Origin of the sequence: Citrobacter freundii complex sp. CFNIH2, assembly GCF_002880615.1 — a bacterium.
Classification (GTDB): Bacteria; Pseudomonadota; Gammaproteobacteria; order Enterobacterales; family Enterobacteriaceae; genus Citrobacter_A; species Citrobacter_A amalonaticus_F.
Genome location: NZ_CP025757.1, coordinates 739,911 through 966,023 on the forward strand (window position 1 = coordinate 739,911; position 226,113 = coordinate 966,023).

Below are 226,113 nucleotides of genomic sequence, written 5' to 3' on the forward strand. Positions count from 1 at the left end.
TCGGAAACCGCTGACGGGAATCGATATTACCGATAACAATCATAAATGCTTATTTTACGGGTGGTTAACACCAATTCCTTCTCTTATCCGAAACTGGCAAGCATCTTGCAATTCTCTCCTGACATCACTGCCAGCATGGGTTCTGGCATTCCGGACAGGAGGCAAAATGAACTTCAGACGATTGAAATATTTCGTGAAAATTGTCGATATTGGTAGCCTGACACAGGCCGCTGAAGTATTGCATATCGCACAGCCCGCGTTGAGTCAGCAGGTTGCCACTCTGGAAGGTGAGCTCAATCAGCAATTGTTAATTCGAACCAAACGGGGGGTGACGCCCACCGAAGCGGGAAAAATTCTCTACACCCATGCGCGGATGATCCTTCGTCAGTGCGAACAGGCGCAGTTAGCTGTCTGTAATGTTGGGCAAACCTTAACGGGGCAGGTGTCGATCGGTCTTGCGCCGGGGACTGCCGCGTCGTCGGTCACCATGCCGCTGCTACAGGCGGTACGCGCAGAATTGCCCGAAGTGCTGGTGTATCTGCATGAAAATAGTGGGGCCGTACTGAACGATAAATTGTTGAGTGGGCATCTGGATATGGCAGTGCTCTACGAGCGTTCTCCGCAGGCAGGCATTACCAGCCAACCTTTGCTCAAAGAAGACCTCTTCCTTGTGGGTACCCGCGATTGTCCAGGGCAGAGCGTGGATCTTACCGCCGTCGCACAGATGAATCTTTTTCTCCCTCGCGACTACAGCGCAGTCCGTTTGCGGGTTGATGAAGCCTTCTCGCTGCGTCGTTTAACGGCGAAAGTCATCGGTGAGATTGAGTCGATCGCTACGCTGACCGCGGCGATTGCCAGCGGCATGGGCGTGACGGTATTGCCGGAGTCAGCTGCGCGCTCCCTGTGCGGCGCGGCAAATGGCTGGATGGCACGCATCACTTCGCCGTCGATGAGCCTGTCTTTGTCGCTGAATATGTCGGCAAGAGGGAGTTTGTCACCACAGGTGCAAGCGGTAAAAGAAATTCTGATGTCGCTGGTCAGCAGTCCGGCTTTGGATAACCGCGAGTTACAGTTGGTCAGTTAAGCGTTATTCCATGACGGAATAAGATGCAGGTTTTTATTATTTGTTATGCCGGACATCAGACTTTAACAATAGCGACATGTCTGATGTATCCGGAGTGACGAGTGAATTTCCAGCAGCTAAAAATTATCCGTGAGGCAGCCCGTCAGGATTACAACCTGACGGAAGTCGCCAATATGCTCTTTACCTCACAGTCCGGGGTAAGCCGGCATATTCGCGAGTTAGAAGATGAGCTTGGGATCGAGATATTTATCCGTCGGGGCAAGCGTCTGCTTGGCATGACTGAGCCGGGTAAGGCGTTGTTGGTAATCGCCGAGCGTATTTTAAATGAAGCCAGTAACGTACGCCGACTGGCGGATTTGTTCACTAATGACACCTCGGGTGTGTTAACCATCGCCACGACGCACACGCAGGCGCGATACAGTCTGCCGGGGGTGATCAAAGCCTTCCGCGAATTATTTCCGGAAGTCCGTCTGGAATTAATCCAGGGAACGCCGCAGGAAATAGAGACGTTATTACAAAATGGTGGGGCGGATATTGGTATCGCCAGCGAGCGGTTGAGCAACGATCCCCTTTTGGTCGCTTTCCCCTGGTTCCGCTGGCATCACAGCCTGTTAGTGCCGAATAATCATCCGTTAAGCCTGGTTTCGCCGCTGACGCTGGAGTCGATCGCCCACTGGCCGCTGATCACCTATCGGCAAGGGATCACCGGGCGTTCCCGCATTGATGAAGCCTTTGCCCGTAAAGGTCTGCTGCCTGATATTGTCCTCAGCGCGCAGGATTCCGATGTGATTAAAACCTATGTCGCGTTAGGACTGGGGATTGGTCTGGTGGCGGAACAGTCCAGCGGTGAACAGGAAGAAGGGGCGTTGACACGTCTGGATACCCGGCATCTGTTTGACGCCAACACCGTCTGGCTGGGACTGAAGCGCGGGCAACTCCAGCGCAACTACGTCTGGCGATTTATCGAACTGTGTAATGCGGGATTGTCCGTGGAGGATATCAAGCGGCAGGTGATGGAGCCTGATGACGTGGCGATTGATTATCAGATATAAAGCAAAAAGCCCGCTAAAAAGCGGGCTCTTCAAAATTTGGCTCCTCTGACTGGACTCGAACCAGTGACATACGGATTAACAGTCCGCCGTTCTACCGACTGAACTACAGAGGAATCGTGTGAACGAGGCGCATAATACTGACCTCATTACGGCGTGTCAACAGTAAAATTAGCACGCCTTTTCAAGTGGTTAATTAATCCCCAATATGAGGTGTCAGTGAACCTGCGCAGGGTTATACACATCATCTTCGTCTTCGCCATCACGAAGGCGTTGCAGTGGGTCCTGTTGATAAAACTGGCAGAATCGTTGCCACAGCGCGGGGAAGCGTGGTGCAAAGAGTTCCGGGGCGCTGAAGAAATATTCTGACAGGACTGCAAAACATTCCGCCGGATCGCTTGCCGCGTAGGCGTCAATGCTCGACGCCGTTTCACCCACCAGATCAATTTCATCCTGAATATTGTTCATTGCGGCATGCAGGTCATGTTCCCAACTGGCCACTTCCCGCAGGGGAATCAGCGGAATACCGCTGGCGCGATCGCCATTGCGCATGTCAAGTTTGTGGGCAACTTCATGAATAACAAGGTTAAACCCGGAGGCGTCGAAGGAGTCCTGAATATCCAGCCAGTTCAGGATGATTGGCCCTTGTTGCCAGCTTTGTCCGGACTGAACAACGCGCTGGTTGTGGACCAGGCCAATATCATCTTCCCATTCGTCATCGACGACAAAGGGAGCAGGGTAGATTAGCACCTCATGGAAGCCATCCAGCCATTCGATACCCAGTTCCAGAACCGGCAGACAAAAAAGCAGGGCGATGCGCGCGCTTTTCAGCGAGTCGAGTTCGAACCCCTGAAGGGCGACCAGCCTTTTTTGCTGCAGGAATCGCTCTGCCAGCGCAATGAGTCTGGCTTGTTCTTGCGCGGTCAGGGTCACAAGCAGGGGGATTGCAAGGGCTTCCTCCCACTGAGCAGACTCATTTTGCGCGGTGTCTTGTGCTTTCCAGGGCCACTTAATCATCGATTTGCTCGCAAACTCGTCACTTGAACAAAATTGAAGGGACAGGGTCTGTTAAAATGCCAAATTACCTGGCATGATGGCAACCATCAAAACGGAGAGATGCCGGAGCGGCTGAACGGACCGGTCTCGAAAACCGGAGTAGGGGCAACTCTACCGGGGGTTCAAATCCCCCTCTCTCCGCCACTATTCAAACACTTAGCTTACTTCCATTCAACGACACCCGTCACACTTGGTATAGTGTTGGTATACTCGTTTGGTATATTTCTCGCCTTAATCATCTTCTGATTTAGCTAAAACGGGAAGATCCAGGGCTGCGAATTTTCTTACTTTGCGATCCTGAACATGAGCATGCTTTTAGCGTGTCCAGGATCTGTAGAAGGAAAGAAAGAAGAGGGGGACGTGTCAGCGAAATGATATCGCATTAATGTCGCAGTGGTGGGAGATGTGGAGGCGTGAATACACCTCCACATTATGTTGATCACCTGCAAGTTAATATATTTCAACGTAGTACAACATTTCGCTAACGCTTTTCAGAACAGTATTTTTACTGCTCATTCAGGTTTCATAGCCTACATTACGTTTAAAAGCTGAAGCGATATCCGCCGCTGACTTGCTTCTGATCAAAGGCATTTCCCTGCGTGTAATCGGCTTCCAGGTAGAGTGTGTGCTGCTTGTTGAACTGTGCACTCACACCCACACCATTGTCCCAGCCATTACCTTTAAAGCTGTGCTTCTCCGGGGAGCCGTTCAGGCGATAATCGGTATCTCCTGAAAACTCTCTGATACCTCCGGTCTTCACATACATATTCAGCTGGCTGTTGCCAGTGGCGACGTCGTACCCCACTACCACACTGGCGCGTCCTAACATCGATTCGTAGCGACTCAGATGGATATTGAGACCATTACTTGCCTTCATATCCATGTCATTTTGCTGGCTGTACGTGAATTGGGCCTGCGGCTCAATATAGAACCCATTACCCGGTAGGTTCAGACTGAACTTCTGCCCGGCTTCCAGAGAGGTACTGAATCCACTGGCGCTACTGCCAGCACTGACGCCGTTGTTCTGACTGTCCAGTACATGGAAGCTATTTTTCTGGCGTGACGCTTTTACAACCAGATCGCTGTAAAAGCCGCTTTGCGCCATATAGCTGGCGTACATTCCCATGTAATCTGAACGTGCTGTGCCGTCACCCCCGCGATAGTCCGGTGACGCGTGTGTTGAACCAATAAACAGACCTATGTACAAAGGCGTTTCGTCAGAGAGGCGTTTATCCACACCAAACTGAATACCACTGTAACCCATATCAAAGCCGCTCAGTTTGCCACTGGCAAAGGAGTCCAGGCTTCCTCCGTACCCGCGAAGCCAGATATTACCTTCCTTGCTCTGATTTCTCAGGTCGCCCATCCGCTGCATCAGCGTACGGTTTTCGACATAGTTCATCAGATAGCCGACGTTGAGATAATTGCCACCGGCATCAGCTGTTGTGGTTGGCTTAGGCGCCGGCGTTGGGGCTGGATCGGGTTTTACGATGGGGGGCTGAGCGGGATCCGGCGTGGGCGCAGGTTCGGGAACCGGCTCCGGGGCCGTCCCGGAAGCGTAAAGCTCCCAGTTGGTCCCATTTTTACGCACATCATACAGATATCCCCCCAGCTCAACCTGAGAAGAGGCGGTGAATGAGGCCGCACCGTCAGCAGTTTGTACAACCGTCAGAACTTCATTTCCGGTTGTCGCCTCGCTGCCCTGGTTGTTGATCGTCAATACGTGATTGCCGGCGCTGCTTCCGCTGACATTCAGTAAATCTCCAGCGTTATTAACGCCATCCCCCTCACCAACGACATCGGCACGCATAACAAAGTTGCTGCTACCACTCAGGTTCGCCACGTTTAATGTGGTGAATGCGTTGGCAGATGCGGCGCGACTGGCCAAATCGACCGTTGAATGAGTTAGCGTCAGCGTGTCGAGGTTCGAATCACTCGTCACGTTCCAGACGCTATTGTCCATTGCGACGTCCAGTCTCCCGCCATTGACATTGTCGCTGAGGGAGGAACCCGTCCAGACCGATCCGGAACGCATGTCGAGATTGATAAGCCCACCTCTGGAAAGAACGCTGCCGTTGATCAACATCTGTCCCGCGGCGTTGATTCGGCTGGCGGCATAACCTGCATCATGCTGCGTCGCGATGGCCACCTGATCGGGGGTGGCCATTGCGATGATCAGATCGTTCGTCAGATCAATCTGGCTGTTGGTCATGGCGTAAACCCCTCGGGTTCCTGCCGCGCCAGTGATCGTCAAATTATCTCCGGTTATTTTACCGCGACTAAGCGTCCACAAACCCAGTCCCAGGCCGCCATTACGATCAACCGTAATATCGGTGTTTTGCATGTTGATAACGGCCGTTGCGCTCTGCGCTGAAGCACCATAAGATCCGCCGGAGGAGATACTGTTCCGTTGTACTGTCGTGCCAGAAAAATTGATCGTTGCGCCCGCGCCGCTGGTCACGAGTCCCCCGCCCAGGGCGGATGAAATGTGACTGTCTGCACCAATAGTGGTCGTTCCACCACGTACTTCGATGCCATTGGCGCTCGCGCCATTCGTGTCCACAGTGAGTCCAGCCGCGTTAACCTGGCCAAAACTCCAGATGCCGTGTGCGTAGTCACCATGAGTTTTAATTGTGCTGTTTGTTCCCAGGTCGACAACAGAGTTCCTCTGTACGTTTATGCCTGAGGCGCTGTGACCCTGAACATCAATCGTCAGGTTTGTCGCCGTAAAACGTGCAACGCCGTTGGCTGAATTACCGTTGAGACCCCCGATATAAATCCCTGTGCCTCCGTCGGTTTTGATCTGGCTTCCGCTACCCAGATCGACACTACTACCATAATCGTTAATGCTTAAGCCCGTTCCGCTTGTGCTCTCAATGGAGAGTTGGCTGGCTAATAACGTTGAGCTATGCCCAACAACAACGCCGTCACCGCTACTTTTAATGGTGCTGCCTGTGCCTAAGTCAGCATGTGCAGAGTTACCGTTGATATTAATACCGACGGCAGAGGTTTGACCGACAACGTCTACTGCCAGTTGGTTAGCGGTCAGGGTGCTATTGTTACCCTGCAGAATGATCCCTTTGGCATAACCTGAAGGGTCGTTGACATTGACGGTAACATTATTACCCAGGTTGATGTTACCGGGTGTATTGCCTGTTGGGGTCATCACGCCATAAATGCCACCGTAGGGATCAACGCTATCACCTGTAATTCTGTCACCATCGTTAACGTTAATATTAGTACCACTCTGGCTGCCTAAATCAGCAGCCTGCACTAATGGTGAAAAGACAATTGCATTCAAACCAATAGCACTGATCGTTACCAGTTGAATTGAAAATTCAGCGAGGCGATCGACCCCAACATTTCTATTGTGTCGTTTGATGTTCATACTACTCCTGTATAGTACCCGACCCCGGGGCCCATAGATTCCTGTCAATTAACATAAGCTGGGAAATAATGCGCACTCATTACTGCCAGATTATTGATGTACTGGCGTCCAGATGAGGGAATGGAGAATAACCATCTGTTACCGGGTGCAATTAGAAGGTAATTAATTTCCCTCTCGCGAGAACGAGTCAAGAATAAATTGTTCGCATGACTGCAGTCGTCCTTTATTCCACTAAGTGACTATAAATAGGCCAAAAAATATTGTCAAAAATTCAGTCATGTCACAGAGGGAGTGTTTTTGTAAAAGTCTTATTTGTGTTTGGATATTTCCAGGTCATTATTTGGTTTTAAACAAAAGTGTTAGCATGCGGGTGATTTTCATATCATCAATAATAAGATAATGCATAAAAGCTTCAGCGGCATTTTTTTGTAAATGAATTTATATGCGGGTAGAGTCTGAGGGGGAGAGGCACAAAAAAGCCCGCCGGAAGCGGGCCTGACAGTGTTCTGGAGATTAGAACTGATACACTAAACCCAGAGCAACGATATCATCGGTTGCGATGCCGTTGTCTGCATAGAAGTGGTCATCGTTATCCAGCAGGTTGATTTTGTAATCAACGTAGGTGGACATGTTTTTGTTAAAGTAGTAAGTCATACCCACATCAACATATTTCACCAGATCTTTGTCGGTGTAACGTGCGTTACCATTGCCGTCGAGATCCTGACCTCCCAGGTCGACGCCTTTAGATACCAGATAAGCAATGGATGGGCGCAGGCCGAAATCGAACTGATACTGTGCAACTGCTTCAAAGTTTTTAGTTTTGTTGGCGATACCGCCTTTAAGTGTGCCATCATCATATTTACCACTGCCATAGGCGTTCATATTGCGAGTTTCGGCATACATCGTGGCCAGATAGACATTGTTCGCGTCATATTTTGCGCCAATAGTCCACGCTTCAGCCGTTTCCCCGCCAGCGTATTTGATTTCGCGGGAACGATCGCCATAACCATGAGTAACCTGATTATCAGTACGATCGGAATTTGAGTAGGCCGCTCCCAGGCTCAGACCGAAGTCAAAGTCATAGGAGGTGGACATACCGAAACCGTCGCCATTCTCTTGTGCCCGTTTACGTGATTCATTACCGTTACCAGTACCTTCACCCGCTCCGCCATTCTCATTATTGCCCTGATACTGCAAGGCAAAGTTCAGGCCATCAACCTGACCGAAGAAGCCTTTGTTACGGTAGGTGGCAACGCCGTTAGTACGACCCAGCATATAGACGTCGGTCTGGGTGTAGGTATCACCACCAAATTCTGGCAGCATATCGGTCCACGCTTCAACGTCGTAAACGACGCCGTAGTTACGACCATAATCAAAGGTGCCGTTCTGGCCAAAGCCTAAGCCGGCAAAGCCCAGACGCGTCCAGGAGTTACCGTGGTCGCTTTCGGTTGTATTTGCCTGGATATTGTATTCCCACTGGCCGTAGCCGGTGAGTTGATCCATGATCTGGGTTTCACCCTTGAAGCCCAGACGTGCATAGGACATGTCACCGTCGCTGCCGGAATCGTCAGAAAAATAGTGTAAACCATCAATTTTTCCGTACAGGTCCAGTTTATTGCCGTCTTTATTATAGACTTCAGCTGAATGGGCTGCGCCAGCAATCAATAATGCTGGAACGAGCATTGCCAGTACTTTTCTTTTCATTATGTATTCCCTTATGATAATAATCTTCATGAATAAGTGCTGCTTTCCAGAAGAGCACGTTTGGATACTATTCCAGGAGTTCATTTTATTTTAAAAATAACATGTAACAATTGTATTTTAAATATTTCTAAATATTTCTTTGTGAGTATTTATAATTCATTTCATATGATCAACATAAAATACATTCATGATTTATATGATTCAATATCAATTAGTTATGATTGTTATGTTGATATTTATTGTTTGAATGCTTTTCAGGTGATAACCGTACCTGTTTACCGGATTTGATAATAAAAAAACCGGCATAAATGCCGGTTATAAAAAATAAATAATTTAACAATAAAAAGGCTAATGACACGTGCATAGTGCCATGATTAATATAAAACAGAAACCGGACTAATGGGGGGGCGTTTTATTTATTTACGATATGAGTCAATAAACGGAAGTCTGGAGAGTTCTGAAAATAAGCGGAAATAACAGGAGGTTCCGTGACATAACTAAAATTGCCCTGGATCAATACATCTGCAAAATCAATGGTTGATGGCTATATTGTGACGCACAGAACAGAAAAATGTGACTATAATCACAAAAAAGAGCAAAAAAACCTTTCGAGTTACATCACAAAAATGGAGTTTCCTTTGAGCAGTATGGAAGAAAGAGCAACGCGGAGTCTGGGCGGTAAACTGGCATTGTGGGTGTTTTACGCTTTCTGCGTCTATTTTGCCTGGGCCATGCTTCGCTATGCGTGGGTGATCGGCCACATCCAGTCAATTCCGGTTGCCGGATTTGAAAGTTCGCTTGGCTCAACCAGTGGAAAATGGATAGGGGCTCTGCTGGGTTTTCTGGTTCTTGGGCTGGTGGGGCTGATTCTCGGCGGCATCGCCTGGTATACGCGCCCGCGCCGTCAGCCTACGTGAAGACGTCGGAGAAACTTGCTACTGTAGCCTTTCTTAACGTACGGGAGGCACTGTGGATCTTCAGCACTGGCAATCACAATTTGAAGCATGGCTATGCAACCATCACACCCGGCAGGACGCCGCGCATGATATTTTTCACTTCCGCCGCGTCTGGGCGACGTCCCGGCAGTTAATGGACGGGCAGGCGGTCGATGGGCTGGTCGTGCTGACCGCGTGTTATTTTCATGACATTGTCAGCCTGGCCAAAAATCATCCGGATCGTCATCGCTCGTCGATCCTGGCTGCCGCAGAAACTCGCCGTATCCTCATCCGTGATTTTCCCGCTTTCCCCGAGTCGCGACTGGCGTCGGTTTGTCATGCGATTGAAGCCCACAGTTTTAGCGCAAATATTGCCCCCCTCACTCTGGAAGCGAAAATCGTTCAGGATGCTGACAGGCTTGAAGCGCTAGGGGCGATTGGGCTGGCGCGCGTCTTTGCGGTTTCCGGCGCGTTAGGCGTGGCGCTTTTTGATGGTGAAGACCCCTTTGCCGAGCGGCGAGCGCTCAACGATAAACAGTTCGCTCTCGATCACTTTCAGACCAAATTACTGGCGTTGCCCGACACCATGCAAACCGAGCGTGGCCGGGAACTGGCCCGGCATAATGCCGGGTTCCTGGTGAACTACATGGCAAAACTGAGCGCGGAGCTAAAAGGGGAGTACGAATCTGTCGATCCGGCGGTGATTCGCACGTTTAGTCCCAGCCACTCGTGAGGCGAATTTTATGTTAACCTGACGCCACTCTTTTTTGGTCGGTTAACGATATGCAGCACAATCTTTCAGTAACAGGTTCGCTGGTTCCCGCAACAGACAGCAATGCAGACGTTGCGCAGGCGCTATTGGCGAAATTGTTGGAAATTTATGATGTTAAGACGCTGGTGGCTCATCTGAATGGAATCGGCGAGAACCACTGGAGTCCGGCCATTTTAAAGCGTGTGGTGGCGAATGCCTCCGCATGGCATCGATTAAGCGAACGAGAGTCGGCGTCTTTGCGTACCCTGTTGCCCACGCCGCCAGCGCACCATCCGCACTATGCCTTCCGGTTTATCGATCTCTTTGCCGGTATTGGCGGTATCCGTCGCGGATTTGAGGCGATAGGCGGGCAGTGCGTGTTTACCAGTGAGTGGAACAAACATGCGGTGCGTACCTATAAAGCTAACTATTACTGCGACCCGGCCAGCCACCACTTTAATGAAGATATTCGCGATATCACGCTCAGCCATCGCGAAGGCGTCAGTGACAGTCAGGCGGCAGACCATATTCGCCAGCATGTGCCGCAACATGATGTTCTGCTGGCAGGGTTCCCGTGCCAGCCGTTTTCTCTTGCCGGGGTGTCGAAGAAAAATGCGCTGGGACGCGCCCACGGTTTTGCCTGCGATACTCAGGGCACACTGTTTTTTGACGTTGTGCGTATCATCGACGCCCGCCGTCCACCAATTTTTGTTCTGGAAAACGTGAAAAACCTGAAGAGTCACGATCAGGGCAAAACGTTCCGCATTATTATGCAGACGCTGGATGAGCTGGGCTATGACGTCGCTGATGCCGGGGATAATGGCCCGGACGATCCGAAAATCATCGATGGCAAACATTTTTTGCCACAACACCGGGAACGCATCGTGCTGGTCGGGTTTCGTCGCGATCTGAACCTGAAGCGCGACTTTACCCTGCGTAATATCAGCACGTGTTATCCGCAGCGGCGGACGACACTGGCGGAATTACTGGAACCCGTGGTAGAAGCCAAATATGTGCTGACGCCTGTATTGTGGAAATATCTCTACCGCTACGCGAAAAAACACCAGGCGAAAGGTAACGGTTTTGGCTATGGCATGGTCGATCCCGCGAATCCGAACAGCGTGACGCGTACGCTTTCCGCACGCTATTACAAAGATGGCGCTGAGATTCTGATCGACCGCGGCTGGGATTTTGCCGCCGGGGAAGTGAATTTCGACGATCCGCAAAATCAGCAGCATCGTCCGCGTCGCCTGACGCCGAGAGAGTGTGCGCGACTGATGGGCTTCGAGTCGCCGCAGGGATACCAGTTCCGTATCCCCGTTTCTGACACCCAGGCCTATCGCCAGTTTGGTAACTCGGTGGTCGTGCCCGCGTTTGCCGCCGTGGCGAAATTGCTGGAAGAGAAAATTAACGCGGCGGTTGCGTTACGGCTGCAAGAGAGCGCTCATGGCGGACGTTCACGATAAGGCAACGCGCAGTAAAAACATGCGGGCCATCGCGACCCGCGATACGGCTATCGAAAAACGGCTTGCGGGTCTGCTGGCGGAGCAGGGGCTGGATTATCGCGTTCAGGATGCTTCGCTACCCGGACGTCCCGATTTTGTGGTGGATGAGTATCGTTGCGTCATTTTTACCCATGGCTGTTTCTGGCACCACCATCATTGCTACCTGTTTAAGGTGCCAGCTACGCGCACCGATTTCTGGCTGGAGAAGATAGGTAAAAACGTGGCGCGCGATCGCCGCGATATCCAGCATTTGCAGGAACTGGGCTGGCGAGTGCTGATTGTCTGGGAATGTGCGCTGCGCGGACGGGAGAAGCTTAGCGACGCCGCGCTGTCAGAACGTCTTGAAGAGTGGATCTGCGGCGGTGGCGCGCCCGCGCAGATTGACACTCAAGGGATGCATTTACTGTAACGTCTTTTTGTTTTCCACCGCGTCAGGCATCGGTTTGGCCGGGAAAAGGTATTTCCCCAACGTGACCAGAACGACCGCAAAAACGATGACCCCCAGCGCCAGCCATTCAATCGGCGCCAGACGTTCACCTCCCAGTCCCGTTCCCAGTAACACCGCAACGACCGGGTTCACATAGGCATAACTGGTTGCCAGCGCGGGGCTGACGTTACGGATCAAATACATATAGGCGTTGATGGCAATGATGGAACCAAACAACGCCAGGTAACCGACCGCCAGGAAGCCTGACAGCGACGGCAGCGCAGTCAATTTTTCACCGCTGAGCAATGAGGCACACATCAGTACGATCCCGGCGGCGAGCATCTCTATTGCGCCTGCCATCATCCCCACCGGCAGCGTAATACGAGAACCGTAGACGGAGCCAAACGCCCAACTGATTGAACCGATCAGAATTAATATCGCGCCCCACGGATTACCGCTCAGATTACCGCCGCTGTTAAGCATCACGATCCCCGCCAGCCCAATCGCAATCCCCAGCCACTCGAGCTTGCGGGTTTTAATGCCAAAGAAATGGCTGAAGCACAGGGTGAATAGCGGCACCGTCGCCACCACGACCGCAGCGATACCGGAAGGGACGTTTTGATGCTCCGCCACGGTGACCAGACCGTTGCCGACGGCCAGCAGCAAAATCCCAATCAGCGCCGCGTTAAGCAGAGGACGAAGCGGCGGCAGTTTATGGCCGCGCAGCAGTAAAAAGGCGGTTAACAATCCCCCGGCGGCGAGAAAGCGCACGCCAGCCATCATCAGCGGCGGCCAACTTTCCACACCGATACGGATGACGAAATAGGTGGAACCCCAGATGATATACAGCGCGAACAGCGCGCTGAAAAGCGGTAACAACTGCCTGAAACGCATAATCCCTCACGTAAGAAACGCTAACCAGCGACATAGTAAACGCGAAAACTATCGGGCTGGCGAGCGATATAATTCACCTGTATTGTTAGAAAAATGTTGACGAATAACGTCAGTTTCAGCCTCGTGCGTTTTACTCCATACTTAACGCTTCAAGAAGAAAAAAATGAGGGAATAACTTTGGCAGGAAGTAGTTTACTGACTTTGCTCGATGATATCGCCACGTTGTTGGATGACATCTCGATGATGGGCAAACTGGCCGCGAAGAAAACCGCTGGCGTACTGGGAGATGATCTGTCGCTTAACGCGCAGCAAGTAACGGGAGTAAGAGCGAATCGTGAATTACCGGTGGTCTGGAGCGTAGCGAAAGGCTCGCTGGTCAACAAAGTGATCCTGGTGCCGCTGGCGTTACTTATCAGCGCCTTTATTCCCTGGGCGATTACGCCGTTGTTGATGATTGGCGGCGCCTTCCTCTGTTTTGAAGGCGTGGAGAAAGTCCTGCACACCCTCGAATCGCGAAAACACAAAGAAGATCCCGCCGAGCGACAACGGCGGCTGGAAGCGCTGGCGGCGCAGGATCCGTTGGCGTTTGAGAAAGATAAAATCAAAGGCGCAGTGCGAACCGACTTTATACTCTCGGCAGAGATCGTGGCGATCACGCTCGGGATTGTGGCCGAGGCGCCGTTGCTCAACCAGGTGCTGGTTTTGTCAGGCATCGCACTGGTGGTGACCATTGGCGTTTATGGTCTGGTCGGGCTTATCGTTAAGCTGGATGATATGGGTTACTGGCTGGCAGAAAAAACCAGCGTGCTGGCGCAGGCATTAGGGAAAGGATTGCTGGTTGTCGCCCCGTGGCTGATGAAATCACTGTCGGTGGTGGGTACGCTGGCTATGTTCCTGGTGGGCGGTGGGATTGTGGTACACGGCATTGCGCCGTTGCATCATGCCATTGAACAGTTTGCCCGGCAGCAAAATGCCGTAGTGGCGTTGATTTTACCGACGCTGCTGAATCTGGTATTGGGGTTCATCATCGGTGCCATCGTCGTGCTGCTGGTGAAAGCCGTTGCCAGAATGCGCGGGGTTGCGCACTAAAAGTCTTCCTCAGAATGAGGCAAAACCGGGCATCCTCGTCTAAGGTGAAAACGTTCACTGAATACAGGAGGTAACATGGTTTTTTTGGTCAGTGAGGAAGTGACTGTGAAAGAGGGCGGTCCGCGCATGATTGTCACCGGCTATTCCAGCGGTATGGTGGAGTGTCGGTGGTATGATGGGTTTGGCGTCAAGCGAGAAGCATTCCATGAGTATGAACTCGTCGCTGGCGATACCTGTAGACTGTGTGAAAAAGCCTGATGACAAAACGCCCGGCGGATGTCGGGCGTTTTCTTAAAAAAAACGTGACGGCAACAATACGTAACGTACTGCGTTATGCCAGGATTAGGAAAGCAATAAAGAGTAGGGAGTGGGCAGAGTGCCGCACGAAGCAACGATGGAAAACTGGGGCTGGCTGAAAACGTTGGCGCGGCGACTCGGCCCTGGCCACGTCGTGAATCTCTGCTTTCTGATTGTCATGATTTTTTCGACGCTGCTGACCTGGCGGGAAGTGGTCGTTCTGGAAGACGCCTATATCTCCAGCCAGCGCAATCATCTGGAAAATGTTGCCAATGCGCTCGACAAGCAACTGCAATTCAACGTCGATAAGCTGCTGTTTCTGCGTGACGGAATGCATGAAGCGCTGGTCACCCCGCTGGGATTTTCGGTCTTAAAAGATGCGGTGACCCATTTTGAGCAGTTGCGTCATTCGCGCGTCTGGCAGCTTGAGCTGGATAAGCGACGGACGCTGCCGCTGAATGGCGTTTCTGATTCGTTTGTCAGTCAAACTCAGTTGCTCTCGCGCGACGATCAATCGCTGGATAACGAGCTGACCGCCGCGCTGGAAGTGGGCTATTTGCTGCGTTTAGCGATCACCCGCACATCAATGTCGCAACAGGCGATGTACGTCTCGCGCGCGGGCTTTTACGTCTCCACGTTGCCGACATCGCTCTCCAGCGACATTACTACCCGCTACTACGACTACGTGATCCAGCCCTGGTTCACCGGGCAGTCGCAGCGTAACAACCGCATGCGCGGCGTGCGCTGGTTCACCTCGCCGTCACCCGATCTCCCTTACGAGCAGCAGCGCGTGACCGTTAGCGTACCGCTGGATAATCACTTTTACTGGCTTGGTGTGCTGGCAATGACCATCCCCGTTTCGGCTGTCGAACGGTTTATGGATGAAGCCATCGATAAGGATGTGGAAGGGGAGTATCAACTCTATGACAGCAAACTGAAGCTGCTGGCCGGTTCCACGCCGGAATTGAGAAATGCGAATACCTTTGATGAGCGCGAACTGGCGATGCTCGCGCACGATATCGAGCAGGATACCGTAGGCGGTTTGCGCATGGGGAGCCGTTACATCAGTTGGCAACGTCTGGACCATTTCGATGGCGTACTGGTGCGGGTACATACTTTAAGCGAAGGGGTACAGGGCGATTTCGGCAGCATCAGTATTGCGCTGGCGTTACTGTGGGCGCTGTTCACCGCGATGCTGATCATCTCCTGGGTGGTAATCCGCCATATGGTCAGCAATATGTTTGTGCTGCAAAGTTCACTCCAATGGCAGGCCTGGCACGATACGCTGACCCGCTTATATAACCGCGGCGCGCTGTTTGAAAAAGCCAGGCACCTGACTCAGCGTTGCCGAACGCAAAAACAACCGCTGTCGGTTATTCAGATCGATCTGGATCACTTCAAAAGTATCAATGATCGCTTTGGTCACCAGGCCGGGGATCGGGTGTTAACACATGCCGCAGGCTTAATCAGCGGGACATTGCGTACTTATGATGTGGCGGGCCGCGTCGGCGGAGAGGAGTTCTGTGTGGTCCTGCCGGAAACTTCTCTGGCGCAGGCGGAGCAGATAGCTGAGCGCATCCGCCAGCGGCTGAATGAGAAAGAGATTCTGGTGGCGAAAAGCGCCACATTGCGGATTAGCGCCTCACTCGGGGTGAGCAGCACCCAGGAGACCGGGGACTACGATTTTGAGCAGCTCCAGTCACTGGCAGACCGCAGACTTTACCTGGCAAAACAGGCGGGACGTAACCGGGTTTGTGTCACGGATAAAGGCTAAGGTGTGGCGAAAAAGTGGGTCATTCCTTCGTCCCAGCCTTCCGGCCCCTCACGCTGTGTGCGGTAAACCTGCACGGTGCTGTCGGGGCGTAAAACCACCCCTTCTCGACTCAGTCCTTTGACGATCACCGCATAATCCATCGCCTCAAGCAGCGGGGCGTCGTTTGGGCCATCGCCCAGTCCGATGGTGACTGGACGTCGTTTCCACTGTCGCTGATAGAGATCAATCAGCCCGTTTGCCGCATGGTCTTTTCCTGAGGCGGCATCCAGGACATGCCAGAAGCGAGCGCCGTGGACAAACTGTAATCCCAGGTCGTTTAGCTGTCGGGCGAAGTCGGCCATACGCTCGTCGCTGTCGCGCCAGATCAGCGTGACTGAGGCTTCATGCAGGCGCGTTAAGCTGGCCTGAGCATGCGTCAAGCCAGTCCACTCGGCGATGGTGGACTCATCGACATCATCAAACGTCGTGAATTTAAACGAGGATCGGGTACGAAGTTTGTTAATCACGGCGCTAATTTCAGCCTGCGAGGCGCCGGCTATCTGACGCGGGAAGTCAGGGTGCGTCTGCCAACGGCTGTCCAGTTCAACCACGGCGCCATTCTCAGCGATCAGCGGCAGTCCCTGTAAGCCGAGCAACTTCTGAATATGCAGCATTTCCGCCGCCGTTTTGCTGCTGCACAGGATCAGCGGAATATTTTTCTCACGCAGTCGGGCGAGCCAGGCGGCAGCGGGTTGCCAGTCATAGGTGTGACTGTCCAGCAGGGTGCCATCCAGATCGGTAAAAATCAGCAGTGGAGCGTCGAGTGAAAGCATTTATATTCCTGTCACGTGAGTCGCCGTATTCTGGATAAATCCTAAAAACAGGTTTTTCAGCCTGAAGAGGGAATGGGATCGATCCCGTCATCCTGAGCGCTGGCACCCGGTCCGCCCTAACCATTAGAAGGATTAATCATTTGTCTGAAAAATATTTGCTTGTCATGAAAAAAAATTGCAGATAAGGTTTAGCGTACATCAGATTTCCTGGTGTAACGAATTTTCAAGTGCTTCTTGCATAAGCAAGTTTCATCCCGACCCGTCAGGGTCGGGATTTTTTTCGCTGCAGCTCAGCGATTAATTTCCGTCACGCTAAAGTCATGGATGTCGAGCTCAAACGCCTCGGCCAATTCATGCCATGTATGATACTCACGGCCATCCACACTGACTCTGTCCGGGTCGTTTCCGCTACGATGGATCTCGCTCTCGCTGATTTCATTAATCGCTGCCAGCAACGCGTCAACATCGACGCTGACTTCACGTTTTGCGGTATCGCTGTACTCTTTCGCGGTCTTCATTTCAACCTCGTCATTAACCGTGCCACAGACTAAGTATAGACCGTTGAGAAAACCCGCAATCAAACCGCTCAGACGCTGTCAGGCGGCGGTTTTTGTTCTACACTGGCACCAAAGCCACAGGAGGATAATGATGAAGGTGAATGATCGGGTCACAGTCAAAACGGACGGCGGTTCTCGTCGCCCTGGCGTGGTACTGGCAGTGGAAGAGTTTAGTGAAGGCACAATGTACCTGGTTTCGCTGGAAGACTACCCGCTCGGCATCTGGTTCTTTAATGAGTCAGGGCATCAGGATGGTATCTTTGTGGAGAGGGCAGAGTAGGATTGCGACGACCGATTTAAACCCGGCTGGTGGGACATCCACCAGTCGGGACGTCTCATCGCATGTTAACAAAGATACCGTTGGTCACGTTATCGGTCAGTCTGACGACATGATAGATAACCTGTTTGTTATGCGTCTTTATCTTTCGTTTTATATTCCCCTTATGGGATGACACCGTTTTCGCCTTGATATTCATTTGATCCGAAATTTGAATTGTTCCCTGGCCTTCCATCCACATGCGCAGCATGCTGGACTCCGTACGACTTAATGATAACGTCGGTAAATTTATTACCCCGGCGGAATCCGTCTCTTTTTTCAGAATATCGCCAAGGAGATCGTCCAGTGATTCTGGCTTTATTGATTTTGAACTGATCAATAAGTTTTTTCTGACTAACAGATATTCATCAAAATGCACATTGGCAATTGCCATAAAAACAATAAATAGCGTATTGGGATGCTGATTAATGATTTGCTTTATATGCTGACTGTTGGCTGGATCATGGATAAAACAGTCTTCATTAATAAACACCACAGAAGGTTGGTGTGTATCACAAGCGATGTCGAGTTCGTCAACGGTTTCGATGTCGTTGATTTCCCTTTTTTTCACCCCTCTGCTTACCAGATACCCGGTCAAACCTAGCCGGGTGTAACTGCATAGATCCATAATAATCGTTGACATGGCTTACCCTCACTCAATGCGTAACGATAATTCCCCTTACCTGAATATCTCATCACAACTTAACGGAATCGAATGCTTCACCTAATGAGACGCGTTTGCGGTTTTCAGGCGGACTTACTATCCCGTAAAGTTACGTATAATTTGCCTGGAATTGTCTTAAAGTAAAGTAAATGTTGCGTTATGTGAGTGAGATAAAAACAAATAAAGCGCGTGAGAGTTATCCTGGTAGATGTTTTTACTGAATGACTTTAGGATAATCCTTAGAAAAACAAGATAAACATTATGGACTATTATTAACGGGCAATTCACTAACAATATCAGCTAATAAATTGAAAATTTCGCTAAATAGGTGTTCACAAAATGGTGCAATCAATGGCATTAATGCGGCGATTAACGCGATGCCCACGGTCAGGGTAAGCGGAAAACCAATCACAAATACGGATAATTGCGGTGCCATACGATTTAGTAATCCCAGCGCCAGGTTCAGCGTTAGTAGCATGGTGATGACCGGCAGCGCCAGCATCATCCCGTTGAGGAAGATCAGGCTGCCCGCTCTGGCCAGCGCCAGAAACGCGTTGCTGTTCACCGGATTACCGCCAATGGGCAGGGTGTGGAACGTGTCGACCAGTAGCGAAATCAGCCACAGGTGACCGTCAAAGGTCAGGAACAACAGCATCGCCAGCATATCAATGATTCTGGCAAGCACCGGCATATTCAGGTGACTGGCCGGATCAACAAAGGTGGCAAAGGAAAGCCCCATCTGCAGACCGATAATCTCACCCGCCGTACGCACCGCCGCAAAGGCAAACTGCATGGTAAAGCCGAGCGCGATGCCGATCAGAATTTGCTGCATCGCCAGCCATAACGCGTTAAACGAAAAAATCGGCACATCGTTTGGCGGCAAAGAGGGGGCAATAACGACGGTGATGATGATCCCCAGACCCAGTTTCACCCGCTTGGGAACCGCGCGTTCACTGAGGATCGGGGCGGTGGTAATCAGCGCCAGCACGCGCAGCAGCGGCCAGAAATAGAGGCTCAGCCACTGCAGCCATTGATCGCTGGTTACCTGCAACATCCGTCGTCTTACCCGATGATGTAGGGCAGATTGGTGAACAGCGTGCGCACGTAATCCAGCAGCAAATTCAGCATCCACGGTCCGGCCACGATAATCGCCGTAAATACCGCCACGATTTTCGGGATAAACGACAGCGTCATTTCGTTAATCTGCGTGGCGGCCTGCAAAATACTGATGATAAGCCCCGTCACCAGTGCGACCAGCAGCAGGGGGGCGGCAAGCGCGAGGGCAACTTTCATGGCCTCGGTGCCAATCATCATGACCGATTCGGGTGTCATCTTTTGCCTCTAACTGTAGAAACTTTGTGCAAGCGAACCCACCAACAGCTGCCAGCCATCAACCAGCACGAACAGCATCAGTTTGAACGGGAGGGCAATGGTTGCCGGGGGAACCATCATCATCCCCAGCGCCATCAGCACGCTGGCGATCACCAGGTCGATAATCAGGAAAGGGATGAAAATCGTAAAGCCAATCTGGAACGCGGTTTTCAGCTCGCTGGTCACATAGGCGGGTAGCAAAATGCGCATCGGCACGGCTTCGGGCCCCTGAAGCGGACCGCTGTTTGCCAGACGGGCGAACAGGGCCAGATCGGCTTCGCGGGTCTGGCGCAGCATAAATTCACGTAGCGGCTGTGCGCCTTTGTCCAGCGCTTCCTGCATCGAGATTTTCTCTTCGCTGAACGGTTGGTAGGCCTCAACATAAATCTTGTCGATGACCGGCGACATGATGAAAAAGGTCAGGAACAGCGCCAGTCCCAGCAGCACCTGGTTTGGCGGCGCGGACGGCGTACCGAGCGCATTACGCAGCAGGCCGAAGACGATGATGATGCGGGTGAAGCTGGTCATCATCAGCAAAATAGCCGGAATAAAGGTCAGCGAGGTAATGAAGACCAGCGTCTGTACGGGAAGCGACCAGCTTTGTCCGCCGCCGGGCAGCGGTTGGCTCACCAGACCGGGAAGTTGCGCCAGCGCGGCGGGGCTGATAAGCCATAGACCGGTCAGCGTAAGGGATAACAAACGGCGCATCAGGATCTCCCGGAACGCTTAAGCAAACTCTTCATCATGGCCTGAAAATCGGCAGGAGCAGACGGCGTCTCTTCTGGCACTACAGGGGCTGGGGGGAGGGTATGCAGCACATTGATGTTTGACGCCGTGACGCCAAGCACCAGCCGTGCATCCTCAACATCAACAATCACCACCCGCTCGCGCGGACCCAATGAGGTACTGGCAGAGACTTTCAGGCCGCGCGTACTGCCGCCTTTCGGCGCAAAACCCAGGCGCTTGATTATCCAGGCGGCCGCCAGGATCAACAGAATGATCCCCAACAGCGCGCCGCTTACCTGCATCAAAGGCGAGCCCGGTACGGCAGAAGGCTGTTGAACAGTGGCCTGGGTTTTCATGATTAACGACTCAGACGACGCATTCGCTCAGACGGGGTGATGATGTCGGTAATGCGTACACCGTATTTATCGGCCACGACCACCACTTCACCCTGGGCGATCAGATAGCCGTTGATCAGGATATCCAGCGGTTCACCCGCCAGACCGTCCAGCGCTACCACGGAACCCTGCGTCAGGCGCAGCAGCTCTTTAATGGTCATGCGCGTGCGGCCCAATTCGACGGTCAGTTTGACCGGAATATCCATGATCAGGTCGATATCCTGCAGCGTGCCGCTGACATCGCCACCGCCAAGCTGCTGGAAAACGGCGTCTGCAGCACTTTTGCTGGTCGTCGTTTTTTGCTCGTTCAACGCGTCAGCCCACAGATCGTCCAATGCGCCAGTGTTCTCATCAGACGGATTATTCATGTCACTCATTTGGGCTGTTCCTCATTCAGCGAATTCAAAATCGGGTTAATCAAATGTTCCACGCGTAACGCATACTGGCCGTTAACCGTGCCGTATTGGCTGGTCAGTACAGGCACACCGTCCACATGAGCAATAATGCGGTCTGGTTTTTCTATCGGCAGCACATCGCCGGGTTGCAGTTTTAATATCTGAGAAAGGCGCAGCGGAATATCGGCAAAGTTCGCTACCAGCTCCAGCTCGGAGTGTTGAACCTGACGCACCAGATTGTCGCGCCAGTTCTGATCTTCATTCCGCGAGTTTTCCAGCGGCGGGTTCACCAGCAGTTCGCGCAGTGGTTCAATCATGCTGAATGGCAGACAGATGTTGAACTCACCGGTCAGGTTGCCAATCTCGACATGGAAAGGGGTGTTGACCACGATATCGTTCGGTGACGTGGTGATGTTGGTAAACTTTACCTGCATCTCCGAACGCACGTACTCCACTTCCAGCGGATTGATTGCCTTCCACGCGTCGCTATAGCCTTCCAGCGCCAGTTTCAGCATGCGGTTGATGACGCGCTGTTCGGTGTGGGTAAACTCGCGGCCTTCCACTTTCGTCGGGAAGCGACCATCACCGCCAAACAGGTTGTCGACGGCGATAAACACCAGGCTCGGCGAGAACACTACCAGCCCCGTACCGCGCAGCGGCTTCAGGTGGATCAGGTTCAGGTTGGTCGGCACCGGCAGGTTACGGGCAAACTCGTGATACGGCTGAATGCGGATCGCGCCCACGGTGATATCCGGGCTACGACGCAACAGGTTAAACAACCCCATCCGGAACTGACGGGCAAAACGTTCGTTGATGATCTCCAGCGCCTGCAGGCGCTCGCGCACCACGCGACGCTGGGTATTGGGATCGTACGGGCGAATTTCGCTTTCGCCCGCGATACCCGGAGTCGGCTCGTCTTTCGTGTCGCTGTCGCCATTCAACAGCGCATCGATTTCAGCCTGAGAGAGAATACTGTCGCCCATGTCTTTACCGCAGAATGAAAGCTGTATACAGCACGTCGGTGACGTCCTGTTTGGGTTGTCCGGCAACGAGCGGAGGGGAAAGCGTCTCTTTAATCGCCGCGATCAATTTTTGCTTACCTTCTTCGGTAGACAGTACATTGGCGTCCTGACGAGAGAACAGCAGCAGCAGACGGCTACGGACTTCTGGCAAATATTCGTTCAGGCGCGTGCGCGTGGCTTCATCCTTCAGACGCAGCGTCACGCCGACATACAGTACGCGATCCGCATCGCCCAGATTGACGGTAAACGTATCCAGGGCGAAGAACACCGGCGCAGGCGGCGGCGGTGGCTCATTGGCCGCCGGAGTGGGATGCTGCTGCATACGCCAGTAGCTATAGCCTGCGGTTGCGCAGGCGGCAAGGGTAATGATTACCAGCAGCGGGATCCAAATTGAGCGTTTGCTCTTTTTGCTAATCGCGGAATCAGTCATCTGATACGGGCTTCCTGTTTCGGTACAGCTTATCGGCTGATTATCCCGTGTCCTGACCACGGCAAAGCGTGGAAAAGACGCGGATAATCGTGCTACCTCTGGCGTTAGGCGAAGATATCGACGGCGCCGTTACCGCGTGCGGCGGACTGGAGCGACGCGGGAACCGCCAGCTCACTCTCGTCATCGACCATGAGCCGATCCTGTCCCTGCGTGCGAGCCGTCTGCTGCTGTTGGGCTGAGGAGTGCTGCTGGCCGGCGAAACTCTCACTGCTAATGCTGCTTTGTCCCAGTTGAATACCACTCTCCGCCAACTGCGTGCGCAGTGTCGGCAGAGCGGCTTCCAGCGCCGCGCGAACATGGCTATGCGCTGAGACCATCTGCAGTTGCGCCTGGTTATCATCAAGCTTAAGCGAGATTTGTACCTGACCCAGATCTTCCGGATGCAGACGCAGCTCCGCGCTCTGCTGACCCTGACGGGTAAACAGCGTGATGTGCTGACTCAGGGATTGCTGCCACTCATGGCTACCCAACGGTGCGCTCAGAACCGGTGCGGCGCTGGTAGGCAGCGGCTGTGAGGCGGAATGCGTGGTTGTGGTCATCGCGATGCCTGGCGTCACGGGTGAAGGCGTACTGTCGATCTCCGCGTTGGCGGCAGCGGCTGCCACCACAGGCGTAGTGACCGCCTGACCTTTAGCGCTTTCCGCCGCGATCACCGGTGTCGCATTGTCCGTTTTGCTCTTTTTCGCATCGTCACGGGTCAACGGACTGGTCGCACCCTGCGCGAGCGAACGAGGATCGGTGCTCAACGCGGTGCTCAGCGCACTCACTTTTTCACCGGTGGTCACCGGCGGTGTCGTCATTCCTGGTTGACCCGGCAGCATGGCGAAAAGGGCGCTAAGGTTGGCGAGATCGTCATCGCTGAGGGCCGCAGTGCCTTCATCTTTCTGCGCAGACTGGCGCAGGGCCGCGAGCGCACTGTTCTTCTGTGTGGGCGTCAGGGCGGACAGCAGGGCCTGCGCATCGCTCAGACCTTTTTGCAACGCGTCCGACTGTCCTTCTTTGGCCGCTAACAGGTCGGCCAGTTTCACGGTCTGCGAAGCGTCACCGTCCTGTGCCAGCAGGCCTTTTTGCAGCTTGCCGCTGGCGGCCTGTAAATCAGCTAACGTCAGCGGCGCGTCTTTACCCTGAGCATCGCCTGCGCCTAACGCGCCTGCCAGCAGGGCCAGAAAATCCTGGGCGGAATCCGCCGTCTTCCCGGACGACAAGCCAGTGATAAGGTCTGTGTCAGTGGTGACCCGTTGGGGTAAAGTGATCATTCTGGTTTCCTCATTGCTGCACGCTGCGCAAATTCATCCATTTTTTTCTGATCCAGGCGGTTTTCAGCCAGTAAGGCCGCCGCGTTTTGTCTGTCTTGTAAGGTTTGCCAGGCCTGAAGCCGTTGTTTTTTCTCACGCCAGCTGTTCAGCGCCACATCCACTTTTTGCGTCCACTGCGTTAACTGCTGGCGGTGCTGTTCCACCGCTTTTTCCAGGGTCTGAATAAACTGCTGGTAGTTAATCCAGCGATTACTTGCAATCCCCTGGCTCATATCGCTGTTGAGGTTGCTGCGGTATTCATTCTGGTAGTCAAGCAGCATCGTGAGCTGTTCTTCCGCCTGTTGAAAACCGCGGCGCATTTCACCTAACAGCAGTGCCGCGTCATCCACCTCTTTTTCGGCGAGATCTTTGAGTGTTGCCAGTGCACCATGTTCAGCCATGACCATTACCCTCCTGCTTTATCACACCGTCGGGAAAATCAGATCGAGCGCCGACAGAGAATCCTCCCAGTCAGCGCGTTCGAAAATACCTTGCTGCAAAAACGCCTCCAGTTGTGGCCACAGCGCGATGGCTTTATCGAGCATCGGATCGCTGCCTTTGGCATAGGCGCCGACGCTGACGAGATCGCGGTTGCGCTGGAAGCTCGACAGCAACTGCTTGAAGTGACGCACTTTGGCGTAGTGTTGTTCCGTTATCAGCGCCGTCATCGCACGGCTGATCGACGCTTCGATGTCAATTGCGGGGTAGTGTCCGGCCTCCGCCAGACGGCGCGACAGCACAATGTGACCATCAAGAATAGCTCGCGCCGAGTCGGCAATCGGGTCCTGCTGATCGTCGCCTTCGGTCAGTACCGTATAAAAGGCGGTGATGGAGCCGCCGCCGTGGATCCCGTTCCCTGCGCGTTCAACCAGCGCAGGAAGTTTGGCGAAGACCGACGGCGGATAGCCTTTGGTGGCCGGTGGTTCACCGATCGCCAGCGCAATTTCACGCTGGGCCATGGCATAACGGGTCAGGGAATCCATGATCAGCAACACGTGCTGACCGCGATCGCGGAAATCTTCGGCGATGCGGGTGGCATAAGCGGCACCCTGCATGCGCAGTAAGGGTGACACGTCCGCCGGCGCGGCGATCACGACCGAACGCGCGCGTCCGTCGGCACCGAGAATGTTCTCGATGAAATCTTTCACTTCGCGGCCACGTTCGCCAATCAGTCCCACGACGATGACGTCGGCGCGGGTATAGCGCGCCATCATGCCAAGCAGCACGCTTTTCCCGACGCCGGAACCGGCGAACAGCCCCATACGCTGGCCGCGACCGACGGTTAACAGGGCGTTGATCGGGCGTACGCCGGTATCCAGCACATGCTCAATCGGCGTACGCTGCAACGGGTTAAACGGCTGGGTAATCAGCGCGCCGGTTTCCGTGGTGTCGGGGGAGGGCAGACCGTCAAGCGGTTTGCCACTGCCGTCGAGTACGCGACCTAACAGCGCCGGACCCAGCGGCAGCTGTTTACCGCTTTGCAACCCTTCACCGGCGATATTTTTGGCGTAGACACGCGCGCCGGGCAGAATGCCTTCGACCTCTTCGAGCGGCATCAAAAACAGACGCTGACCGTTAAAGCCCACCACTTCACTTTCCACTTCGCGGGTTTCCGTTCCGTCCTGGCGTTCAATCACACAGGTCGCGCCGAGCGGCAACTGCAATCCGGTGGCCTCCAGAACCAGGCCGGTGGCGCGGGTCAGTCGTCCGTAACGACGAACGGCCGGAAGCTGCGCCATTTTGGCTTCGAAATTATCCAGCGTCGTCAACCAGCGAGTCAGGCGTGAGGTCATCAGATCACTCCCGGCGCGGCCAGACGACACAGTTCTTGCCAGCGGGTCGCCACGCTGGCGTCGAGATCGCCTTCATCCGCAGAGACTTTGCAGCCGCCGTGATGCAGGGTCGGATCGCCACGCAAACGCCAGCCGTGCAGGCTGAGGGTGGCGCCGAGCATCTCTTCGACGCGCTGTAAATCATCCGGATGGACGCGCAACTGCGGTTTTCCGCTGAACAGGGGCTCCTGCTGTAAGAGCTGTTGGATCTGCTTGATTAGGGCGGAATTATCCACCGCGGGCGTCTGACCAATCACCTGACGCGCGGCTTCCAGTGCCATCTGCATCAGACGCGAGGCGATCACGCTGTCCAGCGCGTCCAGCGTGTGCTGGAATTCGCTGACCAGTTGTTGCATCCGCGCATGAAGCGGGGCCTGCTGGGATCGCGCCTGCACCTGGCCCTGTTCCATCCCTTGCGCCAGCCCTTCCTGATAACCTTGTTCATGACCGGACTTCCGACCTTCCGCCAGTCCCGCGTTGTAACCTTGCTCGTGGGCCTGAATTTTCAGCTGGGCTAACTGCTGCTCGAGCTGCTGTTCCGCACTGATCTCGGGTTCGTCCTCTTCAGACACGGGGTCATCGTTGTGCTCCATGGGCACAAATTCAGCCAGCGGCGGCGCGAGATCGTCCGGGGTCCAGATTTTCCACGGCAGCTCGTTAGACATAGGTATCCTCGCCGCTGCCAATCATCATCTCGCCGGTCTCGGCCAGACGACGCACAATCAACAGAATGGCCTTTTGCTCGTTTTCCACCTGCGACAAACGTACCGGGCCACGGTTGGCGAGGTCGTCGCGCAGGATATCTGCCGCACGTTGCGACATATTGCGCAGGAACTTCTCGCGCAGCGGCTGTTCCGCGCCTTTCAGGGCGATCAGCAGCGACTCGGAATCCACTTCCTGCAGCAAACGCTGGATGCTGCGGTCGTCTACATCCACCAGGTTTTCGAACAGGAACATCTCGTCGATGATTTTTTGCGCCAGTTCGCCATCGAATTCGCGCACAGCGGTAATAACCGCTTCTTCTTGCTGCGTTTTCATCAGGTTGATAATTTCTGCCGCCGTTCTCACGCCGCCCATTTTGCTGCGTTTGAGGTTCTGACCGTCGAGCAGACCGTTGAGCACTTCGGTCAGTTCCGCCAGCGCGGCAGGCTGTACGCCGCCGAAAGTGGCGATACGCAGCATGACATCGTGACGCAGACGTTCGTCGAACAGCGCCAGAATATCCGCCGCCTGACCGCGTTTGAGGTGCACGAGGATGGTGGCGATAATCTGCGGGTGCTCGTCGCGGATAAGGTCGGCGGCGCTTTGCGGCTCCATAAAGTTGAGCGTTTCAATGCCGCTGGCGGTATCGCGGGTTTCAAGAATATCTTCCAGCAGGCTGGAGGCCCGCTCTTCGCCCAGCGCTTTCACCAGCACCGAACGCAGATATTCGTTGGCGTTGATGTTCAGGGCGGCAAACTGCTCGGCTTCCTGCTCAAATTCCGCCAGTACGTCGGTCAACTGTTTGTTGGAGATCTGGCGGACGTTCGCCATTGCTGCGCTCAGGGTCTGCACTTCGCGCTGGGAGAGGTGTTTGAACACCTCCGCCGCGCGATCTTCGCCAATGGTCATCAGCAGAATGACGCTTTTATCGGTACCGGAAAGAGCATTACTCATGATCGTTATTCATCCACTGGCGAATGACCAGCGCCACGACGCGCGGATCGTTATCTGACATTTCGCGAATGCGCTGGCTCATCACTTCTGCGCCCAGACGCTGATTCGCCCGACGCTGCTGAGTCTGCTCATCTTTACTGAGGCGAACCTCAACGGCTTCTTCGGTTTCCTGACGGATCTGCTCACGTTCCTGCTGGGCTTTCGCCTCTTCAGCGCGACGGGTCAACTGCGGACGAATCGCCTTACGCCACAGGATCCATGCCACCAACAGCACCAGCAACCAACGTCCGGCCGAGATCAACTGTTCGATAAACAACGGCTGTTTCCAGAACGGCAGTTCGCCCGCGTTGTCGTCCGTGGCGCTGAACGGCGAGTTGACTACGTTCAGGGTATCGCCGCGCTTGTCCGAGAAGCCCATTGCCTCGCGGGTCAGATCTTCAATCTGCTTCATTTGATCGGCAGTGAGCGGCAGCGGCTTGCCATCCGGCAAGGTTTTGTAGTTGACCACGACAGCCACGGACAGACGCTGTACGTCGCCGACGTTCATTTTTGTATGGCGGATAGTCCGGTCAACTTCATAGTTACTGGTTTCGTTGCGCTGGGTATTGCGTGGACCGGCACTGGCGCTGGTGGCCGTCTGCTGCTGCGCGTTCTGTCCGTTTTGGGCATTCTGCGCATTTTGCTGATTCGCCGGTGGTGTGCTGATCGGCGCCGTATTGGCTGGCGCAGGCTGGTTGGACAGCGCACCAGGTACGCCACCCGGCAGACCGGAGCCAATTTGCTCGCTTTCATTCAGTTGACGCGAACGCAGCACGGCCTGAGAGGCATCGCCATTTGGCCGATACTGTTCTTCTGTCTGTTCTTTATTAGCGAAATCCAGCTGCGCGGTGACCTGCGCGTGGACATTCCCGTTACCGACAATCGGTGACAGGATCGATTCGATACGGCGCTGGACACGACCTTCCACGTCGCTGGCGTATTTCAACTGCGCGTCGTTCAGATCGCGACTGCTGGTATTTGACTGCGTGAGCAGATGACCGGCCTGATCGACCAGCGTCACGTTACCCGGCGGCAGACCGGCTACCGCGCTGGAAACCAGATGCACGACCGCAGTGATTTGACCTTCATCCAGCGCACGCCCCGGTTCCAGATTGACGGTCACCGAGGCAGAAGGGGATTTCTGTTCACGCACGAACAGAGACGGCTTGGGCATTGCCAGATGCACGCGTGCGCGCTTAACCGGACCAAGGGTTTCGATGGTGCGTGCCAGTTCGCCTTCCAGCGCGCGCTGGTAGTTCACCTGCTCGCTAAACTGGCTGATGCCGAACTTTTCCTGATCCAACAGTTCAAAGCCCACCGCACCGCCTTTCGGCAGCCCTTGCTGGGCCAGGCGCAGGCGCAGTTCATGGACTTTGTCGGCTGGAACTTCAATCGCGCCGCTGCCTTCCGAGAAGCGGTACGGGATGTTCATCTGGGTCAACTGGGTGACGATCGCGCCGCCATCCTGATCGGATAAATTGCTGAATAACGTACGATAATCAGGCGCTTTGGCCCACAGCACCATCGCCACAATAATGGCGACGGCCGCAGAGCCCGCAACAATCAGAGGAATTTTGGGATTCGCACGCAGGCGATTAAGCCACTCGAGAGGTTTAGATTGGGTTGCAGCCGATGCAGTCGCGTTCATCTCGCACCTCGTGACTGTTCGTGGACGGCTTTATTTGCAAAGTGGAACAAGACTCACTCCCGGGTCAGCAAAATCGAAAAATTGACGGTCTCATTATTTGCGGTTTCGTTTTTTTCTATGCGGCAAAAACCGGGGTTTTTTATCGTTATTTAGCGCCTTTATCTTATTGACAAACTGGTAATCTCTGCTGCGTAGAAAACCATCCAGAGGATTATCATGTCAGCGATACAGGGGATTGAAGGGGTTATCAGCCAGCTTCAGGCGACGGCGATGAGCGCCAGGGCGCAGGAGACACTGCCGCAACCGACCGTGAGTTTTGCCGGTCAATTGCACGCGGCGCTGGACCGCATCAGCGATACGCAAACCACCGCCCGCGTACAGGCGGAAAAATTCACTCTGGGTGAACCGGGGATTGCGCTCAACGATGTGATGACCGATATGCAAAAAGCCTCAGTTTCCATGCAGATGGGAATTCAGGTGCGCAACAAACTGGTGTCGGCCTATCAGGAAGTGATGAGTATGCAGGTGTAGGTTTGCGTGCCGGATGGCGCTGGCGCTTATCCGGCCTACAATTCACACATCCTGTAGACCGGATTAGGGGGCGTTGCCACCCGGCAAACCGTTACTTCTGAATCAAATAACGGATCGTCGGCCCGTCTTGTTGAATATCCAGTACGGTGTAGCCGTGGTTGCGCGCATCCAGCGGAATGTTATTGATGGATTGCGGGCAGTCGCTGACCACTTCCAGAATTTCCCCTTTCTTCAACTGCGGCATCGCTTCCAGCGTCGCCACGGCAGGGTAAGGGCAGGGCTCGCCGACCATATCAAGGCGATAATCGGGAACGATATTTTTCATGCGGATTCCTTAGCAGGGGTCAGCCCGGCACGACGGAAGAAACGTTTTTCCCAGCCGACGATGAACATTAAGGCGGCAAACAGCAGCAGATAGGTTACCAGCAGGCCGCCGAGCGGACCGAAGGTGTTGAGCAGGTTAATTTTATCCCAGCTGGTGGCCAGCGCAGGGGCGAAGTCATCCCAGTAGTAGGCCAGAATCGTTGAGCCGATGACGTTACCGAGACCCACCCACCAGTAGTGTACCTGGCCTTCCACCGCGCGGTACATCCAGCCGGTTTCACACCCGCCTGCCAGCACGATACCAAAACCAAACAACAGCCCGCCGATGACCGCATTCGGGCCCGCCCACATGATTTTGGCTTCCACGCCCAGTTGTACGTAGCTGAAAATACCGATTGCGCTGACGCCCATCCCGAAGATGATCGCCTTTGCCATATGGGTTCGCCCGGTGATCCACAGATCGCGGAAGGCGGAGGTGAAGCAGATTTGCGCGCGCTCGATCAGCAGACCAAAACCAACGCCGAACAGCATCGCCAGGCCCAGCTTCGGATGGTTCATGGCGGTCAGCAGCGCCCAGCCGATCATGCCGATAAACACCAGCATGCCGAGGCGGAAACGACGGCGCGCCTGATCCGGTTTCTGCGTCAACGGCGATGCAGCGGAGACTTTCTGCATGTTGACCGGGATGCGGAATATCGGCAGCAGGGTGAATCGCGCGCCAAACCAGGAGCCGATGGCGGTTGCCAGGGCAAAGAACCAGGCGTGAAGAGAGAACTGAGGAATACCGGTAAAGAATGCCGCCAGGTTACAGCCCATCGCCATACGCGCGCCGAACCCGGCGATGATCCCGCCCAGAACCGCCTGCATGATGCGGATGCGACTGCGCGGCATACGTAGTTTGACGTTGTTGGCCCACAGCGCTGCCGCGAAGCAGCCGCCGAACATCCCGAGGATCATCATCCCGTCGATGCGAGTGAGCGGGGTGCCTTCCAGGTGGATCAGCTTGTAGTAGCCCCATTCTTCCGCATGGACGCCAAACAGTTGCAGGATTTGTCCGCCCCAGCGGGTAAATTCACCCGTGACGGCCCAGAAGGTGCCGGTGATGCCAAAATAGTAAGTAGAGAGAATACCCGCTGCGATGACCGCAGGGACAGGTGCCCAGAATTTAACTAACCAGGCTTGTTTGAATTGTTGCCATGACATGTGTTTTGCCTCTGAACTCAGAAGGTGTGAAACAAGAAAGCGGATAGTACACCACTGCGGTAATTTTGCCTGGTACTATTAAGCGGTAATCCCCAATGGATCAAAGTTCTGCTGGTACCGTGAAAGGCTGGCGACCGCAGGCCTTTAATGCCACAATCCTCTTTTCTTCGCATGCAGGATGAATGATGAAAAAATGTGCAATCGTTGGGGCATTGCTGATGTTAGCGGGATGCGCCGAGGTGGAAAACTACAATGATGTGGTCAAAACGCCTGCGCCCGCCGGGCTGGAAGGGTACTGGCAGACTAACGGGCCGCAGCGCAAACTGGTGAGCCCGGAAGCCATTGCCAGTCTGGTGGTGACCAAAGAGGGCGATACGCTCGATTGTCGCCAGTGGCAAAGGGTTATTGCGCTGCCGGGTAAGCTAACGATGTTGTCCGGTGACTTAACCAACGTGACGGTCAAACGTGAACTTTATGAGATCGAGCGGGAAGGGAACACCCTGGAATATGACGGGATGACCCTGCAACGCGTGGATCGCCCAACGGTGGAATGTGCCGCCGCGCTCGAGAAGTCACCGCTGCCAACGCCGCTACCGTAATGTCTTGTCCCCGACAGTTTTCTCTGTCGGGGCGCTTGATTAGATCACCTCTTCAATCACCCACACGCTGACGCTGCCGGCGTTGCAGTAAAACGTGGCGTCGCCGTTTTCATCGGTGACCACGCTTTCGCTCCGGTTGCCGAGAAAATCTCGCCAGGTTTTATTGCCGTAGTTTGCCCCCAGCGCGAGAGTCTTCTCGCCATCATCACCATTGGATAGCACCACCACGCAGCCGGGATCGTCGTCCGTCCCGCTACGGCTGAACGCGATGCAGTTGGGGTGATCAAACCAGAGCGTCTGAATGCCGTGGGCGAAACGCTGGCGGGCAAGAATAAGTTCGGCGAGTTGCTCAATGATCGGCATGTCGATGGTATAGGTTTCCCCGTCGCCTCCGGTATCTTCATAGTGCGCGCCATAGAGATCGGGATAGAAAACCGACGGTACGCCATTTTCCCGCAGCAGGATGAGCGCATAGGCCAGCGGTTTAAACCACGCTTCAACCGGCGCCTCCAGCGCCTGCAACGGCTGGGTGTCATGATTGGCGACCAGCGTCACGGCGTGAAACGGATCGGCTTCTACCAGCGTGCCGCTGAAGATCTGGCTCATGTCGTAATCACGTCCCTGACGCGACGCTTCATGAAAATTGAGCTGTAGCGGGGCGTCGAACAGCATCGTTTTGCCTTCTACCTGGTCGATATAGGTTTGCAGCTTATCCACTTCGTGCGACCAGTATTCGGCGACGATAAACAGCGGCTTTGGCGCCACCTCCTGAACATGTTCAATCCACTCTTTATAAAACCAGGCCGGAATGTGTTTTACCGCATCGAGACGAAAACCGTCACACTGGGTTTGTTCCATCACCCAGCGCGCCCAGTATTTTATCTCCTCGGTGACGGCGTGATTACGAAAGTCGATGTTTTCGCCCATCAGGTAATCGAAATTGCCCAGCTCGCCATCAACCTGGTCGTTCCAGCCCTCGCCGGTATAGTCATTGACGATCTTAAAGATGCCGTCCTCGTGCGGATTTTCGATGTGGTCGATGCCGCTGAAGCATTTGAAATCCCAGATAAACTGAGAGTACTGACCGCCACGCGCCGGGAAGGTGTAACGGGTCCAGCCTTCGCAGTCGATGATCTCATCCGCAATCTGCGTGCGATCCTCTTCGTTGACTCGCTGTACGCGGATGCTCTCTTTCTCGTCCGCCCCCATTTTGTGATTTACCACCACGTCGAGCAGCACCGCGATGTCATTTTTCTTCAGCGCGTCGATTGCCGCCAGTAGCTGCGTTTTATCACCATATTTGGTGGCAAGGGTGCCTTTTTGGTCAAACTCGCCGAGATCAAACAGATCGTAAGAGTCATAGCCGACGGAATAGCCGCCTGACGCGCCTTTATAGGCGGGCGGCAACCAGACCATGTTGATACCGATATCATTGAGGCTGTCTGCGCGCTCTGTCACCTCTTGCCAGAGTTTGCCGCCTTCGGGGTAATACCAGTGGAAGAACTGCAGTAACGTGGGGTTTTTCATCTTCCGTGCTCCAGAAGTCTTGTAGACGACCTCTGGAGTATGGAAGATTTTTGCTAACGTAGCGGAAATTATTGTGGGGCAGTGGGGGCGTCGGGCACCAATAGCATGCCAGAAAGATTGCTGTAGGTAGAGGTCAACGTTTTTTGCTGGTTTCCGTTTTGGATAAGTACTTTTAACTCATCCATCCGAATGCTCAGCAACCGCTTAACTTCGTTCTCGTTATCGATGATTGTGTGGAGCAACTCTCTGATCTGGCTTTGCGTAGAGGGATCGCCTGGCGGGTTTGGGTCTTGAGCCAGAGACTCGACCAGGCGAATATACTCCATCTCTCCTTCGACCAATTCATCCCATTTGTTTTCACTCGCCAGCCTGAGCATTTGCTGGCTCACAGAACGAAGTAGTAGCCACTGCTGCAAGGATGAAAAGGAAGCGCTCATTATTTTATATCCTGTGCTTTTGAAGACGGATCAATTTCTTTCCATGCTTCTGAAATATTGCTCAGTAGGGCATGAACTTCGAGGATGGCTGACGCGTCATTGTGCAAGTTTGCCTGTAATAAACGGCGAGTCATATAGTCATACAGGTTATCGAGGTTGTCGCATAATTCCTGATTGACACTGCGATCAAGTCCGGACTGTAAACCATTCGAAATAATATTAATGGCTTTGGTCAGTGCTTTTCCCTTACCGGGAATATCGCCCTGTTCGAGCAAGATCAGCGCTTTTTTTAAGGCGCTGAGCGCGCCATCAAAAAGCATGTTTACCAGTTGATAAGGGGAGGCGCTCATTACAGCGCTCTCCACTTCGATTTGCGCATAGGCGCTAATACCTGCACGGCTATACATGCAAAAATCCTTACGACGATGAAGACATAGCGGTAAATTGTTGGCTCAAATAACTACCGGTATTGTTCAGCTTATTTACCAGCGTATCGAGTTGCGTAAACTGCTTTTTATAACGCTCGATGGTGTTATTGATGCTGAGCGTGGTGTCATCAATGCGCGTTTTTAATTTTTTCAGCGAATTGTTGATACCGTCCGTTGCGCTCTGAACCGCGCCGTCATCGGCCAAAAATTGCTTCAGCAGGGCGCTGGTTTGTACGCCGAATCCGGTTTTTTCACCGTCACCGACAAAGAATTCAGTCACGCTACCCGGTTTATCATTCAGCGCTTTATCCAGTTTGGTGCTGTCAACGGTCAGTTTACCGTTGACATCCTGGGTGATCCCCATGGATGACAGCGTGGCATAGTCAGAAGGCTGTGCGCTAATCACCATGGAACGCAGGCGCGTCTGAATGTTGCGCAGCGTGCCGTCTCCCATCAGATCGCCATTGCTTGAATCCTGGCTGTCACTGCCCTGATCGACGGCGGTGTATTTCGTTTGTGACGAAATGGTCGTCTGCAATGAGTTATAGGCATCGACAAAAGACTGAATCGCCGTTTTCATCGCCGTGTTATCACGGGTAATTGTGAGCTGTTCTGGCTTATCGGCTTCTGTTTCTTTCAGTAGCGTCAGCGTCAGGCCTTCCGGCGCATCTTTGATGGTATTGCTGCTGCGCGTGATGGTGATATCGTTAATTTTAACTTCGGCATCGGATGCCTGAACCGTCTGCTTTAACCCATTACCAGACGTTGCGCTCGGATCATAAGCCAGTTTCTGCTTCAGAGTATCGTCACCCGTCACTGTCACCGTCATGGCATTACTCACACCCGTTTCTTTGGATGTCAGTGACAAATAATAAGAGTCGTCATCTGCTTTAATAATCGTGGCGGTGACGCTGCCATTTTGCTTATTAATTGCGTCGCGAATCCCGGTCAGCGAGGTTTGATCGTCAGTTAACGTGACGGTCATCGGTTCTTTCTGACCCGGCTGGCTAATGGTAATGGTGCGAGAGTCCGATCCCGTTGTGCCGCCAATTTTATCTTTATTGCTGGAGAATTCCTGGGATGTCAGCGTCTGTGACTGCGCCATCTTGAGAACTTCAACCGTGTAATTCCCAGCAGGCACGCCACCATCCACAGTGGCGCTAAAGGCGGTGTTTTTACTGGTTACCGCAGTGGTTGCGATCTTATCCGCTTTGACTAATGCATCAGATGCCGTCTGCACTTTTTGCAGTGCGCTTTTTACCACGCCCCAGGCCGTCAGCTGTGCTTTATAAGACGTCTGTTGAGTGGTTAACGGTGTGAGTCTTTGCTGTTCTGCGGCATTTAATTTATCCAGCAGAGCACTCAGATCCAGATTCGAACCGACGCCAAGAGAACTAACACTCGCCATTACATTTTCCTTTTGAATAAGAACCAATGGAGAGGGTATCGGCACTTAACGCGAGAAGTTTAGCGAAAAGATAGCGATGGCAATTGCACAATAAAGAGGCTTTTTAGGAAGGTATTCTGCTTCTCGGTAAAATAAGCCAGAGACAGGGACGAAGACTTATTTGAAATTGTTCAGGGGATAAAAAAGCGGAAAAAAAAGAGTGATAAAAATTGCTAAAGGTTCGTTTGAGGCTGTCGATAATCTGGATAACGGCGCAGGAGCCGTGGGCCAGAGGCCTGAAACTAAACACTTTATGAAGGAAACTCAATTATGGCAGTAATCAATACTAACAGCCTGTCGCTGATGACGCAGAACAACCTGAACAAATCTCAGTCTGCTCTGGGTACCGCTATTGAGCGTTTGTCTTCTGGTCTGCGTATCAACAGCGCTAAAGACGACGCCGCTGGCCAGGCAATCGCCAACCGTTTCACCTCTAACATCAACGGTCTGACCGTTGCTGCACGTAACGCCAACGACGGTATCTCTCTGTCTCAGACTGCTGAAGGCGCGCTGAGCGAAATCAACAACAACCTGCAGCGTGTTCGTGACCTGACCGTTCAGGCGCAGAACAGCTCTAACTCCGCATCCGATATCGACTCTATCCAGTCTGAAGTTAACCAGCGTATGGAAGAGATCAACCGCGTCACCAAACAAACCGATTTTAACGGTATCAAAGTTCTGGATAACCGTGCAGCTACCTCTCAGAGCTATGACTTCCAGGTTGGCTCTAAAGATGGCGAGCAGATCAGCATTCAGATCGGCTCAAGTGCCGGTTGGAACCTGGTTGCTGCAGGTACTGATGGTACTTCCAGCGATAAAGTCAACGTTAGCACAAACATTGATGATGCTAAAAAAGCATATGATACGGCTCTGGATAAGCCTGCAGATGCGACAGCAGCGAAAACTATCGTAACGGCTGCGGCTACTGAACTCACTGCTTATGCTGATGCAGCGGTTGGAAGTACGGCAGAGAAAGATGCTGAAACCGCTCTTCGCACAGCATTAGGTGTTAGCGATGATGCCGATATTTCTGCCGCTCTGGCGAAAGTTAAAACCGGTAACCTGACGACAGGTGGCAATGCAACTGATAAAGCTGCAGCAGAAACAGCACTGACAAACGCATTGTTAGTAGACAAAAACCTGGCAACTTATTCAGCAGCTAAAGATGCAGCAGCTGCCTTCAGCGGCACAGTTGTAAACGGCAATATGCGTACCGTTGCAGCGAAAGGTTTTGACGTACTGAACGGTACTGTTGATTCTGAAGGCAAAACTGACGGTAGCCCGCTGGCTGATATCGATGCCGCGCTGAAAGCGGTTGATACTCAGCGCAGCATCCTGGGTGCTTCCCAGAACCGTTTCGAGTCTACCATCACTAACCTGAACAACACCGTTAACAACCTGACCGACGCCCGTAGCCGTATTCAGGATTCTGACTACGCGACCGAAGTGTCCAACATGTCTCGCGCGCAGATCCTGCAGCAGGCTGGCTCTTCCGTACTGGCTCAGGCCAACCAGGTTCCGCAGACCATGCTGTCCCTGCTGCGTTAATTTACGCTTCCTGCACAAACCCCGCTTCGGCGGGGTTTTTTCGTTCTGGCTTTACCGGTAACCCCTAAATAACCCCTCATTTCACCCACTATTCACCCGATTAAAACCCCTGCAGAAACGGATAATCATGCCGATAACTCATTTAACGCAGGGCTGTTTATCGTGAATTCACTGTATACCGCTGAAGGTGTAATGGATAAACACTCGCTGTGGCAGCGTTATGTACCGCTGGTGCGTCACGAAGCGTTGCGCCTGCAGGTGCGTTTGCCCGCGAGCGTAGAACTGGACGATCTGCTACAGGCGGGCGGTATCGGGTTATTGAATGCAGTTGACCGATATGACGCTCTGCAAGGAACGGCATTTACCACTTACGCAGTGCAGCGTATTCGTGGGGCGATGCTGGATGAACTACGCAGCCGTGACTGGGTGCCGCGTAGTGTCCGGCGTAATGCCCGCGAAGTGGCACAGGCGATGGGGCAACTGGAACAGGAATTAGGGCGCAACGCGACGGAAACTGAGGTGGCGGAGCGACTGGCGATTCCTGTCGAAGAATATCGTCAGATGTTGCTTGATACCAACAACAGCCAACTCTTCTCCTATGACGAGTGGCGGGAAGAGCATGGCGATAGTATCGAGCTGGTGACAGAAGAACACCAGCAGGAAAACCCGTTACAACAGCTCCTTGAGAGCAATTTGCGCCAGCGCGTGATGGATGCCATTGAAGCACTTCCGGAACGCGAACAACTGGTGCTCACGCTCTATTACCAGGAAGAACTCAATCTCAAAGAGATTGGCGCGGTTCTGGAAGTCGGGGAGTCACGGGTCAGCCAGTTGCACAGTCAGGCCATAAAACGGTTACGCACGAAGCTGGGTAAGTTATAGCGAACGACGTTGTCGTGCTGAAAAATGCCGCACAACGTATTGACTACCAGGAGTTCTCATGACGGTGCAGCAATCAAAAAGACGGCCTCTAAGCCGCTACCTCAAAGACTTTAAACACAGCCAGACGCATTGCGCTCATTGCCACAAGCTACTGGATCGCATCACGCTGGTGCGCAAAGGGCAGATCGTCAATAAAATCGCCATTTCCCGCCTCGATACGCTCATGGATGAAGCCGCCTGGCAGCAGGAGCAGAAAGAGTGGGTGGCGCTATGCCGTTTCTGCGGCGATCTGCACTGCAAAACGCAGAGCGATTTCTTCGACATCATTGGTTTTAAACAATTCCTGTTTGAACAGACCGAAATGAGCCACGGAACCGTACGCGAGTATGTTGTCCGTCTGCGCCGTCTCGGTAATCATCTCAGCGAGCAGAAAATTTCTCACGATCTGCTCCAGGACGGTTACCTTGATGAAAACCTGGCGCCGTGGCTGCCGGAGACCAGCACCAACAACTATCGCATCGCACTGCGTAAGTACGCGCAATATAAAGCGCATGCTCGCCCCGAATCGCAACAGAATTCCTCCCTCCGGATGACTTCTGATATATATTAAAAATGAATAAGATGTAGCAGAGTGATTTATGTCGTTACCCATAAACGCTCTACACTACGGGCATTCATAACAACATTCGGGGTAAATATGAAATTAGCACTTCTGGGACGCCAGGCGCTGATGGGCGTGATGGCTGTGGCTCTTGTCGCGGGAATGAGCGCAAAAACGTTTGCAGATGAAGGTCTGCTGAAGAAGGTTAAAGATCGTGGCACGCTGCTGGTGGGGCTGGAAGGCACTTATCCGCCGTTCAGTTTCCAGGGCGATGACGGTAAATTGACCGGCTTTGAAGTGGAGTTCGCCGAAGAGCTGGCGAAGCATCTGGGCGTGAAAGCCACGCTGAAACCGACCAAATGGGACGGGATGCTGGCCTCTCTGGACTCTAAACGCATCGATGTGGTGATCAATCAGGTCACCATCTCCGACGAGCGGAAAAAGAAATATGATTTCTCTACCCCTTATACCGTTTCCGGTATCCAGGCGCTGGTGAAAAAAGGCAATGAAGGCGCGATTAAAACCGCCGCCGATCTGAAAGATAAGAAAGTGGGCGTGGGTCTGGGTACCAACTATGAAGAGTGGTTACGTCAGAACGTCCAGGGTGTTGACATCCGGACTTATGATGATGACCCGACGAAATATCAGGATCTGCGCGTAGGCCGTATCGACGCCATTCTGGTGGATCGTCTGGCGGCGCTGGATCTGGTTAAAAAGACCAAAGACACGCTGGCGGTCACCGGTGAAGCCTTCTCCCGTCAGGAGTCTGGCGTTGCGCTGCGTAAAGGCAACGAAGACCTGCTGAAGGCGGTAGACGCCGCGATTGCCGAAATGCAGAAAGACGGCTCGCTGAAGGCGCTTTCTGAGAAGTGGTTTGGCGCGGATGTAACGAAATAGTCCGAACAGTAAGAAAAAAAAGGCGCTTTAATCAGCGCCTTTTTTATTTCATGCGTTTGAACGTGCATAATAAAAAGAACATCACAACAACGAATAATCGGAGGCTTTATGCCACTGCACAACCTGACACGCTTTCCGCGCCTGGAATTTATCGGCGCGCCGACGCCGCTGGAATACCTGCCGCGCTTTTCTGACTACCTGGGACGGGATATTTTCATCAAGCGCGATGACGTAACGCCGATGGCGATGGGGGGTAATAAGCTGCGCAAGCTCGAGTTCCTGGCCGCAGATGCGCTGCGTGAAGGCGCGGATACGCTGATCACGGCAGGCGCGATTCAGTCTAACCACGTACGTCAGACTGCGGCGGTTGCCGCGAAGCTGGGACTGCACTGCGTGGCGCTGCTGGAAAACCCCATTGGCACCACGGCAGAAAACTATCTCACCAACGGCAACCGCCTGCTGCTGGATCTGTTCAACGTGCAGGTCGAAATGTGCGATGCGCTAAGCCAGCCAGATGCGCAGTTGCAGGAACTGGCCACCCGCGTCGAAGCGCAGGGCTTTCGTCCCTACATCATACCGGTTGGCGGTTCAAACGCGCTGGGGGCATTAGGCTATGTTGAAAGCGCGCTGGAAATCGCGCAACAGTGTGAAGGCGCGGTGCAACTCTCTTCAGTGGTGGTGGCTTCTGGTAGCGCGGGAACGCACGCCGGGCTGGCGATTGGTCTGGAACAACTGATGCCGGATGTGGATCTGATTGGCGTAACCGTTTCGCGCAGCGTAGCCGATCAAAAGCCGAAAGTGGCGGCGCTGCAGCAGGCTATTGCCAGTGAACTCGAACTGACAGCGGCGGCGGAGATTTTGTTGTGGGATGACTATTATGCCCCGGGCTACGGCACGCCAAATGAAGAGGGGATGGAAGCCGTGAAGTTGTTGGCGCGTCTGGAAGGGATCCTTCTCGACCCGGTCTATACCGGAAAAGCGATGGCCGGACTGATTGACGGCATCAGCCAGAAACGCTTTAAAGACGAAGGCCCGATCCTCTTTATCCATACTGGTGGGGCGCCCGCGCTGTTTGCCTACCATCCACACGTGTAATTTTCGGATAAGCTCATGCAAGAAAGTATCCAACTGGTTATTGATTCCCTGCCGTATCTGCTCAAAGGGGCGGTGTTTACGCTGCAACTCAGTATTGGCGGCATGTTCTTCGGCCTGCTGCTGGGATTTATCCTCGCGCTGATGCGCCTGTCGCCGCTGCTGCCTCTGCGCTGGCTGGCGCGCTTCTATATCTCTATTTTTCGCGGTACGCCGCTTATCGCGCAACTGTTTATGATCTATTACGGTCTGCCGCAGTTTGGTATTGAGCTGGATCCGGTGCCGTCCGCAATGATTGGCTTGTCGCTCAATACGGCAGCTTATGCCGCGGAGACGCTGCGTGCGGCGATTTCATCGATTGACAAAGGACAGTGGGAAGCGGCAGCCAGTATCGGGATGACGCCATGGCAGACGATGCGTCGCGCCATTTTACCGCAGGCTGCCAGAGTAGCACTGCCGCCGCTGAGCAACAGTTTTATCAGCCTGGTGAAAGACACGTCGCTGGCGGCCACCATTCAGGTACCCGAACTGTTCCGTCAGGCACAGCTGATTACGTCGCGCACGCTGGAGGTATTCACCATGTATCTGGCGGCATCGCTGATCTACTGGATCATGGCAACCGTGCTGTCTTCATTGCAGAACTACTTTGAAAATCAACTGAACCGCCAGGAGAGAGAGCCGAAATGAGTGCGATCGACGTAAAAAACCTGGTCAAGAAATTCCATGGACAGACGGTGCTGCACGGCATCGATCTGCAAGTGCAGGCGGGGGAGGTGGTCGCGATCATCGGTCCCAGCGGGTCGGGGAAAACGACACTGCTGCGCAGTATTAATCTGCTGGAACAGCCGGAAGCGGGCACGATTACCGTGGGTGACATCACCATTGATACGGCGCGTTCGCTAAGTCAACAGCGAACGCTTATTCGCCAGTTGCGTCAGCATGTCGGCTTCGTGTTCCAGAGCTTCAATCTCTTCCCTCATCGCACGGTACTGGAGAACATCATTGAAGGTCCGGTTATCGTGAAGGGCGAAGGCAAAGAAGAGGCGATGGCGCGGGCGCGGGAACTGCTGGCGAAAGTGGGGCTGGCCGGGAAAGAGACCAGCTATCCGCGGCGCTTGTCCGGCGGACAGCAGCAGCGTGTGGCGATCGCCCGTGCGCTGGCGATGCGTCCGGAAGTGATTTTGTTTGATGAACCGACCTCTGCGCTCGATCCTGAGCTGGTGGGCGAGGTGTTGAGCACTATCCGTCAACTGGCGCAGGAAAAACGCACCATGGTGATTGTGACCCATGAAATGAGCTTCGCCCGCGATGTCGCGGACCGGGCGATATTTATGGATCAGGGGCGTATTGTGGAACAGGGGCCGGCCAAAGCGCTATTTGCCAATCCACAACAACCGAGAACCCGTCAGTTTCTTGAGAAGTTTCTGCTGCAATGATTGGTTTTTCTCCACTCGTCCGGGATTATCCCATTTCGGCCGGGTGGAGATGCATAAATAGTAATATCAGTCGCATGACTATGAACGTATTTCCCTGAGTGAAACAGGCTTATTGAAACAACGCTCAAGTAATCGGTTCCCTGACCGATATTTTATACATCTACCGTATGTTTATGTGATAGGTTATTTCTCACATTTAAAATGATTATCACTCTCAAGGGCGCGAATACTGAGTATGCAGGATTTAGATTTCTTTACCTGGCGACGGACGATGCTGTTACGTTTTCACGAAATGACAAGCGCAGAAGACGTCTACAGCGAATTACAGCAGCAGACACAATTGCTGGAATTTGATTATTACGCGCTGTGTGTCAGGCATCCGGTTCCGTTCACGCGTCCTAAAATTTCCCTTCATACCACTTATCCCGATGCGTGGGTTTCGCAATATCAGGCGGAAAACTATTTCGCGATTGATCCCGTGCTGAAGCCGGAAAACTTCATTCAGGGACATCTGCCCTGGAACGACGCATTATTCAGTGACGCACAGACGATGTGGGATGCCGCCCGTTCGCACGGATTACGCAAAGGGGTCACGCAGTGTCTCATGCTGCCAAATCGCGCGCTGGGTTTTCTCTCGGTCTCACGGTCGAGCCTGCGTAATACGCCGTTTGCGGGCGATGAAGTCGAATTGAAACTGCAGTTGCTGGTACGCGAAAGCTTAACGGTACTCTCCCGGCTCGAAGATGAGATGGTGATGGCGCCGGAAATGCGCTTTAGCAAACGAGAAAAAGAGATTCTGAAATGGACGGCGGAAGGAAAGACCTCGGCTGAAATTGCGATGATTCTGTCGATATCAGAAAACACCGTTAACTTTCACCAGAAGAATATGCAGAAGAAGTTCAACGCGCCGAATAAGACGCAGATTGCGTGCTATGCCGCGGCGACCGGGCTTATCTGAAACAATAAACGTTCTGCGTGGCAGACAATAAACCGGCTGAAAGCGCTGCTCTCAGCCGGTTTTTCTTTACTGACGGTAAGCTTGTTTAATTTGCTTAACAGTGCTGGAAAATACTGCAGCCTGCGCGTCGTCTTCGACCAGCGCGATCTGTTTTTCCATTTTAAGAATCACGCGGCCTGCATCGGCCTGGCCCATTGCTTGCAGCATCAGCGTTAACAGCGCCTTCAGGCAGGTGACTTCATTAGCCAGTTCTTGATTATTCTCGGCAGTGGAAAAATCAGGCGTACTCATTTATTTTCCTCGTAATGTTTCAGTAAAAATGTGCGATGGTAAATGTTAAGGCCGCGGAGTATACCATAAGCTGAGGGAAAAATAGCAGTGGTTGTTTTTTGATCGGAAATCACACCAGCGGAGTTAAATTAAACAACAACATAAGAAGTCTATATTTTCCTCATTTATTGTTTATTCCGAGTATTTTACTCGTTAATTATTGTTACAAACTTAGCTGTCTATTTAGCATTTAGGCGAGAGAACGCGAGTTTTTGTCACTATTATGAAACCTCGTTCCCGAAATAGTGCGTGTAACTGGCTGTTCTTAGCCTAAGTTTCCACAAAGCGTACAGACTAATTTCCGAAAACGAGAGCAAAATCGGTAACCGGACGTTTTTTACGTTTTAAAGTTGAGATAAAACCCGCTAATATAGTGGCGATCCACTATCAGTAGCGTTATCCCTATTCTGGAGATATTCCTTTGATCAACGTTCTTCTTGTTGATGACCACGAACTGGTGCGCGCAGGGATACGACGCATTCTTGAAGATATAAAGGGTATAAAAGTTGTCGGTGAAGCAGGTTGCGGTGAGGATGCCGTAAAATGGTGTCGCGCCAACACCGTCGACGTCGTGTTGATGGACATGAACATGCCCGGTATTGGTGGCCTTGAAGCCACGCGCAAAATTGCGCGTTCAACTGCCGATATTAAAGTGATTATGTTGACCGTTCACACGGAAAACCCGTTGCCAGCAAAAGTGATGCAGGCCGGAGCCGCAGGTTACCTGAGTAAGGGCGCCGCGCCTCAGGAAGTGGTAAGTGCCATCCGTTCGGTTTATTCCGGGCAGCGATACATTGCTTCTGACATCGCCCAGCAAATGGCATTAAGCCAGATTGAACCCGAAAAAACGGAAACCCCGTTTGCCAGTTTGTCTGAGCGCGAATTGCAGATTATGCTGATGATCACCAAAGGTCAGAAGGTTAATGAGATTTCGGAGCAGTTGAATCTCAGTCCTAAAACGGTGAACAGCTATCGCTATCGTATGTTCAGTAAACTAAACATTCATGGTGATGTAGAGCTGACTCACCTGGCAATTCGCCATGGCCTGTGTAATGCGGAGACGTTAACAAGCCAGTGAGCGATCAGTTTGACGCGAAAGCGTTCCTAAAAACCGTAACCAGTCAACCCGGCGTTTATCGTATGTATGATGCCGGTGGTACGGTTATCTATGTGGGTAAAGCGAAAGACCTGAAAAAACGGCTTTCCAGCTATTTCCGCAGCAACCTGGCTTCGCGTAAGACCGAAGCGCTGGTTGCGCTCATTCAGCAAATCGATGTGACGGTGACGCACACCGAAACGGAAGCGTTGCTGCTCGAGCACAACTACATCAAGCTGTATCAGCCGCGTTATAACGTGTTGCTGCGTGATGACAAATCCTACCCCTTTATTTTTCTCAGCGCGGATACGCATCCCCGGCTGGCGATGCACCGTGGGGCGAAACATACGCGGGGCGAATACTTCGGCCCGTTTCCCAACGGCTATGCCGTCCGTGAAACGCTGGCGCTGTTACAGAAAATTTTCCCGATCCGGCAGTGTGAAAACAGCGTTTATCGCAATCGCTCGCGACCATGTCTGCAATACCAGATCGGCCGTTGCCTGGGCCCCTGCGTCGAAGGTCTGGTGAGTGAAGAAGAGTATGCGCAGCAGGTTGACTACGTCCGGTTGTTTTTATCCGGCAAGGATGATCAGGTCTTAACCCAGCTGATCGCGCGGATGGAGAAAGCCAGTCAAAATCTGGCGTTCGAAGAGGCCGCGCGTATACGCGATCAGATCCAGGCCGTGCGTCGGGTGACGGAGAAACAGTTCGTTTCCAACGCGGGTGACGATCTGGATGTGATCGGCGTTGCGTTTGATGCCGGGATGGCCTGTGTACACGTACTCTTTATCCGCCAGGGGAAAGTGCTGGGCAGCCGCAGCTATTTCCCGAAAGTGCCGGGAGGGACTGAACTGGGCGAAGTGGTGGAAACCTTCGTCGGGCAATTCTACCTCCAGGGCAGCCAGATGCGCACATTGCCTGGCGAGATCCTGCTGGATTTCAATCTGGAAGACAAAACGCTGCTGGCAGATTCGCTTTCTGAACTGGCGGGGCGTCGTATTAATGTGCAGACCAAACCCCGCGGCGATCGCGCGCGTTATCTGAAACTGGCGCGGACCAATGCCGCCACGGCGCTGACCACGAAACTTTCTCAGCAGTCGACCATTACCCAACGGTTGACGGCGCTGGCGACCGTACTGAAGCTACCAGCGGTAAAACGGATGGAATGTTTCGACATCAGCCACACGATGGGCGAACAAACGGTGGCATCCTGCGTGGTCTTTGATGCGAACGGGCCGCTGCGTGCGGAATACCGTCGCTACAATATCACCGGCATCACGCCGGGCGATGACTATGCTGCAATGAATCAGGTATTGCGTCGCCGTTATGGAAAAGCCATCGAAGAAAGTAAGATTCCGGATGTGATCCTGATTGACGGCGGAAAAGGGCAACTGGGGCAGGCGAAGGCCGTTTTCGCTGAGCTGGATGTGCCCTGGGATAAAAATCACCCTCTGCTGTTAGGGGTTGCAAAAGGCGCTGACCGTAAAGCCGGTCTGGAAACGCTGTTCTTTGAACCGGAAGGTGAGGGATTTAGCCTGCCGCCGGATTCGCCGGCCCTGCATGTGATCCAGCATATTCGCGATGAGTCACACGATCATGCCATTGGCGGCCACCGTAAAAAACGGGCGAAAGTGAAAAACACCAGTACGCTGGAGACCATCGAAGGCGTTGGACCGAAACGTCGCCAAATGTTGTTGAAATATATGGGCGGTTTGCAAGGATTACGTAACGCCAGCGTTGAAGAAATTGCAAAAGTGCCGGGTATTTCGCAAGGACTGGCAGAAAAGATCTTCTGGTCGTTGAAACATTGAGTCCGCTGTAGCAACATAGGGGTAAATTCTCTGACAACAGATAGTTACCCGTCACTATGCAATTTAATATTCCAACGTTGCTTACGCTGTTTCGCGTCATACTTATCCCATTCTTTGTCGTGGTGTTTTATCTGCCATTCACCTGGGCGCCGTTCGTCGCTGCGCTGATCTTCTGTATCGCTGCGGTGACCGACTGGTTTGACGGTTTTCTGGCGCGTCGCTGGAACCAGAGTACGCGTTTTGGCGCGTTTCTCGACCCGGTTGCGGATAAAGTGCTGGTGGCCATTGCGATGGTATTGGTGACCGAGCACTATCACAGCTGGTGGGTGACGCTACCGGCTGCCACGATGATTGCACGTGAAATTATCATCTCTGCGCTGCGTGAATGGATGGCGGAACTGGGTAAGCGCAGCAGCGTGGCGGTCTCCTGGATCGGCAAAGTCAAAACCACTTCGCAAATGGCGGCGCTGGCCTGGCTGCTGTGGCGTCCGAATATCTGGGTGGAGTACGCGGGTATTGCGCTGTTCTTCGTTGCTGCGGTCCTGACGCTGTGGTCAATGTTCCAGTATCTGAACGCCGCGCGCGGGGATTTGCTTGATCAGTGATCGTTTCGCCGTAAATTTCAGCAAACGATCCTACGTGACGAAAAATATCGTTGACTCATTGCGTCAGGTAAGTAGAATGCAACGCATCGAACGGCAGCACAGATTGCCAGACGATAGTAAAATCAAGTGATTAACGATTTACTTGATGATGCGGGAATAGCTCAGTTGGTAGAGCACGACCTTGCCAAGGTCGGGGTCGCGAGTTCGAGTCTCGTTTCCCGCTCCAGATTAAGACATCGGCAGTTGCGGGTGTCAGTCGAAAGACAAAGATTTAAGGCGCGTTAGCAAAGCGGTTATGTAGCGGATTGCAAATCCGTCTAGTCCGGTTCGACTCCGGAACGCGCCTCCACTTTCTTCCCGAGCCCGGATGGTGGAATCGGTAGACACAAGGGATTTAAAATCCCTCGGCGTTCGCGCTGTGCGGGTTCAAGTCCCGCTCCGGGTACCATGGGAAAAAGCAGAATAATCAAAGCAATAAGCAGTGTCGTGAAACCACCTACGGGTGGTTTTTTTGTGTCTGAAATTGCGCTAATCCCCGATAATTGTCTCCTCTGCTATCTCTCCCCATTGTGCTTGATCTATTGCCTGATTATACCGAGCCATAACGTGTTCCTGCATGTGTTTTCGGGTATGATTAACCCCTCTATTTTCCCGCTATTTACCAACAGAAAAGATTGGTTTTCTTATTCCAGGATGATTCATGAACGACAAAATCAGTCAGGACACGATCAACAAAGCCCTGTGGGCCGCGTGTGATACGTTCCGTGGCACCATCAGTGCTGATACCTATAAAGACTTTATCCTTACTATGCTGTTCCTCAAGTACATTTCGGATGTCTGGCAGGATCACTACGATGAGTATAAAGAACAGTATGGTGATGCGCCGGAACTGATTGAAGCGATGATGGCGAATGAGCGTTTTGTGTTACCGAAAAGCGCCAGTTTCTATGCGCTGTACGAACGTCGCCATGAGCCGGGCAACGGTGAGCGCATCGATCAAGCGCTACATGCGATTGAAGAAGCCAACGGCACCAAACTGAAAGATGCCGGGAAAAGCGTGTTCCAGGATATTTCGTTTAACACTGACCGTCTGGGTGAAGAAAAACAGAAGAACACTATCCTGCGTCAGTTGCTGGAAGACTTTGCCGGTGAAGATCTCAACCTGAAGCCGAGCCGTGTAGGTACGCTGGACGTTATCGGTAATGCTTACGAATATCTGATCAAAAACTTTGCTGCCAGCGGTGGGCAGAAAGCCGGGGAATTCTATACCCCACCAGAAGTTTCAGACCTGATCGCTGAACTGCTCGATCCGCAACCGGGTGATACCATCTGCGATCCTGCCTGTGGTTCCGGTTCGTTGCTAATGAAGTGCGGGCGTAAAATTGTCTCCGGGCATGACAGCCGCAATTATGCGTTGTTCGGTCAGGAGGCCATTGGCTCCACGTGGTCGCTGGCGAAAATGAACATGTTCCTGCACGGCGAAGACAACCACAAAATCGAGTGGGGCGATACCATTCGTAACCCGAAGCTGCTGGATAAAAATGGCGACCTGATGCTGTTTGATATCGTGACAGCTAACCCGCCGTTTAGCCTGGATAAGTGGGGCCATGACGAGGCCGAGAACGATAAGTTTGGTCGTTTCCGTCGTGGTGTACCGCCGAAGACCAAAGGTGATTACGCTTTTATTTCGCATATGATAGAAACCCTGAAACCGGGGACAGGTCGTATGGGCGTAGTCGTTCCACACGGTGTGCTGTTCCGTGGCTCCAGCGAAGGTAAAATTCGCCAGAAACTGATTGACGAAAATCTGCTGGATGCGGTAATTGGCCTGCCGGAAAAACTGTTTTACGGTACGGGCATTCCGGCTGCGATTCTTATTTTCAAGAAGCAGAAAGTGGATGACAAGGTGCTGTTTATTGACGCCAGCCGTGAATGTAAAGCCGGTAAAAACCAGAACCAGCTAAGCGAAAAAAACATCGAGAAAATAGTTAAGACCTACCGTGATGGCGATAACGTCGATAAATACGCTTACCTTGCTAGCCTTAAAGAGATTCAGGACAACGACTATAACCTGAATATTCCGCGCTATGTCGATACCTTTGAGGAAGAGGACGAGATTGATTTACTGGCCGTACGTGCCGAACGTGAGCAATTGAAAGTGGAACTGGCGAAGCTGGAAACGGAGATGGCGGGGTATCTGAAGGAGCTGGGTTACAGCGCACAGGGCAATGATAGTGTTATGGGAGCCAAAACACCGCGAGCGATGGTTTCTGGAGATGAAGTATGAAATTACCTGAAGGTTGGCACAATAAACTCTTAGGTGACTTATTCACAAAAATCGTAGTGGGGTACGTTGGCAACGTAAATGACCACTATTGCGATGCAGCCATAGGAGTTCCTTTTTACAGGACGTTAAATATAAGAGATGGATATTTTCGCCACGATGACATTCGTTATGTAACGCCAGAATTTAATGATAAAAACAAGAAATCTCAAATTGAAAATGACGACATATTGATTGCTAGAGTTGGTGCCAATCTCGGAATGGTCTGCAAGGCGACAGGGCTCAATAGAACATCAAATATGGCAAATGCGATTATCATAAAAAGTAAATCAGCCAAAAATGCCGATCCTGATTTCTATACTTACTTTTTACTGTCTACCTATGGGAAATCGCAGATTTACGCTGGTGCAGCCGGTGGGGCGCAAGGTGTTTTCAATACTAAGCTAACACAAGAAATTGCAGTACCTGTCCCCCCTCTTGCTGAACAAAAGAAAATCGCCCAAATTCTGTCCGCCTGGGATAAGGCGATTTCGGTGACGGAAAAGCTTCTAGCCAACAGTCAGCAGCAGAAAAAAGCCCTGATGCAGCAATTGCTTACCGGGAAGAAACGTCTGGGGATGCCTGCTGGCAGCTATGAATTTAAGCTTACTCATTATGGCTCGATTCCGAAAGACTGGGATTATCCAGCAATCAAGGAAGTATGTACTCAAGTAAGCGAGAAGAATTCAGAGGCTGCAGATTACCCAGTCCTTTCATGCTCTAAGCATGATGGTTTTGTCGATTCTCTGAAGTACTTCAACAAGAAAGTTTACAGTGATGATTTATCGGGTTATCGATTAATTCATCGTGGTTATTTCGGTTTCCCTTCTAACCACATAGAAGAAGGTTCTATTGGGCTTCAGAGCCTTTATGAAACAGGCATCGTTAGCCCGATTTATGTGGTTTTCAGAGCATCGCCAACTTTGGTAGACAACTCTTATTTGTATGCGGTTCTAAAAACGGATCACTATAGGCAAATATTTGGTGCGGCAACTAACGCTTCTGTTGATCGCAGAGGAAGCCTACGTTGGAAAGAATTCAGCCAGATTCATGTGCCCTTACCACCGTTGAAAGAACAACAAAAAATCGCCGCCGTCCTGTCCGCTGCCGACGCTGAAATCTTCACGCTGGAGAAAAAACTCGCCTGTCTGAAAGATGAGAAAAAAGCCCTGATGCAGCAATTACTGACCGGAAAGCGTCGTGTGAAAGTAGAAGCTGAAGAAGCCGTGAGCGCTTAACGCGAAGAACAAGGAAAGCCAATGAACCAGACGTACACGCCAAAGTTTCAGGAAGAATATAGCGCCAAAATCCCGGCACTGACGTTGCTGACCAGTCTCGGCTGGACGTTTTTATCCCCGAAACAGATTATGGGCTATCGGGGTTATAAACAGGATGAGGTAGTGCTGCGTCCGGTTCTGCGTGAAGTGTTGTCGAAGCGTTCGTTTATGGCTGGTGGCAAAACCTGCCATTTATCGGAAAAAGCACTGGATAACCTGATATCTCAGGTCTGTTCCCCAGCACTGAATGAAGGGTTGCTGAAAGCCAATGAGCGAATGTATAACCATCTGCTTTACGGAATCGCCGTCACGGAGTTTGTCGATGGCAAGAAGGTCAACCCCACGATTGCACTCATTGACTGGGAACATCCGGAAAATAACCAGTTCCATTTTACTGAAGAATTTACGGTATTGCGGTCAGGCGGTGTCGAAACCCGCAGACCGGATATTGTGTGTTTTGTTAATGGTATCCCGCTGGCCGTCATTGAAGCGAAAAGCCCGGCTGGCCACGGCAAGAAAGGGCCAACCATTGACGAAGGGATATCCCAGAGTATCCGCAACCAGCTCAACGACGAAATCCCGCAGCTGTTTGCCTATAGCCAGGTATTACTGTCGATTAACGGGCATGACGGGCGCTACGGTACCTGCCATACGCCAATGAAATTCTGGGCAGCATGGCGCGAAGAAGATATAACAGATCCGCAGATGTATGCTCTGCGCAACCATCAGTTATCGACGGAACAAATTGATGCGTTGTTTGATCATCGTCCTTCAGCCGATCTCAACTGGTACCAGCAGTTAATCGCCGGAGGGGAACTGGCAGTAAGCGGGCAGGACAAGCTGCTCATCAGCCTGCTTTCGCCGGAACGTCTCCTGGAGATGACCCGCTTCTTCACCCTGTTTGATAAAAAGACCGGGAAGATAGTCGCTCGCTATCAGCAGGTGTTCGGCATTAAAAGACTGCTGGAACGCATCAGTACGCGCAGACCGGATGGGGGCAGGGAAGGTGGGGTGATCTGGCATACCACGGGTTCTGGTAAATCGTACACCATGGTGTTCCTCAGCAAGGCATTGATTCTTCATGACAGCCTGAAGCAGTGTCGTATTGTAGTGGTGACGGACCGTGTAGACCTTGAAGGGCAGCTCAGCGGCACTTTTGCCTCAGGTGGCGAACTTGCAGGGAAGGATGATAAGGCCAAAGCAATGGCGACCTCTGGCCAGAAACTGGCACAGCAGATTGGTTCCGGTAAAGAACGCATTATCTTCACCCTTATCCAGAAATTTAACTCAGCGACAAAACTTCCTGAATGCGTCAACACCAGCCCCGACATCATCGTTCTGATTGATGAAGGACACCGCAGCCAGGGTGGTGAGAACCATGTGCGAATGAAACTGGCCCTGCCGAACGCCGCCTTTGTCGCATTTACCGGTACGCCATTGCTGAAAGAAGATAAAACCACCAATAAATTCGGGCCCATTGTACACGCTTATACCATGCAGCGAGCGGTAGAAGATAAAGCCGTTACACCTTTGCTGTATGAAGAACGTATTCCCGACCTTGAGGTTAACGATCGGGCAATAGATGCCTGGTTTGACCGTATTACCGATGGGTTAAGCGAAGCGCAAAAAGCCGACCTTAAGCGTAAATATGCCCGTAAGGGTGAGGTTTATAGTGCAGATGACCGCATCCGACTGATCGCACTCGATATTGCTACGCACTTCTCGAAAAACATTAATGACGGGCTGAAAGGGCAACTTGCCTGCGACAGCAAAATCTCCGTCATTAAGTATAAAAAGTATCTTGATGAAGCCGGGTTGTTTGAATCTGCTGTGGTGATCAGCCCTCCGGATACCCGGGAAGGGAACACCGAGGTGGATGAAAGCAAGCTACCGGAAGTGACGAAATGGTGGAAAGATAACGTCGGCACGCAGGATGAGTCCGTGTATACCCGCAATATCATCAACCGTTTCGATACTGATAATAAACTTAAATTGTTGATTGTCGTCGATAAACTGCTCACCGGGTTTGATGAACCGAAAAATACCGTGCTGTATATCGATAAGCCGCTTAAGTCCCACAACCTTATCCAGGCGATTGCCCGAGTGAACCGACTGCATCCACTGAAAAAGTTTGGTCTGCTGATTGATTATCGCGGCATTCTGGCTGAGCTGGACACAACCATCGGCAAATATCAGGATCTCGCCTCCCGAACTCAGGGAGGATACGACATCAAGGATATTGACGGGCTGTACAGCACCATGAGTTCTGAATACAAGCGGCTGCCGCATCTGTATAACCAGCTGTGGGCCATATTTGCTGGTGTCAAAAACAAGAATGATACTGAACAGTTGCGTGCGGTACTGGTGCCTAAAATGGAAAAACGTGACGGAGAGATGGTCGATATCCATCAGAAAACCCGTGATGATTTCATCGAGGCGTTAACGGCCTTTGCCGGATGCCTGAAAGTGGCACTGCAGTCCGCCACCTTCTTCACCGACAAGAGCTTTACGGAACAAGACCGAAATCTCTATAAAGAAACCGTAAAACAGATGTCAAGCCTGCGCCAGTGGGCAATGCAGGTCAGCGGCGAGCAGGTCAATTATGACGACTACGCGGAGCAGGTGAAAAAATTGCTGGATAAGCATGTCACCGGTGTTGAGGTTCGCGAACCGGATGGCGTGTATGAAGTCGGTAAAATGGGCAAGAACGAAAAGCCCGAAGAGTGGGACAACAATAAAACCCGCAATGAAACCGACATCATTAAAACCCGTGTGACGAAGATAATTGAGCAGGAGCTGCGTGATGACCCGTATGCGCAAGAAGCGTTTTCGAAACTCCTGCGTATGATTATCGAAGAGACTGAAAAACTGTTCGACCATCCACTGAAGCAGTACCTCTTATTCCGTGAGTTTGAAGAACAGGTTGAAGCCCGTAAGCTCAGTGATATCCCGGATGCTCTGGCGGTAAACAAGCATGCTCAGGCGTATTACGGTGTATTTAAAAAAGAGCTGCCTGAGGTTTTTGCGGTAAACGATGTTCAGGTGCAGGAGAAGTGGACGAAGCTGGCTTTTGAGGTGGACAGCATTATCGTCAAAGCAGTGGCAGAAAATTCCCTCAACCCTCAGGATATCGAAAAAGCAGTCAAGGCAAATCTCTTACCGCTGCTGTTTACGGCCTGCCGGGAAATAGGTGCTGGAATGAATCAGGTAAACCGTATTGTGGAAACTATCATCCAGATACTGCGCGTTGGTTTGATGAAATCATGAGTGAAAAAGAGTCGCCAGCAATGAAAGCGTTACGCATTGTCTATGGTGATGAAGCCATTATCGTACAGTGTGTTCCGCGTCAGGTCGTAAAGGGCAGGGTGCTCATCAAGGTGCATCCGGACTGCCGGGTTGTGGCCTCTGTACCACCAGAAACACCTGCGCATGAGGTGTTGTCTGCGCTGAAAAAACGAGGGCGCTGGATATATCAGCAACTGCGTGATTTCAGGGAGCAACAGACACACATTGTTCCACGTCAGTATGTCAGCGGAGAAAGCCATTATTATCTCGGTAAGCAATATCAGTTGAAAGTGACAGAAGACGCTACTGTACCGCAACGAGTGAAAATGTTGCGTGGGCGTCTGGAAGTGACTGTCAGAAACAAATCGGCAGAAAAGATTAAAGCGTTGCTGGCCGAATGGTATCGGGAACGTGCCAGAGATGTCTTTCAGCGCAGGCTTGATTTATTGATACCGCAGACCCTTTGGGTGAGTGAGCGTCCGCCGATACGGTTGCGGGCAATGCAAACGCAATGGGGAAACTGCTCCGCAAAAGGTTGCCTGACACTAAACCCGTGGCTGGTAAAAGCGTCCTCAGAATGTATCGACTATGTATTGCTACATGAGCTATGTCATGTGGCTGAGCATAACCACAGCGAGGAGTTTTACCGCCTGATGGGGCAAGTTATGCCTGGGTGGGAAAAGGTCAAGAAACGACTGGATGGGATGGCTGGGATGTTGTTGGCTGATATGTAGTAAGAGCCCAGCTAAAATAAAATATTACAGGACTATATAAGAAGGGGTTTTATGTTTTTCAAAATTGTTAGAAACTTTAAAGCCAAGATTGGACTGTTATTATTAACCCTGTTTTTGGCTCCAGGTTATGTTCATGCCAATACGTGGGAAATAAATGTCACAAGAAAGGATAGTAATTTATATCAAATTACTGGGAAGGATGCTTTTGTTAATACTAAATATTGTTATGTTTATGCTTATTCTGAAGACGCATATCTCAGGGTTGATGGCTATGATAAAAAAATAATTTTTACAGATAGCAAGGATTCATGTGATGTAGATAATGTATTTAGCATGGTTAATATTGACTCAGGAAAGTATGAGGTAGAGGTTTCTAAAAAAGAAGATAACTGGTATGAGGTTTATGGTACAGATAATATGATAAAAACATCAATGTGCCTTAGTCTGGCTCTCAATGAAAAGGCTATTTTGTCCATGGATGGTTATAGTGCAGGAGAGTTGATTTTTGATGACGGAGATAGCTGTAATGTAGAAGGGGTCTACTCTCCTGTTCGTTTGTGAATTGGATCTGGGATCAGTATGATCTGTGGTGTTCATCCAGCAATGTAAGGATATAAAATGAAAATAGAAGCTGATGTAAAAAATATATCAAAATTAAGCGATTATTATTTTTTAGTTCCCGATTATCAACGTGAGTATGTATGGAAGGTTGATGATCAGGTTGAACAGTTTATCATGGATTTAGACAATGAATACCAACCAGAGCAGAAAGATCAAAATGGTTATTTTCTCGGTTCTGTTATTATCGTAAAGAATGGGGAAAAGCATGATGTTATTGACGGACAGCAGCGGTTGACCACTATTGTCATCACTATGTGTGCCTTACGGGATCTATTAAAAGATAGATTGGATACACTTGACAAAAAAGGGCTGGAATATCTGAAAACTATTGAGGAATGGCTCTCTAGTTATGATATTAATAGTGAGGAAAATCTAATTAGACTAGATCTTCAATATGAAGAAAGTCGAGGGTTTATTTCGCGGTTAATTGAAGGGAAAACCAATACCTTTGCGGAAACAGCGTCAGTAAAAAAAATGGCTGACGCGTATGATCACATTCGTGATTATCTTAAATACCAATTGCAAGATAGCTTGAATGGATTAATCTCCTTCGCTCGCTTTTTTTTAACAAAAGTTGAGCTGGTTGTCATTGAATCAGAGAACTTAAGTAGCGCATTAAAGATTTTCGAAACGATCAATCAGCGTGGTGCCAGCCTTAATGCTATGGATCTTGTTAAAAATTTGATTTTCAGTCAGATAAAAGAAGAACAGTTTTCGGCAATAAAGACAACATGGAAATCCATCACTAATAACCTTGAATCTTGCGGCGAAAGTGATAACCCGCTTCGTTTTTTACGTTACTTTCTGATGGCACGATATCATCACGGGATTTTGCGTGAAGATGATATATATAAATGGATCATTTCAGCTGAGGGGGAACTGTCGTTGCAGTATAAGACACACCCTATGGTTCTCGTCAAAGAATTGGAAAAATTATCAGAACGATACGCTAACTTGGTCAATGCAACAAATGAAGCAGCCTACTGGCGTGAAAATGCCCGTTTTCCAAATGTAAGTAACATTGGATATATTAATAAATATCGCTCACGTCAGCATTTGGTTTTACTAATGGCATTGGAAATTAGTTGTTCTGATGATGTAATGGATTTCTTAGGTGCTCAACTTGAGAGCTTTTTATTCTTTACAAATACAATGGCTATTCAATCGAAGACATATGAGCAACGCTTTACTCAATGGGCTGTAAAGCTTCGGGATGTGAAAACGAAAGCAGAGATTGCAAATGTTGTTTCAGCAACACTTATACCTTTTGTTGTGGAGCGTTTAGATGAATTTAAAGAACGATTCTCAATTATTAATGACTATAATTTTACCCCTCAGTATCGCCAACGTTATGTATTGGGTAGATTAGAGAATCATATCCGCCATCTTTGCGGTTTTCCGGAAAAGAGCCAGCAGGCTATTCAGCAGATGCAAATTGAGCATATTCTTCCTCAGACGGTACGGAACGTCCCTGAAGATGGGGAGTTCTCCGATGCAAATCGAACAAGTTATCTCAACAAGCTTGGTAATGTAACATTATTAGAGGGTACAATTAACCAGTCCGTCAATAACTGCAATGATTTGAGTGAAGACTGGTTTTTGAAAAAACAAACAGAATATTTAAACTCTGAAATCATTATGACTCGATTACTCCACTCTCAGTACTCAATTGGTGAGAACACCGCATTAAATCGCTTTAAGCAGAAATATGGTTATGAATATCAATTCTGGTCCGCAGAAAATATCACCGCAAGGCAACGCCTGCTGATGGATCTTGCCATTGACTGCTGGCGATTTAATGATCAGAGAATAGATTCTTATATAGTAAATAATCTGAGCACTGAACCTGGAAACGAGTTTATTGTATAATAATAACTCCATCTCTCGTAATACGGCTCCTGAACCAGACCAATCACCAGGAGCCATTGAATCACTCCAGAACCTTTCGGGGTATTGATAAAATTTAACCTCGTAATTCATGGACTTAATGGCGTCATGGATACCATTGTCGCCCTGGTCCATCATATGGAGCTAGTATGCCCCTAACCTCCAAAGAAAAACATGAGTATGCTAAAACCACGAGGTTGCCAAGTTAGTGATATTATCTATCAGGTAAAATTACTTTACTGTAGTGCTCTGAGCGTATTTCAAATCCATCCATACCAGCTTTAAAATCTTTGCTTGAATCAAACAACAAAGAGTAAGTGTCTCTAATTAAACTGAACTCTTCTTTGATTCCTATTGGTTCTAAAAATGCTTCATAAACAGAACTAAAATTATTAAATACATCAAAATGCATAACTTCTACTGATGGCCCTCTAACCAAATTAGCTGATCCACTAAAAATCTCACATCTTCCTTGACTAATTCCGCAATAAATTTTTGCATGAAAATCTTTATTTTGGTGAAGTTCGGATAATAAACTGGATCCAAGTTCAAACTCATTAAGTTTATCGTATGCAATATTATTCACCTTCGAATAAGCATTCTTGAATTTAGTTAACTCACCATTTTTAGTCCAGATTTTTGATTTTTTATGATCGAGTCTGTTTATTAATTCAATCCATATTTCGGTAAGTTCGGCTGGCCTCAAATGCTGATGCCCAATAAATGGAGTGATAATGTAAATTTTGTCAAATAAAATTGTCCATCGCGGGATTAATTTATATAGCCAGGATATGATGTTTGTTTTCGAATAAACACCAGGAATGATTCTTTTCTCTATCAAACGTGAGCCAATTACATTGCAGATTGAGAAATCGCTGATCTTAATGTTTATAGTCTCAATGTACTTTTTAAAGAAAAAACTTTCACATTCTTGCCCGCAGGAACAATTGAATTTTAGTTTCGCTATCACATATTCTGGGCCTTTACCATATGAATTTTTTAGCGTCCACTCAACATAGCGAGAATGTTCGCCAAGGAGTCGAGGAAATTCATCCTTTAATTTTTTAAATGACTCTTTCTCAATGTTTTTACCGCAATTCGAGCAAATATAGAGAGGGTAATCATCGCAGATGTAAGGGAGTGAATAGTGTTCTAAATCTGCATCATGCTCTACTTTATCCTCAATGAATAAAATGTTTACATATAAATGTGCTTTGTGTGTATCGTTAATATCTTTACCATCTTTATTAAAGTAATAATCAACCTTACTAGCACCACTCTTACATCCTGAAAAGTCAGGGTTGATAACATTTATCCCGAATGTTTCAGTACAATTATTACATTTTCCAATCATTACACCTTCTTCGTCGCTGAAAGGAACATATGACCCATTATCTAGTTCTACAGGCTGTAAGTGTGCCTCTGAAAAAATAATAACACTATTGCAATGAGGACACTTAGTATTGGTAAAACTAACATCTTCATCTTCAAATATATAGCTAGGTCTGAATTTCTTTAATATATTGAATGTAAAATTAAGTTTTCCATGTTCATCTATCATAAAGAATTTCTCTATTAAAAGTTTTGCTAGTCAAAGTGAATAATACAATCCAGGGATTTGAACAGATATTCCAGTTTCTTTGATTCGCTGTTCGATATTTCCACAAGGAAAATATTAAGAGTGTCCCGAGATCCCAAGGTTATCTTTTAATCATACACAATTTTAAATATATTTCATTATATACATCGGTTTGAGCACTCATTTCGAAGAAAACGGGTACTATCGGAGTCATTGTCGGAGCCCAGCCCCATACAACAGTTGTCAACCCGTTCAAGCAACTGATTATCAGATTGAATAACGAGAATCGTTTCACCTTCATTTTCAACTATGTCAATAAAATCGGCGGGCATTTAATCACCTTAGCTTTTTCTGTGCTCAACGCTATCTATGATTATCTATTTTCTGCCGATTACAGCAAAATTAGTAATCAATTTTAGCAAAGTTTCGCAATGCACTGCTATGTAACTCATTGATCCTGCGTAGAATTTAAAATCCCTCGGCGTTCGCGCTGTGCGGGTTCAAGTCCCGCTCCGGGTACCATGGGAAAAAGCAGAATAATCAAAGCAATAAGCAGTGTCGTGAAACCACCTACGGGTGGTTTTTTTGTGTCTGAAATTTGCCTCCAGATTGTCTGGTAACCGTCTGCGGGTCGTCATTTCATGCCCGAGAGTGCGTTGTGCTGAAACCGAACGCGTTTTCTGTATACTGATCTCCAGTCTGCCGATTCGCAGTGAGGCGAAATAATGTTAAGCATTGAAGCTAAGCGCAAAAAAGAAGCACTTTTCAGGAATTACGCGAGTAATGTAGATTTTGTGCTTAACACGCCTCTTCATGAGCAAAGAAGAATATGGGAAGAAGGGGCAATAAATGTTCCGTTACCCGAAAATGTCAGCACAGAAGTCATCGACGAAGAAGGTATTTCAGCGGAGTGGGTGCGACATTCGCAGGCCGAAAAGCGAAAAGTCATTCTGTATCTTCATGGCGGAGGTAACAGTCAGGGATCAAGCATCACGCACCGGAAACTGGTTGGACATATTGTCCATTGTGCAAAAGTGAATGCCCTCACGCTCAATTATTCATTAGCGCCTGAAAATCCCTTTCCCGCCGGTTTGATGGATGCTAAATATGCCTGGCAGTGGCTATTAGCGCAGGGGTATCGGCCTGATGAGATCATTCTTGGCGGTGACTCAAGCGGCGGTGGATTGGTTTTATCTCTGCTTCTGCTACTGAAAAAAGAAAATTCTCCGTTGCCGCATTCCGGCTTTTTGTTATCTCCTATGCTTGATTACACCTTATCGGGTGACAGCATTTCTTCTTGTGCAAAGAAGGACCCGATGATCTGTATTGAGGATTTGCGGCAAACCGTTGCATACTACTGTTCTCACGCTGAAACATCGAATCCGCTGGTTTCTCCCCTTTTTGGCGATCTGACAGGGCTCCCCCCTCTCCTGATACAGACGGGAAGCGATGAATTACTTCTCGATGACTCGATCCGCCTGGCAAAACAGGCGACAGAGGTGGGCGTCAACGTTCAAATTGAAGTCTGGAATGGTTTGTGGCACGTATTCCAGTCATCCGCCGGAAAAATACCCGAAGCACGCCGGGCGATAAGCAGAATCGCATCCTTTTTATTTAGGCCTGACCAGCTCCGTTCTGGTAAACAGTAAAAGATCGGTCGTCTGTCTCCGTTTCAAAGGGTATCTTTAGAGTGAGCCGGGAATTCCCTGCATCCGTAGCCACGAGAGAACGACCATGAAAAAAGACGTTCATCAGGTAAAGCAGCACCGTTGTGTGATCCCTGATGTTGAAATACTGTCGTTATATTCAGAACGCGCTTTCCCGCGTCACTCCCATGATCAATTCGGCATCGGGGTTTTCATCCAGGGAAGCCATCGGTCATGGAGTAATATCGGCAATGTCAATGCGGTAACAGGGGACATCATCATGGTCAATCCCGGCGAAATTCACGACGGGATCTCCGCTACGGGTCCGCGGGGTTGGCACATGTTGTATATCAATCCTGACGTCTTTATAAAAGAATGGAATACCAACTTATCGACAGGCGATTTGACTCTGAAACCGGTGGCTCACGATCCCGCACTCGGTTTGATGATTCAGCAGTTTTTTAGCCAGTCGACTGCTGGTGAGCCGGACACCATGGCGATTGAAGAGATGCTCATGCGCTGTCTGATGCTGGCCGGGCAACACCATACGCTTTCTGCCGCGCAGCGTATCCCGTATTCTCCGACGGTTCAGTTGGTCAAAGAGTTCATCGATGATGCCCCGGAAGAAAATATTACCCTCGCGGGGCTCGCCAACCTGTGCGATATCACCCGCTTCCAGCTCATTCGCTATTTTTCCCGGGAAGTGGGGATTACACCACATGCATATCTTCTGCAGTCCCGGGTCCGGCTGGCAAAAAAACTCTTGTCGCAGGGCAAGAGAACGGTTGATGTTGCGGTGATGGCCGGTTTCTCCGATCAAAGCCATCTCACTCATGCATTTCAGAAGCAGACAGGCATAACTCCGGGGCAATACCGCTCCGCCATGATTGATTAACCGTCTGCAATTTTCTACAAGATCTGCGGGGTTATCCTGATAAACACTGACTCTCTTATTATGTGTTCACCCGGGATAACGTTATGCAGATCAGTATCGAGTTCTTATTAACCTCATTTATTGTGATTATTTCGCCGGGAACCGGTGCGATCTATACCATTGCGATGGGGTTATCGTGCGGTGTCGCAATGAGTTTGCTGGCTGCCGTAGGGTGTACATTGGGAATTGTTCCGCATATGTTGGCCGCCATCACGGGATTAGCCGCTATTTTCTACTCCAGTGAAATGGCGTTCACTGTCATCAAATATGCCGGGGTCGTGTGGTTGTTGTATATGGCGTGGAATATTATAAAAGAGAAATCAACGTTACAGCCTGATGACTGCGAAGTTTCTCAGTCAGGCGCGAAGGTCATCCTGCATGCGATATTTATCAATCTGTTAAATCCCAAATTATCACTGTTCTTTTTGGCCTTCTTACCGCAGTTTATTCAAACCACGTCCTCCGCACCGGCAACCAACATGTTGATATTGAGCCTGATCTTCATGTTAATGACGCTGCTTGTATTCATGCTGTATGGTATTTTTTCATCCTTCATGCGCAGGAAGGTATTAAATCATCCCACGATTTTGTCGGGATTACGGATCTTGTTTTCATGTGGTTTCGTGAGTCTGGCGGTGAATTTATTGTTAACCCCGCGTGGGTAGTGCGAGCCATGTCAATGGCATGCTATTTCTGTGGATAGGTTATTTGTCGGAACGGTTCCTGCAGCGTGATGAGAGATCATACTACAGGAATAGCCATTATTACGGGTAAAGTCGATGGCGAGACAAAGATTAATGTCAATCGGCTGGTCTATTTTAACTATACCCAGCAGTTCAGAACGCGGATCCTACATACAGCGCGCATTGTCAAAACCTTTTCCGATACCGTGACCGATGAGAAACTCGAAAAGATATTATCTCAATTCTTTCTGAAGAAAGGGGGAGAATTGACCCTGACCGTGGATGAGTATCCATCCGCGTATGTCTTTTCAAACGCCAATGTGCCGTATCTGTTTTGCAGGAAGAAATGATGAGTAGAATTACTGCCACATGTGAGGTGTCCCACGCGGCAATCAGTATCCGTTTCCTCGTTCGCCATGTAAGATAGCCGCTGGCGAGAGTGTTTACCGAGGACAAGTATGATGAAAACGGGACCGTTGAACGAAAGTGAACTGGAGTGGCTGGATGATGTGCTGACCAAGTACAACACCGAACATGCCATTCTGGACGTGGCAGAACTGGATGGACTGCTGACGGCTGTACTCAGTTCACCCCGTGAAATTGAGCCAGAGCAGTGGCTGGTTGCCGTATGGGGTGGGGCGCAATATGTGCCGCGCTGGTCCTCTGAAAAAGAGATGACGCGTTTTATGAATCTCGCATTCCAGCATATGGCGGACACCGCTGACCGGTTGAATGATTTCCCGGAACAGTTTGAACCGCTGTTTGGTCTGCGCGAAATTGAAGGGCGTGAGATTACCATTGTGGAAGAGTGGTGCTTCGGCTACATGCGCGGCGTTGCGCTTTCCGACTGGTCTGCGCTACCGGATACACTGAAGCCAGCTCTTGACGCCATTGCGCTGCACGGTACAGAAGAGAATTTCGAGGTGGTTGAGAAACTGACCCCGGAAGCGTTTGAAGAAAGCGTTGAGGCGATCCGCCTGGCGGCGTTGGATCTCCACGCATACTGGATGGCGCATCCGCAGGAAACGCCAGTGCAGGTGCCGGTGAAAGCGGAAGTGAAAGTTGGCCGCAACGATCCGTGTCCGTGTGGAAGCGGTAAAAAATACAAGCAGTGCTGTCTGCACTGATCAGAAAGGGGCTGACGCCCCTTTTTCTTTATCCCACTTCAGGCAGCAGCCCGGCGGCAATCAGAAATTGTACGCCAATCACCACAATGCCACATGTAAACACCAGTGCTAACGCGGGGCGTCCGCCCAGAACGCGATAGCCTGCCTGCGGATTCTGTTTACGGCTCTGCCATGCCAGCAGTGAAGGGATGATCAGCGCCAGCACAGCCAGCGCGACACCGGCATAGCCCAGCGCCATCACAAAACCCCGTGGATAGAAGAGGGCGAAGGCCAGCGGCGGCAGAAAGGTAATCGCGCCGGTTTGCATCCGGCCAGCGGCTGTATTACGGCGTTGAAACAGATCGGCCAGATAATCGAACAGCCCCAGTGCGACGCCGAGGAAAGAGGTCGCCAGCGCTAAGTCAGCAAAAAGATGCACCGCCAGCTCAACGTGCGGCGAGGCGACGACTTCCCGTAGCGCCTGCAACAAACCATTCAACCCGGCATGATTTGCCAGCAGTCCCATAAACGTTGTGGAGTTGATGCTACCTAGCGTCGCCAGTTGCCAGAAAATGTAGGCCACTAGCGGAATCGCGCTACCGGTAATAAACACCCACCGCAGTTTGCGGATGTTGCCGTCCATATAGCTCACGATGCTGGGAACGCTGCCGTGAAAGCCGAAAGAGGTGAAAATGACCGGGATAGCCGAAAGCGCCAACCCCTGCTCAAGCGGCAGGGTCAGAAGATTAACTTTATGAATGTGCGGCATCAGCAGCGCCAGCATCACCACCAGGAAAATTATCTTGGCGCTGAACAGAAAGCGGTTAAACAGATCGACCAACGAGGTGCCCACACAAACGACGCCGCCGGCAACAAAGGTGAACAGCAGGACGCCCGCGGTAGGTGACATCTCTGCGCCAGTCCAGTCGCTGATACTGGAGGCGAGCAATTCGCCCGCGCCGCTGATATAGGCTGCGGTCAGCGCGTACATCAGAAACATCATACTGAATCCGGTTATCCACTGACCGTAGCGTCCCAGGTAGCGTTTTGCCAGCGTGCCCAGTCCGGTGTCTGCCGGGACGTGCTGATACACTTCAAGCAGCAACAGCGCGGTGTAACACATCAATGCCCACAACCCAATCAATAACGCAAAAGTGACGCCAAAACCGACCCCGGCAGCCGCCAAAGGCATCGCCAGCATCCCTGCGCCAATCGTGGTGCCCGCCACGATGAAAACACTTCCCAGAGTTCTATTCTTCACGCTTTACACTGTCCCAGAGATAAACAACGGTTAGATCTGCGGCGCAGGGTAAGGCAAAACGTTATTTTCGTCAAATGACCGTTACATCGATTGTATAGTAATGTTTACGCTCTTAAATGAGCGCAACCTGCGTTAGCGCAAAGCAGCGGAAGCCGTATCGCCGTAGGCTACGCTCTTTATTGAGGGGGAATGATGGATTCTGTTCACGGTCACGAAGTGTTGAATATGATGATAGAGTCAGGCGAGAACTATTCTACGGCTAGCCTCGAAGCCGCGATTAAGGCGCGGTTTGGCGAAGCGGCGCGTTTTCATACCTGTTCAGCATCGGACATGACGGCGGGAGAGCTGGTGGCGTTTCTGGCGGCGAAAGGGAAATTTATCGCTCAGGATGACGGTTTCTCTACGCACGAAAGCAAGATCTGCCGTCATTAAGAAAAACGGTGAGGAATGTCCTCACCGTTGATGATTAATTTGCGGTATCGAGCGTAGACAGTTCTTTGTCGATAAAATACAAACCTTCGCCGCTTTTTCCTGCCAGCGTTAATTTATCAATCACCGATTTAAACAATTTCTCTTCTTCATGCTGTTCGGCAACATACCATTGCAGGAAATTAAAGGTCGGATAATCCTGGCTGGTCATCGCGGCATGCGCCAGTTCGTTAATTTTTTGGGTGATCAACTGTTCGTGTTCGTAAGTCACACGGAATAACTCATCCAGCGACGCATATTCAGCAAAAGGCGATGAGACGGGATTAATACGCGGCAGGCTGCCGGTATCGGTCAGGTAGTCAAACAGACGCTGCATGTGCGTCATCTCTTCCTGTGCGTGGCGACGCAGGAACGCGGCAGCCCCTTCAAAGCTGTGGTAGCTACACCAGGCACTCATCTGCTGATAGAGCAGGGAGGAATATAATTCCAGGTTCATTTGCTCATTCAGTTTGTCGATCATTTCTGTTTTCAGCATGACTTCGCTCCACAAAATTCATAAATATGTTGATGTGGCGTCACTATAATTTGTTATTTAAATATTTGCAAAAGGTAAAATAATAAATTTAATTATTAAAAATACGAATGGGAATAAAACGCATTTGCGCTATAAAATAATTAACGCGAGATAAATCAGGCCAGCCAATACTGGCCCGTAATTTAATAATAATGAGGTGCCGCTTGCGAAATGGCGATGCCCTGACATTGCCAGGAGAGTGTGATTTTTGTGTTCATACACAGGGAGCCTGCATAAACGCTACAGGTGCTGACGGGTTGACCGAATGGCTGGGCGCTGGCATAGCCTAGTTGCTGACACGCGCGTGTGGCGGTGCCCTGGGCGGTATAGTCGTCGGTATAGGCATTTTGCAGCATCGCCTGATCGTAACTCAATCGCACAACGCCGGTTGTCGCGCTGGCATCACTCACCTGTGCCTGTCTGTTGATCGCGCATCCTGTCAGGAGTATCAGTGAGAGGGCAATATAAAGAGTCTTCATGGTATCGCTCTGAATGTTCGGTGATACGCTATCCTAATTCACACATCCGCGTTTCAATGGCCTGAATAACTTATAGATCAGCAACGACTAATTCACACGACGACGGGCGCTTTGCGGTCAGCAGAGGAAAATGTGAAACCGCTCCTCGTTTTTAAAACCATCTTTCATAAAATTTGAAAGTAGGTTTACTAAGTAGTACTGTGCGGTATCGTGATGACTCAAGGCGGGACTTCCCGCATCGCATTCAGGAGAAGACAGAATGAAAATTGCACTGATGATGGAAAATAGCCAGGCGGGTAAAAACGCCATCATTCACCGCGAACTCAAAGCGGTTGCGGATGAAAAGGGTTTTCCGGTATTCAACGTCGGGATGAGCGACGAGAATGACCACCACCTGACCTACATCCACCTTGGCATCATGGCGAGCATTCTACTGAATTCAAAAGCGGTTGATTTTGTGGTGACCGGCTGCGGTACAGGCCAGGGCGCCCTGATGTCGCTGAATATTCATCCGGGTGTGGTGTGCGGCTACTGCATCGATCCAGCGGATGCCTTCCTGTTCGCGCAGATTAACAACGGTAATGCGCTGTCTCTGCCGTTTGCGAAAGGATTTGGCTGGGGAGCGGAACTGAACGTGCGCTTTATCTTCGAGAAAGCCTTCACGGGGCGCAATGGAGAAGGGTATCCGCCAGAGCGTAAAGAACCGCAGGTGCGTAACGCCGGGATCCTTAACCAGGTCAAAGCGGCAGTCGTTAAAGACAACTATCTTGATACGCTGCGTGCGATCGATCCGGAACTGGTGAAGACAGCGGTTTCTGGTCAGCGTTTCCAGCAATGCTTCTTTGAAAATGGCCAGAGCAAAGAGATTGAAGCGTTCGTTCGCGAAATCCTCGGCTAATTTTTGCTGATAAGCCGGAGGGCGTAATGCGCATCCGGCTTTCCACCTCACTTCCTTGCAGACACCGCGCTGCCCGCATCTTTCACCAGTCGTAACGTATCCACCATGCCAATCAGGCAGATAAGCGCGATGACCACAAACGCCAGCCGAAAGCTGATGCCAGGAATTGTGCTCATTCCCAACCATTCACTCACATTCGCACCAATACGAATACCGATTGCTCCCAGTGAAATCCCCAGTCCAACGGCGAGCTGTGTCGCGGTACTGAATAAGGTATTGGCATAGCTCATCTGGGCAGAAGGAACGTCGGCGAAAGCCAGCGTGCTGATGCCGGTAAACTGAATCGAACGGAACACACCGCCGAGGTACAGCACCAGCAAAATAAGCCAGACAGGCGTGCCGGGGGTGATCAGCGCGCAGGCGAGCAGCGCCAGCACATTGAGCGCCCCGTTAATCAGCAGCAGCTTTTTAAAGCCGAGCCAGCGGATGAGCGGCGTGGTCGCGGGCTTAATGGTCAGATTGCCGACAAATACCGCCAGCACCAGCGAACCGGCCTGAAAGGCATTCATGCCAAATCCGACCTGAAACATGAGCGGCAGGAGAAAAGGCACGGCGCTGATTGAGGCGCGGAACAGCGATCCTCCGTACATTGTGACGCGAAACGTCGGCACCTGCATGGCGTCGAGGCGTATCATCGGCCAGGCGGCTCGCCGGAAGTGGCGCAGAGAAAAGGCAAATGTCCCCACGCCAAGCGCCAGCAGGGCTATCGTCAATCCGCTTTCGGGATGCTGTGAACCCAGCAGTTCCATCGCATAGACCAGACTGACCATCGCAATAGCAGTGGCGAGGAAACCGGGAAGATCAAAAGGACGCCGATCGTCATCGCGAATATTGGGAATAAACCGCAGCGCCAGTGCTATCGCCAACAGACCCAGCGGGACATTAATAAAGAAGATCCAGCGCCAGTTAGCGTAGCTGGTAATAAAACCGCCGAGCGGTGGGCCAATAATGGGGGCGACCAGGGCGGGCCAGGTTAAGGTGGCGATAGCGGTAATCAACTGATGCTTTGGCGTGATGCGCAAGACCGCTAAGCGCCCCACCGGAACCATTAACGCGCCCCCCACGCCCTGCAGGATACGCATTGCCAGAAAACTCTCCAGCGTTGTGGAAAAACCGCACAGCACAGAGGCGAGGGTGAAAATGGCGAGGGCAAGCGTAAAGATTTTGCGCGCGCCAAAGCGGTCAGCTATCCAGCCGCTGGCCGGGATGAGTACCGCCAGGGTAATCAGGTAGGCGCTGATCCCGATATTTAGATCAACCGCCTGAACACCGAAACTTTTGGCCATATCGGGCAGGGCGGTTGCGATTACCGTGCCGTCAATAAACTCCATGAAAAACGCCCCGGCGACAAGCAGGGCGGCAGGAGAGATACCCCGTTTGCTTTCTGTGATTCGATCTTCTTGCATGTTGAACTTGCCATTCAAAAAAAACTATAAAAATTTACCGGAACTGATAACTCTGTAGATGATTGATTTACCAGTTAAACAGGCATGAATGCAAAGGATATGTTAAATATTAATCGTGACACATATCACAAAACAGTTGATTTTTGTGACGGTGGTCATATTATATGCACATAGACGATAACACCTGCATAACAACATAGTTGGAGTCATGCCATGAAACTGCGCAAAATCCTGAAAAGCATGTTTGAAAATTATTGCAAAACTTTCAAAGACGTACCGCCTGGCGCTATGTTCTGATTAAAAAAACCTGCTTCGGCAGGTTTTTTTATGCCTGTCATTTGCGGTTGCAGGTCTGGCTATCGTTTCGGCCTCTGAATCGGTACTATGACGGCCTTTCAACACTACCAGGAACGCCTACTATGTCCCAACCGCTGAATGCCGATCAGGAACTGGTCTCTGACGTTGTCGCCTGCCAGCTCGTCATCAAACAAATTCTCGATGTCCTCGACGTGATTGCTCCCGTTGAAGTTCGCGAAAAAATGACCAGCCAGCTGAAAAACATTGATTTTTCAACGCATCCCGCTGCGGCCGATCCCGTCACGCGGCGCGCTATCCAGAAAGCGATCGCACTGATTGAACTGAAATTCACGCCGCAGGGCGAAGCTCACTAAAATAAACCGTTGTTTTATATTTTAGAAATACTTTTTGCAATGCCTCCCCAAAGTGGGGGCATCAGGCTGAAAGGGCTTTGCGAATTGGCCTGCCGGGGAGTGAAATGCAGGCCAATAATGTGGTCAATTAATGCTGTTGGTAATTGACGACGTTGAGCACGTGCTGATCGGTCTGCGCCGGGCACAGTCCCGCGCGTTTGGCGCTACGTACTTCTTCAAGAATCGTTTGTAACAACAGCCCATCTTGCTGTTGTTCTTTTTCCAGCGTGTGGAGAAAATCCAGGGTAGGCGCATCGTTCATGGCTTCCGCTTCGTCGGTGAGCTGCGAAAGCGTACTGGCGCGCTGTTCATAATCATCCATCGTTTTCTGAAACAGTTCTTCCAGCGAATGTAAATCTTCGCCCGGTACATCAATGGCCTTAACGACCGGATTCGCCCCGGCATTTTTCATGAAGTTAAACATGCGCATCATTTGGGTGACGTTACTCTGGGCCTGAGTACGTAAGAAAGTCGCAGTACCCATCAGACGGTGTTCAGAACACCACTCACTCAGATGGAGGTAGAGATTGGAAGCATAAAACTCAAGATTCATTTGATTATTGAGTTTGTGTACCATTCCAACTGCAGCCATATCAATATCCTTATTTCCTGATAGAAGGGATGTGCAGCGCTAATCTGCACAACTTACTGTTAGCAGAATAAGTCCATTCTGCCAGTCCATTATGTGATCGAAGAGTCAATTCCATCGCGAATCGAAAATAAGCATACCTGCATAAATGAAATAAGAAAATCCTTAAATGGCAATGTTTATGATTTTTTACATATTACTGAAGGTAATACATCAAGCTGTATTTAGTAAACATAATGTAAGATTATATATCTGATTGATTTTGTTATGGTGTGAATGATTTATATGGTTTTGAAATGGTGTTTCAAGTCACAAAAGTGAATGATTTAGCATGGTAATATCAGAATATTGATAATCTCTGTCGTCCCTGCCGCGATAATAATCCTGTGAAACCGTTCTGGCAGAAATAATGCCGGTCTTTCTCTTGCTGAAAATCAGGGCAGCGACATCTTATTCAATTATAACCGAATGATTAATTCGTCATTTTCGGTGTTATCAGCCTGTAATAAATGAGGAAAGGTGAATGAAAAGAGTGGCCGTCTTGCTGGCATCGGGTTTCGAGGAAGCGGAAGCGATCGTTACCATTGATATCTTGCGTCGTCTGAATATTGACGTAGATACCCTGGCCTGCGCGGAGTCTCGCGCCGTAGTGAGCTACCACGATCTCCCGATGGTGGCCGATGACACCCTGGCGGGGCAACGAGAACGCCTGTATGACGCAGTAGTGCTGCCGGGAGGGCCGCAGGGAAGCATGAACCTGGCGGCGAATCCACAGGTTATCGAGTTTATCTCGCGCCATGATGCCGCCGGAAAATTAATTTGTCCCATTTGCTCAGCGGCTGCACGTGTATTAGGCGGCAACGGCTTACTGAAGGGGCGTCGTTATGTCTGCTCAGGCGATCTCTATGACGCGGTGACCGATGGCGTTTATGTTGATGCGCCGGTTGTGGAGGATGGTAATCTCCTGAGTGGTAAAGGATTAGGCCATATTTTTGATTTTGCCCTGACGCTGTCAGCCCGTTTATTAGGCAATGACCAACCCGTTCGTGAACATGCTGAGCATATTTATTATCCGTGGTAATCCGTTGGTTCCCGGATACAGGCGTATTCGGGAACAAGGATTTGTGAGCTGACCTTATGGATTAATGTGCTACGCCACTTTTTATTTGTCTGACAATTCCCCCGTTTCTTATGTCATTTTCCGCTGAATTTATGTACGCAATTACTGTAATTCTGCGGTGTGATGCCGCTCTCCTATGGAGAATCAATTTCCCGCTACAACTATTCCAGCACTGGCACTTATCTTGAGTTCTTTTGGTAATGCCTTGTTTTTCGTCTGAATTACATAAAGTCGTTAAATATTACCCTACATAAAATGACGCTAAAGCTGGAGTTAACCATGCACAAATTCACTAAAGCGCTGGCAGCCATCGGTCTGGCTGCCGTTATGTCACAATCCGCTATGGCAGAATCGATGAAGCTGGGTTTTCTGGTGAAACAACCGGAAGAACCCTGGTTCCAGACGGAGTGGAAATTTGCCGATAAAGCCGGGAAAGATTTGGGCTTTGAAGTGATTAAAATTGCGGTGCCGGACGGCGAGAAGACGCTGAATGCGATCGACAGCCTGGCGGCAAGCGGGGCGAAGGGGTTTGTTATTTGTACCCCGGATCCAAAACTGGGGTCCGCCATTGTCGCGAAGGCGCGCGGCTACGACATGAAAGTGATCGCCGTGGACGATCAGTTCGTCAATGCCAAAGGCAAACCGATGGATACCGTCCCACTGGTCATGATGGCGGCAACCAAAATCGGCGAGCGTCAGGGCCAGGAACTGTATAAAGAGATGCAGAAACGGGGCTGGGACGTCAAAGAGAGCGCGGTGATGGCGATTACCGCTAACGAACTGGACACCGCGCGTCGTCGTACTTCCGGCTCGATGGAAGCGCTGAAAGCCGCAGGCTTCCCGGAAAAACAGATCTACCCGGTTCCTACCAAATCTAACGATATCCCCGGTGCATTTGATGCCGCCAACTCCATGCTGGTTCAGCACCCCGAAGTCAAACACTGGCTGATTGTCGGCATGAACGATAACACCGTACTCGGCGGCGTGCGCGCCACCGAAGGCCAGGGCTTTAAGGCGGCGGACGTGATCGGCATTGGTATCAATGGCGTTGACGCAGTGAGCGAACTGTCGAAAGCGCAGGCGACCGGTTTCTTCGGTTCACTGCTGCCCAGCCCGGACGTTCACGGTTATAAATCCAGCGAAATGCTCTACAACTGGGTGACGAAAGGCGCAGAACCACCGGCATTCACCGAAGTGACTGACGTGGTGCTGATCACCCGTGACAACTTCAAAGAAGAGCTGGCGAAAAAAGGGTTAGGCGGTAAGTAAGACGACAGCAAGTGAAAGGCCGGATGGCGTCGCTCATGCTGTCATCCGGCAACCGGTTAGAACGATACTGACTCACGGAGACGTTATGCAACAGTCTACCCCGTATCTCTCATTTCGCGGCATTGGTAAAACCTTCCCCGGCGTTAAAGCGCTTACGGATATCAGTTTTGACTGTTACGCCGGTCAGGTGCATGCGCTGATGGGTGAAAATGGCGCCGGGAAATCAACACTCTTAAAAATTCTCAGCGGTAACTATGCGCCAACCACGGGATCTTTGGCGATTCGCGAGCAGGAAATGAGCTTCGCAGATACCACCGCCGCGCTGAATGCCGGCGTTGCCATTATTTACCAGGAACTGCATCTCGTGCCGGAGATGACCGTTGCTGAGAATATCTATCTCGGTCAGCTTCCGCACAAAGGCGGCATTGTGAATCGCACCCTACTCAATTATGAAGCGGGCCTGCAACTCAAACATCTGGGGATGGATATCGACCCCGCGACGCCCCTGAAGTATCTCTCCATCGGCCAATGGCAGATGGTGGAAATCGCCAAAGCGCTGGCGCGCAACGCCAAGATTATTGCCTTTGACGAACCGACCAGCTCGCTCTCTGCAAGGGAGATCGAAAACCTGTTTCGGGTGATCCGCGAATTGCGTAAAGAAGGGCGCGTCATTCTGTATGTCTCGCACCGTATGGAAGAGATCTTCGCGCTCAGCGATGCGATCACTGTGTTTAAAGATGGCCGCTACGTGAAAACCTTTACCGACATGCAGCAGGTCAACCACGATGCGCTGGTGCAAGCGATGGTGGGGCGCGATCTGGGTGACATCTACGGCTGGCAGTCTCGCCCCTATGGCGCAGAGCGCCTGCGCCTGCATGAAGTCAAAGCGCAGGGCGTACGCATGCCTGTCAGCCTGACGGTTCGCAGCGGGGAAATTGTCGGACTGTTTGGCCTGGTAGGCGCGGGCCGTAGTGAGTTGATGAAAGGCTTATTTGGCGGCACCCGTATCAGCGAAGGGCAGGTGTATATCGATGAACAACCGATCGACATTCGCAAGCCGGCGAATGCTATCGCGGCAGGAATGATGTTGTGCCCGGAAGACCGGAAAGCGGAGGGGATCATCCCGGTGCATTCGGTACGCGACAACATCAACATCAGCGCCCGGCGTAAGCATGTGCTGGGGGGATGTGTGATCAACAACGGATGGGAGGAGACTAATGCCGACCATCATATTCGCTCGCTGAACATCAAAACCCCTGGTGCCGAACAGCTGATCATGAACCTTTCCGGTGGTAACCAGCAAAAGGCGATTCTTGGTCGCTGGCTATCGGAAGAGATGAAAGTGATTTTGCTCGACGAACCGACGCGTGGGATTGACGTTGGCGCGAAGCACGAAATTTATAACGTTATTTATGCCCTGGCCGCGCGCGGCGTTGCCGTGCTGTTCGCCTCCAGTGACCTGCCGGAAGTCCTCGGCGTGGCAGACCGTATTGTGGTGATGCGGGAAGGTGAGATCGCCGGGGAATTACTTCATGAACAGGCGGATGAGCGCCAGGCGCTGAGCCTCGCGATGCCTAAAGTCAGCCAGGCTGTCGCCTGAGAAAGGAGAGAACGATGTCTTCCGTAACAACTTCCGGATCGGGCGCGCCAAAGTCGCCGTCGCCTTTTAGCCTGGGACGTATCTGGGATCAGTATGGCATGCTGGTGGTATTCGCTGTCCTGTTCCTCGCCTGCGCCATTTTTGTGCCGAATTTCGCGACATTCATCAATATGAAAGGGCTGGGGCTGGCGATCTCCATGTCGGGCATGGTGGCCTGCGGCATGTTGTTCTGCCTGGCGTCAGGGGATTTCGACCTGTCCGTGGCGTCAGTGATTGCCTGCGCCGGGGTGACCACCGCAGTGGTCATCAATCTGACCGAAAGCCTGTGGATTGGCGTGGGGGCAGGCCTGTTGCTGGGCGTGCTGTGCGGGCTGGTTAACGGCTTCGTGATTGCACAACTCAAGATCAACGCCCTGATCACCACGCTGGCAACGATGCAAATCGTTCGTGGCCTGGCGTATATCATTTCCGACGGCAAAGCGGTGGGGATTGAAGACGAGCGTTTCTTCACCCTTGGCTACGCCAACTGGTTCGGTTTACCGGCGCCAATCTGGTTGACGGTGGGCTGCCTGATTATCTTTGGCTTGCTGTTAAACAAAACGACTTTCGGGCGTAATACGCTGGCAATTGGGGGCAACGAAGAGGCGGCGCGTCTGGCCGGGGTGCCGGTGGTGCGGACCAAAATCATTATTTTCGTGCTCTCTGGTCTGGTCTCTGCGGCAGCCGGGATTATTCTCGCCTCGCGTATGACGAGTGGACAGCCGATGACCTCCATTGGCTATGAACTGATCGTCATCTCCGCCTGCGTGTTAGGCGGCGTTTCCCTGAAGGGCGGCATCGGAAAAATCTCATATGTGGTGGCGGGTGTCCTGATCCTGGGGACCGTGGAGAATGCGATGAACCTGCTGAACATTTCGCCCTTCGCCCAGTACGTTGTACGCGGCTTGATCCTGCTGGCAGCGGTGATCTTCGACCGTTACAAACAAAAAGCGAAGCGTACGGTCTGATAAAAAAAGTCCAACTTTTTAGTCTAGTTCCTCTCCTTTGCCAGCCGCTACCCCGGCTGGCAATTGTCTTTCCAAATGGCGAGCATCGTCACACTGTCTATACTTACGGTTGCTTATGAGGCGCGATCCGCGCGGCTCAAAGAGAACAATAAGGAGGAGTACCGGGTGGCAGAACCGTTAACCGTAACCCCTGAACAGTCCGTGCACTATGCTTATTTTTTTGATCTCGATGGAACCCTTGCGGAGTTAAAGCCGCATCCAGACCAGGTGGTGATTCCTCCCACGATCCTTCAGATGCTCCACCAACTTGCAGAATGCAACGCAGGAGCTCTGGCATTGATTTCAGGGCGCTCAATGGTTGAACTTGACGCGTTGGCTAACCCCTGGCGCTTTCCGCTGGCAGGCGTACATGGGGCTGAACGCCGTGACATCAATGGGAAAATGCATATCGTGCATCTCCCTTCGGCAATAGAACGCGATATCAGCGTGCAGTTACATACGGCGCTGATGAATCTGCCGGGGACGGAAGTGGAGACCAAAGGCATGGCGTTTGCGCTGCACTATCGACAGGCGCCAGAACATGAAGCTGCGCTGCAGGCGCTGGCGCTACGCATTACGCAAACCTGGCCGCAGCTTGCGCTCCAGCAAGGGAAGTGCGTTGTCGAAATTAAGCCGAAAGGCACTAACAAAGGTGAAGCGATAGCCGCGTTTATGCGTGAAGCGCCGTTTGCCGGGCTAGTCCCTGTTTTCCTGGGTGATGATCTGACCGATGAGGCCGGGTTTCGCGTGGTGAACGAGGCGGGGGGCATTTCAGTGAAGGTAGGAGAGGGGGAGACGCAGGCGCAATGGCGATTAGCCGGAGTGCCAGACGTCTGGCGCTGGCTGGAGTCTGTTTACACTGCACAACAAGAAAAAAACATGAATGACAGGAGAGATGGCAATGAGTCGTTTAGTCGTAGTATCTAATCGAATAGCGCCTCCGGATAACAAAACCAGTGCGGGCGGCCTGGCCGTTGGGATACTGGGTGCGCTGAAAGCGGCAGGAGGACTGTGGTTCGGTTGGAGTGGCGAACTGGGTAACGAGGATCAGCCATTAAAAAAGGTCACCCGGGGCAACATCACCTGGGCGTCGTTTAACCTGAGCGAAAAAGATCACGAAGAGTATTACAACCAGTTTTCTAACGCGGTGTTATGGCCGGCTTTTCATTATCGGCTGGATCTGGTGAACTTCCAGCGCACCGCCTGGGAAGGCTATCAGCGTGTGAATGCGCACCTGGCAGACAAACTCCTGCCGCTCTTAAAAGAGGATGACATCCTCTGGATCCATGATTATCACCTGCTGCCGTTTGCCAGCGAACTGCGTAAGCGCGGCGTGAACAACCGGATCGGATTTTTCCTGCATATTCCTTTTCCCACGCCGGAGATTTTTAACGCGCTGCCGTCATCAGATATTCTCCTTGAGCAGATGTGCGATTTTGATCTGTTGGGGTTTCAAACTGAAAACGATCGCCAGGCTTTCCTCGACAGCCTTTCCAGTCTGACGAGAGTCAGTTCCCGCGATCCGAAGAACCACACCGCGTGGGGGAAACATTTTCACACCGCGGTCTATCCTATCGGTATTGAACCGGAGGAGATTACCCGACAGGCGTCGGGGCCGTTACCGCCGAAGCTGGCTCAGCTAAAGGCAGAGTTAAAAAACCTCAAGAATATCTTTTCCGTTGAGCGACTGGATTACTCAAAAGGGCTTCCGGAGCGTTTTCAGGCCTATGAGGCGTTGCTGGAGAAATTCCCTCAACATCACGGAAAAATTCGTTACACGCAGATTGCGCCCACTTCCCGTGGCGATGTGCAGGCGTATCAGGATATCCGTCATCAGCTTGAGACGGAAGCCGGGCGCATTAACGGTAAGTATGGTCAACTGGGCTGGACGCCGCTGTTTTATCTTAATCAGCATTTTGAACGCAAACTGTTGATGAAAGTATTCCGTGCGTCGGATGTGGGGCTGGTCACGCCGCTGCGCGATGGTATGAATCTGGTGGCGAAAGAATTCGTTGCCGCCCAGGATCCCGCCAATCCAGGCGTCCTGGTGCTGTCTCAGTTCGCCGGTGCGGCAAATGAACTGACCTCAGCGCTGATCGTCAATCCTTACGATCGTGATGAAGTCGCGGCGGCGCTGAATCGCGCACTCACGATGCCGCTGGCCGAACGTATTTCGCGTCATGCTGAGATGCTGGAGGTGATTGTCAAAAACGACATCAATCACTGGCAGGAGCAGTTTATCTGCGATCTAAAGACGATCACCCCGCGCAGCGCTGAAACTCTTCAGCAGCGCAAAGTCGCGACGTTTCCCAAGCTTGCCTGAGCGACGATTTCGGGGATCAATTACCTTCAAGCGGGACCAGCAGAACGTCCACCAGGCTTGAACTCACCACACTTTTCGCCGAGCAGGAGGCTCGCGAAAAGAAGCTATGGTTATGGTTGCCACAGATGACCAGATCCACGTCGTGTTTGCGGCACACGTCCAGAATATGCTCGCTTAACTCGCCGTAGGTAATGAATGTCTGCGCGATCGGATAGCCCGCGTCTTTCCCCAGTTTTTCAAGGAAATCCGTTGTCTCCTCATGCATCACCGCGCGTAAATCTTCCAGCATGGGGGCGGCAAATTGATTGTATAACTCTGGGTCGGAGGCGAGGGTGATAAGACTGATTCGTGCGTTGACGGGACGAGCAATGGAGACGGCTTTTGCCAGCAGTTGTTGGCTTTCCGGGGTTATCGCCACGGCGACAAGAATGTGGGTGTAGCTCATAACTCGCTCCTTATTGCAAGAATATGAGGTGGTTCTTCAGCATTACTCCGATTCGCTGATAACTGCAATGCTTCTATATGACAATAGTGTGAAGGCTATCATAATTATTCATTAATATTCCTTATAAGTGGATCTAAGGAATAACCAAAAGTGTTAACCAAATCGATTGACTTAAATTAAATCAGTGAGTCAATCAAAATTTGGTTTAACAAATTCATGTTCGTGATTAATTGCAATCTAATCATAAATACAGCGTATTAATAAAAAATGGGTAACAATTAACATATTGTTTAGCAAGGATAAAAACTAATTTACTTGTGTGATGATATAAATCCACTTCAATTATTTTCATTGCGTGATTTTAACGGGCGTTGCGTAAAATCTTTCGCCGCCCCCGACGCTTGATTTAATACCCGTGAGAATAAAATGGCGTTTTGCTGGTTAATTTCCCCGCAAAATAAAAGCTCAACTGATGGATTTATGTTAACGATTAAGTTAATTTATGTGATGTGCATCACATATTTTCCAAATTCGCAGCGTGGCTTTGTTGTATGTCTCGGGTGTGACGAGTACAGTTGCGTCGAATTAGGAAAAATCTTAGGCATTTGTAAGAATTCATGTGCTCGCGTTACAACCAGGCAAGGTGCCAGCGTGACGCGCGTATTGATGCTTAAGCGCCTGAGTCGAAGGTATGTGTTTGACCTATTTGCTTTTTTTACCGGGAATTCCCGGCGACATCACGGGGTGCGGTTTTTCCGCATAAAAATAAAAGTTGGTTATTCTGGATGGGAATAATGCATACATCCGAGTTGCTGAAACACATTTATGATATCAATTTGTCATATTTACTTCTTGCACAGCGTCTAATCGTTCAGGACAAAGCGTCCGCCATGTTTCGTCTCGGGATCAATGAGGAAATGGCGACCTCTCTGGGGGCGCTGACCCTTCCGCAAATGGTAAAACTGGCAGAAACGAATCAGCTTGTGTGTCATTTCCGTTTCGACAGTCATCAAACCATTACTCGTCTGACTCAGGATTCCAGAGTAGACGATCTCCAGCAAATTCACACCGGTATCATGCTGTCCACGCGTCTGTTAAGTGATGTTAATCAGGCTGATGAAACCGCGCGTAAGAAAAGGGCCTGATGATGAGTGAAAAAAGCATTGTTCAGGAAGCTCGTGATATCCAGTTAGCGATGGAATTGATCACACTGGGTGCCCGTTTGCAAATGCTGGAAAGCGAAACGCAGTTAAGTCGCGGTCGCCTCATCAAGCTGTACAAAGAACTCCGCGGCAGTCCCCCGCCGAAAGGCATGCTGCCGTTTTCCACTGACTGGTTTATGACCTGGGAGCAAAATATCCATGCTTCCATGTTCTGTAATGCCTGGCAGTTCTTACTTAAAACGGGCCTGTGTAGTGGGGTTGATGCCGTCATTAAGGCGTATCGACTGTACCTCGAACAGTGTCCGCAGGGTGAAGAGGGGCCGCTGCTGGCGTTGACTCGCGCGTGGACGCTGGTGCGTTTTGTCGAAAGCGGCTTGCTTCAGTTATCAAGCTGTAACTGCTGTGGCGGTAATTTCATTACCCACGCTCACCAACCTGCGGGCAGTTTTGCCTGCAGTTTATGCCAGCCGCCTTCCCGAGCGGTAAAAAGACGTAAACTTTCCCAGGATGCTGCCGATATTATTCCACAACTGCTGGATGAACAGATCGAACAGGCTGTTTAACCGATACGGTGTGGACGAAACACTCCAGCAGCGGTAAGTCATTACCGCTGCTTTTTTTTGCCTCGCCAACGCGTTAACGCCCCGACTGCGCATCCTGTCATAGTCAACAGCAGAAGGATGATGTCGTGCTTATCTTATTAGGTTACCTGGTGGTTATTGGTACAGTTTTCGGCGGTTACATGATGACTGGTGGAAACCTGGGGGCACTCTATCAACCGGCTGAATTTGTCATCATCGGTGGCGCGGGAATAGGGGCATTTATCGTGGGTAACAACGGTAAAGCCATCAAGGGGACGCTGAAAGCGCTGCCGTTACTGTTCCGTCGTTCGAAATACACCAAAGCGATGTATATGGATCTGCTGGCACTGCTCTATCGCCTGATGGCGAAGTCGCGCCAGCAGGGGATGTTCTCGCTTGAGCGCGACATTGAGAACCCGAAAGAGAGCGAAATTTTTGCCAGCTACCCCCGTATTCTGGCCGACTCGGTGATGCTGGAGTTCATCGTTGATTACCTGCGCCTGATCATCAGCGGCAACATGAATACCTTTGAGATCGAAGCGCTGATGGACGAAGAGATTGAAACGCACGAAAGTGAATCGGAAGTCCCTGCCAACAGCCTGGCGCTGATGGGGGATTCGCTGCCGGCGTTTGGTATCGTTGCGGCGGTGATGGGGGTCGTACACGCCCTCGCGTCAGCGGATCGACCGGCTGCAGAACTGGGCTCACTGATTGCCCATGCGATGGTCGGTACGTTCCTCGGCATTCTGCTGGCCTACGGTTTTATTTCACCGCTTGCCAGCGTCCTGCGTCAGAAGAGCGCGGAAACCAGCAAAATGATGCAGTGTGTGAAAATCACGTTGCTGTCGAATCTGAACGGTTACGCCCCGCCGATCGCCGTCGAATTTGGGCGTAAAACGCTGTATTCCAGCGAGCGCCCGTCATTCCTTGAACTGGAAGAACATGTTCGCGCAGTGAAAAATCCGAACCAACAGCAGCAGACGACGACTGAGGGCGCATGAAGAATCGGTCTCATCCTATCGTCGTTGTTAAACGGCGCAAACATAAGGGGCATGGCGGCGGCGCACACGGGTCGTGGAAGATTGCTTACGCTGACTTTATGACCGCCATGATGGCCTTTTTTCTGGTGATGTGGCTCATTTCCATCTCCAGCCCTAAAGAACTGATTCAGATTGCCGAATACTTCCGTACGCCGCTGGCAACGGCGGTGACGGGAGGGAATCGAATTTCCAATAGCCAGAGTGCGATTCCCGGCGGCGGCGATGACTTTACCCAGCAACAGGGCGAAGTGAATAAGCAGCCGAACCTCGATGAACTGAAAAAGCGCATGGAACAAAATCGCCTGAGCAAACTGCGCGGCGACCTCGATCAGCTCATCGAATCGGATCCCAAACTGCGGGCGCTGCGTCCGCATCTGAAGATTGACCTGGTGCAGGAAGGGCTGCGTATTCAGATTATCGACAGCCAGAATCGCCCGATGTTTAAAACCGGTAGCGCCGAGGTTGAGCCGTATATGCGTGACATCCTGCGGGCGATCGCGCCGGTGCTGAACGGTATTCCAAACCGTATCAGCCTGTCCGGGCATACGGATGATTTCCCTTATGCAAACGGTGAAAAGGGCTATAGCAACTGGGAGCTTTCTGCCGAACGCGCCAACGCATCGCGGCGTGAACTGGTACAGGGCGGTCTGGATGACGGAAAAGTATTACGGGTGGTGGGCATGGCCGCCACAATGCGTATGAGCGATCGCGGTCCTGATGACGCCATCAACCGCCGAATCAGTCTGTTGGTACTGAACAAACAGACCGAACAGGCCATTTTGCATGAAAACGCTGAAAGCCAGAACGAGCCGGTAAGTGTATTACAACAGCCTGAGGCCAGTCCGCAGGTAAGCGTTCCCACATCGCCACCAGCCAATCCGAGGTGATAGCGTGAGCATGGATATAAGCGATTTTTATCAGACTTTTTTTGATGAAGCTGACGAGTTGTTGGCTGACATGGAGCAACATCTGCTCGATCTGGTGCCCGAAGCGCCGGATGCCGAGCAACTGAATGCCATATTTCGTGCCGCGCACTCCATCAAAGGGGGCGCCGGTACGTTCGGCTTTACCGTTTTGCAGGAAACCACTCATCTGATGGAGAACCTGCTGGATGATGCGCGTCGCGGTGAGATGCAGCTCAATACCGCCATTATCAACCTGTTTTTGGAAACGAAAGATATTATGCAGGAACAGCTCGATGCCTATAAAAGTTCGCAGGAGCCGGATGCCGCCAGTTTCGAATACATCTGCACGGCATTACGCCAGTTAGCGCTGGAGGCAAAAGGCGAAACCGCGCCAGCGGTGGTGGCGAATGCCCGACTGAGCGTGGTCGACAACACGGCACCTGACGACGTGGTCGTGGCAGAAGCAGCGAAGTTGCGCATTGTTCTCTCGCGCCTGAAGGCCAGTGAAGTGGCCCTGCTGGAAGAAGAGCTGGGCAATCTGTCCACCCTGTCTGATGTCGTCAAGGGCGAAGACAGCCTGGCGGCAACGCTTGATGGCGACATTGCAGAGGATGACGTCATTGCCGTGCTGTGCTTTGTGATTGAAGCCGATCAGATTGCTTTTGAGAAAGTGGTAGCAGCGACGGCACCTGCGGTCCAGCCGGAAGTGGCTGAAGTGGTTGCTGTCGAACAGCCTGTCGCCGCAGTCCCTGCAGTGAAAACGGTTGCCACAGAAGCACAAACCGGACGCGTAGAGCGGGAAAAACCGGCGCGCGCCAGTGAATCTACCAGCATTCGTGTGGCGGTGGAGAAGGTCGATCAGCTGATCAACCTGGTCGGTGAGCTGGTGATTACCCAGTCAATGCTGGCACAGCGTTCGAACGAACTCGACCCGGTGAATCATGGCGATCTCATCACCAGCATGGGTCAGTTACAACGTAACGCCCGCGATCTGCAGGAATCGGTGATGTCGATTCGTATGATGCCAATGGAATACGTGTTCAGTCGCTTTCCACGTCTGGTGCGTGACCTGGCGGGCAAGCTTGGCAAACAGGTTGAACTGACGCTGGTCGGCAGCTCGACGGAACTCGACAAGAGCCTGATTGAACGCATCATTGACCCGCTGACGCACCTGGTGCGTAACAGCCTCGACCACGGTATCGAACTGCCGGAAAAACGCATGGAATCCGGTAAGAATGTGGTGGGCAATCTGATTTTGTCGGCGGAGCATCAGGGCGGCAACATCTGCATCGAAGTGACCGATGACGGGGCGGGGCTGAACCGCGAGCGCATTCTGGCGAAGGCGATCTCCCAGGGGATGGCGGTTCATGAAAACATGACCGATGACGAAGTGGGGATGCTGATTTTTGCCCCTGGCTTCTCAACGGCCGAGCAGGTGACTGACGTTTCCGGACGCGGCGTGGGCATGGACGTGGTGAAACGGAATATCCAGGAGATGGGTGGCCACGTTGAAATCCAGTCGAAGCAAGGGACTGGCACCACCATCCGTATTTTGCTGCCGCTGACGCTGGCGATCCTCGACGGCATGTCCGTGCGCGTCGCCGACGAAGTCTTTATTCTGCCGCTGAATGCGGTGATGGAATCCCTGCAGCCACGTGACGACGATCTGCATCCGCTGGCCGGTGGCGAGCGCGTGCTGGAAGTACGCGGCGAATATCTGCCGCTGGTTGAGTTGTGGAAAGTCTTTGAAGTGGAAGGGGCGAAAACCGAAGCCACCCAGGGCATCGTGGTGATCCTGCAAAGCGGCGGTCGCCGTTACGCGCTGCTGGTCGATCAGCTGATCGGTCAGCACCAGGTGGTGGTTAAAAACCTGGAGAGCAATTATCGCAAAGTGCCGGGCATTTCAGCCGCCACGATTCTGGGCGATGGCAGCGTCGCGCTGATTGTGGATGTCTCCGCCCTGCAGGGTTTAAATCGCGAACAACGTATGGCGATCACCGCCGCCTGATTGAGTAAGAAAGGGTAAAATATGACCGGTATGACTAATGTAAGCAAACTGGCCGGCGAGCCGTCAGGTCAGGAATTCCTGGTGTTTACGCTGGGAGATGAAGAGTACGGTATCGACATCCTGAAAGTGCAGGAGATCCGTGGTTACGATCAGGTCACGCGCATTGCCAACACGCCTGCCTTCATCAAAGGGGTGACCAACCTGCGCGGCGTGATTGTGCCGATTGTCGATCTGCGCGTGAAGTTCTGCCAGGGCGATGTTGAGTACAACGATAACACCGTGGTGATTGTGCTGAATCTGGGACAGCGCGTGGTGGGGATCGTTGTGGATGGCGTGTCTGATGTGCTGTCGCTGACCGCAGAGCAAATCCGCCCGGCCCCGGAATTTGCCGTGACGCTGTCAACGGAATACCTGACCGGACTCGGCGCGCTGGGCGACCGGATGCTGATCCTGGTGAACATTGAGAAACTGCTGAACAGTGACGAAATGGCGCTGTTAGATATGGCCGCCTCTCACGTCGCCTGATCGTATTGCTGGATGTGGTTACCGTGCTTTAATGCCGGATGACGCTGTGCTTATCCGGCCTACGGCTGAAGGTGGTTGTAGGCCGGATAAGGTGTTTACACCGCCATCCGGCAATCACCGGAACCGTTATGCTTCAACCTGCTGTGACACCGCCTCCTCATCACTCTCTTCCAGCAAACCTTCGTTTTGCGCCAGCATCGCCGTCGCAATACCGTTACCTAACACGTTAATGGCGGAACGGCCCATGTCGAGAAAATGGTCGATGCCCATCAGTAGCAAAATGCCGGCGACCGGAATGTTAAAGCTCGGAATCGTTGCCGCTAGCACCACTAATGCGGAACGCGGAACGCCGGCAATGCCTTTTGACGCCAGCATCAGCGTGAGCATCAGGACGCTAATCTCAGCAAACGACAGGTGAATGTTGTAGGCCTGCGCGATAAACATTGACGCAAAAGAGCAGTAAACCATTGAACCGACCAGATTGAACGAGTAACCAATGGGCAGCACGAAGGAGACGATGTTGCGCGAGCAGCCAAATTTTGTCAGTTGTTCCAGCGTTTTCGGATAGGCCGCTTCAGAACTGCTGGTAGTAAAGGCTACCAGTACCGGATCCTTGAGCATCCCGAGCAGGCGAAACACCTCTTTTTTCAGTACCAGATATCCCACTGCCAGTAACACCAGACAGGTCATCAGAATAGCCACGTAATAGCCGCCAATGAACGAGGCATAGTTGAGCAAAATGCCCAATCCTTCGGTGGCGATCACCGAGGAGATGGCGGCAAAAATGGCCAGCGGGGCGACGTACATCACGTAGCCGGTTACTTTCAACATAATGTGGGAAACCACGTCCAGCGCTGCCACCAGCGGGGCATTGAATTTTTCGCCCAACGACGCGCCGCCGATCCCGAAGAACATAGAGAACACCACAATCTGCAAAATTTCGTTATTGGCCATCGCACCGGCAATGCTGGTTGGAATGGTATGCGACAGGAAACCTTTCAGGCTCATCCCGCCGACGGCGAGACCGGTATCCACGGCTTCTTTCGGGATAGCCAGATTAAGTCCGCTGCCGGGTTGTTCCAGGGTGACAATAAACAGGCCCACCAGAATGGAGAGGATGGAAGAGCTGATGAACCAGATCATCGCTTTGCCGCCCACACGCCCGATGGTGGACGTCTCGCCAAGACGCATAATGCCTACGGTCAGGGTGCTGAACACCAGAGGGGCGATAACCATCTTAATCAGACGTAAGAAGATGTCGGTAAGAAGGGTGATGTTATCCGACCAGGCGGCAATGACGCTTTCGGAGGTATAAGAGTGAATAACCGCACCTGACACAATACCTGCCAGCATGAAAATCACGATAAATATCGTGAGTTTATTTGCATTTGCCACTAAAAATCCCTCGGGCTGAATTTAACAATTTTTTATCAGCGATACATGTGTTTTATGTATTTAACGACGCTGAATCATTTCCTACCTAACCTGGAGTAATCCGCCGGGGGTTACAACTATTTTTTATTATTTACTTATTTTGTTGTGTTCTGACCAACGCGATTTTGTGAACTGGATCGCATAAGAATGAATATATCCTCTCAGATTGCGAGGAAAACAGAATGCTAATAATGTTAATAAATTGATATATAAGCGTTTTATCCGTCAATCACCCGTTCGTATGGCGAAGCCTGACGGCAGTGGTTGTTTTCTCATCCGTAAACTAAATTTCTGATTATCAGTTCGTTTTACCGATCTGCATGACCTTTCTCGCCATGCGTGTTGTGACTTTCGTTAAACGTGGCGATTTTTCGGAGGTGTTTGATGAACAGATTATCCCGGTTCCTGGGTATGGCTGGCATTTTCCTTCTGCCACTGCCTTCAGCAATGGCGGTGACCAGCAGTGGGACCGTCGGGGCAACATTAACCCTGACCAACGGCTGCCTGATCAATGGCTCACCGAGTCAGAACGGCATTAACTTTGGTACGCTGGATTTCGGTACCCATCCAGCTACGTTCTCGGAATTAACCACTCAGCTGACGGGAGCCGCGGGCGGGAACAGTTTTGGCATTCAGTGCACCACCACGGATTACACCGTGCAAATCACCGGTAATACCAACTCGTCAGCACCCGGTACGGTGATCGGCACGCCGGGCACGCCAGCCCGTTACCTCGTCAATGCGGCGAATACCACTCAGGGTGTGGCTTACAGCCTCTACAGCGACAGCGGTTTTAACAACGTAGTCAGTAATAACACCCCCATTCCGAAAGCCTCAACGACGGCCGGCGTTGACAACTACACGTTGTATGGCCGGATCCAGGGCGGCGGAAACAGCGTCACCGTGGTACCGGGTACTTATACCGATACGATTAACGTCAGCGTCATCTACTGATTCGTCCATGAAATGAGGATCCTTAGCGTGGGCTTCCCGCGTGGAGGCAGGGGACGGCTACGCCTTTTTCTGGCGATGGTCGGTCTGGCCGCGGTGCCGGTGATGGCCGTCACCACCCAGTCCTTTCAGTTGAACGCCACCATCACGCCGGGCTGCTCGGTGACCACCGGCAGCGGCGCGGCGCTGGGAACCCTGAACTTCGGCACGTATAGCGGTGTAGAAAACCGGCAGGTGAGCGCGCAGTTTGTCCCCAACGCCGCGCTGGCGCTGGCCTGCACGCCGGGCGTGGCGCTGAGCATGACGATTGACAGCGGCCGCAACTATACCTCGGTGCGTAATATGCAACGCGCAGGGGGAACGGAGCGGGTGGCTTATCGTCTCTACAGTGCGTCATCACTGGCGGCGAACAGCGAAATTGGCGTGAATCAGCCGGTCTCTGTCGTTTATACCGACAGCAATAATATCGCGTTACCGCTGTTTGGCGCGGCAACGCTGACGGGGTTTAGCCCCGCTGGCAACTATTCAGATCAGCTTACAGTGACCCTGTCATGGTAGCGAAGGGAGAAGTGATATGCAGATGCGAGCGTCTTTGGGATTGCTGTTTGGCTTCACGGCAGCGCTGGTTTCAGCCGGGGCGAACAGTGCTGCAACCATCCTGTTGTGGCCGATCGATCCCTGGCTGGCGGCAGAGAGCAACGCCACTGAGTTGTGGATCCAGAATCAGGGAAATACCCCAACGACGATGCAGGTGCGAATTGTCCGCTGGCGGCAGGATGAGGGTTTCGAGCGCTATCAGCCGCAGCAGGATGTGGTCGCCAGTCCGCCGATTGTCCGGATCGAAAAGGGCAGCAAACAGCTGATTCGTCTGATTAAACAGTCCACAGTTCCCGCCGGGGTTGAGCAGGCCTACCGTATTATCGTCGATGAGATCCCACAGCCCGACAGCGGCGATAAACCGCAAATGGGGTTGAAGGTGCAAATGCGCTATTCATTGCCGCTGTTTGTCTACGGTCAGGGGATTCAGACCTGGGCGCAGGGAGAACATCATGCGCGGGTGGATCCTGCGAAACTGCGCTGGCGGGTGGTACGCGCCGACGGGCAGTCACAGCTGGAAGTGCGTAATGACAATGTCGTGCATCTCCGGTTAAGCAAAGTCATGCTGCTTCAGAGCGGGGCGCAGCACACGATGGCGCAAGGCTTGCTGGGCTACGTTCTGCCTGGCAGCACGCGTCGCTGGCCGCTCCCCGCAGGCGCCACCCATCCGGACAATATGAGCGCGGCAATCAACGCACAGGGTGGCAAATGGTTGTCTGGTCCCGCCCACTAAGCGGCTTAGTGATGACGACCTTTCTTATCACCAGCGGGATCTGTCGTGCAGAGTCAGGTGATGATGCGCTTCCGCCGCCACCCGATGCCCGCGCTATCGATCAGCAAGCGGTTTTTCATCTGGCGCTGATTGTGAACCATTACGATACGCAGCGGGTGGTGCCAGTGATACAGCGGGCAGGGGAGTTCTACGTCAGCCGGGACGATTTGCAGCAGGCCGGACTTCCCGCCGAACACCTTCCGCAGGGCGAGGTGAATGTTTCGCGCTTACCGCAGGTCAACGCGCAATACGACAGCAGTGGACAGCGTCTGCTACTGAGCGTACCGCAGGACTGGCTACCCGAACGCGCAACGCCATTTGGCGGTGAGGCCACGGCAAACGACGCGCGCAATGGCAGCGGCGCGCTGCTCAATTACGATTTCTACAGCAGCCACACGCAAAACGGCGACAGCCAGGCTTCCATCTGGCACGAGTTGCGCTTCTTTAACGATGCTGGTTCGCTCTCGTCAACGGGCTACGTGCGACAAAATCTGGCCGGGAACGACGATCAGCAGGACGGATACGTGCGCTACGACACCGTGTTCACCGCGCCCCATGAGACCGATGCGACGCAATGGCGGGTGGGTGATGTGATAAGCGATGCCCTGAGCTGGAGTAACAGCGTGCGGGTGGGCGGCGTGTCGTGGGGGCGCGACTTCTCGTTGCGTCCGGATCTGGTGACCTGGCCCTTGCCGGAATTCTCCGGTGAAGCCGCGGTGCCCACCGCGGTGGATCTGTTTATCAACGGCTACCGGGCCGGTTCAACGGAGCTTCAGCCGGGGCCGTTTACGCTCACCAACCTGCCCTACATTAATGGCGCCGGCGATGCGGTGCTGGTCACTCGCGACGCGCTGGGCCGCCAGGTGAGCACGACTTTACCGTTTTATGTCGCCAGTAATCTGCTCAAAACAGGCATCAGCGACGGCGCGATCACCCTGGGCAGCCTGCGCCGCAATTACGGCATCGACAATTTTGACTACGGTCCGGCGGTCGGCAGCGCGAGCTACCGCTACGGGGTGAACGATTATCTGACGCTTGAAGGGCACGTTGAGGGCGCGGAAGCACTGGCGCTGGGTGGCGTGGGGTCGCTGGTCAAACTGGGGCGACTGGGTGTGGTGAATGGCGCATGGACGGAAAGCCGAATGCGCGGCAACAGCGGTAATCAGATTAACTGGGGCTATCAGTACAGTACCGCTGAATTCAGCGTGGCCACCCAGCACTCGCGGCGTGAGCGCGGATTTGGCAACCTGGCGCTGTACGATCAGACTCCGCTGGTGGATAACGACAACCAGCCGCTGGCCTCGTTGAGCCAGCGCAGCGACCAGTATTCGCTGACGTTCAACATGGGCGAATTTGGCAATGTCGGTGCGGCCTGGATTGGGATCCGCAGTTTTGACTCGCAGAAAACAGAACTGCTGAATCTCTCCTGGAGCCGGAATCTGTGGGGAAGCAGCAGTCTTTATCTGTCGGCAAGTCGCGACAATCAACAAGGGGACTGGACGCTGGCGATGTCGGTGCAAATCCCGCTCGGCGAACGGGACAGCGCGGCGGTGTCGATGGAAAAAACGCCCGATGCCGGTCAGACCCAGCGCATCAATTATAATCACTCGATGCCAACCGACGGTGGGTTTAGCTGGAACCTGGCCTGGGCGCGACAGTCTCAGGCGCGGGATTACCAGCAGGCGACGCTGGGCTGGCGTAACCGGAATATCGAATTACAAGGGGGAACTTACGGCGAAGGCAATGCCATGACCTGGTGGGGCGAGGCGATGGGATCGCTGGTCCTTATGGAAAACCAGCTGTTTGCCGCTAATAAAATCAACGATGCTTTTGTGCTGGTCAGTACCGACGGGCATCCTGATGTTCCGGTCAATTACGAAAACCAGCCGGTCGGTCACACTAACGATCAGGGCTATTTGCTGATCAGCGGCGTCTCCGCCTACTACCCGGCGAGTTACAGCATTAACACGCTCAATCTGCCTGCCGATACCCGCCTGAAAGAGACCGAACGTAAAGTGGCGCTGCGTCGCCAGAGCGGATATCTGGTTGATTTCCCGATGGAGCAGGAGCGGGTGGCAAGCGTTATTTTGCATGACGAAAACGGGCATGCGCTGCCGGTGGCAAGCCAGGTCATGCGGGATAATAAATCGCCCGCCGTGGTCGGCTACGACGGGATCGTCTGGCTGGAGAATCTCGATGGCGTGAATCCGCTGCGGGTCGTCACGCCCGACGGAAAGCGTTACGAAACCGCCTTCTCGCTGACCGCCAATCCCGAACATAAACTCCAGACCTACGGGCCGTTGATCTGTCGTCAGGGGGCCGGATGATCGGACGTGTGCTGTTGTTGCTATTACTGACGGCTGCGCCGGGGGCCTGGGCTGCCTGTAGCGTGAGTACCACGGCGGGGGCCTTCGGCAGCGTCTCCTCGTTTACCGTCAACAGCACGGAACAGGCGACCAGCGCCAATCTGCTGGTGCAATGCGACGTGGTGTTGGGGTTACTGAATAACGATACGGTGACGCTGACTTATACCGGGGCGACGGTGTCAACAGGCACCCGCGCCAACCTCAAGCGCACGGACAATACCACCGTGACGGATGTGGTGCCGGTGCGCCTGTGCGGTCAGTCCGGCTGCGCCAGCAACAGCGAGATTGCCATCGGCGGCAGCTATACCTGGAGTGGCAGCACGTTATTAGCGCTGTTAGGTTCCACGCGCTTTACGTTACCGCTTTTCTTTCGTACCAGTACCGGGCAGAACGTCAGCGCCGGGCCGTATCAGGTGACACTCAATTTCAACGTTTATTACAACATCTGTCAGGTGGGAGCGCTGGGGCTGTGTGTCACTACGCAAACCAATACGGTCGCCACCACAATACAGCTTAACCTGACGGTGACCAATGACTGCATCACCATTAACGCGCCGAACGTCAATTTCGGCAGTGCGCCGCTGGTCAAAAATTTTCCCGCCATTTCGCAGGCGGTTTCTATTACCTGTACCAAGGGCAGTACCTACACGGTAGGCATTAATAACGGCAGTTATGCCAACGGTAATGTGCGCAATATGGCGAGCGGCAACAACCGCCTGAGCTACGAAATTTACAAAGCGAGCACCGCCAACCGCTGGGGGAGCGTCGGTACGGAACGTTGGGCCAGCAGCGCCTCATCCTCTACCAGCAGCGACGGTCTGCTGCGAACCTACAACTACACCGCCAGAGTGTTACCCACCCAATCCACGCCTCCCGCCGGGACTTACACCGACACGGTGGTGGTGGATATCGCCTTCTGACCTGGATTTCCCTTTCGCAAACGTAAAGTTCTTATCAAGGGTGCCGATAACGTTGTTAACTCGTTTTCAGGAAGGTGCCTTATGTTTAACCGTATCCGCGTTGTCACAATGCTGATGATGGTGCTGGGGGTTTTCGCACTGCTACAGCTTGTCTCTGGTGGTTTGCTGTTTTCGTCTTTACAGCAGAATCAAAAAAGTTTTGTTATTTCCAACGATCTACGCCAACAGCAGAGTGAACTGACCTCGACATGGGATCTGATGCTGCAAACACGTATCAACCTCAGTCGTTCCTCTGCACGCATGATGATGGACGCCAACAATCAGCAGAGTAGCGCAAAAAACGATCTGCTGAAGAGCGCGAAAAATTCTCTCACTCAGGCGGCGGAGCACTACGCCAGGTTTAAATCTATCGATCCGCTGCCAGAGATGGCGGAGGTCAGCAGCAATGTGGACGAAAAATATCAGAAATATTTTGCCGGATTAACCGAACTGGTGCAGTTCCTGGAAAGCGGCAACATGGATGCGTTTTTCGCGCAACCCACGCAGGGAATGCAAAACGGACTCGGCGACGCGAAGAGTAAGTACGCCAGCGTCAGCGAAAAACTCTATCGCCAGGCATTTGATGAAAGCGCGCGCGACTACCAGTTTGCGCAGTGGCAACTTGCCATTCTGGCGGTGGCGCTGGTGCTGATCCTGGTGGTGGTGTGGTACGGCATTCGTCACACCCTGCTCAACCCGCTATCCCGGGTCATCGCCCATATTCGCGAAATCGCCGGCGGCAATCTGACCAACACCCTGACCGTCGCCGGACGTAATGAGATTGGCGAACTGGCAAGCAGCGTTGATCACATGCAGCGCTCGCTGGTGGAAACCGTCACCCAGGTGCGCGAAGGCTCCGATGCCATCTACTCCGGTACCACGGAAATCGCCACCGGTAACACCGATCTTTCATCGCGGACCGAACAACAGGCGTCGGCGCTGGAAGAGACGGCGGCCAGCATGGAAGAGTTGACCGCGACGGTGAAACAGAACGCCGACAATGCCCGACAGGCGTCGCAACTGGCGCAGAGCGCGTCGGAAACCGCGCAGCACGGCGGCAAAGTGGTGGATAACGTCGTCAAAACGATGCATGAAATTGCCGGTAGCTCGAAGAAAATTGCCGACATTATCAGCGTGATCGACGGTATTGCCTTCCAGACCAACATCCTGGCGCTGAACGCCGCGGTGGAAGCCGCGCGAGCAGGCGAACAGGGGCGTGGCTTTGCGGTGGTCGCTGGTGAAGTACGTAACCTGGCCAGTCGCAGTGCGCAGGCGGCAAAAGAGATCAAAGCGCTGATTGAAGATTCTGTTTCCCGCGTGGATACCGGCTCCGTGCTGGTCGAAAGCGCGGGCGAGACCATGAACGATATCGTCAATGCGGTGACCCGCGTGACCGACATTATGGGCGAAATTGCCTCGGCTTCTGATGAACAAAGCCGCGGTATCGATCAGGTGGCGCTGGCGGTTTCTGAAATGGACCGCGTGACGCAGCAAAACGCCTCGCTGGTTCAGGAATCCGCAGCCGCCGCGGCCGCGCTGGAAGAACAGGCCAGCCGTCTGACGATGGCGGTATCCGCATTTCGCCTTGCCGCGCGTCCTTATGCGGTAAAAACCAAAGAAGAACGGACTTCTGCTGACGCGCCTCGCAGCGCGCAGAAGCCCTCGTTAAGCATGGAGCACGATACTAACTGGGAAACATTTTGACCGAAATTTAACACTGCGGCCGTTGCCGCCTGATGGGAGCGTTGATGTTTAATCGTATTCGAATCTCGACCACGCTGTTTTTGATTTTGATCCTCTGCGGTGTATTGCAGATTGGCAGTAATGGCTTGTCTTTCTGGGCATTTCGGGACGGTTTTCAGAGCCTGAATCAGGTCGAGCAGAGTAATCAGCAACGCGCGGCGCTGGCGCAAACGCGCACCGTTTTATTACAGGCGAGTACCGCCCTCAACAAGGCCGGGACATTAACGGCGCTGAGCTATCCGCCCGATGACATCAAAAGCCTGATGGTCATCGCGCGCGAAAGCCTGGCGCAGTCCGGCTCGCTGTTTAACAGCTTCAGGGCGATAGAGGCGAATACCCAGGAGGGGAAAGCCTTGCAGGACGCAGCGGAGAAAAGCTTCACCCAGTGGCACAGCGATCTGGAGCATCAGGCCACCTGGCTTGAGAATAACCAGCTGTCAGACTTTCTGACCGCGCCGGTGCAGGCTTCGCAGGATGCCTTTGATGTGAACTTCAACGCCTGGCAGCAGAACATTAACCATGTGCTGGTGGTGGCGGGGCAACAGAGTAAAAACAATTACCACATGTCGGCGGCGATTTTTATCAGCATGGTGATTATTGCCGCGCTGTTAACTACCGGAGCACTGTACTGGTCGCGCAAAATGATCGTCCAGCCGCTGGCGATTGTCGGCAGCCATTTTGACAGCATTGCCGAGGGTAACCTGGCGCGACCGATTGCGGTTTACGGACGTAATGAGATTTCGGCGATCTTTGCCAGCCTGAAGGCGATGCAACAGGCGCTGCGGGAAACCGTCAGCGACGTGCGTCAGGGCAGTCTGGCGATGCATACCGGGATTTCTGAAATCGCGATGGGCAATAACGATCTCTCCTCACGCACCGAGCAGCAGGCGGCGTCATTGGCGCAGACGGCGGCCAGCATGGAGCAGTTGACGGCTACCGTTGGTCAGAACGCCGACAATGCGCGCCAGGCTTCCGGGCTGGCAAAAAGCGCCGCCGATACGGCGAAGACCGGCGGCGAGCAGACCAGCAAAGTCGCCAGTACGATGCAGGCGATTGCCGCCAGTTCGCAAAAGATTGGCGACATCATTGGCGTGATCGATGGTATTGCCTTCCAGACCAACATTCTGGCGCTCAACGCGGCGGTTGAAGCAGCGCGAGCTGGCGAACAGGGGCGTGGATTTGCCGTGGTAGCCGGAGAAGTGCGTAACCTCGCGAGTCGCAGCGCCCAGGCGGCGAAAGAGATTAAAGGGTTGATTGAAGAGTCGGTGAACCGTGTCCACCAGGGATCGCAACTCGTCGATACGGCTGCCCACACCATGACGGAAATCGTGAGTTCGGTCACCCGGGTCAACGACATCATGGGCGAGATTGCCTCGGCGTCAGACGAACAGCGCAGAGGGATCGAGCAGGTGGCGCAGGCGGTCACTCAGATGGATCAGGTGACGCAACAGAACGCCGCACTGGTGGAAGAAGCAGCCGCCGCGACCGACCAACTCGCGCATCAGGCCGACACGCTGTCCGCCCGCGTGGCAGTATTCAAACTTGAAGAACAGGTTGTAACACACCAAGAATCGGCACCGCCACAGGCTGTGCCCGTTGTATCCTGAATGTGATTGAGAAGGCGCTATGACATCATCTCTGCCCAACGGGCAAACGTCATTATTGTTACAGATGACCCAGCGCCTTGCGCTGTCCGACGCGCACTTTCGTCGGATATGTCAATTAATCTACCAGCGCGCGGGGATCGTGCTGGCGGACCACAAGCGGGATATGGTTTACAACCGCCTGGTCCGTCGTCTGCGTACGCTGGGGCTGGATGATTTTGGTCACTATCTCAGCGTGCTGGAAGCGAATCAAAGCAGCGCAGAGTGGCAGGCTTTTATCAATTCGTTAACCACTAACCTGACCGCCTTCTTCCGCGAAGGGCACCATTTTCCGGTACTGGCGGAAAGCGCCCGTCGTCACAGCGGAGAATACCGGGTCTGGAGCGCAGCGGCATCGACCGGTGAAGAACCGTACAGTATCGCCATTACGCTGGCCGATACGCTGGGGACGGCACCGGGGCGCTGGAAGGTGTTTGCCAGCGATATCGACACCGAAGTACTGGAAAAGGCCCGCAGCGGGATTTATCGGCTGGACGAACTGAAGACCCTGTCGCCGCAGCAGCTCCAGCGCTATTTCATGCGCGGAACTGGTCCTCATGATGGGCTGGTGCGTGTGCGTCAGGAACTGGCAAGCCACGTCGAGTTTTCCGTGATTAACCTGCTCGATAAGCAGTACAACGTGCCGGGACCATTCGACGCCATTTTCTGCCGCAATGTGATGATCTATTTCGATAAAACGACGCAGCAGGACATCCTGCGCCGTTTTGTCCCTCTTCTTAAGCCTGATGGTCTGCTGTTTGCCGGGCATTCAGAGAACTTTAGTAACCTCGTGCGCGACTTTAGCCTGCGCGGGCAAACGGTTTATGCGCTAAGTAAGGGTAAAGCATGAGTAAAATCAGGGTATTGTCGGTCGATGATTCTGCATTGATGCGCCAAATCATGACCGAAATTATTAACAGCTATAGCGACATGGAGATGGTGGCAACCGCACCCGATCCGCTCGTCGCCCGGGATTTGATCAAGAAATACAACCCTGACGTGCTGACGCTGGACGTTGAAATGCCGCGGATGGACGGCCTCGATTTTCTTGAAAAGCTGATGCGGCTGCGTCCGATGCCGGTGGTGATGGTGTCGTCGCTGACGGGGAAAGGGTCGGAAGTGACGCTGCGGGCGCTGGAACTGGGGGCGATCGATTTTGTCACTAAGCCGCAGTTGGGGATCCGCGAAGGGATGCTGGCCTACAGCGAGATGATTGCGGAGAAAGTGCGCACGGCGTCACGCGCACGTCTGACCGCCCATAAACCGCTTGCGGCGCCGGTCACCTTAAAGGCGGGACCGCTGCTCAGTTCGGAAAAGCTGATTGCGATTGGTGCCTCGACGGGCGGCACTGAGGCGATTCGCCATGTGCTGCAGCCGCTGCCGCTCTCCAGTCCGGCGGTCATTATTACGCAGCATATGCCGCCCGGTTTTACCCGCTCGTTTGCCGAGCGTCTGAACAAGCTGTGTCAGATAGCCGTGAAAGAGGCGGAGGACGGCGAACGTGTTCTGCCAGGCCATGCCTACATTGCACCGGGCGATAAACACATGGAGCTGGCGCGCAGCGGGGCAAACTATCAAATCAAAATTCATGACGGCCCGCCGGTTAACCGGCACCGGCCGTCTGTGGATGTGCTGTTTCATTCGGTAGCGATTCATGCGGGGCGCAACGCCGTCGGGGTGATCCTGACGGGAATGGGCAACGACGGCGCCGCCGGAATGTTAGCGATGCACCAGGCGGGCGCCTGGACGATTGCGCAAAATGAAGCAAGTTGTGTGGTGTTCGGCATGCCGCGCGAAGCCATCAATATGGGTGGCGTCAGCGAAGTGGTCGATCTTAGTCAGGTTAGCCAGCAGATGCTGGCGAAAATCAGTGCCGGACAGGCAATACGTATTTGAATCAGGAGTAATTTTTTATGGCGGATAAAGAGCTTAAGTTTTTGGTTGTGGATGACTTTTCCACCATGCGTCGCATCGTGCGTAACCTGCTTAAGGAATTGGGATTTAACAACGTGGAAGAGGCCGAAGATGGCGCGGATGCGTTGAATAAACTGCAGGCAGGTGGGTTTGGCTTTGTCATTTCCGACTGGAACATGCCGAACATCGACGGTCTTGAGTTGCTGAAAACCATTCGCGCGGACGGCGGGATGTCCTCACTGCCGGTGCTGATGGTGACGGCAGAAGCGAAGAAAGAGAACATCATCGCCGCAGCGCAGGCCGGTGCCAGCGGCTACGTGGTGAAACCGTTCACCGCGGCGACGCTGGAAGAAAAACTCAATAAAATCTTTGAGAAACTGGGCATGTAAGGGGCTGACCATGATGCAACCATCGATTAAACCCGTAGATGAACATTCTGCCGGGGATATCATTGCCCGCATTGGTAGCCTGACCCGCATGCTGCGTGACAGTCTGCGCGAACTGGGACTGGACCAGGCCATCGCCGAAGCGGCAGAAGCCATTCCCGATGCCCGTGACCGTCTGGACTATGTGGTACAGATGACCGCGCAGGCGGCTGAGCGCGCCCTGAACAGCGTTGAAGCTTCTCAGCCGCATCAGGACGAAATGGAGAAAGGGGCGAAGGCGCTGAGCAAGCGTTGGGATGAGTGGTTTGAAAACCCGATTGAACTCTCTGACGCCCGCGAGCTGGTGACGGACACCCGAAAATACCTCGGCGATGTGCCCGGGCATACCAGTTTTACCAACGCGCAGTTGCTCGACATCATGATGGCGCAGGACTTCCAGGATCTGACCGGTCAGGTGATCAAGCGCATGATGGATGTGATTCAGGAGATCGAACGTCAGCTACTGATGGTACTGCTGGAAAATATCCCGGAGCAGGGTTCCCGACCTAAACGCGAAAGCGACAGCCTGCTCAATGGCCCGCAGGTTGATACCAGTAAAGCCGGTGTGGTGGCAAGCCAGGACCAGGTGGACGATTTGCTGGATAGCCTGGGGTTCTGATATGACAATGGCCCGCTTGCGGGCCATTTTGCTTAACAAGCCAGACTACTTGATGTCCATTTTTACCGTCACATTGCCTTCAAAATTACCACCGGCAGGGATATTATCCGTGGTCGCCACTGGAGCTGCCTGCATTTTTATCGAACCATTTCCCTGCGAGTCCAGCGTTACAGGAAACTCAGCGCTACCATCCAGACGAATACTGTTGCTGTTACTGTCGTACATCCGCACCCCGATGTCATCACGATCGACCATTTTGGCGATAAGACCGCTTTCTCCATCGCTGACGCCCTGGTCGGCTGACAATGAGAGTTTGATCTTATCCGAGTTACTCACCGCTGCGCTATCACAGTGGAAGGTAATGTCGACATTTTTAAGCGCATAGCCCTGTGGTGGAATCCCCTGGTGAACGAAGTTTGTGCTAATCACATTACCCAGTGCGATATCAATAGTGCTTCCCGCGTTGATGGTACAGCCTAACGGGGCACTTAAGGTGCCGGAAAGTAAGATATTCGACACGGGTTGCGAAAGGCTGGCCGAGCAACCGCCTCCGGAATAGATACAGACTGCAGTCTGTATCACCACCGTTTCGGGTATCGTTTCCACGCCCAGGATCGGCGATTTGATGTAAAACCTTGCCGACATCATGCTCCACAAAAACTGTCGCTGCGGCGTTCCCGGAACGGGTTGAGTTCCCGGCCTGCAAACCGAGCTTTCTGATTCTATGGACGTATTTGGTTCTGCTTTTGCTATCGGTGACGATGATGGATAAGTGTTAATGGGGATATAGATGGCAGTCGCATTCTCGGTATCGGTATAGGCATCAACGTCAATATCCAGTTTATCGGTCAGATAGCCGTATCCTGTGGTTGAACCACTGCGTAGCGGCGTTGTGACGTAAACAATATCCGAGATGACCGAATTGCCTGTGAGCGCCGCCGTGCAATCACATTGCGCTGTTAATGGGGCGCCACTTCCGAGCACAGAGTTGAGCATGGCGATAGACTTACCCTGCTGATTCTCCGTTGAGCTCAGCTCGTCGCTTCCGTTGACGTAGTAATTTTCCGGCGCCTGAAAACAATTTTTGAGCACGATATTCGTTGCATGGCAGGAAATGTTCGTAGCAAAAAGGGCCGTTAACACGACCCTGAGCATTAACAGGACATAGCGTCTATAAATCATGTACCGCTCCCTGGCTGGCACAGGGCGTTTAAGATCTTAATTTTCCCTGGACTGGCGTTCTGTGTTGGTGAAAGAAACTGAATGTGGGCAACACAACGTTGCTGTGAGGACGTTCCCCACTGAATGTTCACCTGGGCGTTATCTGCGACGCCGGACAGGTAAAGCAGGCCCCGATCGTCAACGATTCCACTGCTTTGTTTATCGGTAGACATTGCCATTGCGCCAAAGGGGACGGGATGGCCATCGGGTAGCGTTAGCGTCAACAGTACGCGATAGCCGGTATGCGCCGCGAAGTGCGCCTCCACGGCAGCATTGCGTGAAGGGACGACTGTCACCGCGGTATCGCTGCTGTCGACGTCATCCGGCAATGAGGTAGTGTTCAGGCCGATTCTGTTTTCCTGATAGGCCGCAAGTGAAGGAATAATGGCGTTTCCCCACCAGTCGGTACGAATGCCGTATTGATTCTGGAATTTGATCCCGGAAGCGCCATCGGCATTGACGATGGCGAACTGATTACCGAGCGGTTGGGAGAGCGTCACGCCATGCGGATGGGCAACTACAGCACCGCTTGCGCCATAGCTTAACTGCCGACTCCCGCCTGATGCGCTGTAATATCCTGCGTTTAGCGTACTGAAAGGTGAACGCCAGTTGGTGGAAAAGTTGCTGCTGTCGGCAGGCGAGCGATTGCTGCGGCTTTGTTGAATGTTGTAGCTCAGGCTGCGATCGTCCAACAACGTGCCATTTAACCCAACGTTCTGCGTTGTTGCGCCGTCTTTATTGTTGCTGATGTCATAGCTAACCCAGCTTTCCGCTAACCAATTGCTCAATGGAATGCTGATCCCTGCGGAAACGACTCTGTCACTGTTACCGCCCTGTGAGTCATTCCAGCTCAGATTCATATGATAGCTAAAGTAGCGGAACTGATAGCTGGCACCCGCGTTGATATTCTGCTCTTTCTTGTTGGTTCCCCAGTAATCCTGCTGATAACCGCTGACGTAAAATGTACCGCCGGCTACAGGCTGGTTGATACTGAGCTGTAGCCGATTTCGCTTGTTGTAATCATCACTCCAGTTATCCTGATCGTCATGATTATCGAGATGATTTGCATCTGCAAACGAGTAATACCCGCTGCTGGAGTGACGATAGCTGGCAAGGGTAAAGTAGGTCTGCGTCGCTTCGATATTCGAGGTGTACAGCAATCGCCAGGATTGCCCCTGATGATCCTCTCCGTCCTCCGGAGACGTTTTTGCCACGGTAACGTCGGCAGAAAGGCTCCCGAACTGCCCCAGATTGACTCCGGCACCAGCCACCGCTGCCGTGTAATTTGGGGCAAAAGTGGTACCGCCATAGACGGTCACTGTGTTGTTGACACCATAAATTGCAGAGCCCTGGGCGAACGCCGGTTCGCTATCACCGCTGCTGTTGTCAGCCCGATAGCGTCCGGCGGTGGCTTCGAATCGGAGATGTGATGGTCGCTGCATCAGAGCGACGCTTGAGCAAGGCTGGGTGAACTGATGTTCGGTACCGTCAGCTTCTTTGATCGTGACCTCCATATCACCGCTGCTGGAGGTGGCATACAGGTCACTGATTTCAAATGCACCGGGCGGGACGTTGGACTGATAAATGATGTAGCCATTTTGCCTGATGGTGACGACGGCATTGGACATCGCTGTGCCGCGAACGACCGGTGCAAACCCGCGTTCGCTGGTGGGTAGCATATCCTCATCGGAGGCCAGGTTGATGCCGCTGTACTGGAGGCTGTCAAAGACTTCACCTTTGGTGCTACTTTGCCCGCCTGTCAGTTGAGCTTTCAGGATGCGAACATCATGCTGTACCCAACTGGCGATGTTCTGCCAGGTGTTATCGCGACTCGTATGATTCCACGTGGAGTAATTGCGTACCCGCCAACCGCCAAGATTAGCGCCGCTGCGGAGATTCATATACTGGCTATTGTCGGCATTATTCGATCCCGAATTTTCATGACCACTGAATGTGTAATCGCTGAAAACGACGGGAATACCGTTATCCCATCGGGATTGATCAACAAAGCCAGCGCTGTGCTGTTCAAGGGATTTTTGCGGCAGGCTCAGATCGAGCGTCTGGGTGGAAAAATTAAACACCGAACTTGCCGCCGGAATATACCAGCCGAGAGGATGTGGGAGTGGGGCATCCGGCGGCAGTTTCAGCAGTTCCGGGTAGTCATCCACTTTTATTCCCCATTTGCGCAGTATGGCCGGGGATAGCTGGGCTTCAAGTGCGCCATCCGCGCCATTGATGTAGTTCAGTTCACGTTGTTCCAGCCGCTGGTTATTCAGCCTGACATACGTAGGATATCGGCCGGGAAGCTGCGCTTTAGGATTTGAGAAAATCGACAGATCGGAGATGGTCGATGTGACATCACTGTCCACCGCAGTAGGTGAAAAGTAAAAATCTCTGGCATATAGCAAATCGGAGGCTATTAACAGCACTCCACCCAGGCAGGGAAGCCAGGCGGGCGCTTTTAATGATACAGCCAGCCACCGTTGATTAATCATCTGTATTCGCTACTCCTACTTAAGCGAAAATGAGAATTTTTCGCTGGCATTGCCGTAATCGCTGATGCAGCGCCAGGTGACGGTTTGGCTTGCGGTATTGGCGGGAAGGTGGAGCGCAACAGTACTGGCTGGAGAGACGGTGTCGGCCCCCGGAATGGCGGTATTTGCCATAAATAAAGAATCGAACACGATGTAGTAGTTTGAATTGTTGTTAACGCGTAACGTTTTCCCGTCACGAGTGAAGGTTAGATTACGGCAGGCTTCAGTGGGTGTACCCTTCAATCCTTGCGGGCGGAAAAATAATTTCAATCGGGTTTTGTAAATCAGGCGCAACATGTTTGAATCTTTATTCGCCTTATCGCTGGCCGGAATGGTCCTTACGTTGATATAGAACAGCGATTCTCTGTTTTCTGGTAGCGGAACGCCGGACCAGATAATACGGAGGCTTTGTTCTTTTTGCGGGTCGAGACGAAACAGTGGTGGGGTAATAATAAAAGGCCCACGCGTCTTTCCGTCACCGGTATCAACCCAGGATTGAACCAACCAGGGGGTGTCTGCGCCTTTATTTATGATGGGTAATGCTTCCTCCTTATCATTCGCATTATAAATAACACGAGTTCTTCCTATTTGAACTCCGCCCGCATGAGCAGCGCTGATACCGCCAGAAAATACGAAAACGACAATGAGAAGCTGTAATAATTTGCGCATATAGTGTCCTGATAAAACAAATCATGATCTGTGGCGGGACAGATCATGATCCCTGATTTGAAACCATGGTTATCCAATTAGAAACAGTATTTCCAATTATCGATAAAGAAGATTTACCACCATATCTGCATCGGCAGGGCCAGCAGTTACCGGGATGGCGTAAGCAACGTAGCAGGCAAAAAAGTCCTGTGATATTTGTGTATCAGTGGCAGGTGGCAAATCAATATAAATCTGCTCATCCGTGCCATCGAGCTTGAGCTTACTGGTTGAGGATTCCAGGCCGAGGTTAATGGCAATCCCGATGTTGGTGGCCGCAGTATCACCTGCATCCTCGGTTGTTATTTTACTGACCTGTAACAGTTCTGGATGACTCGTAACGGTTGGGCCGGTAAAGGTCATTTGAACTCTGTCCAGGGAGGATGTTGGCGTTGGACAGTTATTTAAAGTAATTGTGAATGATGTGCCGGTGGCCTCCGCTCCGACAACAGGAAAGTCAGTGGTCGGGAAGGAACCTAATGTGACCGTTTGTTCGCCGCCATTATCAAACTCACAGCTAGGCACAATCACGCTGCCGGTGAAGTGGATGGTCGCCGAGGGTATCGTGTCTTCCGCGTATACGGTTGTTACTGAAAGTGCTAATATCAAACTTGAAAGTAACGTTATTTTTCTGGTCATGAGTACGTCGTCCTTAGTTGCATAATGCCAGTGCGGATTTATATTAGCTTCATTGTCCTTAGAACAAGGGGGGCTAATACGCGAATAATATAGTTATTAAAATAAAGTGTGAAATCATTTAAATATAATGCTGATTGATTTTAATTGTCCAATAATTACCGCTATCAATGTAATTGATGCGGGAGATGGGTTTTGTTGTGATATCTTTTTGTGTTATTTAATTATGCGTTATCTGGTACCACATTTTATGTGGCTATTTGTTCTTTTTATCATCATTTTGTGGTGAAATAGGTTAATTCCTTTTTTTTGTCAGACTCTGCGGCTGAAAGTAAAGAAAATAAAGGTCCAAAAATAAGCTTTGATGAATTCTGTTACAGGGCAGCGTCTAAGGTGAAGCCAGCAAAAAGAGGGTGTTCCCCCCTCTGTTCCCCGCATTGCTTCGCGCCTGGAAAGGCAAAATGAGCCTATCGTAAATCATCACAGATGCAGGCCGTGGCGGACGAAAGCGAGAGCGACGACAAAACAGAAGCCCCCACACCCCACCGACTTGAAAAAGCGCGGGAAGAGGGGCAGATCCCCCGTTCCAGAGAACTGACGTCACTGCTAATTTTGCTGGTGGGCGTCTGCATTATCTGGATTGGCGGCGAGTCGCTGGCCAGACGGTTATCGGGCATGCTGTCGGCAGGACTGCGTTTTGACCATAGCATGGTCAATGATCCCAACCTGATCCTCGGGCAAATCATTCTGCTGATTAAAGAAGCGATGATCGCGCTGCTGCCACTGATCACCGGCGTCGTCGTGGTGGCGCTGATCTCGCCGGTTCTGCTCGGCGGTCTGGTCTTCAGCGGTAAATCGCTACAACCCAAATTTTCCAAGCTCAATCCGCTGCCTGGCATCAAACGCATGTTTTCCGCGCAGACCGGGGCGGAATTGTTGAAAGCCATCCTGAAATCCACGCTGGTGGGTAGCGTAACGGCGATGTATCTGTGGCATAACTGGCCGGAGATGATGCGTCTGATGGCGGAGTCTCCGCGCACGGCGATGGGCAATGCGCTGGATCTCGTTGGGCTGTGTGCGCTGCTGGTGGTGCTGGGGGTGATCCCAATGGTCGGATTTGACGTGATTTTCCAGATCATGAGCCATCTGAAAAAATTGCGCATGTCACGCCAGGATATCCGTGACGAATTTAAACAGAACGAAGGCGACCCTCATGTGAAGGGGCGTATCCGGCAGATGCAGCGTCAGGCGGCGAGTCGACGCATGATGAGTGATGTCCCCAATGCCGATGTCATCGTCACCAACCCGACTCACTATTCGGTGGCGCTGCAATACGACGAGAACAAGATGAGCGCGCCGAAAGTGGTAGCGAAAGGGGCCGGACTCGTGGCCCTGCGCATTCGTGAGATCGGCGCCGAGAACAAAATTCCCACGCTCGAAGCGCCGCCGCTGGCGCGTGCGCTTTATCGTCATGCTGAGATTGGTCAGCAGATCCCCGGACAACTGTACGCCGCCGTCGCGGAAGTGCTGGCCTGGGTGTGGCAGCTTAAACGCTGGCGACTCGCCGGTGGGGAACGTCCACCACAACCTGCAAATCTTCCAGTGCCTGAAGCCCTGGATTTTATGAACGAGAAGACTACCGATGGCTAATCTGGTTGCGATGCTGCGCCTGCCCAACAACATGAAATCCACGCAGTGGCAGATCCTTGCCGGGCCAATCCTCATCCTGCTGATCCTGTCGATGATGGTCCTGCCGTTGCCGGCGTTCATCCTCGACCTGTTGTTTACCTTTAACATCGCGCTGTCGATTATGGTACTGCTGGTGGCGATGTTCACCCAGCGCACGCTGGAGTTTGCCGCGTTTCCGACCATTCTGCTGTTCACCACGCTGTTGCGTCTGGCGCTGAACGTGGCTTCCACTCGTATCATTCTGATGGAAGGGCACACCGGCGCGGCGGCGGCGGGGAAGGTCGTTGAAGCGTTTGGCCACTTCCTGGTTGGCGGTAACTTTGCTATCGGTATCGTGGTGTTCGTTATTCTCGTCATCATCAACTTTATGGTCATCACTAAAGGTGCCGGGCGTATCGCTGAAGTGGGCGCGCGCTTCGTCCTCGACGGGATGCCGGGTAAGCAGATGGCGATTGACGCTGACCTTAATGCCGGTCTTATCGGTGAAGATGAGGCGAAAAAGCGTCGTTCTGAAGTGACTCAGGAAGCCGACTTCTACGGCTCGATGGACGGTGCGAGTAAGTTCGTTCGTGGCGACGCCATCGCCGGTATTCTGATTATGGTGATTAACGTCGTGGGCGGTCTGCTGGTGGGCGTGTTGCAACACGGGATGACCATGGGGCACGCAGCGGAAAGCTATACCCTGTTGACCATCGGTGATGGTCTGGTGGCACAGATCCCGGCGCTGGTGATTTCAACTGCGGCGGGTGTGATCGTTACCCGCGTCAGTACCGATCAGGATGTCGGCGAGCAGATGGTCGGGCAGTTGTTCAGCAACCCCAGCGTGATGTTGCTCAGCGCCGCCGTACTGGGTCTGCTGGGCCTGGTGCCGGGTATGCCAAACCTCGTCTTCCTGATGTTTACCGCCGCGCTGCTGGGACTGGCCTGGTGGATCCGGGGACGTGAACAGAAGGCGCCTGTCGAGCCACAACCGACTAAAGTTCCGGAAAACAACTCGGTGGTGGAAGCCACCTGGAATGATGTGCAACTGGAAGATTCTCTCGGCATGGAAGTGGGCTATCGTCTGATCCCGATGGTCGATTTTCAGCAGGACGGCGAACTGCTGGGCCGTATCCGCAGTATCCGTAAAAAGTTCGCCCAGGACATGGGCTTTCTGCCGCCGGTGGTGCACATCCGCGACAATATGGATCTGCAACCCGCGCATTACCGCATCCTGATGAAAGGGGTGGAGATTGGCAGCGGCGACGCCTATCCGGGGCGTTGGCTGGCGATCAACCCTGGCACGGCGGCGGGGACATTACCCGGCGAACAGACGGTTGACCCGGCATTTGGTCTGGACGCGATCTGGATTGAAAGTGCCTTAAAAGAGCAGGCGCAGATTCAGGGCTTTACCGTGGTGGAGGCCAGTACCGTGGTCGCCACCCATCTGAACCACCTGATTGGTCAGTATGCGGCGGAGCTGTTTGGTCGCCAGGAGGCGCAGCAACTGCTGGATCGCGTATCGCAGGAGATGCCGAAGCTGACCGAAGATTTAGTGCCGGGCGTGGTGACCCTGACCACGCTGCATAAAGTGTTGCAGAACCTGCTGGACGAAAAAGTGCCAATTCGCGATATGCGTACCATTCTGGAAACGCTGGCGGAACATGCACCGTTGCAGAGCGATCCGCATGAGCTCACGGCGGTGGTCCGCGTGGCGCTGGGGCGCGCTATCACCCAGCAGTGGTTCCCGGGTAATCATGAAGTCAGCGTGATTGGCCTTGACACCGCGCTCGAACGCCTGCTGCTGCAGGCACTCCAGGGCGGTGGTGGACTGGAGCCAGGCCTTGCCGATCGGCTGCTGGCGCAAACTCAGGAGGCGCTGTCCCGCCAGGAGATGCTGGGTGCGCCGCCGGTGCTGCTGGTTAACCATGCGTTGCGGCCATTGTTGTCGCGCTTCCTGCGCCGCAGCCTGCCGCAACTGGTGGTGCTGTCGAATATGGAACTGTCTGACAACCGTAACATCCGCATGACGGCAACCATTGGAGGTAAATAATGCGCAAACTGCTTTGGCTGTTACTCTTCCCGCTGGCGGTACAGGCTGCCGGGGAAGGGGCGTGGCAGGCCAGTAGTATCGGCATAACTCTGAATCATCGCGGTGTGTCGGCCTCGTCGTCACCGCTTTCATCCAGCCAGCCCGTCTCCGGCCTGATGACGCTGGTCGCCTGGCGATATGAGTTGAATGGCCCGACGCCTGCCGGTTTACGCGTGCGCTTATGCTCACAATCCCGCTGTGTAGAGATAGAAGGGCAGAGCGGCACCACGCAGGCATTTAACAACGTGCCCGCCGTTGAACCGCTGCGTTTCATCTGGGAAGTTCCCGGTGGCGGTCGTTTAATTCCTGCATTAAAAGTTCAGAGCAATCAGGTGATTGTGAACTATCGTTAACGGTTATTCTCCTCATCAGGCAGCACGGCAAACTGCTGCCTGACTCGCATTTTTGACCTTGTCTTTTGATTGAAAAGAAACGCTGTTTTATAAATCGGTGACACGTGTTGCCGGTCTCTTTGCGTTTTTGCCATTTCACTTCCGCAGGTGGCAAAAACGAAAAGGTATCCCACTTTGTAAGCTTTTACTGTAGCCGTGTAAGTACTCCTTTGGCGCAGCCAACCGGCCGGGAGTCCCCCAACCATTTGCAGGGTTAACGGCAATGAAAACACGTAAAATTGGATTGGTGAATTATTTCGCCTATGGCTCAGGCGATTTTCTGGGTGCAGGCACCACGGCGCTTACGGCGGCCTGGCTGCTCTATTTCTATACGACTTTCTGCGGGCTTTCTCCTATCGAAGCGACCTTCATCTTTGCGGCTGCAAGGGTGCTTGATGCTGTCGTCAGTCCGCTGATGGGCTTTTTGACCGATAACTTCGGTTCCACTTGGCTCGGTAAGCGCTTCGGTCGGCGTAAGTTCTTTATCTTGCTGGGGATCCCATGCGTATTCAGCTACTCATTGATGTGGGTAGGGGATATGGGTTTCTGGTATTACCTGCTGACCTATCTGCTGTTTGATATCGTCTATACCATGATTCTGGTGCCTTACGAGACGCTGGTGCCGGAGATGACCGATGATTTCAAACAGAAAACCAAGTTTTCCGGCGCGCGTATCGGTATGGCGCAAATGTCCGCCATTCTGGCCTCTTTCCTGCCCGGCATTTTGTTGACCGCCTTCGGCAAACACAACCCGATTTCGTTTTTTTATGCCAGCCTGGTGTTTTCGGTGCTGTGCGCGCTGATGCTGACATTTGTCTGGTTCTTTACCTGGGAACGCCCGCGTGAAGAGTGGACGGAAGCGGCGCTGCGTGCGGAAGAAGAGAAAAAGAGCCTGACGTTCAGTCAGAGCATGAACCGCCTGTTCGTCGAGTTGAGTTCCACACTACGGATTAAGATTTTCCGTCAACATCTGGGGATGTATCTCGGCGGTTACATCGCGCAGGACGTGTTCAACGCCGTCTTCACCTACTATGTGGTGTTTGTCCTGATGCAGGAAGCGTCAATGGCGTCGAATTTGCTCGGTACGATGGCGATTTTCCAGTTCATTGCGGTTATCGCCATGATCCCGCTGTGCATCCGTTTTGGGCCCGCGCCGTCCTATCGGATGGTCGTGGTGTTGTTCGGTCTGAGCTCGCTCTCTTACGCGGTGCTTTACTACGCCGGATTGAGCGACGTTTACTCTCTGTTGCTGCTGGTTTCTGCGGTGGCGGGGCTGGGCCGCGGCGGTATCAACTACGTTCCGTGGAACACCTACACCTACATTGCGGATGTGGATGAAGTCATCACCGGTCAGCGCCGCGAAGGGATCTTCGCCGGGATCATGACCCTGACGCGTAAAGCGTCACAGGCAGGGGCGGTGATGCTGGTTGGGATTGTCATGCAAATGTCGGGCTTTGTTTCAGGACAGAGCACGCAGCCCGAAGCGGTCAGCCATACCATTCTGTTGATTCTCAGCTGCGGTACGCTGCTGGTGCTGGCCTGCGGTTTCCTGGTCTCCCTTCGCTTCAAACTGAATTTGCAGACCCACAGCACGCTGCGTGAAGAGACGGTGAAAATGCGCGAATCCGGTCGCGCAATGCCAGAAAGTATTACCCCGCAGGCACGCGCCACCGTCGAGATGCTTGCCGGACTGCCGTATGAATCACTTTGGGGTAACAACAACATTGGTTACCTGAATCGTAATAAACCTGCGGCTCCTTCGCTGAAGCAGGCTGCAATATTGAATTCGACTTACCACAGAGGGTAAAGATATGAAGGTTTGGCCTGTCAAACATAGCTCGTTACTGCGTCAGCCGGAACGGTTTATCTCACGGGAAGCGCTGAAAGCGTTAATTCAGACGGTGACAACCAATCTGGTGAACATCAAGGACGAGACGGGTCAATTTCTGCTGCGCCTGGATGACGGACGTGTGATAGACACCAAAGGCTGGGCAGGGTGGGAATGGACGCATGGCGTCGGGCTGTACGGAATGTATCAGTACTACCAGCAGACCGGCGACGAAACGATGCGCGACATCATCGACAACTGGTTTGCTGACCGGTTTGCCGAAGGGACCACCACCAAAAACGTCAACACGATGGCACCGTTCCTGACTCTGGCGTATCGCTACGAGGAGACGCGTAATCCCGCTTATCTGCCGTGGCTTGACGCGTGGGCGGAATGGGCGATGTATGAGATGCCGCGCACCGATCATGGCGGTATGCAGCACATCACGCTAGCGGAAGAGAACCATCAGCAGATGTGGGATGACACCCTGATGATGACGGTACTGCCGCTGGCGAAAATCGGTAAGTTACTTAAGCGTCCTGAATATGTGGAAGAGGCGACCTATCAGTTTTTGCTGCACGTACAGAATCTGATGGATCGGGAGACCGGCCTGTGGTTCCACGGCTGGAATTACGATGGGCATCATAACTTTGCCAGCGCCCGCTGGGCACGCGGCAATAGCTGGCTGACCATTGTGATCCCGGACTTCCTCGAACTGGTGGATTTGCCGGAAAACAACGCCGTGCGCCGCTATCTGGTGCAGGTACTGAATGCGCAGATTGCTGCGCTGGCGAACTGCCAGGATGAGAGCGGACTGTGGCACACGCTGCTTGACGATCCGCACTCCTACCTGGAAGCCTCCGCCACCGCAGGGTTCGCCTACGGAATTTTAAAAGCGGTGCGCAAGCGTTATGTCAGTGCGGACTATGCCGACGTGGCGGAAAAAGCGATTCGTGGCATTGTGCGGAACATTTCACCGCAAGGGGAGTTGCTGCAAACTTCTTTCGGTACGGGAATGGGCCACGATCTCGACTTCTATCGGGCGATTCCGCTGACTTCCATGCCCTACGGCCAGGCGATGGCGATGCTGTGTCTGACGGAGTATTTGCGCAAGTATTTTTGATTGCCAGATAAACAAAACCCGGCTTTCGCCGGGTTTTTTCATCGCTAAGCGCGTATTACATCCGTTCTACGGTTTCGATTCCCAGGGTATCCAGACCGAGTTTCAACGTTTTCGCCGTCAGTAGCGCCAGTTTCAGGCGGCTGTTACGGACGTCTTCGTTTTCTGCGCTCAGGATTGGGCAGTGTTCGTAGAAGCCTGAGAACAGACCGGCGACGTCATACAGGTAGGCACACATTACGTGCGGCGTTCCTTCACGCGCGACAACGGTCAGCGTCTCTTCGAACTGCAGCAGACGGGCAGCCAGTTGCGCTTCGCGATCTTCGCTGAGCTGTACCTTCGCGTTCGCCAGATCATTTTCATCCAGACCGGACTTACGGAATACCGACAGCACACGGGTGTAGGCGTACTGCATGTAAGGCGCGGTATTGCCTTCGAAGGCCAGCATGTTGTCCCAGTCGAAGATGTAGTCGGTGGTGCGGTTCTTGGACAAATCGGCGTATTTCACCGCGCCAATCCCGACGGCATTGGCCAGTTTTTCCAGTTCGTCCGCCGGCATATCCGGGTTCTTCTCGCTCACCAGACGACGGGCACGTTCCAGCGCTTCGTCCAGCAGGTCAGCCAGTTTCACCGTACCGCCTGCGCGAGTTTTGAACGGCTTACCGTCTTTGCCCAGCATCATGCCGAACATGTGGTGTTCCAGCGGCACGGAGTCCGGCACGTAACCGGCTTTACGCACGATGGTCCACGCCTGCATCAGGTGCTGGTGCTGACGGGAGTCGATGTAATAGAGCACGCGATCGGCATGCAGCGTCTCATAACGGTACTTGGCGCAGGCAATATCGGTGGTGGTGTACAGATAACCGCCATCTTTCTTCTGAATGATGACCCCCATCGGTTCGCCTTCCTTGTTTTTATACTCATCAAGGAATACGACGGTGGCGCCTTCGCTTTCGACGGCCAGACCTTTGGCTTTCAGATCGGCCACGATCCCTGGCAGCATCGGGTTGTACAGGCTTTCGCCCATCACATCATCGCGGGTCAGGGTTACATTCAGACGGTCATAGGTGATTTGGTTCTGGGACATGGTGATGTCGACCAGTTTGCGCCACATTTGCAGGAAGTATTCGTCACCACCCTGCAGTTTTACCACATAGCTACGTGCGCGTTCGGCGAAGGCTTCATCTTCGTCGTAATGTTTTTTGGCTTCACGATAGAAACCTTCGAGGTCCGCCAGCGCCATTTCACCGGCGTTTTCCTGCTGCTGTTTTTCCAGATACGCGATCAGCATGCCGAACTGGGTGCCCCAGTCGCCGACGTGGTTGGCGCGAATAACGTGGTGGCCGAGGAACTCAAGGGTACGCACGGCGGCATCACCGATAATGGTGGAGCGCAGGTGCCCGACGTGCATCTCTTTCGCCACGTTTGGCGCGGAGTAATCGATAACCACCGTTTGCTTCGCCGGTTTTGCCACGCCGAGACGATCGGAGGTCAGCGCCTGTTCCACGTGTTCCGCCAGGAATGCCGGGTCGAGGAAAATATTGATAAAGCCAGGGCCCGCGATTTCAACTTTGCTGGCGATACCGTTCAGATCCAGATGAGTCAGCACCTGCTCAGCCAGTTGTCGTGGAGCCATACCCAGTTTTTTAGCAACTGCCATCATGCCATTGGCCTGATAGTCGCCGAACTGTACTTTTGCTGACTGACGAACCTGCGGTTCGCAATCTGCAGGCGCACCTGCAGCAATCATGGCCTGACTGACTTTTTCTGAGAGAAGAGCCTGAATATTCACCGGAATACCTTACGTTGATGAAGCGGGTTGATGTTGACCGCACCAGTTTAAGAATTAAGGGCGGGAGTATACTGCAAATGCCCCCCTGCGTCAGCACCGCGCAGCCGCAAGCGCGTACAGAAAATAAGCGTTAAAGGAGTGCATAAGCATGCATACCGCAAATCCTGCAATCTACGGTTGGTTGCGAGAGATCAACGGAGTAAATTAGCGGCTTTGAACACCGATAAGAGCTCTTATTATGGCGAACTGGCAGACCATTGACGAACTGCATGATATTTCCGCAGATTTACCGCGATTCACTCAGGCGTTCACAGAACTTTCCACTCGTCTCGGTCTGGATGTTGCACCGCTTGAAGCCGATCACATTTCTTTGCGCTGTCATCAGAACGCGACTGCTGAACGCTGGCGTCGCGGATTTGAACAATGTGGTGAGCTGCTGTCGGAAAATACCATCAACGGCAGACCGATTTGTCTGTTCAAACTGCATGAGCCGGTGTGCGTCGCGCACTGGTGCTTTAGCATAGTGGAACTGCCGTGGCCCGGGGAAAAGCGGTATCCTCATGAAGGGTGGGAACACATTGAGATTGTCCTGCCGGGCTCTCCTGAAACCCTGAATGCCCGCGCGCTGGCGCTGCTTTCGGATGATGGACTGAGCCAGCCGGGCATTTTTGTGAAAACCAGTTCACCGAAAGGGGAACACGAACGTCTGCCGAACCCGACGCTGGCGGTCACTGACGGGAAGGTCACCGTCAAATTCCACCCGTGGTCGATTGAGGCGATCGTCGCCAGCGAACAGCAACAGGAGTGAATATGACATTGCTGGAAATCTGTTGTTACAGCATGGAGTGCGCGCTTACGGCGCAGCAAAACGGCGCGGACCGCATTGAACTGTGCGCTGCGCCAAAAGAAGGGGGCTTAACGCCATCACTGGGCGTACTGCGCTCGGTTCGTCAGGCGGTGACGATTCCGGTACATCCGATCATCCGGCCGCGCGGTGGCGATTTTTGTTACACCGACGGTGAGTTCGCGGCGATGCTCGACGATGTACGGACCGTGCGTGAACTGGGTTTTCCCGGACTGGTGACAGGCATTCTTGATCCTGACGGTCATGTCGACATGCCACGCATGCGGCAGATTATGGACGCGGCGGGTCCACTGGCTGTGACCTTTCATCGCGCGTTCGATATGTGCGCTAATCCGTTAAATGCGCTAAATAATCTTGCGGAACTGGGTGTCGCCAGAGTGCTGACGTCGGGGCAAAAATCCGACGCAGTGCAAGGTTTAGCAAATATTATTGAACTTATTACTCACCCCGGTGCTCCAATCATTATGGCCGGAGCGGGGGTTCGCGCAGAAAATCTGTCGCGTTTCCTGGATGCCGGGGTACGGGAAGTACACAGCTCTGCCGGAACCTTGCTGGTTTCACCCATGCGTTATCGCAATCAGGGTCTGTCGATGTCGACAGATAAGCAAGCGGATGAATATTCCCGCTATGCGGTAGACGGCAAGTCGGTTGCTGAAATGAAAGGAATCATTGTTCGCCATCAGGCCAAATGATTTTTACCGTTGCATCATGTCGCCCAATATGATGCTTGCTCGTACCAGGCCCCTGCCCATTCAACAGGGGCCTTTTTTTACGCAAAATTTAGCTGATGAATGACATTGTAGGCCGGGCAAGCGAAGCGCCCCCGGCAAAATACCGGATGCGACTAATGCCTTATCCGGCCTACGACCCCCAACATCACGGTTTACGCGCAATCAATACGGCACGCAAGGGGGCGGGGTAGCCTTCGACGGTTTTGCTGTGATCGTTCGGGTCGAGGAAATCGGCCAGCGACTCGGTGACCATCCACTCGGTACGACGTTGCTCTTCCGTTGATGTCACACAGACGTCTGCGATACGAACATCAACGAAGCCGCACTTCTCCAGCCAGTTTTTCAGCGCCAGCGCGGAAGGAATAAAATAGACGTTACGCATCTGTGCGTAGCGATCGCCCGGCACCAGGACGGTGTTTTCGTCGCCTTCCACTACCAGCGTTTCGAGCACCAGTTCGCCGTCTTTAACCAGTTGATCTTTCAACTGCCAGAGATGTTCCAGCGGGGAGCGGCGATGGTAAAGCACGCCCATCGAAAAGACGGTATCAAACGCATTCAGCGCCGGAAGTTGTTCTATGCCCAGCGGCAGCAAATGTGCACGCTGATCGTTACCCAACAGCTTACGCACTGCTTCAAACTGGCACAGGAACAACTGCGTCGGGTCAATGCCGACGGCCAGATGCGCACCCGCGCCAATCATGCGCCACATGTGATAGCCGCTGCCGCAGCCGACATCCAGAATCGTGCGACCGGTCAGATCCGACAGATGTGGCAGCACGCGATCCCATTTCCAGTCGGAGCGCCATTCGGTATCAATGTTCACGCCATACAGCGAGTACGGCCCTTTACGCCATGGCATCAGATTTCGCATCAGGGTATCGATACGTTTGATCTGCCCCGGGCTCAGCGGCACTTCACTTTCCGCCGTCACGCTGTGCAATAAATCCAGACGGTACGGCGTCAGTTCTGGCAGAAATTCCACCGCGTTTGCCCACTGTTTAAACAGACCATGCTGATCGCGCTGCCAGGCGGCAATCTGCGCGGGCAGCGTTTCCAGCCAGTGGGCAAGATGATTTTTGGCAATCAGCTGATAGAAGTTACCAAAGTCGATCATGCGCTCGCCTCAGCTTTCAACGCCACCAGAGAGCCAAAGTTAAAGCACTGGAACCACAGTTCGCTATGTTCAAAACCGGCCTGACGCAGACGCGCTTTATGGGTTTCGACTGAATCGGTCAGCATCACGTTTTCCAGCATGCTGCGCTTCTGGCTGATTTCCAGTTCGCTGTAGCCGTTGGCTCGCTTGAAGTCGTGGTGCATGTTGAACAGCAGTTCGCCCACTTTCGCATCTTCGAAGCTGAATTTTTCCGACAGCACCAGCGCGCCGCCCGGATTCAGCCCCTGATAAATCTTATCCAACAACGCCTGGCGCTCCGGCGGCTCAAGGAATTGCAGGGTAAAATTCAGTACCACCATTGAGGCGTTCTCGATGGTGATGGCGCGGATGTCGCCTTCCACAACCTCAACTGGCGTTGGCGCCTTGTAAGCATCGATATGACGGCGGCAGCGTTCGATCATCGCCGGGGAGTTATCAACGGCGATAATTTTGCAGTTTTCATGATGAATATTGCGACGCACCGAGAGCGTCGCCGCACCCAACGAACAACCCAGGTCGTAGACCTGCGTATCCGGCTGCACAAAGCGCTCGGCAAGCATGCCAATCATCGAAATGATATTGGAATAGCCGGGAACAGAACGCTGGATCATATCCGGGAAGACTTCGGCTACCCGTTCATCGAAGGTCCAGTCGCCCAGGCTGGCGATAGGCGCAGAAAAAAGCGTGTCGCGGTGAGACATAACGTAAAAATCCGGGAAAAATAAAGTGGCGTATTGTGCGCTAATGCAGGGAGAAAACCAACTCCCACGGCATATACCAAAGGTTCGCCAGCACCATCAGCAACAATGCGCACCAGGTGGCGCTCATGCCGGAGCGACGCCAGCGGAAAAGACGATGATGGAAACCGTAATAATGCATCAGCCGACCCACGAGCAGAATAATGCCGCAAATATGCACCATCCAGGTTTCGGCGCCGTTCATTTCCATAAACAACAGCAGCACTAACGCGACGGGAACATATTCCACCGCATTCCCATGAATGCGGATGGCGGTCTGGAGTTCACTGAAGCCGCCGTCGCCATAGGCAACGCGGTATTGCATCCGCAGGCGGACAACGTCAAAAGAAAACTTCATCAACAACAACGCACCCAAAACGGCATACAGCGCGCTTACCATACAAACTCCCTTTAAAATGGCTGATGGCACTGTCTATGATAGGTGGCAATTTCAGAAAAGAGAAGATTGCTGTGGAATGGACGGAGCAGTTCCGATCTCCGGTAAGACGTCGCGCAAGTCCTGCCACAGGGTATCGACCAGTTCCGGAGCCTGTGCGATATCCGGGGTATGCAAAAAGAGATACGGCGTGGTGGTCTGCTCCCAGAGCGGTAATTTTTTTAGCCAGGCGGCAAAGAATTCCCGGTTTTGTCGCATATTATCGCTGCCGATAAAGCGCACCAGCGGATGGTTCGCGGTGACTACCGCATGAACCGGCAGTTTCGGTTTCTTGCGCTGGGCGTCGCGGATGGCTTCATTATGCGCATGGGCCGCGTGTACCGGACGGCTGTCGAGGATAACCCGATTCACCCCGCGCTGATGCAATCCGCTATTGAGCTGCTGTTCAGCGTCACCTTTAGCGAAAAACTCAGGATGACGGACTTCGACGCCGTAGGTAAACGTCTGTGGTAAGGCATCAAGAAAATGCCAGAGAGCAGGGAGATCGCGTGGGCCAAAGGTGGCGGGCAATTGCAGCCAGTACTGGCCGATGCGGCTTTCCAGCGGCGACATCCGGTTCAGGAATTCGTGGAGCAGATCATCGCAATTGCGCAGGGCCGCCTGATGGGAAATGGTCGCCGGAAATTTAAAACAGAAACGAAACGCATCCGTCGTTTGTGTGTACCAGCGTGCCACAATCTCCGCTTTTGGCAGCGCGTACAGCGTGGTGTTGCCTTCCACACAGTTAAAGTGGCGGGCATACTCTTCAAGACCGGTGATGCCAAGACGCACCCACTTCGGGTGCGACCATTGCGGCAGACCTATGTAGATCATAAGGCGTTGACGATCTCTTCTGTGCTGCGCACACGTGCAATACGAGGGAAGATGTGCGTCAGGCTGTTCTGATGCTGGTCGGCGCTGGCGGCGCTACAGGCGTCTTCGGCAATCACCAGGCTAAACCCCAGTTCCCAGGCGTTACGTGCGGTGGACTCGACGCCGATGTTGGTCGAAATCCCGCACAGTACGATAGTATCGATACCGCGACGGCGCAATTGAAGCTCGAGATCCGTGCCATAGAATGCGCCCCACTGGCGTTTGGTGACTTCCAGATCGCTGTCGGCTTTGCCCAGCGCCTGCGGATATGACCACCAGTTTTCCGGCTGCGCTTTGGCCGGCGCCTGGGCGTCAACGGGTTGTTTGAGCGCTTCGGCGTAATCATCAGACCAGCCCACGCGGACCATCACCACCGGGGAGCCGTTAGCACGAAACGTCTGTGCCAGCCGGGCGGCGCGCGCCACCACGTCATTGGCCGAATGAGGGCCGCCGGCGAAGGGCAGGATCCCTTCCTGCAGGTCAATAATAACCAGGGCTGTCGTTTTAGCGTTCAGTTGTAACATGATAACTCCCGTCAAAAATCATAATTCCGTTACACCTTAATCGCGATTGGGTGTGTAAGGAGCGACAATTTTTGTTATTTTTTGTGAGAATACGCAATGCCCGTCCAGGAAACAGGCGTACAGTCAGTACCGGACGTAGCGTCTCTCCCAGTAAGCGTAATTGTTGCCGCCAGTTTGCCCGCGGACAACGTGGAACAACCGCAGCGTACAAGAGTACGTGAGGATTGTGAGCACTGCCCAGGGGCAAAATGGCAAAAAAGATAGCCTACTGGGATAGGCTCTTATCGTGCGGTCGAATTTCCAGTATAATAGCCGCCTTTTTCATTCAGTTGTGACATACAGTTAAAGCTGCGACATCGTGGCCTGCGAGGCAGGCGACAATCCGCCTGCGGCTAATTAAGGGATATCTCATGCGTACAGAATATTGCGGACAGCTCCGTTTGTCCCACGTGGGGCAGCAGGTGACTCTGTGTGGTTGGGTCAACCGTCGTCGTGATCTTGGTAGTCTGATCTTCATCGACATGCGCGATCGCGAAGGTATCGTGCAGGTGTTTTTCGATCCGGATCGTGCGGACGCGTTAAAGCTGGCCTCTGAACTGCGTAATGAGTTCTGCATCCAGGTGACGGGCACCGTGCGTGCGCGTGACGAGAAAAACGTCAACGGTGAAATGGCAACCGGCGAAATTGAAGTGCTGGCCTCTTCGCTGACGATCATCAACCGTGCAGAATCACTGCCGCTTGACTCTAACCACGTGAACACCGAAGAAGCGCGTCTGAAGTACCGCTATCTGGATCTGCGTCGCCCGGAAATGGCTCAACGCCTGAAAACCCGCGCGAAGATCACAAGCCTGGTACGTCGCTTTATGGACGATCACGGTTTCCTTGATATCGAAACCCCGATGCTGACCAAAGCCACGCCGGAAGGTGCGCGTGACTATCTGGTTCCTTCGCGCGTACACAAAGGCAAATTTTACGCGCTGCCGCAGTCACCGCAGCTGTTCAAGCAGCTACTGATGATGTCCGGTTTTGACCGTTACTACCAGATCGTCAAATGCTTCCGCGACGAAGACCTGCGTGCTGACCGTCAGCCAGAATTCACCCAGATCGATGTGGAAACCTCCTTCATGACCGCCGAACAGGTGCGTGAGGTGATGGAAGCGCTGGTGCGTAGCCTGTGGAATGATGTGAAAGGCGTGGAACTGGGTGATTTCCCGGTCATGACCTTTGCCGAAGCCGAACGTCGTTACGGTTCTGACAAGCCGGATCTGCGTAACCCGATGGAACTGGTGGACGTTGCCGACCTGCTGAAGGCCGTTGAGTTTGCCGTGTTCTCTGGCCCGGCGAACGATCCGAAAGGTCGCGTTGCTGCGCTGCGCGTACCGGGCGGTGCGAGCTTAAGCCGTAAGCAGATCGACGACTACGGTAACTTTATTAAGATCTACGGCGCGAAAGGTCTGGCTTATATCAAAGTCACCGAACGGGCGAAAGGTCTGGAAGGCATCAACAGCCCGGTGGCGAAATTCCTCAACGCGGAAATCGTGGAAGCGATCCTTGAGCGCACAGGCGCGCAAGACGGCGATATGATTTTCTTCGGCGCGGACAACAAGAAAGTGGTTGCCGACGCGCTGGGCGCGCTGCGTCTGAAATTGGGTAAAGACCTGGGGCTGACTGACGAAACGAAATGGGCGCCGCTGTGGGTCATCGACTTCCCGATGTTTGAAGACGACGGCGAAGGCGGCCTGACCGCGATGCATCACCCGTTCACCTCACCGAAAGATATGACGGCTGCAGAACTGAAAGCGGCACCGGAAGACGCGGTGGCGAATGCCTACGATATGGTTATCAACGGCTACGAAGTCGGTGGTGGTTCTGTACGTATTCACAGCGGCGAAATGCAGCAAACCGTGTTTGGCATTCTGGGCATCAATGAACAGGAACAGCGTGAGAAGTTTGGCTTCCTGCTCGACGCGCTGAAATACGGTACGCCGCCGCACGCGGGCCTGGCATTTGGTCTTGACCGTTTGACCATGCTGCTGACCGGCACCGACAATATTCGTGACGTTATCGCCTTCCCGAAAACCACCGCAGCGGCGTGTCTGATGACCGAAGCGCCGAGCGTCGCTAACCCAACAGCGCTGGCTGAACTGGGTATCGACGTGGTGAAAAAGGAAGAGAAAAACTGATATGGCTTATATACACGAAATCATTTGCGCTACATCGCGGCGGCAACTGAGTGAATTCCCATGAGCATAGATAACTATGTGAATGGGATGAGCGAAGGCAGCCAACAAAGAGATAGCGTGAAGGATAAAGTGTATAAGCGTCCCGTTTCTGTCTTAGTTGTCATTTATGCCCAGGACACGAAACGGGTGCTGATGTTACAGCGACGCGACGATCCTGAATTCTGGCAGTCGGTTACCGGCAGTGTAGAAGAGGGAGAGACCGCGTCGCAGGCCGCCATGCGCGAAGTAAAGGAAGAGGTCGCCATTGACGTTGCGGCTGAGCAACTGACCTTAATTGACTGTCAGCGCACGGTGGAGTTTGAGATTTTTTCTCATTTACGTCATCGCTATGCACCGGGTGTGCTGCGCAATACAGAATCCTGGTTCTGCCTTGCGCTGCCGCAAGAGCGTCAGATCGTTTTTAGTGAACATCTGGCCTACCAGTGGCTTGATGCGCCAGCTGCGGCGGCGCTTACCAAGTCATGGAGCAACCGGCAGGCGATTGAAGAATTTGTGATTAACATCGCCTGAGAGGGCGTGCTTTTTTGAGGAAATATTTATGGCAGGTCATAGTAAATGGGCCAACACCAGACACCGTAAAGCGGCGCAGGATGCGAAGCGCGGCAAAATCTTCACCAAGATTATTCGCGAGCTGGTGACCGCGGCCAAACTGGGCGGCGGCGATCCGGATGCGAACCCTCGTCTGCGTGCGGCTGTCGACAAAGCGCTGGCTAACAACATGACCCGTGACACGCTTAACCGTGCAATCGCCCGCGGCGTAGGCGGTGATGATGATGCGAACATGGAAACCATCATCTATGAAGGTTACGGTCCTGGCGGCACTGCGGTGATGATTGAATGTCTGTCTGACAACCGTAACCGTACCGTTGCCGAAGTGCGTCACGCCTTCAGCAAGACCGGGGGTAACTTGGGCACGGATGGTTCTGTTTCCTACCTGTTCAGCAAAAAAGGCGTCATCTCTTTCGAAAAAGGGGATGAAGACGTGATCATGGAAGCGGCGCTGGAAGCGGGCGCGGAAGATGTTGTGACCTTCGATGATGGCGCGATTGACGTCTACACGGCATGGGAAGAGATGGGTAAAGTGCGTGATGCACTGGAAGCCGCCGGTCTGAAAGCCGACAGTTCTGAAGTCTCTATGATCCCGTCGACCAAAGCGGAGATGGATGCGGAAACCGCACCAAAACTGATGCGTCTGATCGACATGCTGGAAGACTGTGACGACGTGCAGGAAGTTTATCACAACGGTGAAATCTCTGATGAGGTTGCCGCTACATTAGAATGATGTGGCTTAATCCCGTTACAACCGGAGGCGCGTGATGTCCATCATTCTCGGTATTGATCCGGGCTCCCGCATTACCGGTTACGGCGTGATACGTCAGGTCGGCAGACAACTGACGTATCTCGGCAGCGGCTGCATTCGTACCAAAGTCGACGATCTTCCGTCGCGCCTTAAGCTGATTTATGCCGGCGTGACGGAAATCATCACCCAGTTTCAGCCCGACTACTTTGCCATCGAGCAGGTGTTTATGGCGAAGAACGCCGATTCTGCGCTCAAACTGGGGCAGGCGCGCGGGGTGGCGATTGTGGCGGCAGTCAACCAGGAACTGCCGGTATTTGAGTACGCGGCACGTCAGGTCAAGCAGACGGTGGTTGGCATTGGTAGCGCAGAGAAAAGTCAGGTGCAGCACATGGTGCGAACCTTGCTGAAACTGCCAGCGAATCCGCAGGCGGATGCGGCAGATGCGCTGGCCATCGCCATTACACACTGCCACGTCAGTCAGAATGCGATGCAAATGAGCGAATCGCGCCTCAATCTTGCCCGAGGTCGCTTGCGATAATGACAAATGAGGCTGGATATCTATCCAGCCTTTTTTTATGATACGGCTTTACTTTCGGCCCAACGCAGGAGCGTAACGTGATAGGCAGACTCAGAGGCATCATTCTGGAAAAACAACCCCCGCTGGTGTTACTCGAAGTGGGCGGCGTCGGCTATGAAGTGCATATGCCAATGACCTGTTTTTATGAGCTCCCGGAATCCGGAAAAGAAGCCGTTGTCTTTACCCACTTCGTGGTTCGCGAAGACGCACAACTGCTGTACGGCTTTAACAATAAGCAAGAGCGCACGTTGTTTAAAGAACTGATCAAAACCAACGGCGTCGGCCCTAAACTGGCGCTGGCGATCCTGTCCGGGATGTCCGCGCAGCAGTTCGTCAACGCTGTCGAACGCGAAGAACTGGGCGCGCTGGTCAAGCTGCCTGGGATCGGCAAAAAAACGGCCGAACGACTGATTGTCGAAATGAAGGACCGTTTCAAAGGCCTGCATGGCGATCTCTTTACGCCAGCCGCCGATCTGGTGCTGACCTCGCCAGCGAGCCCGGCGACGGACGATGCCGAACAGGAAGCGGTTGCGGCGCTGGTGGCGCTGGGCTATAAACCACAGGAAGCCAGCCGCATGGTGAGCAAAATCGCTCGCCCGGATGCCAGCAGTGAAACACTGATCCGCGAAGCCCTGCGCGCCGCGTTATGAGGTAAAGGATGATAGAAGCAGATCGCCTGATTTCGGCAGGTGCCACTCTCACAGAAGAGGTCGCCGATCGCGCTATTCGCCCGAAATTACTCGAAGAGTATATCGGTCAACCGCAGGTGCGCTCGCAGATGGAGATTTTCATCCAGGCGGCAAAACTGCGGGGTGATGCGCTCGACCACCTGCTGATTTTTGGTCCTCCCGGACTGGGGAAAACCACGCTTGCCAACATTGTCGCCAATGAAATGGGCGTCAATCTGCGCACCACCTCCGGCCCGGTGCTGGAAAAAGCGGGCGATCTGGCCGCGATGCTGACCAACCTTGAGCCGCACGACGTACTGTTTATCGATGAGATCCATCGACTGTCGCCGGTGGTGGAAGAGGTGCTCTATCCGGCGATGGAAGATTATCAACTGGATATTATGATCGGCGAAGGACCAGCGGCGCGCTCGATTAAAATCGATCTGCCGCCGTTTACCCTGATTGGCGCAACGACCCGCGCGGGTTCACTGACCTCTCCGCTGCGCGATCGCTTTGGCATTGTGCAACGTCTGGAGTTTTATCAGGTGCCGGATCTCCAGCACATCGTTGGGCGCAGCGCGCGCTTTATGGGGCTGGAGATGAGCGATGAAGGGGCGCTGGAAGTCGCACGTCGCGCACGGGGGACGCCGCGTATCGCCAACCGTCTGCTCAGACGCGTGCGGGATTTTGCCGAAGTGAAGCATGATGGCACCATTTCCGCCGAGATTGCCGCACAGGCGCTGGATATGCTGAACGTTGATGCTGAAGGGTTTGATTACATGGATCGCAAGCTGCTGCTGGCGGTAATCGACAAATTCTTTGGCGGGCCGGTCGGGCTGGATAACCTGGCGGCAGCCATCGGTGAAGAGCGTGAAACCATTGAAGATGTGCTGGAGCCGTATCTGATTCAGCAAGGCTTTTTGCAGCGCACGCCGCGCGGAAGAATGGCGACAGTGCGCGCCTGGAACCACTTTGGTATTACGCCGCCGGAAATGCCTTGATGCCTGATGGCGCTGCGCTTATCAGGCCTACTCGATGTTGTAGGCACGGCAAGCATAGCGCCACCGGGCAAATCAGGCCGCTGTTTTCTTCGACATGCTCAGAATAAACAGCAGCGCGGCGCACAGCACCACTGAGGGACCCGCAGGGGTATCGTAGAAGGCCGAGAAGGTCAACCCGCCTGTAACCGCTATCATGCCAATCCCTACCGCAACGCCAGCCATCTGTTCCGGCGTACGTGCAAAACGACGCGCCGTCGCCGCCGGGATAATCAGCAACGAGGTTATGATCAGCGCCCCGACGAACTTCATCGCCACGCCAATGGTTAAGGCAGTGACCAGCATCAACAGCAGCTTCACGCGCTGCAGTTTCACCCCGTCAACAAACGCCAGATCGGGGCTGATGGTCATCGACAGTAGGTTACGCCATTGCCAGAAGAGGATCGCCAGTACGATCACCACGCCAATGGCGATAGAGATCAAATCGTCCGGCGTAACCGCCAGCAGATCGCCAAACAGGTAGGCCATCAGATCCACGCGAATATTCGACATCAGGCTGACCACGACCAGGCCCAGGGACAGCGCGCTGTGCGCCATAATGCCAAGCAGCGTATCGATGGCAAGGTGAGGGCGCTTCTCCAGCCAGACCAGGCCTGCCGCCAGCATCAGCGTCACAGCAATGACCGCATAGAAAGGGTTCACATCCAACAACAGGCCAAAGGCGACGCCGAGCAGCGACGCATGCGCCAGCGTATCACCAAAATAGGACATCCGACGCCAGACGACGAATGAACCCAATGGACCCGCCGCGCAGGCCAGCATGATCCCGGCTAACCAGCCAGGCAGTAATAATTCAATCATGATTGACCATTTCCCCGGCGCAGCACAATACGACCCTGCAGGTCGTGGCGATGATTATGATGATGACGGTAAATTCCCAGTTGCTCCGCGCCGCGAGGGCCGAACATCGAGATAAATTCCGGGTGCATGGAAACGATTTCAGGCGTACCTGAACAGCAAATGTGATGATTCAGACACAACACTTCGTCCGTTTTTGCCATCACCAGATGCAGATCGTGGGACACCATCAGCACGGCGCAGTCCAGCTCACGACGTAACTGATCGATAAGGTCGTACAGCGCGACCTGGCCGTTGACATCCACGCCCTGAGTAGGTTCATCAAGCACTAGAAGCTGCGGCTGATTGAGAAGCGCGCGCGCTAACAGGACGCGCTGCGTCTCGCCACCGGAGAGCTTTTGCATCGGTGCATCAATCAGATGCCCGGCCTGCACGCGCTTCAGGGCTGGCAGGATGTCATCTTTCTTTGTACCGGGGCGCAGGCGTAAGAAACGACTGACGGTAAGCGGCAGAGTGGTATCGAGATACAATTTCTGCGGAACGTAGCCAATTCGCAGCTTACCGTTACGCGTGATCACGCCTTCATCCGGGGCGACCAGTCCGAGAACGACGCGAACCAGCGTTGACTTCCCGGCACCATTTGGGCCGAGCAGCGTTAAAATTTTTCCGGGTCTCAGTTCAAGCGAAACGTCAGAAAGGACGCGGCGCTGACCGAAGGAGACCGAGACATTTTCCAGTGAAACCAAAGTCGTCATGTCAATTTTAGTCTTGCAGAAGTTATAGAATGTTATAATATCACATTTCTCACATTCATTACGATGATTGGTCGCATTATGTTACATAAAAATACGCTTCTTTTCGCTGCATTATCCGCCGCTCTTTGGGGCAGTGCAACACAGGCGGCAAATGCCGCTGTTGTCGCTTCTCTCAAGCCATTAGGGTTCATTGCTTCTGCCATCGCTGATGGCGTCACACAGACACAAGTCTTACTTCCGGATGGAGCATCCGAGCATGATTATTCACTACGTCCATCTGACGTAAAACGCTTACAGGGCGCGGACTTAGTTGTCTGGATTGGGCCTGAGATGGAAGCGTTCATGGAAAAGTCCGTCAGCAACATTCCCGCCGCTAAACAGGTAACGATTGCGCAGCTCAAAGACGTGAAACCGTTGCTCATGAAAGGGGCTGACGATGATGATGATGAGCACGACCACGATCATGATCACGGCGAAAAAGGTGACGCACATCACCATCATGGTGATTACAACATGCATCTTTGGCTCTCCCCAGAGATAGCGCGGGCCTCAGCGGTTGCAATCCATGAAAAATTAGTGGAACTTATGCCGCAAAGTCGAGCCAAACTTGACGCCAACCTGAAGGATTTTGAGGCACAATTAGCCGCAACCGATAAGCAGGTCGGTAACGAGCTCGCACCGCTCAAGGGCAAAGGGTATTTCGTTTTTCATGACGCCTACGGCTATTACGAAAAACACTACGGACTCACTCCATTGGGTCACTTCACCGTCAACCCTGAGATACAACCTGGTGCGCAGCGTTTACATGAAATAAGAACACAGTTGGTTGAGCAAAAAGCAACCTGCGTTTTTGCTGAGCCACAGTTCAGGCCAGCGGTCGTTGAAGCCGTTGCGAGAGGGACATCCGTTCGAATGGGAACGTTGGATCCCCTCGGGACAAACATCAAACTGGGTAAAACGAGCTATTCAGCGTTCTTGAACCAACTAGCGAACCAGTATGCGAGCTGCCTGAAAGGAGATTAATGAGGAAGTGAATACGTGCAACAGATAGCCCGCTCTGTCGCCCTGGCATTTAATAATCTGCCCAGACCCCATCGCGTTATGCTGGGGTCGCTTACTGTTCTGACACTGGCCGTCGCTGTCTGGCGGCCTTACGTTTATCACCCGGAATCTACCCCCATTGTTAAAACGATCGAACTGGAGAAGAGCGAAATTCGTTCACTGCTCCCGGAGGCCAGCGAGCCTATCGATCAGGCGGCACAGGAAGATGAAGCCATTCCTCAGGATGAGCTGGACGACAAAACCTCAGGAGAAGCGGGCGTCCATGAATATGTCGTTTCGACGGGCGATACCCTCAGCAGCATTCTGAATCAGTACGGCATTGATATGGGTGATATCACTCAGCTTGCCGCGTCCGATAAAGAGCTGCGTAATCTGAAGATTGGTCAACAGCTCTCCTGGACACTGACCGCGGACGGTGATTTACAGCGTCTGACGTGGGAAATGTCGCGTCGCGAAACCCGTACCTATGATCGTACTGCGGCGAATGGCTTTAAGATGAGCGCCGAAACGCAGCAGGGCGACTGGGTAAACAGCCTGATGAAAGGCACCGTTGGCAACAGCTTCGTCGCCAGTGCGAAAACTGCCGGGCTGACCAGCGCGGAAATTAGCGCGGTGATCAAAGCGATGCAGTGGCAGATGGACTTCCGCAAACTGAAAAAAGGCGATGAGTTCTCTGTGCTGATGTCTCGTGAAATGCTGGACGGCAAGCGTGAGCAGAGCCAGTTGTTGGGCGTGCGTTTGCGTTCAGAAGGTAAAGATTATTACGCTATCCGTGCCGAAGACGGTAAGTTCTACGACCGCAACGGTACCGGGCTGGCGAAAGGCTTCCTGCGTTTCCCGACGGCGAAACAGTTCCGCATTTCGTCTAACTTCAACCCGCGTCGAACCAACCCGGTTACCGGGCGAGTCGCACCGCATCGGGGCGTGGACTTTGCGATGCCGCAGGGGACGCCAGTGCTGTCCGTGGGTGACGGTGAAGTCGTCGTGGCGAAGCGCAGTGGAGCGGCTGGCTATTATGTGGCGGTGCGTCATGGTCGTACCTATACCACGCGCTATATGCACTTGCGTAAGCTGCTGGTTAAACCAGGACAAAAGGTTAAACGTGGCGATCGTATCGCACTCTCCGGTAACACCGGACGTTCTACCGGCCCGCATCTGCACTATGAAGTCTGGATCAACCAGCAGGCGGTTAACCCGCTGACGGCGAAACTGCCGCGTACCGAAGGTCTGACCGGTAAAGATCGTACCGATTACCTGGCGCAGGTCAAAGAGGTTCTGCCGCAGCTACGCTTCGACTAATCATTCATGACCTCAAAGCCGGTACGCAGCGCGTGTGCCGGCTTTTTTATTTTGTGCGCGGCAGGGTGCGCCGCTACACTATCATCAGATTTACTTTTCGCGTCATCAGGCACTGGATAAGCATGGAAACACAAAAAAATAATAGTGAGTACATCCCTGAGTTTGAGAAATCCTTTCGCCATCCGCGCTACTGGGGCGCATGGCTGGGCGTCGCGGCGATGGCGGGTATCGCCTTAACGCCTGCGTCCTTTCGCGATCCGCTGCTGGCGAAAGTGGGCCGTTTTGCCGGACGTCTGGGCAAAAGCTCGCGTCGTCGGGCGCTGATTAACCTGTCATTATGCTTTCCGGAACGTAGCGAAGCTGAGCGCGAAGCTATTGTCGATGAGATGTTTTCAACGGCGCCGCAGGCCATGGTGATGATGGCGGAACTGGCGATTCGCGGTCCGGAGAAAATTCAGTCGCGCGTTGACTGGGAAGGGCTTGAGATCATCGAGGAGATGCGCCGTAACAATGAAAAGGTGATCTTCCTGGTGCCGCATGGCTGGGGCGTGGATATTCCGGCGATGCTAATGGCGTCTCAGGGCCAGAAGATGGCGGCGATGTTCCATAATCAGGGAAACCCGGTGTTTGATTACGTCTGGAACACGGTTCGTCGCCGCTTTGGCGGTCGCCTGCATGCGCGTAATGACGGCATCAAGCCGTTCATTCAGTCTGTTCGTCAGGGGTACTGGGGATATTATCTGCCCGATCAGGATCATGGCCCAGAACACAGTGAATTTGTCGATTTCTTTGCCACCTATAAAGCGACGCTGCCAGCCATTGGACGACTGATGAAAGTGTGTCGGGCGCGCGTCATCCCGCTGTTCCCGGTCTATAACGGCGATACCCACCGACTGACGATTCAGGTGCGCCCGCCAATGGACGATCTACTGACCGCAGATGACAACACCATCGCCCGTCGAATGAACGAAGAGGTGGAAATTTTTGTTGGTCCGCATCCCGAGCAATATACCTGGATCCTGAAATTGCTGAAGACCCGCAAACCGGGCGAGATCCAGCCGTATAAGCGCAAAGATCTCTATCCCCTCAAATAAAAAAAGGCCTCTCACATGAGAGGCCTTTTTATACCAGCAGTCGATTACTCGACGGTCAGAATACGCGTGGTATTGGTTGAGCCAATGGTGCTCATCACGTCGCCCTGCGTCACGATCACCAGATCGCCGGACACCAGGTAGCCTTTATCACGCAGCAGATTCACCGCTTCGCTTGCTGCGACAACGCCTTCTGCCGCGCTGTCGAAATGTACCGGCGTGACGCCACGGTACAGCGACGTCAGGTTCAGCGTACGCTCATGACGGGACATGGCGAAAATCGGCAGCCCGGAGCTGATGCGCGAGGTCATCAGCGCGGTACGACCGGATTCCGTCATGGTAATGATCGCGGTCACCCCTTTCAGATGGTTTGCCGCGTACATGGCGGACATCGCAATCGCTTCTTCAACATTGTCGAACTGTACGTCCAGACGGTGTTTAGAGACATTGATGCTGGGGATTTTTTCTGCACCCAGGCAGACGCGCGCCATCGCCGCGACGGTTTCCGCCGGGTACTGGCCTGCCGCCGTTTCGGCTGACAGCATAACCGCATCGGTACCATCCAGCACGGCGTTCGCGACGTCCATCACTTCCGCACGGGTTGGCATTGGGTTGGTGATCATCGACTCCATCATCTGGGTCGCGGTAATCACCGCACGGTTCAACTTACGTGCGCGACGAATCAACGTCTTCTGGATGCCGACCAGTTCCGGATCGCCAATCTCAACGCCGAGGTCGCCACGAGCGACCATCACCACGTCAGAGGCCAGAATGATGTCATCCATCGCATTCTGATCGCAAACCGCTTCGGCACGTTCGACTTTGGCCACAATCTTGGCATCACAGCCCGCATCACGCGCCAGGCGACGAGCGTAGTTCAGGTCTTCGCCGCAACGTGGGAAGGAGACAGCCAGGTAATCAACGCCAATCTGAGCGGCGGTCACGATATCGGCTTTGTCTTTTTCGGTCAGGGCTTCAGCGGAGAGACCGCCACCCAGTTTGTTGATGCCTTTGTTGTTGGAGAGCGGGCCACCCACGGTCACTTCCGTGAACACTTTCATGCCCTGAACTTCCAGCACTTTTAACTGCACGCGACCATCGTCGAGCAGCAGAATGTCGCCAGGTACCACGTCTGCCGGCAGACCTTTGTAGTCAATGCCGACTTTTTCTTTGTCGCCTTCACCTTTACCCAGGTTGGCATCCAGGAGAAATTTGTCACCGATGTTGAGGAATACTTTGCCTTCTTTAAAGGTCGAGACGCGAATTTTTGGCCCCTGGAGGTCACCCAGAATGCCCACGTGGCGTCCCAATCTGGCAGCGATCTCACGAACTTTATCCGCGCGCATTTTATGATCTTCTGGCGAACCGTGAGAGAAATTCATCCGCACGACGTTAGCGCCAGCGGCGATAATCTTTTCAAGATTGTTATCGCGGTCGGTAGCCGGGCCTAATGTCGTAACGATTTTGGTTCTGCGAAGCCTTCTGGACATGTAATACTCCGTTGACTGAAACAACTAGGTGTTGCGTGAAAATTGATCCGGCAGTTCTGAAAAACCCTTACACCCGTCATACTTCAGGTTGCCTGTGCGTTGGCCTCCTTGCTCACCCAGTCACTGACTTCAGTAAGCTCCGGAGGATTCGCTGCGTTGCCGCCTTTGTGCAACTCGAATTACTTAGGGTCTACATAGCATAGCGAACAAAACCGGATGACGAATTTAAGTCGTACTTATTATTGCTATTAGCGGTCATTACTCTTGATGAGCAGTTCTTTATCAAAACGCGATTCCTTGAGCGCTTCTTTGACACGCTTCAAGTTATCTCTGAATTTTGCCCCACGGCGCAAAGTAAATCCCGTAGCCAGCACATCTATCACGGTCAACTGCGCAAGTCGAGAGACCATGGGCATATAAATGTCAGTATCTTCCGGCACATCGAGCGTAATTGCCAGCGTGGCTTCACGCGCCAGCGGCGTATCGACGGAGGTTAATGCGATCACCATGGCATCGTTTTCACGCGCAAGCTGCGCCAGTTCGACCAGACTCTTGGTGCGACCAGTATGCGAAATCAGCACGACCACGTCATCGTCACTACAATTCATACAGCTCATCCGTTGCAAAACGACGTCGTCGGAGTAGATAACCGGAACGTTGAAACGGAAAAACTTGTTCATGGCGTCATGGGCGACGGCGGCGGACGACCCCAGACCAAAGAAAGCGATTTTTTTGGCCTGCGTCAGGAGATCCACCGCGCGGTTGATCGCCGATTTGTCCAGCGACTGGCGAACGTGGTCAAGACTGGCCATCGCTGATTCGAAAATCTTGCCCGTATAGGACTCGACACTGTCATCTTCATCCACATTACGATTAACATATGGGGTACCATTTGCCAGACTTTGTGCCAGATGCAGTTTAAAATCAGGGAAGCCCCGGGTTTCCATGCTGCGACAAAAACGGTTCACCGTCGGTTCACTGACGTTGGCTTCCTGCGCAAGCGTGGCAATACTGCAATGGATGGTCCGCTCGGGTGAGGCGAGGATGACATCGGCGACTTTGCGTTCAGATTTGCTCAAATGTTCCAGTTGAGACTGGATCTTTTCCAGCATATTCATGATGTAGACTCAAGGAAATAACGATTTCAGTGATACAAGAAATCGAGAGGCAATTTTGGTAGATAGTACCCCTGCTAATCAGAGAAGGGGGCAAAATGGTCAGAAGAGTTGTTGTTTTTTTTCATAACATGATCAACATCGTGTTTTGACTCAACGTTATGCGTCGCAAACAGACGACGATTTTGACCATTTTGCGCCGTTAAGCGCCAACCGCACGGGGGGTTAAGCGTTTACGGTTTCCGGAATCACGTAAAAGCAGTACAGTGCACTGTAATAAAATTACAAGTAATGCCTGGCAAAGTACCAGGATAGCTAACTAAGGAGAATGACATGGCGGTAACGCAAACAGCCCAGGCATGTGACCTGGTCATTTTCGGCGCGAAAGGCGACCTTGCGCGTCGTAAATTGCTGCCTTCCCTGTATCAACTTGAAAAAGCCGGTCAGCTCAACCCGGATACCTGCATTATTGGGGTAGGCCGTGCCGACTGGGATAAAGATGCCTATACGAAGGTGGTGCGCGAAGCGCTCGAAACCTTCATGAAAGAGAAGATTGATGAAGGATTGTGGGACACCCTGAGCGCTCGCCTGGATTTCTGCAATCTGGATGTGAACGACACCGCGGCATTTACCCGTCTGGGGAAGATGCTCGATCAGAAAAACCGCACCACGATCAACTACTTCGCTATGCCGCCAAGCACCTTTGGCGCAATCTGTAAGGGACTGGGCGAAGCGAAACTGAATGCCAAACCGGCGCGCGTGGTGATGGAAAAACCGCTGGGTACTTCACTGGCGACATCCCGCGAGATCAACGATCAGGTTGGCGAGTATTTTGAAGAGTGCCAGGTTTACCGTATCGACCACTATCTGGGGAAAGAGACCGTTCTGAACCTGCTGGCGCTGCGTTTTGCCAACTCCCTGTTTGTGAATAACTGGGATAACCGTACGATCGATCATGTGGAAATCACCGTGGCAGAAGAGGTGGGCATTGAAGGGCGTTGGGGTTATTTCGACCAGGCCGGTCAGATGCGCGACATGATCCAGAACCACCTGCTGCAAATTCTGTGCATGATTGCGATGTCGCCGCCGTCGGATCTGACCGCTGATGCCATCCGTGACGAAAAAGTGAAGGTGCTGAAGTCGCTGCGCCGTATCGATCGCTCAAATGTGCGTGAAAAAACCGTTCGCGGTCAGTACACCACCGGCTTTGCTCAGGGCAAAAAAGTCCCGGGTTATCTGGAAGAAGAGGGCGCGAACAAGAGCAGTAACACCGAAACGTTTGTGGCGATCCGCGTGGACATCGATAACTGGCGTTGGGCAGGTGTGCCGTTCTACCTGCGCACCGGTAAGCGTCTGCCGACGAAATGCTCTGAGGTTGTGGTTTACTTCAAAACGCCTGAACTGAACCTGTTTAAAGAGTCCTGGCAGGATCTGCCGCAGAACAAGCTGACCATTCGTCTGCAGCCGGATGAAGGCGTGGATATTCAGGTCCTGAACAAAGTTCCGGGTCTTGACCACAAGCATAACCTGCAAATCACCAAGCTGGATCTGAGCTATTCCGAGACCTTCAATCAAACGCATCTGGCGGATGCTTACGAGCGTCTGCTGCTGGAAACCATGCGCGGTATTCAGGCGCTGTTTGTGCGTCGTGATGAGGTTGAAGAGGCGTGGAAGTGGGTCGACTCCATTACCGAAGCGTGGGCGATGGACAATGATGCGCCGAAACCGTATCAGGCCGGGACCTGGGGACCGGTCGCCTCTGTGGCGATGATCACCCGTGACGGTCGTTCCTGGAACGAATTCGAGTAAAAAAGCGTCTAACTCTTCCGTGTTATTTTACCGGTAACATGATCTAACACAGATTGTTGAGCAATTTTTGCACTTTTAAGCCTCGTGTGGATTCACCCGCGAGGCTTTTTTTATTACACTGCCTGAAACGATTTTGCCCCTGAGCTCCGGTGAACAAGCGTTTCCTGTGTTTTTAACCATAGTAAATGAACTTGCCAAACCTGTAGCTCTGACAGATAAATTTCAGGAGCCTCTATGAATCCAAAATTGTTACGCGTAACACAGCGTATTGTTGAACGTTCCCGTGAGACCCGTTCTGCCTACCTCGCTCGTATAGAACAGGCTAAATCCTCGACCGTTCACCGCTCACAACTGGCATGCGGGAATCTGGCGCACGGATTCGCGGCCTGCCAGCCAGACGATAAAGCCTCTCTGAAAAGCATGTTGCGTAACAATATCGCGATCATCACCTCCTACAACGACATGCTCTCCGCCCATCAACCCTACGAACATTACCCGGATATCATTCGCAAAGCGCTGCATCAAGCCAATGCGGTCGGGCAGGTTGCGGGCGGCGTTCCGGCAATGTGCGACGGCGTGACGCAGGGGCAGGACGGTATGGAGCTTTCGCTGCTGAGTCGCGAAGTGATTGCGATGTCCGCTGCGGTAGGACTCTCTCACAACATGTTCGACGGCGCGCTGTTCCTCGGCGTCTGTGACAAAATCGTCCCGGGCCTGGCGATGGCGGCGTTGTCATTCGGTCATCTGCCTTCCATCTTCGTGCCGTCAGGTCCAATGGCGAGCGGCCTGGCGAACAAAGAGAAAGTCCGCATTCGTCAGCTCTATGCCGAAGGTAAAGTTGATCGCATGGCGCTGCTGGAATCTGAAGCCGCCTCCTATCATGCGCCGGGCACCTGTACGTTCTACGGTACCGCGAACACCAACCAGATGGTGGTGGAGTTCATGGGGATGCAGCTGCCGGGGTCTTCGTTTGTTCACCCGGATGCTCCGCTGCGTGAAGCGCTGACGGCGGCAGCGGCGCGCCAGGTGACGCGCCTGACCGGTAACGGCAACGAATGGATGCCGATCGGCAAAATGATTGATGAGAAAGTGGTGGTGAACGGGATTGTCGCGCTGTTGGCGACCGGCGGTTCAACGAACCACACCATGCACCTGGTGGCGATGGCCCGCGCTGCGGGTATCCAGATTAACTGGGATGACTTTTCTGATCTCTCCGACATCGTGCCGCTGATGGCGCGTCTCTATCCTAACGGCCCGGCGGATATTAACCACTTCCAGGCCGCGGGCGGCGTGCCGGTCCTGATGCGCGAACTGCTGAACGCGGGTCTGCTGCATGAAGACGTCAACACCGTGGCCGGTTTCGGCCTGAAGCGCTACACCCTGGAGCCGTGGCTGAACAATGGTGAACTCGACTGGCGTGAAGGCGCGGCCAAATCGCTGGACAGCAATGTGATTGCCTCCTTTGACCAGCCGTTCTCTCACCATGGCGGCACTAAGGTGCTGAGTGGTAACCTCGGTCGCGCGGTCATGAAAACGTCCGCCGTACCGGTCGAGAACCAGGTGATTGAAGCGCCTGCCGTTGTTTTTGAAAGTCAGCATGATGTCCTGCCGGCCTTTGAAGCGGGTCTGCTGGACCGCGACTGCGTGGTGGTTGTGCGTCATCAGGGACCAAAAGCGAATGGAATGCCAGAATTACATAAACTCATGCCGCCACTTGGTGTATTATTGGACCGTCGTTTCAAAATTGCGTTGGTTACGGATGGTCGACTTTCCGGTGCGTCCGGTAAAGTGCCTTCAGCCATCCATGTAACCCCGGAGGCCTATGATGGCGGACTGCTGGCAAAAGTACGCGATGGCGACATTATTCGGGTGAACGGGCAGACAGGTGAATTGACGCTGCTGGTGGATGAGGCGGAGCTTGCCGCTCGTCAGCCGCATATCCCGGATCTGAGCGCATCGCGCATCGGTACGGGGCGTGAAATGTTCAGCGCGCTGCGTGAACAGTTGTCCGGCGCAGAACAGGGCGCAACCTGTATTCATTTTTAAGGCATATTTTGTAATCAGGCGAGAGAAAAACTCTGATGAAAAACTGGAAAACAAGTGCAGAAGCAATCCTGACCACCGGCCCGGTTGTCCCGGTGATCGTAGTGAATAAACTGGAACACGCTGTGCCGATGGCAAAAGCGCTGGTTGCGGGTGGAGTGCGCGTACTGGAAGTGACGTTACGTACCGCCTGCGCGATGGATGCTATCCGTGCTATCGCTAAAGAAGTTCCGGAAGCCATCGTGGGTGCGGGGACGGTGCTGAATCCGCAGCAACTGGCAGAGGTCACTGCTGCCGGTGCGCAGTTCGCTATCAGCCCGGGGCTGACCGAGCCGCTGCTGAAAGCGGCAACCGAAGGCACGATACCGCTGATTCCTGGCATCAGCACTGTTTCTGAACTGATGCTGGGCATGGACTACGGTCTGAAAGAGTTCAAATTCTTCCCGGCGGAAGCGAATGGCGGCACCAAAGCGCTGCAGGCCATTGCCGGTCCGTTCTCTCAGGTGCGTTTCTGCCCGACTGGCGGCATCTCTCCGGCTAACTACCGTGATTACCTGGCACTGAAAAGCGTGCTGTGCATCGGCGGTTCCTGGCTGGTGCCGAATGACGCGCTGGAAGCCGGTGACTACGATCGTATCACCAAACTGGCTCGTGAAGCGGTTGAAGGCGCGAAGCAGTAAGCTACCAATGTGTAAACCGTAGGCCCGATCAGACGCGTCAGCGCCGCCATCGGGCTTTGCCGGATGGTGGCATGACTGCCTTATCCGGCCTACGGCTGCTGTTGTTACCCTGTCACTTTCACCTGCGCGGCGGCGTTTTTCGCACGTTCAATAGCGTCATCAATGTTGTCAGCCGTTGCCAGCGCCACGCCCAGACGACGCGTTCCATCGATTTCCGGCTTACCGAAGAAACGGACCTGCAAACCGGCACCGACGGCAGCCTGAACATTGCCAAACGTCACGTCCTGACTGGTCAGTTGCGGTAAAATCACGGCAGAGGCTGCCGGACCATACTGACGAATAGCGCCCACGGGCAGTCCGAGAAAAGCGCGTACGTGCATGGCAAACTCCGATAAGTCCTGAGAGATCAACGTCACCATGCCGGTATCGTGCGGGCGAGGGGAGACCTCGCTGAAGATGACCTCATCCCCGCAGACAAACAGCTCTACGCCAAACAGACCGTGACCACCCAGGGCTAGCACCACTTTACGGGCAATGTCCTGAGCGCGTTCCAGCGCCAGCGCGCTCATCTGCTGCGGCTGCCAGGATTCACGATAGTCGCCATCTTCCTGGCGATGGCCCACAGGAGCACAGAAATGGACGCCATCGACGGCGCTGACGGTGAGCAGGGTGATTTCAAAATCAAACTTCACAACCCCTTCAACGATCACCCGACCGGCACCCGCGCGACCGCCCTGTTGGGCATAGTCCCAGGCTTGCGCCAGCTGCGTTTCGGAACGAATAAAACTCTGCCCCTTGCCGGAAGAACTCATCACCGGTTTGACAATGCAGGGATAACCAATTTCAGCCACGGCGTCGCGGAAAGTGGCTTCACTGTCGGCAAAACGGAAGGTTGAGGTGGGCAGTGCCAGTTCTTCTGCCGCCAGACGGCGAATACCTTCACGGTTCATCGTGAGTTTTGTCGCGCGTGCGCAGGGCACGACGTTCAACCCTTCTTGTTCCAGCGTCACCAGCATATCTGTGGCAATGGCTTCAATCTCCGGCACGATATAGTGCGGTTTCTCCAGCTCCACTACGCGGCGAAGCGCGTCGCCATCCAGCATATTAATGACGTGCGAACGATGCGCGACATGCATGGCCGGTGCGTCGGCATAGCGGTCCACCGCGATCACTTCCACGCCGAGACGCTGGCACTCGATGGCCACTTCTTTACCCAGTTCACCAGAACCCAATAACATCACCCGAGTTGCTGCCGGACGCAGCGCTGTGCCTAATAATGTCATGAATATATCCCCCAACAAATTTGGCCGCAGTATATACGAAAACGTTTGCGTCTGTCTTTATTGCCAGGTTGATTTCAGCGGTAAAATAGAATATACTGTACATAAATACAGTAATATTGAGAGGCTGCAACATGGCGGTTGAAGTTAAATACGTAGTCATTCGGGAAGGTGAGGAAAAAATGTCATTTACCAGCAAAAAGGAAGCGGATGCGTATGACAAAATGCTGGATACGGCGGATCTGCTCGACACCTGGCTTGAACAGTCCCCGCTAGCGCTGGAAGACGAACAGCGGGAAGCGTTGTCGCTGTGGCTGGCCGAACAAAAAGAGGTGCTGAGCACCATCCTCAAAACCGGCAAGTTGCCTTCTCCGCAGGTGGTTGAGAATGATGCCTCTGCCGGGGACGATACGCAGGCGGCCTGAATCTGACTTGCGCTCCTGACGTTTTGTACCATGCTTTTTCCTGAATCAATGTGCTACCAGGTAAAGGAAAGTATGAAAAGAAAAGGTGCGTTAATCAGCCTGCTGTTGTTAAGCGCTAGTCTGTCGGTGTCGGCGGCAGAGACTGACAGCAAAACCGTCAAATTCCCCCATTGCGATGGTCTCGATGCGGCAGGTATTGCCGCAAGTGTGAAACGTGATTATCAGCAAAATCGCGTGGTGCGCTGGGCAGACGATCAAAAACGGGTCGGGCAAGCTGACCCGGTTGCCTGGGTCAATCCGAAAGAGATTACCGGGCAGGACGGGAAATGGACGGTGCCGCTGACCGTGCGCGGGAAAAGCGCGGATATTCATTATCAGGTGAAGGTCGACTGCAAGGCCGGCACGGCGGAATATCGTTCGCAATAGCGCGAACATTTGCGCATCTTTAGCGCCGGCAGACATTTCCTGACATCCCCTCGGGTACGCTTTGAAAATTCATTGTCAGTACTTGAGGGATAAAATGGCTAACTGGCTTAATCAATTACACTCTCTTCTCGGGCAAAACGGATCGTCCTCCTCTTCTTCAGGTGAACAGGGATTAAGTAAGCTGCTGGTACCCGGCGCGCTGGGTGGTCTGGCTGGGTTACTGGTCGCCAGCAAATCCTCCCGCAAGCTGCTCAGCAAATACGGCACCAGCGCACTGTTGGTGGGCGGCGGCGCGGTGGCAGGAAGCGTGCTGTGGAACAAGTACAAGGATAAGGTTCGCGCGGCGCATCAGGATGAACCGCAGTTTGGCGCGCAAAGCACGCCGCTGGATGTGCGCACCGAACGGCTGATCCTGGCGCTGGTTTTCGCCGCGAAAAGTGACGGCCATATCGATGCCAAAGAGCGGGCGGCAATCGAACAACAGCTGCGTGAAGCGGGTGTTGAAGCGCAAGGGCGTGCGCTCATCGAGCAGGCGATTGAACAACCGCTGGAGCCGCAGCGCCTGGCGCAGGGGATCCGCAATGAAGAAGAGGCGCTGGAGATCTATTTCCTCAGCTGTGCGGCCATTGATATCGACCACTTTATGGAGCGCAGCTACCTGAACGCGCTGGGTGATGCGCTGAAGATCCCGCAGGATGTTCGTGATGGTATCGAGCAGGATCTGCAACAGCAAAAACAGGCGCTGCCCGACTAACAAACGACCTCCGGCGGCATGTTTCGCTTGCATCATTCGTCAGTTTTGCCACCCTTAAAGGGTGTATAAAGACGAAAGAACAACGACATGCTGCCGAAAGCCAATCGCATTCCTCACGCCATGACTCTCCATGACGACACTCGCATTGATAATTACTACTGGCTGCGGGACGACACCCGTTCGCAACCGGATGTGCTGGCGTACCTGAAACAGGAAAACCAGTACGGACATCAGGTGATGTCCACGCAACAGGCATTACAGGAACGCGTGCTGAAAGAAATTATCGATCGTATTCCTCCCCGCGATACCTCTGCGCCCTGGGTGAAGAACGGGTATCGCTATCGCCATCTCTATGAATCCGGATGTGAGTACGCCATTTATCAACGTCAGTCTGCGCTGAGTGAGGAATGGGATGACTGGGAAACGCTGCTTGATGGCAACAAACGGGTGGCACACAGCGAGTTCTACACTCTGGGAGGGCTGGCGATAACGCCGGATAACACCATTATGGCGCTGGCGGAAGATTATCTTTCGCGCCGCCAGTACGGGATCCGTTTTCGCAATCTGGAAAACGGCAACTGGTATCCGGAGATGCTGGATAACGTGGATCCTGAGTTTGTCTGGGCGAATGACTCGCTGACCTTCTACTATGTGCGTAAACATGCGACGACGCTGCTGCCCTGGCAGGTCTGGCGGCACACTGTCGGCACCCCGTCGACACAGGACGAACTGATTTACGAAGAAAAAGACGACACCTTCTACGTCAGCCTGCACAAAACGACGTCGCAACATTACATCGTTATTCATCTGGCAAGCGCGACAACCAGCGAGGTTTTACTGCTGGATGCTGAACTGGCGGATGCTGAACCGTTCATCTTCCTGCCGCGCCGCAAGGACCACGAATACAGCCTCGATCACTATCAACATAAGTTTTATCTGCGTTCGAACCGCGAGGGTAAAAATTTTGGTCTTTATCGCACCCGTGTGCGCGATGAGAAACAGTGGGAAACGCTGATCCCGGCCCGTGAAGCGATCATGCTGGAAGGGTTTACTCTTTTTACCGACTGGCTGGTGGTGGAAGAACGCCAGCGTGGCTTGACCAGTCTGCGGCAGATCAATCGTAAAACTCGCGAGGTGGTGGGGATCGCCTTCGACGATCCGGCTTATGTCACCTGGCTTGCTTATAACCCGGAACCGGAAACCTCACGCCTGCGCTATGGCTACTCCTCGATGACCACACCGGACACGCTGTTTGAACTGGACATGGACACCGGTGAACGACGGGTCATTAAACAGACAGAGGTGCCGGGATTTGACGCCGCCAACTATCGCAGTGAACACCTGTGGATCACCGCGCGTGATGGCGTCGAGGTACCGGTCTCGCTGGTTTATCATCAGAAACATTTTCGCAAAGGGCAAAATCCGCTACTGGTTTACGGCTACGGCTCCTACGGCGCCAGTATGGATGCCGATTTCAGCAGCAGTCGTTTAAGCCTGCTGGATCGTGGATTCGTCTATGCCATCGTCCACGTGCGAGGCGGAGGCGAACTGGGGCAGCAGTGGTATGAAGACGGTAAGTTCCTCAAAAAGCGCAATACCTTCAACGATTATCTCGATGCCTGCGACGCGCTGATTGCCCAGGGCTACGGCTCGCCCTCACTCTGCTATGGCATGGGGGGTAGCGCGGGAGGAATGCTGATGGGCGTGGCGATCAACGAGCGTCCCGAACGCTTTCATGGCGTGGTTGCCCAGGTGCCGTTTGTGGATGTGGTGACAACGATGCTGGATGAGTCGATACCCCTGACGACCGGCGAGTTTGAGGAGTGGGGGAATCCGAAAGATCCGCTGTATTACGCCTACATGAAAAGCTACAGTCCGTACGATAACGTCAGGGCGCAGGCTTACCCACATCTGTTGGTCACCACCGGACTGCATGATTCGCAGGTCCAGTACTGGGAACCGGCAAAATGGGTGGCGAAACTGCGTGAGCTGAAAACGGATGACCATCTGCTGTTACTGTGTACTGATATGGATTCCGGGCACGGCGGTAAATCAGGCCGTTATAAATCCTGGGAAGGTGTGGCGCTGGAATTTGCTTTCCTGATTGCTCTGGCGCAAGGAACATTGCCCGGTAATGGCGCGATTCAGGCGTTATCCAGATAGTGTTTGAGGGTTAAACGCAGCTCCGGGCTCATGCTGTCGAGGTTGTTAAACAACCAGCGCAGATAGCCCGGGTCGCGCTCCGCGACATCCGAAACGGCTTTGCCGCGATACTTGCCAAAGGTGAAGGTGGTCAGTAACCCCGGCCGCCCGGTGATGTCGACCATCTGCTCTGCCGTCCAGCCGGAAGTATTCATAATATCGATGAGCAGCGCAGCGGTGATATAGCAGTCATAGAGTGCGCGGTGGTGATGCAGACCCGCAGGCGTTTGCACGTTCAGCTTGCGTGACTTGTAGAGCGCCATATTGCTGTACTTAATCCCCGGCCAGAGGCGGCGGGAAAGTTTCATGGTGCAAATCCACTCGCCTGGCATGTCTGGCAGCACGCGACGGTCAAAGCTGGCGTTGTGCGCCACATACCATTCGCTGCCGTAATAGTGGGGGATGACCTCTTCAATCCACGGCTTATCCGCCACCATCGCTTCGGTAATACGATGAATGGCCATGGCCTGCGGCGAGATCGGCCGGTCAGGGCGCACCAGGTGGCTCATAGGATTCACGATTTTACCGTCAACCACGTCAACAGAGGCGATCTCTACAATCCCGCCCTGCAGGCCACAGGTCTCAGTATCGATGATGCGCAGCATGTAAAACTCCTGACCGAAAACGATTAGCGTAATGGAATGATATCACCTTGCCAACCCTGCGCTGTGCGCTGCCCCGTTAATAACAGCGAACCGCGGTCGGCGCGGACAATTAATTGCCCGTTTTCATCCCATAATGCGCTACTTCCTCGCGCATTGGCCATCAGTACGGCAATCGAGAATTGATGCGAGAAATGTTGTAACTGCGACGTTGAGGTCAGCAATTCCGGCTCACTGACGCTTTGACTGGTGGTAAACAGAGAAAATGCCGGATCCATATCAACACCTTCCGGTTGCTCATCGACAACGCTGATGGTTTTCAGGCCCTTACCAAGGCATGCGCCGTGGCTTTGATGAAACAGGCGCAGTGAGGTTATCCACGGTGCGAAGACGGCAATCCCTTTGACAAAACGGTTGTTATGCTCGACCGGAAGACCGGCAATGATCGTCATGCGGTGCGCGTGGGCGGCCTGAGAGAGCGGTTGTAGCAGAGTGATATCCGGCGGCGCAGGCAGGCACTGTGATTCATCCATGCAACCGAGTAAGGAGAGGGCGGGAAACACCAACAGCTCGCACTGTTGTCGGGCTGCTGCGTCGATGAAATTCAGATGATGAGCGATATGTTCGCGAACCGATGTTTTTAGCGGTTCATACTGTGCAGCAGCGATTTTCCAGCGTGACATAATGACTTCCTTTTCATAGTGTCTACAATCATCCTTAAATCATAGAATAAGAATGCGCTTATACTGTAGCAGGCAATATGTAAGGATATGTAACTTCGTGCCGAAAAATTATTTAGGTTTAGGCTCATACGGCAAACGGGACAACGACACGGACGCCAGACGGTGGGCAATCAGACGCTCGCGAAACCAGTCGCGCAGATGTGCAGGCTGCTCACGTTCTACCACTTCGGCGACAACGGGCATATTGTAGCGCTCTTTAAACGCGACGCCGGCAGCGGCCAGATCAACGTTTACTTTGTCCATTTCAGCCTGTTCAAGCTGAGCCAGATTTTTGTGCATGGGCTTCTCCTTCGGTCTTGCGCGCAAAAGTTACTAAGAGTCGACCATAATGGCAAGCCGCAATTGAAGATTGTCGACGCGAACATTATAGAAGGTTATCCTCTCAGGATAAGGCATTACAAAAGGGAATAGTTGATATGGTCTCTCCTGCACGTACTTTCCGCTATACGCTCCTTTTTCTGGCAGCCGTTCTGGCAACCCCGACCGTGTGGGCGCATGCGCATCTGACACACCAGTATCCGGCGGCGGATGCCGAGGTGACCGCCGCGCCGCAGGCGCTGACGCTCAGTTTTTCTGAAGGTATCGAACCCGGATTCAGCGGGGCGACGATTACCGGCCCAAAACAAGAGGGAATCAGAACCCGTCCGGCAAAGCGTAACGAACAGGATAAAAAACAGCTGATCGTCCCGCTTGATGAAACGCTGAAGCCGGGTCAGTACACGGTGAACTGGCACGTGGTGTCTGTCGATGGACACAAAACCAAAGGGCAGTACACCTTTAGCGTGAAATAAACATGCTGACGCTGACGTGGGTTGTTCTCCGCTTCATCCATTTTACCGCTCTGATGCTGGTGTTTGGCTCTGCGCTTTACGGCGCATGGCTCGCACCGGCATCGATCCGCCGTCTGATGAGTCGCCGCTTCTTACGCCTGCAACAACAGGCTGCATTGTGGAGCTTTTTAAGTGCGTTACTGATGCTGGCGGTCCAGGGCGGGCTTATGGGCTCTGGTTGGCAGGATGTTATCTCTGTGCCTGTCTGGGGCGCGGTATTGCAAACTCAGTTTGGCGGTGTGTGGCTCTGGCAGATCGTTCTGGCGCTGGTTACGCTGGTTGCCGCGCTGATTGTGCCGCGTGATTTAGCGCGACTCTTACTGCTCTTAACTCTCGCGCAGTTTGCCCTGTTGACGGGGGTTGGGCATGCCACACTGCACTCGGGGGTTATTGGTGCGCTCCAGCAGACAAACCATGCGGTGCATCTGATTTGTGCCGCAACCTGGTTTGGAGGACTGCTACCGGTGATTTATTGCATGCAGATGGCGAAAGGACGCTGGCAGCAGCAGGCGGTTTATACCATGATGCGTTTTTCCCGCTATGGGCATCTTGCCGTGGCGGGGGTATTACTCACCGGTATCGCCAATGTGCTGTTTATCCAGGGCTTTTCACTGCCGTGGCAGACCGCATGGGGGCAACTGCTTTTGCTAAAATGTGCACTCGTCGTGCTAATGGTGGCAATCGCACTGGCGAATCGGTATCTTCTCGTACCACGAATGCGGCAGGATAGTCGACGCATCAACCGGTATTTTATTTGGATGACGAAGATCGAATGGGGAATTGGCGCCGTCGTGCTGGCAATCGTCAGTGTGTTTGCGACGCTGGAACCGTTCTGAAGGACAGGCAAAATTCATGAAAAAAGTGATTCTCTCTTTGCTGCTTCTGACCAGTTCAGGGGTTGCGCTGGCGGCACCGCAGGTCATCACCGTGAGCCGTTTTGAAATCGGTAAAGATAAATGGGCGTTCAATCGTGAAGAGGTGATGCTGACCTGTCGGCCTGGACACGCGCTGTATGTGATTAACCCCAGCACGCTTGTACAGTATCCGTTGAACGATGTTGCACAAGAGCAGGTGGCAAGCGGCAAAACGAATGCGCAACCCCTGTCGGTGATTCAGATTGACGATCCGGCAAAACCGGGTGAAAAAATGAGCCTGGCACCGTTTATCGAACGAGCGGAAAAACTCTGTTAGTTACCAAAAGTATCTTTCTGATTTCCAATAAAAAACCGCAAGCCTTCTGTAAAGTGTCTTGCGGTTTTTATATTTCAGCCAGTGATCATCGCCGTTTTTTTCCAGCCGCGTAAGCCGTGGACTGGAAAACCTGGCGTCGTCATCTATTCTTAAAAGGCAAGGCGACTTAGCCTGCATTAATGCCAACTTTTAGCGCACGGCTCTCTCCCAAGAGCCATTTCCCTGGACCGAATACAGGAATCGTATTCGGTCTCTTTTTATCTATTTGTTTCTCAAGGGTTTTTTCGGTCTCAACACGAAATCCCCCGAAAATTACTCGAAAATTCCATATTCTTTCTAAACCATAACATACTCTGCACCGCGTGCGTCCAGGTATTTTTTGGTCATTGTTAAATTTTTGTGGCCGAGCAAACGTTGCGCAAAATCCTCTCCTCGCTCCTTTTCATAGAGCCTACTTGCCAGGCTTCTGATTTCATGGAAAGGCGGTGGATTAGGGCCGAATTTTAACCCGGTCGAATCCCTTATCTCTGCGAACGCCTGGGTAAGTCCGTCAGGAGTTAGCGGGCCAGGCTTTCTTCCCCCGCGGCGAACCGGCGAAAAAAGCATGAAGTCAGACGGGTTGTTCACGCGGCACTGATCAATGACATCCTGCAACACAAGCCCGGCGACGTCCAGCCTCAAATCAAGGGGATGGCCAGTTTGTGTCCTGTTTTCTCCTGAGTAACGAAAAGCCTCCCATCTTTAACGTCGCTAAACCTGAACAGAGAGATATCCTCCCGCCGCTGGCCGGTAACCAGTGCCAGGTCGCATGCGTTTGGAGCCCATTCAGAATGAGTTAGCGCGGCCTGGCGGATTACAGTGAACTGTTCGAGTAACAGGCGCTCTCTCTTAACTTTCGGCGTCGGCGTTCGCGTCGGCTCGGCCGGGTTCCTGTCGACATGTCCTTCCACAATGGCCTCCCTGAAGATATCCATCAGAACAGACCGCAGCCCGGAAGCCATGCTTTTTTTATCGCAGAGAATGTACGCTTCAAGAAATGAGGCGATATCCTTTGTCGTGACGGAAGCAAGGGGGATTTTGCCGAATTCTTCCTTTATGGTGGCGATCTGGTTTCGCCTGACCTTCATCGTGTTTGGTTTCAGCTCGCGCCGCTCAAGAATTACCTCGTATCGATCCAGCCATGCAGCCACGGTGAACGTGGGCACGTCTTTTATGCGGTCCAGGAGAGAAGACGGGAGGTAATTCTGGTCGATGTAGTTGTTCGCCTCAATGGCCTGGGAAACGGCGTCCTTGCGATCAATCCGGCCAAGAGAAATCTCCTGCCCGGTCACCGGATTGCGCCAGCTGTAAAGTCTGTCTCTTTTACGATAGGTCAGGTTACGGGGCAGGTTAGCGTCGTAACGTACTGGCCTTTTCGCCATGAGTCAGTCTCTCCAGTAAGGTGCCGCCGGACGGCAGTTTGGTGTGTTTCGGTTTAGCGCGCAGGTTATTCTTACGCGGATCCACGTAGATAGCGTCAGGCTGAACCTTATACTCCTTCCCGTGCAGCTCCGGCGCGGGAAAAATTCGCCCCTCCCGCGTCCATCGACGCAGAGTGGAAAGAGAGGGTGGAGTCGTGTAGACCTCAGCAGCCCATTCCTGCAGGTTGAGAAGCTTTGCCATGAGAACCCCTTAGCCGCCAGGCATTATATGCGAGGCCGCGTTGACGTGTTGATTAATAGAAATCAGGTAAAAAGAAGCCCGGCGCGTGGCCGGGCAAAAGGGATAACGGAGCAGTGCTTTCGCACCCAATAGCCAGCTCATAACTGGCTATCAGTTTCGTCATTCGTCTTCCTGCACAAGAACGGTGTCATCGGGAACCTGAATAGTAAGGACAACGCTATATCCCTTCTCGTGAGTGCTGAACGATGTTTCCCATTGTGGGATTGGCACATCTTCATCAATCTGGCAGATGCCGATAGACCAACAGCCGCTGTCGGTGTAAGTGGCGATGACTTGCATTTCGCCCTCAGCTGATTTCAGGTGATAAATTCCCGGGTGGCTGTAACAGCCGATTTCCTCTCGAATGGCACCCTCACACTCAAATAGGTCATCGCTTGCACCATAAAAACGTAATTCCTTCATAATCTCTCCTCATGCCGCACGCTGGGCGCGCAGCGTTAAATTACTTGCGCCAGGCGAAGGCAATCGGCTCCGGCGTAATCCACAGGTGGCGCATGTTCGCCACGTTCACCACATCAGAATCCCGCGGGTAAATCTCCACGGCATCACGATCGCCATAGCCTACGGCTGACTTGATCTCCTGCAACGCATCCCAACTGATGCCATCCTTCCACCGGCCAGAACTGCCAATGCTGGTGGTGTTTACCGTAAGTCGGATAACGCCTGCGTCTTCCTGAAACTCCTGAACAAGAAAGTAGGAGTTAGCCCACACGTTGCTCCGTTTGGGGTCGTGGCATCGTACCGGCCACTGAGACTCCGGTACCGGCTTGAGTATTCCGATCACGCCTCATGCTCCTTAATTTTTCGATGTGCGCTGCTGTTTCGATTTCTTCTGCTATCCGCTCGGCCTGTGCTTTGGTCAGCGGTTCGAAATCCTGATTAAAGCGGCCCACGCTGGCGATGCAGGTGCGACCTTTGCGGATGTAGTGGATGACTTCGTGGGTAGAGCGGAGGATTTTGCAGGGCGCGCCGTGGGGATCGGCGTACCAGGTATTAGGCTGGATTATCCTGAACATTGGCTGAGTCCTGAATCATGAGGAATACAATCATTGCGGCACGGAGTGGGTTATCGTTAAAGTGATATGCTTCACTGGGGTAAAATGCTTCAGATCCCCATTTTCCACGTGTATCAGCCTCACTCATTGCGTAAATGCTGATTTTGTTTTCAGCGATGATCGGCCATGCATCTGCTGGGTTATTGCATGGGTCGAAGAATTCCCACTTTCCATTCCTGACAATTAAGACGCCTTTCCCCGTCATTGAGCCAATTAGATTTGAAGCTATCTGAATCTTTCGATTAACTTCCTTATCACTCAGCTTGCTGTAATCCATCACATTCCCCTCTGTTTTTTCTTTAGCTCGACATTCCGCGCATGTCTGGCAGCCGGGAACGGCAGCGCGCCGCGGCGCCGGGATATCCTCGCCACATTCACTGCAATACTCAGCTGATACGGCGTTGCTGTCGATGCGGTGAGCGGAAAGGGCAGCGTTACGCTGAAGCTCTTCAATCTCTGCTGCGGTGTCGATGATGTCGGCCATAATCAATGCTCCCGGAACTGTCGGTTAATTCGGTTGAAGGTGAACGCCAGCAATAAAAAGGGAGCCTTAAACTCCCGGGTGATTAACGATTTCATGCGGCACCGCCTTCATTCTTCTCGGCTTCGACTGCAATCTGCTCAAGCCGTCGCGATAACTCGGCGGTCAGCGTCTGGAATGCCTCCTCGGTAGCCACCGGGATCGGCACAAAGCGAATACCGATGTGTGCGAGGTGGTTGGCAATTTCGAGGCTTTTTCTCAAATCAACTGGTGAGGCTCTGTTCATGCGGCGCGATCCTCTTCCTGGAAGATAATTTCCATTTCCAGCTTCTCGGCCAGGGCATTCTCCGCGCGGGCGCCTGCAGATTTTTCCCAGCCACGCAGCATGAAAACAGCATCAGCACAGCGAAGCATTGATAGGCAGATGTCCATATACTCCGCCTGAGTTAATCCATCCGGGAGCAGTGCGGGATTAAGGACCACATGACCTTTCGACCCGAGGAAAACATGCGCATGGTTGAAAGCGGCGCGGTTAAAATCAGGTAGCCCACTCATGGGACCGGCAATATAAACTTTCACGATTCCACTCCGAAGCGGCGATTAAGCCGCCCTGTGTATACGACGAACTCCAGGAGGCTAACTCCCAGAGCTTCAATTTTCTTGTGATGCTTGTTGATGATGGGAGGCACAGTTTCGTTCCAGTTAGGCTTTGGCTTCTTGCGCATGGCCTGCTGGATTTCCTCGGTGCAACGGCGGCAGGCGGCGCGGATGGCGTTGTCTTTTTCTGGCGTCATGACTTGCCCCCATGATTTGCAAATTCTCCATGGACTTGCTCGCGGAGTGCCCTGATTGCCACCTCGGCATCTGCAATTTCCTTGAAGTGTCCGGCAGTGAAATACTTGCCGTTAATAATCACCCTGGCGCGCCACCGCTTACGATGCTTATCCCAATTAACCCCTTTCACACCGCTCGTGTTATTACTGCGCAGTGGCATATTTAATTGATTAAGTTGGTGGGTGACTTCACGTAGGTTGCCGATGGAGTTGTTGAGCTTGTTATTGTCGATATGGTCAATCTCTTTGGGCCAAACCCCATAACAGAAGAACCAAGCCAGCCGATGGGCGAGATAGCACTTCTTGCCGCAAGCTATTCGCCAGTAACCCTTGTTGTGCATCCTGCCGATCGGGTTTCCACTTTTTCTTCCAAAGAACTGGCCGGTAAATTTGTTGTACGCAAGCCCGGGAAACTCGTCGTTATAAATAAGCTGATCAATACCTTCGGTCATGCAGCCTCCCGCCTAGCTAGTAGCTTTTTACCAAACTCCATCAACACATCTCGCTCAACCGTAGTGAACTCACAATGCGTGCGGGGGTATGGCCGCCAAATAATCAGGATGGATCCTTTGCTATTGCCGCTTACTGGCTTACCGGTGACCGGGTTGATAAATGCCAGCCGTCCGGCGGTGATGAAGCGCACTTCGCTTGCAGTCTGAATAGCCTCTTTGAACCAGCCAACCGAAGTGTCAGCAGGTACCAGCATGACCGTACCGATCTGATTGGCGCTCTCGGCTGCGGCCTTCTTCACGAATGGCGTGATGTCGCTGTACGGCGGGTTCAGCCAAACGTAGCCAGGCGCATTCAGGTAATCATTCCATGACGTTTCCAGCGTGTTCTGCTCGGCGGTGATGAACTTCCGGCATAGTGCGTTATGCGGCGCCGCGGCGGCATCCATTTGAAAGCAAAACTCAGCATCAAGGGAGGCGAAGAGGGCGGGAGGAGTTCGCCAGAGGTCTCGCTGGTCGAGCGGTGTTTTACTCCCGCCATAATCACCATGCAACTTCTCTGCTGGCAGCGCTGCGGCGATGCGCTCACCAATCCAGCGCATAACCGGTACTGCCATGCTATTGCCGATAGCTTTATAACGTGGCCCGTCCGGGCATTCATCAGCATCCTTCCCGCGCCAGCCGATCAGAGTGTGATTGTCAGGAAAGCCCTGAAGGCGCTCGCACTCAATCGGTGTTAGACGGCGAACCTGCATACCGTATTGAACGACGTCAGCGGATGAGCGCGAATCCTGAGTGAAAGCCACATCTTCCTGATAACCTTTACCCTGAGGGCCAGCTGCATCGTGACGACCGATAGAAGCATGTTGGATGCAGATGGCTGGAGGTTGACCGCTGTTAGCATGGCTTTTATCGTGGTTGCCTGCGCGAATCGTTGGTGACAGATCCGACGTCGCATCAGCCCCATTATCTTTGTAGCTAAATGCGATGCAGGCGTTTTCCTGTCCGTTGTTACGACCAAGTGTATGCGCCAGTTCTCGGTTGGTGTCAGGATCCTGCGTACCGTGCACTGCGAAAGTCTCAGTATCAAAATCCAACCTGATCCCATGCGCGGTGCAGGCTGTCGCCACATCAATCTGACCGGCAGTATTGCCACCGCCAAAAGCAATCAGGTGTCCAGCTTGTGCCTGATTGTCGTCTGCACCACACGTTCCAACGCCTCGCGCAGTAAGGGCGGCAACAGCCTTCCCCGTGCTTCGGCTCGGCGGAGTATCCCGGCGCATGCCGTCGAACTCAAAAAGTACTTCTGCGGGATCGAATCCTGCTCGAGCACTTGCGACAACGAACACACGCTTGCGTCGTTGGGCCACTCCGAAAAATTGAGCATCAAGGACGCGCCAGGCGATAACCCTTTCTGGTCCAGACACACAACCTGCGTGCGTCCATTTTCCCCCTGCTGGCTGCAATTCACTGCTTTCTCCGGCAAGTCCTGCCAGAAAGCACCCGAAGGCATTGTCTTTGCTGCTGAGCACGCCGGGGACGTTTTCCCAGACGATGATTGCTTCTGGCTCACCGCGTTCGCGGCGCTTTGCGTCGATTGCATTGGCTAATTCCACGTAAGAGAGGGTTAACTGGCCGCGGTCATCAGACAGGCCTTCACGTAAGCCGGCGATACTGAATGCCTGGCAAGGCGTACCACCGACCAGAACATCAGGCGCTTCTACTTCACCAGCGCGCACCGCATCGGCGATTTTGGTCATGTCGCCGAGGTTGGTTACTTCCGGCCAGTGATGGGCGAGGACTGCGGAAGGGAATGGTTCGATTTCAGAGAACCAGGCAGGTTTCCAGCCGAGAGGTTCCCACGCTTTACTGGCAGCTTCGATACCGCTGCACACGCTTCCATATCTCATGATGCACGCTCCGGATCGAATTTATTCCAGCTATTCCGCTCGATATTCACCTGTAGACGCTTATCTCCGACCTCTTCGATACTCCGACCAGTCATCTCAGAGACTTCTGCGTTTGTGTGGCGCCACAGGTATGCAATTTCTTCTGCTGTCCATTCAGGCATGACTTTTCCTCCTGACGCTCTGGTCAGAGACTGTAATTTGCTGCGTATGGAGTAGATGGAGCGCCCGGTTGCTGTGGCGACTTCTTCCGGAGTGAAACGACGGAGAAGGAATAACTCGGCTTTAGTCCAGCGTCTGCCGGTCATCCTGCTGATAAGTGGTGCGCCGATACGTGATGCCTGGCGAGTGATTGCCGATTCGGAGCGCTCAAGCTTTTCTGCTATTTCTGAGCGGGGCATCTTTGCCCCAACCTCATGCAGGAACAGGTTTTCAAAGGGTTGCCAACGTTCACATCGCATTGAGCACTCCTCCACTATTTGATGATCAAGGAAGGTTTTCCGAGCTTGATTTGCGCGCCGGGGATCACTACGCCAGCCTCAATTTGATGTTTTATAGCTAGCTTGTCAGGTTTGATGTTCGTCTCGTATTCGACAAACTCAGGAGGAAGCGCGCTGGCATCAGTAATCTCTACTGACTTAGACGGCGCGCGAACCGTTACCTGATGAATGCCAGCTTTAAGGGATTTTTTGCCGGCTGTTTCCAGTGATGTGGCAACATAATCCTTCATACTTGCCACGCGGTTCTCAGCAGCTTTTGCGCGCTCTGCAAGTCGCTTGCTTTCTTCTTTCAGCGCCTCGGCATAAGCAGATTCGTTTTTGCAGACGGCGAGGATCTGCTCGACCTTTGCTTCCAGTTCCCACTCAATACAATCGAGAGTGTCGGCGATCATTTCAGGCTCCATGCCTGAATCAGTCAGCTTGGCGAAGTCATTGGCGATCTGGTAAAGAGCTGTCATTGCGTAACCTCTTCGAATTTTGCTTTGCACTTGGCGTAGACGGCCTGCACCTCTTGTTGAAGCTGCATTCCGACGGTCATTTTGTAAGCTGCCTGGAAGTGGGTTTTGAGAGCATGCATATTTTTCGCCTGCTTCATGTCTTCACACAGCGACTGGATGGTGTTGGTAAATTCCTGTTTTGCGTTTTCTTCTGACTGAATGATCTCGCTTTCAGGGGTGTAGGGCATAACTGGCTCGGTGTATATCCCTTCGCTCTCGTTGAGCACATCGACGGCATTATCCAGACGGTCAGCACGCGGCCAGTATTTATATGCTCTTTTGACGATCGTCTTCCTGGCCATCTCAGACCAGAAGTTGACCCATGGGCCTTTTGGTGATGTTCCCGCTTTGCTCACTTTCCTGATTTCTTCTATCTCAGCGAGACTCATCTCTTCAGTGAGATAGTCGCCATCAGCGGTTTTAACTGTGCAGTAGCCACCGATAACGGCGCCGCGAGCGTCAGGTGTGGCAAACGGGTTGTATTTATGAGCTGGCGCCTTATCGAGACCCAGTGTTTCGTAGTCGTCGCTAGCATGAACTAGCTTGCACTGCCCCCACTTGATGACGCCAGCCGACTGGGCGATGTGCAGAAGGCCCATATAGCTGATATCGAGGCAGACCATACCGTCGCGCGGGACCAGATAAGCCAGTTTGCTGGCAGGGTTCAGGCTTATGCCGACCGCTGCAACGTTGATGATCGCGTTCTGGGCGCTGGCGGGGTTGGCAATCGCCGTTTCTGCTAGTTTTTGATTGCGCTGGAATAACTGGATAGCGAACTGGCATTCCTTTGCCCATGTCAGAGACTGGTCGGTAAGGGCACCGACAAATAGCGGCTCCTGCTCCTTAACGAACTGAATCAGATCGAATCTCATAATCACTCCTTAAAACGGGCAGGTTGGATGAAGGCGATCCCACTCTTCTTCTGCACGGTCGTAGCAAAGGCGATTGATATAGTCGTTGTAATGCTCAACTGCTTTATCACCGGTTAGCGCCAGAGTGGCTGCCGCTGGAAGGAAGAGGGAGCGCATTGAAAGTGGGTCTTTAGGGAACATGGCGATCAGTTCTTTAGCCCGGTCGTCGATCCACTTCTCTTTCTCGTCGTCGAGCTGCTGCTCAACCCAGCGCCGATCTTCGATGCGGTCGTAAGTGAGGTATGCGTTCATGGCTGAACTCCTGAAATTTGGATGTGCAGATCCCGCCCGCAGAAAGCCAGGCCGATCGGTTGAATAGGGTGGTTAGTGCTGGATAGGGTTGCCGTGACCGTCCAGGAGGACGTCAATCACACAGTCACTGAGGCGGATGATTTCTGCATCGGTGTGCAGGTAAACCCATTTGCGCTCCTGAATGACTGCTGAGACGCGATAGGTTCGGCCTTCATGCAATGCCATCATGCCAGGCATTACACACTGGCGAATGAGCGGGGTAGTGCCGTAGTGGGAAATCATACCTTCACCTCAACCTGTTCCAGGAGGCCAGCGATATGCATCTGCCAGCTGTTCAGCACCAGTTTTTCCCGCGGTGCCGATATCGACGTCAGTTGCCACTCGTTATCGTTGAGCTTTTTGGCGGTGTACTGCTTGCCGTTGTGGGTGACTGTCATGATTCAGTCTCCAGGTGCCCGTTGCTGCGCAACCATGCGATAACTTCATCTACATCAAGCCGTTCAAGAATGTCTTCGATGTGACCAGCGGCCTCAGCCCAGTCTATGTAGTCATCAAGATCGATTTCCTGAAAGAGCGCTTTCCCTTCAATTTCAGAGACAAGGTCTGAGAGTTCCACGCCACGAACTTCTAAATTGACGTGGTCGCGGTAACCACTTGTTGAAACATCAATACCTGTAGCTTTCACTTCAAAATCAATTGTCATAAATCCTCTTGGCCTTATCGCGGCGAACGGAACGTTAATAATGGGGTTGCGCAATATCTGGCGGTGGATGGCCGCCGGTTGTCATAACTTGAGCCACTCGTAAATGACTCCAGGTATGAAAAAGCCGCTGGTTAGCGGCTCATTGGGAAATTCAATCGTGCGAAGTTTTTGTTTAGTAGAAGAGCTTCTCTGTCATATGCTTTTGCTGCCTCCTCTTCTGAATCGAAGTAACCGATGTGCTTCTTTTTACCTCTTATGGTTATTTCTGCATTCCACTTTGAGCACTGTTTTTTCCACCTAACACCAATGAACTTTGAGCTGCTACCTTGTTTACTTTTCCTGTTTTGTTGATTCTCCTTCAGTGAGGCCGCTCTTAGGTTGGCTATGCGGTTGTTCAAAATATCTCCATCAATATGATCAACAACTCGGGGCTGTTCTCCATAAACCATGAAGAAAGCGATTCGGTGTGCTCTGAGGTTTTTTCCGTGGATTTTTATTAGAATATAACCCTGAGAGTTAACACTTCCGGCTGGCTGTCCAGATCTAACCTTTCCCCTACTTACCTTCCATGTAAACTTGCCTGAAGTTGGGTCATAACTAAGGATTTCATTTAGTTGCTCACGATTAGGAAGTTGGTTAGCTCCTCCCATGCCACTGCCCTCTGCAATTACAAATGATGATTCAGGTTATGCGGCTTTACCTTCGAACTTCGTCCCGCAGAATGGGCAGTAGTTGATTGCGAGTTTGGTGTCAGCGTTTGTTAGGCGCTGCTCTGGATCTCCGTTTTTCTTGCGCTTGCGATATCGCACGTTGAACGGGAGCATTACCTGGCAATAGTCGCCTTTTTCGAGAACCCAAACGCGGTTACCAAAATCACACTCATCCATCGAATGGACGCTGTCACCAATCGCCTCTTTAACGCGCTCTACCATCCTTTCCTTAACTTCTGTAAAACACTTACATGCCATCGCCTTACCCTCTGTAGTTACCCGCTGACGGGCGTAAAAAAGGCCGCTGTTATGCGACCTGGTTTAATTCTCGGCATTGCCGATTCAGTTTGTTGAAAACATCCCGGAACGCGGGGTATTCGGCTTTTGATACCTTGTTCAGATAGCGATGCCCGATAGTTCCGGTATCTTCATTCAGAACGATACGCCCGCCGCTGACGCCAACCACGAAGAAGAATCGAGGATGCTTTCGCCATTGTGTGATAAGGCCATCATCAATCGCCTGCTGAAGATATGCTGGCAGTTCAACTAGGCTTACGAGAGCAATCTTTGTTTCTTCACGATCGATAGCGTCCTTGGTGCGCTGAATACTGTCCTGCAAAGCCCTTAGTGCATCATTCTGTTTATCCCACTTATTCAGCGTTGCGCGTCCGTTGCGCTTATCATTAAGTGGCTGCCCATTTGCCTGCGCCACGGTGTCAAAGTGATGCTGTAGCCGCTCATCAAACCGCGCCTCTTTCTTTGCCAGAGACGCTTTCAAAATATCCAGGCGTTTACTCATACCCACCTCTCTGTTTATTTACCGTCAGCCCCTCGGTGAAGAGCTGCTGGTAAAGATTCCCCGATGTTCGGGAACTGAGCAGCAAACCATTCCGGTGCGGAGTCCTCTTCGTGTGCTATACCCGCCACGCGTTACACACCTGCCTCAATCCTATTGGGCGCTCTGTTCAATTTGCCAGGAGCGCTCCGGGTGATTTGCTGCTTGACTGAATTCTTAATGAGCAGGCGACTTGCTGTCCGCCGCTGGCCAACTTCGCTCAGCTGTCGATGTTTCGTTTCGATGAGTTGATTATTAACTAGTGGTTATTTTCAGTCAATAACCAATGGTTAATTATTTTGGTGATAGTTATTAAGGTTATGATTTATTGGTTAATTTAGTTCTGTTATAAGATTTCCCGTAAAGTGATATGCTGCAAAAAACATCAATTAGGGCTTGGATATGTCGAACGAAGAAAGATTTTTTGCGGAAATGCACCCGCAGGTGATTGAGGTGTTGGGTACGGCGGTTATGCAGGTGTTGGTCGAACAGCGCGAGCCGTCAAGAGATGCTTTGATTGAGATGATCCAGGTGCTATGGCAGGAGGAGGATGTGGACTTGGCTGTAGAGTTGGCAATTGACATTCTGTCTCTGCCGAAAGGGTAGTTGATAAAGAACCCGGCACGGGGCCGGGCATCTATTGGTATGATTAATCAGCCCAACCCGATTTAGTGTTGATCGCTGATTCAGCCATGGTGTATTTCTGCACCTTGTCGTCTTTAAAGAGGATGGTCAACTCTTTTTTGGTGCCGTTTGTTCCGTTATGGAAAAGACCATAAAAGGGGATGAAGGAAGTTCCGTTAACTTTAACTTTGGCGAAGGCGTACTTCCAGATTTCGTTACCGCCATCTGTGTAAGACACAGCGTCAGGAGATCCGAAGACGGACTTCACTTCAGCTTTGGTGGTTTTCCCTTCCTGGATTTTCGACTGGACGCTTGTTTCAGTTTCATTTTTCAGTTGCTGGTTACCTGAAGATGCACATCCTGCCAAGGTTACTGCCAAAGCCACTGCCAGAGCTATTTTTTTCATTGTTGGTTTCCGTTGATTGCAATCGGAAACATCTTAACATTATGAATTAATTGTTCAAATAAAAACCCGGCGCGGTGGCCGGGTCTTAGCTAATGATTTGGAATCCTATATCCTCAAGCGTTGCGTCACCTCTGCATAACGCATGAAAGTGACGATCTTTCAGTCCAGCTTGCTTAGCCATGGATTTTATTAAATCTCTGGAGAATGGGGCGTGATGCTTATCAACTGTAACCACCCATTTCCCTTTACTGTTCTTGAGAACCCACTGTTCGTGAGAGGTTCCTGTTTTGGGTTTTATTTCAAACCCCATTTTCTTAAGCCCCCTGATTACCTCGTCGTATTTCAAAGGGGTAAGTTTTTTCAAGAACATGTAATGTAACCCTAAGCATGAGCATCACAAGGCTCAGCAAAGAGTTTTGCTTCACCTCGTTTTCTGACAAAAACCTGAAATGCAATCACCCAATACTTAAGCCACATAGATAAAGGTGCTTTCCGACTTAGTAGTCGTTTTGCATATTCCGGCTCTGATAGCGCTTCAGTGAAAAAATCTTTAATCTGTTCATCCAGTTTGTTTACGGCTTCCTGCATAGTGTCTGCTTGCGCTGCCAATGACAGGTCTAAACATGCAGCTACGTAAACACCGTTCTGCTGGTAGGCCATGCAACGTAAGGTTTTCATTTTATCTCTCCTCAGAAGCTCTCATGTAGGAGCTTAAGTGAAGTTTACCCTATAGGTAATTTTAGACAACCCAAAAATACCTATAATTTGTAAATGTCAACACATTAGCAGCGAATACCTTCCAACTTATCCACAAGCCAGAGATTGATAGCCTAAAAAACAAACAGAAAATCACCCAAACGTCTCATTAGGCCACTGCTACAGCAAAACCGAGTACCAGAAGAGGCGGCCGATTATCTCAACATCATCAATGTCAGCTTCTTCATCCGGGTATGCGGCGCTGTTGTAGCTGCGAATGATCAGCTTGCCACCAGGTTTGCGGTATAACAGCTTAATGCGTTTTAACTGGTTGTTTCCGCCATCAGCCTGGCCAATGGCATAGAGTTTTCCGTCAACAACACGTTTGTTGTTCGTATCCACCGCTACTGTAGTGCCGTCAGGAATAACCGGTTCCATGCTGTCTCCCGTTGCCGGGAAGCACAAAACGCCTGACCCATCGCTGTTGGCACCAATGCGCCGAAGAGTAGCCTTTGAGAACCGTAATTTGAAACCGTTATGATCTTCGCTATGAATTCTTCCGTCTCCACAGGCGAACTCAATATCTTTCAGGAACGGAACTTCAACCTCATCGTTACCTAACGGAGTGTTACTGTCCCATACCTCAATGGTTCCCCATTCTGATTCTGGTGGAATAGAGGATTCTTTGTGCTGTTCATTGTCGGGATCATTTCTGCCGTATTCCAGCCACTCAGGACGAACTCCAAGCCAGCGACTAAGGGCCAATATATTGGTTTGGTCTGGTATTGCTGATGCGTTAAGCCACTTCCAGATCCCTGGCTCAGATACGGTAATCCCTTGTGACTTCATAGCCTCTCTGATCCTGCCAGCCTGCCCACGACCTCCCACGCCAGCATCAAGTAATGCAGCGCGGAGTCTCTTTGAAAATTCTTCTTTTAAATCGTCTTTTTTAACCATGTGTTAATTATCAATTAGAGTTGACATAACTGTCAGTTAAGATATAACCTTAACTCGTAGTTAATATAGTTAACGGAAAACACTATGAACCCAATGCAATTTGCAATCGAAGCTGTAGGCGGACAAACCGCAGCAGCACGCCTATGCGGTCTGTCGAATGTTGCTATTCACAAGTGGGTAAAGAACGCGGCATTGCCTCGTACTGAGTACACAGAGAAAACCAATTATTCACAGCTTTTGGCTGACGCATCAAAAGGGCAGTTTACGGCAGAGTGGCTGCTTCAGGCCGCAAACCCTGACCGAATTAAACATGGTTCCCATGCCGCCTGACCGGCGGCCCTAACCACGAAAGGGAAAGCAATGCATTCACTTGCGTATCAACAAGGTAACAAATTTTCGCCAACGGCGATGATTTACCAGAATCGCCGGGAACCTGGTTCCACGGCGTTAAACATCGATGGGATCCGCGCAGCTGTTCGCGCCTGGGCTGCTGATTGCCGCAGCCGTGAATTTGTCGCAGCGCTGATTGTGGAAGAGTGGCGGACAACCGGCGGCGACGGTCTGGATATCCCGACTGACTCGCACCGCCAGATGCAGAAGGTTTTTCGTTGGATTGATGGCGATACCGAATACGCCGCCAACAACATTCGCCAGTTGGCGCCTGCAATCATGGCCGTTCTTCCGCTGGAGTATCGTCCCCGTCTGCTGCCAGAAGACAGCTTCATGTCCCGTTTAGCGCGCCTTGAGAGGGAAACGAGCGAGGCGAAGGTGGCCGTTGCGATGAATGCTCCGCGCCATCAAAAGCTGAAGGAACTTAGTGAGGGGATCGTAGAGATGTTCCGTGTTGACCCGGACCTGACTGCGCCTCTGATGGCCATGGTCACTTCGATGCTTGGGGTTATGTGATGGGAAGTATCAAGAAAGGCGAAAGCCGCGCTGTTGGTAGCAGCTACGGCTCTCAAAACACTGTGTTATGTCAACAACACTAACGAGGTAAGTATGTCAGGAATAATCAATACGGGCAATATCCTGAAGATGACAAGCCGTGAAATCGCGGATCTTACTGATAAGCGTCATTTCGATGTGATGCGCGATATAGAACGCATGTTTGAGCAACTCGGTGAAGACGTTATTGGGTGTGCGCAAAACTTCGTACACCCCCAGAACGGTCAGGAATACCGTGAATATGCTCTTGACCGTGAGCATACCGAATGCCTGGTAACCGGCTACAGTGCTCAGCTTCGCATGAGAGTGATACGTCGCCTCCACGAACTTGAAGAGCAATCTCGCCCTCTGCTTCCGCAGACACTGCCTGAAGCACTGCGCCTGGCTGCAGATTTGGCTGAAGAAAAGCTTCAGCTTGAGAATCAACTTTCCATTGCGGCGCCGAAGGTTCAGTTCGTTGACAGCTACGTTAATGCGTCGGGTTCGCTCGGATTTCGCGAGACCTGCAAACTTCTGCACATCAAAGAAAACCTCTTTCGCCAGTTCCTGCTGGATAACGAAATCATGTATCTGCTGGCCGGGAAGTTGACGCCGTACGCGCAGCACATTGACGCAGGTCGGTTCACTGTGAAGACAGGTGAAAACCAGTTTAACGGCCATGCGTTTACTCAGAACAAATTCACACCTAAAGGCATCCAGTGGATCGCCGGGTTATGGGCCGCTCAGCAGGTTAAGGAGCGTGCAGCATGACAATGGCGACCGTCTATGACTTAAACGCCGCAAGGCAACTCAGGAGCAACAGGATGGAAAACCAGAAGTCTGGTTACATCCCGTTGTACCGGAGCGTGCTTAAGCAGCCATGGGCGAAGGATGTTTATCTTCGCACTCTGTGGGAGAACCTGCTTATGAGCGCAGCCAGACAACCCTACATTGCCTCATTTAAGGGGCGTGAATGGCCTCTGCATACCGGTCAACTGGTAGTAACTGCAGCCGATTTAGGCCTTCAGCTTTGCGACAGAAACGGAGTGCCAACAAGCAGGGATTCTGTTGAGCGAATGCTGTCTGTTTTTGTCCGCGAAGGGATGATCACCATCACTGGAGAGAAGCGAAAAGGCAGGGTGATCACTATCACAAATTATGCTGAATATGCTCAAAAAATGGACGATTTACCCGCACATAAAGCCGCACATACAGGCGCACATGACGAAGCCAGTAGTGGCGCGGGTTCTGATGGGTATGCCGCACATAAGGCCGCACAATTCCCCGCACATCATGAACAAGAAGGTAATAACAAGAATAAAAACATTAAAAGATCTTCGTCGAAGAATTCTCGCGAATTCACCGACGCCCGTCTGAAGAAATTTTTATCTGCTCATCCTGAAGCGGTGATTTACACACCGTCAGGTGCCAGGTGGGGAACCGCTGACGACCTGAAGGCTGCCGAGTGGATCGCTGTACGCGTGAAGAAAATCAACCCGTCCTGCAAAGAACCTGACCTGAGAGCCTGGTCGAATGATATTCGCCTGACGAACCAGATCGACGGGCGTACACATCGTGAAATTTGCGACCTGTACGACTGGGCCAGTAAACACCATTTCTGGCACAAAAACGTCATGTGTCCAGCCAGTCTGCGCAAGCAGTGGGACAGGCTGACTATGGAGCGCGCAGAAACCGGAACAGGCTCAGTTAGCACCGGAAAACCAAAGGTTGACCTGACCAACACTGACTGGATTCACGGGGTGAAAATATGAAGCCAATTGCAGAGCAGATGCACAATTTCGACCGTGAGCAGATGCGCCGAATTGCGAACAATCTTCCGGAACAGTACGGAGAAAAATCACCTGTTGAGCAGGTGGCGCAGATCATCAACGGTGTGTTCACACAGCTACTCGCGGCGTTCCCGGCGGCACTGGCTGGGCGCGATCAAACCGATATGGACGAAATTCGCCGCCAGTGGGTCATGGCCTTTGCCGAGAACGGTGTCACCACCATGGAACAAGTCGACGCTGGTATGCGTGTTGCACGCCGACAGGCAAAACCGTTCCTGCCATCTCCTGGTCAGTTCGTCGCCTGGTGCAAACAAGAAATGCGGCCGTTTGGCGTGAGTGTTGATGACGTAATGGCTGAGTTTAAGCAATGGCAGCGGCTCGTCTTCAAGTACACAAGCAGCGAGAAATATCCCTGGTCACAACCGGTCATGTACCACATTTGCCTGGAGTTACGTCGCCGCAGCACAGACGGTCAGCTCAGCGAGAAAGAACTGAAAGTTGTCGCTTGCGAGGTGTTGGCGTACTGGGAGAAACGTGCCGATGAGGGGCATCCGGTCCCCCCTGTTCGCCGCGCTCTGGCCGCCCCGAAAACAGAACAGGGGCCAACACCGGCACAGCTTCTGAAAGCCAAATACGACCGCATGAAAAATAACGGGATGGTGTGAGATGGACAGCATAAAACAACGCATCGTCAGCTACGTGAAAGCCAATCAGCCAGTCAGCGTAGCGGACATGATCCGCGATTTGAGTATCGGTCGCTCCCGTTACTACGAGGAAGCTAAAGCGCTGAGAAGACTCGGCATGCTGCGTAGTGTATCCGGCATCGGTGTATTCGCCAGCGAAGCTGATCATCAGACCTGGCTCGATCACGGCGGCAGGGAAGCGATTTCCCGTCGAGCAGTCGAGGCAAATGCGGCTGGCCAGCAAGCCAAAGGCATCGCTAAGGCGCCGGCTGACAAAGACGATCCGAAGATGTTCATACCCTACAACCCGGATAAAAACGGAGTGGTTGCAGAGTTCATGAAAAGCGAAGCGCATCAGCGCCTGATGATGGTTTACGGGAGGGTAGGGGCATGAAACCGACATACGAACAACTGCAGGAGCAGTTAGAAAACGCCAAGCGCGAATTCCGCTCTGCTGATATCACAATGCAGAATCTGGAGGCTAAGTGCGAAAGACTGGCTGCGGAGAATGCGGGGTTGAAGTCATGTGCTGAATTTTACAGTGCTGGTTTCCGTGCAGAACAAGCTAGAGGCGCATTTGGCCTTGAATGGAAGCCAACAGAACAGTTGCTTGATGATTGCGGAAATATTGCATCAGATGCACTGAAAACCCCAGTCACAGACGCTTTCCTGGCTGAAGTGCGGGCAAGCGCCATTCCAGACGGTTACGTGCTTGTGCCTCAACAAATTTTCCTTGAGCCATCTGATATTGAGTCAATCTGTTCGCAATGTGGTGACGGTCATGAATCCGGGTACGGTGATTTTACTGACGGCCTGTTGTGGGTCGGCAGCATTCAGCGTGATGACGGCAGCGTTGTTCATGGACTGCATATTTCGTCTGCTGATTACTCAGAAGAAGGTGGTGTAACTGTTTTCGAGTTCGCCGCCCAGATTCGCAAGGGGGACGCGCTATGAGCATCGCAGCAATGATGAATACTGGTTTAGCTGTTATTGGATGGTTATACATCATGTTTAAAGCCGGCGAATGGTTTATCAGTATCGCCTTTAAGCAATGGGTATCCAGAAAGAAGCAGGAAAAGAGACAGAAGGCTGTTAATGAGATGTATGACGCATTCAACCTTTCTGAGATTGAGCCTGGTGGGTCTGTTCGACTGGAAACAAAAGGCGACCTGATAATACTGATGTTTCGTAAGGAGTCCGCCCAATGAGCAATACCACCAAAGTGCTGAATTATGACCCTGCAGACCCGGATAAAATGCGTCTGCCAAAAGGTTCTAATTGCGGCAACTGCCATCATATTCGGCGCTGTAAAGCCATTTTCGGACACACAGAGACGGATACCTATTGCGACTGGTCGCCATCGCGTTTCATCCCGGTACGGACAGAAGGAGCAGCCCAATGAGCAATATCGACAAACAGGCGCTGCTGAGCACCGATAAACACGCCAATCAGCATCGCCTTTCTCGCCTTACTATGGAAGTGCATAGCGATGAGCTTCGTATTATAGCGTCAGCAGTAGAGAGCTATACAGACGAGTTGATAGCAGCGCTGGAAGCCGCAGAAAAACTGGCGACACAGCAGGAAAATATCGCGGTTGCGCTATTTGATGAGGTGACCACGTCACTCCGAAATGCCAACGATAACGTGTCAGAACTGCGTGAATGTCTCGCAGCCGCAGAGAAGCGCATCACCGAACTGTTAAGCGAGAATGCTGGGCTAAAAAACAGCGTTGAAAATGCGGCAGGCTGCATCAATGCCGCGTATGCAGAGGGGCTTATTGATGTGCTCAGTGAAAGCAACGACGAGCGTCTTGTTGACCTGGTTAAGCGTCGCTTGTTGTTCTCCTATCTCCCTGTAGAAACCCCAGCAACCAATGAAAAGCTTATTGCTATGGGTGATTGGGTGCTGCGTGATCAACTGGAGGATGGTACCCGTGCCATCAAAACCCTTAATCGGCGCATGGCAGAACTGGAAATTGCCCGCGACAAATGTTTCCTGAGCGGTCTGAAAACCGGATGGCTATATGGCATCGCTGATGATACGGAAGGCTACAACCATGAAATCTCTGATGCACAGGCAGTAATCGACCGCGCCGCTGGCATCGGTAAGGGGGAATGAGCATGAACGGGGGAATTACATCCGTTGTGTATCGCATTGGCAGTCCAGATAGCTCAGAACATCATTTTACTGAGAACAAGGAACACGCTGATATTGCGAGAAAAAATGGTTATGAAGTGTTGAAGTTTGTCCTTGCAAATAGTAACCCGACATACCAAGAGAGGAGGTTTCAGTTTATCGGCAAGAGGGAATTAGAGTATTGGGCAGACATTGAATTTGGTACGTACCAATATTTGCCGGAAAGCGAAAGGCGGATTATTTACACTGCAAGACCACTCACGGATGGGAGGGACAACCCATGAACACTATTACCAGAGAACGCCTGCTAAAAATACAGCAGTGGCGCGAAACATACGGACCGGGTAGCAACGTTGTGCTGCCAGCAGAAGAAGCTGAAGAACTGGCGCGTATCGCGCTGGCATCGCTGGCGGCTGAGCCTGTTCTTTACGCTGCAGAGGAAACGCTTGCTTACGCTAAGCATGGTGAACTTCACCTGACGTGCTTATCCGAACCAATGGGTGATGCGGTTATTCCCCTGTACGCTACCCCGCCAGCGCAGAGAATGCCGGATATGACTGACTTCCGTCCTTTCCCGTTCTGCAACTCACCAGTGAAATGGTGCGGAGAAAACAGCGCGGATCCAGAAGATGACCACGCTTGCCACCACATCCAGTGTACAAACTCTGAATGCGGCGCTGATTTTGATTTCACCAATACCGGCGACGATCTGCTTCCTGATGATCCCGCTATTCTTGACGCAATGACGGCGGCGGAATGTTTGCAGCCTCTGCGTAACGTATGCCTCAACAGATTTAATAGCCGTGCCGCCATGCTTCAGGGGAGCCAGCCTGTAAGTAATCGTGATGAGTTGCCAGAGGAGAAAGGCTCATCGCTTCAACTGCGCAATTTAATCCGGCGGCGCCATGCTGAATGGTCTGATACCACGTTCGGAAATGTTGGCCCTGTTGGTCCACTTAAGCACCTGTCGAAAGAGGCGCTGGAAGCCGCAGCAGAACCTGACGACCTCAGCGAGTGGGCTGATATGCAGTTCCTGTTATGGGACGCCCAGCGGCGCGCTGGTATCTGCGATGGTGAAATCACAGCAGCGATGGAAGAAAAGCTGAAGGTGAACATGGCGCGCCTGTGGCCTGAGCCGAAGGACGGAGAACCGCGACTGCATATCAAGGAGGCTGGCAACTCTCCGGTGATTCAGGATGCTTGGGTGGCTTGCAGTGAGCGGATGCCGGAAGGAATGGTAGATGTAATCACATCTAACGGAGTCGATACCGGGAAAGGTTGGTGGGATGGTGATAACTGGAAGGAATGGCACAAGTATGACGCTGTTCCTGGAAAAATAACCCACTGGATGCCACTGCCAGCAGCACCGCAGCAGGAGGTGAAGTCGTGACATTCAATCGCTACGTACTCACTGTAATGCTCCCTAACCTAATTTTCTGCAAATTAGTCGGCAAGCCAGCCATGGCGATTGAGAAGGCGGCTCGCAAGGTTCGACTGGCATGCGCCCGCCGTATGGGAAGAGTCATGCTGGATGCTCCGCCAAAGGAGAGGCGAGATGCCTAACCCAGTCGATGCAATCCGCAACATCAAGCAACTTTGATAACTCGTTTTCAAAACTAGTGGTATAATTACCCTGTCGTCGGAGTGAACGCCCGGCGATGGGGTCTGCGCATATGATTGGGAAATTATATGCGACCACAATCTGAATACATCAAATTGTCACAGATGCAGAAATGCACCTGCGATTTTCTGCATTCTGCGTTACCTCCCGGAGGTGGCGTATGAAACAGCAATTCCACCTAGTTAACGACACCGTCAAACAGAACGCCATCAACTTCATCCGGGAACTTCCGGTGGATGCTAAGCGCCCGCTGATTATCGATATCAAAGAGATGACCCGCACGCTTCTGCAGAATCGTAAGTTATGGCCGCTGCTGAAAGACCTCTCCGACCAGGTTCTCTGGTACGGCAATAAATACGACTCAGATGACTGGAAAGACCTCATTACCGCGATGGTCGCCAAATCCAAAAAGCAGGAGCAACGAATGGCTCCCGGGCTGGATGGTGGCATTGTGATGTTCGGTCAGCGTACAAGCAAGATGACCGTTCGGCAGATGGTTGAAGTCATTGAAGCTATCTACTGGTTCGGCACGCAGAAGGGCGTGAGGTTCAGCGAGAAATCCCGCCTCGAAATCGAATGGGCGAAGCAGTGGGGTGAGCAGCATGGCTAACCTCATCAATCGCGTCATGAATGGCGGCATCTACAAAGTACCGACACGCAGCAAGCGCAAGCCGGAACTGAGCCCGTCAGAAATACCCACTCTCAAAGATTACACATCCCGCCTGGTGGATCAGAAATGGCTGCGTCTCGCGGCGCGGAGGACGCATGGCTAATTTATGCAAAGCCGCACGCGGCCGCGAATGTCAGGTGCGGATCCCCGGCGTATGCAATGGCAACCCTGAAACCTCAGTACTGGCTCACATTCGACTTGTTGGCCTCTGTGGGACCGGAATCAAGCCGCCTGACCTGATTGCCACCATCGCATGCAGTAGCTGCCACGACGAGATTGATCGCCGTACCCGTCTGGTCGATGCGGAATATGCAAAGGAGTGCGCGCTGGAGGGGATGGCCCGAACTCAGGTTATCTGGTTGAAGGAGGGCCTCATAAAATCATGACAGTCTACGACATCACGCCGATCGGCAAGCCCAGAATGACTCAGCGCGACAGATGGCACAAACGGCCAGCGACAGTGGCGTACTGGTCATACAAAGCGCAGGTTCGTCTGCTGGGCATCGAGTTGCCGGAAGCTGGTTATCACATCACATTCGTTATCCCCATGCCCCAAAGCTGGAGCAAGAAGAAGCGAGCCCAACACGCCGGGAGGCCACATCAGCAGAAACCAGACAAGGACAATCTCGAAAAGGCGCTGCTGGATGCAGTGTTTGATGAAGATAGTCACGTCTGGGATGGTCGGGTTACCAAAATCTGGGGCGAGAAAGGGCAGATCATCATCGAGGAGGCAAAGTGAAGCCTGAGGTTATTGAGTCTCTTCGCTGGCGCTGGCTGCGTCTCCGTATTTATCGCTACCGGGGATCTTTTCCGGTGGCATACCGCATCCTTCGTAATTACATCCGCATTGAAGCAAAACGGGAGCATCGAAATGAAGCTTGAGTCCTTACCAAAATATTTTTCGCCTAAATCCATGGTGCCCGGCGCTGTTCCATGCGGTATTTCAGCAGATACGCTGACTATTACTGACGTAATGGCGTCCCTCGGGCTACTTACTGCAAAGGCTGCTGCGGGTATTGAATTGTATCTGGCAAAAGCCGGGGTTTTATCTTCGGACAATATCATCGCCTACATCAAACAACTGGCAGAGCAACGCGCAGAACGTCACGGGAAACTTAGAAAAATGGAAGAGAATGAGCGCTCAAAATTTCTCGATACTGTGGCGCGTTATGTGTTTCGCGATTATTCCCTCAGCGCGGCCAGTCTGATCACTTGCCCGGATTGCCACGGACAGAAATTTATTGATGCTGAGGTTTTCACGAACAAGGTTACTTACCCGGATGGTAAGCCTCCAAAATGGGTGAAAGATACGAAAGGTATTTCCCCATCAGACTGGGAGGCGTGGAGGTTAGTACGCGAGCAAGTGCGCGTAGTTTGTAAGGAGTGCGAGGGAAAAGGCCATGTGAAAAATGAATGTCGTTGCCGGGGGCGCGGAGAAATTCTCGACAAGAAAAAATCAGAGTTGCAGGGCTTACCGGTTTATAAAAAATGCCCGAGATGCAAGGGAAGAGGTTATCCACGCCTGAAAGATACCGAGATTTTTAAGGCGCTGGGAATAACAGAAATGGTATGGCGCTACAATTATAAACAGTTCTTCGATCGGCTGGTGGAGCATTGCCACATTGAGGAATCCTATGCAGAAAAGGTTCTGGGAAACGTGACTCGATGACCAGCATAATTTAGCTATTGCAAAATTAACGGAAAATGGCTAACCTGGTTCCAACGATGGGTTATTACGCCTGTGACGTTACAAGAATTAAGAACCTCGCTCCGGCGGGGTTTTCTGCATTTAGGGCTGCCTACGGGCGGCCTTTTCTATTTCAGGCCTCACGGGAATCATCCGCTACGAGCTTTGTTGATAAATCCAGCCCGTGAAGCCTGACCCTTACTACAAACAGCACCCGCTAACTATGCGAGGTGAGGCTATGAAAATGAATGACAAGAACCCTGAATTCTGGGCTGCGGTTTTGACCGGACTCAAAAATGCGTGGCCCCAGATTCTGGGGGCGTCAATGGCCGGACTCATTGCTTATGGTCGCCTGATATATGACGGGGCAACACGAAAAAATAAATGGCTTGAGGGCGTCCTTTGTGGCGCCCTTTCTTTATGCATCACCAGCGCACTTGACGTGGTTGGCCTTCCTGTATCGATATCACCGTTCGTCGGTGGTGTGATTGGATTCGTCGGCGTAGACAAGCTGCGCGAAATCGCCATCAGCGCACTTAAAAAACGGGCAGGAGTGAACGATGATCACCAGTGAAAAGGGTATTCGCCTGATTAAGCAGTTCGAAGGCTGTAGGCTCACTGCATATCCTGACCCCGGTACTGGTGGCGATCCGTGGACCATCGGATACGGCTGGACTCACCCGGTAGACGGCAAGCCCGTAAGACCGGGGATGACGATTGACGAGGTTACTGCTGATCGGCTGCTAAAAACGGGGCTGGTGGGTTATGAGAATGACGTGCTGAAGGTTGTCAGAGTAAAACTGACGCAGGGTCAGTTCGATGCGCTGGTCTCGTTCGCTTACAACGTCGGATCGCGGGCGCTATCAACATCCACGCTACTGAAAAAGCTTAATGCAGGCGATATCAAAGGTGCTGCTGATGAGTTTCTCCGCTGGAATAAAGCAGGTGGAAAAGAAATGCCAGGGCTCACGAAACGCCGCAAGGCTGAGCGTGAAGTGTTCCTGTCATGACAGTCATTCTTGAGAAGTACTGGAAGCCACTGGCTCTGATATCGCTGGTATCCGTCGCATTCATCGGCGGAAATGTCTGGAGCAGCCGCGGTTGGGAAAAGAAGTGGGCGGAACGTGATAGCGCGGAATCATCGCAAACAGCAAACGCGCAGACCGCCGCCCGCATGATTGAACAAGGGCGTATTATTGCCCGTGATGAGGCTGTAAAAGATGCACAAGCACAAGCCGCTAAATCTGCTGCCACTGCTGCTGGCCTGTCTGCCACTGTTAGCCAGCTGCGCACCGAAGCAACAAAACTCGCTACCCGCCTGGACGCCGCAAAGCACACCGCAGATCTTGCCGCTACCGTCAGAAGCAAAACAACCGACTCCGACGCCAGAATGCTCGCCGACATGCTCGGAGATATTGCAGCAGAAGCTAAACGTTATGCTGGAATCGCTGACGAACGCTACCGCGCCGGAATGACGTGTGAGCGGATTTACGAATCAGTGATGGATTCGAATAGCAATCAGGCGCTCGCGCATTAAGCATTACAGAAGCTCTTCACTGAGGGGCTTCGATAATGAAATACTGAGCTAATAAAAATGGCAAAAACAAAATGGCCTAAGTTACCGCGCTTTTTCGTTCCGTTGTTTCACTGTGCGAATGTGTATCTGTGCCGGTCAAAAGAAGAATGGCAGCAGGCAGAAAAAGCGCTTGGTGTTTCCCTGGCTGATGTAAGCATGTTCAACGGCATGTGTCGGCAATTCGTCAATGATGAAACCGGTGAGAATCTTTATCTGGTAGGTGTGTTTGATAACAATGCCGCCACACTGGTTCACGAATGCGCACACGCAACGTTTTACTGCTGCAATGATGTTGGTGTGACAATCGACACTGGAGCGGCAAACGAAACCTACTGCTATCTGCTCGACAGAATGTTCACGGCATTTCTGCCGCATTTCAAACAGGATTAACTCATGGTGAACGAAGACGAGCGCAGGCCACTTCCACCAGTTAATTTCATTGGCCCCGATAACTGGCAGCCCTACACCAGATTAATTCCCGCCAATGAAGCGCATGAGTGGATAAGCCGACAAATCCTCAGCGATAGCGGAAGCATACATAATCCTGACCACGCCCATTTAATTGAAGCAGATTTGTGCTTTATGTGGGCTTCAGAATCGTTCGCGAAAAAAGGGCGATATGTTCTTGGTCAGGCCGAACAGGTAATGCTCCGTGCCGGTGGTTGGCAGAAAGCAAGAATGGAACAGCAGATGCATGAATGGTTCGGGCGCATCCCGAAGTTCATCATCACGCTGGCAGCCGACTACTGCTCACAATGCAGTGACCTCGAGTTCTGCGCTTTGGTAGAGCATGAGCTTTACCACATAGCGCAGGAGACCGATGAATACGGCTCCCCGAAGTTCTACCGTGACTCCGGCCTGCCGAAATTGTGTATGCGTGGTCACGATGTTGAAGAGTTCGTTGGCGTGGTCCGTCGATATGGTGCTAGCGCCGACGTGCAAGAACTGGTGGACGCAGCCAATCAACCTGCAGAGGTGGCAAAACTTAACATCGCCAGAGCGTGCGGGACGTGCATGTTGAAACTGGCTTAAATACTGGACTGTATAAGACGAATGGTGATTTATGGCTGCATTAAAACCTGATGTGAAAGCCTTCATCATTCAGTCGCTTGCGTGTTATGACACGCCATCGCAGGTCGTCGAGGCTGTCCAAAAAGAATTCGGGATCAATATAACCCGGCAACAGGCTGAATCTCACGATCCTACGAAGGTCAGCGGTAAGACGCTTGCAAAAAAGTGGGTCGAACTTTTCAACGAAACCCGCGAGCGCTTCCAGACGGAAATTGCAGAAATCCCGATCGCTAATAAGGCTTATCGGCTTCGCGTACTGCAACGAATGTCTGTGACCGCCGAGAACATGAAAAACCTCGGCATGACGGCCCAGCTTCTCGAACAGGCTGCGAAAGAGGTCGGTGACGTTTATACCAACAAGCAGAAGGTTGAACAGAACGTTATATCCACTCACAACGTTATGCCCGTTCCATCCTGTGACAACGTTGACGAATGGGAAGCTGCTGCGCAGAAACAACAAAATGAGGTTCTTGGTGGATGAATTACAAGGCTGTATGGAAGCCTCTGCCCGGATCACAGTCTCTTTCGCTGAGTTGCCCATGTAATGAGATCCTCTACGAGGGAACACGTGGACCAGGCAAAACCGCTGCGCAGTTGGCGCGTTTTCGCCGTAATGTCGGTGTCGGTTATGGTTCATTCTGGCGCGGTGTCATTTTTGACACTGAGTATAAAAACCTTGCAGACATCATCACGCAGTCGAAGCGTATGTATAACCTGTTCGGCGACGGGGCAAATTTTCTTCGGTCTGCGAGTGAATTGCGATGGGTGTGGCCTACTGGTGAAGAACTGCTGTTCCGGTTCGGAAGCGAAGCTGATGATTACTGGAACTTCCACGGACAGGAATTTCCGTTTATCGGCTTTAACGAGCTGACCAAACAACCTAACTCAGATTTCTACGAAGCAATGTTTTCGTGTCGCCGCTCATCGTTCCGGCCTGAAGACTATCCGCGAAAAGATGGATCGTTGCTAAAACCGATCCCACTCGAAGTATTCAGCACGACAAACCCATTTGGCATTGGTCATACCTGGGTAAAAAAACGATTTATCGAACCGGCACCGCGCGGAACTGTACAGCGTCACAAGCAATTAGTGTTCAACCCTCAAACCGAGCGGGAAGAAGAGATCACGTTAACCCGCGTCGCGATACACGGTTCTTTCAAAGAGAACCCGTATCTCGATCCGCAGTACATTGCAACGCTGATGGCAATTAAAGACCCGAACCGTCGCAAGGCGTGGGTAGAGGGCTCATGGGATGTGACCAGCGGCGGTCGCTTTGACCATCTGTGGAATGAATCACTGCATGTCATTAAACCGTTTCGTATACCGGATAGCTGGACTGTTGACCGATCCCATGACTGGGGGGAGTCGAAACCGTTTTCTAACCTCTGGTGGGCGCGTACGGATGGCACTGTCGCGATGCTGCCGGATGGGCGTCAATTCTGCCCGCCCGCCGGGTCTCTGATTCTGATTGGCGAGTGGTACGGTTGCCCGCCTGACGAACTGAATAAAGGGCTGAACATGTCATCTACCAACGTCGCAAAAGGCGTCGCGTGGATTGATAAGCGGCTAACAGGCCAGGAAGTTGACGAACCTGACGAGATAAAACTCGATGGTGTCACTCAGGGACAACTCAACATCATGCCGGGCATCTGCAAAAAGGTTGTTCCCGGCCCGGCCGATAGCGCGATCTACAACACTGGCGATGATGAACTTTCAATCGCTCAGAAAATGGAAGTGCAGGGTGTTAAATGGGTTGAGGCCAACAAAAAGCCCGGTTCTCGCGTTAATGGTGCCGCGTTGTTCGCTGACATGCTGGAGGCGGTTGTCGAAGGCAAAAAACTGGAATCCGGGATACCAGAAAAACCCGCGTTTTATGTTTTTGATTACTGCCGTGGCTGGATAAGCCGTATTCCTGTACTCGTCCGCGACAGCAAAAACCCTGATGACGTTGATACACAGCAGGAAGACCACGACTGGGACGGAACTCGTTATGCAGTTCTGCACAATCCTCCGAAGCCCGCTTTCTCCATCTCACTGGACACAACATTCTGATGGCTAATAACGACATTACCTTTGTCCGTCCTGAGGTCGGGGCGGCAATGCCCGTGTGGAAAAAAATTCGCGATGTTTGTAAGGGGGCGGATGCCGTTAAGGCTGACGGGAACGCGTATCTCCCGTATCTCGATCCCTCCGATAAATCAGCGCGAAACAAAAAACGCAATGAGGCGTACATTGAAAGAGCAGTTTTCTATGCGGTAACGGGGAATACGAAAATCGGCCTGATGGGCCTTGCCTTTCGTAAAGACCCGACTCTGACCGCACCGGAAAAGCTCACTTACGTTCAGAACAATGCTGATGGTGCCGGGACAAGTATCTACCAGCAGGCGCAGCAGGTGCTTGAAAATGTTCTTGAGGCGGCCCGTGACGGGCTTTACGTTGATTACGCCAGCGCCAGTGATGAAGCCATTATTCTCCGCTATCTGGCAGAGAATATCATCAACTGGCGCACGGAAAGGATTAACGGACGCGATCAGCTAGTGCTGGTGGTGCTGCGCGAGTGTATTGAAGAGCCTGACGGTTACGGATTTCAGGAACGCATCCAGTATCGTGAACTGGCGCTGGAGGAGGGAAAATTCGTTTGCCGGGTCTGGCGCAGGTCGGGTGATACGCAATCCGGGGCGTATGAAATCGATTCCGAATATTGGCCTAAGCCCAAAGGGGAAAAATACTGGAATGAAATTCCGTTTACGTTTGTTGGTGCGCAAAATAACGATCCGACAATTGATGAATCCCCACTTGCAGCGCTGACAGAAATTAATCTGGGTCATTACCGGAATTCCGCTGACTATGAGGACAGTGTGTTCTTCTGCGGTCAGGTGCAGCCGGTAATCACAGGATTGGGTACGGAATGGCGAGACTGGTTGCAAAAACAGGGTATTAAAGTCGGCTCCCGGTCACCACTTTTGCTACCAGAGAAAGGCGGGTTCACCTACGCACAGGCGCAGCCCAACACCCTCGCTAAAGAGGCAATGGACAGCAAGCGTGATTATATGGTGCAGCTTGGCGCCCGGTTAATTGAGCAGAATTCTGCTGTCAAGACAGCCACGCAAGCTACCGGAGAGCAGACGGCATCGACTTCTGTTCTGGGTATCTGTGCAGCGAACGTCACTGAAGCCTATGGCCGAGTTCTCGCGTGGTGCGCGCGCTATCTTGGTGTGAAAAATGAAACACCGACATTCGTTATCAGTCAGGAATTTATCGCCAGAGTGGCTGAGTCAGGGATAGTCACAGCTATTGTTGCGGCATGGCAGTCCGGCGCAATTCGTGATTCCGATATGGTACGCGCGTTGCAGAAACTGGACATCATAGACCCCGCTGACAGCGTTGAAGATGTAATCGACACAATCCGCAATCAGGAGCCAACGTTGATCGGAGGCGGTAATGGCGACGGTTAACGAGCAACTGCGTGACGAGTCCATAGCGCACGCTATCTGGATTAGTCGTTACAGTACCGGCGTTGCCAACAGGATGGTGAAGCTGCTCAACGAAAGTGATGCTGAGTTGACAGCACGATTACTGGTGGCGATGGATGGTCTTGATGCAGACAGTTTCACTGTAACGCGCCTTCAGGCATTACTCGCCAGCGTCAGGGCAGTGAACCATCAGGCGATTCAGTCAATGCTGCAAGGGTTGTCCGAAGAACTGAACGACCTGGCGCAACATGAGGCGGGGTATCAGTTGAGCCTGTTTGATTCTCTGCTGCCTGATTTTGTGACCGACGCTCATCCTCTGGTGGGTATCTCTCCTGACGCGCTGTATGCCGCAGCGATGGCGAAACCCTTTCAGGGGCGATTACTCAGCGAATGGGCGTCAAATCTCGAAGCGGATCGCCTAAACCGCATCAGCAATACAGTGCGACAGGGCTTTTTGCTGGGCGATACGACAGAGCAGATAGCGCGCAAGGTTCGCGGTCACGCTAATCGCGGCTATCAGGATGGCGCGTTACAGATGAGTCGCGCCAATGCCGCCAGTATCGCGAAAACGGCAGTGGGGCATCTTGCGGCGACGGCGCGTAACAGCTTTGCTGACGCCAATAACGACCTGATGAAGGGTAAGCAGTGGCTTTCCACCCTGGACAATCGCACAACGGCGCAATGCCGCATACGGGACAGGCTGAAATACACGCTCGAAGGTAAGCCGATTGGTCACAAGGTTCCGTATCTGTCCGGCCCGGGGCGCATCCACTTCTGTTGCCGGAGCACCGAAACTTACATCCTCAAATCAGCCGAAGAACTCGGTATTGATGTTCGCGATATTCCGCCAGGTACTCGCGCCAGCATGGACGGACAGGTTGCCGGTGATACAACTTATCAGGAATGGTTCTCGCGCCAGTCGTTCGATCGACAAAAGCAGATCGTTGGTGAGAAACGCGCGCGACTTGTCCGTGATGGTGGCATGTCTCCTGATGAGTTCTACACCGATAAAGGCGAATGGCTGACGCTGGCGCAGTTGCGGGAACGTGACGAACAGGCATTCAGAGAGGCGGGTTTATGAAACTAACATTAATTAACCGGCTGAAATTGTGCTGGGAAATACTAACGGTAAAAAGCGGGCATGCGCACATCGCGCAAGAGAAGCAACTCTCTACATTTCAGCGCGGATACCGTGCTGGTTTAAAAGACGGATGCGTTAACGATTCGCACTGAGTTAACGAAACCACTCCTTATCTTCAATCAAACTCACAACAGGCTGCCTCCGGGCGGCCTTTTTTATTGGGCCAGGCCCACACTGAATATCCCAAGGGGACAATATGCTTATTCGTAACATGCTCATCAAATATTATTCGGCGGCCGGTGGTGAAGGCGGTGAAGGTGGCGGCGGTGGCGGTGGCGGCGCACCAGAAATTACGCCAGAAATTCAGAAGCTGATTGATGAGCAGGTATCAGCTCAGGTGTCAGGGCTGAAAAACAAAAATACTGAACTGCTCGGAAAGCTCAAGGAGTCCACCGAATCCCTCAAACGTTTTGACGGCATCGACCCTGACGCTGTACGCAGCATTCTGCAACGTTTTTCCGACGATGAAGAAGCAAAGCTGATCGCCGATGGAAAAATTGATGAGGTGCTGAACAAGCGTACTGAACGTTTACGCGCTGACGTTGATAAGAAAATCAAAGCTGCTAACGAGCGCGCAGATAAAGCCGAAGCGTTCTCCAACAAATTCCGGGATCGGGTGCTGGCTGATGCAATTCGCGCGGCGGCTGCAACCGTCGGCGCGCTGCCTGAAGCGTCCGACGACCTGATCCTCCGTGCCAAAGGCACATTCCAGCTCAACGACGAAGGCGAGGCCGTAGCTGTTGATGCAAACGGTGATGTTCTGTTCGGCAAAGACGGCAAGACCCCGTTAAGCCCTGCTGAGTGGGCGGAATCCCTGAAAGAATCCGCGCCGCACCTGTTCCCCCGCGCTGAAGGCACGGATGCAGGTGGTCATAAGCAGCAGGGAAGCGGCGCTCTTAAACGCTCTGAAATGACATCGGCCGATAAAACAGCCTACATCCGTAAACACGGACAACAGGCCTTCCTCAGGTTACCAAAGTAAGGAACAACAATGGCTACGACCGTTAATACTGATCTGATTATTTATGACGATCTCGCGCAAACTGCGTTTCTGGAGCGCCGTCAGGATAATCTGGATGTTTTTAACCAGGCGTCTAATGGTGCAATCATTCTCGATAACGAACTGATCGAAGGTGATTTCCGTAAGCGCGCTTTCTATAAAGTCGGCGGTTCTATCGAAGCGCGTGACGTTAACTCTACTGACCCGGTAACGGGTAAAAAAATCGGCGCGGGCGAGTCCGTCAGCGTAAAAGCACCGTGGAAATATGGTCCGTACGAAACTACGGAAGAAGCGTTCAAGCGTCGCGGGCGTGATGTGAGCGAGTTTTCTGAGGTGATCGGTGTCGATGTGGCTGACGCGACACTGGAGGGCTACATCAAGTACGCGCTTCAGGGGCTGATTGCCGCTATCGGTGCCAACGCTGATATGGTCGTGACGGCTGACATTGCCACTGACGGCAAGAAAACGCTGACTCGCGGCCTGCGCACCTACGGTGATAAGTTCAACCGCGTTTCTCTGTTCGTCATGCACTCCACTACCTACTTCGATATTGTTGATCAGGCAATCGACAACAAAATCTACGAAGAAGCAGGCGTGGTCGTGTACGGCGGTCAGCCAGGTACGCTGGGTAAACCGGTTCTGGTAACCGATACGATGCCTGTTGATGCAATTCTGGGGCTGGTGGCCGGTGCTGTATCAGTAACTGAGTCTCAGGCCCCGGGGTTCCGCTCCTATGACATCAACGACCAGGAAAACCTCGCAATCGGCTATCGTGCTGAAGGTACGGTGAACGTCGAACTGCTGGGGTACAGCTGGGACACCACCAAAGGCGAAAACCCGGACCTTACCGCCATTGGCACGCAGGGGAACTGGAAGAAACACTTCACCAGCAACAAATCCACTGCGGGGGTGTTGATTCAGCTCGGCGGCGGCAGCTAATCACCAGGGGCTTCGGCCCCTTTTTTATTGCGCGACCACCGCGCCTAACCAACGAGAGTCTTTCAGAAAGTGAGCCTGAGAACGCCGTACAGGTGGCGACCTCTCTCGGGCTGCGTTCTGGTGGACAGGCTCACATCTAAAAGGAAACGTATCATGAGCAACAAAATCATTACGCTATCTGGCGCAGCTACTGACGTGCTCTATGCGCTGTTTTACCGTGGGGCGTTGCTACCCGGTGACCTGCCATCGAAATCCGGTGCCGCCGAACTCCGCGAGTTGGGCTTTGCTGAAACCAGACACACAGCGACGGAATACCAGAAAGAAAACCACTTCACCTTCCTGACAGCGGAAGGGCAGGAGTTTGCCGTTAACCACCTGGCAAACACACAATTTGGCAACGGGTTCAAAATTGATCGCAGCGGTAAAGTATTCATCAATGACGCATTCATTGGTGGTGAAATTTACGCTGCGGAACCCGAAGCGCCTCAGGCAGTGACCATTATCTACAACATCAACTATGGTGTTTGCAATGATAAGCCTGTGCAGAACAAGGTAACCATCAGTACCGATAAGTTCGAAGTTAAACCTGGTATTGATGACAACATCGAAGAAATTCTGCGGAATGCTCTGGCAGCTAACGAAGAGGTTGAGCGTTTGCGCGATGCTATGAAGAACGCCGCTGGCGAAGGCGTACAGCAGGCTTTAGCGGCGGTAGAAAGAGATTTCAGAAGTAACGGTAAACTCCGTCGCCTTCTTGGGTTTTAAATAGCTGGAGGTCATATGCGTCTCACTGTATTAGATGGCGATCCAGGCAGGAAGATTAATCCCGGTGTTGAACGATATACAGTCTATCTCGACGGCGTAGAGGTTAAACGCGTTTACACCGCTGACGATGAGAAAGGTGAAGTGATCTCGGCGGTTCTCGATGAGCGTGGTTACGTGGCAACAGAAAACGGCGAAGTGAAGCGGCAAACGCTTTTCGGGAAAGTCATCATCAAACGTCAGTAGTTTTCCTCCTGGAGAAAATATGCAGGTCATTATTGATAATGTCCCGTATGCGCCTGTCTGCAATTCTTCTGCCCGTATCGGAATAGCAATCTCAACGCACAATCGTGCTGACGTTCTGAACCGCGCCCTGACTCAGCACATGAAGTTTTTACCTGCTGGCGCGCTGGTGGTTGTTGTCGATGACGGATCAAAGCCTGCGGCCGTAGTTCCTGCTGGTGTGCAACTGGTTCGCCAGGAAACATCACTCGGCATTGTTGCTTCGAAGAACGCCAGCCTGACCGTGCTGATGGATGCCGGATGCGAACACCTTTTCTTGTGGGACGATGACGCATGGCCGATTGCCGATGGCTGGCATCTTCCTTATATCGAATCACCAGAGCCGCACCTGGCTTACCAGTTTCTCGACCTTGCCGGGCCGCGCAAGCTTAACGATCTCGCTGTGCTTTATAGCGACGATAAGCATGTGGCGTACACGGGACAGCGTGGCGTGATGCTGTATTACCACCGCAGCGCTATCGTTCATTTCGGTGGCTTCGACTGGATTTACGGGCGCGGCATGTACGAACACAGCGACCTTGCCCTGCGCATCCATAACGCCGGGCTGACGACGTGGGCTTATGCCGATGTAATCGGCTCAGATAAGTTGATTCATTCGCTCGATGAGCATGAAGCCGTAGACCGTTCAGTACCAACGGCAGACCGGAAAGCGCTGGTGGAACGTAATGTGAAAATCCACAACGAGCGGCGCGATACGGGATATACCGGCTATGTCGAATACCGGTGCCAGCGCGACGTTGTAATCACAACATTACTGACGAGCCAACCGGACCCGCAGCGCGGTAGCCGAATGCAGCCTGACCCGGCGGCGCTGACCACCTGGGCCAAATCAATCCGGGGTGCCGATGCCGTAGTGCTGGCCGATCAGCTAACCGCCGCTCCTGATGGTGCTCAACTGGTGACAGTTCCAGATGTCGCGATGAACGTCTATTTCCGGCGCTGGCTGCACATCTGGCAGTACCTGCGCGATCATCCTGAATACCGCTTCGTCTGGTGTACTGATGGAACTGATGTCGAAATGCTTTGCGCGCCGTGGGATGAGATGGAACCCGGCAAGGTTTATGTCGGCTCCGAACCAAAAACTTACGCTGACGCCTGGGCAAAACAGAATCATCCTGAGCGCATCTATCAGGAGTTTATCGAACAGCACCGCAACGATGTGATGCTTAACGCCGGGCTGCTGGGCGGGACGCGCGCTGATGTAATGGCCTTTGCTCACGGCATCATCCGTCTTTACTACCGGATTGAGAGTTATCGGTTCTGGAATAAAGAACAGGCTGGCGCAGCTGTGGGTGACATGCTGGCATTCGGCATAGTGGCGAAGTCTTTCGGCGATCGGATAGTAACCGGCCCGCGCATCCACACAGTGTTCAAGTCTGAAGGTATCGGTAAGGAGTACGCCTGGTGGAAACACAAGTGAAGTTTGTGGTTGTCGGACACCACTCAAGGTACAAGCAGGCGTTGTGTCTGGCTGAATTATTGAGTGCAGTTCTGCTAATTGATAGCGGGGACAATGGCGCGGCCTGGAATCATCGCCGCGCGCTTGAATGGGCTTCAAAGCAGGATTGTCGAGTTGTGATCATCGAAGATGATGCGTTGCCACTGTCCGAATCGGTTGACGGTTTCCGCCAATGGATAGACGAATATCCAGATCATCTAATCAGTTTTTATCTTGGCACTGGCCGACCACCACAGTATCAGTCACAGATAGCAGAGCGGTTGATAGAAGCCGACAAGACGCGTACCAATTACATCACGTTGCCGCGATTGATACATGGCGTTTGCTACAGCGTCCCACAGCATCACATTGAGCGTGTGCTGTCCCGGTGGGACAACAGAAAACCAGCTGATTATGCCGTTGGTGATGCTTATGGCGGCGAGGTGATTTACCCGTGCTATTCGCTGGTTGATCATGCGGATGGCGAACCTGTAGAGCGCCATCCCGACGCAGCGCCACGAACAGAGCGCCGCCGCGCGTGGAGGCTGGCAATATTCCCGACATTGAGGACATCATGATTATCACCGACCCTACAACCCCCGGTTTTAATAGCTATGCCAGTGAGGGTGATTTAGTCGCCTTCGCTGAGATTCGAGGTATTGAATTACCAGAAAAAATCGGCCCTTTGCTAATTAAGGCGATGGACTATCTGGAAGGTCTTGATTGGGTGGGTCTTAAAGCTGATCCGCGTCAGCCATTGGCGTGGCCGCGCGTGAACGTCGTAACTGATGGTTATGACTTCCCCGCAGATGAAGTGCCAAGACAGGTCATCACTGCTCAAACCATGCTGGCAGTCGAGGCTATTGATGGTGATCTGCTTTCAAGTGTCCGTGAAGCCGCAGTAAAAACCGAACGTGTGGAAGGCGCAGTCACCATGACCTATGCGGTCGCCGATGGTGAGGTGTTTACGCCGTCTTATCCGGCTGTAGTGGCTATTCTCGGCGATCTGGCTGGTGGACGAGGTTATGCCATTAATACTTTTGCGGAGCGGGTGTAATGGCTATTGACTATCAGCGCATGCAGGCGACAGCGACCCGCATGCTTAGGCAAAACGGCACGGAATACAGCGTAATCCGTAAAGGCTCCGTGACTGTTATCGGTGGTGTCGAGCATAAAACGGATGATGTTCCGTTCACTGCGATCGGGGTTAAAACGGAATACGCACCCGGTGAGATAGACGGAACGGTTATCGTAAACGGTGATGTTCGAATCGTCTTTACCGCAGAGCAGGAAATTAAAATCGGCGACGTGGTCGATATTGATGGCACAGCCCACCGAGTTGTTAAACCCAACCCGGCAAAGCCTGCCTCGCTGGTGCTCTGCTACAAAGCGCAGTTGAGGGCGTAGCATGGGAGAGAACGCGGCATTCCTCGCTGAAATCACAGCATTCGTCAATAAGGCGAAAGCGAATCAAGAAGCAGTGGTGCGCTCGGTTGGCATTAAAATACTTGATCAACTTGTAATGATGTCGCCAGTTGGTAACCCGGAGTTGTGGATTGTCAATCAGCACAACGTCTATGCGCGTGAGACGCATAATCTTTTTGTTGAAGCCTATAACAACGACCCCGGGCGAGAAGGTGGGAAAATTCGCAGGATGGGACAGCAGCGCCTTAAAGATACCTACGCTTTGAAAGCCCCACCAAAGTATACGGGCGGCCGTTTTCGCGGTAACTGGCAGGTATCGTTTGATGCTCCGACAACTGATGAGACAGGGAGAGTAGATAAAACCGGCAATCTGACAAAAGCAGCCGGGAACTACACACTGTCATTGTTCAAAGTGGGGATGAAGGCCATTTATTTCTGCAATAACGTGCCCTATGCATACCCGCTTGAAATGGGGCATTCCACACAGGCACCGGGCGGAATGATCCGCGTCACCGCCGCTGAATTTCAACGATATTTTGAAGAAGCTACAAGGGAGGTGACCAAGTGATCCCCGATATTGCGGCGGCACTCGCCGCAAGGATTGGTGAATGGGCTGATGCTGAAGGTATTCAGGTTGCATGGGAAAATGTGCCGTTTACCCCTCCTGCTAACGAGATATACCTTGCTGTTCACGACATGCCCGCAACTCCGCGCACTATCGATCTCGGTCTGCGTTGCCGGACTTACTCAGGTGTTTACCAAATCAACGTTGTTGCTCCGGCCGGAACTGGTCGGGCAGATGTCTCCGCGCTGGCAAGTCAGGTGGCTGAGTTGTTTCCTGAAGGGCTGGAGATCGAAGGCGGCGGCTTTACCTGCTGGATTAGCAGCACGCCCGGCATATTTCGCGGAGTCCCGACACCCGTTTCATACACTGTTCCCGTAAGTTTTAACTACCGTGCGGATATCAGCACTTAATCAATTACGTTTGTCATAACCACACAACCGGCTAAATGCCGGTTTTTTATATGCGAGGTATAAGATGGCCTTCCATCTACCAAACGGCGCAACAGTATTTGTCGCGCCTGCTTCAGGTGACCCGATTACTATCACGGATATTTCTAACGCAGCAAACGCTGTTTTAACCCTTAGTGGCGGCACAGTCGAAGTAGGCGATGTCGTTCTGCTAAGTTCATCATGGACCGCGCTGGATAATCTGGTCGGGAAAGTAACTGCGGTTTCTGGTTCGCAGGCAACTATCGGTGGAGTAAACACTTCAAACGCCAAAATTTTCCCGACCGGGTCTGGCTCTGGTTCTCTCAGGGTGGTTGAGTCTGCTGATTGGGTGCAGATCCCTCAAATCACTGAAGTTGCCGCTTCTGGTGGCGAGCAGCAATATTATCAGTTCCAGTTTATGGAAGATGATACGCAGCGAAGCCTGCCAACGTACAAATCTGCAAAGACGCAAACTTATACGGTCGCCCATGACTCAGACCAGCCGTTCTACCCGGTGCTAAAAGAGGCGGATCTGGCTGGCGACACTCTCGCTGTTTACATGTATGTGCCGAAAGCAAAAGAAACCCGTTACTGGTCGGTGGTGCCTTCCTTCTCTGGTGAGCCAAACCCTGTTGTTAACCAGATTGAAACTGTCACCGTAGCTTTTGCCGTGCAGTCAAAAGGCACCACCTTCTACAAAGACGAAAACACCGCGCCAGGCAGCTAACTATTCACTTTCCAGCCCCGTAAGGGGCTTCAAGGATTTTTATTATGGCTACAAAATTTACGCTTACCCCGAAACCAACTTTTAAACTTTCGGTGAGCATTCCGCGTCCAGGTGAAGACGATGGGCAGGTTAATCTGACCGTCCGTCACAAAACGCGAAAGCAGCTTAAAGACATGGAAGATGCATTGAAGCGTGCCGCTGATCTGGTGGATGGCAGCGCAGAACAGGCGGATGCCCCCCTGGATTATCTGGCTGAAATTATTGAAAGCTGGAATATCGACAGTGAATGCAACCGGGATAATCTTGCGTTGCTGCTTGAGAATTATCCTCGTGCCTTTGACTCCATCGTTTCCGCTTACACGAAAGAGTTGTACGCCGTCCGCGAAAAAAACTGATAGCGCTTGCCGAGGCGTGTTTTACGCCTGAACCCTCTGCTGAAGAATTAGCTGCATTCAGCATGACCCTGGACGATCTGGACGATGTTGAAATCGACGTTCTCCCTGATGTGTGGTCAGCATTCTGCATTTTCAGAGACATGTTTACACAATGGAGAACTGGTGTCGGCGGGGTAACCGGGCTGGACTATAACGTCTTGCCCTGGATGATGAAGATTCACGGTATCGACGACGAGGCAGGCGCTTTACAGGATGTGAGGGTAATGGAGGCCGCAGCTCTCCGAACCATCCACAAAAATCAAACTTAATCGCCCGGCCCTGTCCGGGCTTTCTTATACCAGCAATAAACCCAACGCGCTTCACACGCGCACGTTATAATCCTAGAGCCTACAGAAAGCGAGCCTGAGAGTTAGTTGTACTCTGGGGCGGCTATCTCTGTGTGACAGGCTCACTTTCTATAGGTAAACCTCATGCACTATCCAACCGTATCTGTAAACGGCGTATCCGTTCGTGTCGATAACGAAGGGCGTTACAATCTTAATGATCTCCACGCCGCAGCGGTGGCTGAAGGTAACGCCACAGAATCACAAAGACCCAGCGTTTTCCTCCGCAGCGCCCAGATCAAACGTTTCGTAAAGGCCCTCAAATCCAAAGCACTAAAAAGTGCTTCGGAACAAAATCAACCCCTTAGAGTAATAAAAGGCGGTGATCAAAGTGGGGCTTGGGGCGTCGAACTTCTGGCCATCCGTTATGCCGCCTGGATAAAACCAGAGTTTGAAATTGAGGTGTATGAGGTATTCCGAACCGTGGTTCGCCTTGGCATTAGTGCCATGTCTCGCCTCAACAAAATCGACCATGTGATTAACACCGAAACAAAAGCGATTAGCCAGTGTGCCAGCCAGATGGCCTGGTGGGGAGTTGGTGGGCGCAAAAAATTGCTTTATGCCGCCAGAGATCGTGTAGCGGATGAAGTCCAGATGTATCTACCTGGACTTTAAACAACACTGAAATATCCCGCTCCGGCGGGTTTTTTATACCCGGAGATACCGAATGTCTGATATTGCAACGATCACCCTGAAAGTAAATACCAGTGAACTGGAGAAGGGGAATCAGGAGCTTGATAAATTCCAGGCAACAGCGGCGGGCGCTGCGCACAAGGCGGATGATCTTAACAGTGCGTTTCGGGCCGGTACTCAGTCTGGAAAGCAGCACAACCAGAGTCTGAAAGAGCAGCAGCAGGAATTACAGAACCTGCTTAACCGCATAAATCCGACCAATAAAGCATTTGAAGAGCTTGATAAGATCTACGCTCAACTGGCGCAGGCGAACAAAAAAGGACTGTTGCCCACTGATCAGTTTCGCGATTATGGCGCTATTCTGGACGACACCAGGAACAAACTCCAGCGTACCCAGCTTTCCTTAACAGAAGAAGGCCGCGCACTGTTAGATCAGGAGGGCGCCACTCGTCGTGCAGCCCAGGCTGGGGAATCGTTCGTTACATCTCTGCAAGAACAGGCATCAGTTGTAGGTAAAACTCGCTCCGAAATCCTTGAGATGAAGGCTGCTCAGTTGGGGGTGGCGGACCAGTCAGCTCCGTTCATTGCAAAGCTACGTGAGCAGGAAAATGCCTGGAAGCGCGGTGAAATCAGTGCAGGCCAGTACCGCATGGCGATGCGCCAGTTACCGATGCAAATCACCGACGTAGTGACCTCTCTCGCGTCAGGTATGCCGGTTTATATGGTTGCTATACAGCAGGGGGGACAGATCCGCGACTCCTTCGGGGGTATTGGTAATGCGCTTAAGGCGGTAACATCGTTGATTACGCCAGCACGTCTCGCAGTGGGTGGGTTAGCTGGTGGCATGTTGCTTGCTACAAAAGCAGGGATAGATTATTTCGATACTCTGGAACAAATCAATTTTGCACTGATCCGTACCGGCAATCTGGCAAATACTACCGCCAGCGATGTGATGGTATCAGCACAAAGCATTTCATCGGAGACAGGGACATCCATTAGCACCGTTACTGAGTTAATGACGAAACTAATTGACACTGGTGCTATGACTGGTGAGCAGTTAGATAAGGCTGCAAAATCGACAGCGCTGGCAGTACAGACAGGGCTTGTCTCTGCTGATGATATGGTTAAGGCATATAAAGATATCGAGAAAGATCCGGTAAAAGCCTTACAGAGCCTGAACGAAAAATATAATTTTTTGACACTTTCCCAGCTAAAAAGCATTGACCAACTTGTTAAGCAGAAGAAAGAAACAGAGGCCGTAACCAAGGCTATGGATATTTTCGGTGCGACGATGGATCAACGCGGTGAACAGGCTTACAACGCATTATCACCATTTGGTAGATTATGGCTTGATGTTAAATCGTGGGCGCTTGATACGATGAATAGTATCGGGCAGTGGGTGGCTGAGTTAACCGTTAACACAATTAAAGAGTTCAATGCCATTTATTACAGTGTCGCAACTGTTTTTCAAAAGCTTAACCAGATTATCTCCCAATCAATAGCCAGCGCGATTGACCTTATACCTGAGTGGGCCAAGACCGACACTCTGCAAGGTTGGCAGGATTATAACCAGGGCATGGCTGATGCCTACGCGAAAAGCGTGACAGATCTCGGCAAGGAATGGGATAAAGCGAATAAGAGCGCAGACGATTACCTCAAAACAGCCAGCAAGACGGGTGCGGCTATAACACAAAAGGACCGTGAGGAAGTCGCTGCATATAGCAGTAAAAACAAGACAGGGAAAGGATACAGCGTACCATCAGGTGACAGGGCAGAAGAGTCGGCACAAGGAGAGTTACTGGCACTTCAGGCGCAACTGAAGGTCCTTCAGCAGCATAAAGACGTCAATGATAAAATCAGCCAGCAGCGTAAGGAGTTATGGGAAACCGAGGCAAAATTTCAGGTTCTGGATGAGGCTGCCAGAACACGTCAGTTGTCAAAGCAGGAGCGATCGCTACTTTCAAGCAAAAATCAGGTTCTGGCGTTAGCAAGGCAAAAGGCAGAGCTTGGTGATCAGATTGTGGTTCAGGAAAAACTTAACAGTCTGATGGATAATGCGCTGAAATTACGACGTCAACAGGAAGCAAAGCGGGCTGAAGTAGCCATGCTTGCCACTGGTGCGTCGTCCCGCGATTCTCAGCGTGAATCAGAGACAAACCGCATTAGGGAAGAATATAGCCTAAATCCGGCAGCGCAGGCTAAAGCGCTTGCTGAAATGCGCAAAACCTATGAGGCGCAGGATGAGCTTGAACAGAACTGGCGGGCAGGTGCGATTAACGGTTTGAATGAATACCTACAGACGGCACAGAACGTTTATTCATCAGTATCGCAGGCAGCACAAACTGCCCTCGGTGGTATTTCCGACATGATGACCAGCCTTGTCACGACTGGAACAGCATCATTCAAACAGTTTGCGGCATCCATTCTCAAAATGATTGTTGAGATTATCAACAGATTGCTGGTGGCCTATGCCGTGCAGGCGGCAATGGGATGGATTACCGGAAGCGCGAGCGGAGGGGGGAATACTCCATCAGGCGCATACACGTCAGCGGCGGCAAATGTTGGGTTTGATTCTGGCGGATATACAGGTGACGGAGGAAAATACGAGCCAAAAGGCGTTGTACACGGGGGGGAGTTCGTATTCACCAAAGAAGCAACGTCTGCATTGGGTGTCGGTAATCTTTATGCCCTAATGCGTAACGCGCAAGGCTATGCTGACGGTGGGTTCGTTGGTCGCGCACCAATGTATGGCTTAAACAGTGGCTCGGGGGCAGGTGGCTCTGCGCCAGTAATCAACACTATCGTAAATGTTGAAGCTAATGGCAACGCTTCCGCGCAGACCAGTAGTTCAGGTGATGCCATGGGGCGGGCACTCGCTGACGAGATGCAGAATGCAGCAACCATGGTTGTCCAGAAGCACCTTAAGCCAGGCGGCATGATTTATAACTTCAGCAAGGGGCTGTAAGTCGCGACTGGTGTCATTTTGTCGATATTTTAATTGCGCAATAAGCCGAAAGGCAGAGGATGATTATGACTTTAGGACAACGAGTTGAATCGCTGGAGAAAGAACTGGCGAGCATTAAGACAGAGCAAAAGGCAAACGAAGAATTTAGTGAGTTGGTGCGAAATCTCAGCGGGGAAATGATCAAAAGAGCCATTCGTCCGGGCGGTGTTATATATGCGGCCCAGAAACAGGCCGCTGGAAAAAATGTTTCAGCGGAATATAACCTTAAGTTAACTATTAATCGCCAGTAAACTCTCGAAAGGTTTTCAGCCATTCACCTATTCTTGGTGATTGGATAGAAGAAAGTGCGCTAATTATATCCTTCCTTTCATCCTCACCGAGTTTACAGGCAATAACTAGCATGATGAATTTTATGTCGTTCAATTCATCGACGATATGTTTAGAGGTGCTTGCATCGGAATTCATGCTAATAGTTTTATTGACATATTCAATTGTTGTTTTCATTTTTGATTCCTTAAACAGAGGTAATCAGCCATCCCTCCTTACCTGAGTGCGCCAGTGTCCCACCACTGACGGGCTGAGCATCAACCATAACCAGGTATGTAAATCAGTAACATCCTGACAAATGATCAGTAGCCGCCTTGTGCGGCTTTTTTTATGGAGCCGATATGGCAGTTGAAACATACAACTGGCGCTCGCAACTCGGCGCAGGCGCGATTGAATATAGCCAGACGGTGCGTGCGGCACAGTTTGGTGACGGATATGAGCAGGTGGCTGAGAACGGTATCAACTCGACGGCTATCAAGGTGCCGATGAAGCATGTCGGCAAGGATATTGAGGTCAACGAGATCCGTGCATTTCTGCTGAGGCATATTGTCAAAGCCTTCATCATCACGCCACCAGGTGAGGAAAAAGGGCTTTACCGGGTTGTCGCTGACTCAGTGAGAAAAAACCAGTTAAGCAGTAACGTTGCAGAACTGACGTTCACTATCAAACTGGCATACGGAGTATACGCGTAATGGCTTATATTGATCAGGCCGCTAAACTTGCTCCCGGCGGTAGAGTCCGCCTGATAGAGGTTGATGCGACAGAATTCAGTGGTGGCGTTCACCGCTTCCATTATGCACCGTTCCCTCATACCCCCGATGAGATTGACGCGGCAAATGGGGATGAAGATAAACTCGGCCCAAAACCAATCGTCTTCGGTGGCAATATCTATGATTTCTGGCCGTTTCAGGTGGGAGGGCTGGAGCTTTCAACAGACCAGGCGGCGGAGCCGACACTCAGCGTCTCTAATCTTGATGGTCATATCACGGCGCTGTGCCTGCAATTTAGGGACATGGTTAACGCCAAGGTGAGCATTATCGACACCTACGCAGTTTATCTTGATGCCGTGAATTACCCGGGTGGAGTAAACCCGACAGCTGATTCTACAATGTTCAAGCTTCAGACCTTCTGGCTTGATACCAAAACCTCTGAATACGATGAGGTGGTTACCTGGGCGCTCAGTAGCCCAGCCGATTTGCAGAATCTTGTGATCCCCACCCGACAAATCACCTCGCTTTGTGAATGGGCGCTACGTGGGCAGTACCGTAGTGGGGATGGGTGTACATACAACGGCACTGCCTACTTTGATGCAAAAGGAAACCCGGTGGCAGATCCCGCGCTGGATGTTTGTAGTGGTTGCATGGGTGACTGCCGTAAACGGTTCGGGGCAGGTCTTGCTGAACCAAATACTGCAATTCTTGATTTCGGCGGTTTCCCCGCAACGGTTCTATTCTCCCGATAAACGGAAATACCAATGAACAAAACTATTATGGCTGCTATCCGGGCGCATGCGCTGGAGGAATCTCCGCGCGAGTGCTGCGGCTTCGTTATCCAGTCTGGTCGCCGTCAGCGCTATATCCCCGTGCCGAATACCCACGAAAAACCGACAGAGCATTTCCGCATTGATGGTGAACACTGGGCGAATGCTGAGGATGTCGGAACCATTATCCGCGTCATTCACTCACATCCGGGCGACGGCGCCAGACCCATTCCGTCAGACCTGGACCGCCAGCAATGCAATAACTCTGGGGTGGTCTGGGGAATTTACGCTCCTGACTGCGATGAGTATGTCGAAATCACCCCGGACGAGATCCCCCTTATTGGACGTCCGTTTATCCTTGGCTCTCACGATTGCTGGGGGCTGATCATGGACTGGCACGCTACCCAGGGCATCACGCTGAACGATTTTCGCGTCGATTATCCGTGGTGGGAAAGTCAGTACCCGGACAACCTCTATTTCGACAACTGGCAGAAAGAAGGATTTATTGAATGTGACCCGGTGCCCGGCTGCATGGTAATCATGCAGGTGGAGTCCGATAAGTGGAACCATGCGGGCATCATCACCGAAGAAGGTGAATTGCTCCACCACCTTTACGGTCAGCCCTCATGCGTTACCCCGTATTCACGCGGATACTTCAAAGACCGGACGATGATCTGCGTTCGTCATAAAGACCTTGGACAGGAGATAAAACCATGGCGCGTTTAACAACCATTCGTCTTTATGGCGTGCTGGGCGCGAAATTTGGTCGCGTACATAAGCTGGCGGTGCAAACGTCAGCAGAGGCGGTGAAGGCTCTGTGCGTGAACTTTGACGGGCTTGAAGAGTACCTGATGAATGCCAAAAAGAACGGCATGGTGTTCGCAGTGTTTCGTGGCAAGCGCAATATTGGAGTGGACGATTATAAAAATCTGGCGGGCGACAGCGATATCCGAATTGCGCCAATAATGGAGGGAGCTAAGAAGGCTGGCGTTTTTCAAACCATATTAGGTGCTGTATTGGTTGTCGTTGGGGCTGTTGTTGGTGTATTAACATCATGGACAGGTATTGGTGGAGTCATTGGTACAGGGATGGTTACTGCCGGGATTGGTATGATGGCTGGCGGTGTTTACCAGATGCTTTCACCGCAACCTAAAGGGTTACAGGGGCGTGAAGACGTAGACAACAAACCCTCATACGCGTTCGGTGGTGCCGTTAACTCGTTGGCAATGGGGAACCCTGTACCAGTTCTGTATGGTGAACGCGAGATTGGCGGAGCCATTATTAGTGCGGGAATTGTTGCTGAGGATATCTGACTTATTTGGCTGATTTACTCGCGGATGGATGCTAGGATTAATCCCATCTTTTACTGATGGGGGGGATACAATGGAAGAAAGTGAAGACCCGTTGCTTGAAGAGGCGATATCTTTCGTTATTATGGGGAGAATTTCCTCTATATCTGCGATTCAGAGACACTTTAGAATCGGGTATAATCGTGCCACAAGAATTGTTGAAATGCTGGAATTCCTTGAGGTGATATCTGTGCAGGGGGTTAGCGGTAACCGTGAAGTTTTATTTCCATCACCTCAATCCTCTTCTGAAATTGATTTTTCTGTCTTTAATGAAAAAAGAAGGCAAAGAACAGAACAGCAAAGATCACATCTTGAAAAGAAAATGGGAGAAATAAACTCCATTGAGTACCAAATGAGGCTTGAGGCAATCACCAAAAAAAGGATCGTCATTTGGCTCCACCAGAAAACGGTTGGTTCGGAGGAATCCCCGCCTGTATTTATTATCAAGTCTTATTCACCATTTAAAGATCTTTCTGAAAAGCAAAAGATAGACAAGGACATTGCCACTGAACCGTTAGGTGAGTTCATAACTGGCTACAAATTCAGCGCAACGATGCAAATGAGGACACCAGCAAGAATTCTTCAGCAACATGGTAGGATTGAAAAATCGGCTAGTTGGAAATTACCAAAATTAATAAGCGAAACATGGCAGGGGATATGGTCACCCATAACTAAATCATGGCGCGAAATGGATATAGATATCGATGAAATGCCTATGGGAACTATGGCTTCAGATATTGGTCAAGTTCCTGCTGATGGTGGTGATTATATGCGATTTCTTTTGTTTATTAAGCATCTCAACAGTTTGAAAATTAGTTATGCTGAGAAAAAAGAATGGATAAATATCTGTTATCACATGATCGGTGAGGATGGCGAGCCATTTTGTAAGTTCATGGCGGCTTATGGGGATGATATTGAGCAAATGGCTTCTAGATTATTGGACTGAGAGTGATATGAAAAAATTATTAATTCTAGTTGTTATTGTGATCTCTGGATGTGCATCAAATAAATTTGTGGCAACGGACGATGTTTATGAACATTCACTCTTAGATCCTCAAAATGGAAATACTAAGATTCGTGTCCATAGATTAAACCAAATATCAGGTGCGGCGCTTGGTAAAGAGTGCCCCTTGGTTCTTAAAGTTGATGAAAAAGAAGTTGCAGGATTGCAGCAAAATCAATATGTAGATTTTTACGTGCCGAATGGAGAGCACACATTATCTGTAAGATTTAAATGTGCCTTCACCGCTTGGAGAAAATCAATAGACCTCATAGCTGATGGCGCTTATCAAGAGTATCAAACAGAAACAGGTGCCGCCGGACAGTACCGTATGTGGCGCATAAAATAACATTAGCGCATAGGCGGCCCAATCAAGTGGGCTAGCCATATCCCCCTAAAGCCTTAGCACTCGCTGAGGCTTTTTTATATTCAAAAACCGAAGGCCCCGATCGTTGCAAGCGATGCGTGGCCTTCTGCTTTCCAGCGTTATCGGACTAACGAGGAACATGTGATTGATTTTAGCAAACTGATACGGGAGTTGCGAGAGATGGGCGAAAAATTACCCAACTGGAAATTCCTTTTAATATGGACAGTGTTCTTCCTGTTTGGACTGTCGAGCCTGATTGGTGCTATCCGCTGGTGGTAGACCACTGAGGTGGGAATTTATATTACAGACGATTAATGACCCGCTTCGGCGGTTTTTTTATGGGCGCAATATGGCAATGATTACTGGTGCAAAAGGCGGCAGCCAGAAACAGCATACACCTGTTGAACAACCAGACTCGGCGCAGTCTATGGCACGCTGCCGGATGCTGCTGGCGTTAGGAGAGGGTGAATTTGCTGGTGGGCTGGATGCTACCCGTATTTTTCTGGATGGCACTCCTTTGGGTAATGCTGATGGCAGCATGAACTTCGAAAACGTCTCCTGGGACTTCCGACCGGGGACTCAAACTCAAACACCAATTCCCGGCTTTCCTGCTGTTGAAAATGAAATCAATGTTGGCGTATCGCTGACAAAAGCCACTCCATGGGTCAGGGCGATCAGCAATACTCAACTTGACGCTGTTCTGGTGCGTATTGGTATTCCCGGACTTCAGAAGCAGGAGAATAATGGTGATATTAATGGCGCGACAGTTTCATACCACATTGATATTTCCATAGATGGCGGTGCTTACAGCACCGTTATGACTAAAACCGTGACAGAGAAGCTGAGTTCTTTGTACGAGTTGACGCACCGAATTAACCTGCCAAAAGCAAATACGGGATGGCAGGTGCGGGTTGTTCGCGACACAGACGACAGCAACAGTCAGATGCTTCAGAATAAAACGCAGGTGCAGGCCATTACCGAGGTTATTGATGCCAGGCTGCGCTATCCGCATACCGCACTGCTGTATGTGTCGTTTAACGCTAAATCGTTTAACAACATTCCGAAGATTGCGTGCAAGCCTAAAGGCCGGGTGATCCGCGTTCCGCAGAACTACGATCCGATAAACCGCACATATTCCGGTACATGGGATGGGACCTTTAAGTGGGCGTGGTCGAATAACCCCGCGTGGATCTGGTTTGATGTGCTGACCGAACCGCGTTTTGGTCTGGGACGCCGTGTGACACCGGAAATGCTGGACAAGTGGGAACTCTACCGGATAGCCCAGCGTTGTGATCAGAAGGTTCCTGATGGTCTTGGCGGTAGCGGTACTGAACCACGTTTCATTTTTGATGTGTATATTCAGTCTCAGGCCGATGCGTGGCAGGTGATTAAAGACATTGCCGCCGGGTTCAACGGTATGACGTTCTGGGGCAACAACATGTTCAATGTTGTCTCGGATATGCCCGCCGATACATCAAAGCTGCAAATCCTTACGCGAGCATCAGTTGTCGGGAAGCCAGTCTACTCCAGCGGCAGCGAGAAGAACCGGTATTCAAGTGCACTGGTTAACTTCAGCGATCCGGGTAATCACTACCAGGACAGAACCACAGCGGTCATGTTCCCTGAACTGGTGAAGCAGTTTAAGTTTAAACAGACGCAACTGACCGCTATCGGATGTACGCGTGAGAGTGAGGCGCAGCGGCGCGGAGGATGGGCTGTATACTCGAACTCACTCGACCGCATGATTACGCTTACGACCGGGCTTGATGGTTTTGCTTATATCCCCGGTACGGTGTTTGCTTTTGCGGATGAGCGTCTGTCCGGCCGCGTCTACGGCGGTCGAGTGACGGCTTACGATGCAGTACTTAAGGCGGTCACCACAGACCGTGGAACCAGTGCGGTAGCTGGCGATACGCTGATGATCCGCACGCAGGGCGGCACTGTTGAAAACCGCGTTATTCAGGCCGTAAACGGCACGCAATTGGTGGTGGCAACACCATTCACTGCTGCGCCCGCGCCGGATGCCGTATTCGTTATTGATGCCGGGCAGTTGCGCCTACAATACTTCCGCGTCACCAACCTGAAATTCAATGATGAAGAAAACACCTTCACAATCACCGGGGCAGAGTACAACGCATCGAAATATGATGCTGTCGATAACAACGCTCGCCTGGACACGCCGCCGATTAGCCTGATACCAACAGGCATTGTGAGTCAGCCCACGAATATTGTTGTGTCCGGTTATGATGCGGTACAGCAGGGGCAGCGTGTGGCAACGCTGGTAGCGTCATGGGATGCGCCGGTTGATAAAGAGGGTAAGCTTCAGGCGGATGTTGTGGCATACCGCGTGCAGTGGAAGCGTGGCGACAATGAATGGGTTAACGTGCCGGAGACCGGGCTGCGTAATATCGAAGTGCCGGGCATCTTCGACGGCGATTATCTGGTTCGGGTTCGCGCTATCAACTCAGGAGGTGCGTCAAGCCTGTGGGCGACATCTGCGCTGACGCACCTCAAAGGCCGTCAGGGGGAAGTCCCGAAACCCGTTGGCCTTACCGCTACTGATGACGTTGTCTGGAACATAAAAATTAACTGGAGTTTTCCTGTCGATTCAGGCGATACAGCGTATACAGAACTCCAGCGTTCAACTACGGATGACCATGCTAACCCTGTTTTACTGTCTCTGGTTCCTTATCCAACATCAAATTATCAGCACGGAATGATGCCGGCAGGAGTCCGTCAGTGGTATCGGGCACGTCTTGTTGACCGCATTGGTAATGTCGGTGAGTGGACGGACTGGGTGATGGGGGAAACGAGTTCTCAGGCTGATGAATACCTGGGCGACATCAGTGCTAATTTTATGTCTTCCGAAGACGGTAAGGCATTGATGGGGCAACTGGAAACAAGCCTGGAGGCTATTCTTCAGAACACCCTGGCTGATTACGATAACGTAAACCAGCAGTGGGCGCAGTACGGCGAAAACAAGGCTGGCATTATTCAGGCGTCAAAAGTTGCCGCTGATGCTGAAAAATCTGTTGCGAAACTTGAAACTGATGTTGCTGCTCAGTTTGAGGGCACAGAGGCAGCGATTCAGGAAAAAATGACCGCTTACACTGATGCGTCAGGTGGCTCGGCTATCTATACCATGAAAACCGGGATTAAATATAACGGTCAAAATTATGATGCCGGGTTATCGGTAGCTGTAACTATTAATGGGACATCAGTTAACACGCGTGTAGCTGTAAATGCAAACCAGTTTGTTGTTATGTCCGGTTCAGGAAGTAATGTTTATTCTCCATTTGCGATAGTTAATGGACAAGTATTTATCAGCGAAGGGTTTATTCAATACGGGCAGTTCACGTTAGCGAAAGTTGGTTCATGGTATTCAGCTAATTACGTAGCGGGACAGACAGGGACGATCATGAAATCAGACGGTACGTTTGAAGTGAATGGTGCAGTATCTGGACAAGGGAGGTTAAGCATTACAAATATCAGAATTGTTCAATATGACTCTCAGGGCAGGCCATTGGCAGTTATGGGGGCGCCTTTATAATGCAAATGTTTATTGAAGGTACGTCATTTGATGCCGCCAATGCGATGAGCTTCACATATGTCATAGACTTTCTGACAGTTTCTGGCACAGGAAGTAAAACCTATAGCACCTCTGGCTTCGATCTCTCCGTTGTTGGAATGAATAGCACCTTAGCCCCAACAAATACGCAGAGTACCATAGACGCTTCAATATCTGGAACAACCTTAACATGGGACACGGACGTTCCTTTGAGACTGGTTGTGACTGCAACAGCCAGGCAGGGAGCAAATAGTGGTTATTCAGGATTTGCTTTATATACTTATCCAAATAACCAGAGGACAATTAAGTTAGCACCAGACTTTACGCCCTTTGTGTTAAGCGCGGTAATAGATATTGAACCTGGAGCCAGAACCGTAGATACCGGAGTGGCGGTGGGTGATGGGGTGATTATTTTTATGCGCAATAGAAATAATCAAGGAGGCGCTTGCAGTAGATCGCATTTTACTCTGCTTGAGACCGGAACTTATAAGATGCAGTTTACGGCAGCAGCAAACAATCAATTTCCTACCCGGGCTTATGTATTTTCAAGAAAGCTTCCGCCAATACCAAAGAATGGATTCTATCTTTACAAAGACGGAGTAATGGTATGGCATAGTAATTGCCTTCCGCTGGATGCCAAATTCATTAACCAGAGCTATGTAGAATCAGATTATCCATTAGCAGTAACGACAGGAATAACAAACTTTATATACATTCCACAAGACCCAACAGTTCCTGAATATGGTTTCCAGAACTATGGATGCTCTGGTGCAGGAATAGGCTCTAATGGTAAGTGGAGGACGAATAACACGGAGGTTTATCAATCATTTCTGGGTAACGTAGGAATACCATTACCCAAGGGGTGGGTTGTGGGAACAAAGGTTATGTATATAGAGTGCAGTAATTACGATAATTACTACACTTATTCGCTCGGAAGCTAACCGTCACTCAGTAAGCACGTGTTTATCACAAATTGATGTGTCAGTGAACGATTCCTGCGGCATCCACTGCCAGGCAAAATACCCGCCAGAAAGATATTCTGTCGTTTTAAGTGGTTTTCTGATGCCAAATACTGGAATAGAAACCCTGTTCTTCATGATGATTGCTTCGTTGTAACATACCGGAGGGGTGTTGCTGGCGCATCCAGAAATAAAGATGGTCAGGAATATGGAAATAACCGGAAGGTAAATGATTTTCATTATTATTCCTTTTGTGTTGGATTAAATGGTCACCGTTTCATCTTATTAGCACGTTTATTTATCTGAAAATAGATTTAACAGATCAATTTGCATTAATTGATCACTTTTAACGATCAATTGTATTTCAGGAGACACTCATGTCCGCAGGAACATTAACCCTGACGAATAACTCTGCCACTGTAACTGGCAGCGGAACTGCCTTTTCAACTGAGCTGGCCGCCGGTGATTTTATCGTTGTTACCGTCGGCGGGGTCCCATACACGCTCCCAGTTAAGACGGTTAACAGTAACACCTCGCTGACGCTGGTCAGCAACTACACCGGGCCGACGCAATCCGGCGCGGCCTGGTCTGCCGTTCCCCGCGTCACCCTTAATATGGTCACAGCAGCGCTGGTGGCGCAGAGCACTGAAGCGTTGCGTGGACTCAACTATGACAAGCAGAACTGGCAGCAGTTTTTTACTGCTGAAGGCGATGTCACCATGACCCTGCCGGATAACAGCCAGACAACAGGACCCTCTGCGAAGAAACTGATTAACAGTGTTGCCGATAAGGCAAGCAAAGGTGCAAACAGTGATATCACCAGTTTATCTGGCCTTACTACTGCACTCAGTATTGCTCAAGGCGGAACTGGCTCGAAAAATGCGTCAGGCGCTCGTGAAAACTTAGGGCTTGGAACTGCATCCACCAGAAATACCGGAACGTCTGGTGAAAACATTCCTCTTATGTCAACAGAGAATACGTGGTCGGAAAATCAGAATTTTAATGCGAACTTTAAAATTACCAACGGTATCCCTAATTTCTCATTAATGTCATCCGGAGCGAATGGTGCGGTAATTGGCAAAACCATACTGTTTGTTAATGATGCTAATGGTGCAAACACGTACTACGCGCGCCGCTTTGGTGATGGGAGTTCAGCAGCCAACCAGGTTGTGGTTTATCTTCCGACGACTTCTGGAACGATAGCTCTTAGCGGTACGTCAGACCGTAATTACAAACACGAAATCGAGCCGTATGATGGCGTTCAGTCGCTTCAGAACATTGAGGCAATGGAGCTGGTCACATTCGTGTTTAACGATGATGAGAAGGAGAGAACGCGGAGAGGAGTTATTGCACAGCAAATTGAAACTATTGACCCGTCATACGTGAAGCGCACATACGAGCCCATAGACGACGACGGTAATACCCGTGAGCGTATTGTACTGGATAATAACCCCCTGCTTCTTGATGCGCTATGTGCAATTCAGGTGCTCAGTAAAAGGGTGTCCGTACTTGAGGGGATGGTACAGGAAAAATCCGGGGAAAATGATAAAAATACACAAAAATCAGAACAGGAAAGCCAGAATTAAAAGCCGGAGGTTGCCGCAACCACACCGTATGCAAGAGTAGGTTGCGGCAGACTGACGAACGTCCGATAGTGCGAGTATTGAATGATAGTCAGTCGCCGCGGATTCTACATATGCAATATGACAAATCAATGCGTTTAATCTGAAACCAGCCACATGTCAGACTCTTCAAACATTTCCTCAAGCATGCGATTCAGCCGTTCTTTCTCAGTTTTTGTGCAGTCGCTGTTTAAGGCGTTAGCCTGCATTGGCTTTACCCTCACCTCAGCACCGGGAAAAATCCGGTGCACTCGCTTCGTCAATTCGGCCAGAATGATGTTACTTGCACCTGGCAACCCGGCAACGTTTCTCTTGTCATAAACCAGCTCAACAAACATTTTTACCCTCTCCCTTTACTGGTTGGATATACAGTATATATACTGTATTTTTATCCAGTGTCAATAGTAGATAGAGGTAACTATGGGCTTCCCTTCTCCGGCAGCGGACTACATTGACCATCGCATATCGCTAGACGAGAAATTTATTGAGCATCCAGCATCTACATACTTCATGAGGGCAGGGCAAACATACTGGCGAGAAGGCATCATGAACGGTGCCTTGCTGGTCGTGGATAGCTCGCTAACGCCGTGTGATGGTTCTCTGCTGGTTTGCAGGATAGATGATGAGTTAAGGATAAAGCGCTACCGAAAGAGAATCAGGCCAAAGCGATGATCACCATGTGGTCTTCCATGAAATCTCACTTTGGTTGCAGTTACAAAGAAATCAGCGGCGACCAGTTTACTGAGGCGCTCTCGATTGCGGCGCGAGTACCTTTGGAAGGTGAGTTCCTCGGTAAGCAGGAAGAACTACCCGCGCCGAAACTGGATATCAGTTTCCCGATGTCCTGGTTCGCAGAAAACGCGCCATATGCAATTATTCGCCAGCAGAGCGGAGACACTGTGTCTCTTGACCGAAACGCTCTTGTCGATTGCAGCCCGGCCTATCGCTTGCTTGATGCTCTGACAAAAGCCGGTTATGACGTTGAGGAAGCAAGGACGGAGATAAAAGCCCTGCGTACCATTATGGCAGAGCAGAGTTGGGCGCTGAAAGAAATCGCCTCCTACACAGGATTAAGGGACAAGGCGTGTCATAGCGTCAGGCTGTAAACCAGATTCACATAATACAAACCCGCTTAACTGCGGGTTTTTTGCCGATGCGCTACGAGTTGAAATGAATAGATATGAGTCAACATGATGTTGACCAGCTAACACCTCTGGTATTAGACTGGCACCAATAGCACAAGCTATTTTTCAATCAGCACTGCCTAAGTGTAACAAGAGGAACTATCCATGGGTCACGCATTAAAAAAGGCAGATCGCTTGTACATTCCGCCTCGTGACAAATCCACGGTGGCGAAACCTCGCGCAGCGATCAGCGAAGCATGTTCACATACCGAGCAGGTAAAGAATGCCTTTGAGTTTGGTTTTGCACGCTACGAAAAGGCGATGGAAGAGCTTTCTAAGGTCTGAGTGCAGGATGGCAGAGCACGCTGAAGGGGTTAACTATCTTTCATTTGAAGATATTGTTTACATCAACAAGGCGCTGATCGAGACGCAGACCCCTAACGAGCCTATAGCTGTACTGAATCCTAACAATCTCAGCTCTTCACAATCCAGGCCAAGCACCATTAGATATTACGAGCAGACAGACGACATGTTTCGCCTGTCTGCTGTGCTGATCGAAAGCCTTATCCAAAATCATCCATTCGCAAATGCTAACAAACGGACCGCCATGATGGCTGGTTACGTTTTTCTATTGCTTAACGGGTATGAACTCACAGCTCCGAGCGATGAAGTTGTGACTATGGCAGAAGGTTTGGCGCGTAAAGATTACTCGGTAGAGGATCTGGAAAATTGGCTCTGCCACTGGTCGCGCGAGTACGATTCACGATCTTTATGCACAGCAAGAGCAAGCCAGATTCATACTCTGGTGGCCGCATCGCATTACATACGAATCATATCTGATGACTAACCCGCCAAATGGCGGGTTTTCTTTTATCCACGGTCTATACATCATCAACGATGCTCGCTCAGGTGAGTTTGATGATTGCCCGGTGATGTAACAAAGTCATCACAAAGCAAAAATCACTAATAATGTGAACGCTGTTTTGTGATGGCTTTCGTGGATCAAATGCGATCCCGAAAATTTCCCGAACGTGACTCGAAATACATGATAAGTGTTTGATCTTGAATGATTGTAATGGTAAGCATTGAAATGTATGTTTTGTGGGTTTTTTGAAGCTAACTTACTGTAACGTAAAAGATAATTCAGGTTGAGCCATAAACAGGAATCGTATTCGGTCTCTTTTTATCTGTAGAACGGGTGCTTTTCCTGAGCCTAATGGCGTTTCGCACTGACCATTCTGAGTAAACCATACCCACACCCGGGCATAAACGTCCAGCGTTTTTTGCTGCTATTGTTAAATTTTTGTTAGGGCGTGACTGAGGACAAAACGCTCATGAAACAGCCTGAAAAAAGCTACCAAATGATCGAGGGGGCGCAGTGGCGGCACATCTGGGTGGTCGGGGATATCCACGGCTGTTTTGCGCTGCTGATGGCAAAGTTGCGGGCCTGTCGCTTTGATCCCTGGCAGGATTTACTGGTCTCTGTGGGCGATCTCATCGATCGCGGCCCTGACAGTTTGCGCTGCCTGCAGTTGCTGCATAAGCGCTGGATGGTGGCAGTCAGAGGGAACCATGAGCAGATGGCGATAGATGCTTTGCACACGTCACAGTGGTCGTTGTGGACGATGAATGGCGGTGGCTGGTTTACGGCGTTGCCTGAGCAGAAACGGCATCAGGCCATGCAGGCACTGGAATATTGCCAGCATCTGCCGTGGATCCTGGAGCTGCATTGCCACGAGGTGACCCATGTGGTCGCCCACGCCGATTACCCGGAAGACGTTTATCAGTGGCAAAAGCCAGTTAACCTTACGGAGGTGTTGTGGCGACGCGCGCGACTGAGTGCGCATCTTGCGGGAGAAGGGACCGCCATCGCCGGCGCTGACCATTTCTGGTTTGGTCATACGCCGCTGCGTCAACGCGTTGACAGCGACAATCTGCACTACATCGACACGGGAGCGGTATTCGGCGGCGAGTTAACGCTGGTACAACTACAGTGATTAAAAGTCGCTGTATTGCCGGGCGGGCGCCCAGAATCCATCGATAAAATCCTCAACCGGAAAGCAGCCGCCCTGACGAATCCGTTGATCGTCCATATAATACAGGCACTGCCGCTCTGTATCGTAAACATCCACTACGATATCTTCGCAACCGCCATCCAGATAACAGACAAACAAAACCAGTGCGAACATCCTTTCCTCATTTTGTACAACCGTAACAAAAGTGTAGGAGGAATTAACGCAAGCGGGAAGGGGGAAATAAATAACCCGCCGGCAGACGGGTTCTTTTTGAATCAGGCAAGACGCATGATCCAGGCATCAGACTTACGATCGTAATGGTTGCGGAAGAGGACCGAATGTTCTCCGTTGAGAAGGGCTGGAATGCTGGTCTCATCGTCCCAGGCATCCAGTTGCATGCATAAATCCGGATCAGATTTACACGGAATGGTTAATGTTCGGTCTCCCGGCGACTCGCCGTGCAACTCGGCATCGTCAATTTCAAAGGCGCCAATGCGCACACTGGTTTTCATCATCGTGCTCTCCGTTGATTCGCTGATTGTGGTACGACCAGTTAGATCGTCCATTTTTCAGCGTAGTCAACGCAGGCAAAAGCGCCAGTCAAAAAATGCGCAAATTTTCTGATTTCAGACGTTACCGGTAAACAGTTTGCCATCACGGACCAGTTCACGCGGGTAACTGTTTTTCAGTCGCGAGCCGATCCGTTTGGCAAGGCCAATCGGCTGATGCTGGAAGGTTACCAGCACATCGTCAGTGGCGGGGGCGGTCTGTGGGTAAACATCGCGACCGCGATACCACTCTTCAGCTTCCTGGTGAGACAGTTCAAACGCACAGCGATGATTGACATCAGCCAGCGCGATGACCGCTTCGTGCTGCCAGCGATAACCTTTGTTATGCGTTTCTGCCAGCTTAATGCCGAGGCGGGAGAAACGGACTTTGCCGATCAACGGTTCAATCTCCGTCGGGAAAAGCCAGACCTCTTTATCACGCTGCCAGAGGTGCAGGTTTTCACCCCAGTGCAGACCGAGGGCATTAGCTGCCTGGATCAGATTCGCGGCTTCGCGACCTTTGACGGGGGTAAAGGGGAAATTGCCCACTTTGTACTTCGGTGTCGGCAGTGCGGGAATGGATGCCGTTTTACGCAGGCGGGCGACGAAGAATCCTTCGCAGTCATAAATCTGCGGGAACACATGCAGGAAACCTTCTGTCGTCAGCGCCTGATTCGCCTCAGGAAAAAGATCGCCCAACGGTAAAAATTCTACCGCCTCGGGCCAGGCCTCCTTCAGCCAGGCCAGCACCGATTCGTTTTCTTCACGATTCAACGTACAGGTTGAATAGACCAGCGTACCGCCAGGGCGCAGGGCGTGAAACGCACTTTCGATCAGTTCGCGCTGGGTTGCGGCAATCTCAAGATTGCTCTCAACGGACCAGTTTTTTAACGCATCCGGATCCTTACGCACCACACCTTCACCCGAGCAGGGAGCATCAAGCAAAATCGCGTCGAACATTTCCGGCAGCGCCGCACCGAATACGCGGCCGTCAAAATGGGTCAGCGCCACGTTATTGATCCCACAGCGACTGATATTGGCATGCAGCACTTTCACCCGACTGGCAGAGTATTCGTTCGCGAGGATCGCGCCCTGATTACCCATGCGCGCAGCGATTTGCGTGGTTTTTGAGCCCGGCGCGGCGGCAACGTCCATCACGCGGCTCGGTGAATTATCGTCGGCAAACAGGGCGGCAACCGGCAGCATGGAACTGGCTTCCTGAATATAAAACAGGCCGCTCAGATGCTCGGCGGTACTGCCGAGCGGCAGCGTATCTTCATCATCGCGCTCAATCCAGAAACCTTCTTCGCACCAGGGAACGGGCGTCAACGACCAGCCATACGGGGCGGTTAAGGTGAGAAAATCGGCCACCGAAATCTTAAGCGTATTAACGCGGATGCTGCGGCGTAACGGGCGCTGGCAGGCGGCGAGAAAATCGTCAAAAGAGAGATGCACAGGCATCGCATCGCGCATTTGCGTCAAAAAGGCGTCAGGAAAATAAACAGCGTGTTGAGTCACGGGGGAGTACCACCGGCAGAAAAACAAGCGCGCAGTGTAGCATAAAGGCTCCGGCGCGAGCACGCCGGAGCCTGATATTAACGTGGCAGCGCGGTACCCCATTCACGCCACTCTTTCGGTTCACTTTCCAGCAGCAGGAAGTGCTTGCCCGCCTGCGCTTTCGGCGCCAGCGGAGTGCCAGGCGGCGTCGCGAAGGCAATGCCGCCGCGAATGAACTGATTAAAGGTACCGGTCTTCACCACGCCGCCAGTCAGGCCGAAGTCCAGACTGTATCCGGACGCCAGCCAGAAGACGGAGTTGTTGCGGACCAGGTGCTGGTAGCGTTGACTGATGCGCAAGGCGATCATCACGCGGTCAGACAGTGTGCCGAGCGTCATGCCGGTGACGGTACCCACTTCAATCCCGCGGAACAGGACCGGCGTACCGATCGCCAGTGAACCCGCTTCGGGGACTTCGAGCACAATACTCAGCCCGTCAAGGTAGCGTGAGTCGGTAATGGTCGCTTCCTGTAGTTCAAAGTCACGGCGCGGATTACCCCGACCCGGCTCGACGTTGATGTAGGGTTGCAGGATCGTGTCGAGATGTTCCACGCCAGCGGCTGAGATTTGCGGCGTAATCACGGAGAAGCGCGTCCCGCCACGGGCGAAGGTCTGCACATATTCCGGATACAATACCGCCTTTGCCTGTACCTCGTTGCGAGAGGTGAGCAGTTCAAGCGTCTGGATCTGTCCGATATCAATGCCGAGGTAGCGAATGGGCATTCCGGCCGCCAGTTTCCCGGCATCAAAGGCGTGCAGGGTAATCTGCCCGCCAACCGCACGTGCGGCGGTTTCGGAGGCATATAAAATGCGCTTATCGCCTTTGCGCTGACTGGCGCTGGCGCCGCTGAGGTTATCAAAGCTGATCGCCCCCTTCAGCGCACGCGACAGGGGAGAGGCCTGCACGGTCAGCCCACTGCCGTTGAGCTGGACCTTAGCCCCGCCTTCGGCCCAGAAGACGCTGTTGCTGGTCAGCAGGTTGCGGTACTCCGGTTTGATGTGCAGATCGATATCAAAGGCATCGGCGCGCGGGCGCACGGTGATCACTTCGCCCACTTCAAATTTACGATACAGCACCACGGAACCGGCCTGCACGTCCGGCAATGTTTCCGCACGCAGGCTCAGGGTGGTGGTCGGCAGATCGCTCAGGCTATTCTCTACCGCTTTTTCCAGGTTGGCATACAGCGGATAGCTGGACTTCATTTCCCCTTTGCTGCCTGGCAATATGCGAATACCGCCGCTGATCCATTCGCTGGCGCTGGCGCCGAGGAACTCAACGCCATCCAGACCCACTTTGACATCCACACGGCTGTTGACCACGAATTTGCTGTCACCCTGGACCAGGTCACGATGTTGCGGATCGACCGCCACGGTAAACTCGACCCCTTTGCTGGTCAGCTTACGTTCGATTACCTGGCCCACCTGGACGCCGTGGAGGATCAGCGGTTGCCCCGCATCGATACCGTAGCTTTCGGGCGCGGTCAGGGTAAAGGTCAGGACGTCCGGTTCGTGGAGCAGCGCTTTTTCACCGGGGACAACCACAAACTCGCTGCGCGGTTCACCGGCGCCGGGCACCAGTTCAAAGGTTTTGCCCGTCAGCAACGAACTGATGTTAGCGTCACTTAGCGAGAGTTTGGGACTGCGCAGTTCAATGCGCGTGCCGTCGCGTAACAGCGTCACGACGCTAGGGTCAACGGTCATTTCGCCGGTGACTTTACCGCCAGGCTGTAAATTCAGTCTGGTGAGTTCACCCACTTCCAGCCCCTGATACATCAGCGGCGTGGCGTTCGCTTTCAGCCCTTCGCCGCTGGGGAGTTCGAGCTTGACAATGACGCCGCGCTGGCTGTGCGCCAGGTCGGCGTACAGGCCAAAGGTATCATCCTGATCCGCGACCTTTGAGTCGTCCGGGGAATCAAAGGCGATGGCTCCGTTTACCAGGGCTGCCAGACTTTCCAGTTTGACCTTCGCACCGCTCAGGCTGATATCGGCGTTGACCCCTGACACATTCCAGAAGCGACTGCCTTTCTTCACCAGGTTGGTAAAGCGGCGTTCAACCAGCACATCGATGGTGACGCCCTGTTTGTTCGGGTTAATGCTGTAATCATAAACTCTGCCGACCGGGATCTTACGGAAATAAACCAGCGAACCGCTGTTCAGCGATCCCAGATCGGGTGCATTGAGATGAATCATCAGATCGCCGTTATCCAGCCGATATTTCGGCTGGGTGTCGAGGGCGACGAAATGATCTTGCTCTTTACCTTTACCGGGCATCATGCCGATATAGTTGCCGCCAACCAGCGCATCGAGGCCAGAGACGCCCGCGAGCGACGCTTTAGGCGTCACCAGCCAGAACTGCGTGTCTTCGCGCAGGGCGTCTTTCATGTCGGATTTAATGCTGACCCGCACCTCAATTTTGCGCAAATCCTTGCTCAGGCTGATGTCCTGAACCGTACCCACCTCAACACCCTGATAGCGAACAGGCGTGCGGCCCGGGACAATACCATCCGCAGACATGAAGTCGATGGTCACGGTATTACCGCGATCTTCATAGCTGTTCCATATCAGCCATCCCGCAATCATTAATGCAATCAGCGGGAGTAGCCAGAACGGTGAGATACGGCGTTTTGTTTTAATCTGCGCTTCAGTCTGCGAAGCGGGCGTTTCCTGACTCATGTGCATCCCAAAGTAAGCGGCTGTCCAGCCATTCCACTGCAAGAATAGTCAAAATGACCGCTGAGCCGAAATAAAACGCAGCCGGTCCCATAGTAAAAGCAAGAATCTGGTCGCGGTTAATCAGCGACATGGTTAACGCGATAACAAAAAGATCCAGCATCGACCAGCGACCGATCCACGTGACCAGACGCAAGAGTTGCATTCGCGTGCGTAAACCCTGTTCGCATTTGAACTGAATACTGAGCAGCAGGGTAAACATGACGATCACTTTAGTGAATGGCACCAGAATACTGGCGATAAAGACCACGGCGGCCACGGCGACATTGCTGTTCGCCAGCGACAGGATACCGGACATGATCGTATCTTCCTGTCGTCCGCCGTTCACGTAGATAACCGAGATAGGCATCAGGTTAGCAGGCAGCAGCAAAACAATCGATGCCAACAATGCCGCCCAGCATTTTTGGATGCTCTGGTTTCGGCGCTCGCGTAAGGGAATATGGCAGCGCGGGCAGCGACCACGCGGGTCCGGATAGCCGGTAAAATGGCAGCCGAGACAAACACGCAACTGCTCATCCGGACGCTTTGCCGGTCGCTGCGGATAAAAACGTTCCCACAGCTGTTCAATGTTCAGGTGCGACAGCGTCAGGATGCTCAGGACCACCAGTGCAATAAACGCGTAAAGCCCCACGCCAGGCTGCAAAAAGGCGTAATCCTGAACTTTGATCGACGCCACACCGATACCCACCAGATAGATGTCCAGCATCACCCACTCTTTAAGCCTTTCCAGCATCAGCAGCACCGGGCGTAAATTCATGCCGAGAATATTGCCGAACCACAGGTACGCAATCGAGGTGACGAGGATCAGCGGCGCGCCCGCGACGCAAAACAGCACCATCGCCGCGGTAATGGGATCGCCTTGCTTTGTCATCTGCCAGATCCCCTGCATCACGTTGGCATCAATGCGGATGCCCAGCAGATAGATGTGCAGCAGCGGCTCGCCCCAGGCGAAGGGCATCAGCAACAGCATGGTGACCGCCATCGCCCCCAGCCGCGTCAGCGACCAGTCGCGGCCATCACGAATTTTCGCCTGGCAGCGGGGACAGTATGCGCTCTGGTGAGAACGCATCTTCGGCAGACTAAACAGCAAATCGCACTGAGGGCAACGCTGATAGTGCGCACGAGGCAGTGCTTCGCTGATGGATCGGATCGCTATTTTTTTCGTCGGCGTGATCTGGGGTGTCTTGAGAGCCATGTATCGCGAATCAAAGTGTTAGATTTATGTAATCTTAACTCATGACGGGAATGATCTTGAGCATTAACGCATTTAATGCTTATTTTAATAGGCTGGCAGTATCAGAGTAAGACAACTAAGTGATTATATAATGAACAAGACAGAGCTATACGCGGATCTGAACCGCGATTTTCAGGCATTAATGGCAGGAGAGACCAGTTTTCTGGCCACGCTGGCGAACACCAGCGCACTGTTGTACGAACGTCTTTCGCAAGTGAACTGGGCGGGGTTTTACCTGCTTGAGGGCGATACGCTGGTATTAGGTCCGTTTCAGGGCAAAATTGCCTGCGTACGGATCCCGGTGGGTCGCGGCGTGTGCGGCGCAGCCGTTGCCCACAACCAGGTGCAGCGGATTGACGACGTTCACGCCTTTGATGGCCACATCGCCTGCGATGCGGCCAGCAATGCGGAAATTGTCCTGCCATTAACCGTCAATGGTCATATTATTGGCGTGCTGGACATCGACAGTACGGCGTTTGGGCGCTTCACCGCTGAGGATGAAGAGGGGCTTCGCCGGCTTGTTGCGCAGCTTGAAACCGTGCTTGCAATGACGGATTACAAAAAATTCTTTGCGAGCGTCGCAGGATAATCAACGGATAACGTAGCAATTACTGATGGCGTCATTATAATGACGCCTGTTCATGCCTGCTGCTTGTTGGCTACGTCCGTTGTAATCAGGAAATTTCATGGAAAATCAACCTAAGTTGAATAGCAGTAAAGAAGTCATCGCGTTTTTGGCCGAGCGTTTTCCGCAGTGTTTTAGTGCGGAAGGCGAAGCGCGCCCACTGAAAATTGGCATTTTTCAGGATCTGGTAGAGCGTATTGAGGGCGAAATGAACCTCAGCAAAACGCAACTTCGTTCCGCTTTACGTCTTTATACTTCAAGCTGGCGTTACCTGTACGGCGTTAAGCCGGGCGCAACGCGTGTCGATCTCGACGGCAACCCGTGCGGTGAGCTGGATGAGCAGCACGTTGAACATGCGCGTAAGCAGCTTGAAGAAGCGAAAGCTCGCGTTCAGGCGCAGCGTGCAGAACAGCAAGCGAAAAAACGCGAAGCTGCCGCCGCCGCGGGAGAAACCGAAGACGCGCCGCGTCGTGAACGTAAGCCGCGTCCCGCACCACGCCGCAAAGAAGCGACGGAGCGTAAACCGCGTGCTGAAAAACCAGCCGCGAAAGCGCCGCGCGCACCTCGTGAAGAGAAATTGACTCCGGTTTCGGATATTTCAGCGCTGAGCGTTGGACAGTCTCTGAAGGTGAAAGCGGGCAATGATGCGATGGATGCCACCGTATTAGAAATCACCAAAGATGGCGTCCGTGTACAGCTGAATTCGGGTATGTCTTTGATTGTACGCGCAGAACACCTGGTGTTCTGAAACGGAGGCCAGGCCTGGCATGAACACATTTTTTAGGCTTACCGCGTTAGCTGGCCTGCTTGCAATAGCAGGCCAGACCTTCGCAGTGGACGACATTACGCGTGCCGATCAGATTCCTGTTCTTAAGGAAGAGACACAGCACGCGACGGTGAGTGAACGCGTCACGTCGCGTTTTACGCGTTCTCACTACCGTCAGTTCGATCTCGATTCGGCCTTTTCCGCCAAAATTTTCGACCGCTATCTGAATTTACTCGACTACAGCCACAATGTGCTGTTGGCAGGGGATGTCGAACAGTTTGCGAAGAAGAAAGGGCAACTGGGTGACGAATTGCGTTCGGGTAAGCTCGACGTTTTTTACGATCTCTATAATCTGGCGCAAAAACGCCGCTTCGAGCGTTTTCAGTACGCACTGAAAGTGCTGGAACGTCCGATGGACTTCACCGGAACTGACACCTTCAATCTCGATCGCAGCAAAGCGCCCTGGCCAAAAGATGAGGCTGAGCTGAATGCGCTGTGGGACGGCAAGGTGAAGTTCGATGAGTTAAGTCTGAAACTGACCGGCAAGAACGATAAAGAAATTCGCGAGACGCTGACGCGTCGCTATAAATCCGCGATCCGTCGTCTGACGCAAACCAACAGTGAAGACGTCTTCTCACTGGCGATGACCGCGTTTGCGCGCGAAATTGATCCGCATACCAACTATCTCTCGCCACGCAATACCGAGCAGTTTAATACCGAGATGAGCTTGTCCCTTGAAGGGATTGGCGCCGTGCTGCAAATGGACGATGACTATACGGTCATTAATTCCATGGTGGCTGGCGGCCCGGCGGCGAAGAGCAAGGCGATTAGCGTTGGCGATCGCATTGTCGGCGTGGGTCAGACCGGTAAGAGCATGGTCGATGTGATCGGCTGGCGCCTGGATGACGTTGTGGCACTTATCAAAGGGCCAAAAGGCAGCAAGGTTCGTCTTGAAGTTCTGCCGGCCGGCAAAGGCACAAAAACCCGTATTGTCACACTGACGCGTGAACGTATCCGTCTGGAAGACCGCGCCGTTAAAATGTCTGTGAAGACGGTAGGTAAAGAGAAAGTCGGCGTACTGGATATACCGGGCTTCTACGTTGGCCTGACTGACGATGTCAAAGTTCAGTTACAGAAACTGGAAAAACAGAACGTCAGCAGTATCGTCATCGATCTGAGAACTAACGGCGGCGGGGCGCTGACGGAGGCAGTTTCGCTGTCCGGTCTGTTTATTCCTTCCGGTCCGGTGGTTCAGGTTCGTGACAACAACGGTAAAGTCCGTGAGGACAGCGATACCGATGGCGTTGTTTATTACAAAGGCCCGCTGGTGGTACTGGTCGATCGCTTCAGCGCGTCGGCATCGGAAATTTTCGCCGCGGCCATGCAGGATTACGGTCGTGCGCTGATCGTCGGTGAGCCGACCTTCGGTAAAGGTACCGTGCAGCAGTATCGTTCGCTGAACCGTATTTACGATCAGATGCTGCGTCCAGAATGGCCCGCACTGGGTTCCGTTCAGTACACGATCCAGAAGTTCTATCGTGTGAATGGCGGCAGTACTCAGCGTAAGGGCGTCACGCCGGATATCATCATGCCGACGGGGAATGAAGAGACCGAAACCGGTGAGAAGTTTGAAGATAATGCGTTACCGTGGGATAGCATTGATGCCGCAACGTATGTGAAATCAGATGATCTGACGCCGTTCGGCCCTGAATTACTCAAAGATCACAATGCGCGTATCGCGCAGGATCCTGAGTTCCAGTACATCATGAAGGATATCGCCCGTTTCAATGCGATGAAGGACAAACGCAACATCGCGTCTCTGAATTACGCACAGCGTGAAAAAGAGAATAACGAAGATGATGCGCTGCGTCTGGCGCGAATCAATGACCGGTTTAAACGTGAAGGAAAACCGGTTCTGAAGAAACTGGATGACCTGCCAAAAGATTACCAGGAGCCGGATCCGTATCTTGATGAAACGGTGAAGATTGCGCTGGATCTGGCGACGCTCGAGAAAGCGAAGCCCGCGGAACAACCCACCGCGACGAAGTAACCTCAGACAGGCACAAGAAATTGTGCCTGTTTTTTTTAACAAGCGCATGAAGTCGTCAGCCTGATACAGAAAAATGTAAAGTTGTGTCTTTCTGGTGACTTACCGGGCATTGATGCTTGAAAATAGCGGTACGACCCATACGATGTGGGTAATCGCATAGTGCGTTTTGTTAAGTTGAGGTTAAAAGAAGATTATGATGCGAATCGCGCTTTTCCTGTTGACGAACCTGGCCGTCATGGTCGTTTTCGGGCTGGTGCTGAGCCTGACAGGGATTCAGTCGAGCAGCGTTCAGGGCCTGATGATTATGGCGCTGCTGTTCGGTTTTGGTGGTTCCTTCGTTTCACTGCTGATGTCCAAATGGATGGCGTTACGCTCCGTCGGTGGGGAAGTGATCGAGCAACCACGTAACGAAAGAGAGCGCTGGTTGATGAATACGGTCGCCACGCAGGCGCGTCAGGCCGGTATCGCCATGCCGCAGGTCGCTATCTACCATGCGCCGGACATTAACGCGTTTGCTACCGGGGCGCGCCGTGATGCCTCTCTGGTTGCGGTCAGTACCGGTCTGCTGCAAAACATGAGCCCGGATGAAGCTGAAGCCGTTATTGCTCACGAAATTAGCCATATCGCGAACGGTGACATGGTTACCATGACGCTGATTCAGGGGGTTGTGAACACCTTTGTTATCTTCATCTCGCGTATTCTGGCGCAGATCGCCGCCGGTTTTCTCGGTGGTAACCGTGATGAAGGCGAAGGCAGCAATGGCAACCCGATGATCTACTTTGCGGTCGCAATGGTACTGGAACTGGTCTTCGGTATTCTGGCGAGCATCATTACTATGTGGTTCTCTCGTCACCGTGAATTCCACGCCGATGCGGGGTCCGCCAAACTGGTCGGTCGTGAAAAGATGATTGCCGCGCTGCAGCGCCTGAAAACCAGCTACGAACCGCAAGAAGCATCCAGCATGATGGCCTTCTGCATCAATGGTAAAGGTAAATCGCTGAGCGAACTGTTTATGACTCACCCGCCGCTGGATAAACGTATCGAAGCGCTGCGCAGTGGGGAATACCTGAAGTAAGCCTGTCGGAAAGAAGAGAAAGCGCGTCCATGGACGCGCTTTTTTTACGCCTGCGCCCGGGGCTGTGTGATGCGCAGACCGCTCACCACCGCTGCAACGGTCGCCAGAATCCCTGCCATCAGCAGAGAAACATGCGTGCCGTTATCCCCGAACTGGTTCAACAGCAGCGCGACCAGCGCCGCGCCTGAACTTTGTCCCAACAGACGGGCGGTTCCCAGCATGCCACTGGCGCCGCCGCTGCGTTCACGAGGCGCTGAGGTGATGATCGTGTGGTTATTGGGCGACTGAAATAAACCAAACCCGGCGCCGCAGAGAATCATCGGCCAGATGATATTCAGATCGGACGGCACGGCAGGAAGTAACACCAGGGCAAACAGGCCACTTGCCATCACCAGCAGGCCCAGCGCGCCCAGCAAACCGGCATGGACGCGTTCAATCAGATACCCGGCCAGCGGCGCCATGACCATTGTTGCCAGCGGCCAGGGGGTAAGCAGCAAACCGGTTTCCACTTCACTGCGTCCCAGTACCGTTTGCAGATAGAAGGGCAGAGAGACCATCGCCAGCATCTGCGCGCAAAAAGAGCAGATTGAGGTACCTATCGACAGGGAAAAAAGAGGAATACGCAGCAGGTCGACCGGCAATAACGGCACCGGTAATGAAAGCTGACGGCGGATAAAGAAATAGCCCACCACCATCATCGCCGCCACTTCGGCACCGATCAGCGTCAGGGGTTGCCCCTGTGCAAAACCACTCAGTGCGGTGATCAACAGACCAAACGTCAGCGCATTCATCACGGCGCTGGGGATGTCAAAACGCGCTTTATTGCTGCGTGAGCCATTAGGCGGCAGAAAGCGCATTGCCAGAATCAACGCAATAATCCCTAACGGCACATTGATCAGAAACAGCCATTTCCAGGAGGCAATTGAGAGGATGGCGGCCGCGATGGTTGGGCCTGCGGCCGCAGAGACGGCGACGATAAAGGAGTTAATGCCCATCCCGCGACCCAGATGGCGCTGAGGATAAATCAGACGAATCAACGCCGTGTTGACGCTCATTAGCGCCGCGCCGCCGAACCCCTGAACGACACGCGCCATCGTCAACATCTGTAGCGAATCCGCGAGTGCGCAAAACAGTGAGGCCAGCAGAAAAACCACCAGTCCGCATTTGTAGATGCGTCGATAGCCAAACATATCGCCCAGAAATGACAGCGACAGTAACGAGACGACAATGGCGATCTGATAGGCGTTGACGACCCATATTGAGCTGGCGGCGGAGGCGTGTAAGTCAGTGGCTATGGTGGGGAGCGCCACATTGGCAATGGCGCCGTCCAGCACGGCCATCGAAATACCAATAACGATGGTTAAAATAGCACCATATCGCTGCGGAAGCGGCAGGCCGTCGGCCTGGGATTTATTCATGAGATTGATAGTTTCTGCGAAGAATATGATCAGGGTAGTGATTTTAGCATTGATATTCCGGCTTTATATCGCAGATTTGTAACGAAGTAAGCAAAGATGGATTGCGGGCGCCTGGCCATGAAATTATAATAAAAAATCGTTCTGATTTTTATAAAACACTCGTAATGAGGTGATAAATGGCTAACGCAGATCTGGATAAACAGCCTGATTCTGTATCTTCCGTGCTGAAAGTCTTTGGCATTCTGCAGGCGCTGGGTGAAGAGCGCGAAATAGGGATTACCGAGTTATCACAACGCGTCATGATGTCAAAAAGCACCGTTTATCGCTTTTTACAGACCATGAAAACACTGGGATATGTGTCACAGGAAGGTGAATCCGAGAAGTATTCTCTGACGCTGAAACTGTTTGAACTTGGCGCTCGCGCGCTACAGAATGTTGACCTTATCCGCAGTGCGGACATCCAGATGCGCGAACTCTCTCGCCTGACGAAAGAGACGGTGCACCTTGGCGCGCTGGACGAAGACAGCATCGTCTACATTCATAAGATTGATTCGATGTACAACCTGCGCATGTATTCGCGTGTGGGTCGCCGCAATCCGCTTTACAGCACCGCGATTGGTAAAGTGCTGCTGGCCTGGCGCGATCGTGACGAAGTGAAGCAGATTCTGGACGGCATTGAGTACAAGCGCAGTACCGGACGCACTATCACCACCACGGAAGCATTGCTGCCGGTGCTGGATAAAGTCCGCGAACAGGGTTATGGCGAAGATAACGAAGAACAAGAAGAAGGTTTACGCTGCATTGGCGTACCGGTATTCGATCGTTTCGGTGTGGTGATTGCGGGTCTGAGTATCTCCTTCCCAACGCTGCGTTTTTCCGAAGAAAACCTGCACGACTACGTTTCGATGCTGCATACCGCGGCGCGTAAAATCTCTGAACAGATGGGCTACAACGATTATCCGTTCTGATGATGTCATGCAGTCGATATAAAGAAACGGCCGGCTTTTTCGCCGGCCGCTTTAATCCTGTGACATTCTGCTTCAGCAATACGCAAGGCACGGATCATGACGACGGGATATTAACCGTTATCGACGACCACGGTACTCTTACGCAATATCGGACAATCCGTTAATCCGATGATACCGCTATCGGTATGAACATATTGCGCGGTGGCGGTTCCTCGCGCGGTAAGATACTTGCATTGCAACCCCAGCCCGGCGGCATTCTCCTGGCTGCCTATCAGCACACCATACCCACTGAGTAATAATCCAATCCATACAAGCGCAAACAACACGATAGCGCGAATAATCAAACGCATTATGACCTCTTTTCTTCTATAAGTTAGACTGAGCTTAGCGCTTACGCTCATTGATACAAGTAAATGATTCTTAAAAAATCGCTAATGTCTTCTGTAGTTAGTCCTGGTTTAAGATACGCATGATAATTTGGTGGCATAAGATGTTGATGCGGAGAGTGGAGTGAAAAAGTTTCGATGGATAATTCTGGTGGTGGTAGTGCTTGTGTGCCTGCTGCTATGGGCCCAGGTGTTCAACATCATGTGTGACCAGGATGTACAATTTTTCAGCGGAATTTGCGCCATCAATAAATTTATCCCCTGGTGAGATCATTTTTTCATCCGTTGATTTCCTTCCTGTGGCGCGGTGGTAAAATGGCGCGTCTACATTGAGGTGGTGAAATGAACGAAGTAGTGAATTCCGGCGTGCTTAATTTTGCGTCGTTGATTGTATCGGTGGGGGTTCTGGTTGTTGGGCTGGTGCTGTGGTTCTTTATCAACCGTGCGAGCTCGCGAACCAATGAGCAGATTGAGCTGCTTGAAGCGTTGTTAGACCAGCAGAAGCGACAAAATGCATTATTGCGTCGTCTCTGTGAAGCGAACGAGCCGGAAAAAGTGGCAGAGGCATCGCCTAAGGCCAATGATCCGCAAGAGGATGAGGACATCATCCGTCTGGTCGCAGAACGTTAATCCTCGTGTAACAGGAAGCGAATGGGCTGGCGTCTCGCCAGTCTTTCCTTCCTGGTTTGTTATCCTGCACGCTATTAGTGCAGTCGCATGCCGCTTCGCTATATCCGTTCCTTCTTGTGCCAGTGCGCCGGTTATTGCCTGCACACACTTAATTATATTTTTCCATACGTTAATAATGTGATCATCTCCGTTTTGTGAGAATGATCGGTTTTATAATAAGCGAAACGTTTCTTTCCCTATTTTTGTGCATTGTCATCATTCTTTCATTAAATGAGTGCATAAGAACAGTAGATATCAAGATGGAGCGAAATGAGGCGTTATTATGATACCGGGTCATTTTGCGTTGAAACAAATTATGCATAACAAAGCAGAATTTGTGATAACCGTGGGTCGCCACGTTTCGACATCGCAATGATCTGGAAGTCGCGAAGTTATTGAGCTATGGTTGAAAAGTCCCCGCTGCGCGGCGGGTCTGACAAGGGCTCAGCAAGCGCATGGGAATATATCGGCTTGAGGATTGACGCATAACTGTGCAGTTACTCTGTGTCGACTGGCGAGATTTGTGCGACCGATCGAGACACGTTTAAAAATGGCTTGCCATAATTAACGTTGTATGTGATAACACGTTTTGGGTTAAACGAGGTACAGTTCTGTTTATGTGTGGCATTTTCAGTAAAGAAGTCCTGAGTAAACACGTTGTCGTTGAATACCGCTTCTCTGCCGAACCTTATATTAGTGCCTCAAGCAGTAATGTCTCAGTTTTATCTATGTTATGCCTGCGGGCGAAGAAAACACTCTAAGGAATTTTGCAAATGGCAAAGATTAAAGGTCAAGTTAAGTGGTTCAACGAGTCTAAAGGTTTTGGCTTTATTACTCCGGCTGATGGCAGCAAAGACGTGTTCGTACACTTCTCCGCTATCCAGGGTAATGGCTTCAAAACTCTGGCTGAAGGCCAGAACGTTGAGTTCGAAATTCAGGACGGCCAGAAAGGTCCGGCTGCTGTTAACGTAACAGCTATCTGATCGACACCACTGATTTGAAGCGCATCTGCGCATCAACCTCAGATTTAAAGCCTCGCTGATGCGGGGCTTTTTCATTCATCTTCCTTCAAAGTATGTCTGAATACCTCCTCCGTTAGCGTTTTGTTGCAAAGCCGTGATGTTATTAGCATAGTTTTCACCGCTTTCCCGCCGTTATTTCCGTTAAATCAGTCACCTGAATATCATGTTTGCCGGAGAACAGGTGAAAAAGAAAAGTGAGGGAACGGCGCGAAGTTTCACACCGCTACGTTTTGCGCTGCTTTGTATCGCCATATTGCTGAGTCTGGGACTGCTGCTGGGGCGCGTTGCCTGGTTGCAGATTGTTGAACCCGACCGTCTGGTCAGGCAAGAAGACATGCGCTCATTGCGCGAAGTCACCACGGCATCGCCGCGTGGAATGATCACCGATCGGCAAGGGCGGCCGCTGGCGGTCAGCGTACCGGTGAATGCGGTCTGGGCTGACCCCCAAACGTTATTGAGCAAAGGCGGCGTTGGCGACAACGAACGCTGGCAGGCGCTGGCCAACACGCTGCATCTTTCACTCACGAACCTGGCGGCGCGCGTTAACCACGATCCGTCAGCACGGTTTATCTATCTTGCGCGTCAGGTCTCTCCTCAACAGGCGAAGTGGATCGATAAGCTGAACCTGCCCGGGATCAATTTGCGCGAAGAGTCCCGGCGCTTTTACCCGGCAGGACATGTCGCGGCGAATCTGATTGGTTTCACCAATATTGACGGGCAGGGCATTGAAGGGGTTGAGAAAAGCTTTAACGCACAGTTAATGGGGAAGCCGGGTTCCCGCCTGGTCCGGAAAGATAAATTCGGTCACGTGATTGAAAACATCACGGAAGTTAATCCTGTGCCGGCGCATGAACTACAACTCAGCATTGATGAGCGCCTGCAGACAGTCACCGAGGATGCACTGGACAATGCGGTTAGCTGGAACAAAGCGGAATCAGGCGCTGCCGTGCTGGTGAACATTGCCACCGGTGAGATCCTGGCGATGGCCAGTTTCCCCGATTTTAACCCGAACAACCGTGATGGGGCGGTGCTTGATGATTTTCGTAATCGTGCGATTAGCGATACCTTCGAGCCGGGCTCGACGGTGAAACCGCTGGTCATTATGACGGCGCTTGAGCAGGGGATTGTCCAGCCTGACAGCGTGATCGACACTCATCCGTTTTATCTTGACGGGCATCGGATCCGCGATGTGGGCTTTTATCCGGAACTGACGCTGACCGGCATTTTGCAAAAATCGAGTGACACCGGGGTTTCGCATCTCTCGTTAGCGATGCCGATCCAGCGAGTCGTCGATACCTACCGCCACTTTGGCTTTGGTCAACCCACAGGGCTGGGACTCACCGGTGAGCGTCAGGGGCTGATGCCGCAACGCCGTTACTGGAGCGATCTGGATCGCGCGACTTTTGCCTTTGGCTACGGCCTGATGGTGACGCCGCTGCAACTGGCGCACGTCTATGCCACGATTGGCAGTTTTGGCCTGTACCGACCGCTCTCTATTACGCGCATCGATCCGCCTGTCATCGGCAAGCGCGTAATGTCGGAAGCGCTGGTCAGGCAAGTGGAGCATATGATGGAAAGTGTCGCCCTGCCGGGGGGCGGCGGGACGAAGGCGGCGGTCCGGGATTATCGCGTGGCGGTTAAAACCGGGACGGCGAAGAAGATCGGTGATGACGGTAAATACGTTGATAAATATGTGGCTTACACCGCAGGAGTGGCGCCGGCAAGCAACCCGAAGTTTGCGCTGGTAGTGGTGATCAACGATCCGCAGAACGGGGCCTATTACGGTGGCGCGGTGTCGGCACCGGTTTTCAGCCAGATTATGGGCGATGTGCTACGACTGGAAAACGTCAAACCGGATGGGATGCCTGCCGACTCCAGTCATCTGTTGGTGATGCAGCGCAATGCGCTGACACTCTCCACGCGCTAAGTGATTCTCCCGGGGCGTAAATCGCGTTACACTTGCGCCCTGAATTTACCTGCCGGAGTTGTTATGTCGTTTTCCTGCCCACTTTGTCACCAGCCCCTTGCGCACGTTAATAACAGTTTTATCTGTCCGCAGCGGCATCAGTTTGATGTGGCAAAAGAGGGGTACGTTAACCTGTTGCCAGTACAGCATAAGCGCTCACGCGATCCGGGCGACAGCGCGGAGATGATACAGGCACGCCGTGCATTTCTTGATGCCGGACATTATCAACCCCTGCGTGACGCCATTGTTGAGCAGCTTTCCGCGCGCCTCGACGCGTCGGCGACCTTGATTCTTGATATCGGCTGTGGGGAAGGGTATTACACTCATGCCTTTGCTGATGCGTTGCCGACGGCGACCACCTATGGACTGGACGTGGCAAAAGTGGCCATTAAAGCGGCGGCCAGACGCTATCCGCAGGTGACATTCTGCGTCGCCTCGAGTCATCGGTTGCCGTTTGCTGATGCAAGCCAGGACGCCATTGTGCGGATTTACGCGCCGTGTAAAGCGCAAGAGCTGGCGCGCGTGGTCAAGTCGCAGGGTTGGGTGATCACGGCAACGCCGGGACCGCGCCATTTAATGGAGCTGAAAGGGCTGATTTACGATGAGGTTCGGCTCCATGCGCCGCATACTGAGCAACTGGAAGGGTTCACCCTGCTGGAGGATATTACGCTGGCGTATCCGATGCGCCTGAGCGGAAAGGAAGCGGTGGCGCTATTGCAGATGACGCCTTTTGCCTGGCGGGCCAAACCGGAGGTCTGGGAACGCCTGGCAAACACAGAAGTGTTTGACTGCCAGACGGATTTTCGTCTTCACCTCTGGCAGCGTGCGGATTAACCGTGAAAGTGCGTCCAGAGGATCTGGACGCCGATACCGATCAGTACCACCCCACCCAGAATTTCAGCCCGTTTGCCAAGCAGCGGGCCAATGAAGCGACCGACCATCATTCCCAGTGTGGACATGATCAGCGTGGCGCAGCCGATAGCCAGGGCGGTAGCGATAATGTTGACCTGCAGGAACGCCAGCCCCACGCCGACAGCCATGGCATCGAGGCTGGTGGCGACAGCGGTGGTGACCAGTAACCAGAAACCGTGACGGCGCAGCGGTTCATCATCTTCATCATCCGCGCCGCGAAATCCCTCAATAATCATCCGTCCGCCCAGAAAGACCAACAGGATGAAAGCAATCCAGTGATTCCACTCCAGCACGAATTTGCTGGCTAACATACCGAGCGCCCAGCCGATCAGCGGCGTCAATGTTTCCACTGCGCCGAAAATTAAACCGGTACGCAGGGCTTCAGAGAATTTGGGTTTATGCAGGGTAGCACCTTTGCCAATTGATGCGGCAAAAGCATCCATCGACATGCCAAAAGCGAGAATAATAGTGGCGGTGATATTCATGACAGCGTCCTGACCGGGGTTTCCATAAAACACACCACTGCCCCCAGTAAACATGCACACCTGAACTCGGGGTTCATACAGTATGCATAGCAGTTGATGTGCCTATGGTCTCGCCTGACTGAAAGAGATTTCAGTCCGTACGTGCCACGTTTTGCAACGAGTATGTTGACACGTACATTTCCGGAGTCTGGAAATCGGCTACTCCCCAAATGACGGCGCAACCTTATCATATTTTGAGAATATAAAACAACAACGGAGAAATATTATTTGACTTCTAATTGAAAACGATTTTCATTTAGATTTATTGGTAGATGGAACGTTAAAATAAATAACATTTACGCTGTCAGATTATAGCCTTAGCTATGTTTTTAACTGCAATTAAATTGCGAAAAACAAAGCCCAGGCTATATCTCTAATTTACTGATAAGAAACGAGAAGTTTATATATCTTTTCCAGATCGTCGATATTCTGTACACGAATAAGCAGACGCCGTTGTTCTAATTGCATCACCAGAACACCATCTTCCGATAAATTCATCTCTTTAATGCGGTTATATTCTATCCATACGTTGGCGAAGAAAAAACCACCCTGTTTGAAGAGGATTTTCGGGACCCGGATCCAGAAAATATAAAACCCCATTAACGCCAGAGCGCATAATAACCAGGTGGTCATGACAGCCCCATGGCTGGTGACATTGTTGTAGATAAGAATCGCGATGAGGCCAATGAAGATGACGCTGTCCACGCGGCTTCGGCGCAGCAGGGGAATGGCAAGCAGAGTCGGGCCATTGCGGCGTGGCATGATGAACTGATCGTAAATGGCGTAAGCCAGTAACGCGGCAATAAAGAAAACCAGCACCAGGTCCGTGATAGTCATTGATCCTTGTTCCTCCAGATAAAAAAACGGGGCCTTATAGGCCCCGGGAGAGTGATGACAAACTTCATCCCGATACCGGGCAAGCAGAGATCACCTAATTAAAAACCAGGAAAATCAATTTATTGATTTTCGGCTGATAACCACAATGAAGGAAAAACCACGTTTTTTCCTTCATTGTCAGCAGTATGACGGGGCCTTATAGGCCCCGGTAGTGTACTACAGTCTTACAGGCCCAACAGGCCGACCGCATAACCCGCGATACCGATGACAAAGAAGCCAACGATAATCCACAGCGGGTTCACTTTCTTACGCAACAGCCACATACAGGCGAAGGTCAGCAGCAGCGGAACCAGACCCGGCATCAACTGGTCGAGAATGGTCTGTACGGTGGTAACACGGGTCTGCCCATCCTGCCCGGTGATGGTTGAGACCACCAGCGGGATGTTCACGTGCGTCCACTTGTTAACCAATGCCCCCATAACAAACAGGCCGAGGATTGACGCCCCCTCAGTCAGTTTCTGCAGGAAGCCGCCGCCCATATCCTTAACGATATCGACACCTTTGCGGTAACCGTAAGCGACGCCGTAGTAACGGGTCAGCAGACGGACTGCGTTGAACAGAATGAAGAACAGCAATGGGCCGAGCAGGCTACCGCTCATCGCGATACCCGCACCTAACGCGGCGAATACCGGACGCACCGTACCCCAGAAAATCGGGTCGCCCACGCCTGCCAGCGGACCCATCAGGCCGACTTTGATACCGTTGATGGCACCATCGTCAATCTCTGCGCCGTTAGCACGCTGTTCTTCCATCGCCAGCGTTACGCCGAGAACCGGTGCCGCAACGTACGGATGGGTGTTAAAAAATTCCAGGTGACGCTTGATGGCTTGCTTACGCGCATCGTTGTTCTCTGGATACAGGCGACGAATAGCCGGTACCATGGAGAAACAGAAACCCAGCGCCTGCATACGTTCGAAGTTCCATGAACCCTGAAACAGGTTAGAACGAATGAACACGCCACGAATGTCACTCTGTGTGAGTTTTTTCTCAGTGGTAGTTTTAGTCATATCAACCATTTCGCTCACCTGCTAGTCCAGTTCGTTATCGAGGGAGTTGTCACCAGCAGCCTGCGCTGGTGCACCCGCCACGCGGTTATATTTCGGGCTCAGTTGGATGTAGAGGATGGCCATTACCGCACCAATCACACCCAGAGCAACCAGGTTGAAGTTAGTAAATGCCGCAGTCACGAAGCCGAGGTAGAAGAACGGCATCAGATAGCCTGCACGCATCATGTTGATAACCATCGCGTAACCGACCACAACGATCATGCCGCCGGCGATGTTCAGACCGCCAGTCACCACTTCCGGAATGGCATTCAGCATGCCCTGAACTTCGCTGGTGCCTACGGAAATTGCAACGATAACCGCCGGGATAGCGATACGCATTGCCTGCAGGAACAGGGAAGAGACATGCAGCCAGGAGAGCGCCGTCAGGTTACCGTTTTCCGCCGCTTTATCCGCCGCGTGCTGGAATGCCACAGTGATAGTACGAACGATGATAGTCAGAACCTGGCCTGCTGCAGCCAGCGGAATCGCCAGCGCGATACCGGCACCGATGCTTTGGTGACCGGCAATAACCAGAACGGTAGAAATAATGGACGCCAGTGCGGCATCAGGTGCAACGGCAGCACCGATGTTCATCCAGCCCAGGGCGATCATTTCCAGGGTACCACCGATGATAATACCGGTTTTCATATCCCCGAGAACGGCGCCAATCAGTGTACAGGCCACCAGTGGGCGGTGGAACTGAAATTCATCGAGTACCGACTCCATACCCGCGATACATGCGACGATGAACACCAGCACAATCTGAAGAGTGGTAATCTCCATTGTACTTCTCCTATTGCTATAACAGCCTTAAGTGTGAAAGCTCATTCAATGCCAGGGGTTACTTGCCCACTTTGGCAATCAAATCCATCATTTTCAGTTTCTGATCGGTTGACACTTTACGCGCCTCAAGCTCAATACCGCGGGCATTAAGTTTGTTAAAGGCGTCGATGTCTTTCTCATCGACAGAGATGGCGTTGTTGACCTGCGTTTTACCCTGACGGAAAGCCATACCGCCAATGTTCACGGAGGTGATTTTTACGCCGCCTTCGACAATGCGTTCAACATCGGTCGGATTGGTGAACAGCAGCATCACACGTTCGCCAGCGTATTTCGGGTTGTTGTAAACGCGAATCATCTTGGCAACATCCACCACGTGAGCGGTCACGCCAGGAGGCGCCACCTGCGTCAACAGCGTTTTACGCACAGTGTCTGCAGCCACTTCATCGCTGACCACGATAATGCGGGTCACGTTGGTTTCTTTGGTCCAGCGGGTAGCCACCTGACCGTGGATTAAACGGTCATCAATACGGGCAAGACCGATTTGCATATAATCGTTCGGTCCCATCGGTTTTGCCGGAGCCGCGGCTTTGGGGGCCGCTGCGACGGGGGCAGGGGCGGCTTTTTCCACCGGTTTCGCTTTCAGCGCTTTCACACCTTCGCGACCAGTTTCAACAGCCAGCGCGACCAGTTCGTCGAAGCTTGGGTTGTCGTCACGCGCCATCAGCGTTTCGACCAGCATAGGGATGTTCACCCCGGCGATCACTTCATACTGTTCTTTGTCGACGACAATGCGGCTGGCAGCGTTGAACGGACTGCCTCCCCATGTATCGACGAGAAACAGCACGCCGTTACGGGTATCGAGTTTTGCCAACTGAGCGTTGTACTTTTCAATCAGCGTTTCGGCATTCTCGCCGGGCACGAAATCGATCCAGCCGACGTTTTCCTGCTCGCCTAACAGCATTTCTGCTGTCTTGAGTAACTGCTCTGCAGCCCAACCATGTGTGCCTATAACAATAGCAATGGTCACTTGCTACCTCCTTTATTATCGTTAACACATCAACGTGAGAGATGTATTTGAATCGCCGTCCGCAACAGAATCGATTCAGATAAGGGTTACAATGAAAAACATATGATGTTCGCGAATTATTTTAGATACCGAAAAAAATATTTTATGTGATGAAGATCCGTAATTTAGTTTTCGCCAATGAGAAATTTCGTAGAGTAAAATATCTCTGTTACAACTCTTTGCAAAGGAAGGTAAATCTTTGCCAAAAACACGTTGCCTCTGTTATGTTTACGTTCTGTTTAACTAACCAGGAGTATAGGGCACTAGCCCGCTGTATGGATCGTCACCGACGTCATTTCACCTTCAGGCCGCATCGCGCCTGCCAGTCTGGCATGTCTTGCCACACGTTTTGTCTGCACTGTGTTTTATCGCCTGTTAACCATTCCTTAAGCAGGAGCTTGTCATGGAATTCTTAATGGACCCCTCGATTTGGGCGGGTTTGCTCACGCTTGTCGTCCTGGAAATTGTCCTGGGCATCGATAACCTGGTTTTTATTGCGATTCTTGCGGATAAGCTGCCGCCGAAGCAGCGTGACAAAGCACGTCTGATTGGTTTATCCCTGGCGCTCGTGATGCGTCTGGCCTTGCTGTCCATTATTTCGTGGATGGTCACCCTGACCCAACCGCTGTTCACCGTCATGGATTTCACCTTCTCCGGTCGTGATCTGATCATGCTGCTGGGGGTATCTTCCTGTTGTTTAAAGCCACGACGGAACTTCATGAACGGCTGGAAAACCGTGAACACGACTCCGGGCATGGTAAAGGGTATGCCAGCTTCTGGGTGGTTGTGACGCAGATCGTTATCCTGGATGCGGTATTCTCGCTGGATGCGGTGATTACGGCTGTCGGTATGGTGAACCATCTGCCTGTGATGATGGCGGCGGTTGTGATCGCGATGGCGGTGATGCTGCTGGCGTCCAAGCCGCTGACGCGTTTCGTCAACCAACATCCGACGGTGGTGGTGCTTTGTCTGAGCTTCCTGCTGATGATTGGTCTGAGTCTGGTCGCCGAAGGCTTTGGTTTCCATATTCCGAAAGGCTACCTGTACGCCGCGATTGGCTTCTCGATCATTATCGAAGTGTTTAACCAGATTGCGCGTCGCAACTTTATTCGCCATCAGTCAACGTTGCCGCTGCGTGCGCGTACGGCTGACGCGATCCTGCGTCTGATGGGTGGCAAACGTCAGGCGGCGGTGGCGCATGAATCCGACAGCCAGGCTGCCGTTCCGATCCCGGAAGGGGCATTTGCGGAAGAAGAACGCTATATGATTAACGGCGTGCTGACGCTGGCACAGCGCTCGCTGCGCGGGATCATGACTCCGCGTGGTGAAATCAGTTGGGTGGACGCCAATCTGAGCGTTGATGAGATCCGCGAGCAGTTGCTCTCCTCGCCGCACAGCCTGTTCCCGGTGTGTCGTGGCGAACTGGATGAGATCATCGGTATCGTACGGGCGAAAGAGCTGCTGGTGGCGCTGGAAGAGGGCGTCGACGTCGCGGCTATCGCGTCAGCTTCACCGGCTATTGTGGTACCGGAAACGCTGGATCCTATCAACCTGTTGGGGGTCCTGCGTCGTGCACGCGGTAGTTTTGTTATCGTCACCAACGAGTTTGGCGTGGTGCAGGGGCTGGTTACGCCGCTGGATGTCCTTGAAGCCATTGCCGGTGAGTTCCCGGATGCTGATGAAACGCCGGAAATTACCGTTGACGGCGAAGGCTGGTTAGTCAAAGGCGGCACCGATCTGCATGCCCTGCAACAGGCGCTGGCGGTGGATAACCTGGTTGATGAAGACGAAGACATCGCCACGGTCGCGGGACTGGTGATTGCGGCTAATGGTCACATTCCCCGTACGGGCGATGTGATCGAGGTTCCTCCGCTGAGCATTACCATTGTCGACGCTAATGACTACCGCGTGGATCTGGTGCGAATTGTTAAAGAACAACCTGCGCAAGAAGAAGAGGAGTAATCTTCTCTAACGCAGGGGTATCACGGGCGCGATGCGTCCGTTATGCCTGGGTGGCGGCGGGTGACTGCCCGCCAGCCACTGCGGAAAATCGCGCAGCGGCATCGGCTTTGCAAATAAAAATCCCTGCAGTAAATCCACACCGTGGCGGCGCAGATGCTGCGCCTGCTCCTGCGTTTCAACCCCCTCCGCGACCAGTTCGATATGCAGACGCTGCCCAAGGGCGATGATGATGTCGGTCACCGTTGAATTGACCGCATCAGTACCAATCGCATTGGTAAAGGACTTATCAATTTTCAGAATGTCAGGGCGCAACTTTTCCAGCCATGACAGCGAACTGTTGCCGGTTCCAAAATCATCGATCGCCAGCTTGATGTTTTGCCGTTGCAACTCGTGAACGATTCGATAATCAACATCCTGCAGCGCATCCCGCTCGGTAAGTTCAATCACCAGTTGTTGAATGGGCTGCTGACTGAACCAGTACTGATCGAGATCTTTCAGCAATTCCCCCTGCTGAAAATGGCTGGCGGCGACATTAATGCCAATATGAAACTGGCTGCTCATGGGGAAAAAATGACGTTGCCGAATGGTTTCTGCTAACACATAACGCGTCAGCGGCGCGATCTGGTGATGCTCTTCAGCAATCGGGATAAATACGTCCGGTGAAATCCACCCCTGGCGAGGATTATTCCAGCGCAGCAGGATCTCCACCCCCATGCACTGTCCGGTCCGCGCGTTCAGCAGCGGCTGGCAAAAAAGCTCAAATTCGCGCTGTGCCAGTGCGAGGTTAATCTCCCAGGAAAAACTCATTCGGTTGGCGGTGGCCAGCCACGCCAGGTAGCCCACCAGCAGACTGAGCAGCAATGCCAGCGGCAGCTGCGCGGGCAGGGCTTTGAGCGCCAGCGCCTCTGCCGCAGGCCCGGTCACGCTAATGGTAAAAGGATAGTGCTGTGAGGCGAGTTGATAGCGTTGTTCATCGTTGAGCGCGGGCAGGTTCTGCACTACGCCATTCCCGTAAATCAAATGTCGGTTGCCAACGGTCAGACTGGCTCCGGTTATCAGCGGCTTACGCGGCTCCAGGAGCAGCGTGGCAAGCAGGTCGATGTTAACGATTTCCATCACGCCGTCCTGGCCGTCAGGCGAGGACGGGTACCACTGGATGAGAATCGGGCTGCCTTTAATGAGCAGCGGATCGGTGGACAACAGCAGTTGCGCATGTGCGGTGGGGAGGTCAGGTTGAAGCTGATGAATCGGGATACTGCGATAGCCAAAGACGCTGGAACAGTAGAGTACGCCGCGCTGGACCAGAGCAATTGCGCGTACCGTTTGCAGTCTGGCAGCCTGTTTGCGCAGCGGGAGATGCGTAACGGAGCAGGGAAGGCCAATCAGTGGTAACAGGATATCGCGGCCATTCTGTAACGGCCGCAGCACTTCATCGAGCGTGGCGACCGCCCTGGAGGCAAAGGTAACGGTGTGGTGGTGATTTAAATTCCGCTGTGAAATAAATCGGACGCTCAGGGTCAGGATGAGCGTAATGAGCGCACAAAGTACGCACAGGATAAAACGTTTGCGACGATATTTTTTTATGATCCGTTGTGCTGTCTGCATGCGGGCCGCCTGATAACCGTCAGCCACAAAAGCCAACCGTAACAGAGCAAGTGTAGTGGGGAAACGGCGAGCAGACGAGAAAGGGGGCAAAATTTCGCCCATCCGTTGCAGATGGGCGAGGAAAAAGTATTAGTGTTGCTTGTTGAGGTGTTTAGTCACACTGAACTTTGATCGCCAGGCCGCCGCGTGAGGTTTCGCGGTATTTGGCGTTCATATCCTTACCGGTTTCGTACATCGTTTCGATGACTTTATCCAGTGAGACGCGCGGTGCGCTGGTACGACGCATCGCCATCCGTGCGGCGTTGATCGCTTTCACAGAGGCAATCGCATTACGTTCAATGCATGGTACCTGCACCTGACCAGCAACCGGGTCGCAGGTCAGTCCCAGGTTATGCTCCATGCCAATTTCAGCGGCGACGCACACCTGTTCCGGGCTCGCGCCCAGCAGTTCCGCAAGACCGGCCGCCGCCATTGAACAGGCCACACCCACTTCGCCCTGACAGCCGACTTCCGCTCCTGAAATCGAGGCATTCATCTTATACAACGCGCCGATGGCGCCTGCCGCCAGGAAGTAGCGGGTATAAATATCCGGGCTGACGGACTCAATAAAGTGATCGTAGTAGGCCAGAACGGCTGGCACGATACCGCACGCGCCGTTGGTTGGCGCGGTGACCACCCGACCGCCTGCCGCGTTCTCTTCGTTGACCGCGAGGGCGAACATGTTCACCCAGTCGATCACATTCATCGGGTCGTTAGAGAGCTTATCGCTGGAAACCAGCATCCGACGCAGCGCAGAGGCGCGACGCGGAACGCGCAGTGGGCCCGGCAACACGCCTTCGGTATTCATACCGCGATCGATACAGGCCTGCATCGTCTGCCAGACGTGACCGAAGTACTCTTCAATCTCTTTTTTGTCGTGCAAGGCCAGTTCATTCTGCATCGCCAGTCCGGAAAGGGACAGGCCGGTGCTGTTGCAGTATTCCAGCAGCTCGGTTGCGGATTTGAACGGATAAGGAACGCTCACCTCATTTGCCGCATCCTGACCGAAGTGCTCTTCATCGACGATAAAACCGCCGCCGATGGAGTAGTAGGTTTTGCTGTAAACGACGGCATCGCCGTTATACGCATGGATCTGCATGCCGTTTTCGTGCAGCGGCAGGTTGCCGTTATGAAAACGCATGCCGTCGTTTTGGGGGAAATCCACTTCGTGCTGACCGTGTGCCAGCAGCAGGCGACCGCGCGTCTCTACGTCGCGGATGAAGCCTGGGATACTATCAATATCCACGGTGGCTGGCTCATTGCCTGCCAGACCCATAATAATGGCGATATCGGTGTGGTGACCTTTACCCGTGAGCGACAGTGAACCATACACGTCGACGGCAACACGAGTAACGCTATCCAGTAATCCTTTTTCGACCAGGTCATCGACGAACTGTTTACCCGCCTTCATAGGCCCTACAGTATGGGAAGATGAGGGACCAATCCCCACCTTAAACATGTCGAATAGACTAATCACGATAATACTCCTGACAGGGTGACTGGAAACTTCCAGAAACGATGTAATAACTGCGCATAGTGTAAGAGGGAACGCCGGGATCGGCTTAACTATTCACATGAATTA

The 226,113-nt window shown here is 52.4% G+C and carries 250 protein-coding genes, 5 tRNA genes and 7 pseudogenes; 163 read left to right on the forward strand and 99 right to left on the reverse strand.

The window, feature by feature from the left end:
• The first annotated feature begins 166 nt into the window (after positions 1-166).
• Together nac and cbl are read left to right on the forward strand one after the other, a co-directional pair.
• Positions 167-1,084, forward strand: coding sequence for a nitrogen assimilation transcriptional regulator NAC (nac, locus tag WM46_RS03680; RefSeq protein ID WP_102601470.1), 918 nt, complete (start codon positions 167-169; stop codon positions 1,082-1,084).
• A gap of 101 nt (positions 1,085-1,185) precedes the next feature.
• On the forward strand, positions 1,186-2,136 hold the full coding sequence (gene cbl, locus WM46_RS03685; protein WP_061077895.1) for an HTH-type transcriptional regulator Cbl: 951 nt from the start codon (positions 1,186-1,188) through the stop codon (positions 2,134-2,136).
• 37 nt (positions 2,137-2,173) lie between these two features.
• On the opposite strand, the gene WM46_RS03690 is transcribed toward cbl, so the two are convergent.
• Positions 2,174-2,249 (reverse strand) — tRNA-Asn (locus WM46_RS03690).
• Between the two features lie 100 nt (positions 2,250-2,349).
• Positions 2,350-3,150, reverse strand: coding sequence for a DgsA anti-repressor MtfA (gene mtfA / locus WM46_RS03695; protein ID WP_102601471.1), 801 nt, complete (start codon positions 3,148-3,150; stop codon positions 2,350-2,352).
• A gap of 93 nt (positions 3,151-3,243) precedes the next feature.
• Between mtfA and WM46_RS03700 the strand changes: the two genes are divergently transcribed.
• Positions 3,244-3,333, forward strand: a tRNA-Ser gene (locus tag WM46_RS03700).
• A 397-nt stretch (positions 3,334-3,730) separates the two neighbouring features.
• On the opposite strand, the gene WM46_RS03705 is transcribed toward WM46_RS03700, so the two are convergent.
• Both WM46_RS03705 and ompC read right to left on the reverse strand, forming a co-directional pair.
• Positions 3,731-6,577, reverse strand: a complete 2,847-nt coding sequence (locus WM46_RS03705; RefSeq protein ID WP_102601472.1) for an autotransporter outer membrane beta-barrel domain-containing protein — start codon at positions 6,575-6,577, stop codon at positions 3,731-3,733.
• 513 nt (positions 6,578-7,090) lie between these two features.
• Positions 7,091-8,281 (reverse strand): porin OmpC, encoded by a 1,191-nt coding sequence (gene ompC, locus WM46_RS03710; protein ID WP_102601473.1) that lies wholly within the window; start codon positions 8,279-8,281, stop codon positions 7,091-7,093.
• A gap of 647 nt (positions 8,282-8,928) precedes the next feature.
• Here ompC and drpB point away from each other — a divergent pair.
• The 4 genes from drpB to WM46_RS03730 are packed head-to-tail and all read left to right on the forward strand — an operon-like array spanning position 8,929 to position 11,881.
• Positions 8,929-9,198, forward strand: a complete 270-nt coding sequence (drpB, locus tag WM46_RS03715; RefSeq protein ID WP_061078062.1) for a cell division protein DrpB — start codon at positions 8,929-8,931, stop codon at positions 9,196-9,198.
• A gap of 52 nt (positions 9,199-9,250) precedes the next feature.
• Positions 9,251-9,949, forward strand: coding sequence for a phosphohydrolase (locus WM46_RS03720; RefSeq protein ID WP_061077892.1), 699 nt, complete (start codon positions 9,251-9,253; stop codon positions 9,947-9,949).
• Between the two features lie 50 nt (positions 9,950-9,999).
• A complete protein-coding gene (locus WM46_RS03725; RefSeq protein ID WP_102601474.1) occupies positions 10,000-11,433 on the forward strand; it encodes a DNA cytosine methyltransferase in 1,434 nt (477 codons plus the stop codon).
• Positions 11,414-11,881, forward strand: a complete 468-nt coding sequence (locus WM46_RS03730) for a very short patch repair endonuclease (RefSeq protein ID WP_102601475.1) — start codon at positions 11,414-11,416, stop codon at positions 11,879-11,881. Before WM46_RS03725 ends, WM46_RS03730 begins: the two co-directional genes overlap by 20 nt.
• Here WM46_RS03730 and yedA read toward each other — a convergent pair.
• The gene (gene yedA, locus WM46_RS03735; protein WP_102601476.1) at positions 11,873-12,793 is read right to left on the reverse strand and encodes a drug/metabolite exporter YedA; all 921 of its coding nucleotides are present in this window, start codon (positions 12,791-12,793) and stop codon (positions 11,873-11,875) included. The genes WM46_RS03730 and yedA overlap by 9 nt on opposite strands.
• A gap of 171 nt (positions 12,794-12,964) precedes the next feature.
• Between yedA and WM46_RS03740 the strand changes: the two genes are divergently transcribed.
• The 3 genes from WM46_RS03740 (at position 12,965) to dgcQ (ending at position 15,953) form a co-directional block, all read left to right on the forward strand.
• Positions 12,965-13,882, forward strand: coding sequence for a DUF808 domain-containing protein (locus WM46_RS03740; protein ID WP_102603769.1), 918 nt, complete (start codon positions 12,965-12,967; stop codon positions 13,880-13,882).
• Positions 13,883-13,957: 75 nt separating this feature from the next.
• Positions 13,958-14,140, forward strand: coding sequence for a YodC family protein (locus tag WM46_RS03745; protein WP_102601477.1), 183 nt, complete (start codon positions 13,958-13,960; stop codon positions 14,138-14,140).
• Positions 14,141-14,258: 118 nt separating this feature from the next.
• Positions 14,259-15,953 (forward strand): cellulose biosynthesis regulator diguanylate cyclase DgcQ, encoded by a 1,695-nt coding sequence (gene dgcQ, locus WM46_RS03750; protein WP_061077886.1) that lies wholly within the window; start codon positions 14,259-14,261, stop codon positions 15,951-15,953.
• On the opposite strand, the gene WM46_RS03755 is transcribed toward dgcQ, so the two are convergent.
• Together WM46_RS03755 and yodD are read right to left on the reverse strand one after the other, a co-directional pair.
• The gene (locus tag WM46_RS03755) at positions 15,950-16,765 is read right to left on the reverse strand and encodes a mannosyl-3-phosphoglycerate phosphatase-related protein (RefSeq protein WP_061077885.1); all 816 of its coding nucleotides are present in this window, start codon (positions 16,763-16,765) and stop codon (positions 15,950-15,952) included. The genes dgcQ and WM46_RS03755 overlap by 4 nt on opposite strands.
• A gap of 290 nt (positions 16,766-17,055) precedes the next feature.
• The gene (gene yodD / locus WM46_RS03760; protein WP_042318260.1) at positions 17,056-17,283 is read right to left on the reverse strand and encodes a YodD family peroxide/acid resistance protein; all 228 of its coding nucleotides are present in this window, start codon (positions 17,281-17,283) and stop codon (positions 17,056-17,058) included.
• A 130-nt stretch (positions 17,284-17,413) separates the two neighbouring features.
• Between yodD and dsrB the strand changes: the two genes are divergently transcribed.
• Positions 17,414-17,602 carry a protein DsrB gene (gene dsrB, locus WM46_RS26290; protein WP_061077884.1) on the forward strand — a complete coding sequence of 63 codons (189 nt, stop codon included), beginning with the start codon at positions 17,414-17,416 and terminating at the stop codon, positions 17,600-17,602.
• Positions 17,603-17,657: 55 nt separating this feature from the next.
• Here the strand turns inward: dsrB and rcsA are convergent, their stop codons facing one another.
• The 14 genes from rcsA to fliF form a co-directional block, all read right to left on the reverse strand.
• Positions 17,658-18,281, reverse strand: a complete 624-nt coding sequence (gene rcsA / locus WM46_RS03770; RefSeq protein ID WP_046481259.1) for a transcriptional regulator RcsA — start codon at positions 18,279-18,281, stop codon at positions 17,658-17,660.
• Positions 18,282-18,561: 280 nt separating this feature from the next.
• Complete coding sequence (gene fliR / locus WM46_RS03775; protein ID WP_061077883.1) at positions 18,562-19,356, reverse strand: flagellar biosynthetic protein FliR; 795 nt, start codon at positions 19,354-19,356, stop codon at positions 18,562-18,564.
• Positions 19,357-19,364: 8 nt separating this feature from the next.
• Positions 19,365-19,634, reverse strand: coding sequence for a flagellar biosynthesis protein FliQ (fliQ, locus tag WM46_RS03780; protein WP_044257593.1), 270 nt, complete (start codon positions 19,632-19,634; stop codon positions 19,365-19,367).
• Positions 19,635-19,643: 9 nt separating this feature from the next.
• A complete protein-coding gene (gene fliP / locus WM46_RS03785) occupies positions 19,644-20,381 on the reverse strand; it encodes a flagellar type III secretion system pore protein FliP (protein ID WP_043000284.1) in 738 nt (245 codons plus the stop codon).
• Positions 20,381-20,758: a flagellar biosynthetic protein FliO gene (gene fliO / locus WM46_RS03790; RefSeq protein ID WP_081093712.1), complete on the reverse strand. Its 378-nt coding sequence runs from the start codon at positions 20,756-20,758 to the stop codon at positions 20,381-20,383. Before fliO ends, fliP begins: the two co-directional genes overlap by 1 nt.
• On the reverse strand, positions 20,758-21,171 hold the full coding sequence (gene fliN / locus WM46_RS03795) for a flagellar motor switch protein FliN (RefSeq protein WP_042318274.1): 414 nt from the start codon (positions 21,169-21,171) through the stop codon (positions 20,758-20,760). Before fliN ends, fliO begins: the two co-directional genes overlap by 1 nt.
• Positions 21,168-22,172, reverse strand: a complete 1,005-nt coding sequence (gene fliM, locus WM46_RS03800; protein WP_042318275.1) for a flagellar motor switch protein FliM — start codon at positions 22,170-22,172, stop codon at positions 21,168-21,170. Before fliM ends, fliN begins: the two co-directional genes overlap by 4 nt.
• Positions 22,173-22,176: 4 nt before the next feature.
• Positions 22,177-22,641, reverse strand: a complete 465-nt coding sequence (fliL, locus tag WM46_RS03805) for a flagellar basal body-associated protein FliL (RefSeq protein ID WP_061077881.1) — start codon at positions 22,639-22,641, stop codon at positions 22,177-22,179.
• Positions 22,642-22,745: 104 nt separating this feature from the next.
• A complete protein-coding gene (fliK, locus tag WM46_RS03810) occupies positions 22,746-23,957 on the reverse strand; it encodes a flagellar hook length control protein FliK (protein ID WP_102601478.1) in 1,212 nt (403 codons plus the stop codon).
• Positions 23,954-24,397, reverse strand: coding sequence for a flagellar export protein FliJ (gene fliJ / locus WM46_RS03815; protein ID WP_061078061.1), 444 nt, complete (start codon positions 24,395-24,397; stop codon positions 23,954-23,956). The genes fliK and fliJ overlap by 4 nt, the downstream gene beginning before the upstream one ends.
• A 21-nt stretch (positions 24,398-24,418) precedes the next feature.
• Positions 24,419-25,789: a flagellar protein export ATPase FliI gene (gene fliI / locus WM46_RS03820; protein WP_043000288.1), complete on the reverse strand. Its 1,371-nt coding sequence runs from the start codon at positions 25,787-25,789 to the stop codon at positions 24,419-24,421.
• The gene (gene fliH, locus WM46_RS03825) at positions 25,789-26,493 is read right to left on the reverse strand and encodes a flagellar assembly protein FliH (protein ID WP_102601479.1); all 705 of its coding nucleotides are present in this window, start codon (positions 26,491-26,493) and stop codon (positions 25,789-25,791) included. Before fliH ends, fliI begins: the two co-directional genes overlap by 1 nt.
• Positions 26,486-27,484: a flagellar motor switch protein FliG gene (fliG, locus tag WM46_RS03830; protein ID WP_042318283.1), complete on the reverse strand. Its 999-nt coding sequence runs from the start codon at positions 27,482-27,484 to the stop codon at positions 26,486-26,488. Before fliG ends, fliH begins: the two co-directional genes overlap by 8 nt.
• Positions 27,477-29,171, reverse strand: coding sequence for a flagellar basal-body MS-ring/collar protein FliF (fliF, locus tag WM46_RS03835; RefSeq protein ID WP_102601480.1), 1,695 nt, complete (start codon positions 29,169-29,171; stop codon positions 27,477-27,479). Before fliF ends, fliG begins: the two co-directional genes overlap by 8 nt.
• Before the next feature lie 216 nt (positions 29,172-29,387).
• Here fliF and fliE point away from each other — a divergent pair, with 216 nt between their 5' ends.
• The gene (gene fliE, locus WM46_RS03840) at positions 29,388-29,702 is read left to right on the forward strand and encodes a flagellar hook-basal body complex protein FliE (RefSeq protein WP_102601481.1); all 315 of its coding nucleotides are present in this window, start codon (positions 29,388-29,390) and stop codon (positions 29,700-29,702) included.
• Positions 29,703-29,793: 91 nt separating this feature from the next.
• Here fliE and yedF read toward each other — a convergent pair whose 3' ends face one another.
• Positions 29,794-30,027, reverse strand: a complete 234-nt coding sequence (yedF, locus tag WM46_RS03845; RefSeq protein ID WP_000790504.1) for a sulfurtransferase-like selenium metabolism protein YedF — start codon at positions 30,025-30,027, stop codon at positions 29,794-29,796.
• Complete coding sequence (gene yedE, locus WM46_RS03850; RefSeq protein ID WP_102601482.1) at positions 30,024-31,229, reverse strand: selenium metabolism membrane protein YedE/FdhT; 1,206 nt, start codon at positions 31,227-31,229, stop codon at positions 30,024-30,026. The genes yedF and yedE overlap by 4 nt, the downstream gene beginning before the upstream one ends.
• A 185-nt stretch (positions 31,230-31,414) precedes the next feature.
• On the opposite strand from yedE, the gene yedD reads away from it, so the two are divergent.
• The gene (yedD, locus tag WM46_RS03855) at positions 31,415-31,828 is read left to right on the forward strand and encodes a lipoprotein YedD (protein WP_043000294.1); all 414 of its coding nucleotides are present in this window, start codon (positions 31,415-31,417) and stop codon (positions 31,826-31,828) included.
• A 39-nt stretch (positions 31,829-31,867) separates the two neighbouring features.
• Here yedD and amyA read toward each other — a convergent pair whose 3' ends face one another.
• The 4 genes from amyA to fliD all read right to left on the reverse strand — a co-directional run bounded on the left by amyA (position 31,868) and on the right by fliD (position 35,628).
• On the reverse strand, positions 31,868-33,355 hold the full coding sequence (gene amyA, locus WM46_RS03860; protein ID WP_102601483.1) for an alpha-amylase: 1,488 nt from the start codon (positions 33,353-33,355) through the stop codon (positions 31,868-31,870).
• Between the two features lie 68 nt (positions 33,356-33,423).
• Positions 33,424-33,792, reverse strand: coding sequence for a flagella biosynthesis regulatory protein FliT (gene fliT, locus WM46_RS03865; RefSeq protein ID WP_061077875.1), 369 nt, complete (start codon positions 33,790-33,792; stop codon positions 33,424-33,426).
• Positions 33,792-34,199, reverse strand: coding sequence for a flagellar export chaperone FliS (fliS, locus tag WM46_RS03870; protein ID WP_046481243.1), 408 nt, complete (start codon positions 34,197-34,199; stop codon positions 33,792-33,794). Before fliS ends, fliT begins: the two co-directional genes overlap by 1 nt.
• Positions 34,200-34,209: 10 nt before the next feature.
• Complete coding sequence (gene fliD, locus WM46_RS03875) at positions 34,210-35,628, reverse strand: flagellar filament capping protein FliD (RefSeq protein WP_102601484.1); 1,419 nt, start codon at positions 35,626-35,628, stop codon at positions 34,210-34,212.
• 309 nt (positions 35,629-35,937) lie between these two features.
• On the opposite strand from fliD, the gene WM46_RS03880 reads away from it, so the two are divergent.
• The 8 genes from WM46_RS03880 to sdiA all read left to right on the forward strand — a co-directional run bounded on the left by WM46_RS03880 (position 35,938) and on the right by sdiA (position 43,081).
• Positions 35,938-37,215, forward strand: a complete 1,278-nt coding sequence (locus WM46_RS03880) for a FliC/FljB family flagellin (RefSeq protein WP_102601485.1) — start codon at positions 35,938-35,940, stop codon at positions 37,213-37,215.
• A 162-nt stretch (positions 37,216-37,377) separates the two neighbouring features.
• On the forward strand, positions 37,378-38,097 hold the full coding sequence (gene fliA, locus WM46_RS03885; RefSeq protein WP_044257600.1) for an RNA polymerase sigma factor FliA: 720 nt from the start codon (positions 37,378-37,380) through the stop codon (positions 38,095-38,097).
• A gap of 58 nt (positions 38,098-38,155) precedes the next feature.
• Positions 38,156-38,707, forward strand: a complete 552-nt coding sequence (fliZ, locus tag WM46_RS03890; RefSeq protein WP_102601486.1) for a flagella biosynthesis regulatory protein FliZ — start codon at positions 38,156-38,158, stop codon at positions 38,705-38,707.
• Positions 38,708-38,794: 87 nt separating this feature from the next.
• Entirely contained in the window at positions 38,795-39,595 is an 801-nt protein-coding gene (gene tcyJ, locus WM46_RS03895; protein WP_102601487.1) for a cystine ABC transporter substrate-binding protein, read from the forward strand.
• A 108-nt stretch (positions 39,596-39,703) separates the two neighbouring features.
• Positions 39,704-40,690 carry a D-cysteine desulfhydrase gene (gene dcyD / locus WM46_RS03900; protein WP_102601488.1) on the forward strand — a complete coding sequence of 329 codons (987 nt, stop codon included), beginning with the start codon at positions 39,704-39,706 and terminating at the stop codon, positions 40,688-40,690.
• A 15-nt stretch (positions 40,691-40,705) separates the two neighbouring features.
• Positions 40,706-41,374, forward strand: coding sequence for a cystine ABC transporter permease (tcyL, locus tag WM46_RS03905; protein ID WP_042318310.1), 669 nt, complete (start codon positions 40,706-40,708; stop codon positions 41,372-41,374).
• Positions 41,371-42,123 (forward strand): L-cystine ABC transporter ATP-binding protein TcyN, encoded by a 753-nt coding sequence (gene tcyN / locus WM46_RS03910; RefSeq protein ID WP_042318311.1) that lies wholly within the window; start codon positions 41,371-41,373, stop codon positions 42,121-42,123. Before tcyL ends, tcyN begins: the two co-directional genes overlap by 4 nt.
• A 235-nt stretch (positions 42,124-42,358) precedes the next feature.
• Positions 42,359-43,081: a transcriptional regulator SdiA gene (gene sdiA / locus WM46_RS03915; protein WP_061077870.1), complete on the forward strand. Its 723-nt coding sequence runs from the start codon at positions 42,359-42,361 to the stop codon at positions 43,079-43,081.
• Between the two features lie 66 nt (positions 43,082-43,147).
• Here sdiA and WM46_RS03920 read toward each other — a convergent pair whose 3' ends face one another.
• The gene (locus WM46_RS03920; RefSeq protein ID WP_042318315.1) at positions 43,148-43,372 is read right to left on the reverse strand and encodes a DUF2594 family protein; all 225 of its coding nucleotides are present in this window, start codon (positions 43,370-43,372) and stop codon (positions 43,148-43,150) included.
• Positions 43,369-43,485, reverse strand: coding sequence for a hypothetical protein (locus WM46_RS03925; protein ID WP_102601489.1), 117 nt, complete (start codon positions 43,483-43,485; stop codon positions 43,369-43,371). Before WM46_RS03925 ends, WM46_RS03920 begins: the two co-directional genes overlap by 4 nt.
• Before the next feature lie 347 nt (positions 43,486-43,832).
• Between WM46_RS03925 and uvrY the strand changes: the two genes are divergently transcribed.
• The 12 genes from uvrY to WM46_RS03985 all read left to right on the forward strand — a co-directional run bounded on the left by uvrY (position 43,833) and on the right by WM46_RS03985 (position 57,032).
• On the forward strand, positions 43,833-44,489 hold the full coding sequence (gene uvrY, locus WM46_RS03930) for a UvrY/SirA/GacA family response regulator transcription factor (RefSeq protein WP_043000305.1): 657 nt from the start codon (positions 43,833-43,835) through the stop codon (positions 44,487-44,489).
• Positions 44,486-46,318: an excinuclease ABC subunit UvrC gene (gene uvrC, locus WM46_RS03935; RefSeq protein WP_102601490.1), complete on the forward strand. Its 1,833-nt coding sequence runs from the start codon at positions 44,486-44,488 to the stop codon at positions 46,316-46,318. The genes uvrY and uvrC overlap by 4 nt, the downstream gene beginning before the upstream one ends.
• Before the next feature lie 56 nt (positions 46,319-46,374).
• Positions 46,375-46,923, forward strand: a complete 549-nt coding sequence (pgsA, locus tag WM46_RS03940; protein WP_042318323.1) for a CDP-diacylglycerol--glycerol-3-phosphate 3-phosphatidyltransferase — start codon at positions 46,375-46,377, stop codon at positions 46,921-46,923.
• A 150-nt stretch (positions 46,924-47,073) separates the two neighbouring features.
• Positions 47,074-47,149 (forward strand) — tRNA-Gly (locus tag WM46_RS03945).
• A 49-nt stretch (positions 47,150-47,198) separates the two neighbouring features.
• Positions 47,199-47,272: transfer RNA gene (locus WM46_RS03950), tRNA-Cys, on the forward strand.
• 12 nt (positions 47,273-47,284) lie between these two features.
• Positions 47,285-47,371, forward strand: a tRNA-Leu gene (locus WM46_RS03955).
• A 252-nt stretch (positions 47,372-47,623) separates the two neighbouring features.
• Positions 47,624-49,210, forward strand: a complete 1,587-nt coding sequence (locus WM46_RS03960) for a type I restriction-modification system subunit M (RefSeq protein ID WP_102601491.1) — start codon at positions 47,624-47,626, stop codon at positions 49,208-49,210.
• Positions 49,207-50,484, forward strand: a complete 1,278-nt coding sequence (locus tag WM46_RS03965) for a restriction endonuclease subunit S (protein ID WP_102601492.1) — start codon at positions 49,207-49,209, stop codon at positions 50,482-50,484. The genes WM46_RS03960 and WM46_RS03965 overlap by 4 nt, the downstream gene beginning before the upstream one ends.
• Before the next feature lie 21 nt (positions 50,485-50,505).
• On the forward strand, positions 50,506-53,790 hold the full coding sequence (locus WM46_RS03970) for a type I restriction endonuclease subunit R (protein WP_102601493.1): 3,285 nt from the start codon (positions 50,506-50,508) through the stop codon (positions 53,788-53,790).
• Entirely contained in the window at positions 53,787-54,542 is a 756-nt protein-coding gene (locus WM46_RS03975; protein ID WP_102601494.1) for a M48 family metallopeptidase, read from the forward strand. The genes WM46_RS03970 and WM46_RS03975 overlap by 4 nt, the downstream gene beginning before the upstream one ends.
• A 51-nt stretch (positions 54,543-54,593) precedes the next feature.
• The gene (locus WM46_RS03980; RefSeq protein WP_102601495.1) at positions 54,594-55,103 is read left to right on the forward strand and encodes a hypothetical protein; all 510 of its coding nucleotides are present in this window, start codon (positions 54,594-54,596) and stop codon (positions 55,101-55,103) included.
• Positions 55,104-55,160: 57 nt separating this feature from the next.
• A complete protein-coding gene (locus WM46_RS03985; RefSeq protein WP_102601496.1) occupies positions 55,161-57,032 on the forward strand; it encodes a DUF262 domain-containing protein in 1,872 nt (623 codons plus the stop codon).
• Positions 57,033-57,264: 232 nt separating this feature from the next.
• Here WM46_RS03985 and WM46_RS03990 read toward each other — a convergent pair whose 3' ends face one another.
• Positions 57,265-58,611, reverse strand: coding sequence for a hypothetical protein (locus tag WM46_RS03990; protein ID WP_102601497.1), 1,347 nt, complete (start codon positions 58,609-58,611; stop codon positions 57,265-57,267).
• Positions 58,612-59,354: 743 nt separating this feature from the next.
• On the opposite strand from WM46_RS03990, the gene WM46_RS03995 reads away from it, so the two are divergent.
• The 5 genes from WM46_RS03995 to WM46_RS04015 all read left to right on the forward strand — a co-directional run bounded on the left by WM46_RS03995 (position 59,355) and on the right by WM46_RS04015 (position 63,019).
• A complete protein-coding gene (locus WM46_RS03995; protein ID WP_102601498.1) occupies positions 59,355-60,278 on the forward strand; it encodes an alpha/beta hydrolase in 924 nt (307 codons plus the stop codon).
• Between the two features lie 85 nt (positions 60,279-60,363).
• The gene (locus WM46_RS04000) at positions 60,364-61,170 is read left to right on the forward strand and encodes a helix-turn-helix transcriptional regulator (RefSeq protein WP_102601499.1); all 807 of its coding nucleotides are present in this window, start codon (positions 60,364-60,366) and stop codon (positions 61,168-61,170) included.
• 83 nt (positions 61,171-61,253) lie between these two features.
• Positions 61,254-61,874, forward strand: a complete 621-nt coding sequence (locus WM46_RS04005; RefSeq protein ID WP_102601500.1) for a LysE family translocator — start codon at positions 61,254-61,256, stop codon at positions 61,872-61,874.
• A 65-nt stretch (positions 61,875-61,939) separates the two neighbouring features.
• Positions 61,940-62,242, forward strand: a complete 303-nt coding sequence (locus WM46_RS04010) for a hypothetical protein (RefSeq protein WP_187394440.1) — start codon at positions 61,940-61,942, stop codon at positions 62,240-62,242.
• Positions 62,243-62,353: 111 nt separating this feature from the next.
• The gene (locus tag WM46_RS04015; protein WP_043000313.1) at positions 62,354-63,019 is read left to right on the forward strand and encodes a YecA family protein; all 666 of its coding nucleotides are present in this window, start codon (positions 62,354-62,356) and stop codon (positions 63,017-63,019) included.
• A 28-nt stretch (positions 63,020-63,047) separates the two neighbouring features.
• Here WM46_RS04015 and tyrP read toward each other — a convergent pair whose 3' ends face one another.
• Complete coding sequence (tyrP, locus tag WM46_RS04020; RefSeq protein ID WP_233622948.1) at positions 63,048-64,199, reverse strand: tyrosine transporter TyrP; 1,152 nt, start codon at positions 64,197-64,199, stop codon at positions 63,048-63,050.
• Between the two features lie 252 nt (positions 64,200-64,451).
• Between tyrP and WM46_RS04025 the strand changes: the two genes are divergently transcribed.
• Complete coding sequence (locus WM46_RS04025; RefSeq protein WP_061077863.1) at positions 64,452-64,691, forward strand: YecH family metal-binding protein; 240 nt, start codon at positions 64,452-64,454, stop codon at positions 64,689-64,691.
• 34 nt (positions 64,692-64,725) lie between these two features.
• Here the strand turns inward: WM46_RS04025 and ftnA are convergent, their stop codons facing one another.
• Entirely contained in the window at positions 64,726-65,223 is a 498-nt protein-coding gene (ftnA, locus tag WM46_RS04030) for a non-heme ferritin (protein WP_061077862.1), read from the reverse strand.
• Between the two features lie 182 nt (positions 65,224-65,405).
• Complete coding sequence (gene yecR / locus WM46_RS04035) at positions 65,406-65,741, reverse strand: YecR family lipoprotein (RefSeq protein ID WP_102601502.1); 336 nt, start codon at positions 65,739-65,741, stop codon at positions 65,406-65,408.
• Between the two features lie 259 nt (positions 65,742-66,000).
• Between yecR and WM46_RS04040 the strand changes: the two genes are divergently transcribed.
• Entirely contained in the window at positions 66,001-66,639 is a 639-nt protein-coding gene (locus WM46_RS04040; RefSeq protein ID WP_043000317.1) for an RpiB/LacA/LacB family sugar-phosphate isomerase, read from the forward strand.
• 47 nt (positions 66,640-66,686) lie between these two features.
• On the opposite strand, the gene WM46_RS04045 is transcribed toward WM46_RS04040, so the two are convergent.
• Positions 66,687-68,105, reverse strand: a complete 1,419-nt coding sequence (locus WM46_RS04045) for an MFS transporter (protein ID WP_102601503.1) — start codon at positions 68,103-68,105, stop codon at positions 66,687-66,689.
• A gap of 213 nt (positions 68,106-68,318) precedes the next feature.
• On the opposite strand from WM46_RS04045, the gene azuC reads away from it, so the two are divergent.
• Both azuC and WM46_RS04055 read left to right on the forward strand, forming a co-directional pair.
• Positions 68,319-68,402, forward strand: a complete 84-nt coding sequence (gene azuC, locus WM46_RS04050) for a stress response protein AzuC (protein WP_014229869.1) — start codon at positions 68,319-68,321, stop codon at positions 68,400-68,402.
• A gap of 122 nt (positions 68,403-68,524) precedes the next feature.
• Complete coding sequence (locus WM46_RS04055; protein WP_043000319.1) at positions 68,525-68,776, forward strand: DUF2766 family protein; 252 nt, start codon at positions 68,525-68,527, stop codon at positions 68,774-68,776.
• 127 nt (positions 68,777-68,903) lie between these two features.
• Here WM46_RS04055 and WM46_RS04060 read toward each other — a convergent pair whose 3' ends face one another.
• On the reverse strand, positions 68,904-69,407 hold the full coding sequence (locus WM46_RS04060; protein ID WP_061077857.1) for a non-heme ferritin-like protein: 504 nt from the start codon (positions 69,405-69,407) through the stop codon (positions 68,904-68,906).
• Positions 69,408-69,927: 520 nt separating this feature from the next.
• Between WM46_RS04060 and WM46_RS04065 the strand changes: the two genes are divergently transcribed.
• From WM46_RS04065 to otsA, 6 genes are all read left to right on the forward strand, one after another.
• Entirely contained in the window at positions 69,928-70,485 is a 558-nt protein-coding gene (locus WM46_RS04065) for a DJ-1/PfpI family protein (protein WP_061077856.1), read from the forward strand.
• Positions 70,486-70,803: 318 nt separating this feature from the next.
• Complete coding sequence (araF, locus tag WM46_RS04075) at positions 70,804-71,793, forward strand: arabinose ABC transporter substrate-binding protein AraF (protein WP_102601504.1); 990 nt, start codon at positions 70,804-70,806, stop codon at positions 71,791-71,793.
• Positions 71,794-71,878: 85 nt separating this feature from the next.
• The gene (gene araG, locus WM46_RS04080; RefSeq protein ID WP_061077854.1) at positions 71,879-73,393 is read left to right on the forward strand and encodes an arabinose ABC transporter ATP-binding protein AraG; all 1,515 of its coding nucleotides are present in this window, start codon (positions 71,879-71,881) and stop codon (positions 73,391-73,393) included.
• Between the two features lie 14 nt (positions 73,394-73,407).
• Positions 73,408-74,400 (forward strand): arabinose ABC transporter permease AraH, encoded by a 993-nt coding sequence (gene araH, locus WM46_RS04085; protein ID WP_061077853.1) that lies wholly within the window; start codon positions 73,408-73,410, stop codon positions 74,398-74,400.
• Between the two features lie 165 nt (positions 74,401-74,565).
• Positions 74,566-75,366, forward strand: a complete 801-nt coding sequence (gene otsB, locus WM46_RS04090) for a trehalose-phosphatase (protein ID WP_102601505.1) — start codon at positions 74,566-74,568, stop codon at positions 75,364-75,366.
• Positions 75,341-76,762, forward strand: a complete 1,422-nt coding sequence (otsA, locus tag WM46_RS04095; RefSeq protein ID WP_061077851.1) for an alpha,alpha-trehalose-phosphate synthase — start codon at positions 75,341-75,343, stop codon at positions 76,760-76,762. The genes otsB and otsA overlap by 26 nt, the downstream gene beginning before the upstream one ends.
• A gap of 16 nt (positions 76,763-76,778) precedes the next feature.
• Here the strand turns inward: otsA and uspC are convergent, their stop codons facing one another.
• Complete coding sequence (uspC, locus tag WM46_RS04100; RefSeq protein ID WP_061077850.1) at positions 76,779-77,207, reverse strand: universal stress protein UspC; 429 nt, start codon at positions 77,205-77,207, stop codon at positions 76,779-76,781.
• A 794-nt stretch (positions 77,208-78,001) separates the two neighbouring features.
• Between uspC and flhD the strand changes: the two genes are divergently transcribed.
• The 6 genes from flhD (at position 78,002) to cheW (ending at position 83,429) form a co-directional block, all read left to right on the forward strand.
• On the forward strand, positions 78,002-78,352 hold the full coding sequence (gene flhD, locus WM46_RS04105; RefSeq protein WP_043000328.1) for a flagellar transcriptional regulator FlhD: 351 nt from the start codon (positions 78,002-78,004) through the stop codon (positions 78,350-78,352).
• A gap of 2 nt (positions 78,353-78,354) precedes the next feature.
• Complete coding sequence (flhC, locus tag WM46_RS04110) at positions 78,355-78,933, forward strand: flagellar transcriptional regulator FlhC (protein ID WP_061078060.1); 579 nt, start codon at positions 78,355-78,357, stop codon at positions 78,931-78,933.
• 125 nt (positions 78,934-79,058) lie between these two features.
• Positions 79,059-79,952 carry a flagellar motor stator protein MotA gene (gene motA, locus WM46_RS04115; RefSeq protein WP_061077849.1) on the forward strand — a complete coding sequence of 298 codons (894 nt, stop codon included), beginning with the start codon at positions 79,059-79,061 and terminating at the stop codon, positions 79,950-79,952.
• Positions 79,949-80,878: a flagellar motor protein MotB gene (motB, locus tag WM46_RS04120; RefSeq protein ID WP_061077848.1), complete on the forward strand. Its 930-nt coding sequence runs from the start codon at positions 79,949-79,951 to the stop codon at positions 80,876-80,878. The genes motA and motB overlap by 4 nt, the downstream gene beginning before the upstream one ends.
• 10 nt (positions 80,879-80,888) lie before the next feature.
• Complete coding sequence (gene cheA, locus WM46_RS04125; RefSeq protein ID WP_187394494.1) at positions 80,889-82,904, forward strand: chemotaxis protein CheA; 2,016 nt, start codon at positions 80,889-80,891, stop codon at positions 82,902-82,904.
• Between the two features lie 21 nt (positions 82,905-82,925).
• A complete protein-coding gene (cheW, locus tag WM46_RS04130; protein ID WP_061077846.1) occupies positions 82,926-83,429 on the forward strand; it encodes a chemotaxis protein CheW in 504 nt (167 codons plus the stop codon).
• 126 nt (positions 83,430-83,555) lie between these two features.
• Here cheW and WM46_RS04135 read toward each other — a convergent pair whose 3' ends face one another.
• The gene (locus WM46_RS04135; RefSeq protein WP_061077845.1) at positions 83,556-84,824 is read right to left on the reverse strand and encodes a dicarboxylate/amino acid:cation symporter; all 1,269 of its coding nucleotides are present in this window, start codon (positions 84,822-84,824) and stop codon (positions 83,556-83,558) included.
• Positions 84,825-85,247: 423 nt separating this feature from the next.
• Between WM46_RS04135 and WM46_RS04140 the strand changes: the two genes are divergently transcribed.
• From WM46_RS04140 to cheZ, 11 genes are all read left to right on the forward strand, one after another.
• Positions 85,248-85,817, forward strand: a complete 570-nt coding sequence (locus WM46_RS04140) for a spore coat U domain-containing protein (RefSeq protein ID WP_061077844.1) — start codon at positions 85,248-85,250, stop codon at positions 85,815-85,817.
• Between the two features lie 75 nt (positions 85,818-85,892).
• On the forward strand, positions 85,893-86,372 hold the full coding sequence (locus WM46_RS04145) for a spore coat U domain-containing protein (RefSeq protein ID WP_225851919.1): 480 nt from the start codon (positions 85,893-85,895) through the stop codon (positions 86,370-86,372).
• Positions 86,373-86,388: 16 nt separating this feature from the next.
• Entirely contained in the window at positions 86,389-87,144 is a 756-nt protein-coding gene (locus WM46_RS04150; RefSeq protein WP_102601507.1) for a molecular chaperone, read from the forward strand.
• Positions 87,145-87,155: 11 nt separating this feature from the next.
• Complete coding sequence (locus tag WM46_RS04155) at positions 87,156-89,510, forward strand: fimbria/pilus outer membrane usher protein (RefSeq protein ID WP_262360488.1); 2,355 nt, start codon at positions 87,156-87,158, stop codon at positions 89,508-89,510.
• Positions 89,507-90,469: a spore coat protein U domain-containing protein gene (locus tag WM46_RS04160; protein WP_187394441.1), complete on the forward strand. Its 963-nt coding sequence runs from the start codon at positions 89,507-89,509 to the stop codon at positions 90,467-90,469. The genes WM46_RS04155 and WM46_RS04160 overlap by 4 nt, the downstream gene beginning before the upstream one ends.
• 81 nt (positions 90,470-90,550) lie before the next feature.
• A complete protein-coding gene (tar, locus tag WM46_RS04165; RefSeq protein ID WP_102601509.1) occupies positions 90,551-92,212 on the forward strand; it encodes a methyl-accepting chemotaxis protein II in 1,662 nt (553 codons plus the stop codon).
• Between the two features lie 44 nt (positions 92,213-92,256).
• Positions 92,257-93,858 carry a methyl-accepting chemotaxis protein IV gene (gene tap / locus WM46_RS04170; protein WP_102601510.1) on the forward strand — a complete coding sequence of 534 codons (1,602 nt, stop codon included), beginning with the start codon at positions 92,257-92,259 and terminating at the stop codon, positions 93,856-93,858.
• Positions 93,859-93,877: 19 nt separating this feature from the next.
• Entirely contained in the window at positions 93,878-94,744 is an 867-nt protein-coding gene (gene cheR / locus WM46_RS04175; RefSeq protein ID WP_061077838.1) for a protein-glutamate O-methyltransferase CheR, read from the forward strand.
• Positions 94,741-95,790 (forward strand): chemotaxis response regulator protein-glutamate methylesterase, encoded by a 1,050-nt coding sequence (locus WM46_RS04180; protein ID WP_061077837.1) that lies wholly within the window; start codon positions 94,741-94,743, stop codon positions 95,788-95,790. Before cheR ends, WM46_RS04180 begins: the two co-directional genes overlap by 4 nt.
• Before the next feature lie 17 nt (positions 95,791-95,807).
• Positions 95,808-96,197, forward strand: a complete 390-nt coding sequence (cheY, locus tag WM46_RS04185; RefSeq protein WP_042318379.1) for a chemotaxis response regulator CheY — start codon at positions 95,808-95,810, stop codon at positions 96,195-96,197.
• Positions 96,198-96,207: 10 nt separating this feature from the next.
• Complete coding sequence (gene cheZ / locus WM46_RS04190) at positions 96,208-96,852, forward strand: protein phosphatase CheZ (RefSeq protein WP_061077836.1); 645 nt, start codon at positions 96,208-96,210, stop codon at positions 96,850-96,852.
• A gap of 45 nt (positions 96,853-96,897) precedes the next feature.
• Here the strand turns inward: cheZ and WM46_RS04195 are convergent, their stop codons facing one another.
• The 4 genes from WM46_RS04195 to WM46_RS04210 all read right to left on the reverse strand — a co-directional run bounded on the left by WM46_RS04195 (position 96,898) and on the right by WM46_RS04210 (position 101,951).
• On the reverse strand, positions 96,898-98,034 hold the full coding sequence (locus WM46_RS04195) for a fimbrial protein (protein ID WP_061077835.1): 1,137 nt from the start codon (positions 98,032-98,034) through the stop codon (positions 96,898-96,900).
• On the reverse strand, positions 98,031-100,568 hold the full coding sequence (locus WM46_RS04200; protein WP_102601511.1) for a fimbria/pilus outer membrane usher protein: 2,538 nt from the start codon (positions 100,566-100,568) through the stop codon (positions 98,031-98,033). The genes WM46_RS04195 and WM46_RS04200 overlap by 4 nt, the downstream gene beginning before the upstream one ends.
• A gap of 15 nt (positions 100,569-100,583) precedes the next feature.
• Positions 100,584-101,276 (reverse strand): molecular chaperone, encoded by a 693-nt coding sequence (locus WM46_RS04205; protein ID WP_102601512.1) that lies wholly within the window; start codon positions 101,274-101,276, stop codon positions 100,584-100,586.
• Positions 101,277-101,372: 96 nt separating this feature from the next.
• Positions 101,373-101,951, reverse strand: a complete 579-nt coding sequence (locus WM46_RS04210) for a fimbrial protein (protein ID WP_102601513.1) — start codon at positions 101,949-101,951, stop codon at positions 101,373-101,375.
• Positions 101,952-102,434: 483 nt separating this feature from the next.
• Between WM46_RS04210 and flhB the strand changes: the two genes are divergently transcribed.
• The 5 genes from flhB (at position 102,435) to WM46_RS04235 (ending at position 109,051) form a co-directional block, all read left to right on the forward strand.
• Complete coding sequence (gene flhB / locus WM46_RS04215; protein ID WP_187394442.1) at positions 102,435-103,598, forward strand: flagellar biosynthesis protein FlhB; 1,164 nt, start codon at positions 102,435-102,437, stop codon at positions 103,596-103,598.
• Positions 103,591-105,669, forward strand: coding sequence for a flagellar biosynthesis protein FlhA (gene flhA, locus WM46_RS04220; RefSeq protein ID WP_061077831.1), 2,079 nt, complete (start codon positions 103,591-103,593; stop codon positions 105,667-105,669). The genes flhB and flhA overlap by 8 nt, the downstream gene beginning before the upstream one ends.
• Positions 105,669-106,061 (forward strand): flagellar protein FlhE, encoded by a 393-nt coding sequence (flhe, locus tag WM46_RS04225; protein ID WP_061077830.1) that lies wholly within the window; start codon positions 105,669-105,671, stop codon positions 106,059-106,061. Before flhA ends, flhe begins: the two co-directional genes overlap by 1 nt.
• A 262-nt stretch (positions 106,062-106,323) precedes the next feature.
• Positions 106,324-107,907 (forward strand): MFS transporter, encoded by a 1,584-nt coding sequence (locus WM46_RS04230; protein ID WP_061077829.1) that lies wholly within the window; start codon positions 106,324-106,326, stop codon positions 107,905-107,907.
• A 4-nt stretch (positions 107,908-107,911) separates the two neighbouring features.
• Positions 107,912-109,051, forward strand: coding sequence for a glycoside hydrolase family 105 protein (locus WM46_RS04235; protein ID WP_102601514.1), 1,140 nt, complete (start codon positions 107,912-107,914; stop codon positions 109,049-109,051).
• A 55-nt stretch (positions 109,052-109,106) separates the two neighbouring features.
• Here WM46_RS04235 and argS read toward each other — a convergent pair whose 3' ends face one another.
• Positions 109,107-110,840 carry an arginine--tRNA ligase gene (gene argS / locus WM46_RS04240; RefSeq protein WP_061077827.1) on the reverse strand — a complete coding sequence of 578 codons (1,734 nt, stop codon included), beginning with the start codon at positions 110,838-110,840 and terminating at the stop codon, positions 109,107-109,109.
• Between the two features lie 238 nt (positions 110,841-111,078).
• Here argS and WM46_RS04245 point away from each other — a divergent pair, with 238 nt between their 5' ends.
• Together WM46_RS04245 and cutC are read left to right on the forward strand one after the other, a co-directional pair.
• A complete protein-coding gene (locus tag WM46_RS04245) occupies positions 111,079-111,648 on the forward strand; it encodes a VOC family protein (RefSeq protein WP_102601515.1) in 570 nt (189 codons plus the stop codon).
• Between the two features lie 2 nt (positions 111,649-111,650).
• Positions 111,651-112,397 (forward strand): copper homeostasis protein CutC, encoded by a 747-nt coding sequence (gene cutC / locus WM46_RS04250; RefSeq protein ID WP_061077825.1) that lies wholly within the window; start codon positions 111,651-111,653, stop codon positions 112,395-112,397.
• Positions 112,398-112,581: 184 nt separating this feature from the next.
• Here the strand turns inward: cutC and cmoB are convergent, their stop codons facing one another.
• The 5 genes from cmoB to WM46_RS04275 are packed head-to-tail and all read right to left on the reverse strand — an operon-like array spanning position 112,582 to position 116,159.
• On the reverse strand, positions 112,582-113,550 hold the full coding sequence (cmoB, locus tag WM46_RS04255; protein ID WP_061077824.1) for a tRNA 5-methoxyuridine(34)/uridine 5-oxyacetic acid(34) synthase CmoB: 969 nt from the start codon (positions 113,548-113,550) through the stop codon (positions 112,582-112,584).
• A complete protein-coding gene (gene cmoA, locus WM46_RS04260; protein WP_043000353.1) occupies positions 113,547-114,290 on the reverse strand; it encodes a carboxy-S-adenosyl-L-methionine synthase CmoA in 744 nt (247 codons plus the stop codon). Before cmoA ends, cmoB begins: the two co-directional genes overlap by 4 nt.
• A 40-nt stretch (positions 114,291-114,330) precedes the next feature.
• Positions 114,331-114,726: an MAPEG family protein gene (locus WM46_RS04265; RefSeq protein WP_046481185.1), complete on the reverse strand. Its 396-nt coding sequence runs from the start codon at positions 114,724-114,726 to the stop codon at positions 114,331-114,333.
• A gap of 51 nt (positions 114,727-114,777) precedes the next feature.
• Complete coding sequence (locus WM46_RS04270) at positions 114,778-115,596, reverse strand: DUF72 domain-containing protein (RefSeq protein ID WP_102601516.1); 819 nt, start codon at positions 115,594-115,596, stop codon at positions 114,778-114,780.
• A complete protein-coding gene (locus tag WM46_RS04275) occupies positions 115,593-116,159 on the reverse strand; it encodes a hydrolase (RefSeq protein WP_102601517.1) in 567 nt (188 codons plus the stop codon). Before WM46_RS04275 ends, WM46_RS04270 begins: the two co-directional genes overlap by 4 nt.
• A 410-nt stretch (positions 116,160-116,569) precedes the next feature.
• Between WM46_RS04275 and aspS the strand changes: the two genes are divergently transcribed.
• The 6 genes from aspS to ruvB all read left to right on the forward strand — a co-directional run bounded on the left by aspS (position 116,570) and on the right by ruvB (position 121,948).
• Positions 116,570-118,342 (forward strand): aspartate--tRNA ligase, encoded by a 1,773-nt coding sequence (gene aspS, locus WM46_RS04280; protein ID WP_102601518.1) that lies wholly within the window; start codon positions 116,570-116,572, stop codon positions 118,340-118,342.
• Between the two features lie 117 nt (positions 118,343-118,459).
• On the forward strand, positions 118,460-118,912 hold the full coding sequence (nudB, locus tag WM46_RS04285; protein WP_061078057.1) for a dihydroneopterin triphosphate diphosphatase: 453 nt from the start codon (positions 118,460-118,462) through the stop codon (positions 118,910-118,912).
• Positions 118,913-118,940: 28 nt separating this feature from the next.
• Positions 118,941-119,684 (forward strand): YebC/PmpR family DNA-binding transcriptional regulator, encoded by a 744-nt coding sequence (locus WM46_RS04290; protein WP_061077820.1) that lies wholly within the window; start codon positions 118,941-118,943, stop codon positions 119,682-119,684.
• Positions 119,685-119,718: 34 nt separating this feature from the next.
• Positions 119,719-120,240, forward strand: a complete 522-nt coding sequence (gene ruvC / locus WM46_RS04295) for a crossover junction endodeoxyribonuclease RuvC (protein WP_000022509.1) — start codon at positions 119,719-119,721, stop codon at positions 120,238-120,240.
• Positions 120,241-120,317: 77 nt separating this feature from the next.
• Positions 120,318-120,929, forward strand: coding sequence for a Holliday junction branch migration protein RuvA (gene ruvA / locus WM46_RS04300; RefSeq protein WP_043000358.1), 612 nt, complete (start codon positions 120,318-120,320; stop codon positions 120,927-120,929).
• An 8-nt stretch (positions 120,930-120,937) separates the two neighbouring features.
• A complete protein-coding gene (gene ruvB, locus WM46_RS04305) occupies positions 120,938-121,948 on the forward strand; it encodes a Holliday junction branch migration DNA helicase RuvB (protein WP_061077819.1) in 1,011 nt (336 codons plus the stop codon).
• A gap of 72 nt (positions 121,949-122,020) precedes the next feature.
• Here ruvB and znuB read toward each other — a convergent pair whose 3' ends face one another.
• Entirely contained in the window at positions 122,021-122,806 is a 786-nt protein-coding gene (gene znuB / locus WM46_RS04310; protein ID WP_061077818.1) for a zinc ABC transporter permease subunit ZnuB, read from the reverse strand.
• Entirely contained in the window at positions 122,803-123,558 is a 756-nt protein-coding gene (gene znuC, locus WM46_RS04315; protein ID WP_044257630.1) for a zinc ABC transporter ATP-binding protein ZnuC, read from the reverse strand. Before znuC ends, znuB begins: the two co-directional genes overlap by 4 nt.
• A gap of 78 nt (positions 123,559-123,636) precedes the next feature.
• Between znuC and znuA the strand changes: the two genes are divergently transcribed.
• The 3 genes from znuA (at position 123,637) to lpxM (ending at position 127,013) form a co-directional block, all read left to right on the forward strand.
• Complete coding sequence (gene znuA, locus WM46_RS04320) at positions 123,637-124,581, forward strand: zinc ABC transporter substrate-binding protein ZnuA (protein ID WP_061077817.1); 945 nt, start codon at positions 123,637-123,639, stop codon at positions 124,579-124,581.
• 15 nt (positions 124,582-124,596) lie between these two features.
• On the forward strand, positions 124,597-125,919 hold the full coding sequence (gene mepM / locus WM46_RS04325) for a murein DD-endopeptidase MepM (protein WP_061077816.1): 1,323 nt from the start codon (positions 124,597-124,599) through the stop codon (positions 125,917-125,919).
• Positions 125,920-126,041: 122 nt separating this feature from the next.
• Positions 126,042-127,013, forward strand: coding sequence for a lauroyl-Kdo(2)-lipid IV(A) myristoyltransferase (gene lpxM, locus WM46_RS04330; RefSeq protein WP_102601519.1), 972 nt, complete (start codon positions 126,042-126,044; stop codon positions 127,011-127,013).
• A 44-nt stretch (positions 127,014-127,057) separates the two neighbouring features.
• Here the strand turns inward: lpxM and pyk are convergent, their stop codons facing one another.
• Complete coding sequence (pyk, locus tag WM46_RS04335; protein WP_043000365.1) at positions 127,058-128,500, reverse strand: pyruvate kinase; 1,443 nt, start codon at positions 128,498-128,500, stop codon at positions 127,058-127,060.
• 248 nt (positions 128,501-128,748) lie between these two features.
• Complete coding sequence (locus WM46_RS04340; protein WP_102601520.1) at positions 128,749-129,618, reverse strand: MurR/RpiR family transcriptional regulator; 870 nt, start codon at positions 129,616-129,618, stop codon at positions 128,749-128,751.
• Between the two features lie 330 nt (positions 129,619-129,948).
• On the opposite strand from WM46_RS04340, the gene zwf reads away from it, so the two are divergent.
• The 3 genes from zwf (at position 129,949) to kdgA (ending at position 134,147) form a co-directional block, all read left to right on the forward strand.
• Complete coding sequence (gene zwf, locus WM46_RS04345) at positions 129,949-131,424, forward strand: glucose-6-phosphate dehydrogenase (RefSeq protein ID WP_102601521.1); 1,476 nt, start codon at positions 129,949-129,951, stop codon at positions 131,422-131,424.
• A 234-nt stretch (positions 131,425-131,658) separates the two neighbouring features.
• The gene (gene edd, locus WM46_RS04350; RefSeq protein WP_102601522.1) at positions 131,659-133,470 is read left to right on the forward strand and encodes a phosphogluconate dehydratase; all 1,812 of its coding nucleotides are present in this window, start codon (positions 131,659-131,661) and stop codon (positions 133,468-133,470) included.
• A gap of 35 nt (positions 133,471-133,505) precedes the next feature.
• Positions 133,506-134,147 (forward strand): bifunctional 4-hydroxy-2-oxoglutarate aldolase/2-dehydro-3-deoxy-phosphogluconate aldolase, encoded by a 642-nt coding sequence (gene kdgA, locus WM46_RS04355; RefSeq protein WP_042318438.1) that lies wholly within the window; start codon positions 133,506-133,508, stop codon positions 134,145-134,147.
• 104 nt (positions 134,148-134,251) lie between these two features.
• Here the strand turns inward: kdgA and purT are convergent, their stop codons facing one another.
• Positions 134,252-135,430: a formate-dependent phosphoribosylglycinamide formyltransferase gene (gene purT / locus WM46_RS04360; protein ID WP_102601523.1), complete on the reverse strand. Its 1,179-nt coding sequence runs from the start codon at positions 135,428-135,430 to the stop codon at positions 134,252-134,254.
• A gap of 131 nt (positions 135,431-135,561) precedes the next feature.
• Here purT and yebG point away from each other — a divergent pair, with 131 nt between their 5' ends.
• The 4 genes from yebG (at position 135,562) to ptrB (ending at position 139,195) form a co-directional block, all read left to right on the forward strand.
• On the forward strand, positions 135,562-135,852 hold the full coding sequence (gene yebG, locus WM46_RS04365; protein WP_061077810.1) for a DNA damage-inducible protein YebG: 291 nt from the start codon (positions 135,562-135,564) through the stop codon (positions 135,850-135,852).
• A gap of 72 nt (positions 135,853-135,924) precedes the next feature.
• Positions 135,925-136,278 (forward strand): protein YebF, encoded by a 354-nt coding sequence (yebF, locus tag WM46_RS04370; RefSeq protein ID WP_102601524.1) that lies wholly within the window; start codon positions 135,925-135,927, stop codon positions 136,276-136,278.
• A gap of 94 nt (positions 136,279-136,372) precedes the next feature.
• The gene (locus WM46_RS04375) at positions 136,373-137,032 is read left to right on the forward strand and encodes a tellurite resistance TerB family protein (protein ID WP_102601525.1); all 660 of its coding nucleotides are present in this window, start codon (positions 136,373-136,375) and stop codon (positions 137,030-137,032) included.
• Positions 137,033-137,119: 87 nt separating this feature from the next.
• A complete protein-coding gene (gene ptrB / locus WM46_RS04380; RefSeq protein WP_102601526.1) occupies positions 137,120-139,195 on the forward strand; it encodes an oligopeptidase B in 2,076 nt (691 codons plus the stop codon).
• Here ptrB and exoX read toward each other — a convergent pair.
• From exoX to WM46_RS04395, 3 genes are all read right to left on the reverse strand, one after another.
• Positions 139,177-139,839 (reverse strand): exodeoxyribonuclease X, encoded by a 663-nt coding sequence (exoX, locus tag WM46_RS04385; RefSeq protein ID WP_043000375.1) that lies wholly within the window; start codon positions 139,837-139,839, stop codon positions 139,177-139,179. The two genes, ptrB and exoX, sit on opposite strands and share 19 nt — an antisense overlap.
• A 23-nt stretch (positions 139,840-139,862) precedes the next feature.
• Positions 139,863-140,519, reverse strand: coding sequence for a carbon-nitrogen hydrolase family protein (locus tag WM46_RS04390; protein WP_102601527.1), 657 nt, complete (start codon positions 140,517-140,519; stop codon positions 139,863-139,865).
• Between the two features lie 108 nt (positions 140,520-140,627).
• The gene (locus WM46_RS04395) at positions 140,628-140,858 is read right to left on the reverse strand and encodes a DNA polymerase III subunit theta (RefSeq protein ID WP_042318454.1); all 231 of its coding nucleotides are present in this window, start codon (positions 140,856-140,858) and stop codon (positions 140,628-140,630) included.
• A gap of 137 nt (positions 140,859-140,995) precedes the next feature.
• Between WM46_RS04395 and yobA the strand changes: the two genes are divergently transcribed.
• From yobA to WM46_RS04410, 3 genes are read left to right on the forward strand one after another with little or no spacing between them, the layout of a single operon-like run.
• Positions 140,996-141,370, forward strand: a complete 375-nt coding sequence (gene yobA / locus WM46_RS04400) for a CopC domain-containing protein YobA (RefSeq protein ID WP_061077805.1) — start codon at positions 140,996-140,998, stop codon at positions 141,368-141,370.
• 2 nt (positions 141,371-141,372) lie between these two features.
• Positions 141,373-142,245, forward strand: a complete 873-nt coding sequence (gene copD / locus WM46_RS04405; RefSeq protein WP_102601528.1) for a copper homeostasis membrane protein CopD — start codon at positions 141,373-141,375, stop codon at positions 142,243-142,245.
• 16 nt (positions 142,246-142,261) lie between these two features.
• Positions 142,262-142,600, forward strand: a complete 339-nt coding sequence (locus tag WM46_RS04410; protein ID WP_061077803.1) for a YebY family protein — start codon at positions 142,262-142,264, stop codon at positions 142,598-142,600.
• A 336-nt stretch (positions 142,601-142,936) separates the two neighbouring features.
• Here WM46_RS04410 and WM46_RS04415 read toward each other — a convergent pair.
• The 23 genes and pseudogenes from WM46_RS04415 to WM46_RS04515 form a co-directional block, all read right to left on the reverse strand.
• A pseudogene (locus WM46_RS04415) lies at positions 142,937-144,021 on the reverse strand (tyrosine-type recombinase/integrase).
• On the reverse strand, positions 143,990-144,262 hold the full coding sequence (locus WM46_RS04420; protein ID WP_102601529.1) for an excisionase: 273 nt from the start codon (positions 144,260-144,262) through the stop codon (positions 143,990-143,992). The pseudogene WM46_RS04415 and the gene WM46_RS04420 overlap by 32 nt, the downstream one beginning before the upstream one ends.
• Before the next feature lie 159 nt (positions 144,263-144,421).
• The gene (locus WM46_RS04425; protein ID WP_059290846.1) at positions 144,422-144,724 is read right to left on the reverse strand and encodes a hypothetical protein; all 303 of its coding nucleotides are present in this window, start codon (positions 144,722-144,724) and stop codon (positions 144,422-144,424) included.
• 40 nt (positions 144,725-144,764) lie between these two features.
• Positions 144,765-145,106, reverse strand: coding sequence for a hypothetical protein (locus tag WM46_RS04430; protein WP_102601530.1), 342 nt, complete (start codon positions 145,104-145,106; stop codon positions 144,765-144,767).
• A complete protein-coding gene (locus WM46_RS04435) occupies positions 145,024-145,338 on the reverse strand; it encodes a DUF4222 domain-containing protein (protein ID WP_102601531.1) in 315 nt (104 codons plus the stop codon). The genes WM46_RS04430 and WM46_RS04435 overlap by 83 nt, the downstream gene beginning before the upstream one ends.
• Positions 145,316-145,654, reverse strand: a complete 339-nt coding sequence (locus WM46_RS26745; protein ID WP_102603772.1) for a phage protein NinX family protein — start codon at positions 145,652-145,654, stop codon at positions 145,316-145,318. The genes WM46_RS04435 and WM46_RS26745 overlap by 23 nt, the downstream gene beginning before the upstream one ends.
• Positions 145,655-145,678: 24 nt before the next feature.
• Positions 145,679-145,861: pseudogene (locus tag WM46_RS26750) on the reverse strand (TraR/DksA C4-type zinc finger protein); the annotation flags it as partial.
• 91 nt (positions 145,862-145,952) lie between these two features.
• Entirely contained in the window at positions 145,953-146,144 is a 192-nt protein-coding gene (locus tag WM46_RS04450) for a DUF1382 family protein (RefSeq protein WP_102601532.1), read from the reverse strand.
• A complete protein-coding gene (locus WM46_RS04455) occupies positions 146,141-146,437 on the reverse strand; it encodes a DUF4406 domain-containing protein (RefSeq protein ID WP_102601533.1) in 297 nt (98 codons plus the stop codon). The genes WM46_RS04450 and WM46_RS04455 overlap by 4 nt, the downstream gene beginning before the upstream one ends.
• Positions 146,434-146,652 (reverse strand): hypothetical protein, encoded by a 219-nt coding sequence (locus WM46_RS04460; RefSeq protein WP_045332436.1) that lies wholly within the window; start codon positions 146,650-146,652, stop codon positions 146,434-146,436. The genes WM46_RS04455 and WM46_RS04460 overlap by 4 nt, the downstream gene beginning before the upstream one ends.
• Positions 146,649-147,143: an HNH endonuclease gene (locus tag WM46_RS04465; RefSeq protein WP_049108575.1), complete on the reverse strand. Its 495-nt coding sequence runs from the start codon at positions 147,141-147,143 to the stop codon at positions 146,649-146,651. Before WM46_RS04465 ends, WM46_RS04460 begins: the two co-directional genes overlap by 4 nt.
• The gene (locus tag WM46_RS26755; RefSeq protein ID WP_316245629.1) at positions 147,140-147,742 is read right to left on the reverse strand and encodes a phage N-6-adenine-methyltransferase; all 603 of its coding nucleotides are present in this window, start codon (positions 147,740-147,742) and stop codon (positions 147,140-147,142) included. The genes WM46_RS04465 and WM46_RS26755 overlap by 4 nt, the downstream gene beginning before the upstream one ends.
• Positions 147,731-149,050: pseudogene (locus WM46_RS04470) on the reverse strand (DNA cytosine methyltransferase); the annotation flags it as partial. The gene WM46_RS26755 and the pseudogene WM46_RS04470, both read right to left, overlap by 12 nt.
• Complete coding sequence (locus WM46_RS26580) at positions 149,047-149,508, reverse strand: hypothetical protein (protein ID WP_262360513.1); 462 nt, start codon at positions 149,506-149,508, stop codon at positions 149,047-149,049. The pseudogene WM46_RS04470 and the gene WM46_RS26580, both read right to left, overlap by 4 nt.
• Positions 149,509-149,522: 14 nt before the next feature.
• Positions 149,523-150,005 carry a siphovirus Gp157 family protein gene (locus WM46_RS04480; protein ID WP_102601535.1) on the reverse strand — a complete coding sequence of 161 codons (483 nt, stop codon included), beginning with the start codon at positions 150,003-150,005 and terminating at the stop codon, positions 149,523-149,525.
• Positions 150,002-150,916 (reverse strand): recombinase RecT, encoded by a 915-nt coding sequence (locus tag WM46_RS04485; protein WP_102601536.1) that lies wholly within the window; start codon positions 150,914-150,916, stop codon positions 150,002-150,004. The genes WM46_RS04480 and WM46_RS04485 overlap by 4 nt, the downstream gene beginning before the upstream one ends.
• Positions 150,917-150,925: 9 nt before the next feature.
• Positions 150,926-151,207 carry a host nuclease inhibitor GamL gene (gene gamL / locus WM46_RS04490; RefSeq protein ID WP_102601537.1) on the reverse strand — a complete coding sequence of 94 codons (282 nt, stop codon included), beginning with the start codon at positions 151,205-151,207 and terminating at the stop codon, positions 150,926-150,928.
• Positions 151,208-151,279: 72 nt separating this feature from the next.
• Positions 151,280-151,489: a cell division protein FtsZ gene (locus tag WM46_RS04495; RefSeq protein WP_102601538.1), complete on the reverse strand. Its 210-nt coding sequence runs from the start codon at positions 151,487-151,489 to the stop codon at positions 151,280-151,282.
• Positions 151,486-151,644, reverse strand: a complete 159-nt coding sequence (locus WM46_RS26295; RefSeq protein ID WP_187394443.1) for a hypothetical protein — start codon at positions 151,642-151,644, stop codon at positions 151,486-151,488. Before WM46_RS26295 ends, WM46_RS04495 begins: the two co-directional genes overlap by 4 nt.
• Positions 151,641-151,910 carry a hypothetical protein gene (locus WM46_RS04500; protein WP_001752702.1) on the reverse strand — a complete coding sequence of 90 codons (270 nt, stop codon included), beginning with the start codon at positions 151,908-151,910 and terminating at the stop codon, positions 151,641-151,643. The genes WM46_RS26295 and WM46_RS04500 overlap by 4 nt, the downstream gene beginning before the upstream one ends.
• A gap of 131 nt (positions 151,911-152,041) precedes the next feature.
• Complete coding sequence (locus WM46_RS04505) at positions 152,042-152,560, reverse strand: AP2/ERF family transcription factor (protein ID WP_102601539.1); 519 nt, start codon at positions 152,558-152,560, stop codon at positions 152,042-152,044.
• A gap of 36 nt (positions 152,561-152,596) precedes the next feature.
• On the reverse strand, positions 152,597-152,842 hold the full coding sequence (locus WM46_RS04510) for a hypothetical protein (RefSeq protein WP_102601540.1): 246 nt from the start codon (positions 152,840-152,842) through the stop codon (positions 152,597-152,599).
• Positions 152,843-152,927: 85 nt separating this feature from the next.
• On the reverse strand, positions 152,928-153,419 hold the full coding sequence (locus tag WM46_RS04515) for a hypothetical protein (RefSeq protein ID WP_102601541.1): 492 nt from the start codon (positions 153,417-153,419) through the stop codon (positions 152,928-152,930).
• Positions 153,420-153,857: 438 nt separating this feature from the next.
• On the opposite strand from WM46_RS04515, the gene WM46_RS04520 reads away from it, so the two are divergent.
• Positions 153,858-154,061: a hypothetical protein gene (locus tag WM46_RS04520; protein WP_102601542.1), complete on the forward strand. Its 204-nt coding sequence runs from the start codon at positions 153,858-153,860 to the stop codon at positions 154,059-154,061.
• A 43-nt stretch (positions 154,062-154,104) separates the two neighbouring features.
• On the opposite strand, the gene WM46_RS04525 is transcribed toward WM46_RS04520, so the two are convergent.
• The 4 genes from WM46_RS04525 to WM46_RS04540 all read right to left on the reverse strand — a co-directional run bounded on the left by WM46_RS04525 (position 154,105) and on the right by WM46_RS04540 (position 156,138).
• Positions 154,105-154,485, reverse strand: coding sequence for an outer membrane protein assembly factor BamE (locus WM46_RS04525; protein ID WP_102601543.1), 381 nt, complete (start codon positions 154,483-154,485; stop codon positions 154,105-154,107).
• 85 nt (positions 154,486-154,570) lie between these two features.
• A complete protein-coding gene (locus tag WM46_RS04530) occupies positions 154,571-154,855 on the reverse strand; it encodes a type II toxin-antitoxin system HicA family toxin (protein WP_102601544.1) in 285 nt (94 codons plus the stop codon).
• Between the two features lie 11 nt (positions 154,856-154,866).
• A complete protein-coding gene (locus WM46_RS04535; protein ID WP_102601545.1) occupies positions 154,867-155,163 on the reverse strand; it encodes a DUF1902 domain-containing protein in 297 nt (98 codons plus the stop codon).
• Between the two features lie 198 nt (positions 155,164-155,361).
• Entirely contained in the window at positions 155,362-156,138 is a 777-nt protein-coding gene (locus tag WM46_RS04540) for a helix-turn-helix transcriptional regulator (RefSeq protein WP_102601546.1), read from the reverse strand.
• Positions 156,139-156,222: 84 nt separating this feature from the next.
• On the opposite strand from WM46_RS04540, the gene WM46_RS04545 reads away from it, so the two are divergent.
• The 44 genes and pseudogenes from WM46_RS04545 to WM46_RS04750 all read left to right on the forward strand — a co-directional run bounded on the left by WM46_RS04545 (position 156,223) and on the right by WM46_RS04750 (position 185,163).
• A complete protein-coding gene (locus WM46_RS04545; protein ID WP_102601547.1) occupies positions 156,223-156,468 on the forward strand; it encodes a hypothetical protein in 246 nt (81 codons plus the stop codon).
• A 30-nt stretch (positions 156,469-156,498) separates the two neighbouring features.
• Positions 156,499-157,044, forward strand: coding sequence for a toxin YdaT domain-containing protein (locus tag WM46_RS04550; protein WP_102601548.1), 546 nt, complete (start codon positions 156,499-156,501; stop codon positions 157,042-157,044).
• 93 nt (positions 157,045-157,137) lie between these two features.
• On the forward strand, positions 157,138-157,833 hold the full coding sequence (locus WM46_RS04555; protein ID WP_102601549.1) for a phage antirepressor KilAC domain-containing protein: 696 nt from the start codon (positions 157,138-157,140) through the stop codon (positions 157,831-157,833).
• 53 nt (positions 157,834-157,886) lie between these two features.
• Positions 157,887-158,834: a replication protein gene (locus WM46_RS04560; protein WP_102603773.1), complete on the forward strand. Its 948-nt coding sequence runs from the start codon at positions 157,887-157,889 to the stop codon at positions 158,832-158,834.
• The gene (locus WM46_RS04565) at positions 158,831-159,517 is read left to right on the forward strand and encodes a replication protein P (RefSeq protein ID WP_102601550.1); all 687 of its coding nucleotides are present in this window, start codon (positions 158,831-158,833) and stop codon (positions 159,515-159,517) included. The genes WM46_RS04560 and WM46_RS04565 overlap by 4 nt, the downstream gene beginning before the upstream one ends.
• Position 159,518: 1 nt before the next feature.
• Entirely contained in the window at positions 159,519-159,929 is a 411-nt protein-coding gene (locus WM46_RS04570) for a hypothetical protein (protein ID WP_102601551.1), read from the forward strand.
• Positions 159,926-160,489 carry a hypothetical protein gene (locus WM46_RS26585; protein ID WP_262360453.1) on the forward strand — a complete coding sequence of 188 codons (564 nt, stop codon included), beginning with the start codon at positions 159,926-159,928 and terminating at the stop codon, positions 160,487-160,489. Before WM46_RS04570 ends, WM46_RS26585 begins: the two co-directional genes overlap by 4 nt.
• Complete coding sequence (locus WM46_RS04580; RefSeq protein WP_102601552.1) at positions 160,486-160,743, forward strand: DUF4752 family protein; 258 nt, start codon at positions 160,486-160,488, stop codon at positions 160,741-160,743. Before WM46_RS26585 ends, WM46_RS04580 begins: the two co-directional genes overlap by 4 nt.
• A complete protein-coding gene (locus tag WM46_RS04585) occupies positions 160,740-160,937 on the forward strand; it encodes a hypothetical protein (protein ID WP_102601553.1) in 198 nt (65 codons plus the stop codon). Before WM46_RS04580 ends, WM46_RS04585 begins: the two co-directional genes overlap by 4 nt.
• Positions 160,934-161,653, forward strand: a complete 720-nt coding sequence (locus WM46_RS04590; RefSeq protein WP_102601554.1) for a hypothetical protein — start codon at positions 160,934-160,936, stop codon at positions 161,651-161,653. Before WM46_RS04585 ends, WM46_RS04590 begins: the two co-directional genes overlap by 4 nt.
• A gap of 2 nt (positions 161,654-161,655) precedes the next feature.
• A complete protein-coding gene (locus WM46_RS04595; protein WP_102601555.1) occupies positions 161,656-161,955 on the forward strand; it encodes a hypothetical protein in 300 nt (99 codons plus the stop codon).
• Positions 161,956-162,497: 542 nt separating this feature from the next.
• Positions 162,498-162,839: pseudogene (locus WM46_RS26800) on the forward strand (dATP/dGTP pyrophosphohydrolase domain-containing protein); the annotation flags it as partial.
• Positions 162,840-162,905: 66 nt separating this feature from the next.
• Complete coding sequence (locus tag WM46_RS26805) at positions 162,906-163,061, forward strand: DUF551 domain-containing protein (protein WP_410374626.1); 156 nt, start codon at positions 162,906-162,908, stop codon at positions 163,059-163,061.
• Positions 163,062-163,452: 391 nt separating this feature from the next.
• Positions 163,453-163,902 carry a recombination protein NinB gene (locus WM46_RS04605; protein ID WP_102601556.1) on the forward strand — a complete coding sequence of 150 codons (450 nt, stop codon included), beginning with the start codon at positions 163,453-163,455 and terminating at the stop codon, positions 163,900-163,902.
• Positions 163,895-164,065: a NinE family protein gene (locus WM46_RS04610; protein ID WP_102601557.1), complete on the forward strand. Its 171-nt coding sequence runs from the start codon at positions 163,895-163,897 to the stop codon at positions 164,063-164,065. Before WM46_RS04605 ends, WM46_RS04610 begins: the two co-directional genes overlap by 8 nt.
• Entirely contained in the window at positions 164,058-164,348 is a 291-nt protein-coding gene (locus WM46_RS04615) for a DUF1364 domain-containing protein (protein ID WP_102601558.1), read from the forward strand. Before WM46_RS04610 ends, WM46_RS04615 begins: the two co-directional genes overlap by 8 nt.
• Entirely contained in the window at positions 164,345-164,701 is a 357-nt protein-coding gene (locus tag WM46_RS04620; protein WP_102601559.1) for a RusA family crossover junction endodeoxyribonuclease, read from the forward strand. Before WM46_RS04615 ends, WM46_RS04620 begins: the two co-directional genes overlap by 4 nt.
• Complete coding sequence (locus WM46_RS26300; protein ID WP_152405020.1) at positions 164,698-164,844, forward strand: YlcG family protein; 147 nt, start codon at positions 164,698-164,700, stop codon at positions 164,842-164,844. Before WM46_RS04620 ends, WM46_RS26300 begins: the two co-directional genes overlap by 4 nt.
• A complete protein-coding gene (locus tag WM46_RS04625) occupies positions 164,834-165,631 on the forward strand; it encodes an antitermination protein (RefSeq protein WP_102601560.1) in 798 nt (265 codons plus the stop codon). The genes WM46_RS26300 and WM46_RS04625 overlap by 11 nt, the downstream gene beginning before the upstream one ends.
• A 262-nt stretch (positions 165,632-165,893) precedes the next feature.
• Positions 165,894-166,223, forward strand: coding sequence for a phage holin, lambda family (locus tag WM46_RS04630; RefSeq protein WP_099530457.1), 330 nt, complete (start codon positions 165,894-165,896; stop codon positions 166,221-166,223).
• Positions 166,210-166,659, forward strand: coding sequence for a lysozyme (locus tag WM46_RS04635; protein ID WP_102601561.1), 450 nt, complete (start codon positions 166,210-166,212; stop codon positions 166,657-166,659). The genes WM46_RS04630 and WM46_RS04635 overlap by 14 nt, the downstream gene beginning before the upstream one ends.
• Positions 166,656-167,186 carry a DUF2514 domain-containing protein gene (locus tag WM46_RS04640; RefSeq protein WP_102601562.1) on the forward strand — a complete coding sequence of 177 codons (531 nt, stop codon included), beginning with the start codon at positions 166,656-166,658 and terminating at the stop codon, positions 167,184-167,186. The genes WM46_RS04635 and WM46_RS04640 overlap by 4 nt, the downstream gene beginning before the upstream one ends.
• Before the next feature lie 57 nt (positions 167,187-167,243).
• Positions 167,244-167,615 (forward strand): hypothetical protein, encoded by a 372-nt coding sequence (locus tag WM46_RS04645; RefSeq protein ID WP_102601563.1) that lies wholly within the window; start codon positions 167,244-167,246, stop codon positions 167,613-167,615.
• A 3-nt stretch (positions 167,616-167,618) separates the two neighbouring features.
• Entirely contained in the window at positions 167,619-168,257 is a 639-nt protein-coding gene (locus WM46_RS04650; RefSeq protein ID WP_102601564.1) for a putative metallopeptidase, read from the forward strand.
• Positions 168,258-168,288: 31 nt separating this feature from the next.
• Positions 168,289-168,777 (forward strand): DUF2280 domain-containing protein, encoded by a 489-nt coding sequence (locus WM46_RS04655; RefSeq protein ID WP_102601565.1) that lies wholly within the window; start codon positions 168,289-168,291, stop codon positions 168,775-168,777.
• Positions 168,774-170,348 carry a terminase gene (locus tag WM46_RS04660; RefSeq protein WP_102601566.1) on the forward strand — a complete coding sequence of 525 codons (1,575 nt, stop codon included), beginning with the start codon at positions 168,774-168,776 and terminating at the stop codon, positions 170,346-170,348. The genes WM46_RS04655 and WM46_RS04660 overlap by 4 nt, the downstream gene beginning before the upstream one ends.
• The gene (locus tag WM46_RS04665; RefSeq protein ID WP_102601567.1) at positions 170,348-171,751 is read left to right on the forward strand and encodes a DUF4055 domain-containing protein; all 1,404 of its coding nucleotides are present in this window, start codon (positions 170,348-170,350) and stop codon (positions 171,749-171,751) included. Before WM46_RS04660 ends, WM46_RS04665 begins: the two co-directional genes overlap by 1 nt.
• Positions 171,738-172,850: a phage minor head protein gene (locus WM46_RS04670; RefSeq protein WP_102601568.1), complete on the forward strand. Its 1,113-nt coding sequence runs from the start codon at positions 171,738-171,740 to the stop codon at positions 172,848-172,850. Before WM46_RS04665 ends, WM46_RS04670 begins: the two co-directional genes overlap by 14 nt.
• Before the next feature lie 256 nt (positions 172,851-173,106).
• Positions 173,107-173,892: a hypothetical protein gene (locus WM46_RS04675; protein ID WP_102601569.1), complete on the forward strand. Its 786-nt coding sequence runs from the start codon at positions 173,107-173,109 to the stop codon at positions 173,890-173,892.
• A 9-nt stretch (positions 173,893-173,901) separates the two neighbouring features.
• Entirely contained in the window at positions 173,902-174,849 is a 948-nt protein-coding gene (locus WM46_RS04680) for a major capsid protein (RefSeq protein WP_060816039.1), read from the forward strand.
• A 153-nt stretch (positions 174,850-175,002) separates the two neighbouring features.
• Positions 175,003-175,614, forward strand: a complete 612-nt coding sequence (locus WM46_RS04685; protein WP_262360454.1) for a Fur-regulated protein — start codon at positions 175,003-175,005, stop codon at positions 175,612-175,614.
• A 15-nt stretch (positions 175,615-175,629) separates the two neighbouring features.
• Positions 175,630-175,857, forward strand: coding sequence for a hypothetical protein (locus tag WM46_RS04690; protein WP_102601570.1), 228 nt, complete (start codon positions 175,630-175,632; stop codon positions 175,855-175,857).
• Positions 175,858-175,876: 19 nt separating this feature from the next.
• Positions 175,877-177,334 (forward strand): glycosyltransferase family 2 protein, encoded by a 1,458-nt coding sequence (locus tag WM46_RS04695; RefSeq protein WP_102601571.1) that lies wholly within the window; start codon positions 175,877-175,879, stop codon positions 177,332-177,334.
• Entirely contained in the window at positions 177,316-177,930 is a 615-nt protein-coding gene (locus WM46_RS04700) for a hypothetical protein (protein WP_102601572.1), read from the forward strand. Before WM46_RS04695 ends, WM46_RS04700 begins: the two co-directional genes overlap by 19 nt.
• A complete protein-coding gene (locus WM46_RS04705; RefSeq protein WP_102601573.1) occupies positions 177,927-178,409 on the forward strand; it encodes a DnaT-like ssDNA-binding protein in 483 nt (160 codons plus the stop codon). Before WM46_RS04700 ends, WM46_RS04705 begins: the two co-directional genes overlap by 4 nt.
• Positions 178,409-178,759, forward strand: a complete 351-nt coding sequence (locus tag WM46_RS04710) for a hypothetical protein (RefSeq protein WP_102601574.1) — start codon at positions 178,409-178,411, stop codon at positions 178,757-178,759. The genes WM46_RS04705 and WM46_RS04710 overlap by 1 nt, the downstream gene beginning before the upstream one ends.
• Before the next feature lies 1 nt (position 178,760).
• Positions 178,761-179,345 (forward strand): hypothetical protein, encoded by a 585-nt coding sequence (locus WM46_RS04715; RefSeq protein WP_102601575.1) that lies wholly within the window; start codon positions 178,761-178,763, stop codon positions 179,343-179,345.
• Positions 179,342-179,752 carry a DUF4128 domain-containing protein gene (locus tag WM46_RS04720; protein ID WP_102601576.1) on the forward strand — a complete coding sequence of 137 codons (411 nt, stop codon included), beginning with the start codon at positions 179,342-179,344 and terminating at the stop codon, positions 179,750-179,752. Before WM46_RS04715 ends, WM46_RS04720 begins: the two co-directional genes overlap by 4 nt.
• A 64-nt stretch (positions 179,753-179,816) precedes the next feature.
• On the forward strand, positions 179,817-180,497 hold the full coding sequence (locus tag WM46_RS04725) for a phage tail protein (protein WP_102601577.1): 681 nt from the start codon (positions 179,817-179,819) through the stop codon (positions 180,495-180,497).
• Between the two features lie 44 nt (positions 180,498-180,541).
• Positions 180,542-180,892, forward strand: coding sequence for a phage tail assembly chaperone (locus WM46_RS04730; RefSeq protein WP_102601578.1), 351 nt, complete (start codon positions 180,542-180,544; stop codon positions 180,890-180,892).
• Between the two features lie 62 nt (positions 180,893-180,954).
• The gene (locus WM46_RS04735; RefSeq protein ID WP_102601579.1) at positions 180,955-181,200 is read left to right on the forward strand and encodes a DUF1799 domain-containing protein; all 246 of its coding nucleotides are present in this window, start codon (positions 180,955-180,957) and stop codon (positions 181,198-181,200) included.
• Positions 181,201-181,362: 162 nt separating this feature from the next.
• Entirely contained in the window at positions 181,363-181,890 is a 528-nt protein-coding gene (locus WM46_RS04740; protein WP_102601580.1) for a KilA-N domain-containing protein, read from the forward strand.
• A 52-nt stretch (positions 181,891-181,942) separates the two neighbouring features.
• On the forward strand, positions 181,943-184,873 hold the full coding sequence (locus WM46_RS04745; protein ID WP_102601581.1) for a phage tail tape measure protein: 2,931 nt from the start codon (positions 181,943-181,945) through the stop codon (positions 184,871-184,873).
• A gap of 65 nt (positions 184,874-184,938) precedes the next feature.
• On the forward strand, positions 184,939-185,163 hold the full coding sequence (locus tag WM46_RS04750) for a hypothetical protein (RefSeq protein WP_187394444.1): 225 nt from the start codon (positions 184,939-184,941) through the stop codon (positions 185,161-185,163).
• Here the strand turns inward: WM46_RS04750 and WM46_RS04755 are convergent.
• The gene (locus tag WM46_RS04755; RefSeq protein WP_102601583.1) at positions 185,150-185,377 is read right to left on the reverse strand and encodes a hypothetical protein; all 228 of its coding nucleotides are present in this window, start codon (positions 185,375-185,377) and stop codon (positions 185,150-185,152) included. The genes WM46_RS04750 and WM46_RS04755 overlap by 14 nt on opposite strands.
• Positions 185,378-185,541: 164 nt before the next feature.
• Between WM46_RS04755 and WM46_RS04760 the strand changes: the two genes are divergently transcribed.
• The 8 genes from WM46_RS04760 to WM46_RS04800 all read left to right on the forward strand — a co-directional run bounded on the left by WM46_RS04760 (position 185,542) and on the right by WM46_RS04800 (position 193,905).
• Entirely contained in the window at positions 185,542-185,892 is a 351-nt protein-coding gene (locus tag WM46_RS04760; RefSeq protein WP_102601584.1) for a phage tail protein, read from the forward strand.
• On the forward strand, positions 185,892-186,662 hold the full coding sequence (locus tag WM46_RS04765; protein ID WP_102601585.1) for a phage minor tail protein L: 771 nt from the start codon (positions 185,892-185,894) through the stop codon (positions 186,660-186,662). Before WM46_RS04760 ends, WM46_RS04765 begins: the two co-directional genes overlap by 1 nt.
• A 12-nt stretch (positions 186,663-186,674) precedes the next feature.
• Positions 186,675-187,406, forward strand: a complete 732-nt coding sequence (locus WM46_RS04770; protein ID WP_102601586.1) for a C40 family peptidase — start codon at positions 186,675-186,677, stop codon at positions 187,404-187,406.
• Entirely contained in the window at positions 187,394-187,993 is a 600-nt protein-coding gene (locus WM46_RS04775) for a tail assembly protein (protein WP_102601587.1), read from the forward strand. Before WM46_RS04770 ends, WM46_RS04775 begins: the two co-directional genes overlap by 13 nt.
• A 70-nt stretch (positions 187,994-188,063) precedes the next feature.
• Positions 188,064-188,975: a DNA translocase FtsK gene (locus tag WM46_RS04780; RefSeq protein ID WP_222859960.1), complete on the forward strand. Its 912-nt coding sequence runs from the start codon at positions 188,064-188,066 to the stop codon at positions 188,973-188,975.
• Positions 188,976-188,982: 7 nt separating this feature from the next.
• On the forward strand, positions 188,983-189,378 hold the full coding sequence (locus WM46_RS04785) for a hypothetical protein (RefSeq protein ID WP_102601589.1): 396 nt from the start codon (positions 188,983-188,985) through the stop codon (positions 189,376-189,378).
• Between the two features lie 367 nt (positions 189,379-189,745).
• Positions 189,746-192,946, forward strand: coding sequence for a host specificity protein J (locus tag WM46_RS04795; protein ID WP_102601591.1), 3,201 nt, complete (start codon positions 189,746-189,748; stop codon positions 192,944-192,946).
• Positions 192,946-193,905 carry a hypothetical protein gene (locus WM46_RS04800; protein ID WP_102601592.1) on the forward strand — a complete coding sequence of 320 codons (960 nt, stop codon included), beginning with the start codon at positions 192,946-192,948 and terminating at the stop codon, positions 193,903-193,905. Before WM46_RS04795 ends, WM46_RS04800 begins: the two co-directional genes overlap by 1 nt.
• A 3-nt stretch (positions 193,906-193,908) precedes the next feature.
• On the opposite strand, the gene WM46_RS04805 is transcribed toward WM46_RS04800, so the two are convergent.
• Positions 193,909-194,163, reverse strand: coding sequence for a hypothetical protein (locus WM46_RS04805; RefSeq protein WP_102601593.1), 255 nt, complete (start codon positions 194,161-194,163; stop codon positions 193,909-193,911).
• 137 nt (positions 194,164-194,300) lie between these two features.
• Between WM46_RS04805 and WM46_RS26590 the strand changes: the two genes are divergently transcribed.
• The gene (locus WM46_RS26590; protein ID WP_102601594.1) at positions 194,301-195,509 is read left to right on the forward strand and encodes a tail fiber domain-containing protein; all 1,209 of its coding nucleotides are present in this window, start codon (positions 194,301-194,303) and stop codon (positions 195,507-195,509) included.
• 134 nt (positions 195,510-195,643) lie between these two features.
• Here the strand turns inward: WM46_RS26590 and WM46_RS04815 are convergent, their stop codons facing one another.
• Complete coding sequence (locus WM46_RS04815) at positions 195,644-195,883, reverse strand: DinI family protein (RefSeq protein ID WP_102601595.1); 240 nt, start codon at positions 195,881-195,883, stop codon at positions 195,644-195,646.
• Positions 195,884-195,965: 82 nt separating this feature from the next.
• Between WM46_RS04815 and WM46_RS26495 the strand changes: the two are divergent.
• The 5 genes and pseudogenes from WM46_RS26495 to pphA form a co-directional block, all read left to right on the forward strand.
• Positions 195,966-196,196 (forward strand): annotated as a pseudogene (locus tag WM46_RS26495) (S24 family peptidase); the annotation flags it as partial.
• A pseudogene (locus WM46_RS04825) lies at positions 196,175-196,651 on the forward strand (hypothetical protein); the annotation flags it as partial. The pseudogenes WM46_RS26495 and WM46_RS04825, both read left to right, overlap by 22 nt.
• 183 nt (positions 196,652-196,834) lie before the next feature.
• On the forward strand, positions 196,835-197,014 hold the full coding sequence (locus WM46_RS04830; protein WP_102601597.1) for a hypothetical protein: 180 nt from the start codon (positions 196,835-196,837) through the stop codon (positions 197,012-197,014).
• A 7-nt stretch (positions 197,015-197,021) separates the two neighbouring features.
• A complete protein-coding gene (locus tag WM46_RS04835; RefSeq protein ID WP_102601598.1) occupies positions 197,022-197,516 on the forward strand; it encodes a type II toxin-antitoxin system death-on-curing family toxin in 495 nt (164 codons plus the stop codon).
• A gap of 487 nt (positions 197,517-198,003) precedes the next feature.
• Positions 198,004-198,666, forward strand: coding sequence for a protein-serine/threonine phosphatase (gene pphA / locus WM46_RS04840; protein WP_102601599.1), 663 nt, complete (start codon positions 198,004-198,006; stop codon positions 198,664-198,666).
• Here the strand turns inward: pphA and WM46_RS04845 are convergent, their stop codons facing one another.
• The 5 genes from WM46_RS04845 to yebS all read right to left on the reverse strand — a co-directional run bounded on the left by WM46_RS04845 (position 198,667) and on the right by yebS (position 204,713).
• On the reverse strand, positions 198,667-198,858 hold the full coding sequence (locus WM46_RS04845; protein WP_061077801.1) for a YebW family protein: 192 nt from the start codon (positions 198,856-198,858) through the stop codon (positions 198,667-198,669).
• 101 nt (positions 198,859-198,959) lie between these two features.
• Complete coding sequence (locus tag WM46_RS04850; protein WP_167382411.1) at positions 198,960-199,196, reverse strand: YebV family protein; 237 nt, start codon at positions 199,194-199,196, stop codon at positions 198,960-198,962.
• Positions 199,197-199,310: 114 nt separating this feature from the next.
• On the reverse strand, positions 199,311-200,750 hold the full coding sequence (gene rsmF / locus WM46_RS04855; protein ID WP_222859962.1) for a 16S rRNA (cytosine(1407)-C(5))-methyltransferase RsmF: 1,440 nt from the start codon (positions 200,748-200,750) through the stop codon (positions 199,311-199,313).
• 77 nt (positions 200,751-200,827) lie between these two features.
• Positions 200,828-203,461 carry a PqiB family protein gene (locus tag WM46_RS04860; RefSeq protein WP_061077799.1) on the reverse strand — a complete coding sequence of 878 codons (2,634 nt, stop codon included), beginning with the start codon at positions 203,459-203,461 and terminating at the stop codon, positions 200,828-200,830.
• Positions 203,430-204,713: a membrane integrity lipid transport subunit YebS gene (gene yebS / locus WM46_RS04865; RefSeq protein ID WP_061077798.1), complete on the reverse strand. Its 1,284-nt coding sequence runs from the start codon at positions 204,711-204,713 to the stop codon at positions 203,430-203,432. Before yebS ends, WM46_RS04860 begins: the two co-directional genes overlap by 32 nt.
• Positions 204,714-204,843: 130 nt before the next feature.
• Here yebS and WM46_RS04870 point away from each other — a divergent pair, with 130 nt between their 5' ends.
• From WM46_RS04870 to htpX, 4 genes are all read left to right on the forward strand, one after another.
• On the forward strand, positions 204,844-205,341 hold the full coding sequence (locus WM46_RS04870; protein ID WP_102601601.1) for a GAF domain-containing protein: 498 nt from the start codon (positions 204,844-204,846) through the stop codon (positions 205,339-205,341).
• Between the two features lie 97 nt (positions 205,342-205,438).
• Positions 205,439-206,125 carry an RNA chaperone ProQ gene (gene proQ / locus WM46_RS04875; RefSeq protein ID WP_043000397.1) on the forward strand — a complete coding sequence of 229 codons (687 nt, stop codon included), beginning with the start codon at positions 205,439-205,441 and terminating at the stop codon, positions 206,123-206,125.
• 19 nt (positions 206,126-206,144) lie between these two features.
• Complete coding sequence (gene prc, locus WM46_RS04880; protein ID WP_061077796.1) at positions 206,145-208,193, forward strand: carboxy terminal-processing peptidase; 2,049 nt, start codon at positions 206,145-206,147, stop codon at positions 208,191-208,193.
• A 193-nt stretch (positions 208,194-208,386) separates the two neighbouring features.
• Complete coding sequence (htpX, locus tag WM46_RS04885; protein ID WP_042318474.1) at positions 208,387-209,268, forward strand: protease HtpX; 882 nt, start codon at positions 208,387-208,389, stop codon at positions 209,266-209,268.
• 44 nt (positions 209,269-209,312) lie between these two features.
• Here the strand turns inward: htpX and WM46_RS04890 are convergent, their stop codons facing one another.
• Complete coding sequence (locus WM46_RS04890; protein WP_102601602.1) at positions 209,313-210,686, reverse strand: MFS transporter; 1,374 nt, start codon at positions 210,684-210,686, stop codon at positions 209,313-209,315.
• A 176-nt stretch (positions 210,687-210,862) separates the two neighbouring features.
• Between WM46_RS04890 and kdgR the strand changes: the two genes are divergently transcribed.
• Positions 210,863-211,654, forward strand: a complete 792-nt coding sequence (gene kdgR / locus WM46_RS04895; protein WP_061077794.1) for a DNA-binding transcriptional regulator KdgR — start codon at positions 210,863-210,865, stop codon at positions 211,652-211,654.
• A gap of 110 nt (positions 211,655-211,764) precedes the next feature.
• On the opposite strand, the gene WM46_RS04900 is transcribed toward kdgR, so the two are convergent.
• Positions 211,765-212,004, reverse strand: coding sequence for a YobH family protein (locus tag WM46_RS04900; protein ID WP_043001907.1), 240 nt, complete (start codon positions 212,002-212,004; stop codon positions 211,765-211,767).
• Between the two features lie 160 nt (positions 212,005-212,164).
• Here WM46_RS04900 and mgrB point away from each other — a divergent pair, with 160 nt between their 5' ends.
• The 6 genes from mgrB (at position 212,165) to rlmA (ending at position 216,531) form a co-directional block, all read left to right on the forward strand.
• Positions 212,165-212,308 (forward strand): PhoP/PhoQ regulator MgrB, encoded by a 144-nt coding sequence (mgrB, locus tag WM46_RS04905; protein WP_042318479.1) that lies wholly within the window; start codon positions 212,165-212,167, stop codon positions 212,306-212,308.
• A 74-nt stretch (positions 212,309-212,382) separates the two neighbouring features.
• Positions 212,383-212,670 carry a YebO family protein gene (locus WM46_RS04910; protein ID WP_061077793.1) on the forward strand — a complete coding sequence of 96 codons (288 nt, stop codon included), beginning with the start codon at positions 212,383-212,385 and terminating at the stop codon, positions 212,668-212,670.
• A 656-nt stretch (positions 212,671-213,326) separates the two neighbouring features.
• Positions 213,327-213,470: a DUF2627 domain-containing protein gene (locus WM46_RS04915; protein ID WP_043000402.1), complete on the forward strand. Its 144-nt coding sequence runs from the start codon at positions 213,327-213,329 to the stop codon at positions 213,468-213,470.
• A 12-nt stretch (positions 213,471-213,482) separates the two neighbouring features.
• The gene (cspE, locus tag WM46_RS04920; protein ID WP_001062678.1) at positions 213,483-213,692 is read left to right on the forward strand and encodes a transcription antiterminator/RNA stability regulator CspE; all 210 of its coding nucleotides are present in this window, start codon (positions 213,483-213,485) and stop codon (positions 213,690-213,692) included.
• 220 nt (positions 213,693-213,912) lie between these two features.
• Positions 213,913-215,658: a peptidoglycan glycosyltransferase FtsI gene (gene ftsI, locus WM46_RS04925; RefSeq protein ID WP_102601603.1), complete on the forward strand. Its 1,746-nt coding sequence runs from the start codon at positions 213,913-213,915 to the stop codon at positions 215,656-215,658.
• Between the two features lie 63 nt (positions 215,659-215,721).
• On the forward strand, positions 215,722-216,531 hold the full coding sequence (gene rlmA / locus WM46_RS04930; protein WP_102601604.1) for a 23S rRNA (guanine(745)-N(1))-methyltransferase: 810 nt from the start codon (positions 215,722-215,724) through the stop codon (positions 216,529-216,531).
• Here the strand turns inward: rlmA and mntP are convergent.
• The 5 genes from mntP to manX form a co-directional block, all read right to left on the reverse strand.
• Complete coding sequence (mntP, locus tag WM46_RS04935; protein WP_187394445.1) at positions 216,528-217,094, reverse strand: manganese efflux pump MntP; 567 nt, start codon at positions 217,092-217,094, stop codon at positions 216,528-216,530. The genes rlmA and mntP overlap by 4 nt on opposite strands.
• Before the next feature lie 417 nt (positions 217,095-217,511).
• Positions 217,512-217,970, reverse strand: a complete 459-nt coding sequence (locus WM46_RS04945) for a DUF986 family protein (protein ID WP_102601606.1) — start codon at positions 217,968-217,970, stop codon at positions 217,512-217,514.
• Between the two features lie 224 nt (positions 217,971-218,194).
• Entirely contained in the window at positions 218,195-219,046 is an 852-nt protein-coding gene (locus WM46_RS04950; protein WP_042318485.1) for a PTS mannose transporter subunit IID, read from the reverse strand.
• A 12-nt stretch (positions 219,047-219,058) separates the two neighbouring features.
• Positions 219,059-219,859: a PTS mannose/fructose/sorbose transporter subunit IIC gene (locus WM46_RS04955; RefSeq protein ID WP_042318487.1), complete on the reverse strand. Its 801-nt coding sequence runs from the start codon at positions 219,857-219,859 to the stop codon at positions 219,059-219,061.
• A 58-nt stretch (positions 219,860-219,917) separates the two neighbouring features.
• Positions 219,918-220,886, reverse strand: a complete 969-nt coding sequence (gene manX / locus WM46_RS04960; RefSeq protein WP_102601607.1) for a PTS mannose transporter subunit IIAB — start codon at positions 220,884-220,886, stop codon at positions 219,918-219,920.
• 371 nt (positions 220,887-221,257) lie between these two features.
• Here manX and WM46_RS26810 point away from each other — a divergent pair, with 371 nt between their 5' ends.
• Entirely contained in the window at positions 221,258-221,341 is an 84-nt protein-coding gene (locus WM46_RS26810) for a hypothetical protein (protein ID WP_404979085.1), read from the forward strand.
• Positions 221,329-222,887, forward strand: a pseudogene (gene yoaE, locus WM46_RS04970) (CNNM family cation transport protein YoaE). Before WM46_RS26810 ends, yoaE begins: the two are co-directional and overlap by 13 nt.
• 6 nt (positions 222,888-222,893) lie before the next feature.
• Here the strand turns inward: yoaE and WM46_RS04975 are convergent.
• Together WM46_RS04975 and sdaA are read right to left on the reverse strand one after the other, a co-directional pair.
• Positions 222,894-224,492, reverse strand: a complete 1,599-nt coding sequence (locus WM46_RS04975) for an EAL domain-containing protein (RefSeq protein ID WP_187394446.1) — start codon at positions 224,490-224,492, stop codon at positions 222,894-222,896.
• Positions 224,493-224,643: 151 nt separating this feature from the next.
• Positions 224,644-226,008, reverse strand: coding sequence for an L-serine ammonia-lyase (gene sdaA, locus WM46_RS04980; RefSeq protein ID WP_061077785.1), 1,365 nt, complete (start codon positions 226,006-226,008; stop codon positions 224,644-224,646).
• Positions 226,009-226,113 lie beyond the last annotated feature (105 nt).

Coding starts and splice junctions, on each gene's coding strand:
- WM46_RS04555 (WP_102601549.1), top strand. CDS start 157,138: ATGTCAGGAATAATCAATACGGGCAATATCCTGAAGATGACAAGCCGT.
- tcyJ (WP_102601487.1), top strand. CDS start 38,795: ATGAAATTAGCACTTCTGGGACGCCAGGCGCTGATGGGCGTGATGGCT.
- gamL (WP_102601537.1), bottom strand. CDS start 151,207: ATGAACGCATACCTCACTTACGACCGCATCGAAGATCGGCGCTGGGTT.
- WM46_RS04180 (WP_061077837.1), top strand. CDS start 94,741: ATGAGTAAAATCAGGGTATTGTCGGTCGATGATTCTGCATTGATGCGC.
- WM46_RS04955 (WP_042318487.1), bottom strand. CDS start 219,859: ATGGAGATTACCACTCTTCAGATTGTGCTGGTGTTCATCGTCGCATGT.
- drpB (WP_061078062.1), top strand. CDS start 8,929: ATGGAAGAAAGAGCAACGCGGAGTCTGGGCGGTAAACTGGCATTGTGG.
- WM46_RS04230 (WP_061077829.1), top strand. CDS start 106,324: ATGAAAACACGTAAAATTGGATTGGTGAATTATTTCGCCTATGGCTCA.
- WM46_RS04595 (WP_102601555.1), top strand. CDS start 161,656: ATGAACGGGGGAATTACATCCGTTGTGTATCGCATTGGCAGTCCAGAT.
- WM46_RS04210 (WP_102601513.1), bottom strand. CDS start 101,951: ATGACCAGAAAAATAACGTTACTTTCAAGTTTGATATTAGCACTTTCA.
- fliR (WP_061077883.1), bottom strand. CDS start 19,356: ATGTTGCAGGTAACCAGCGATCAATGGCTGCAGTGGCTGAGCCTCTAT.
- WM46_RS04550 (WP_102601548.1), top strand. CDS start 156,499: ATGCATTCACTTGCGTATCAACAAGGTAACAAATTTTCGCCAACGGCG.
- WM46_RS04200 (WP_102601511.1), bottom strand. CDS start 100,568: ATGATTAATCAACGGTGGCTGGCTGTATCATTAAAAGCGCCCGCCTGG.
- ruvC (WP_000022509.1), top strand. CDS start 119,719: ATGTCCATCATTCTCGGTATTGATCCGGGCTCCCGCATTACCGGTTAC.
- fliJ (WP_061078061.1), bottom strand. CDS start 24,397: ATGGCTGAACATGGTGCACTGGCAACACTCAAAGATCTCGCCGAAAAA.
- WM46_RS04780 (WP_222859960.1), top strand. CDS start 188,064: ATGGAAGAAAGTGAAGACCCGTTGCTTGAAGAGGCGATATCTTTCGTT.
- WM46_RS26295 (WP_187394443.1), bottom strand. CDS start 151,644: ATGACAGTCACCCACAACGGCAAGCAGTACACCGCCAAAAAGCTCAAC.
- tcyL (WP_042318310.1), top strand. CDS start 40,706: ATGCAAGAAAGTATCCAACTGGTTATTGATTCCCTGCCGTATCTGCTC.
- WM46_RS04815 (WP_102601595.1), bottom strand. CDS start 195,883: ATGTTTGTTGAGCTGGTTTATGACAAGAGAAACGTTGCCGGGTTGCCA.
- flhA (WP_061077831.1), top strand. CDS start 103,591: ATGGCTAATCTGGTTGCGATGCTGCGCCTGCCCAACAACATGAAATCC.
- fliP (WP_043000284.1), bottom strand. CDS start 20,381: ATGCGCCGTTTGTTATCCCTTACGCTGACCGGTCTATGGCTTATCAGC.
- WM46_RS26810 (WP_404979085.1), top strand. CDS start 221,258: ATGTCTTGCCACACGTTTTGTCTGCACTGTGTTTTATCGCCTGTTAAC.
- WM46_RS04860 (WP_061077799.1), bottom strand. CDS start 203,461: ATGAGTCAGGAAACGCCCGCTTCGCAGACTGAAGCGCAGATTAAAACA.
- fliT (WP_061077875.1), bottom strand. CDS start 33,792: ATGAGCGCTTCCTTTTCATCCTTGCAGCAGTGGCTACTACTTCGTTCT.
- WM46_RS04235 (WP_102601514.1), top strand. CDS start 107,912: ATGAAGGTTTGGCCTGTCAAACATAGCTCGTTACTGCGTCAGCCGGAA.
- cheZ (WP_061077836.1), top strand. CDS start 96,208: ATGATGCAACCATCGATTAAACCCGTAGATGAACATTCTGCCGGGGAT.
- WM46_RS03965 (WP_102601492.1), top strand. CDS start 49,207: ATGAAATTACCTGAAGGTTGGCACAATAAACTCTTAGGTGACTTATTC.
- amyA (WP_102601483.1), bottom strand. CDS start 33,355: ATGAAAAACCCCACGTTACTGCAGTTCTTCCACTGGTATTACCCCGAA.
- dcyD (WP_102601488.1), top strand. CDS start 39,704: ATGCCACTGCACAACCTGACACGCTTTCCGCGCCTGGAATTTATCGGC.
- WM46_RS04775 (WP_102601587.1), top strand. CDS start 187,394: ATGGCGCGTTTAACAACCATTCGTCTTTATGGCGTGCTGGGCGCGAAA.
- cmoA (WP_043000353.1), bottom strand. CDS start 114,290: ATGTCTCACCGCGACACGCTTTTTTCTGCGCCTATCGCCAGCCTGGGC.
- WM46_RS03745 (WP_102601477.1), top strand. CDS start 13,958: ATGGTTTTTTTGGTCAGTGAGGAAGTGACTGTGAAAGAGGGCGGTCCG.
- WM46_RS04465 (WP_049108575.1), bottom strand. CDS start 147,143: ATGACCGAAGGTATTGATCAGCTTATTTATAACGACGAGTTTCCCGGG.
- WM46_RS04745 (WP_102601581.1), top strand. CDS start 181,943: ATGTCTGATATTGCAACGATCACCCTGAAAGTAAATACCAGTGAACTG.
- WM46_RS04675 (WP_102601569.1), top strand. CDS start 173,107: ATGCTTATTCGTAACATGCTCATCAAATATTATTCGGCGGCCGGTGGT.
- flhD (WP_043000328.1), top strand. CDS start 78,002: ATGCATACATCCGAGTTGCTGAAACACATTTATGATATCAATTTGTCA.
- WM46_RS04710 (WP_102601574.1), top strand. CDS start 178,409: ATGGCTATTGACTATCAGCGCATGCAGGCGACAGCGACCCGCATGCTT.
- WM46_RS04670 (WP_102601568.1), top strand. CDS start 171,738: ATGGCGACGGTTAACGAGCAACTGCGTGACGAGTCCATAGCGCACGCT.
- WM46_RS04765 (WP_102601585.1), top strand. CDS start 185,892: ATGGCTTATATTGATCAGGCCGCTAAACTTGCTCCCGGCGGTAGAGTC.
- ompC (WP_102601473.1), bottom strand. CDS start 8,281: ATGAAAAGAAAAGTACTGGCAATGCTCGTTCCAGCATTATTGATTGCT.
- dsrB (WP_061077884.1), top strand. CDS start 17,414: ATGAAGGTGAATGATCGGGTCACAGTCAAAACGGACGGCGGTTCTCGT.
- WM46_RS04890 (WP_102601602.1), bottom strand. CDS start 210,686: ATGAATAAATCCCAGGCCGACGGCCTGCCGCTTCCGCAGCGATATGGT.
- tcyN (WP_042318311.1), top strand. CDS start 41,371: ATGAGTGCGATCGACGTAAAAAACCTGGTCAAGAAATTCCATGGACAG.
- WM46_RS04605 (WP_102601556.1), top strand. CDS start 163,453: ATGAAACAGCAATTCCACCTAGTTAACGACACCGTCAAACAGAACGCC.
- WM46_RS04900 (WP_043001907.1), bottom strand. CDS start 212,004: ATGCGTTTGATTATTCGCGCTATCGTGTTGTTTGCGCTTGTATGGATT.
- WM46_RS04585 (WP_102601553.1), top strand. CDS start 160,740: ATGAGCAATACCACCAAAGTGCTGAATTATGACCCTGCAGACCCGGAT.
- edd (WP_102601522.1), top strand. CDS start 131,659: ATGAATCCAAAATTGTTACGCGTAACACAGCGTATTGTTGAACGTTCC.
- fliD (WP_102601484.1), bottom strand. CDS start 35,628: ATGGCGAGTGTTAGTTCTCTTGGCGTCGGTTCGAATCTGGATCTGAGT.
- WM46_RS03755 (WP_061077885.1), bottom strand. CDS start 16,765: ATGCTTTCACTCGACGCTCCACTGCTGATTTTTACCGATCTGGATGGC.
- WM46_RS04500 (WP_001752702.1), bottom strand. CDS start 151,910: ATGACAATTGATTTTGAAGTGAAAGCTACAGGTATTGATGTTTCAACA.
- WM46_RS26745 (WP_102603772.1), bottom strand. CDS start 145,654: ATGGATTACAGCAAGCTGAGTGATAAGGAAGTTAATCGAAAGATTCAG.
- WM46_RS03980 (WP_102601495.1), top strand. CDS start 54,594: ATGTTTTTCAAAATTGTTAGAAACTTTAAAGCCAAGATTGGACTGTTA.
- flhB (WP_187394442.1), top strand. CDS start 102,435: ATGCAGGCCGTGGCGGACGAAAGCGAGAGCGACGACAAAACAGAAGCC.
- WM46_RS04015 (WP_043000313.1), top strand. CDS start 62,354: ATGAAAACGGGACCGTTGAACGAAAGTGAACTGGAGTGGCTGGATGAT.
- WM46_RS04740 (WP_102601580.1), top strand. CDS start 181,363: ATGCACTATCCAACCGTATCTGTAAACGGCGTATCCGTTCGTGTCGAT.
- uspC (WP_061077850.1), bottom strand. CDS start 77,207: ATGAGCTACACCCACATTCTTGTCGCCGTGGCGATAACCCCGGAAAGC.
- WM46_RS04750 (WP_187394444.1), top strand. CDS start 184,939: ATGACTTTAGGACAACGAGTTGAATCGCTGGAGAAAGAACTGGCGAGC.
- WM46_RS04040 (WP_043000317.1), top strand. CDS start 66,001: ATGAAAATTGCACTGATGATGGAAAATAGCCAGGCGGGTAAAAACGCC.
- WM46_RS04055 (WP_043000319.1), top strand. CDS start 68,525: ATGTCCCAACCGCTGAATGCCGATCAGGAACTGGTCTCTGACGTTGTC.
- WM46_RS04725 (WP_102601577.1), top strand. CDS start 179,817: ATGGCCTTCCATCTACCAAACGGCGCAACAGTATTTGTCGCGCCTGCT.
- fliK (WP_102601478.1), bottom strand. CDS start 23,957: ATGATCACTTTACCCCAACGGGTCACCACTGACACAGACCTTATCACT.
- lpxM (WP_102601519.1), top strand. CDS start 126,042: ATGGAAACACAAAAAAATAATAGTGAGTACATCCCTGAGTTTGAGAAA.
- WM46_RS04610 (WP_102601557.1), top strand. CDS start 163,895: ATGGCTAACCTCATCAATCGCGTCATGAATGGCGGCATCTACAAAGTA.
- WM46_RS04060 (WP_061077857.1), bottom strand. CDS start 69,407: ATGGCTGCAGTTGGAATGGTACACAAACTCAATAATCAAATGAATCTT.
- WM46_RS04495 (WP_102601538.1), bottom strand. CDS start 151,489: ATGATTTCCCACTACGGCACTACCCCGCTCATTCGCCAGTGTGTAATG.
- exoX (WP_043000375.1), bottom strand. CDS start 139,839: ATGCTGCGCATCATCGATACTGAGACCTGTGGCCTGCAGGGCGGGATT.
- WM46_RS03970 (WP_102601493.1), top strand. CDS start 50,506: ATGAACCAGACGTACACGCCAAAGTTTCAGGAAGAATATAGCGCCAAA.
- WM46_RS04480 (WP_102601535.1), bottom strand. CDS start 150,005: ATGACAGCTCTTTACCAGATCGCCAATGACTTCGCCAAGCTGACTGAT.
- WM46_RS04390 (WP_102601527.1), bottom strand. CDS start 140,519: ATGTCACGCTGGAAAATCGCTGCTGCACAGTATGAACCGCTAAAAACA.
- WM46_RS04870 (WP_102601601.1), top strand. CDS start 204,844: ATGAACAAGACAGAGCTATACGCGGATCTGAACCGCGATTTTCAGGCA.
- WM46_RS04760 (WP_102601584.1), top strand. CDS start 185,542: ATGGCAGTTGAAACATACAACTGGCGCTCGCAACTCGGCGCAGGCGCG.
- fliL (WP_061077881.1), bottom strand. CDS start 22,641: ATGACTGATTCCGCGATTAGCAAAAAGAGCAAACGCTCAATTTGGATC.
- WM46_RS04785 (WP_102601589.1), top strand. CDS start 188,983: ATGAAAAAATTATTAATTCTAGTTGTTATTGTGATCTCTGGATGTGCA.
- pgsA (WP_042318323.1), top strand. CDS start 46,375: ATGCAATTTAATATTCCAACGTTGCTTACGCTGTTTCGCGTCATACTT.
- WM46_RS04450 (WP_102601532.1), bottom strand. CDS start 146,144: ATGAACAGAGCCTCACCAGTTGATTTGAGAAAAAGCCTCGAAATTGCC.
- WM46_RS04660 (WP_102601566.1), top strand. CDS start 168,774: ATGAATTACAAGGCTGTATGGAAGCCTCTGCCCGGATCACAGTCTCTT.
- WM46_RS04735 (WP_102601579.1), top strand. CDS start 180,955: ATGACCCTGGACGATCTGGACGATGTTGAAATCGACGTTCTCCCTGAT.
- motB (WP_061077848.1), top strand. CDS start 79,949: ATGAAGAATCGGTCTCATCCTATCGTCGTTGTTAAACGGCGCAAACAT.
- WM46_RS04155 (WP_262360488.1), top strand. CDS start 87,156: ATGACGACCTTTCTTATCACCAGCGGGATCTGTCGTGCAGAGTCAGGT.
- WM46_RS04195 (WP_061077835.1), bottom strand. CDS start 98,034: ATGATTTATAGACGCTATGTCCTGTTAATGCTCAGGGTCGTGTTAACG.
- WM46_RS26755 (WP_316245629.1), bottom strand. CDS start 147,742: ATGCGCTGGATTGGTGAGCGCATCGCCGCAGCGCTGCCAGCAGAGAAG.
- ruvB (WP_061077819.1), top strand. CDS start 120,938: ATGATAGAAGCAGATCGCCTGATTTCGGCAGGTGCCACTCTCACAGAA.
- fliI (WP_043000288.1), bottom strand. CDS start 25,789: ATGACCTCACGCCTGACTCGCTGGTTGACGACGCTGGATAATTTCGAA.
- WM46_RS04630 (WP_099530457.1), top strand. CDS start 165,894: ATGAATGACAAGAACCCTGAATTCTGGGCTGCGGTTTTGACCGGACTC.
- proQ (WP_043000397.1), top strand. CDS start 205,439: ATGGAAAATCAACCTAAGTTGAATAGCAGTAAAGAAGTCATCGCGTTT.
- rlmA (WP_102601604.1), top strand. CDS start 215,722: ATGTCGTTTTCCTGCCCACTTTGTCACCAGCCCCTTGCGCACGTTAAT.
- WM46_RS03990 (WP_102601497.1), bottom strand. CDS start 58,611: ATGATAGATGAACATGGAAAACTTAATTTTACATTCAATATATTAAAG.
- WM46_RS04665 (WP_102601567.1), top strand. CDS start 170,348: ATGGCTAATAACGACATTACCTTTGTCCGTCCTGAGGTCGGGGCGGCA.
- WM46_RS04290 (WP_061077820.1), top strand. CDS start 118,941: ATGGCAGGTCATAGTAAATGGGCCAACACCAGACACCGTAAAGCGGCG.
- WM46_RS04485 (WP_102601536.1), bottom strand. CDS start 150,916: ATGAGATTCGATCTGATTCAGTTCGTTAAGGAGCAGGAGCCGCTATTT.
- WM46_RS04845 (WP_061077801.1), bottom strand. CDS start 198,858: ATGTTCGCACTGGTTTTGTTTGTCTGTTATCTGGATGGCGGTTGCGAA.
- yedA (WP_102601476.1), bottom strand. CDS start 12,793: ATGCGTTTCAGGCAGTTGTTACCGCTTTTCAGCGCGCTGTTCGCGCTG.
- azuC (WP_014229869.1), top strand. CDS start 68,319: ATGAAACTGCGCAAAATCCTGAAAAGCATGTTTGAAAATTATTGCAAA.
- WM46_RS04375 (WP_102601525.1), top strand. CDS start 136,373: ATGGCTAACTGGCTTAATCAATTACACTCTCTTCTCGGGCAAAACGGA.
- cheW (WP_061077846.1), top strand. CDS start 82,926: ATGACCGGTATGACTAATGTAAGCAAACTGGCCGGCGAGCCGTCAGGT.
- WM46_RS04270 (WP_102601516.1), bottom strand. CDS start 115,596: ATGATCTACATAGGTCTGCCGCAATGGTCGCACCCGAAGTGGGTGCGT.
- WM46_RS04435 (WP_102601531.1), bottom strand. CDS start 145,338: ATGTTCAGGATAATCCAGCCTAATACCTGGTACGCCGATCCCCACGGC.
- yecR (WP_102601502.1), bottom strand. CDS start 65,741: ATGAAGACTCTTTATATTGCCCTCTCACTGATACTCCTGACAGGATGC.
- WM46_RS04950 (WP_042318485.1), bottom strand. CDS start 219,046: ATGGTTGATATGACTAAAACTACCACTGAGAAAAAACTCACACAGAGT.
- WM46_RS04685 (WP_262360454.1), top strand. CDS start 175,003: ATGAGCAACAAAATCATTACGCTATCTGGCGCAGCTACTGACGTGCTC.
- prc (WP_061077796.1), top strand. CDS start 206,145: ATGAACACATTTTTTAGGCTTACCGCGTTAGCTGGCCTGCTTGCAATA.
- araF (WP_102601504.1), top strand. CDS start 70,804: ATGCACAAATTCACTAAAGCGCTGGCAGCCATCGGTCTGGCTGCCGTT.
- WM46_RS04695 (WP_102601571.1), top strand. CDS start 175,877: ATGCAGGTCATTATTGATAATGTCCCGTATGCGCCTGTCTGCAATTCT.
- WM46_RS04730 (WP_102601578.1), top strand. CDS start 180,542: ATGGCTACAAAATTTACGCTTACCCCGAAACCAACTTTTAAACTTTCG.
- WM46_RS04025 (WP_061077863.1), top strand. CDS start 64,452: ATGGATTCTGTTCACGGTCACGAAGTGTTGAATATGATGATAGAGTCA.
- znuC (WP_044257630.1), bottom strand. CDS start 123,558: ATGACGACTTTGGTTTCACTGGAAAATGTCTCGGTCTCCTTCGGTCAG.
- WM46_RS04805 (WP_102601593.1), bottom strand. CDS start 194,163: ATGAAAATCATTTACCTTCCGGTTATTTCCATATTCCTGACCATCTTT.
- WM46_RS04000 (WP_102601499.1), top strand. CDS start 60,364: ATGAAAAAAGACGTTCATCAGGTAAAGCAGCACCGTTGTGTGATCCCT.
- WM46_RS04520 (WP_102601542.1), top strand. CDS start 153,858: ATGTCGAACGAAGAAAGATTTTTTGCGGAAATGCACCCGCAGGTGATT.
- WM46_RS04265 (WP_046481185.1), bottom strand. CDS start 114,726: ATGGTAAGCGCGCTGTATGCCGTTTTGGGTGCGTTGTTGTTGATGAAG.
- WM46_RS04755 (WP_102601583.1), bottom strand. CDS start 185,377: ATGAAAACAACAATTGAATATGTCAATAAAACTATTAGCATGAATTCC.
- fliN (WP_042318274.1), bottom strand. CDS start 21,171: ATGAGTGACATGAATAATCCGTCTGATGAGAACACTGGCGCATTGGAC.
- WM46_RS04535 (WP_102601545.1), bottom strand. CDS start 155,163: ATGAAAACCTTACGTTGCATGGCCTACCAGCAGAACGGTGTTTACGTA.
- yebF (WP_102601524.1), top strand. CDS start 135,925: ATGAAAAGAAAAGGTGCGTTAATCAGCCTGCTGTTGTTAAGCGCTAGT.
- WM46_RS04145 (WP_225851919.1), top strand. CDS start 85,893: ATGGTCGGTCTGGCCGCGGTGCCGGTGATGGCCGTCACCACCCAGTCC.
- WM46_RS04830 (WP_102601597.1), top strand. CDS start 196,835: ATGGGTCACGCATTAAAAAAGGCAGATCGCTTGTACATTCCGCCTCGT.
- WM46_RS03995 (WP_102601498.1), top strand. CDS start 59,355: ATGTTAAGCATTGAAGCTAAGCGCAAAAAAGAAGCACTTTTCAGGAAT.
- WM46_RS04510 (WP_102601540.1), bottom strand. CDS start 152,842: ATGGTAGAGCGCGTTAAAGAGGCGATTGGTGACAGCGTCCATTCGATG.
- cheA (WP_187394494.1), top strand. CDS start 80,889: ATGGATATAAGCGATTTTTATCAGACTTTTTTTGATGAAGCTGACGAG.
- fliF (WP_102601480.1), bottom strand. CDS start 29,171: ATGAACGCGACTGCATCGGCTGCAACCCAATCTAAACCTCTCGAGTGG.
- kdgR (WP_061077794.1), top strand. CDS start 210,863: ATGGCTAACGCAGATCTGGATAAACAGCCTGATTCTGTATCTTCCGTG.
- htpX (WP_042318474.1), top strand. CDS start 208,387: ATGATGCGAATCGCGCTTTTCCTGTTGACGAACCTGGCCGTCATGGTC.
- WM46_RS04425 (WP_059290846.1), bottom strand. CDS start 144,724: ATGAAGGAATTACGTTTTTATGGTGCAAGCGATGACCTATTTGAGTGT.
- otsA (WP_061077851.1), top strand. CDS start 75,341: ATGAGTCGTTTAGTCGTAGTATCTAATCGAATAGCGCCTCCGGATAAC.
- WM46_RS04910 (WP_061077793.1), top strand. CDS start 212,383: ATGAACGAAGTAGTGAATTCCGGCGTGCTTAATTTTGCGTCGTTGATT.
- pphA (WP_102601599.1), top strand. CDS start 198,004: ATGAAACAGCCTGAAAAAAGCTACCAAATGATCGAGGGGGCGCAGTGG.
- znuA (WP_061077817.1), top strand. CDS start 123,637: ATGTTACATAAAAATACGCTTCTTTTCGCTGCATTATCCGCCGCTCTT.
- WM46_RS03705 (WP_102601472.1), bottom strand. CDS start 6,577: ATGAACATCAAACGACACAATAGAAATGTTGGGGTCGATCGCCTCGCT.
- WM46_RS26580 (WP_262360513.1), bottom strand. CDS start 149,508: ATGCGATGTGAACGTTGGCAACCCTTTGAAAACCTGTTCCTGCATGAG.
- WM46_RS04065 (WP_061077856.1), top strand. CDS start 69,928: ATGAAAAGAGTGGCCGTCTTGCTGGCATCGGGTTTCGAGGAAGCGGAA.
- WM46_RS04420 (WP_102601529.1), bottom strand. CDS start 144,262: ATGGCAAAGCTTCTCAACCTGCAGGAATGGGCTGCTGAGGTCTACACG.
- ptrB (WP_102601526.1), top strand. CDS start 137,120: ATGCTGCCGAAAGCCAATCGCATTCCTCACGCCATGACTCTCCATGAC.
- araH (WP_061077853.1), top strand. CDS start 73,408: ATGTCTTCCGTAACAACTTCCGGATCGGGCGCGCCAAAGTCGCCGTCG.
- cspE (WP_001062678.1), top strand. CDS start 213,483: ATGGCAAAGATTAAAGGTCAAGTTAAGTGGTTCAACGAGTCTAAAGGT.
- WM46_RS04635 (WP_102601561.1), top strand. CDS start 166,210: ATGATCACCAGTGAAAAGGGTATTCGCCTGATTAAGCAGTTCGAAGGC.
- WM46_RS03975 (WP_102601494.1), top strand. CDS start 53,787: ATGAGTGAAAAAGAGTCGCCAGCAATGAAAGCGTTACGCATTGTCTAT.
- tap (WP_102601510.1), top strand. CDS start 92,257: ATGTTTAATCGTATTCGAATCTCGACCACGCTGTTTTTGATTTTGATC.
- WM46_RS04150 (WP_102601507.1), top strand. CDS start 86,389: ATGCAGATGCGAGCGTCTTTGGGATTGCTGTTTGGCTTCACGGCAGCG.
- nac (WP_102601470.1), top strand. CDS start 167: ATGAACTTCAGACGATTGAAATATTTCGTGAAAATTGTCGATATTGGT.
- yedF (WP_000790504.1), bottom strand. CDS start 30,027: ATGAAAAATATCGTTCCCGATTATCGCCTTGATATGGTCGGCGAGCCC.
- WM46_RS04650 (WP_102601564.1), top strand. CDS start 167,619: ATGGTGAACGAAGACGAGCGCAGGCCACTTCCACCAGTTAATTTCATT.
- yebG (WP_061077810.1), top strand. CDS start 135,562: ATGGCGGTTGAAGTTAAATACGTAGTCATTCGGGAAGGTGAGGAAAAA.
- WM46_RS04655 (WP_102601565.1), top strand. CDS start 168,289: ATGGCTGCATTAAAACCTGATGTGAAAGCCTTCATCATTCAGTCGCTT.
- fliS (WP_046481243.1), bottom strand. CDS start 34,199: ATGTATAGCCGTGCAGGTATTAGCGCCTATGCGCAAATCGAAGTGGAG.
- purT (WP_102601523.1), bottom strand. CDS start 135,430: ATGACATTATTAGGCACAGCGCTGCGTCCGGCAGCAACTCGGGTGATG.
- WM46_RS04690 (WP_102601570.1), top strand. CDS start 175,630: ATGCGTCTCACTGTATTAGATGGCGATCCAGGCAGGAAGATTAATCCC.
- WM46_RS04795 (WP_102601591.1), top strand. CDS start 189,746: ATGGCAATGATTACTGGTGCAAAAGGCGGCAGCCAGAAACAGCATACA.
- fliH (WP_102601479.1), bottom strand. CDS start 26,493: ATGTCTAACGAGCTGCCGTGGAAAATCTGGACCCCGGACGATCTCGCG.
- znuB (WP_061077818.1), bottom strand. CDS start 122,806: ATGATTGAATTATTACTGCCTGGCTGGTTAGCCGGGATCATGCTGGCC.
- mntP (WP_187394445.1), bottom strand. CDS start 217,094: ATGAATATCACCGCCACTATTATTCTCGCTTTTGGCATGTCGATGGAT.
- WM46_RS03960 (WP_102601491.1), top strand. CDS start 47,624: ATGAACGACAAAATCAGTCAGGACACGATCAACAAAGCCCTGTGGGCC.
- flhC (WP_061078060.1), top strand. CDS start 78,355: ATGAGTGAAAAAAGCATTGTTCAGGAAGCTCGTGATATCCAGTTAGCG.
- rcsA (WP_046481259.1), bottom strand. CDS start 18,281: ATGTCAACGATTATTATGGATCTATGCAGTTACACCCGGCTAGGTTTG.
- WM46_RS04525 (WP_102601543.1), bottom strand. CDS start 154,485: ATGAAAAAAATAGCTCTGGCAGTGGCTTTGGCAGTAACCTTGGCAGGA.
- WM46_RS04715 (WP_102601575.1), top strand. CDS start 178,761: ATGGGAGAGAACGCGGCATTCCTCGCTGAAATCACAGCATTCGTCAAT.
- kdgA (WP_042318438.1), top strand. CDS start 133,506: ATGAAAAACTGGAAAACAAGTGCAGAAGCAATCCTGACCACCGGCCCG.
- WM46_RS04850 (WP_167382411.1), bottom strand. CDS start 199,196: ATGAAAACCAGTGTGCGCATTGGCGCCTTTGAAATTGACGATGCCGAG.
- fliM (WP_042318275.1), bottom strand. CDS start 22,172: ATGGGCGACAGTATTCTCTCTCAGGCTGAAATCGATGCGCTGTTGAAT.
- WM46_RS04580 (WP_102601552.1), top strand. CDS start 160,486: ATGAGCATCGCAGCAATGATGAATACTGGTTTAGCTGTTATTGGATGG.
- pyk (WP_043000365.1), bottom strand. CDS start 128,500: ATGTCCAGAAGGCTTCGCAGAACCAAAATCGTTACGACATTAGGCCCG.
- WM46_RS04160 (WP_187394441.1), top strand. CDS start 89,507: ATGATCGGACGTGTGCTGTTGTTGCTATTACTGACGGCTGCGCCGGGG.
- aspS (WP_102601518.1), top strand. CDS start 116,570: ATGCGTACAGAATATTGCGGACAGCTCCGTTTGTCCCACGTGGGGCAG.
- WM46_RS04505 (WP_102601539.1), bottom strand. CDS start 152,560: ATGGGAGGAGCTAACCAACTTCCTAATCGTGAGCAACTAAATGAAATC.
- yodD (WP_042318260.1), bottom strand. CDS start 17,283: ATGAAGACCGCGAAAGAGTACAGCGATACCGCAAAACGTGAAGTCAGC.
- yebS (WP_061077798.1), bottom strand. CDS start 204,713: ATGGCTCTCAAGACACCCCAGATCACGCCGACGAAAAAAATAGCGATC.
- WM46_RS26585 (WP_262360453.1), top strand. CDS start 159,926: ATGAAACCGACATACGAACAACTGCAGGAGCAGTTAGAAAACGCCAAG.
- zwf (WP_102601521.1), top strand. CDS start 129,949: ATGGCGGTAACGCAAACAGCCCAGGCATGTGACCTGGTCATTTTCGGC.
- WM46_RS26590 (WP_102601594.1), top strand. CDS start 194,301: ATGTCCGCAGGAACATTAACCCTGACGAATAACTCTGCCACTGTAACT.
- WM46_RS04340 (WP_102601520.1), bottom strand. CDS start 129,618: ATGAATATGCTGGAAAAGATCCAGTCTCAACTGGAACATTTGAGCAAA.
- araG (WP_061077854.1), top strand. CDS start 71,879: ATGCAACAGTCTACCCCGTATCTCTCATTTCGCGGCATTGGTAAAACC.
- WM46_RS04515 (WP_102601541.1), bottom strand. CDS start 153,419: ATGAGTAAACGCCTGGATATTTTGAAAGCGTCTCTGGCAAAGAAAGAG.
- yedE (WP_102601482.1), bottom strand. CDS start 31,229: ATGTCATGGCAACAATTCAAACAAGCCTGGTTAGTTAAATTCTGGGCA.
- WM46_RS04530 (WP_102601544.1), bottom strand. CDS start 154,855: ATGTTCTTGAAAAAACTTACCCCTTTGAAATACGACGAGGTAATCAGG.
- WM46_RS04800 (WP_102601592.1), top strand. CDS start 192,946: ATGCAAATGTTTATTGAAGGTACGTCATTTGATGCCGCCAATGCGATG.
- WM46_RS04005 (WP_102601500.1), top strand. CDS start 61,254: ATGCAGATCAGTATCGAGTTCTTATTAACCTCATTTATTGTGATTATT.
- WM46_RS03920 (WP_042318315.1), bottom strand. CDS start 43,372: ATGAGTACGCCTGATTTTTCCACTGCCGAGAATAATCAAGAACTGGCT.
- flhe (WP_061077830.1), top strand. CDS start 105,669: ATGCGCAAACTGCTTTGGCTGTTACTCTTCCCGCTGGCGGTACAGGCT.
- WM46_RS03725 (WP_102601474.1), top strand. CDS start 10,000: ATGCAGCACAATCTTTCAGTAACAGGTTCGCTGGTTCCCGCAACAGAC.
- WM46_RS04640 (WP_102601562.1), top strand. CDS start 166,656: ATGACAGTCATTCTTGAGAAGTACTGGAAGCCACTGGCTCTGATATCG.
- WM46_RS03730 (WP_102601475.1), top strand. CDS start 11,414: ATGGCGGACGTTCACGATAAGGCAACGCGCAGTAAAAACATGCGGGCC.
- fliG (WP_042318283.1), bottom strand. CDS start 27,484: ATGAGTAATGCTCTTTCCGGTACCGATAAAAGCGTCATTCTGCTGATG.
- WM46_RS04645 (WP_102601563.1), top strand. CDS start 167,244: ATGGCAAAAACAAAATGGCCTAAGTTACCGCGCTTTTTCGTTCCGTTG.
- WM46_RS04835 (WP_102601598.1), top strand. CDS start 197,022: ATGGCAGAGCACGCTGAAGGGGTTAACTATCTTTCATTTGAAGATATT.
- cheY (WP_042318379.1), top strand. CDS start 95,808: ATGGCGGATAAAGAGCTTAAGTTTTTGGTTGTGGATGACTTTTCCACC.
- WM46_RS04615 (WP_102601558.1), top strand. CDS start 164,058: ATGGCTAATTTATGCAAAGCCGCACGCGGCCGCGAATGTCAGGTGCGG.
- fliE (WP_102601481.1), top strand. CDS start 29,388: ATGTCAGCGATACAGGGGATTGAAGGGGTTATCAGCCAGCTTCAGGCG.
- WM46_RS04625 (WP_102601560.1), top strand. CDS start 164,834: ATGAAGCTTGAGTCCTTACCAAAATATTTTTCGCCTAAATCCATGGTG.
- cutC (WP_061077825.1), top strand. CDS start 111,651: ATGACATTGCTGGAAATCTGTTGTTACAGCATGGAGTGCGCGCTTACG.
- ftnA (WP_061077862.1), bottom strand. CDS start 65,223: ATGCTGAAAACAGAAATGATCGACAAACTGAATGAGCAAATGAACCTG.
- cheR (WP_061077838.1), top strand. CDS start 93,878: ATGACATCATCTCTGCCCAACGGGCAAACGTCATTATTGTTACAGATG.
- WM46_RS04395 (WP_042318454.1), bottom strand. CDS start 140,858: ATGCACAAAAATCTGGCTCAGCTTGAACAGGCTGAAATGGACAAAGTA.
- fliQ (WP_044257593.1), bottom strand. CDS start 19,634: ATGACACCCGAATCGGTCATGATGATTGGCACCGAGGCCATGAAAGTT.
- WM46_RS04565 (WP_102601550.1), top strand. CDS start 158,831: ATGAAGCCAATTGCAGAGCAGATGCACAATTTCGACCGTGAGCAGATG.
- WM46_RS04410 (WP_061077803.1), top strand. CDS start 142,262: ATGAAAAAAGTGATTCTCTCTTTGCTGCTTCTGACCAGTTCAGGGGTT.
- yedD (WP_043000294.1), top strand. CDS start 31,415: ATGAAAAAATGTGCAATCGTTGGGGCATTGCTGATGTTAGCGGGATGC.
- yobA (WP_061077805.1), top strand. CDS start 140,996: ATGGTCTCTCCTGCACGTACTTTCCGCTATACGCTCCTTTTTCTGGCA.
- WM46_RS04545 (WP_102601547.1), top strand. CDS start 156,223: ATGAACCCAATGCAATTTGCAATCGAAGCTGTAGGCGGACAAACCGCA.
- mtfA (WP_102601471.1), bottom strand. CDS start 3,150: ATGATTAAGTGGCCCTGGAAAGCACAAGACACCGCGCAAAATGAGTCT.
- WM46_RS04570 (WP_102601551.1), top strand. CDS start 159,519: ATGGACAGCATAAAACAACGCATCGTCAGCTACGTGAAAGCCAATCAG.
- cmoB (WP_061077824.1), bottom strand. CDS start 113,550: ATGATCGACTTTGGTAACTTCTATCAGCTGATTGCCAAAAATCATCTT.
- WM46_RS04705 (WP_102601573.1), top strand. CDS start 177,927: ATGATTATCACCGACCCTACAACCCCCGGTTTTAATAGCTATGCCAGT.
- WM46_RS03985 (WP_102601496.1), top strand. CDS start 55,161: ATGAAAATAGAAGCTGATGTAAAAAATATATCAAAATTAAGCGATTAT.
- WM46_RS04205 (WP_102601512.1), bottom strand. CDS start 101,276: ATGCGCAAATTATTACAGCTTCTCATTGTCGTTTTCGTATTTTCTGGC.
- WM46_RS26805 (WP_410374626.1), top strand. CDS start 162,906: ATGGTAGATGTAATCACATCTAACGGAGTCGATACCGGGAAAGGTTGG.
- WM46_RS04540 (WP_102601546.1), bottom strand. CDS start 156,138: ATGGTTAAAAAAGACGATTTAAAAGAAGAATTTTCAAAGAGACTCCGC.
- WM46_RS04620 (WP_102601559.1), top strand. CDS start 164,345: ATGACAGTCTACGACATCACGCCGATCGGCAAGCCCAGAATGACTCAG.
- copD (WP_102601528.1), top strand. CDS start 141,373: ATGCTGACGCTGACGTGGGTTGTTCTCCGCTTCATCCATTTTACCGCT.
- WM46_RS04275 (WP_102601517.1), bottom strand. CDS start 116,159: ATGTTACAACTGAACGCTAAAACGACAGCCCTGGTTATTATTGACCTG.
- fliZ (WP_102601486.1), top strand. CDS start 38,156: ATGACGGTGCAGCAATCAAAAAGACGGCCTCTAAGCCGCTACCTCAAA.
- WM46_RS04915 (WP_043000402.1), top strand. CDS start 213,327: ATGTGTGGCATTTTCAGTAAAGAAGTCCTGAGTAAACACGTTGTCGTT.
- WM46_RS04680 (WP_060816039.1), top strand. CDS start 173,902: ATGGCTACGACCGTTAATACTGATCTGATTATTTATGACGATCTCGCG.
- WM46_RS04460 (WP_045332436.1), bottom strand. CDS start 146,652: ATGACGCCAGAAAAAGACAACGCCATCCGCGCCGCCTGCCGCCGTTGC.
- WM46_RS04045 (WP_102601503.1), bottom strand. CDS start 68,105: ATGCAAGAAGATCGAATCACAGAAAGCAAACGGGGTATCTCTCCTGCC.
- WM46_RS04590 (WP_102601554.1), top strand. CDS start 160,934: ATGAGCAATATCGACAAACAGGCGCTGCTGAGCACCGATAAACACGCC.
- WM46_RS04560 (WP_102603773.1), top strand. CDS start 157,887: ATGGAAAACCAGAAGTCTGGTTACATCCCGTTGTACCGGAGCGTGCTT.
- WM46_RS04245 (WP_102601515.1), top strand. CDS start 111,079: ATGGCGAACTGGCAGACCATTGACGAACTGCATGATATTTCCGCAGAT.
- WM46_RS04975 (WP_187394446.1), bottom strand. CDS start 224,492: ATGCAGACAGCACAACGGATCATAAAAAAATATCGTCGCAAACGTTTT.
- WM46_RS04945 (WP_102601606.1), bottom strand. CDS start 217,970: ATGACTATCACGGACCTGGTGCTGGTTTTCTTTATTGCCGCGTTACTG.
- sdiA (WP_061077870.1), top strand. CDS start 42,359: ATGCAGGATTTAGATTTCTTTACCTGGCGACGGACGATGCTGTTACGT.
- WM46_RS04140 (WP_061077844.1), top strand. CDS start 85,248: ATGAACAGATTATCCCGGTTCCTGGGTATGGCTGGCATTTTCCTTCTG.
- WM46_RS03880 (WP_102601485.1), top strand. CDS start 35,938: ATGGCAGTAATCAATACTAACAGCCTGTCGCTGATGACGCAGAACAAC.
- tar (WP_102601509.1), top strand. CDS start 90,551: ATGTTTAACCGTATCCGCGTTGTCACAATGCTGATGATGGTGCTGGGG.
- WM46_RS04770 (WP_102601586.1), top strand. CDS start 186,675: ATGAACAAAACTATTATGGCTGCTATCCGGGCGCATGCGCTGGAGGAA.
- tyrP (WP_233622948.1), bottom strand. CDS start 64,199: ATGCTGGCGATGCCTTTGGCGGCTGCCGGGGTCGGTTTTGGCGTCACT.